This is a genomic window from Pseudomonas sp. IC_126 (genome assembly GCF_004331835.1).
Taxonomy (GTDB): Bacteria; Pseudomonadota; Gammaproteobacteria; order Pseudomonadales; family Pseudomonadaceae; genus Stutzerimonas.
This window is the reverse complement of record NZ_SJSS01000001.1, coordinates 1-230686: the sequence shown is the minus strand read 5'-3', so window position 1 is coordinate 230686 and position 230686 is coordinate 1. Positions and strand designations below refer to the sequence as shown.

207 protein-coding genes and 2 pseudogenes are annotated in these 230686 nt (G+C 60.1%); 88 read left to right on the top strand and 121 right to left on the bottom strand.

The features are described from left to right. The first annotated feature begins 156 nt into the window (after positions 1 to 156). The 10 genes and pseudogenes from E0D86_RS01035 (at position 157) to E0D86_RS21800 (ending at position 11280) form a co-directional block, all read left to right on the top strand. Positions 157 to 2247, top strand: a complete 2091-nt coding sequence (locus E0D86_RS01035; RefSeq protein WP_131648128.1) for a TonB-dependent receptor domain-containing protein — start codon at positions 157 to 159, stop codon at positions 2245 to 2247. Positions 2248 to 2363: 116 nt separating this feature from the next. Further along, entirely contained in the window at positions 2364 to 3662 is a 1299-nt protein-coding gene (locus tag E0D86_RS01030; RefSeq protein ID WP_131648127.1) for a class I SAM-dependent methyltransferase, read from the top strand. 97 nt (positions 3663 to 3759) lie between these two features. Then, on the top strand, positions 3760 to 4047 hold the full coding sequence (locus E0D86_RS01025) for an iron transporter (RefSeq protein WP_131648126.1): 288 nt from the start codon (positions 3760 to 3762) through the stop codon (positions 4045 to 4047). Further along, positions 4044 to 5606, top strand: coding sequence for a PepSY domain-containing protein (locus E0D86_RS01020; protein ID WP_131648125.1), 1563 nt, complete (start codon positions 4044 to 4046; stop codon positions 5604 to 5606). Before E0D86_RS01025 ends, E0D86_RS01020 begins: the two co-directional genes overlap by 4 nt. Further along, positions 5603 to 5941 carry a DUF3325 domain-containing protein gene (locus tag E0D86_RS01015; RefSeq protein ID WP_131648124.1) on the top strand — a complete coding sequence of 113 codons (339 nt, stop codon included), beginning with the start codon at positions 5603 to 5605 and terminating at the stop codon, positions 5939 to 5941. The genes E0D86_RS01020 and E0D86_RS01015 overlap by 4 nt, the downstream gene beginning before the upstream one ends. A 203-nt stretch (positions 5942 to 6144) precedes the next feature. Then, positions 6145 to 6915, top strand: coding sequence for an ion transporter (locus E0D86_RS01010; RefSeq protein ID WP_131648123.1), 771 nt, complete (start codon positions 6145 to 6147; stop codon positions 6913 to 6915). 210 nt (positions 6916 to 7125) lie between these two features. Further along, positions 7126 to 9126 carry a U32 family peptidase gene (locus tag E0D86_RS01005; RefSeq protein WP_131648122.1) on the top strand — a complete coding sequence of 667 codons (2001 nt, stop codon included), beginning with the start codon at positions 7126 to 7128 and terminating at the stop codon, positions 9124 to 9126. A 160-nt stretch (positions 9127 to 9286) separates the two neighbouring features. Then, the gene (locus tag E0D86_RS01000) at positions 9287 to 9691 is read left to right on the top strand and encodes a septal ring lytic transglycosylase RlpA family protein (protein WP_131648121.1); all 405 of its coding nucleotides are present in this window, start codon (positions 9287 to 9289) and stop codon (positions 9689 to 9691) included. Between the two features lie 275 nt (positions 9692 to 9966). Further along, positions 9967 to 10740, top strand: a pseudogene (locus E0D86_RS21805) (PAS domain-containing protein); the annotation flags it as partial. After that, on the top strand, positions 10723 to 11280 hold the full coding sequence (locus tag E0D86_RS21800; RefSeq protein WP_256681133.1) for a methyl-accepting chemotaxis protein: 558 nt from the start codon (positions 10723 to 10725) through the stop codon (positions 11278 to 11280). The pseudogene E0D86_RS21805 and the gene E0D86_RS21800, both read left to right, overlap by 18 nt. A gap of 48 nt (positions 11281 to 11328) precedes the next feature. On the opposite strand, the gene E0D86_RS00990 is transcribed toward E0D86_RS21800, so the two are convergent. Continuing rightward, positions 11329 to 12519, bottom strand: a complete 1191-nt coding sequence (locus tag E0D86_RS00990) for a sugar transporter (protein WP_131648119.1) — start codon at positions 12517 to 12519, stop codon at positions 11329 to 11331. Positions 12520 to 12983: 464 nt separating this feature from the next. Continuing rightward, on the bottom strand, positions 12984 to 13421 hold the full coding sequence (locus E0D86_RS00985; RefSeq protein ID WP_131648118.1) for a hypothetical protein: 438 nt from the start codon (positions 13419 to 13421) through the stop codon (positions 12984 to 12986). 417 nt (positions 13422 to 13838) lie between these two features. Here E0D86_RS00985 and E0D86_RS00980 point away from each other — a divergent pair, with 417 nt between their 5' ends. Further along, a complete protein-coding gene (locus tag E0D86_RS00980) occupies positions 13839 to 14702 on the top strand; it encodes an SDR family oxidoreductase (protein ID WP_131648117.1) in 864 nt (287 codons plus the stop codon). A gap of 43 nt (positions 14703 to 14745) precedes the next feature. Next, positions 14746 to 15342 carry a hypothetical protein gene (locus tag E0D86_RS00975; protein ID WP_131648116.1) on the top strand — a complete coding sequence of 199 codons (597 nt, stop codon included), beginning with the start codon at positions 14746 to 14748 and terminating at the stop codon, positions 15340 to 15342. Positions 15343 to 15366: 24 nt separating this feature from the next. Here the strand turns inward: E0D86_RS00975 and E0D86_RS00970 are convergent, their stop codons facing one another. From E0D86_RS00970 to E0D86_RS00960, 3 genes are all read right to left on the bottom strand, one after another. After that, a complete protein-coding gene (locus tag E0D86_RS00970; protein WP_371924037.1) occupies positions 15367 to 16113 on the bottom strand; it encodes a dienelactone hydrolase family protein in 747 nt (248 codons plus the stop codon). A gap of 109 nt (positions 16114 to 16222) precedes the next feature. Further along, positions 16223 to 16987: a DUF72 domain-containing protein gene (locus tag E0D86_RS00965; RefSeq protein ID WP_131648114.1), complete on the bottom strand. Its 765-nt coding sequence runs from the start codon at positions 16985 to 16987 to the stop codon at positions 16223 to 16225. A gap of 79 nt (positions 16988 to 17066) precedes the next feature. Beyond that, positions 17067 to 18335, bottom strand: coding sequence for an acyltransferase (locus E0D86_RS00960; protein ID WP_131648113.1), 1269 nt, complete (start codon positions 18333 to 18335; stop codon positions 17067 to 17069). A 289-nt stretch (positions 18336 to 18624) separates the two neighbouring features. Here E0D86_RS00960 and E0D86_RS00955 point away from each other — a divergent pair, with 289 nt between their 5' ends. The 9 genes from E0D86_RS00955 (at position 18625) to E0D86_RS00915 (ending at position 30866) form a co-directional block, all read left to right on the top strand. Then, positions 18625 to 19662, top strand: a complete 1038-nt coding sequence (locus E0D86_RS00955; protein WP_231752200.1) for a serine hydrolase — start codon at positions 18625 to 18627, stop codon at positions 19660 to 19662. A gap of 29 nt (positions 19663 to 19691) precedes the next feature. Beyond that, positions 19692 to 20744, top strand: a complete 1053-nt coding sequence (locus tag E0D86_RS00950; RefSeq protein ID WP_131648944.1) for a serine hydrolase — start codon at positions 19692 to 19694, stop codon at positions 20742 to 20744. Between the two features lie 707 nt (positions 20745 to 21451). Further along, positions 21452 to 23938: a helicase-related protein gene (locus E0D86_RS00945; RefSeq protein WP_131648111.1), complete on the top strand. Its 2487-nt coding sequence runs from the start codon at positions 21452 to 21454 to the stop codon at positions 23936 to 23938. Between the two features lie 565 nt (positions 23939 to 24503). Then, entirely contained in the window at positions 24504 to 24929 is a 426-nt protein-coding gene (locus tag E0D86_RS00940; RefSeq protein ID WP_131648110.1) for a DUF1810 domain-containing protein, read from the top strand. Between the two features lie 471 nt (positions 24930 to 25400). Beyond that, positions 25401 to 26279, top strand: coding sequence for an MIP/aquaporin family protein (locus E0D86_RS00935; RefSeq protein WP_131648109.1), 879 nt, complete (start codon positions 25401 to 25403; stop codon positions 26277 to 26279). A gap of 12 nt (positions 26280 to 26291) precedes the next feature. Continuing rightward, positions 26292 to 27803: a glycerol kinase GlpK gene (gene glpK / locus E0D86_RS00930; RefSeq protein ID WP_131648108.1), complete on the top strand. Its 1512-nt coding sequence runs from the start codon at positions 26292 to 26294 to the stop codon at positions 27801 to 27803. Between the two features lie 139 nt (positions 27804 to 27942). After that, complete coding sequence (locus E0D86_RS00925) at positions 27943 to 28701, top strand: DeoR/GlpR family transcriptional regulator (RefSeq protein ID WP_131648107.1); 759 nt, start codon at positions 27943 to 27945, stop codon at positions 28699 to 28701. Between the two features lie 277 nt (positions 28702 to 28978). Next, complete coding sequence (gene glpD / locus E0D86_RS00920) at positions 28979 to 30514, top strand: glycerol-3-phosphate dehydrogenase (RefSeq protein ID WP_131648106.1); 1536 nt, start codon at positions 28979 to 28981, stop codon at positions 30512 to 30514. A 70-nt stretch (positions 30515 to 30584) separates the two neighbouring features. After that, positions 30585 to 30866, top strand: coding sequence for a peptidylprolyl isomerase (locus E0D86_RS00915; protein ID WP_131648105.1), 282 nt, complete (start codon positions 30585 to 30587; stop codon positions 30864 to 30866). Positions 30867 to 31068: 202 nt separating this feature from the next. Here the strand turns inward: E0D86_RS00915 and E0D86_RS21795 are convergent. After that, positions 31069 to 31149: pseudogene (locus E0D86_RS21795) on the bottom strand (hypothetical protein); the annotation flags it as partial. A 59-nt stretch (positions 31150 to 31208) separates the two neighbouring features. Between E0D86_RS21795 and E0D86_RS00905 the strand changes: the two are divergent. After that, positions 31209 to 31580: an STAS/SEC14 domain-containing protein gene (locus E0D86_RS00905; RefSeq protein WP_131648104.1), complete on the top strand. Its 372-nt coding sequence runs from the start codon at positions 31209 to 31211 to the stop codon at positions 31578 to 31580. 12 nt (positions 31581 to 31592) lie between these two features. Here E0D86_RS00905 and E0D86_RS00900 read toward each other — a convergent pair whose 3' ends face one another. Next, positions 31593 to 32495, bottom strand: coding sequence for a CAP domain-containing protein (locus tag E0D86_RS00900; protein WP_131648103.1), 903 nt, complete (start codon positions 32493 to 32495; stop codon positions 31593 to 31595). 194 nt (positions 32496 to 32689) lie between these two features. Here E0D86_RS00900 and E0D86_RS00895 point away from each other — a divergent pair, with 194 nt between their 5' ends. Then, entirely contained in the window at positions 32690 to 33424 is a 735-nt protein-coding gene (locus tag E0D86_RS00895; RefSeq protein ID WP_131648102.1) for a sulfite exporter TauE/SafE family protein, read from the top strand. 391 nt (positions 33425 to 33815) lie between these two features. Further along, positions 33816 to 34304: a DUF3597 domain-containing protein gene (locus tag E0D86_RS00890; RefSeq protein WP_131648101.1), complete on the top strand. Its 489-nt coding sequence runs from the start codon at positions 33816 to 33818 to the stop codon at positions 34302 to 34304. Between the two features lie 63 nt (positions 34305 to 34367). On the opposite strand, the gene E0D86_RS00885 is transcribed toward E0D86_RS00890, so the two are convergent. From E0D86_RS00885 to ppc, 12 genes are all read right to left on the bottom strand, one after another. Further along, complete coding sequence (locus E0D86_RS00885; RefSeq protein WP_131648100.1) at positions 34368 to 35180, bottom strand: inositol monophosphatase; 813 nt, start codon at positions 35178 to 35180, stop codon at positions 34368 to 34370. Between the two features lie 150 nt (positions 35181 to 35330). After that, the gene (locus E0D86_RS00880) at positions 35331 to 36893 is read right to left on the bottom strand and encodes a catalase (RefSeq protein ID WP_131648099.1); all 1563 of its coding nucleotides are present in this window, start codon (positions 36891 to 36893) and stop codon (positions 35331 to 35333) included. A gap of 97 nt (positions 36894 to 36990) precedes the next feature. Further along, positions 36991 to 37239: a DUF2789 domain-containing protein gene (locus E0D86_RS00875; RefSeq protein ID WP_131648098.1), complete on the bottom strand. Its 249-nt coding sequence runs from the start codon at positions 37237 to 37239 to the stop codon at positions 36991 to 36993. A gap of 156 nt (positions 37240 to 37395) precedes the next feature. Next, a complete protein-coding gene (locus tag E0D86_RS00870; RefSeq protein ID WP_131648097.1) occupies positions 37396 to 37656 on the bottom strand; it encodes a hypothetical protein in 261 nt (86 codons plus the stop codon). A 307-nt stretch (positions 37657 to 37963) separates the two neighbouring features. Further along, positions 37964 to 38383 (bottom strand): HPF/RaiA family ribosome-associated protein, encoded by a 420-nt coding sequence (locus E0D86_RS00865; protein WP_131648096.1) that lies wholly within the window; start codon positions 38381 to 38383, stop codon positions 37964 to 37966. A 227-nt stretch (positions 38384 to 38610) separates the two neighbouring features. Next, positions 38611 to 39393, bottom strand: coding sequence for a class I SAM-dependent methyltransferase (locus E0D86_RS00860; protein ID WP_131648095.1), 783 nt, complete (start codon positions 39391 to 39393; stop codon positions 38611 to 38613). Between the two features lie 55 nt (positions 39394 to 39448). Continuing rightward, positions 39449 to 40141: an extensin family protein gene (locus E0D86_RS00855; RefSeq protein WP_131648094.1), complete on the bottom strand. Its 693-nt coding sequence runs from the start codon at positions 40139 to 40141 to the stop codon at positions 39449 to 39451. A 61-nt stretch (positions 40142 to 40202) separates the two neighbouring features. Then, entirely contained in the window at positions 40203 to 41066 is an 864-nt protein-coding gene (locus E0D86_RS00850; protein ID WP_131648093.1) for a DUF72 domain-containing protein, read from the bottom strand. Positions 41067 to 41081: 15 nt separating this feature from the next. After that, the gene (locus E0D86_RS00845) at positions 41082 to 41444 is read right to left on the bottom strand and encodes a hypothetical protein (RefSeq protein ID WP_131648092.1); all 363 of its coding nucleotides are present in this window, start codon (positions 41442 to 41444) and stop codon (positions 41082 to 41084) included. A gap of 59 nt (positions 41445 to 41503) precedes the next feature. After that, complete coding sequence (gene tsaB / locus E0D86_RS00840) at positions 41504 to 42181, bottom strand: tRNA (adenosine(37)-N6)-threonylcarbamoyltransferase complex dimerization subunit type 1 TsaB (RefSeq protein ID WP_131648091.1); 678 nt, start codon at positions 42179 to 42181, stop codon at positions 41504 to 41506. 141 nt (positions 42182 to 42322) lie between these two features. Further along, the gene (gene adk / locus E0D86_RS00835; protein ID WP_131648090.1) at positions 42323 to 42970 is read right to left on the bottom strand and encodes an adenylate kinase; all 648 of its coding nucleotides are present in this window, start codon (positions 42968 to 42970) and stop codon (positions 42323 to 42325) included. A gap of 247 nt (positions 42971 to 43217) precedes the next feature. After that, positions 43218 to 45842, bottom strand: a complete 2625-nt coding sequence (gene ppc / locus E0D86_RS00830; protein ID WP_131648089.1) for a phosphoenolpyruvate carboxylase — start codon at positions 45840 to 45842, stop codon at positions 43218 to 43220. Positions 45843 to 46039: 197 nt separating this feature from the next. On the opposite strand from ppc, the gene E0D86_RS00825 reads away from it, so the two are divergent. The 3 genes from E0D86_RS00825 (at position 46040) to E0D86_RS00815 (ending at position 47877) form a co-directional block, all read left to right on the top strand. Further along, positions 46040 to 46381 carry a pilin assembly protein gene (locus E0D86_RS00825; protein WP_131648088.1) on the top strand — a complete coding sequence of 114 codons (342 nt, stop codon included), beginning with the start codon at positions 46040 to 46042 and terminating at the stop codon, positions 46379 to 46381. A gap of 256 nt (positions 46382 to 46637) precedes the next feature. Next, positions 46638 to 47033 (top strand): DUF4398 domain-containing protein, encoded by a 396-nt coding sequence (locus E0D86_RS00820; RefSeq protein WP_177493016.1) that lies wholly within the window; start codon positions 46638 to 46640, stop codon positions 47031 to 47033. A gap of 40 nt (positions 47034 to 47073) precedes the next feature. Then, on the top strand, positions 47074 to 47877 hold the full coding sequence (locus E0D86_RS00815) for an OmpA family protein (RefSeq protein WP_131648087.1): 804 nt from the start codon (positions 47074 to 47076) through the stop codon (positions 47875 to 47877). Positions 47878 to 48107: 230 nt separating this feature from the next. On the opposite strand, the gene E0D86_RS00810 is transcribed toward E0D86_RS00815, so the two are convergent. The 8 genes from E0D86_RS00810 to E0D86_RS00775 form a co-directional block, all read right to left on the bottom strand. Next, on the bottom strand, positions 48108 to 48446 hold the full coding sequence (locus E0D86_RS00810) for a hypothetical protein (protein WP_131648086.1): 339 nt from the start codon (positions 48444 to 48446) through the stop codon (positions 48108 to 48110). Between the two features lie 112 nt (positions 48447 to 48558). Beyond that, positions 48559 to 49488: a glyoxylate/hydroxypyruvate reductase A gene (locus E0D86_RS00805; RefSeq protein ID WP_131648085.1), complete on the bottom strand. Its 930-nt coding sequence runs from the start codon at positions 49486 to 49488 to the stop codon at positions 48559 to 48561. A 49-nt stretch (positions 49489 to 49537) separates the two neighbouring features. Further along, positions 49538 to 50284 carry a class II aldolase/adducin family protein gene (locus E0D86_RS00800; RefSeq protein ID WP_131648084.1) on the bottom strand — a complete coding sequence of 249 codons (747 nt, stop codon included), beginning with the start codon at positions 50282 to 50284 and terminating at the stop codon, positions 49538 to 49540. 60 nt (positions 50285 to 50344) lie between these two features. Beyond that, complete coding sequence (locus E0D86_RS00795; RefSeq protein WP_131648083.1) at positions 50345 to 52024, bottom strand: long-chain fatty acid--CoA ligase; 1680 nt, start codon at positions 52022 to 52024, stop codon at positions 50345 to 50347. Next, the gene (surE, locus tag E0D86_RS00790) at positions 52024 to 52827 is read right to left on the bottom strand and encodes a 5'/3'-nucleotidase SurE (protein WP_131648082.1); all 804 of its coding nucleotides are present in this window, start codon (positions 52825 to 52827) and stop codon (positions 52024 to 52026) included. Before surE ends, E0D86_RS00795 begins: the two co-directional genes overlap by 1 nt. Beyond that, the gene (locus E0D86_RS00785) at positions 52824 to 53894 is read right to left on the bottom strand and encodes a phosphotransferase (RefSeq protein ID WP_131648081.1); all 1071 of its coding nucleotides are present in this window, start codon (positions 53892 to 53894) and stop codon (positions 52824 to 52826) included. The genes surE and E0D86_RS00785 overlap by 4 nt, the downstream gene beginning before the upstream one ends. A 10-nt stretch (positions 53895 to 53904) precedes the next feature. Beyond that, entirely contained in the window at positions 53905 to 54672 is a 768-nt protein-coding gene (locus E0D86_RS00780) for an SDR family NAD(P)-dependent oxidoreductase (protein ID WP_131648080.1), read from the bottom strand. Positions 54673 to 54707: 35 nt separating this feature from the next. Continuing rightward, entirely contained in the window at positions 54708 to 55919 is a 1212-nt protein-coding gene (locus tag E0D86_RS00775; protein ID WP_131648079.1) for an acyl-CoA dehydrogenase family protein, read from the bottom strand. 405 nt (positions 55920 to 56324) lie between these two features. On the opposite strand from E0D86_RS00775, the gene dctP reads away from it, so the two are divergent. The 3 genes from dctP (at position 56325) to E0D86_RS00760 (ending at position 59290) form a co-directional block, all read left to right on the top strand. Then, a complete protein-coding gene (dctP, locus tag E0D86_RS00770) occupies positions 56325 to 57362 on the top strand; it encodes a TRAP transporter substrate-binding protein DctP (protein ID WP_131648078.1) in 1038 nt (345 codons plus the stop codon). A gap of 81 nt (positions 57363 to 57443) precedes the next feature. Further along, complete coding sequence (locus E0D86_RS00765; RefSeq protein ID WP_131648077.1) at positions 57444 to 57983, top strand: TRAP transporter small permease subunit; 540 nt, start codon at positions 57444 to 57446, stop codon at positions 57981 to 57983. Beyond that, positions 57980 to 59290 (top strand): TRAP transporter large permease subunit, encoded by a 1311-nt coding sequence (locus E0D86_RS00760; RefSeq protein WP_131648076.1) that lies wholly within the window; start codon positions 57980 to 57982, stop codon positions 59288 to 59290. Before E0D86_RS00765 ends, E0D86_RS00760 begins: the two co-directional genes overlap by 4 nt. Before the next feature lie 59 nt (positions 59291 to 59349). On the opposite strand, the gene E0D86_RS00755 is transcribed toward E0D86_RS00760, so the two are convergent. From E0D86_RS00755 to E0D86_RS00715, 9 genes are all read right to left on the bottom strand, one after another. Then, a complete protein-coding gene (locus E0D86_RS00755) occupies positions 59350 to 60645 on the bottom strand; it encodes a flavohemoglobin expression-modulating QEGLA motif protein (protein WP_131648075.1) in 1296 nt (431 codons plus the stop codon). Between the two features lie 10 nt (positions 60646 to 60655). After that, the gene (locus E0D86_RS00750; RefSeq protein ID WP_131648074.1) at positions 60656 to 60850 is read right to left on the bottom strand and encodes a hypothetical protein; all 195 of its coding nucleotides are present in this window, start codon (positions 60848 to 60850) and stop codon (positions 60656 to 60658) included. A gap of 82 nt (positions 60851 to 60932) precedes the next feature. Then, positions 60933 to 62435 carry a lysine--tRNA ligase gene (lysS, locus tag E0D86_RS00745; protein ID WP_131648073.1) on the bottom strand — a complete coding sequence of 501 codons (1503 nt, stop codon included), beginning with the start codon at positions 62433 to 62435 and terminating at the stop codon, positions 60933 to 60935. Between the two features lie 206 nt (positions 62436 to 62641). Beyond that, positions 62642 to 63737 (bottom strand): peptide chain release factor 2 gene (gene prfB / locus E0D86_RS00740; RefSeq protein ID WP_131648072.1). Its coding sequence is split into 2 segments (ribosomal slippage): positions 62642 to 63664 and positions 63666 to 63737, totalling 1095 coding nucleotides; the frame shifts between segments, so codons are not numbered across the junction. Positions 63738 to 63893: 156 nt separating this feature from the next. Beyond that, on the bottom strand, positions 63894 to 64640 hold the full coding sequence (locus E0D86_RS00735; protein ID WP_131648071.1) for a tellurite resistance TerB family protein: 747 nt from the start codon (positions 64638 to 64640) through the stop codon (positions 63894 to 63896). 33 nt (positions 64641 to 64673) lie between these two features. Beyond that, positions 64674 to 65783 carry an NADH:flavin oxidoreductase/NADH oxidase gene (locus E0D86_RS00730; RefSeq protein WP_131648070.1) on the bottom strand — a complete coding sequence of 370 codons (1110 nt, stop codon included), beginning with the start codon at positions 65781 to 65783 and terminating at the stop codon, positions 64674 to 64676. 453 nt (positions 65784 to 66236) lie between these two features. Further along, a complete protein-coding gene (gene recJ / locus E0D86_RS00725; protein WP_131648069.1) occupies positions 66237 to 67952 on the bottom strand; it encodes a single-stranded-DNA-specific exonuclease RecJ in 1716 nt (571 codons plus the stop codon). Between the two features lie 33 nt (positions 67953 to 67985). Continuing rightward, positions 67986 to 68525, bottom strand: coding sequence for a YaeQ family protein (locus E0D86_RS00720; protein WP_131648068.1), 540 nt, complete (start codon positions 68523 to 68525; stop codon positions 67986 to 67988). 314 nt (positions 68526 to 68839) lie between these two features. Beyond that, entirely contained in the window at positions 68840 to 69979 is a 1140-nt protein-coding gene (locus tag E0D86_RS00715; protein WP_131648067.1) for a GGDEF domain-containing protein, read from the bottom strand. A 213-nt stretch (positions 69980 to 70192) separates the two neighbouring features. Here E0D86_RS00715 and E0D86_RS00710 point away from each other — a divergent pair, with 213 nt between their 5' ends. Then, a complete protein-coding gene (locus E0D86_RS00710; RefSeq protein ID WP_131648066.1) occupies positions 70193 to 70411 on the top strand; it encodes a bacterioferritin-associated ferredoxin in 219 nt (72 codons plus the stop codon). A 197-nt stretch (positions 70412 to 70608) separates the two neighbouring features. Beyond that, a complete protein-coding gene (gene bfr / locus E0D86_RS00705; RefSeq protein ID WP_131648065.1) occupies positions 70609 to 71079 on the top strand; it encodes a bacterioferritin in 471 nt (156 codons plus the stop codon). Positions 71080 to 71247: 168 nt separating this feature from the next. On the opposite strand, the gene grxD is transcribed toward bfr, so the two are convergent. Continuing rightward, complete coding sequence (gene grxD, locus E0D86_RS00700; RefSeq protein WP_131648064.1) at positions 71248 to 71574, bottom strand: Grx4 family monothiol glutaredoxin; 327 nt, start codon at positions 71572 to 71574, stop codon at positions 71248 to 71250. Between the two features lie 272 nt (positions 71575 to 71846). Between grxD and argF the strand changes: the two genes are divergently transcribed. Together argF and E0D86_RS00690 are read left to right on the top strand one after the other, a co-directional pair. Next, complete coding sequence (argF, locus tag E0D86_RS00695; protein ID WP_131648063.1) at positions 71847 to 72767, top strand: ornithine carbamoyltransferase; 921 nt, start codon at positions 71847 to 71849, stop codon at positions 72765 to 72767. After that, complete coding sequence (locus tag E0D86_RS00690; protein WP_131648062.1) at positions 72764 to 73873, top strand: ABC transporter ATP-binding protein; 1110 nt, start codon at positions 72764 to 72766, stop codon at positions 73871 to 73873. The genes argF and E0D86_RS00690 overlap by 4 nt, the downstream gene beginning before the upstream one ends. Before the next feature lie 9 nt (positions 73874 to 73882). Here E0D86_RS00690 and tadA read toward each other — a convergent pair whose 3' ends face one another. Then, the gene (gene tadA / locus E0D86_RS00685; RefSeq protein ID WP_131648061.1) at positions 73883 to 74398 is read right to left on the bottom strand and encodes a tRNA adenosine(34) deaminase TadA; all 516 of its coding nucleotides are present in this window, start codon (positions 74396 to 74398) and stop codon (positions 73883 to 73885) included. Between the two features lie 68 nt (positions 74399 to 74466). Then, entirely contained in the window at positions 74467 to 75837 is a 1371-nt protein-coding gene (locus E0D86_RS00680) for a multicopper oxidase family protein (RefSeq protein WP_131648059.1), read from the bottom strand. Between the two features lie 188 nt (positions 75838 to 76025). Here E0D86_RS00680 and E0D86_RS00675 point away from each other — a divergent pair, with 188 nt between their 5' ends. After that, positions 76026 to 76523, top strand: a complete 498-nt coding sequence (locus E0D86_RS00675; RefSeq protein WP_131648057.1) for a plastocyanin/azurin family copper-binding protein — start codon at positions 76026 to 76028, stop codon at positions 76521 to 76523. Positions 76524 to 76604: 81 nt separating this feature from the next. Here E0D86_RS00675 and E0D86_RS00670 read toward each other — a convergent pair whose 3' ends face one another. The 5 genes from E0D86_RS00670 to E0D86_RS00650 form a co-directional block, all read right to left on the bottom strand. Beyond that, positions 76605 to 78791 (bottom strand): xanthine dehydrogenase family protein molybdopterin-binding subunit, encoded by a 2187-nt coding sequence (locus E0D86_RS00670; RefSeq protein WP_131648055.1) that lies wholly within the window; start codon positions 78789 to 78791, stop codon positions 76605 to 76607. A 1-nt stretch (position 78792) separates the two neighbouring features. Continuing rightward, complete coding sequence (locus tag E0D86_RS00665; RefSeq protein ID WP_131648053.1) at positions 78793 to 79272, bottom strand: (2Fe-2S)-binding protein; 480 nt, start codon at positions 79270 to 79272, stop codon at positions 78793 to 78795. 54 nt (positions 79273 to 79326) lie between these two features. Beyond that, positions 79327 to 80346: an XdhC family protein gene (locus tag E0D86_RS00660; protein ID WP_131648051.1), complete on the bottom strand. Its 1020-nt coding sequence runs from the start codon at positions 80344 to 80346 to the stop codon at positions 79327 to 79329. A 12-nt stretch (positions 80347 to 80358) separates the two neighbouring features. Then, entirely contained in the window at positions 80359 to 80928 is a 570-nt protein-coding gene (locus E0D86_RS00655; RefSeq protein ID WP_131648050.1) for an NTP transferase domain-containing protein, read from the bottom strand. Between the two features lie 149 nt (positions 80929 to 81077). After that, entirely contained in the window at positions 81078 to 82292 is a 1215-nt protein-coding gene (locus E0D86_RS00650; protein WP_177493015.1) for an MFS transporter, read from the bottom strand. Between the two features lie 164 nt (positions 82293 to 82456). On the opposite strand from E0D86_RS00650, the gene E0D86_RS00645 reads away from it, so the two are divergent. Then, on the top strand, positions 82457 to 83371 hold the full coding sequence (locus tag E0D86_RS00645) for a LysR family transcriptional regulator (protein WP_131648049.1): 915 nt from the start codon (positions 82457 to 82459) through the stop codon (positions 83369 to 83371). Between the two features lie 124 nt (positions 83372 to 83495). Here E0D86_RS00645 and E0D86_RS00640 read toward each other — a convergent pair whose 3' ends face one another. The 20 genes from E0D86_RS00640 to E0D86_RS00545 form a co-directional block, all read right to left on the bottom strand. Further along, entirely contained in the window at positions 83496 to 84431 is a 936-nt protein-coding gene (locus E0D86_RS00640) for a pyridoxal-phosphate dependent enzyme (RefSeq protein WP_131648048.1), read from the bottom strand. Positions 84432 to 84523: 92 nt separating this feature from the next. Continuing rightward, positions 84524 to 85348, bottom strand: coding sequence for an AraC family transcriptional regulator (locus E0D86_RS00635; RefSeq protein ID WP_131648047.1), 825 nt, complete (start codon positions 85346 to 85348; stop codon positions 84524 to 84526). Positions 85349 to 85382: 34 nt separating this feature from the next. Continuing rightward, complete coding sequence (locus E0D86_RS00630; protein WP_131648046.1) at positions 85383 to 86336, bottom strand: alpha/beta fold hydrolase; 954 nt, start codon at positions 86334 to 86336, stop codon at positions 85383 to 85385. A gap of 47 nt (positions 86337 to 86383) precedes the next feature. Beyond that, positions 86384 to 86812 carry an organic hydroperoxide resistance protein gene (locus E0D86_RS00625; protein ID WP_131648045.1) on the bottom strand — a complete coding sequence of 143 codons (429 nt, stop codon included), beginning with the start codon at positions 86810 to 86812 and terminating at the stop codon, positions 86384 to 86386. Between the two features lie 230 nt (positions 86813 to 87042). Continuing rightward, a complete protein-coding gene (locus E0D86_RS21790; RefSeq protein WP_371924036.1) occupies positions 87043 to 87309 on the bottom strand; it encodes an SDR family oxidoreductase in 267 nt (88 codons plus the stop codon). Positions 87310 to 88033: 724 nt separating this feature from the next. Beyond that, positions 88034 to 89253, bottom strand: a protein-coding gene (locus tag E0D86_RS00615) for an IS3 family transposase (RefSeq protein ID WP_371924022.1) whose coding sequence is annotated in 2 segments (ribosomal slippage) — positions 88034 to 88908 and positions 88908 to 89253 — 1221 coding nt in all. Because the reading frame shifts where the segments join, the coding sequence is not laid out codon by codon here. Between the two features lie 774 nt (positions 89254 to 90027). Further along, positions 90028 to 90768 (bottom strand): alpha/beta fold hydrolase, encoded by a 741-nt coding sequence (locus tag E0D86_RS00610; protein ID WP_131648044.1) that lies wholly within the window; start codon positions 90766 to 90768, stop codon positions 90028 to 90030. Between the two features lie 43 nt (positions 90769 to 90811). Beyond that, on the bottom strand, positions 90812 to 91684 hold the full coding sequence (locus tag E0D86_RS00605; RefSeq protein WP_165914204.1) for a cache domain-containing protein: 873 nt from the start codon (positions 91682 to 91684) through the stop codon (positions 90812 to 90814). Between the two features lie 44 nt (positions 91685 to 91728). Further along, a complete protein-coding gene (locus E0D86_RS00600; protein ID WP_102832537.1) occupies positions 91729 to 92853 on the bottom strand; it encodes an acyl-CoA dehydrogenase family protein in 1125 nt (374 codons plus the stop codon). A 45-nt stretch (positions 92854 to 92898) separates the two neighbouring features. Next, positions 92899 to 93699 (bottom strand): crotonase/enoyl-CoA hydratase family protein, encoded by an 801-nt coding sequence (locus E0D86_RS00595; protein WP_102832451.1) that lies wholly within the window; start codon positions 93697 to 93699, stop codon positions 92899 to 92901. Continuing rightward, positions 93696 to 94769, bottom strand: a complete 1074-nt coding sequence (locus tag E0D86_RS00590) for an acyl-CoA dehydrogenase family protein (protein ID WP_131648043.1) — start codon at positions 94767 to 94769, stop codon at positions 93696 to 93698. The genes E0D86_RS00595 and E0D86_RS00590 overlap by 4 nt, the downstream gene beginning before the upstream one ends. A 2-nt stretch (positions 94770 to 94771) precedes the next feature. Further along, positions 94772 to 95920 (bottom strand): acyl-CoA dehydrogenase family protein, encoded by a 1149-nt coding sequence (locus tag E0D86_RS00585; protein WP_031310961.1) that lies wholly within the window; start codon positions 95918 to 95920, stop codon positions 94772 to 94774. 137 nt (positions 95921 to 96057) lie between these two features. Then, entirely contained in the window at positions 96058 to 97365 is a 1308-nt protein-coding gene (locus E0D86_RS00580) for an amidohydrolase family protein (RefSeq protein ID WP_042928790.1), read from the bottom strand. 232 nt (positions 97366 to 97597) lie between these two features. After that, complete coding sequence (locus E0D86_RS00575; RefSeq protein WP_042928789.1) at positions 97598 to 98872, bottom strand: cytochrome P450; 1275 nt, start codon at positions 98870 to 98872, stop codon at positions 97598 to 97600. Between the two features lie 162 nt (positions 98873 to 99034). Beyond that, positions 99035 to 99538 carry a carboxymuconolactone decarboxylase family protein gene (locus E0D86_RS00570; RefSeq protein WP_042928787.1) on the bottom strand — a complete coding sequence of 168 codons (504 nt, stop codon included), beginning with the start codon at positions 99536 to 99538 and terminating at the stop codon, positions 99035 to 99037. 24 nt (positions 99539 to 99562) lie between these two features. Then, a complete protein-coding gene (locus tag E0D86_RS00565; protein ID WP_131648041.1) occupies positions 99563 to 100738 on the bottom strand; it encodes a thiolase family protein in 1176 nt (391 codons plus the stop codon). Next, the gene (locus E0D86_RS00560) at positions 100735 to 101640 is read right to left on the bottom strand and encodes a 3-hydroxyacyl-CoA dehydrogenase (protein WP_131648039.1); all 906 of its coding nucleotides are present in this window, start codon (positions 101638 to 101640) and stop codon (positions 100735 to 100737) included. Before E0D86_RS00560 ends, E0D86_RS00565 begins: the two co-directional genes overlap by 4 nt. Before the next feature lie 16 nt (positions 101641 to 101656). After that, positions 101657 to 102511, bottom strand: a complete 855-nt coding sequence (locus E0D86_RS00555) for a fumarylacetoacetate hydrolase family protein (protein ID WP_131648037.1) — start codon at positions 102509 to 102511, stop codon at positions 101657 to 101659. Beyond that, positions 102511 to 103587 (bottom strand): amidohydrolase family protein, encoded by a 1077-nt coding sequence (locus E0D86_RS00550; RefSeq protein WP_131648035.1) that lies wholly within the window; start codon positions 103585 to 103587, stop codon positions 102511 to 102513. The genes E0D86_RS00555 and E0D86_RS00550 overlap by 1 nt, the downstream gene beginning before the upstream one ends. Before the next feature lie 342 nt (positions 103588 to 103929). Next, a complete protein-coding gene (locus E0D86_RS00545) occupies positions 103930 to 104658 on the bottom strand; it encodes a TetR/AcrR family transcriptional regulator (protein WP_131648033.1) in 729 nt (242 codons plus the stop codon). Positions 104659 to 104840: 182 nt separating this feature from the next. Between E0D86_RS00545 and E0D86_RS00540 the strand changes: the two genes are divergently transcribed. Beyond that, positions 104841 to 106472 (top strand): ATP-dependent acyl-CoA ligase, encoded by a 1632-nt coding sequence (locus tag E0D86_RS00540; RefSeq protein WP_131648031.1) that lies wholly within the window; start codon positions 104841 to 104843, stop codon positions 106470 to 106472. Between the two features lie 123 nt (positions 106473 to 106595). On the opposite strand, the gene E0D86_RS00535 is transcribed toward E0D86_RS00540, so the two are convergent. Next, positions 106596 to 107396: an SDR family NAD(P)-dependent oxidoreductase gene (locus E0D86_RS00535; RefSeq protein ID WP_131648029.1), complete on the bottom strand. Its 801-nt coding sequence runs from the start codon at positions 107394 to 107396 to the stop codon at positions 106596 to 106598. A 100-nt stretch (positions 107397 to 107496) separates the two neighbouring features. Here E0D86_RS00535 and E0D86_RS00530 point away from each other — a divergent pair, with 100 nt between their 5' ends. Continuing rightward, positions 107497 to 108240, top strand: coding sequence for a DUF2889 domain-containing protein (locus E0D86_RS00530; RefSeq protein WP_131648027.1), 744 nt, complete (start codon positions 107497 to 107499; stop codon positions 108238 to 108240). A 59-nt stretch (positions 108241 to 108299) separates the two neighbouring features. Here E0D86_RS00530 and E0D86_RS00525 read toward each other — a convergent pair whose 3' ends face one another. The 4 genes from E0D86_RS00525 to E0D86_RS00510 form a co-directional block, all read right to left on the bottom strand. After that, a complete protein-coding gene (locus E0D86_RS00525) occupies positions 108300 to 108875 on the bottom strand; it encodes an aromatic-ring-hydroxylating dioxygenase subunit beta (protein ID WP_131648025.1) in 576 nt (191 codons plus the stop codon). A 46-nt stretch (positions 108876 to 108921) separates the two neighbouring features. After that, positions 108922 to 110328, bottom strand: coding sequence for an aromatic ring-hydroxylating dioxygenase subunit alpha (locus tag E0D86_RS00520; RefSeq protein ID WP_131648023.1), 1407 nt, complete (start codon positions 110326 to 110328; stop codon positions 108922 to 108924). 184 nt (positions 110329 to 110512) lie between these two features. Next, positions 110513 to 111511, bottom strand: a complete 999-nt coding sequence (locus E0D86_RS00515; protein WP_021207963.1) for a fumarylacetoacetate hydrolase family protein — start codon at positions 111509 to 111511, stop codon at positions 110513 to 110515. Continuing rightward, on the bottom strand, positions 111508 to 112209 hold the full coding sequence (locus tag E0D86_RS00510; protein ID WP_131648021.1) for an SDR family NAD(P)-dependent oxidoreductase: 702 nt from the start codon (positions 112207 to 112209) through the stop codon (positions 111508 to 111510). Before E0D86_RS00510 ends, E0D86_RS00515 begins: the two co-directional genes overlap by 4 nt. Before the next feature lie 133 nt (positions 112210 to 112342). On the opposite strand from E0D86_RS00510, the gene E0D86_RS00505 reads away from it, so the two are divergent. Together E0D86_RS00505 and E0D86_RS00500 are read left to right on the top strand one after the other, a co-directional pair. After that, positions 112343 to 112741 carry a Zn-ribbon domain-containing OB-fold protein gene (locus tag E0D86_RS00505; protein ID WP_131648019.1) on the top strand — a complete coding sequence of 133 codons (399 nt, stop codon included), beginning with the start codon at positions 112343 to 112345 and terminating at the stop codon, positions 112739 to 112741. Next, a complete protein-coding gene (locus tag E0D86_RS00500; RefSeq protein WP_131648017.1) occupies positions 112742 to 113932 on the top strand; it encodes a thiolase family protein in 1191 nt (396 codons plus the stop codon). Between the two features lie 3 nt (positions 113933 to 113935). Here E0D86_RS00500 and E0D86_RS00495 read toward each other — a convergent pair whose 3' ends face one another. The 6 genes from E0D86_RS00495 to E0D86_RS00470 all read right to left on the bottom strand — a co-directional run bounded on the left by E0D86_RS00495 (position 113936) and on the right by E0D86_RS00470 (position 119396). Further along, a complete protein-coding gene (locus E0D86_RS00495; RefSeq protein ID WP_131648015.1) occupies positions 113936 to 114730 on the bottom strand; it encodes an IclR family transcriptional regulator in 795 nt (264 codons plus the stop codon). Between the two features lie 94 nt (positions 114731 to 114824). Continuing rightward, complete coding sequence (locus E0D86_RS00490) at positions 114825 to 116411, bottom strand: MFS transporter (RefSeq protein ID WP_131648013.1); 1587 nt, start codon at positions 116409 to 116411, stop codon at positions 114825 to 114827. A gap of 41 nt (positions 116412 to 116452) precedes the next feature. Beyond that, positions 116453 to 117349, bottom strand: coding sequence for a fumarylacetoacetate hydrolase family protein (locus E0D86_RS00485; protein WP_131648011.1), 897 nt, complete (start codon positions 117347 to 117349; stop codon positions 116453 to 116455). Between the two features lies 1 nt (position 117350). Beyond that, on the bottom strand, positions 117351 to 118292 hold the full coding sequence (locus tag E0D86_RS00480; RefSeq protein ID WP_131648009.1) for a VOC family protein: 942 nt from the start codon (positions 118290 to 118292) through the stop codon (positions 117351 to 117353). Positions 118293 to 118353: 61 nt separating this feature from the next. Beyond that, the gene (locus E0D86_RS00475; RefSeq protein WP_131648007.1) at positions 118354 to 119115 is read right to left on the bottom strand and encodes an SDR family NAD(P)-dependent oxidoreductase; all 762 of its coding nucleotides are present in this window, start codon (positions 119113 to 119115) and stop codon (positions 118354 to 118356) included. Between the two features lie 62 nt (positions 119116 to 119177). Continuing rightward, positions 119178 to 119396 carry a ferredoxin gene (locus E0D86_RS00470; protein ID WP_131648005.1) on the bottom strand — a complete coding sequence of 73 codons (219 nt, stop codon included), beginning with the start codon at positions 119394 to 119396 and terminating at the stop codon, positions 119178 to 119180. Positions 119397 to 119832: 436 nt separating this feature from the next. On the opposite strand from E0D86_RS00470, the gene E0D86_RS00465 reads away from it, so the two are divergent. The 5 genes from E0D86_RS00465 to E0D86_RS00445 all read left to right on the top strand — a co-directional run bounded on the left by E0D86_RS00465 (position 119833) and on the right by E0D86_RS00445 (position 124899). Continuing rightward, positions 119833 to 121101 carry an MFS transporter gene (locus E0D86_RS00465; RefSeq protein WP_131648940.1) on the top strand — a complete coding sequence of 423 codons (1269 nt, stop codon included), beginning with the start codon at positions 119833 to 119835 and terminating at the stop codon, positions 121099 to 121101. A gap of 24 nt (positions 121102 to 121125) precedes the next feature. Next, positions 121126 to 121446 (top strand): 2Fe-2S iron-sulfur cluster-binding protein, encoded by a 321-nt coding sequence (locus E0D86_RS00460; protein WP_131648003.1) that lies wholly within the window; start codon positions 121126 to 121128, stop codon positions 121444 to 121446. A 33-nt stretch (positions 121447 to 121479) separates the two neighbouring features. Beyond that, positions 121480 to 122715 carry an NAD(P)/FAD-dependent oxidoreductase gene (locus E0D86_RS00455; RefSeq protein WP_131648001.1) on the top strand — a complete coding sequence of 412 codons (1236 nt, stop codon included), beginning with the start codon at positions 121480 to 121482 and terminating at the stop codon, positions 122713 to 122715. Between the two features lie 46 nt (positions 122716 to 122761). Beyond that, positions 122762 to 123598, top strand: coding sequence for an oxidoreductase (locus tag E0D86_RS00450; RefSeq protein WP_131647999.1), 837 nt, complete (start codon positions 122762 to 122764; stop codon positions 123596 to 123598). Positions 123599 to 123702: 104 nt separating this feature from the next. Next, a complete protein-coding gene (locus tag E0D86_RS00445; protein ID WP_131647997.1) occupies positions 123703 to 124899 on the top strand; it encodes an MFS transporter in 1197 nt (398 codons plus the stop codon). Between the two features lie 11 nt (positions 124900 to 124910). Here E0D86_RS00445 and E0D86_RS00440 read toward each other — a convergent pair whose 3' ends face one another. From E0D86_RS00440 to E0D86_RS21305, 6 genes are all read right to left on the bottom strand, one after another. Continuing rightward, positions 124911 to 125672 carry an SDR family NAD(P)-dependent oxidoreductase gene (locus tag E0D86_RS00440; protein ID WP_131647995.1) on the bottom strand — a complete coding sequence of 254 codons (762 nt, stop codon included), beginning with the start codon at positions 125670 to 125672 and terminating at the stop codon, positions 124911 to 124913. 110 nt (positions 125673 to 125782) lie between these two features. Then, complete coding sequence (locus E0D86_RS00435; protein WP_131647993.1) at positions 125783 to 126139, bottom strand: nuclear transport factor 2 family protein; 357 nt, start codon at positions 126137 to 126139, stop codon at positions 125783 to 125785. Between the two features lie 67 nt (positions 126140 to 126206). Continuing rightward, positions 126207 to 127460: an MFS transporter gene (locus tag E0D86_RS00430; RefSeq protein WP_131647991.1), complete on the bottom strand. Its 1254-nt coding sequence runs from the start codon at positions 127458 to 127460 to the stop codon at positions 126207 to 126209. A 46-nt stretch (positions 127461 to 127506) separates the two neighbouring features. Beyond that, the gene (locus E0D86_RS00425; protein WP_131647989.1) at positions 127507 to 128292 is read right to left on the bottom strand and encodes an SDR family NAD(P)-dependent oxidoreductase; all 786 of its coding nucleotides are present in this window, start codon (positions 128290 to 128292) and stop codon (positions 127507 to 127509) included. A gap of 70 nt (positions 128293 to 128362) precedes the next feature. Continuing rightward, positions 128363 to 129391 carry a hypothetical protein gene (locus E0D86_RS00420; RefSeq protein WP_131647987.1) on the bottom strand — a complete coding sequence of 343 codons (1029 nt, stop codon included), beginning with the start codon at positions 129389 to 129391 and terminating at the stop codon, positions 128363 to 128365. Positions 129392 to 129441: 50 nt separating this feature from the next. After that, complete coding sequence (locus E0D86_RS21305) at positions 129442 to 129582, bottom strand: hypothetical protein (RefSeq protein ID WP_165914186.1); 141 nt, start codon at positions 129580 to 129582, stop codon at positions 129442 to 129444. Positions 129583 to 129860: 278 nt separating this feature from the next. Between E0D86_RS21305 and E0D86_RS00415 the strand changes: the two genes are divergently transcribed. Further along, a complete protein-coding gene (locus E0D86_RS00415) occupies positions 129861 to 130523 on the top strand; it encodes a TetR/AcrR family transcriptional regulator (RefSeq protein WP_256681109.1) in 663 nt (220 codons plus the stop codon). 62 nt (positions 130524 to 130585) lie between these two features. On the opposite strand, the gene E0D86_RS00410 is transcribed toward E0D86_RS00415, so the two are convergent. From E0D86_RS00410 to E0D86_RS00375, 8 genes are all read right to left on the bottom strand, one after another. Beyond that, positions 130586 to 132178 carry an NAD(P)/FAD-dependent oxidoreductase gene (locus tag E0D86_RS00410; protein ID WP_131647985.1) on the bottom strand — a complete coding sequence of 531 codons (1593 nt, stop codon included), beginning with the start codon at positions 132176 to 132178 and terminating at the stop codon, positions 130586 to 130588. A gap of 520 nt (positions 132179 to 132698) precedes the next feature. Next, a complete protein-coding gene (locus E0D86_RS00405; RefSeq protein ID WP_131647983.1) occupies positions 132699 to 133517 on the bottom strand; it encodes an SDR family NAD(P)-dependent oxidoreductase in 819 nt (272 codons plus the stop codon). Between the two features lie 35 nt (positions 133518 to 133552). Beyond that, on the bottom strand, positions 133553 to 134371 hold the full coding sequence (locus tag E0D86_RS00400) for an enoyl-CoA hydratase/isomerase family protein (RefSeq protein WP_131647981.1): 819 nt from the start codon (positions 134369 to 134371) through the stop codon (positions 133553 to 133555). Beyond that, the gene (locus tag E0D86_RS00395; RefSeq protein WP_131647979.1) at positions 134368 to 135339 is read right to left on the bottom strand and encodes a lactoylglutathione lyase; all 972 of its coding nucleotides are present in this window, start codon (positions 135337 to 135339) and stop codon (positions 134368 to 134370) included. The genes E0D86_RS00400 and E0D86_RS00395 overlap by 4 nt, the downstream gene beginning before the upstream one ends. Before the next feature lie 79 nt (positions 135340 to 135418). Beyond that, positions 135419 to 137920, bottom strand: a complete 2502-nt coding sequence (locus E0D86_RS00390) for an RND family transporter (protein ID WP_131647977.1) — start codon at positions 137918 to 137920, stop codon at positions 135419 to 135421. A gap of 30 nt (positions 137921 to 137950) precedes the next feature. After that, complete coding sequence (locus E0D86_RS00385; protein WP_131647975.1) at positions 137951 to 139090, bottom strand: YCF48-related protein; 1140 nt, start codon at positions 139088 to 139090, stop codon at positions 137951 to 137953. Positions 139091 to 139226: 136 nt separating this feature from the next. Continuing rightward, positions 139227 to 140585 carry a DUF1329 domain-containing protein gene (locus E0D86_RS00380; protein ID WP_131647973.1) on the bottom strand — a complete coding sequence of 453 codons (1359 nt, stop codon included), beginning with the start codon at positions 140583 to 140585 and terminating at the stop codon, positions 139227 to 139229. A 22-nt stretch (positions 140586 to 140607) separates the two neighbouring features. Continuing rightward, positions 140608 to 142269 (bottom strand): DUF1302 domain-containing protein, encoded by a 1662-nt coding sequence (locus tag E0D86_RS00375; protein ID WP_131647971.1) that lies wholly within the window; start codon positions 142267 to 142269, stop codon positions 140608 to 140610. A gap of 381 nt (positions 142270 to 142650) precedes the next feature. On the opposite strand from E0D86_RS00375, the gene E0D86_RS00370 reads away from it, so the two are divergent. Next, positions 142651 to 143493: an SDR family oxidoreductase gene (locus E0D86_RS00370; protein ID WP_131647969.1), complete on the top strand. Its 843-nt coding sequence runs from the start codon at positions 142651 to 142653 to the stop codon at positions 143491 to 143493. 105 nt (positions 143494 to 143598) lie between these two features. Further along, entirely contained in the window at positions 143599 to 144495 is an 897-nt protein-coding gene (locus E0D86_RS00365; RefSeq protein ID WP_305955859.1) for a DMT family transporter, read from the top strand. Here E0D86_RS00365 and E0D86_RS00360 read toward each other — a convergent pair. Then, the gene (locus E0D86_RS00360) at positions 144492 to 145514 is read right to left on the bottom strand and encodes an amidohydrolase family protein (protein WP_131647967.1); all 1023 of its coding nucleotides are present in this window, start codon (positions 145512 to 145514) and stop codon (positions 144492 to 144494) included. The two genes, E0D86_RS00365 and E0D86_RS00360, sit on opposite strands and share 4 nt — an antisense overlap. A gap of 235 nt (positions 145515 to 145749) precedes the next feature. Here E0D86_RS00360 and E0D86_RS00355 point away from each other — a divergent pair, with 235 nt between their 5' ends. Next, positions 145750 to 146604: a patatin-like phospholipase family protein gene (locus E0D86_RS00355; protein ID WP_131647965.1), complete on the top strand. Its 855-nt coding sequence runs from the start codon at positions 145750 to 145752 to the stop codon at positions 146602 to 146604. Positions 146605 to 146621: 17 nt separating this feature from the next. Here E0D86_RS00355 and E0D86_RS00350 read toward each other — a convergent pair whose 3' ends face one another. Both E0D86_RS00350 and E0D86_RS00345 read right to left on the bottom strand, forming a co-directional pair. Then, complete coding sequence (locus E0D86_RS00350) at positions 146622 to 147533, bottom strand: LysR family transcriptional regulator (protein WP_131647963.1); 912 nt, start codon at positions 147531 to 147533, stop codon at positions 146622 to 146624. Positions 147534 to 147739: 206 nt separating this feature from the next. Beyond that, on the bottom strand, positions 147740 to 148408 hold the full coding sequence (locus tag E0D86_RS00345; protein ID WP_131647961.1) for a TetR/AcrR family transcriptional regulator: 669 nt from the start codon (positions 148406 to 148408) through the stop codon (positions 147740 to 147742). Between the two features lie 407 nt (positions 148409 to 148815). On the opposite strand from E0D86_RS00345, the gene E0D86_RS00340 reads away from it, so the two are divergent. The 3 genes from E0D86_RS00340 to E0D86_RS00330 are packed head-to-tail and all read left to right on the top strand — an operon-like array spanning position 148816 to position 151292. After that, a complete protein-coding gene (locus tag E0D86_RS00340) occupies positions 148816 to 150012 on the top strand; it encodes a phosphotransferase (RefSeq protein WP_131647959.1) in 1197 nt (398 codons plus the stop codon). A gap of 52 nt (positions 150013 to 150064) precedes the next feature. Continuing rightward, entirely contained in the window at positions 150065 to 150475 is a 411-nt protein-coding gene (locus E0D86_RS00335; protein WP_218568000.1) for a nuclear transport factor 2 family protein, read from the top strand. 43 nt (positions 150476 to 150518) lie between these two features. Next, positions 150519 to 151292, top strand: a complete 774-nt coding sequence (locus E0D86_RS00330; protein ID WP_256681108.1) for a tyrosine-protein phosphatase — start codon at positions 150519 to 150521, stop codon at positions 151290 to 151292. Positions 151293 to 151584: 292 nt separating this feature from the next. Here E0D86_RS00330 and E0D86_RS00325 read toward each other — a convergent pair whose 3' ends face one another. Then, on the bottom strand, positions 151585 to 152619 hold the full coding sequence (locus E0D86_RS00325) for a hypothetical protein (protein WP_131647955.1): 1035 nt from the start codon (positions 152617 to 152619) through the stop codon (positions 151585 to 151587). Between the two features lie 371 nt (positions 152620 to 152990). On the opposite strand from E0D86_RS00325, the gene E0D86_RS00320 reads away from it, so the two are divergent. From E0D86_RS00320 to E0D86_RS00305, 4 genes are all read left to right on the top strand, one after another. Further along, the gene (locus E0D86_RS00320; protein WP_131647953.1) at positions 152991 to 154352 is read left to right on the top strand and encodes a DUF1329 domain-containing protein; all 1362 of its coding nucleotides are present in this window, start codon (positions 152991 to 152993) and stop codon (positions 154350 to 154352) included. 126 nt (positions 154353 to 154478) lie between these two features. Continuing rightward, positions 154479 to 155270 (top strand): SDR family NAD(P)-dependent oxidoreductase, encoded by a 792-nt coding sequence (locus E0D86_RS00315; RefSeq protein WP_177493014.1) that lies wholly within the window; start codon positions 154479 to 154481, stop codon positions 155268 to 155270. Between the two features lie 73 nt (positions 155271 to 155343). Then, entirely contained in the window at positions 155344 to 157074 is a 1731-nt protein-coding gene (locus tag E0D86_RS00310; RefSeq protein WP_218567999.1) for an FAD-dependent oxidoreductase, read from the top strand. Positions 157075 to 157149: 75 nt separating this feature from the next. After that, the gene (locus E0D86_RS00305) at positions 157150 to 158478 is read left to right on the top strand and encodes an MFS transporter (RefSeq protein ID WP_102832411.1); all 1329 of its coding nucleotides are present in this window, start codon (positions 157150 to 157152) and stop codon (positions 158476 to 158478) included. Between the two features lie 168 nt (positions 158479 to 158646). On the opposite strand, the gene E0D86_RS00300 is transcribed toward E0D86_RS00305, so the two are convergent. Further along, positions 158647 to 159027: a nuclear transport factor 2 family protein gene (locus E0D86_RS00300; RefSeq protein ID WP_218567998.1), complete on the bottom strand. Its 381-nt coding sequence runs from the start codon at positions 159025 to 159027 to the stop codon at positions 158647 to 158649. Between the two features lie 388 nt (positions 159028 to 159415). Between E0D86_RS00300 and E0D86_RS00295 the strand changes: the two genes are divergently transcribed. Next, positions 159416 to 160348 (top strand): AraC family transcriptional regulator, encoded by a 933-nt coding sequence (locus E0D86_RS00295; RefSeq protein ID WP_131647951.1) that lies wholly within the window; start codon positions 159416 to 159418, stop codon positions 160346 to 160348. On the opposite strand, the gene E0D86_RS00290 is transcribed toward E0D86_RS00295, so the two are convergent. The 13 genes from E0D86_RS00290 to E0D86_RS00230 form a co-directional block, all read right to left on the bottom strand. Next, a complete protein-coding gene (locus E0D86_RS00290) occupies positions 160345 to 161595 on the bottom strand; it encodes an MFS transporter (protein ID WP_131647949.1) in 1251 nt (416 codons plus the stop codon). The genes E0D86_RS00295 and E0D86_RS00290 overlap by 4 nt on opposite strands. 84 nt (positions 161596 to 161679) lie before the next feature. Continuing rightward, positions 161680 to 162504, bottom strand: coding sequence for an SDR family oxidoreductase (locus E0D86_RS00285; protein ID WP_131647947.1), 825 nt, complete (start codon positions 162502 to 162504; stop codon positions 161680 to 161682). A 58-nt stretch (positions 162505 to 162562) separates the two neighbouring features. Beyond that, the gene (locus tag E0D86_RS00280) at positions 162563 to 163942 is read right to left on the bottom strand and encodes a phosphotransferase family protein (protein WP_131647945.1); all 1380 of its coding nucleotides are present in this window, start codon (positions 163940 to 163942) and stop codon (positions 162563 to 162565) included. 23 nt (positions 163943 to 163965) lie between these two features. Beyond that, the gene (locus E0D86_RS00275) at positions 163966 to 164412 is read right to left on the bottom strand and encodes a nuclear transport factor 2 family protein (protein WP_021208018.1); all 447 of its coding nucleotides are present in this window, start codon (positions 164410 to 164412) and stop codon (positions 163966 to 163968) included. 52 nt (positions 164413 to 164464) lie between these two features. Beyond that, on the bottom strand, positions 164465 to 165265 hold the full coding sequence (locus E0D86_RS00270) for an SDR family NAD(P)-dependent oxidoreductase (protein WP_131647943.1): 801 nt from the start codon (positions 165263 to 165265) through the stop codon (positions 164465 to 164467). A gap of 109 nt (positions 165266 to 165374) precedes the next feature. Beyond that, complete coding sequence (locus E0D86_RS00265; protein WP_131647941.1) at positions 165375 to 166724, bottom strand: DUF1329 domain-containing protein; 1350 nt, start codon at positions 166722 to 166724, stop codon at positions 165375 to 165377. A 134-nt stretch (positions 166725 to 166858) separates the two neighbouring features. Next, complete coding sequence (locus tag E0D86_RS00260; protein ID WP_131647939.1) at positions 166859 to 168520, bottom strand: DUF1302 domain-containing protein; 1662 nt, start codon at positions 168518 to 168520, stop codon at positions 166859 to 166861. A gap of 260 nt (positions 168521 to 168780) precedes the next feature. Further along, positions 168781 to 170148: a DUF1329 domain-containing protein gene (locus E0D86_RS00255; RefSeq protein ID WP_131647938.1), complete on the bottom strand. Its 1368-nt coding sequence runs from the start codon at positions 170146 to 170148 to the stop codon at positions 168781 to 168783. 25 nt (positions 170149 to 170173) lie between these two features. Next, complete coding sequence (locus E0D86_RS00250) at positions 170174 to 171829, bottom strand: DUF1302 domain-containing protein (RefSeq protein WP_131647936.1); 1656 nt, start codon at positions 171827 to 171829, stop codon at positions 170174 to 170176. Between the two features lie 117 nt (positions 171830 to 171946). Continuing rightward, positions 171947 to 173437: an aldehyde dehydrogenase family protein gene (locus tag E0D86_RS00245; protein ID WP_131647934.1), complete on the bottom strand. Its 1491-nt coding sequence runs from the start codon at positions 173435 to 173437 to the stop codon at positions 171947 to 171949. After that, positions 173434 to 175068, bottom strand: a complete 1635-nt coding sequence (locus E0D86_RS00240; RefSeq protein WP_131647932.1) for a GMC family oxidoreductase — start codon at positions 175066 to 175068, stop codon at positions 173434 to 173436. The genes E0D86_RS00245 and E0D86_RS00240 overlap by 4 nt, the downstream gene beginning before the upstream one ends. Then, complete coding sequence (locus tag E0D86_RS00235) at positions 175065 to 175352, bottom strand: ferredoxin (protein WP_131647930.1); 288 nt, start codon at positions 175350 to 175352, stop codon at positions 175065 to 175067. The genes E0D86_RS00240 and E0D86_RS00235 overlap by 4 nt, the downstream gene beginning before the upstream one ends. Continuing rightward, the gene (locus tag E0D86_RS00230) at positions 175349 to 176629 is read right to left on the bottom strand and encodes a cytochrome P450 (RefSeq protein WP_131647928.1); all 1281 of its coding nucleotides are present in this window, start codon (positions 176627 to 176629) and stop codon (positions 175349 to 175351) included. Before E0D86_RS00230 ends, E0D86_RS00235 begins: the two co-directional genes overlap by 4 nt. A 236-nt stretch (positions 176630 to 176865) precedes the next feature. On the opposite strand from E0D86_RS00230, the gene E0D86_RS00225 reads away from it, so the two are divergent. Continuing rightward, positions 176866 to 177486, top strand: a complete 621-nt coding sequence (locus tag E0D86_RS00225) for a TetR/AcrR family transcriptional regulator (RefSeq protein ID WP_131647926.1) — start codon at positions 176866 to 176868, stop codon at positions 177484 to 177486. Positions 177487 to 177627: 141 nt separating this feature from the next. Here the strand turns inward: E0D86_RS00225 and E0D86_RS00220 are convergent, their stop codons facing one another. The 3 genes from E0D86_RS00220 to E0D86_RS00210 form a co-directional block, all read right to left on the bottom strand. Beyond that, positions 177628 to 178278, bottom strand: coding sequence for an alpha/beta hydrolase (locus E0D86_RS00220; protein ID WP_131647924.1), 651 nt, complete (start codon positions 178276 to 178278; stop codon positions 177628 to 177630). A 10-nt stretch (positions 178279 to 178288) separates the two neighbouring features. Next, a complete protein-coding gene (locus tag E0D86_RS00215; protein ID WP_131647922.1) occupies positions 178289 to 178660 on the bottom strand; it encodes an alpha/beta hydrolase in 372 nt (123 codons plus the stop codon). A 370-nt stretch (positions 178661 to 179030) separates the two neighbouring features. After that, on the bottom strand, positions 179031 to 179957 hold the full coding sequence (locus tag E0D86_RS00210) for a zinc-binding dehydrogenase (protein ID WP_131647920.1): 927 nt from the start codon (positions 179955 to 179957) through the stop codon (positions 179031 to 179033). Positions 179958 to 180186: 229 nt separating this feature from the next. Here E0D86_RS00210 and E0D86_RS00205 point away from each other — a divergent pair, with 229 nt between their 5' ends. The 14 genes from E0D86_RS00205 (at position 180187) to E0D86_RS00140 (ending at position 197563) form a co-directional block, all read left to right on the top strand. Continuing rightward, the gene (locus E0D86_RS00205; protein ID WP_131647918.1) at positions 180187 to 180732 is read left to right on the top strand and encodes a glutathione peroxidase; all 546 of its coding nucleotides are present in this window, start codon (positions 180187 to 180189) and stop codon (positions 180730 to 180732) included. A gap of 284 nt (positions 180733 to 181016) precedes the next feature. Beyond that, the gene (locus E0D86_RS00200) at positions 181017 to 184580 is read left to right on the top strand and encodes an indolepyruvate ferredoxin oxidoreductase family protein (protein WP_131647916.1); all 3564 of its coding nucleotides are present in this window, start codon (positions 181017 to 181019) and stop codon (positions 184578 to 184580) included. A 130-nt stretch (positions 184581 to 184710) separates the two neighbouring features. Beyond that, a complete protein-coding gene (locus tag E0D86_RS00195; RefSeq protein WP_131647914.1) occupies positions 184711 to 185133 on the top strand; it encodes a MerR family DNA-binding transcriptional regulator in 423 nt (140 codons plus the stop codon). Continuing rightward, on the top strand, positions 185130 to 186311 hold the full coding sequence (locus E0D86_RS00190) for an isovaleryl-CoA dehydrogenase (RefSeq protein WP_131647911.1): 1182 nt from the start codon (positions 185130 to 185132) through the stop codon (positions 186309 to 186311). Before E0D86_RS00195 ends, E0D86_RS00190 begins: the two co-directional genes overlap by 4 nt. Positions 186312 to 186437: 126 nt before the next feature. Then, positions 186438 to 188045: a carboxyl transferase domain-containing protein gene (locus E0D86_RS00185; RefSeq protein ID WP_131647909.1), complete on the top strand. Its 1608-nt coding sequence runs from the start codon at positions 186438 to 186440 to the stop codon at positions 188043 to 188045. Positions 188046 to 188139: 94 nt separating this feature from the next. After that, a complete protein-coding gene (locus E0D86_RS00180) occupies positions 188140 to 188946 on the top strand; it encodes a gamma-carboxygeranoyl-CoA hydratase (protein ID WP_131647907.1) in 807 nt (268 codons plus the stop codon). After that, positions 188943 to 190856: an acetyl/propionyl/methylcrotonyl-CoA carboxylase subunit alpha gene (locus E0D86_RS00175; RefSeq protein ID WP_131647904.1), complete on the top strand. Its 1914-nt coding sequence runs from the start codon at positions 188943 to 188945 to the stop codon at positions 190854 to 190856. The genes E0D86_RS00180 and E0D86_RS00175 overlap by 4 nt, the downstream gene beginning before the upstream one ends. A gap of 233 nt (positions 190857 to 191089) precedes the next feature. Beyond that, positions 191090 to 191992, top strand: a complete 903-nt coding sequence (locus tag E0D86_RS00170) for a hydroxymethylglutaryl-CoA lyase (RefSeq protein WP_131647902.1) — start codon at positions 191090 to 191092, stop codon at positions 191990 to 191992. Positions 191993 to 192278: 286 nt separating this feature from the next. Then, positions 192279 to 193460: an acetyl-CoA C-acetyltransferase gene (locus tag E0D86_RS00165; RefSeq protein WP_131647900.1), complete on the top strand. Its 1182-nt coding sequence runs from the start codon at positions 192279 to 192281 to the stop codon at positions 193458 to 193460. A gap of 134 nt (positions 193461 to 193594) precedes the next feature. Beyond that, the gene (locus E0D86_RS00160; RefSeq protein ID WP_165914185.1) at positions 193595 to 194215 is read left to right on the top strand and encodes a TetR/AcrR family transcriptional regulator; all 621 of its coding nucleotides are present in this window, start codon (positions 193595 to 193597) and stop codon (positions 194213 to 194215) included. A 41-nt stretch (positions 194216 to 194256) separates the two neighbouring features. Then, positions 194257 to 194814 carry a GTP cyclohydrolase I FolE gene (gene folE / locus E0D86_RS00155; protein ID WP_218567997.1) on the top strand — a complete coding sequence of 186 codons (558 nt, stop codon included), beginning with the start codon at positions 194257 to 194259 and terminating at the stop codon, positions 194812 to 194814. Between the two features lies 1 nt (position 194815). Further along, positions 194816 to 195190, top strand: coding sequence for a dihydroneopterin triphosphate 2'-epimerase (gene folX / locus E0D86_RS00150; protein WP_131647893.1), 375 nt, complete (start codon positions 194816 to 194818; stop codon positions 195188 to 195190). 421 nt (positions 195191 to 195611) lie between these two features. After that, on the top strand, positions 195612 to 196979 hold the full coding sequence (locus E0D86_RS00145; RefSeq protein ID WP_131647891.1) for a DUF1329 domain-containing protein: 1368 nt from the start codon (positions 195612 to 195614) through the stop codon (positions 196977 to 196979). Beyond that, the gene (locus E0D86_RS00140) at positions 196979 to 197563 is read left to right on the top strand and encodes a DUF1993 family protein (protein WP_218567996.1); all 585 of its coding nucleotides are present in this window, start codon (positions 196979 to 196981) and stop codon (positions 197561 to 197563) included. Before E0D86_RS00145 ends, E0D86_RS00140 begins: the two co-directional genes overlap by 1 nt. A gap of 117 nt (positions 197564 to 197680) precedes the next feature. Here E0D86_RS00140 and E0D86_RS00135 read toward each other — a convergent pair whose 3' ends face one another. Continuing rightward, the gene (locus E0D86_RS00135) at positions 197681 to 198037 is read right to left on the bottom strand and encodes a hypothetical protein (RefSeq protein WP_131647889.1); all 357 of its coding nucleotides are present in this window, start codon (positions 198035 to 198037) and stop codon (positions 197681 to 197683) included. 81 nt (positions 198038 to 198118) lie between these two features. Further along, complete coding sequence (locus tag E0D86_RS00130; RefSeq protein ID WP_131647887.1) at positions 198119 to 198877, bottom strand: SDR family NAD(P)-dependent oxidoreductase; 759 nt, start codon at positions 198875 to 198877, stop codon at positions 198119 to 198121. Positions 198878 to 199465: 588 nt separating this feature from the next. Between E0D86_RS00130 and E0D86_RS00125 the strand changes: the two genes are divergently transcribed. The 3 genes from E0D86_RS00125 (at position 199466) to E0D86_RS00115 (ending at position 202018) form a co-directional block, all read left to right on the top strand. Continuing rightward, complete coding sequence (locus E0D86_RS00125) at positions 199466 to 200740, top strand: cytochrome P450 (RefSeq protein ID WP_131647884.1); 1275 nt, start codon at positions 199466 to 199468, stop codon at positions 200738 to 200740. Positions 200741 to 200944: 204 nt separating this feature from the next. After that, positions 200945 to 201166, top strand: coding sequence for a ferredoxin (locus E0D86_RS00120; protein WP_021208044.1), 222 nt, complete (start codon positions 200945 to 200947; stop codon positions 201164 to 201166). 171 nt (positions 201167 to 201337) lie between these two features. Further along, positions 201338 to 202018 (top strand): TetR/AcrR family transcriptional regulator, encoded by a 681-nt coding sequence (locus E0D86_RS00115; protein WP_131647881.1) that lies wholly within the window; start codon positions 201338 to 201340, stop codon positions 202016 to 202018. 27 nt (positions 202019 to 202045) lie between these two features. Here the strand turns inward: E0D86_RS00115 and E0D86_RS00110 are convergent, their stop codons facing one another. From E0D86_RS00110 to E0D86_RS00090, 5 genes are all read right to left on the bottom strand, one after another. Continuing rightward, complete coding sequence (locus tag E0D86_RS00110) at positions 202046 to 203098, bottom strand: phosphotransferase family protein (RefSeq protein ID WP_255962107.1); 1053 nt, start codon at positions 203096 to 203098, stop codon at positions 202046 to 202048. Beyond that, entirely contained in the window at positions 203095 to 204396 is a 1302-nt protein-coding gene (locus E0D86_RS00105; protein WP_131647878.1) for an acyl-CoA dehydrogenase family protein, read from the bottom strand. Before E0D86_RS00105 ends, E0D86_RS00110 begins: the two co-directional genes overlap by 4 nt. A 27-nt stretch (positions 204397 to 204423) precedes the next feature. Further along, complete coding sequence (locus tag E0D86_RS00100) at positions 204424 to 205161, bottom strand: SDR family NAD(P)-dependent oxidoreductase (RefSeq protein ID WP_021208048.1); 738 nt, start codon at positions 205159 to 205161, stop codon at positions 204424 to 204426. A gap of 99 nt (positions 205162 to 205260) precedes the next feature. Continuing rightward, positions 205261 to 207501: a CoA transferase gene (locus E0D86_RS00095; protein ID WP_131647876.1), complete on the bottom strand. Its 2241-nt coding sequence runs from the start codon at positions 207499 to 207501 to the stop codon at positions 205261 to 205263. 210 nt (positions 207502 to 207711) lie between these two features. Next, positions 207712 to 208905, bottom strand: a complete 1194-nt coding sequence (locus E0D86_RS00090) for an MFS transporter (protein WP_218567995.1) — start codon at positions 208903 to 208905, stop codon at positions 207712 to 207714. A gap of 184 nt (positions 208906 to 209089) precedes the next feature. Here E0D86_RS00090 and E0D86_RS00085 point away from each other — a divergent pair, with 184 nt between their 5' ends. Continuing rightward, complete coding sequence (locus E0D86_RS00085) at positions 209090 to 209515, top strand: VOC family protein (protein ID WP_131647874.1); 426 nt, start codon at positions 209090 to 209092, stop codon at positions 209513 to 209515. On the opposite strand, the gene E0D86_RS00080 is transcribed toward E0D86_RS00085, so the two are convergent. From E0D86_RS00080 to E0D86_RS00070, 3 genes are all read right to left on the bottom strand, one after another. Then, on the bottom strand, positions 209497 to 210276 hold the full coding sequence (locus E0D86_RS00080) for an SDR family oxidoreductase (RefSeq protein WP_042926808.1): 780 nt from the start codon (positions 210274 to 210276) through the stop codon (positions 209497 to 209499). The two genes, E0D86_RS00085 and E0D86_RS00080, sit on opposite strands and share 19 nt — an antisense overlap. 70 nt (positions 210277 to 210346) lie before the next feature. Beyond that, positions 210347 to 211390, bottom strand: a complete 1044-nt coding sequence (locus tag E0D86_RS00075; protein WP_131647872.1) for an aromatic ring-hydroxylating dioxygenase subunit alpha — start codon at positions 211388 to 211390, stop codon at positions 210347 to 210349. A gap of 29 nt (positions 211391 to 211419) precedes the next feature. Then, positions 211420 to 212361: a Rieske 2Fe-2S domain-containing protein gene (locus tag E0D86_RS00070; protein ID WP_131647870.1), complete on the bottom strand. Its 942-nt coding sequence runs from the start codon at positions 212359 to 212361 to the stop codon at positions 211420 to 211422. Between the two features lie 214 nt (positions 212362 to 212575). Between E0D86_RS00070 and E0D86_RS00065 the strand changes: the two genes are divergently transcribed. The 7 genes from E0D86_RS00065 (at position 212576) to E0D86_RS00035 (ending at position 223158) form a co-directional block, all read left to right on the top strand. Next, a complete protein-coding gene (locus E0D86_RS00065) occupies positions 212576 to 213475 on the top strand; it encodes a LysR family transcriptional regulator (protein WP_131647868.1) in 900 nt (299 codons plus the stop codon). 167 nt (positions 213476 to 213642) lie between these two features. Further along, on the top strand, positions 213643 to 215988 hold the full coding sequence (locus E0D86_RS00060; protein ID WP_131647866.1) for an FdhF/YdeP family oxidoreductase: 2346 nt from the start codon (positions 213643 to 213645) through the stop codon (positions 215986 to 215988). A 623-nt stretch (positions 215989 to 216611) separates the two neighbouring features. After that, positions 216612 to 219221: a bifunctional aconitate hydratase 2/2-methylisocitrate dehydratase gene (gene acnB, locus E0D86_RS00055; protein WP_131647864.1), complete on the top strand. Its 2610-nt coding sequence runs from the start codon at positions 216612 to 216614 to the stop codon at positions 219219 to 219221. Between the two features lie 27 nt (positions 219222 to 219248). Continuing rightward, a complete protein-coding gene (locus E0D86_RS00050) occupies positions 219249 to 219497 on the top strand; it encodes an OadG family protein (protein ID WP_131647862.1) in 249 nt (82 codons plus the stop codon). Positions 219498 to 219516: 19 nt separating this feature from the next. Next, positions 219517 to 221298, top strand: a complete 1782-nt coding sequence (oadA, locus tag E0D86_RS00045) for a sodium-extruding oxaloacetate decarboxylase subunit alpha (RefSeq protein WP_131647860.1) — start codon at positions 219517 to 219519, stop codon at positions 221296 to 221298. A 10-nt stretch (positions 221299 to 221308) separates the two neighbouring features. Next, a complete protein-coding gene (locus E0D86_RS00040; RefSeq protein WP_131647858.1) occupies positions 221309 to 222445 on the top strand; it encodes a sodium ion-translocating decarboxylase subunit beta in 1137 nt (378 codons plus the stop codon). 92 nt (positions 222446 to 222537) lie between these two features. Beyond that, positions 222538 to 223158 (top strand): TetR family transcriptional regulator, encoded by a 621-nt coding sequence (locus E0D86_RS00035; RefSeq protein WP_131647857.1) that lies wholly within the window; start codon positions 222538 to 222540, stop codon positions 223156 to 223158. Between the two features lie 480 nt (positions 223159 to 223638). Here E0D86_RS00035 and E0D86_RS00030 read toward each other — a convergent pair whose 3' ends face one another. Further along, on the bottom strand, positions 223639 to 224499 hold the full coding sequence (locus E0D86_RS00030) for a helix-turn-helix transcriptional regulator (RefSeq protein WP_131647855.1): 861 nt from the start codon (positions 224497 to 224499) through the stop codon (positions 223639 to 223641). A 140-nt stretch (positions 224500 to 224639) separates the two neighbouring features. On the opposite strand from E0D86_RS00030, the gene hemA reads away from it, so the two are divergent. The 5 genes from hemA to E0D86_RS00005 are packed head-to-tail and all read left to right on the top strand — an operon-like array spanning position 224640 to position 230593. After that, on the top strand, positions 224640 to 225872 hold the full coding sequence (hemA, locus tag E0D86_RS00025) for a 5-aminolevulinate synthase (protein WP_131647853.1): 1233 nt from the start codon (positions 224640 to 224642) through the stop codon (positions 225870 to 225872). Beyond that, positions 225872 to 226375 carry a GNAT family N-acetyltransferase gene (locus E0D86_RS00020; RefSeq protein WP_131647851.1) on the top strand — a complete coding sequence of 168 codons (504 nt, stop codon included), beginning with the start codon at positions 225872 to 225874 and terminating at the stop codon, positions 226373 to 226375. Before hemA ends, E0D86_RS00020 begins: the two co-directional genes overlap by 1 nt. Further along, entirely contained in the window at positions 226372 to 227442 is a 1071-nt protein-coding gene (locus E0D86_RS00015; protein ID WP_131647849.1) for a Gfo/Idh/MocA family oxidoreductase, read from the top strand. The genes E0D86_RS00020 and E0D86_RS00015 overlap by 4 nt, the downstream gene beginning before the upstream one ends. Before the next feature lie 22 nt (positions 227443 to 227464). Then, positions 227465 to 229318, top strand: coding sequence for an asparagine synthase (glutamine-hydrolyzing) (gene asnB / locus E0D86_RS00010; protein ID WP_131647847.1), 1854 nt, complete (start codon positions 227465 to 227467; stop codon positions 229316 to 229318). A gap of 57 nt (positions 229319 to 229375) precedes the next feature. Further along, the gene (locus tag E0D86_RS00005) at positions 229376 to 230593 is read left to right on the top strand and encodes an MFS transporter (protein ID WP_131647845.1); all 1218 of its coding nucleotides are present in this window, start codon (positions 229376 to 229378) and stop codon (positions 230591 to 230593) included. Positions 230594 to 230686: the final 93 nt, after the last annotated feature.

Genomic DNA, 230686 nt, shown 5'->3' with positions numbered 1-230686 from the left:
AGCATTCGTGTGCTTGCGCAACTCGACCACATCTGCGCAGGCTGACGCACGCTTAGTTATCCGTTCCCACAGCCCAGCCCTGCCGTTGATCCAGGCACGTTAGGCACGCCCTGCAATTACGGGCCGGGGGATATTCGAACAACCAGAGATAAAGACATGCCCATCGTCAAAAGCCCGTTCATCACAACGCCACGTCCCACGTTCCAGAAAACCCTCATCGCCGCCGCGCTGGCCTCGTTGGCGTGCTCGGCCTCCGCACAAGAGCGATTGGAACTGGATTCGGTTGTAGTTTCCGCCTCGGGCTTCGAGCAGAACATCAAGGATGCTCCGGCTACCATCTCTGTCATTACCGCAGAAGAACTGAAGAAGCGCTCCTACACGGATATCACCGATGCGCTGAAGAACGTTGCCGGTGTGCAGATTTCCGGCGGTGGCGTCGAGCAATCGATCATGGTCCGTGGCATGACTTCGGCCTACACCCTCTTCCTTATCGATGGCCGCCCGGCCCAAGGCAACGATGCCTTTTCCGAGAGGGGATCACAGGCCGGTACGCCGATCAACTTCCTTCCTCCGCTCGAGTCGATTGAGCGAATCGAGGTCATTCGTGGCCCGGCGTCCGCTCTCTATGGCTCCGATGCCATGGGCGGCGTGATCAACATCATCACCAAGAAAGTATCCAACGAGTTGACCGGCAGCATCACCGCCGAATACACCACGCCCGGCAGCGGCAACAAGCTCAACGAAGATACCGTCCAGACCAGCGCCTATCTGAACGTACCGCTGATTGAGGACGTCCTGGGCCTGCAGCTGACCGGGGCGCTCCACGACCAGGAGGAAAGCAACTTCGTCGGCGGGGGCGACAGCGCGGCCACCGATCCCAAGTATGAAAAGCGCAATGCCGGCGCGAAGCTTTCCTGGAATTTGAACGACCAGAACGCGCTGACGATAGGGCACACCTACACCAAGCAGGAGCGTTGGCATAATCCGGGCAGAAGTCTCGCCGAGCAAACCGAGGCAGGCGTCGACATAGAGCCGACATACAGCGAGTCAATCAAGCGTAACTACTTCATCGACCATGAAGGGAACTACGACAACCTTCTGCTGAAGTCGTACATCAACTACGACCACTCGGAAAACCCGACCACCGCAAACGCCGAGACCGGCAAAGGCATCGACTACGAGGTCATCACGGCCAACACGCAGGCGACCTACTTCCTCGGCGCTCATGCCATCACGGGCGGCTTGACCCACAAATACGAAAACCTGGAGCACAACTCCAATGGCTTGCGAGAGCCGGTAGTTGCAGATGCAAATGCCACGGTTGAGATGGATCGTTATCAGAACTCCATCTTCCTCGAGGACAACTGGAATCTGACCGAAGATTTCATCCTGACCCTGAGCGGACGCTACGACGACAACCAGGCATTCGGTGGTCAGTTCAGTCCAAAGGTCTATGGCGTCTACCACCTGAACGAAAGCTTCACCATTAAGGGTGGTGTCACCACTGGCTACAAGGCGCCTGACCTGCGCTCCAGCGCCACCGATTTTGGCTCCACGTCCATGGGCGGCGTGATCATCGGCAACCCCGATCTAACGCCGGAAACCAGCGTAAACCGCGAGATCGGCATCGCCTACGAAGATCAGGACCTAGGCCTGCTCACCACCCTGACGGCCTACGTGATCGACTACGAGGACAAGATCAACCGTACCGGCCGAGTCTGCCTGCAGAACGAGCCCTGTAATTACAACGGCACGGATTATCCTGCTCACCCGTTCGGCTACACCGCCTACGAGAACGTGGACGAGGCGGAACTGCGCGGCATCGAGTGGACCCTGGACTATCGCCTGCTCGACAACCTGAATTACCGCCACAGCTACACCTATACCGAGACCGAGCAGAAATCCGGCGACTTCAAAGGCGAGCCGCTCAACGATATAGCCAAGCACATGTTCAACGCCTCATTGGACTGGCAGGCCACCGACCGGCTCAATGCCTGGACTCAGTACAACTATCGCGGCAAGACCTCCGGCCGTTGGCAGACCGGTACCAGCGGTTCCAGTACCAATGGCATTCGCTATCCGGCCTACAGCTTCGTGGACGTCGGCGTGGCGTTCAGAGCAACGGACGACCTGAGCCTGAAAGCGGGCGTCTACAACATCGGCAACAAGGAAGTTTCCACCGATGGGGATTACGCCTACAACCTGGACGGCCGACGCTTCATCTTCTCGGTGACCCAAGCGTTCTGATCGGATGAAACGATGCTCCCTGGCGGCTCTATCCGTCAGGGAGCGTTCGTGTGTATGGATTGCGCACGAGGCGCAATCGGACCCGCTCCGGTCGGTCGGACAAGAGGCCAAGCAACATGACTAGAAACGATGGCTATGTGATGGATGTGGCCTACCCGCCGCACTTTTATAAGGAAATCCAACCTGTCTGGCTGACCAGTCTGGTTCAATTCCTCGGCTCGGCGGCGCCCGACATTTCCAAGCCTTACTCCTACTGTGAATTGGGCTGCGGTATGGGTATCAACCTACTCATTGCCGCAATAACGAACCCGCAGGGGCAGTTCGTAGGTGTTGATGCCAACGACAAAGCGCTGCACATCGCGCGCTCGGCCGCGGCAGCAATGGACGTCAAAAACATCCGTTTCGTCCAGGCTGATTTCGCCCAGTTTACCCAGAGCAACAACCTGTTCTTCGACTTCATCGTCAGCCATGGCGTCTGGTCATGGATCGCGGAAAGCCAGCAGAAAAGCATCCTGCAATTGGTAGCGAAGTCGCTCAAACCCAAAGGGTTGTTCTATCTGCACTACATGTGCCACCCAGGCGCGACTCAAATGATGCCGGTGCAGAAGCTGCTGAACGACCTGGCTCGACAGTTACCGGGTTCCTCGGAGCAGAACCTTCAAGCTGCGCTGGATTTCGTCTGTGAGCTGGACGTCGCCGGCACTTTCATAGACCAGCCCAACCTGAGCGAAAAGATAAAGTCACTCAAGCAGAAACCTGCTTCTTATCTCGCCCACGATTTCCTGACCGACCATTGGACTCCACAGCACTCGACCGATGTTCATCAATCGGTGGCACAGGCCGGCGTCACCTATCTAGGCAGTGCCAACGCCTTCGACAATCTGGACAGCCTGTCCGTACCGGGTGCCGTACAGCCGCTTCTCGCAAAGCTGGCCTCGCCAGCACTAAGGGAAACGGTCAAGGACCTAGCCAGGAATCAGCATCAGCGCAGCGATCTGTTTCAGCGTGCTCCAGTACGCCTGAACCAGCAGGACGTTCTACAGCAGGTCGATGCGCTTCGGTTTCAGCTTATGCCCCAAGCGCCACGCTCAGGCGCGCTGTCTTTCCAAACGCCAATCGGGGAAATCCAAGGCCCCGGCGACATCTTTTCTCCTCTGCTGGAAAAGCTAGCCGAACGACCCGCCACTTTTGCCGAGCTAAGACAGTTGCCAGCCTTTACCGAAAAGCTCGGCACGCTATCGCAAGCGCTACAGATGCTGATGTGGCAGGGCCATATCCATCCCCAACGTCAGGATGGCCTCAGCTGCACTGAGCAAGTGAACAAGCTGAAGGCCTGGATCGAACGGAGCCAACTGAAGTTGAACGTTGTGGAGGACTGCGGAACAGCCATTCACCAGCCGACCGGCAACTCATGAACAACCATGGCGCGACACACCGGAGCGTTCGTTTCGGTCCGTACACCTCGCCCCACTCCACCTCCACGTCCTGTTCCAACATGAAGAGAACGCACCGATGAAAGCCCCTTCACAACCTTGGCCGGTAGTATCGCGAACCCTCGCGGCCGTGCTGGGCGGCTACGTGTTCACCTACTGTTGCACGGCGGCACTGGCGCGCCTGCTTCCCTTGGCAAAATCCGATGCGGTGGTAGTCGCGACGCTGGCAGCCTTCATTATTTATACGGCGATCATTCTCTGGGCGTTTGGCTGCCGCAGCGCATGGCGTGCCTGGGCGGTGCTAGCGTTGGCGGCGCCCTTGGCGGTCATCGGCTTCTGGCCACAGCTGGTGGAGCGCCTCGGATGAAGCACAAGACCGTCACGCAATCCATGTCCTGGCTGCACACCTGGTGCGGGCTGCTGCTCGGCTGGGTGCTGTTCGCCATTTTCCTGACCGGGACCCTGGCGGTGTTCGACAAGGAAATCAGCTGGTGGATGCAGCCGGAGCTGACTGATCGGGGCCAGTCCCCCGCCGCTGCCGCCAATGTCGCGCAACGCTGGTTAATGGAGCGCCATCCCGATGAGACGAACTGGAACATCAGCCTGCCGACCGAGCGCTCGCCGGACCTCGGCGTGTCGGTCGGGGAGCGGCGGCGCGGTGCCGGTGGCACGCAGTTGGACCCGCTCACGGGCGAGCCGATCGAGGCGCGGGAAACCATAGGCGGCAACTTCTTCTTCCATTTCCACTACACGCTGCATATGCCGCGGCTTCTCGGCATCTGGGTAGTCGGGTTCGCGGCGATGGCCATGCTGGTGGCGCTGATCAGCGGGATCGTCATCCACAAAAAGATCTTCAAGGAATTCTTCACCTTCCGCCCGGCCAAGGGGCAGCGCTCGTGGCTCGACGGCCATAACGCCAGCGCCGTCCTGCTGCTGCCGTTCCACCTGATGATCACCTACACCGGACTGGTGATCTTCTTCCTGATCTACATGCCTGCTGCGGTCGATGCCCTGTACGACGGCGATCGTCAGGCTTACTTCCGCGAGGCGCAGCCAGTCCGTGCTGCCGAAGCGCCGCGCGGTGAAGGTCGCGGCAGCAAACCCGTCCAGGCACCAGCAGCGCCTATGCTGGCGCTGGGCGAGATCGTCAGCCGTGCCGAGGCGCACTACGGTGCAGGCATGATCGGTGGCCTGGCCGTGAGCAACCCTGGCCGAGCCAATGCTCAGGTCACCGCGCGGCCGGTGCTGGGCAATCGCATGGAGCTGACGAAGGGCGAAGGCATGGTCTTCAACGGCGTTACCGGTGAGCTGATCCAGGCGCCGGAGCCGTCGCGTGCCAGTCAGCTGACCCAACGCGTGATGGCGGGTCTGCATTTCGCCCAGTTTGGCGGTTACCCGATGCGCTGGCTGTATTTCATCTGCGGCCTAGTCAGCTGCGCCATGATCGCAACAGGGCTTGTGCTCTATGCGGTCAAGCAGCGCAAACAGGCCAAGGCCAACGTGCAGTTTCTGCGGATGGTGGAGAGCCTCAACGTAGCCGTGGTGGCCGGACTTTCGCTGGCCTGCGTCGCGCTCTTGTGGAGTAATCGCCTGCTGCCAGCTGAGTTGGCCAATCGGCAGGATTGGGAGTTGCGGCTGTTCTTCAGTATCTGGGCCTTGAGCTGGCTGCATGCCTGGGTACGCAAGCCATTGCAGGCATGGCGCGAGCAGCTCTTCGCCGCCGCGGCGTTGGCGATGACCCTGCCGCTGCTGGACCTGATGACAGCCAACATGGCGCTGGACGGCATCCGGTTGTCTGTCCTCGCGGCCGTGTTTGCGATGGGCCTGCTGTCCGGCTGGACCGCCTGGAAAATCCCTACGATCGTCGCCGCGAGAAAAGCTCGCCAACCCCAGCTCGCTCGCCCAGTTCCGGGAGTCTCGTCATGAACGGTTCATCAGCCCTGCTCGCCAGTCTTTTGTTGGCCTACGCCGGCATGCTCGGCTTCTGCCTGGGCAAGGAGCGTCACTGGAAGCAGTTGGTCAATCCTCGCGTTCCCGCTCAACTGCGTCGCCTCTGCTTTCCGGCGGGAGGCCTGCTGCTCGGCCTTGCCGTGTATACCGCAACCCGCGTCTGGCCGGGCGGCATGGCGCTGGTTGGCTGGTTCGGCCTGATCTCCCTCGCCGGCTTCGCCTTGCTCCTGCTGATCCCCTACGCCCCTCGCTTGGCGACTGGGTTGCCGGCGATGGGCACTCTGCTTTGGGCCGTTGGGGCACTGCTGTGATTTCCTGCCCTGCCTCGGCTAAGGCTACCGGCGCTCTCGCAGGCGTGAATACGAGCATTACGTTCGCCTTTAGCCTCGTCCTCAGACCGCGAGTCCCGACGCGCCTGCGTTCATGACCTCTTTCAACGAAGCAGATGCGCTGTGTAACGTGGCGGTCTCTTGCCTTAAGCTGCCGGCCATCTCACGTCTATTCTGTGCCCGTCATGACCCAGCGTGCCGTATCGCCCTTCCAACTGCTCATTCTCGTGCTCTCGATTTACGTGTTGGGCGCATTGATCGCCGACGTCCTGTTCGACCTGCCGCCCGACGTATCTGAGTTGCTCAGTTACATAGACAACATTGTCTGCCTGTTCTTTTTCATCGACTTTGCTAGACGTCTGCAACTCGCGGAGGATAAATGGCGCTTCATGCGCTGGGGCTGGATCGACCTTTTGGCCAGCGTACCGGCGGGCGGACTGCAAGCGTTCAAGATGGTGCGCGCCGTGCAGGTGTTGCGTGCGCTGCGTGCGATCAAGTCGACCCAAATGATCTGGCGCCTGCTGTTTCGCAACCGTGCAGAAAGCATCGTCGTGTCCGCCGCTACGGCCACGTTGCTACTCGTGGCATTCGGTGCCATCACTATGTTGCTGGTCGAGGCGCCTAACCCGCAAAGCGCTATCAATACGCCGGAAGAAGCGCTCTGGTGGGCCTTCGTGACCGTCACGACCGTCGGTTATGGCGACTACTACCCGGTCACGACCCAAGGCCGTATCGTGGCGGTGCTGCTGATGGTGTCCGGGGTTGGCCTGTTTGGCAGCTTCGCCGCGTATATCGGCTCGCTGTTTATCGCCGACAAGCATGATGAAAACATCGAACAGCAGGAAGCGGACCGAGCCGTGCTGCACAACCTGCTTGAGCAGGTAGAAAAATTGACCACCGAAGTCCAGGCTTTACGAGGGCAACTGGAGGAACGGGGACAGCCGCCACGGGAGTAATTGTCTGTGGCACCGGTAGCATCTCTTGGCCTGTCCGCCCAGGCTACCGCCGATCCTGAAGAACGGCACAATTCGCGATACGTACCGAACGTGCGGTAACGTCCGGCGCGATCTCCCGCGTCAACCTCTCGAAAACGCCCAGCGGCCAAACCCAAACCGGCCGTAAGCCCTTACAATGCGCGACTTTCGATTCGCAGCCGGTCCGCGCTCATGTCCCTACCCCAGCATCACCTCGAACTGCTCAGCCCCGCGCGGGATGTGTCCATTGCCAAGGAGGCCATCCTGCATGGCGCCGATGCGGTGTACATCGGCGGGCCGAGTTTCGGCGCGCGGCACAACGCCGAGAACAGCGTGGCGGACATTGCCGGGCTGGTGACCTTCGCTCACCTGTTCCATGCGCGGGTGTTCGTCACCATCAACACAATTCTTCATGACGATGAGCTGGAAGCGGCGCGCGCGCTGATCTGGCAGCTGTACGAAATCGGCGTCGATGCGCTGATCGTGCAGGACATGGGCGTGATGGAAATGGACATCCCGCCGATCGAGCTGCACGCCAGCACCCAGACCGATATCCGCACCCTGGAGCGGGCCAAGTTCCTCGACAAGGCCGGCTTCTCGCAGCTCGTCCTTGCACGAGAATTGAACCTGCAGGAAATCCGCGCAATCGCTGATGAAACCGACGCCGCCATCGAGTTCTTCATCCATGGCGCGCTGTGCGTGGCGTTTTCCGGGCAGTGCAATATTTCTCACGCGCAGAACGGGCGCAGCGCCAACCGCGGCGACTGCTCCCAGGCGTGCCGCCTGCCCTACACCCTGAAAGACGACCAGGGCCGCGTAGTCGCCTTCGACAAGCACCTGCTTTCGATGAAGGACAACAACCAGAGCGCCAACCTGCGCGCGTTGGTCGATGCCGGCGTGCGCTCGTTCAAGATCGAAGGGCGTTACAAGGATGTGAGCTACGTGAAGAACATCACTGCTTACTACCGCCAGCGCCTCGACGAGATTCTCGAAGACCGCACCGACCTGGCCCGCGCCTCCAGCGGCCGCACCGACCACTTCTTCCTGCCGGACCCGGACAAGACCTTTCATCGTGGCAGCACTGACTACTTCGTCACCGACCGCAAGATCGACATCGGCGCTTTCGACTCGCCGACCTTTACCGGCCTGGCCGTGGGCGAAGTGCTCAAGGTCGGCAAGCACGACCTCACCGTCCAGACCCGCGAGCCGCTGTCCAACGGTGACGGCCTGAACGTGCTGGTCAAACGCGAAGTGGTGGGCTTTCGCGCCAGCGTGGTCGAGCCTATTAAGCAGTTCGAAGAGGACGGCCAGGCTTTCTGGCAATACCGTGTCGAACCCAACGAAATGCCCGCCGACCTGCGCCAGCTGCGGCCGAACCATCCGCTCAATCGCAACCTGGACCACAACTGGCAAAACGCGCTACTGAAAACCTCCGCCGAACGCCGCGTTGGTGTGCGTTGGCTGGCCAAACTGCGTGCCGATGAGCTCGAACTCCACGTCACCAGCGAAGAAGGCGCCTATGCCACCGTCTCGCTGGCCGGTCCGTTTGGCGAAGCGAAGAAGCCTGAGCAGGTGCCCGGTCAGATCGCCGACCTGCTGAGCCAGCTGGGCACGACGATCTACCACGCCGAAGAAGTGGACGTAGATGCGCCGCAGGCGTTCTTCATCCCCAACTCGCAACTCAAGGCCCTGCGCCGCGAAGCCATCGAGGCGCTGACCGAGGCCCGTGAAGCGATTCGTCCGCTGGGCAGCCGCAAGGCCGTCAGCGTGCCGCCTCCGGTTTATCCCGATTCTCACCTGTCCTTTCTCGCCAACGTCTACAACGCGAACGCCCGCGCGTTCTATCACCGCTACGGTGTGCAACTGATCGACGCGGCCTACGAGGCCCATGAGGAAACCGGTGAAGTGCCGGTGATGATCACCAAGCACTGCCTGCGTTTCTCTTTCAACCTATGCCCGAAACAGGCCAAGGGCGTCACCGGCGTTCGCACCAAGGTCGCCCCGATGCAGCTGGTGCATGGTGACGAGGTGCTGACTTTGAAATTCGATTGCAAGCCTTGCGAGATGCACGTGATCGGCAAGATCAAAGGCAACATTCTCAACCTGCCGCAGCCGGGCAGCGCCGCCAGCGTGGTCGGGCATATCACGCCGGACGACCTGATGAAGACTATTCGCAGCAAGCCGCGCGCCTGATCAGGCCCTCCGGCAACGACGGCGCATCGAGGTCTGAACTTCCGGCAATATGGTTGTCTGCTGTTCAACCTCCGCGGCAAGCGCAGCGGATGGCGAGATATGCCCCGGCAGCGCGGCAATGCGATTCGCGTGCCCGCTCATATGCAGACAAGGATCGAACATGCTTCACCGCTGGATCATCGCCGTATCACTCGCCGCCGCGCTTGCCGGCTGCTCGACGTCCCCGCTCAGAGGGCCCGCCACGAGCCCATCCCCTCAGTCTGCCGCAGGCGAGCACATTGGTTCGGGAAAGGCCTCGTACTATGGCAACCAGCACCACAACAAGCTGACCGCCAGCGGCGAGCGCTTCGATCAGACGGCTCTCACCGCCGCCCACCGCACGCTGCCCTTCGGCACGAACGTCCGGGTCACCAATACTCGCAACGGCAAGAGCGTGGTCGTGCGCATCAATGACCGCGGCCCCTTCGTGCGTGGGCGAATCATCGACTTGTCGAAAGCGGCCTTCGAGCGCATCGGCAATACGCGGTCCGGCATCATCCGGGTGCGCCTCGAAAGGGTCGACTGAATCGGACGGGGCGCCCCCGAAGCGCCGCATCTGGTCGCATTCCGGGAGTTCTCAGAGCACCGCTCAGCTTCAGACATTTCGGCCAGCGTGCTGTAGCGCTTGGGGTCACGGTCGACATCCGGTGACGGTAATGGCCCGCCTGTGTGTCTGGTCAGCGTTCGTTTCAACCAAGATCGAGAGATCACAGTAAAAATTAAAGCCATCGGTGCCGGTGCGCGTTAAGAATCGCCATGGCGTGCCGATAGAGATGCACGTCAATCCACCATGGTGCTTCCATGTTCAACGGCTATCTAAAAAAACAACTCCAAGAACAAAGGGCGGAGCTGTCGCTGCTGCGTCAGCTCCATGAGCAGATGGAAAGCACGATGGCGTCGATCACCCTCGACCCTGATTTTCGTATTGCCGCTCTGAACCAAAGGTTCGCTCGCACGCTCGGTTACAACGTCGAGCAACTGAAGGGTCGCGCGATGGCAGACATCGTGCCGCCTTACGTGAAAGATTTGCCGTGCTTTCATAACTTCCGCGCCGCGATAGCCAAAATGACCCCCATCAGCGATGACTACCGCTACCTGCGCGCCGACGGCAGCCTTGCGTGGTTGCATGTCGATTGGTATCCCATCGGGAACGAACACGGCACCCTGCTGAACATTCGCGGCATTGCCCGTGAAGTGACCAAGGAGTTGCAGGTGGCGAAGGAGAACGAAGCGTTCATCAACGCGCTTCTTCGCTCCACCGCGGTCATCCAGTTCAATCTGGACGGCACCGTAATTACCGCCAACGATCAGTTCCTGCAGGCGATGGGTTACTCGCTCAAGCAAGTCGTGGGCAAGCATCACAGCCAGTTCTGCACTGCAAGCGAGGCCGGATCGCAGCAGTACAAGGCCTTCTGGCAGACGCTCAACCGCGGCGAGTTCGTTGCCGACCGCTTCAAGCGGGTCGACAGCCAGGGCCGCGACGTCTGGCTCGAGGCGAGCTACAACCCGGTACACGACACTGAGGGCAAGCTGTGCAAAGTGGTCAAGTTCGCCAGCGTGATCACCGACCAGATTGCCCGCGAAGAGGATGTTCGGGGGGCGGCCGGCATCGCCTATGACGTGTCCAGGCAGACCGACACCAGTGCCGAGCGCGGTGCCGTGGTGGTCAAGGACACGGTCGCGACGATGCAGCGCATCGCCGAGCAAGTGGAATCGGCCACGCAGGGCATCGAGGCCCTGGGCCAGCAATCGCTGCTTATCAGCTCGATCGTGCAGACCATCAGCGGCATCGCTGCCCAGACCAACCTGCTGGCGCTCAACGCGGCCATCGAAGCGGCACGCGCCGGGGAACAGGGTCGCGGTTTCGCGGTGGTCGCCGATGAGGTTCGCCAGCTGGCAGGCCGCACCAGCGCAGCCACGGAAGAGATCGTCAGCGTGGTGCAGAAGAACCAGTCATTGGTAGATGAGGCCGTACGAGAAATGGCCAGCAGCCGAGGGCAGGCCGCCCAAGGCCTGTCACTGGCCAATCAGGCCGGCGCGGTGATCGTTGAGATTCAGGACGGTGCCAAGCAGGTGGTGAACGCTGTCGGACGCTTCGCGAAGGAGCTGAATTAGTCCTCAGCTGTGATGGGGCGGATGCCTTCATCCGCCTCGTTCATGCGATCAGAGCGCAGCCTTTTCTACCGGCCTGGCGAAACGATAGGTCGCCAAGCAGCACAGCACGACACCACTCGACGCCAGCAACCCACCGACAATGCCCACATTGCTCAGGCCCAGATGGACGGTAACCAGGCTGCCGAGCAGCGCGCCGCCGCCGATTCCGACGTTATAGATGCCAGAGAACATGGCCATGGCGACGTCGGTCGCATCGGACGCTAGATTCAGCACCTTCGCCTGCAATGCCAGGCCAAAGCACATCCCGGCGATCCCCCAGACCACCACCAGCGCGCCCAGCAGCGAACTGTCGCGTGAAGCCGGCAGTAACAGCAGCAAACACGTCGCCATCGCTGAGATCGCGGCGACCAGAAAGCCCCTCGGATAACGGCCGCTGTAGCGACTGAACAGGAACGAACCAAGAATGCCGGCGCCGCCGAACAGCAACAGCAATACCGTCGTCATGTCACCGCTCAAGTGTGCGATGTTCTGCGCGAAGGGTTCGATATAGGTATAAGCGGTGAACTGCGCGGTGATCACCAGAGCGGTCAGTACATAAGCCGCGACCAGCGCCGGGCGCTTGAACAGCACCGGCAAGCTGCGCAGCGAACCGGAATTCTGGCTCGGCAGCAGCGGCAGCGTCCGCGCCAGGCAGAGCGCCACCAGCGCCGCGATCACGCCAATCGAGAGGAACGTCGTGCGCCAGCCCAGCGCTTCACCCACCACACGGCCAAGCGGAATGCCCAGCACCATCGCCAGTGCGCTGCCGGTGGCCAACAGGCCCAGCGCCTGTGCCTGCTTGCCTTGTGGCGCAACACGCACGGCCAGTGATGCAGTGATCGACCAGAACACCGCGTGCGAAAGCGCGATACCAATACGGCTGATCATCAGCATGCTGAAGCTCGACGCCACGCTGGACACCAGATGGCTGCCGATAAATACCGCGAAGACGACGATCAGCAGCCTGCGGCGTTCGACGTTGCGCGTCAGCAGCATCATCGGCAGCGACATCAGTGCCACCACCCACGCGTAAATGGTCAGCATCAGACCGACCTGGGACGGCGGCATGTCGAACGAACCCCCGATGTCGCTGAGCAACGCGACCGGGACGAACTCGGTGGTGTTGAAAATGAAGGCGGCCAGCGCCAGTGCGATGACACTGAGCCAGCTCCCGGCGTGGGAGTGTTGCGATTCGTTCATGTGGGCGATGTCTTGATGCGACCAATCGGCAACCGCAACGCGCCTTTTTGAAAAGCTATGTCTGTTGGCGCAAAGGCCCGAGCGACGTTCCGCTTCAGCCCACCAACGCGGTCAGCGTGGGCTAAAGCCCACCCTACAAGGCTCGGAGCCTTCCCAAACCAATTGGCAACAGACATAGCCTTTTTGAAAAAGGCACACCACAGCGTGACGAGAGAGAATTCAGGGGTGACGGTCGTGCTCGATCACCACAACGCACCCGGCCCGCGAGCTTCGAAGAAGTGCGGGCGGCAGCGGAAACGATTGAGATACGAAACAGGACAGTCGGAGCGGCGCGGATTCTACGCCCGCGCCGTGCCGATGTCAGGCCGCAAAAACCATCTGCGACGAGCGGCCGCAGCCGCGGCTCGCTAGCGTCGCCAAAGGCTCGCCCGGCCTTGAACGTTCGAGGCCGTTCGATACGCGTATCACTCGGCGAAATACGCCTGCGCGCGCTCCGCTTCCGCGGCGGTGGGCTTGTAGTTGATCCACTCGTCGCTCTCGTTCTTCTTGTAACGCACGACACCCTGCGCCACATCGAACTCGTAGAAGGGATAAACCTCGCGCAGGTTGTAGAACGCAGCCGGGGCGAAGAAGAGGATGTCAGCGGCCAGATAGCCACCGTTGAACTTGAGCGGAATCAGCCCGTACATGGGCTCCATGCCATCCTGCGTGGCGCGGAAGCGGTACTGGCCGAAGCTGGTGGTTTTGTAGGTTTTGCTGACCGGGTTTTTCAGCACCAGCGGTGCATCGTCATTGATCTTGACGCTGAGGCTCGGATCGCTGGAACGCAGCGAGGTGGTGGCGGAACAGGCGGACAGCAGCGCAGCCATCAGCGGCAGCGCCAGGAGTTGCTTGGCTTTCATGTTCAATCCCTTGCAGGTGGTAGGCGTGGACGACCTGGACCGGCCCTACGTTGGGGTCCGGCGGCCATCCTTGGCGGGCGGCACTATAGGACACTGTTTGCTGATGGCCAAGCGCCCTCGGTCTGGGTTTCGTAGGGCGCGCTTCGCGCACCGCCGGCTTCGGTGTATCCGGTGCGCGGAGCGCACCCTACGTGGCCAAGGTGGCACCGAACGGAGCGGCATCATCGCTGATTGGAATGTAGGGTGCGCTTCGCGCACCGCCGGGCTTCGGTGTATCTGGTGCGCGGAGCGCACCCTACTTGTCCTAGACGAAACTTTTTTCAATCACTGGCCATGCGCGTACCACTCGGCATCCAGCCGAAACTTTCCTGCCCGCCATCAGCCGTACCTACAGAACCCATTCACACCGGAGAAGGTATGGCTTACCCGAAGATCCCCGCACAGAAGCAGGACCGCCAGCCCGGATTGGAGAGCGAGATGCAGCCGCCAGCCGAGTTCATCCGTGACAGCTACAAAGGCAGCGGCAAGCTGGCCGGCAAGGTGGCGCTGATCAGTGGAGGCGACAGTGGCATTGGCCGCGCGGCGGCGCTGCACTTCGCGCGCGAGGGCGCTGACGTAGCGATCATGTACCTCGACGAACACGAGGACGCCGCAGCAGCCAAGCACATGGTGGAAGCCGAAGGGCAGCGCTGCATCACCCTGCCCGGTGATATCCGCGACAGCCGCTACTGCAACGATGCGGTAAGACAGACGATCGAAGCCTTTGGCCGACTGGACGTGCTGGTGAACAACGCCGGGCGCCAGGAGGTACAGACGCGGCTCGAGGACATCACCGACGAGCAGTGGGAGAAGACCTTCGCCACCAACATTCACGGCTACTTCTATCTCACCCGTGCCGCCCTGCCCCACCTGAAAGCCGGCGCGTCGATCATCAACACAACTTCGATCAATTCCTTCATCGGCAATCCGATGCTGGTCGACTACACCGCGACGAAAGGCGCCATCGACGGATTCACCCGAGCCCTGTCGCAGCAGTTGATCGAGCGCGACATTCGCGTCAACCAGATCGCTCCCGGCCCGATCTGGACGCCGCTGCAACCGGCCACCATCGGCAAGCACGATCCCGAGATGCTCGAAGGCTTCGGCAGCCAGATGCCCATGGGCCGTTGCGGCCAGCCTTCTGAACTGGGCCCGGCTTACGTTTATCTTGCATGCGAAGACTCGTCCTATGTCAGCGGCCAGACCATTCACATCAATGGCGGCAAAGTGGTGAACGGCTGAGGTTCGCCATATCGAACGCAGCCGCACGAACCGAGGTGAAATCATGACTCAGATTCTCATTGCCGCCTTCGACCGCTACGCCGAAGCCGAGCATGTCAAAGCCGAACTTCTGAGCAAGGGCGTTTCCAGCGACGACATCCAGATATCCGCATCCTTCAACCCCGCCACGGTCGACAGCAGCCGGGTGGAAGTCGTCGGCGATGAACCGGACGAGGACGCCACGGTCGCCGACAAAATTGGCAGCTTCTTCCAGAAAGTCTTCGGCGACGATTCGAGCAAGCACGCCGGTCGCTACCCAGAGGCGGCTCGTCGTGGTTCGACCATTGTCACCGTCACGCTGGACGACGAAGGCCAGATATCGATGGTCGAGCAGCTGATGGAGCGAAACGGTGCGATCGATATCGACGAGCGCAGTGCCGGCTGGGGCGACGATGACACGACGCCCGTCACGGCCAGCACCGAAACCCTGACGACTGGCTACCCGGACGCCACATCCATCAGCGTCGACGAACGCGAGCTGAATGGAATGGCCACACCGGACCGCGGCGCGGACGATGGCTCGATTCCAGGCCGCGCCGAAAACGAAAAGGCCGAGCGTCGTGACAACACGGCCGGGCGGGTGCGGATCATTCCGCGGTAACGCGCCGCCGAAAGTGCATCACGCTCATTGCGCCATGAACACCTCATCGAGCAGGTCGTTCATGGCCTCGAAAGCGCGCTTCGCCACCAACGGGTTGTACTCGTTGCGGCCCGGCACCTTGGCATAGGGGTCGGTAAACGAATGCACGGCGTTGCCATAGCTGACCATTTGCCAGTCGGCATCGGTGGCTTGCATCTCGGCGACGAAGCCATCGACTTGCTCCTTCGGCACAGCCGGATCATCGGCACCGTGCAAAACCAGCACAGGTGCCTTGATCTGCTTGGCGTCATCGGGGTTAGGCGTGTCCAGGTTGCCGTGGAAGGAGACGAAGGCGTCCAGATCGGCACCAGAGCGGGCCAGTTCCAGCACTGCGCCGCCACCAAAGCAGAAACCGATCGCCGCCATCTTGCTGGTATCCAGCGCTACGTCCTGCTGTGATTTGAACGCATCGACCGCAGCCTGGGCGCGCTTGCGCATCAGCGCGCGATCACCGCGTACCGAGGTAGCGGCCGCCTTGGCTTCATCCGGATTCGATGGCCGTACCGCCTTGCCATACAGATCCGCCATGAACACCACGTATTTCTCCCCTGCGGCGCGCGCGGCTTTCTCCGCCGATCGTTCGGTCACCCCGAGCCAGTTCGGCACCATCACCAAACCGGGGCGCGGCGTGGTCACCGCATCGTCGTAAACCAGCAAGCCCTCGAAGGCTTCGCCGTCGATTTCATAGGCATGGGGCTTGACCACCACAGCGGCTTCGGCAACGCCGACCATCCCGGCCAGCGCCAGGGCAATGCACGTCTTTTTCATGGGTTTCTACCTGCGAAGTGAGACGACTTTTCAACAGTAGCGGAAAAAACCCACTGTACAGGCCGGCCCTACTTCAGGACCGTTTCGGTTTGTGTCGTTGGAGCCCGTTGCTGGGGAGGCGCCCCTGCAGCGCCAGCGCATTGGCCGTCGCTGCCCCACTGGCCGTGTTGTCGAAGATGCACCAATTAGCAACGCCGTCCGGCTGATCGGCTAGGCGGTCGGCCAGCGAATCGAGCCAATCGGCAGCGTATGAGGAATGGTAGATGCGCGGCGAGCCGTGCAGCCGGTAATAGCGAAACCCCGCCCAGCCGCCCGGCTCGGCCGCTTCGGCAAAGGCCGTGGGATCGGCAGCGACGCGGGCGATCTGCGCCTGCTGCAGCAGCGACTCGGCATCGAGCCAGCTACGATGGCGAGGCTCGATGGCCACCGGCCCGTCGTGGCGGGCTCTCAATGCAGCGAAAAAAGTACCGGCGCTCGCAGAGTCATAGGCCAGCGAAGGCGGTAATTGCACAAGCAGGCAGCCCAATTTCTCGCCCAGATGGCCGCACTCGTGCAGGAAACGTTCGAGCGGTTCTTCGCAAGCGATCAGCCGCCGCTCGTGGGTGATCTGCTTGGGCAGCTTCACGCAGAAGCGAAACGCTGCCGGTACGCTTTCGGCCCACTTGGCGTAGGTGGCGGGTCGATGGGGGCGATAGAAGGAGCTATTGATTTCCACCGCTGGAAAACGATTGGCGTAGCGCTGCAGGTGCGTGCCCTCGTCCGGGAATGCTGGCCACTGCTCGCGCGGCAGGCTCCAGCCCGCCGTGCCGAGAAATATGGAGGTGTCGAAGTCCTTCACTGTGAGGGTCCCGCCGAATGTTGGCTCTTACAGATGACCATCGCGCATGCCGGCTTGATCCTCCCGGCGCTAATCGACCCTAGCGTGCCGATCGCGTGCCCGACTGGACCGGCAACCGCTTGAGCAACCATTTGCGTGCCGGCACCACGGCATGCTCCTGAGCCCAGACGCAGAGCACCACCGTCAAGATCAAGTAGAGCGGATAGAACAGCAGTGACAGCTGTTGTTCTCCGGCCCGGACGGCGCAATCGGCCCAGGTCTCGAAGCAGCTGGACGAAGCGACGCCCAGCAGTTTTTCCGAACGAGAAAACAGGATGAACGCCGGTACATGCAGCACGAACAGCGGCAGCGATGCCGTTCCTAGACGCTGCGACCAGCGATTCAGGCGGGCGCTGCCTGGCGTGGCGATCAGCGCAAAGAGGTAGACCAGCGCCAATTGCGAGGGCAGCAGCAGCCCGTTGTGCAGCAGGAAGTACCAGAGCTTTTCTCCCTTCAGCAGCCAAATGGCGGCGATGAAGCAGGCCAGCACGAAGCCTGCCAGCGCCAAACGACTGCCCGGCCTCGGCACGCGTCCTTGACTCTGCATTTCGCGGAACACCCCATACAACAAGATGCCGGCGAGAAATTCCGGCAGGCGCAGCAAGGGCATGCGGTGCAGCATGCCGGTATAGGGAACACCATATTCCTGCTGCTGAATCACCCAGAGCGGCGGGATCAGGTAGATCGCCGCGATGACCGCGAGCCAGAGTGCCTTGTGCCGCAACCGCATCAGCCGCGGCGCCAGCAAAGGGAACGTCAGATAAAAGAAGAACAGCGTGGAAATCGACCACAACGGTGGATTGAAGGTCAGGTAGTAAGGATTCCATGCCTGCAGCATGAACAGCTGCAGGACGAAATTGAGCAACAGCTCGCCATTGCCCATGAAGTGCTCAAGGGTCTCTCTGGACGCCTCGCCCAAATCCTCGTTGGTGTCGTAAACCACGAAACGCAGGGTCGCCTTGACGTCGTCCGGCGGGATACCGAGTTTGGCGATGATGAACAACACCACCGCCGTCAATCCCAGTGAAAACAGGTGTAACGGATAGAGATTGGCGAAACGCCGGCTGAGGAAGCTGCGCCCCGGTTCGCGCAGCTGTCCTTGCTGACAATAGACATGGGCCAGCAAGAAGCCCGACAGCACAAAGAAACTGCTGGTCGCGAAGAACCCCACCCCGGTCAGGTCCGACAGCCACCAGGGCCGCTGTTCCTCGGGATACACATGGATCGTATGAAAGAACACCAGGTATATGCCGAGCGAGAATCGCAACCACTCGAGCCCGATGAATTTTTCCCTGCTGACTTGCTCCATGCGTTGCTCCTGCTATGCGGCGACCACTTGCCGTCCGCAAATAGGACGTTCCGTTGCAGGCAGTCGTTCGATATCCGCTGAGCATTCGCGCCGCAGCCGGATTGGATAGGCGACACGGCACGTCGCACAACGCCGTCATCCGAAAGATCAATATTTCGTCACGTATGCGTCGGGCACGGGCCGGAGCGATGCAGGTCCAACCATGACCAATAACCGGCAGAGAGGTCCGCTAACCGTGTTGTTCCGAGCCAAGCCCCAGCTACGAACAGGTATCGCAACGCCCTTGCTGATGGCAATGGTCCTGCTTGCATCGCCACTGCGGGCGGTGGCGCAGGACGGTTTCAGCTGGACGGAAAACTTCCTCGAACACATCGCCAAGGTCGATGCGAGCACCTCGGGCGAGCTGGGCATCTACCTCAAGGATCTGGATACCGGCGTGTCGGCCTCCTACCACGGCGAGGAAGCCTGGTACCTTGCGTCCACGGTCAAGGTCCCGGTGGCCATTGCCGTCATGCGTCGCATCGATCAGGACACCCTGAGCCTGGATAGCACCGTGCGCTTGCTGGAGTCGGACTACGTCGACGGCGCCGGACCGACCAAACGACACGCACCGGGAACCTCGCTCAGCGTCCGTTACCTGATGGACCAGATGCTGATCCACAGCGATAACACCGCAAGCGACATGCTCATCCGCCTGGTCGGCCTCGACGCGGTCAATGCCGTGACCCGCGAACTGGTGCCGGAAGGCCTCGGCCCGATCACCACCCTGGCGGGTGTGCGCAGGTTGATCTACGGGGAACTACACCCCTCTGCCCGCCTGCTCTCCGGCAGGGATTTCCTTTCGCTCAAAGCGCAGCGCAGCGAAGCCGGACGCCTCTCGCTTCTGGCCAGCCTGCTCGGCGTCCAGCAGAGCGCGTTCACCAAAATCCCGCTGCGCGAGGCCTATGAACGTTATTACGCGACGCCCTTCAATTCGGGCACGTTGCAAGCCTATGGCGATCTCTTGTCCGCAGTAGTGGAAGGCAAGGCGCTGAGCCAAGCCAGCACCGAATACCTGCTCAGCGTGATGAATCGCGTGGCCACCGGAGCCCAGCGCATCAAGGCCGGATTGCCACCGACGGTCGGCTATGCGCACAAGACGGGCACTCAGCTCGCCCGTATCTGCGATGCCGGCGTGATCGCGCCGCCACCGTTCCGCATAGCCGACCCCGCCGGACGTATCGTTGTGATCGCCTGCGTGCGCGGTGCTGCATCCACCGCCAAGGCCGAACGCGCGTTGCGCGGCGCGGGCGAAGCGATAACCGCCTCTGGAGTGCTTCGCCTATGAAACCAGCCCCGCTCGCGCGCACCGGAAAATTGCTCGCCCTACCGGCCTTGGTAGGCCTCGGGCTGGCGCTCTGGGCGTATAAGGAACAGGCCTATTCGGAGTCCTGGCGCAACGCGCTGGAGCAGGACATTCGCCAGATCGACGAACAGAGCCCAGGCAATCTCGGCGTTTACATCAAACACCTAGGTGACGGCGAGGCACTCGACTACGAGGCGGACCGCTTCTGGTACCTGGGTTCGGCGGTCAAGGTGCCGATCGCCATCGCGGTCCTGCAGAGCGTCGACGAAGGCGAGCAGAGCCTCGACGAGCAGATGAGCCTGCAAGCCACCGACAAGGTCGACGGCTCCGGCGATCTGGTCTGGCAGGACGACGGCGTCGAATATTCGCTGCGCGCGCTGCTGAACGAAATGCTCATCGAAAGCGACAACACGGCCGCCAACATGCTGATCCGGCTCATTGGCGAGGATGAGCTGAACGAGCGCACACGCAAGAACATGGGCGGCAAGGGCTTTGAACGCATCACCGACTTCACTCAGGTGCGGCGGGACGTCTATGGCGAGCTGCATCCCGGTGCGCATGAACTGGACAACATCGAACTGGTGAAGCTTGCATCGGCGCCCTTCAGCGAGCCGCGCTACGAGGCGGTCGCCAACGCCCTGTCGCTCTCCGAAAGCGAGCTGAAGGCCGACAGCATGGAGCAGGCTTATGAGCGCTATTACGCGCGCAACCTGAATTCCAGCACGCTGGAAGCCTACGGCACGCTGCTGGAGAAACTGGTCGAAGGCGATCTGCTTTCCGAGTCCAGCCGGGATCTGCTGTTCAAGGACATGAAGTTGGATCGGTATGACGCCTACCGCCTCGAAGCCGGCCTGCCCAGCGATGTGCCCTTCATCCAGAAGACCGGCACGCAACTGGAACGCGCCTGCCATGTAGGCGTGATCGAACCCCTGGCGGAAAAGCAGGAGAAAACCGTCATCATCGTGGCCTGCGCCGAGGCCCTGGACGAAGCCAAGGAAGCCGGAGCGGCCTTCGAGCGCGTGGGCGAAGCCATTACCCGAGTGCTGCTAAACAAAACCGAGTGATGGCTGATGGTTCCGCCGCTCCCGCGCGGCTCAACCCAAAAGCTTCCCCCCGAGGCGGGCCTCCCACAAAAAGCAATGCGCACTGCCACAGCCCCACGCCGATCCGCTTTCGTAGGAGGCGCGACCTCGCGGCGAAAGCGTGCCCTCAGCCAGCGCAAAAGCCAAAGCTTCGCCCCGAAGGCGGGCCTCCCACAAAGCAAAGCGCACTTCACAGGCCCATGCCGATCCGCTTTCGTAGAAGGCGCGCCCTCGCGGCGAACCGTATTTTCAGCCAACGCAAAAGCCAAAGCCTCGCCCCGAGGACGGGCCTCCCACAAAGCAAAGCGCACTCCACAGACCCATGCCGATCCGCTTTCATAGGAGGCGCGACCTCGCGGCGAACCGTATTTTCAGCCAACGCAAAAGCCGAAGCCTCGCCCCGAGGGCGGGCCTCCCACAAAGCAAAGCGCACTCCACAGACCCATGCCGATCCGCTTTCGTAGGAGGCGCGCCCTCGCGGCGAAAGCGTGCCCTCAGCCAGCGCAAAAGCCAAAGCTTCGCCCCGAAGTCCCACAAGAAGCAAAAGCACACTGCCGCAATTCCATGCAGATCCGCTTGCGTTGCTGACCGTTGAATTGAGATCCACGCGAATGCAGAGCAATTGATCGGAAGTCCCCATCGGGTTGTCCATAATGGGGGCAGCTGAACTGATCAGAGAGGCGTCGATCATGCGCAAGGCCGAAGTCAAACACCGCAACTCCCTCAAGCTGGAGCGACTGCAGCGCTTCCTGACATGGGCCTCGGAGCGCCATCCCGACTTCATGCCGAAGAAGAACCATCAGGACAATTGGTTCAGCACCTATATCGGCCATCAACCGCCCGAGATCGGGCGCGCGGCGCGGTTGTTCTGGCTCGGACTGGACGAGCCGGCGGTCGATGCCAACGTCGAGAGTGCCGATCCCCAGAGCCTGATCGGCCGATTGCTCAATCGCGATCTGAACGACTACAGCTGCAACGTCGACATCTTCGGCGCCGAGAAAACGCTCGACTGCGGTCCGCTACAGAACCTGCTGGAACCCGAGCTCGCGCTACGCATCCCTGACAGCACCTCCATCGACGAATTCGAAGCCAACGTGGACGACGCCATCGAAGCACGGGTCCGGGACCGTCTGCATGTGCTGGAGCGCCCCTTCGCCAGCATGAGCGACGAGCAGAAGACGCGCGTTCTGGATCGCTTGCCGACAAAACTCTCCCGGCTCGATGACTTCGCCGCCAAGGCCGTCGATATCCTCAACGAGGTGAAGCACGAACTGCGTTATGTCGTGGAACTGCGCCACGGCGACGTCGCGCTGGACCTGCAGCGGCGCATTCCCGGTGGCCAAGGTCAAGTGCTAAGCGAACAGGACGTGGCCGAACTGAAGGCGCAGGATCGTCAGGATCTGCTGGCCAAGTTCGAGATGATGATCGAGGAAGCCGGCGACTTCGACCTGCAGCTGCTGGGCGAGAAGCGCCTGACCGAAGTGTTCATGATGGAGCCGAAGAAACTTCGCCGGACCATCCGCTTCGCCCGCCAGGACCACAAGGAGAAGATGGCCTTCGCCGTGCTGCTGGAGAACAACCCGCGCTTCGTGCACTACCACAAGCTCTACGCGGCGCGGCGGATCACCCGTACGTGGACCGCCCTGCTCGGCCCGACCAACAGCGGCAAGACGCACCAGGCCATCGAGGCGATGACCGGCGTCGAGCACGCCATCTATCTTTCGCCACTACGGCTGATGGCGCTGGAAAACCAGGAACGCATCGAGTCCATGGGCGTGCCTTGCTCGCTGGTCACGGGCGAAGAGGAAATCATCCGCGAAGGCGCCACGCATTACTGCTGCACGGTCGAAGAGTTCGCCCGCTTCCGCCATCAGCCCTGGGATGTGGTGGTCATCGATGAAGTGCAGATGATGGCCGACTCGCAGCGCGGCTGGGCCTGGGTCGATGCACTGGTCAGCGCCTATACGCCAGAGCTGATCATGACTGGTCCGGAGCTGATCCAACCCTCGCTGAAAACGCTCTGCGACCTGTGCGATGACGAATTGGTGGTCAAGCGCACCAAGCGTCTGTCGCCGGTGGAAGTGGCGCGTCGCTCGACCACGCTCAAGCAGCTCGACGAAGGCTCGATGCTGGTCGCCTTCAGCCGCAAGACGGTATTGGAACTCAAGGCCATGCTGGAGATGACCGGCAAGAGCGTCTCGGTGGTTTACGGCGCGCTGTCGCCGGAAGTGCGCCGCGAGCAGGCACGACGGTTTCGTGAAGGCGAGGCGGACATCATGGTCGCCACCGATGCCGTGGGCATGGGGCTGAACCTGCCGGCGCACACGCTGTGTTTCTACACCGATGAAAAATACGACGGTATCCAGAACCGTCAGCTGAAGGTGCAAGAGGTCAAGCAGATCGGCGGGCGCGCCGGGCGTTTCGGCCATCACGACAGCGGCCTCATCACTGCGCTCGATGTGCAGACCCTGCAATCAATCAAGCGTCTATTCCATAGCGCCGACCTGCCGGTGGATTTGTCGCAATTCCAGGTACGACCATCGATCGAACATCTGCAGGCCATCGCCGAGCTGATGGAAGAGCCCAGCCTGCTGCGTGCCTGGTTGACCTTCAATCGCAACATCAACTATGGCGAGGAATTCATCTCGGTGCTGCCGGACGAGCTGGCCGAGTGGATCAAGCTGATCGACGATCCGACCATCGACTTACCGCTGCGCTGGATTTTCGCCTGTACGCCGATCCGCGGCGGCCTTGACAGCCCCGCCAGCATCTTCGCCCAGCAATGGCTGAAGAAGGTTGCGCAGGACAAGGAAGTCCCACTGCCGCGGCTGATCATCGATGCCGATCTGGCGACATTGGAAAGCTCGCTGCATGTCATCGAAACCTACCTGCACCTGGCGCGAACGCTGCCGGCGCACTTCCCGGCGCTGGAACAGGCCGAACAGCACCGCAGCCTGCTAAACGGCGCGATCACCCGCGAGCTGTCCCGCCAACGCAAGCCGCGCAGTTCGGACCGCCGCCGCCTCTCAGGCGAAACCCGAAACTGCAAGCAGTGCGGCAAGGCCATGCCAATGGCCGAGCGACAATTTCGTTTGTGTCAGAACTGCTTTCAGGAACAGCGAGCTAAAGAGCAGCCATACGCCAAACGGCGCACTCCAAAGCAGGTAAAAACGTAGCGATTCACGGCCAGGCGGGCGCCCCATCAGCTCAATGGTTTATGAGTTGTAGGGTGCCCGCTTCTTTGCTTTGGCTGTTAACGATGTCCTCTGCGCCAATCTCGACGCTCCACTGGGACCATGACGTACTCGACGCGTTTCGGCCGGTACTTCATTGCACGGGGCGCATGCCGATGGTGATGAACATGAGGCTTCGGCTGATGCTGATAACGGCGAGAATGCCGATGGCTGTGACGGTCATCGGAATCGTTCGATAGCACCGCGACCAGAACCGCCCCGACTGCCGCACCCGCCAATACGGGAACCACAACGTTGCGATCAGCTGCTGAAGCGGCACTGGCTGTGATCAGGCAGCCGGTAAGCAGACCGATCTTGAGTATGCGACTGAACATGGCTTTCTCCTTTCTACGAGTGGGCTCGTTGCCCACAGCTATCAAACACCGCCGCTCGGTCAGCGGGCGTCAGGCAGGTGTAAACAACGCGTAAACAGCCACGTCAGAAGAAGCGAATCATCGAGTCCGGGGCTGTCTCATATGAACGATGGACGCAGCGTGCGGAGGCACCCATGCACGATACTTACGACATGAAACGATTCGTCGTCGCCCAAGACGGCATCTACGATCGCGCGCTGGCGGAATTGAAAGCCGGCCGTAAACACAGCCATTGGATGTGGTTCGTTTTTCCGCAGATCGCCGGGCTCGGCCATAGCGACATGGCGCGACGCTACGCCATTTCCAGCACAGACGAGGCGCTCGTCTATCTGCAGCATCCGCTGCTGGGAGCACGGCTGGAGGAATGCGCGCAGGCGATGCTGCAGCACACCGATCGTCCGGCGCGGCAGATACTCGGCTCGCCCGATGACCTGAAGCTACGTTCGAGCATGACGCTGTTCAGCGCCGTCGCACCTGAGCGGACCATCTATCGTCAGGTCCTGGACGCTTTCTATGGCGGCGAGGCAGATCCGGCGACGTTGGCCAGACTGCAACGCTGAGCGTTGCCAAGCTCTAGCATGTGATTGTCAGAGGCGATTGCACTGCCGGTATGCCATCAGGGCCTTGCTGCGCGGAGCGCACCCTACAGGGTCTCGTACATCCGTAGGGTGCGCTCTGCGCACGGCCAGTACCCCACAGTTCGCTTGGCTGAACGTCCGTTACGAGAGGCGGCTTTGCCTGTGAGAAAACTCTTCTGGTAGCTCTCCATGCGATGGTGCATCAGCGTTGCGCCGCGCTGAGGCCACTCGGCGTTGACGTTCCGCACTTCTTCGCACTTTGCCGCTGCCTAGCCTGCGCCGGCTGATGGCGACAACGGATCTACCGCTCCGTTCGCTACCTTTTCTATGAAATGTTCAAGTTTTTACTTTGACAGCGCCAGAATTTGACTTTAAGTTTTCGCTTCCGAACATTTTCGAACCCACGCAGTATTCGGATTATAAAAACAACAGTCTCCAGAAGAGGTTCTGCGCATGAGTAACCCGTCCACCCCGACGCTACGGGGGCAATGCATCGCCGAATTCCTCGGCACCGCTCTATTGATCTTCTTTGGCACCGGCTGCGTCGCTGCGCTGAAGCTTGGCGGAGCTGACCTAGGTCTTTGGGAAATAAGCGTAATCTGGGGCATCGGCGTCAGCATGGGGGTGTACCTGGCCGCTGGCGTGTCGGGCGCTCACCTGAACCCTGCCGTGTCCATCGCGCTCTGGCTGTTCGGCACCTTCGAGCGCAACAAGGTGCCCGCGTACATCCTCGCCCAGACGGCAGGCGCATTCTGCGCCGCTGCGTTGGTTTACGGACTTTACAGCAGCCTGTTTTTCGATTTCGAACAAGCCCAGCAGATGACGCGCGGCAGCCTCGCCAGCCTTGAACTCGCTTCGGTGTTCTCCACCTACCCTCACGCGTCCCTGTCCATCGGCCAGGCGTTTCTGGTGGAAGTGGTGATTACCGCTATTCTGCTGGGAATGATCATGGCGCTGACCGACGATGGTAATGGCCTGCCCCGCGGCCCGCTGGCTCCGCTGCTGATCGGCCTGCTGATCGCGGTGATCGGCGGCGCGATGGGCCCGTTAACCGGCTTTGCTATGAACCCGGCACGGGATTTCGGACCGAAGCTGATGACTTTCTTTGCCGGCTGGGGCGAGGTTGCCTTCACTGGCGGGCGGGACATTCCCTACTTTCTGGTCCCGCTGATCGCTCCGGTGCTGGGCGCCTGCATCGGCGCCGCAGGCTACAAGGCACTGATCTGCAAGCATCTCCCGAATCTGGGCTCGGGCGCTTGTGCTGCACCTGAGCCAGATCACGAAGCCAAGCGTTACAGCAAACACGATGCCACTGCCCAAGAAGCTCGTTAAGGAATCGACATCATGAGCAACCCGAACGACAAGCAATTCATCGTCGCCCTCGACCAGGGCACCACCAGTTCCCGTGCCATCGTGCTGGACCGCAACGCTAACGTGGTCACTATCGCTCAGCGCGAGTTCGCGCAGATCTACCCGCAGCCGAGCTGGGTCGAGCATGACCCGATGGAAATCTGGGCCACCCAGAGCGGCGTCTTCGTCGAAGCCTTGGCTCAGGCCGGCATCACCAACGAGCAAGTGGCGGCCATCGGCATCACCAACCAGCGCGAAACCACCATCGTCTGGGACAAGCTCACCGGCAGGCCCATCTATAACGCCATCGTCTGGCAGAGCCGCCAGAGCACGCCGATCTGCGATCAGCTCAAGCGTGACGGCATGCAGGAGCACATCCGCAAAACCACCGGCCTGGTCATCGATCCCTATTTCTCCGGCACCAAGATCAAGTGGATCCTGGATCACGTCGAGGGCAGTCGCGAACGTGCGCGGCGTGGTGAGCTGCTGTTCGGCACCGTCGATTGCTGGCTGATCTGGAAGATGACCCAGGGCAAGGCCCACGTCACCGATTACACCAACGCATCGCGCACCATGCTGTTCGACATCCACAAGCTGGACTGGGACCCGGTCATGCTGGAGGCGCTGGATATCCCGCGCGAAATGCTGCCCGAGGTGCGCTCCTCCTCCGAGATCTATGGTCATGCCTATCTCGGCTCCGGCCAGAGCACCGGCATCCCGATTGCCGGTATCGCGGGCGATCAGCAGGCGGCGCTGTTCGGGCAGATGTGCGTCGAGCCGGGCCAGGCCAAGAACACTTACGGCACCGGCTGCTTTCTGTTGATGAACACCGGAACCAAAGCCGTACAGTCCGAGCACGGCCTGCTTACCACCATTGCCTGCGGCCCGAAGGGCGAGGTCAATTACGCATTGGAAGGCGCCATCTTCAACGGCGGCTCCACTGTGCAGTGGCTGCGCGACGAGCTGAAGGTGATTAATGATTCGCTGGATTCCGAATACTTCGCCACCAAGGTCAAGGACAGCAATGGCGTCTATCTGGTGCCTGCCTTCACCGGCCTCGGCGCGCCCTACTGGGACCCTCGCGCCCGTGGCGCATTGTTCGGGCTGACGCGCGGTGTGAAGGTCGACCACCTCATCCGTGCCGCGCTGGAATCCATCGCCTACCAGACCCGCGATGTCCTCGATGCCATGCAGCAGGACGCCGGTGAACGTCTGCGCTCGCTGCGTGTGGACGGCGGCGCGGTAGCCAACAACTTCCTCATGCAGTTCCAGGCCGACCTGCTCGGGACCCATGTCGAACGCCCGCAAATGAAGGAAACCACCGCCCTCGGCGCTGCCTACCTGGCGGGCCTGGCGACCGGCTTCTGGAGCAGCCTCGATGAGCTACGCAGCAAGGCCACCATCGAGCGGGTCTTCGAACCGGCCTGCGATAACGAGCAGCGCGAGGCACTTTACAAGGGTTGGAAGAAGGCCGTAGACCGCACTCGAGACTGGGCAGAGGACTAAATCAAACCGGCATTGCCACTCGACGGCGCCCGGCCCGGATTCGTTTCCGCGCCGGCGCCGCTATTCACAAACGAACAATTCTTTAATCGGAGACCAGACTGCGGCATGCTTCCGGCATATCGATAAGAAGGAAGCCTCCATGAGTCTGGCCCCACGACAGCAGAGCATTCTCGAACTGGTGCGCGAACGCGGCTACGTCAGCATCGAAGAGCTGGCGCAGCAGTTCGCGGTGACGCCGCAGACCATCCGCCGCGATATCAACCAGCTCGGCGAAGCCGGCCTGCTACGCCGCTACCATGGCGGCGCCGCTCACGATTCGAGCGTGCAGAACACCGCCTACACCCAGCGCGCCCGCCAGATGCGCGACGAGAAGCGCCGTATCGCCGATGCCATGGCCGCGCACATTCCCGATCAAGCTTCGCTGTTCATCAACATCGGCACCACCACCGAAGCCATCGCCCACGCGCTTCTGAATCATCGCGACCTCAAGGTCATCACCAACAACCTGCATGTGGCGAGCATCCTCAGCCCCAAGGAAGACTTCGACGTCCTGATCGCGGGCGGTAACGTGCGCAGCGACGGCGGCGTCGTTGGCCAGGCAACGGCGGATTTCATCAGCCAGTTCAAGGTGGACTTCGCCCTGATCGGCATCAGCGGCATCGACGAGGACGGCACCTTGCTGGACTTCGACTACCAGGAAGTCCGTGTTTCCCAGGCCATCATCAACAATGCCCGCAAGATCTTCCTCGCTGCGGATTCGAGCAAATTCGGCCGCAATGCGATGACCCGCCTCGGTTCGCTGGAGCAAATCGATGTGCTGTTCACCGAGGCCCAGCCGCCGGAAGCCTTTGTCGAACTGCTCGCGCGCCATGACGTGAAGCTGGAAGTCACTGGTTGATCGTCGTTTAGCCAAGGCCGGACGCCTGAGCCTGGTGGGCTGAAGCGGAACGCCGCCCGGCTCACCCACAGCTGGCGCAGGTCGGCGTAGGGTGGGCTTCAGCCCACCAAGAAAAAAGCACAACTCGATCAGTACAACCTCAGCCCCAACAAGCAGCTCACTTCTGTTCGTTTATTTTCTTTTGATATAAAAAGTGAACATTCTATCTGGAGAGAAGAACTCTTCTACGCTACGATGTTCACATTCGAAAATAGATATTCGTTTTTAGGAGAACACCGTGACCGACACCGACCGCCCCGTCTCCGAGCTCTATGACATCGCCGTTATCGGCGGAGGAATCAACGGCGTCGGGATCGCCGCCGATGCGGCTGGGCGCGGGCTGTCGGTTTTCCTGTGCGAACGCGACGATCTTGCCAGCCATACATCATCGGCCAGCAGCAAGCTGATCCACGGCGGCCTGCGTTATCTCGAACATTATGAGTTCCGCCTGGTACGCGAGGCACTGGCCGAACGCGAGGTGCTGCTGCGCAAGGCGCCGCATATCGTCAAGCCGATGCGTTTCGTCCTGCCCCATCGCCCGCATCTGCGGCCCGCCTGGATGATTCGAGCCGGGCTGTTTCTTTATGACAACCTCGGCAAGCGGGAACAACTTCCCGCCTCGCGCGGCCTGCGCTTCGGCGATGAAAGCCCGCTGAAACCGGCGATACGGCGCGGTTTCGAATATTCCGATTGTTGGGTCGACGATGCACGACTGGTAGTGCTCAACGCCATGGCGGCGCGCGAAAAAGGCGCGCACATCCATACCCGCACCCGCTGCCTGAGCGCCAAACGTGCCGGCGGTATCTGGCATGTCGAGCTACAGCGCCAGAACGGTACGCGCTTCTCGCTGCGCGCCAAGGCACTGGTCAACGCGGCGGGCCCTTGGGTCGCGCAGTTCATCGGCGAGAACCTGCAGCAGCGCTCGCCTTACGGCATTCGTCTGATTCAGGGCAGCCACGTCATCGTGCCCAAGCTGTACGAAGGCGAGCAGGCGTACATCATGCAGAACGAGGATCGGCGCATCGTGTTCGCCATCCCGTACATGGGTCGCTACACCATGATCGGCACCACCGATCGCGAGTATCACGGCGATCCGGCCACGGTCAGCATCAGCGAAGAAGAAATCGCCTACCTGCTGGGCGTGGCCAATGCGCACTTCCGCAAGCAATTGGAACCCAAGGACATCCTGCACACCTTTGCCGGCGTTCGCCCACTGTGCGACGACGAGTCCGACAATCCCTCGGTCGTTACCCGCGATTACACCCTGTCGCTGGAAGCCGAGCAGAAGCAGGCGCCGTTGCTTTCGGTGTTCGGCGGCAAGCTGACGACCTACCGCAAACTGGCCGAATCGGCGATGGAGCACCTTGCGCCGTTCTTTCCGCAAATGGGCGAGCGCTGGACAGCGAAGGCCAGCCTTCCCGGTGGCGAAGGCATGGACTCGCCGCAAGCATTGGTCGAAAAGTTGGTCGCCAGGATCGAAGGCATCGACTTAGACCTGGCTCGGCGATGGGCGAATCTTTACGGCAGTCGCGTCTGGAAAATGCTTGGCGAGGCTCGCTCAGTCACTGAGCTGGGCGAACTGCTGGGCCAGGACCTCTACACGCTGGAAGTTGAATATCTGCACCAGCAGGAATGGGCAACCTGCGCGGACGACATTCTCTGGCGCCGCACCAAGCTCGGCCTGTCGTTCACGACTGACGAGCTTGCCCGATTGCGCCACTATCTGGACGCCCGGCCTGCGCCAGCGAAGGCAACGGATATGAATGCGGCCTGATGGCCGCAGCATTTCGAATCACCGCCGATTGCGGTAGGCTCAGCTCCTTCTCAAGACGGAGTAACTCCCCATGGCCCGAGCCACTGCCCGCCACATCCTGGTTCCCACCGAAGACAAGTGCAACGAACTGAAAGCTGCCATCGAAGGCGGCGCCGATTTCGCTCAGGTTGCCAAGGACAATTCCACCTGCCCATCCAGCCGTCAGGGCGGCGACCTGGGCTCGTTCGGCCCAGGCCAGATGGTCAAAGAATTTGACACCGTCGTATTCAGCGCCCCGCTGAATGTCGTGCAGGGTCCGGTGAAGACCCAATTCGGCTATCACCTGCTGGAAGTCACCAGCCGTCAGGATTGATCCTGCGCCCCCGCGCTGCGGCGTGGGGGCTCCCTCCTCCAGCTCTCCACAGCCTTTCTCTGCAACGTCCAATCGATCGTCAGGTCTTGCCCGCGGGCAACGTGCCGACGTTGCCACATGCGTCAAGCTTCGTGGCGGAAGCGTCCGGCCAGGCTATTCAAGCCGCACATGCTCTGCACCGCACTGTCGATCTGGCTCAGCGCCTTATTGCATGGTTTCGATCCGCGACCACCGCGAAACCACGCCCGTGATCACCGGCGCGGACCGTTTCGATGGCGGCATTACAGCCACGGGCTATGCTCAGAAAGAGCTACTTTCATCCACCCTGAGGGGAGCGATGTGATGTTCCACGTAACGCGCATAGGCGACAAACGCATCGACGTCGATTTTTCCGGCAAGCTCGACAGCAATGAAATGCGCTTCGCGCTCGATGAGCTGATGCGCAAATCAGAAGGCATCACCCATGGCCAGATGCTCTATCGCATCGGCGACTTCGACATGCCGACGCTGGGCGCCGTCGGTGTCGAGCTGTCACGGATTCCGCAGCTGTTTCGTTTCATCCGTCGCTTCGACCGCTGCGCCGTGGTCAGTTCTAGAGAGTGGGTGCGCAAGGCCAGCGAGATCGAAGGCGCGCTGATCCCTGGCCTGACGATCAAGGCATTCGATGCGCACCAGAGCACCGAGGCGCATAACTGGCTTGAGGGCCTGCAATAGCCTGCCGATATCTCAACGCGGCGTGCCGAAGACTTGGGTCCAGTAACTGATGGCAGCGCTGTCCGGATTCGTCGCATATGCGGCGCCCATCTCAGTGAAGTCCGCCCGCATGATATTGCGACAGTGTCCGGGGCTGGCCAGCCAGCCGGCCACGGCCTGCTCCACCGAGCCTTGGCCTGCCGCAATGTTTTCACCGACCCGGCTCCACGCGTAGCCGGCGCGGTTGGCTCGATCGCTGACCTGGCTGCCATTCGCCGCCCGATGGCTGAAGAAGTCCTGATTGGCCATATCGCGACTGTGGGCCAGCGCAGCCTCGGCCAGCCGATCATCCCAGCGCAATGCCGGCACCGCCTCGAATGTCTGGCTGCCACAGGTTCGCGCTTGCGCGCGGGCTTCGTTGACTTGTTTCAGAATCTTCTTCCCTGCTTCCCGCCAGTCACCTAGATCCGGCGATAGCAAAGGCTTGGCAAGCAGCACCTGCCAGGTACTCCCCTGCCTGGAGACACCGATTTCCGCGAACTCTTCGCTACGCAGCGCGCTGCAATAGCGTTGCCTGAGCGCATCCATGGCGGCCTGCGTGCTCGCAGGACCGGATATCGAGACCGCTTGTAGTTTCGCCGGACGATAGCCGGACGCCTGCAACGCACGTTGCAGCTGCGCCCCGCTGGTCGCTGGAGCCACCGCCAAGGCATCAGCGGGGGCAAGCGGCCCTACCGCGGAGCCTTTGGCACCGTCGCATGTCTGTTCGGTATCGCGGAAAGCGTTGATCAAGCCAATCAGGGCATCCGGTTCATCAGCGCTTATCTCGCCCGCGAACAGCGCAGTGAGCAGCAGCAATGGCCCTGCCCATAACACCTGGGTCAGCGCTCGATGCTTTCGAGCTGGGATGATTGATGGCGATCTGGAGGCTGTCATGGCAACACTTCGCTCCGGTTTTGGTCTTGCCCCGACAACGCGGAGCCTGACACGGGGTCGTTAGTCTGCTGACCACAGTCAGCCGAGAGCGATCCAGGCGAGCAAGCGAAACAGGTCAGCAAACATGCGATCATCAGCCCGGCAAAACCGAACGCCAAGTAACCGCATTCATCGAATCCGAACCACACCCAGCCATGACCCTGTCCGATTTTCTGCTGTTCGCGCTGCCTGCGATCTTTCTCACCGGGCTGTCCAAGGGTGGCTTTGGAGGCGCTCTGGGCGGGATCGCCGTGCCGCTGCTGGCGCTCGCTATCTCACCGAAACAGGCGGCGGCTGTAATGCTGCCGATTCTCTGTCTGGCTGACGTGGTGGGTCTGAAGGCCTATTTCGGCAAATGGGACGTGCCCAATCTCAAGGTCATGCTGCCCGGCGCGCTGATCGGCATCGCCCTCGGCTCGCTCACCTTCGGCATGCTCGACGAACGGATGATCGGCCTGATGATGGGGTTCATCGCTGTGGGTTTCGTGGCGCTCGGGCTGATCACTAACAACGACAAGCCCCGCCCACTGCAACGCGGGCGCGGCACCCTGCTTTCGTCGGTTGCCGGCTTCACCAGCTTCGTCGCGCATGCGGGCGGACCGCCGATCCTGATGCATCTGCTACCGCAGCAACTGGACAAGCTGCGCTACGTCGCGACCATCAACCTGTTCTTTCTGATGACCAATGCGATCAAGCTGATTCCCTACGCCGCACTCGGCCAGTTCAACCGCGAGAACCTGCTACTGAGCCTGGCGCTCGCGCCCATCGTGCCGTTCGGCGTCTGGGCCGGGCTTTGGCTGCACAAGCGCATCGATCACACCTGGTTCTACCGGATCGCCCGCATCGGCATGGCGCTCGCTGGTTTGCAGCTGATCTGGAAGCATCTCTGAAGCCGGACCGGCATACCGCTGGCGCACCAGTGCTGAACGATCACAGCTCACCCCAGTCGGAAATAATGTACCCACTGCAACAGGAGTCATCCTCATGCTGAAGTTTCTGGGCAGCACAATCGGCATCATTTTTCTGATCGGTCTGTTGGTGGTGATCGGTTTGTTCATGTTGGTGTTCTAACCACAACGGCTACCAACAGGCGCACAAAAAAACAGTTCGCAATTCCGCTGTGTCGAGCTCACCAGCCGTTCTCGATCATGCCGCCGGGCTTTCTGGCGGCATGGTCGTTTTTGCACTGAGCTCGGCGGGCACCGCTTCCGACCTGCGGAACCGAATGACTTGACCGAGACGATGGTCCAAACAGCACCTACACCAACCGAGGATGATGAAATGGGTCTGTTCGACAAGATCAAAGACAAACTGGGCTTGGGCGGCGTCAGCAACGAAGCGCACAAGCCTGCCGCACCAGATTCGGGCGTCAACCAGCATGCCACTGACACGGTTGTCGACTCCAACCGCCCGACGACAGCCAACAACGCAACCACCACACCGCCCGGGGCCAGCGCATCGGCAACGGGTATGGCTGGCACCGCCGGTACGGTCGGCGGACCTAACAACGTTGTGGATGTCCCGGCGAAGCTCGACGGCATGGCGGCGAATTTTCCGGAGCAGCTGAACTGGCGCACCTCCATTGTCGACCTGCTCAAGCTGCTGGGCCTGGACAGCAGCCTGGAGTCGCGCAAGGAACTCGCTACCGAGCTGGGTTGCCCGCCGGACAAGATGGCCGACTCGGCGCAGATGAACATGTGGCTGCATCGCGCCGTGATGCACAAGCTCGCGGAACACGGCGGCACCGTACCGCCCGAACTGCGCACCTGATGAAGAGTTCGTTCCCACGCGCCAGCGTGGGAACGCAACCCGGACGCTCCTGCATCCGAAACCTCAATCGTCCAATGATGGCCCGATCATCTCGGCCAGTTGCGGATAGACGCCGGGGCAGGCGACGAGGTAAGGATTGCCAAGCAGCAGTCCGTCGTTGCGGAAGAAGTCGTTCCCTCGTCCACCCGCTTCCTTGACCATCACCAGCCCGGCCACGCAATCCCAGCTCTTGAGCTCGGTCTCGTAATAACCGAGCAGGCGGCCCGCCGCTACGTAAGCGGTCATCAGCGCACCAGAGCCATTGCGAAAGAACATGCCGCCCGCAGCCAGCAGCTTTTCGAGGAAGGGAATGAAGTGCTCCTTGCCTCGCGGGTGAAAAGTCCCGGTGGCGGTCACGCCTTGGCCCACATGCGTGGCGCTGCTCGCTTTTAGGGGCATGTCGTTGACGAAGGCGCCTCGGCCCAGGCAGCCATGAAACAGCTCGTCGTGATTGGGATCGGCGATGGCGCCCAGGTGCGGTTCGCCGTCGATCAGCAGACCAATTGACACGCACCAGTTGTGCAAACCATTGACGAAGCAGGCGGTGCCATCGATGGGATCGATCACCCACACGCAGCGAGCGCCAAGATCGGCGGACCCGCTCTCCTCGCCGAGAAAACCGTCCTCGGGAAAACGCTCGGTCAACCTGCCGCGAATGAAGTCTTCGATCTGCTTGTCAGCGATGCTCACGACATCCTGCAGGTCATTTCCCTTGTGCTCGACCGTCAGCGCGTCGCGCTTGCGGTAGTACTCCATTCCCAGCTGTGCCGCCTCGAGAGCAAGGGCTTTGGCGCAGGCATAACGCGCGTCGATATCGAGTGGTTGCTCGGAACTCATGGCTGTCCTATGAACGGTTGCGCACAATCGCGCGGGGAGCAGGATTTTAATGAATCACGCTATACGGGCATACCACGCCGCAGCCCTTCTCAGTCACAGCGGCGCCATTCCGTCTGGCGCAATTGCGCCAGACGGAAGCCTGGAGGCGGCTCAGCTTTCGTGTTCGCCGCTGCTGTAGGTCGGCCCCGCCAGGTTTTCGCCCGGCGCGGCACGTCCTTCCAAGGGCGGCAACGCCTTGGCCTTTTCGATGTCCACACCGACGCCCTCCGCCAAGCGCTGGCCGTAATCCGGGTCGCAATGCCAGAAGTGCCAGATCATGCGCAGACAGATTTCCTCAGGGCATTCCTTGAGGTCGGCGGTTATGTTGGCGATCAGGTCATCGCGCTCCCAGCCCTCGAAACTGCGGTAACGCTCGCCGGCCTGGTGATAATCCGCGGCAGCCTTGGTCGTCTGATAGCGCCCCAGATGCCCTTCGACCCATTGGTGATAATCCTGCGTAGCCTTGGGCGCTTCCTTGAGTCCACCGACAGAGCTGGGTTCGTAATTGATGTGGGGATTACCGCCGCCATCGACGAAATGCGCCATCTGCCCGTCGCGCTGGTTGGTGGCGTACGGGCATTTGGGCGCGTTGATCGGCAGCTGCAGATAATTCGCGCCGACGCGGTAGCGCTGGGTATCGGAATAGGACAAGGTCCGACCTTGCAGCATCTTGTCATCCGAAAAATCGATGCCGTCCACCAGGACGCCGGTACCGAAGGCGGCCTGCTCGGTTTCGGCGAAGACGTTCGACGGGTTGCGATCGAGCACCAACCGCCCGACCGGTAGCAGCGGGAACTGGTCCTCGGGCCAGCGCTTTGTGTCGTCCAGCGGGTCGAAGTCGAGCTCATCGTGCGGATCATCGGACATGATCTGTACGCACATTTCCCACTCGGGAAATTCGCCGCGCTCGATGGCGTCGTAGAGGTCGCGGGTGGCGTGGCCGACATCTTTCATCTGGATTTCAGCAGCCTGCTGGGAGGTGAGGTTCTTCACGCCGAGCTTGGGCTCGAAGGAGAACTTGCAGAGCACCGCCTCACCCTTATCGTTGACCATTTTGTAGGTATTCACACTCGAGCCCTGCATGTGCCGGTAGTCGGCAGGGATGCCCCAGGGACTTTTGACCCAGGTCACCATGTGCAGCGCTTCGGGATGGTGCTGAACGAAATCGTAGAAGCGCCAGGCTTCCTGGCGGTTGGACACGGGATCGGGCTTGAAGGCATGGATCATGTCCGGAAACTTGATCGCATCGCGGATGAAGAACACCTTGAGGTTGTTGCCCACCAGGTCCCAGTTGCCGTCCTCGGTGTAGAACTTGATGGCGAAGCCGCGCGGGTCACGGGCGGTTTCCGGTGACTCCTTTCCACCGATCACGGTGGAAAAACGCAGGAAGACCGGAGTACGCGCGCCCGCCTTGGTCAGCACCTTGGCGCGCGTATATTTGCTGGCCGGCTCGTCGCCGATCTTGCCATAGGGCTCGAACCATCCATGCGCCGCGGTACCGCGCGCGTGCACGACGCGCTCGGGGATTCGCTCGCGGTCGAAGTGAGTGATCTTCTCGATGAATTGATAATTTTCCAGCGTCGCCGGGCCGCGCTCGCCGACGCTGCGCAGGCTCTGGTTATCGCTGACGGGATGGCCCTGACGGGTCGTGAGTGTGTTGCGTTCATCAGTCATGACGGCTCCTGGACAAGTCTAGGATGGGCGCTTCTTTAGGTGAACGGGGTGCTGCAACAAAACCGTGAGGCTGTTTACGCCGCCGCCCGCAGGCCCATCAGGGCTGCTTCTGCTCTTCGTGCAGTCGAGCGTTGAGCTCATCGACGATCGGTACCCACTCAGCGTCGTCTATCCATTCTTCCGTCAGGAATGCACGCTGCGCGTCGCTCCAGAATGGCGCTTCGGTCAATTTCATGTGGTTGGGTAGCGGGGCGTGGCTGGCGATGAAATCATCGATGCTGGCCGGGTCTGACGGCAGGCCCAGCTGCTCGAACAAGGTGCGCATGTCTTTGTTGGGAAGTTCCATCAAACGGCTCCTCTGCCTGATCGTTTTGCTGCCTATCGGGGCAGGCGATGCTTTCAGTAGAGGCATTCGAGCAAGCAACAGTTCAACAGATGAAACGTCGGGAACAAGCAGGAAGAAAAAGAACGGGCCTAGCCGAAAGCGAGGCCCGTCACGAATTCAAGCCACCTTATCGAACAACTGTCTGCCTTGGTTCAGGGATTGATCCACAAGCCACTTGCCATGGGCAATGGACGCCCGCTGCGCTTTATCGAGTTCCGCCATGAAGGCGTGCCCGACCGGGAGCGCCATGCGCCGGCTGGTCTGTCCTTGCGGGTTGGTGATTCGGCAACCGCCCGCCCAGGGCGTCGGCGTGCCGGGGTGCTCCATTACCTCGGCGGTAATGATGTGATCGCGGTATTCGCATTGCATCATGGTCATGGTGCCACCTCCTGACTGATGGCCGTGGCAATTCCTAAGCGATGCCGCCACGCGCCAATTGCCCCCCTCTCGTCAAGGTCCGCCACGAGCTTAGCGCGCCGGTCGTCGGCGGTCCTCGTGCGATACCTTCAATGGGTATAGCACAGGCACAGGAGATCGATAGGCCCGGTGGTCGCGCTATTGCCGAATAGGATCAGGTGGACCGAGCGGTAACTGAGGCAAGGAGCAGGCATCGCGGAGCGATGCCTGCTGTTTCGATGGCGGCCATGCGATCGGGCTATGCCAAATTCACATGGCACGGCTGGTTTCAGGAGGTACGCAGTTGCTCGTCGGCAAGAAAGTCCGCCTCCAGCAACGCATCCCTGTCCTGTACTTCGAGGGTTTCGCCTTCGATGGGCGTCGGCGCCGTTGCGCGTTTGCTGCGCAGTTTGCCGAATTGATGCTTGAGGGCGTTGTTGAGCTTGTCGACGGCGCCATCGACGGCCAATTCCAGCGAAGCCGCCTTGTGCGTGACGGAAATCGGCTGCTGGCCTTTCGGCCGGGCCTCCATCTGGCAGCGCTTGTCCTGCGCGCCGGCCTTGGCGCCGTTTTCGTCGTTCAGGTGCACCACGACGCGGGTGACGTCGTCGTCGAATCGATCCAGCTTGTCGGCAACAGCGCCACTGACCCAGCCTACGAGACGAGCGCTTCCTTCGATGTGTTTATCGCTATGTACCTGGATTTGCATATATTGCTCTCCCTTCAACGCGATCTGGTAAACCACCGTTCAGCTGCAACGGTCAGGACTAGCAATGCCACCGTTGGCGATATTAAGCAAGGCCAACGCAACGGCATCGGAAGCTCGACCGATGCGTTTTCGGCACGGCGGCACGCTGCCAGCGACGCGCGCAGGCTCAAGGGAGAGGGTCGTAGCGGAGTGCTGAAGTACGTACAGTCAGCGTGCTCGTTGAGCGATCACTGACCGGCGGACAGCTTCTTCTTCGGGTAGATGTCGTAACGGCTGGACTTGCCTTCCAGGCTGTAGCCCGGCTTGGGGCCATCTATTGCGGGCGCCTTGCGCGGCCGCTTCACCACCACGCGGTGGCTGGCCAGCGCCAACGCCTGTTCCAGCAGCGAGCCGGCGTCCAGGTCGTCACCGACGAAGGGCCGAAACAGGCGCATTTCCTTTTTCACCAGCGCGCTCTTTTCCCGGTGCGGAAACATCGGGTCAAGATAAATGACCTGGGGTGGCTCATCCTTCCACTGCCTCATCAAATCGATGGCGTTGCCATGAAGCAGGCGCATGCGCGTGACGATCGGACGCACCTCGGCGTCTTCCTCCGCGCGCGCCAAACCATCCTCCAGCAGTGCAGCGATCAATGGTTGACGCTCGAACAGCACCATTTCGCAGCCCAGCGTCGCCAACACGAAGGCGTCGCGCCCGAGCCCGGCGGTCGCATCCAGCACGCTGGGCCGAATGCCGGGCTGAATCCCGACCGCCTTGGCAATCATCTGTCCGCTGCCACCACCGAATTGCCGACGATGCGCGGCGCCGCCTTCGACGAAATCCACTCGCACCGGCCCCGGCGCCTGCGAGCCGAGCAGCTGCAATTGCAAACCGTCCTCGCCCAGCTGCAGGGCGAATTCCGCCTCGTCCGCTTGCGTCGGCAAGTCCAACCGCGACGCCCAAGCGTGCGCCTGCTCGACGAACTCGGGGGCAAGGGCTTCGACACGGACCAACGGGGATGAGGCAGTCATACGGAGCTCGGAAGACAGAAACGCCGCATTTTGCCAGAGGCGATGCCGACACGCCTCAGCGGCACATGCCGAAACCGCCCATATCGACATGAAAATGATCGTGATGCGCTGCGTTGTATTCGGGGCTCAGGGTGATCTTGAACGCATCGCAGGCAGCTGCCTTTACTTGGCGAAGGAAGCGCGCCTTGTCGTCGTCGCCGTTCCAGTCGCGCGCGACGGTTATGCGTGTGCCGTCCTGCAATCTGAACCCGGCCAGATCCAGCGCGTTGGCGGACGCGTGCTGGCTGCGCCTGTTGCTACGCGCGATATTGCGGCAGGCAAAGCTGCCGAAGTGGTCGACACGCACCACCGGCTCGCCAAATACCTGCTGCGCCGCTGGCTGCAGTCCATGCCGCTCGAACAGCGCATAGGCCGCGGCCAGCGGGCAGGTCGCGAGAAACGCGCCATTGAAGCGCACCGCCGAGCCGGTGACGCGCACGGCGTTTTCCACCGGACAGCCAGGTTGCGGCGTGCTGTCAGGAACTGCCACGTAATCCAGATCGGAGGTGGTCAGCGCCTGTTCGCAAAGCGCGCGGTCGCTCTGCAGGCGCTGCAGCTTGTAGGGCGTCAACAGGTTCGGCGTCTCGCGAATATCCAGCGGTGCCCAGGGATTCCACTTCGACGGAACGTCGACGTGACCGCGCCACACCGCGTAAACGAACCCGGCGAGCGCGAGCAGAAGCAATAGGAAGAAGCGGCCAAACGTCATGCTGGCTTTGGCAACGCGAGCGATTCAAGGTTGCAGGGCGGCTTCGTCACGCAGCGCCGCCTCAGTCGCCAAGCAGCGACAGCTGCGACTCGCTCTGCATCGCAGGCACTGCCAGCGGCGGCAGACCTGGCAAGCGCCGCGCGAGCTGATCATGGAAGCGCATGGCCAGATCCGGCGCCAGACGGTTATCCGGAGTATGCAGATAGACATGGGGCTGCTTGCCCGCCTCGATCCAACCCGCCACCTTGTCCAGCCAAGGCGTGAGAAAGGGATCGTTCGCCTCCAGCTCCGGATGTCCGACAAAGCGTACCTGCGGGAACTGGCTGAACGCCGCGGGCCGCACCGGCAGCCGTGGCTTCTTGCTTTGCGCATGCAGCAATGCTGGATCGCGTGACCGGCAGCTGAACAGCGCACGGGTGTCCATGCAGATACGCTCCACGCCCCGCCCGTGCAGCAACCGATTCAGCGCGCGTTCCTCCTCGCCCTTGGCGAAGAAGGCGGTGTGGCGCACTTCCACCGCCAGCGGTCGGTCCAGGGTATCGATCACGTGCGCCAGCTCACCGAGGCGAGCCGGGCCAAACGTGGCCGGCAGTTGCAACCAGAACGGAGCGACTCGCTGGCCCAACGGTGCTAGCAGCGCGCGGAACGACAGGACCAGGTCCAGCACATCATGCAGATTCGGCGCCTGGCTGATTTCACGCGGCAGCTTGGCGCAGAAGCGAAAGCTTTCAGGCATCAGCGCCGCCCAGCGCTCGATCTTTTGCTCCGACGGCCAGGCATAAAGCGTCGTGTTGCCTTCCACGGTGTTGAACACCGAGCAATAACGCGCGAGGAATTCGGTCGCAGGCAATCCCGGGGAATAAAGCGATCCACGCCAGGGAGGCTCGTTCCAGGAAGGGCAGCCGAGAAAATAGGGAAGATCCACGCGATGCGCGACGCCTTAGGCGTAGAGATCCAGGCCGAGTACTTCGTGCGCGTCGAGATCGGCACTGAAGCTCGCAGTGGTGCCATAGCTCTGCAACGCCTGGGTGGCACGACTGGTCAACGGACGCTCCATCATGGCTTCGAAGCGCGACGGCATGAAATCGCCGGGGACGGCCGAAATGTAGTCGGTAGGCTCGTTTTGCGGGCGGCGTGCGAGGTGTTCGTAGGTGCTGTCGGCCTGCTCAGCCGGGGAAATGCTGGATCGACGCGCCTGCTCAACCGCCTTTTCGCTCTCGCGATAAGGCACCGGCACGCTTTCCCGCTGGGGAACGTACTCGATGGGATAAGCAGAAGGGGCGAGACCGTTGAGGCGCATCATTCACCTGTACGAAGTGAGTCGACTCTAGCGAGCCGCCTCGGGATTGGCAACGCCGTCCGTCACCGCGCAGCCTTTGGCGTCGCGACGTTGTCACGCAAGTAGATCGGCTGGGCCTGATCGGCCTCCACCGCTTCCCCGCGCTGCCAGCCGAAACTGGCCAGGTGCAGCAAATCTTCTGCATGCGGCAGCAGCGTGGCATCGACCGCCGCGGGTTGTACGGCAAGGCGCTCGGCATAGCGCCAGCCCGTGCCGGCGCCGAACCAGTTACCGGAGCCATCACGCGGCAAACCGACTTGTTCCGGAGGCAGTACGGCTTCAATCCCGGCCAGCTGCATCTCGCCTTCATGGGCGCGATAACAGCCCCAATAAACTTCATCCATGCGCGCATCGATGGCGACCGCCACCTGCTCGGCGCCATGCTCGCGATACGCACGCTGAGCGATCGTAGCGAGTGTCGAAATCGGCAGTACCGGACGCTCCAGCGCGAACGCCAGCCCCTGAACCACGCCAACCGCGATCCGCACGCCGGTAAAGGCGCCGGGGCCACGACCGAACGCCAGCGCATCGACGGCCGACAAGGCAATCCCCGCCTCAGCCAGCAGCGTCTGGATCATGGGCAGCAGCCGTTGCGCATGCAGCCGCGGGATCACCTCGTAATGGCTCAGCACGCGGCCGTCATGCAGCAACGCAACGGAGCAGGCTTCAGTGGCGGTATCCAGGGCCAACAGCGTGGTCATCGGCAGTTCCGGTCAGTCGAAAAAAGGCGGCGATTGTAGCAGCTGCGCCATGCCAGATTCCTTATGGACAACTCGGCTCGGCGTGAATGCGATACGAACGAAAACGGCCCGCAAGCGGGCCGTTCGGTTTGCCTGGCTAGATCAGCTGAGCGCAGCCAGCACCTTGGCAGTGATCTCTTCCACCGAGCCGACACCTTCGACGCGGCTGCACTTGGGCGTGCCTTCAGCGGCTTCGAGGTTCTGGTAGAACGCCACCAGCGGCTTGGTCTGCGAGTGGTAGAGGCTCAGGCGGTGGCGGACGGTTTCTTCCAGATCGTCCTTGCGGTGAACCAGTTCTTCACCGGTGACGTCGTCGACGCCAGCCACCTTCGGCGGGTTGTGCTCAGTGTGGTAGATACGACCCGAAGCCGGATGCACGCGACGACCGGACAGGCGACCGACGATTTCTTCATCATCCACCGCGATTTCCAGCACGTGGTCCAGCTTCACGCCGGCATCACGCAGCGCTTCGGCTTGCGGAATGGTGCGCGGGAAGCCATCGAAGAGGAAGCCGTTGGCACAATCGGACTGCTGCAGACGCTCCTGGATGAGCGCGATGATGATCTCATCGGACACCAGACCACCACTGTCCATCACGTCCTTGACCTGCAGGCCCAGCGGCGAGCCCGCTTTGACCGCTGCACGCAACATGTCACCGGTGGAAATTTGCGGGATGGCGAACTTCTCGGTAATGAAGCGGGCCTGTGTGCCTTTCCCGGCACCGGGTGCTCCCAGCAGAATTACGCGCATGATGGATGAGTCCTCAAGTTTGCAAAGGGATACCGCCAGCGGTCGAACGACCGCAACCCTGCCGCTGGCGAATCAAAGATTCTGGTCTGTCGCCATGCGACAAAAGGTTGAACACGATACACAGCGCACAGAACGCAGACAAGCGGCGCCCATGGCCTGCCCCTGGCGACCTTCGCTCCGGCCGATGGAGACGGAAAACCGTCGCCATCGGCACGAAACGACATAAGACCGACCGTCCCGAATGAAACTATCCGGTGTTACGCAATCCCGCTGCAATGCCTGCGACGCTAACCAACAGAGCTTGCTCCAGCGGGCTTTCCGCCGGGGTCTGTTGCTGTCGCGCACGGGCCAGCAATTCGATCTGCATCAGATGCAGAGGATCGAGATAAGTGTTGCGCAGACTGAAGGCTTCGAGGGTCGCAGGACTGTGCGCAAGCAGCTCGGACTGGCCAGTCACACGCTGTATAGCCGCCACAGCCTGCGACAATCTGTCACGCAAATCGCGACCCAGCGACTGTAACTGCGCCTCGACCAACCGCTCGTCGTAGCGACTGGCGATTTCCGCATCTGTCTTGGCCAAGACCATCTCAAGCATATCGATGCGCGTGCTGAAAAACGGCCAACGCTGGCGCATCAGCCTCAGCCGATCGCCTTCGTCACGCTCCAGCGCGGTCTCTAGCGCGTGCTCCCAGCCCAACCAGGCGGGCAACATCAGGCGCGTCTGGGTCCAGGCGAATATCCACGGAATCGCACGCAAGCTCTCGATTCCGCCTTCTCGACGCTTCGACGGTCGGCTGCCCAGTGGTAGCCGACCCAATTCCTGCTCGGGCGTGGCCTGGCGGAAGTAGTCGACGAATTGCGCATGATCGCGTACCACGCCGCGATAGGCCTCGACGCCTGCAGCAGCCAGCTGATCCATGGTTTCGCGCCAATCCGGCTCGGGCATCGGCGGTGGCAGCAGGGTCGCTTCCAGGACCGCAGCCAGATACAGGCTGAGATTTTGCTCGGCGATATCCGGTAGCCCGAACTTGAAACGGATCATCTCGCCCTGCTCGGTAGTGCGGAAGCGCCCCGCCACCGACCCGGGCGGCTGGGACAGGATCGCCGCATGAGCCGGCCCGCCGCCACGGCCAACCGTGCCTCCACGGCCATGGAACAGCAGCAACTCGACCTGATGCTCGCGGCAGATGTCGACGAGGCGTTCCTGCGCGCGGTACTGCGCCCAGGCCGCCGCTGTGGTTCCGGCGTCCTTGGCCGAATCCGAATAGCCGATCATCACTTCCTGCGGGCCATGCAAGCGCTGGCGATAACCTGGCAGACCCAACAGCTGATCGATGGTAGGGCCGGCATTGTTCAGGTCATCGAGCGTCTCGAACAGCGGTACGACGCGCATCGGCCGTTGCAGGCCGGCCTCTTTCAACAACAACTGAACCGCCAGCACATCCGACGCGCCGCGAGCCATGGAGATGACATAGGAGCCGAGCGACGCACCTGGCGCCTGCGCTACCACGCGACAGGTCGCCAGCACTTCGGCGGTCTCCTCCGAAGGCTGAAAATGTGGAGGCAGCAACGGACGGCGGTTGGTCAACTCGCGCTGGAGGAAATCCAGGCGCTGCTGCTCGTCCCACTGGTCGTAATGACCTACGCCCAGGTAATCGGTAATTTCCGCCAAGGCCGCGACGTGCCGAGCCGAATCCTGACGGATGTCGAGGCGCACCAGAAACAACCCGAACGCGGCAACCCGACGTAGCGTATCGAGCAAAGCGCCGTCAGCGATCACACCCATGCCGCACGCATGCAACGAGTGGTAGCAAAGTTCCAGCGGCTCGCGCAGCTCGCGATTGTCCTGCAGTACCGCAGGCGACGGCTGATCAGCGCAACCTGCCCACTCGCGCGTCGCCTGCAATCGTCCGCGCAGCCGCTTGAGCAGTGCGCGATAGGGCTCGGCCGACTCGCCGCTGTGACGCAGCAGCTCTTCGCTGGCGGTCTGCATCGACAGCGCGGTGATCAACCCCTCGATATCGCGCAGGAACAGATCAGCCGCCACCCAGCGCGCCAGCACCAGCACCTCGCGGGTCACCTTCGCCGTCACGTTGGGATTGCCGTCGCGATCGCCGCCCATCCAGGAGGCGAAACGGATCGGCGCGGCGTCCAACGGCAGGTGCAAGCCGGTGCTGTGGCACAGCGCCTGATCGGTTTGTCGCAGCACATTGGGCAGCGCCTGCCAGAGCGAGTTTTCGATGACGGCGAAGCCCCACTTGGCCTCCTCCACTGGAGTCGGTCGGCTGCGGCGGATTTCCTCGGTATGCCAGGCCTCGGCGATCAATCGCTGCAGACGCAGCTCGATCTGCGCCAGTTCCGCCTGGCCGAGGTCGGTGTGGTCACGCGCCGCCAGTTGTGCGGCGATGGCGTCGTACTTCTGGATCAGGGTGCGCCGCGACACCTCGGTCGGGTGGGCAGTCAGCACCAGCTCGATATCCAGCCGGCCCACTTGTCGCGCCACGAACTCCTGAGCGAAGCCCTCGCCCTTGAGCCGCTCGAGCAACCCACTCAACACACCGGATTCGAACGGCGCCGGCTCGCCGGGGCGGCGTCGGCGGATCTGGTGATACTGCTCGGCGATGTTGGCTAGATTGAGGAACTGGTTGAAGGCGCGGGTCATTGGCAGCAATTCATCGTCAGCCAGCCCGTCAAGGGTTTCCTGCAGCAACCGAGCATCGTCGGTCGACCCACGGCGCGCACCTTTGGCACCTTTGCGGATGCGTTCGATCTTGTCGAAGAAGGCATCGCCGTGCTGCTCGCGAATGGTATTGCCCAGCAGCTCGCCGAGCAGATGAACGTTTTCGCGCAGTCGCGCGTCGATCTTCGCCATGTTCCTGTCTCCCGGGTCGCATCACCGAAAGCGCCTTTCGATATGCGACCGATTGCTGAACGGCTACCTGTTAGAACCCTCCAAACAGAGTGCCCAGCGTATCCGTCGAAGACAAGGCGTAGCGAAAAATGCCAGTTCGACGGCCGCTCGCACTCCACGCAGATATCGCTCGCCACGGCGGGCTAAGGATGGAGTCAATGAAAATCTCAGAACTGGTCCGTGAGTGGGAAAGCAGTGCCACTGGCCGCATGAGCAGCACGCAGTACAGCATTTCCCTGGACGTCGAGAGTGCCGCACGGCTGGCTGCCTTGGCGGAGATGTACCCCAAGCGCAGTACCGAAGAGCTGCTTGGCGAATTGGTCGGCGCCGCGCTCGAAGCCATCGAGACGAGCCTTCCCTATCAACAGGGCGCCAAGGTCATTGCCACCGATGAGCAAGGTGATCCGATCTACGAGGACATTGGCCCGACACCGCGTTTCCTTGCCCTGTCGCGCAAGCATCTCGAGCGCTTGCTCGCCGAACAACCGGAGCATTCCTAACGCTGCTCAGATGGCACCGTTACTCAGCGGCAAACCCGTTCACAAGCCTGCGAAGAGGCGACGCTCAGCTGCGCGTCGCCCCTTGTCGACCACACTGAAAAGCTGCTGAACAGCCCTATCCAGAGGTTTCGTTTGCATATGCGCTGGAACGATTAAGCGCCGCTGGCCTCACAAAAACATGCCCGTCGTGATTGGCGGACCCTTGACTAAGGGCCGCTGCGGGCACTGTTCCCTGATCTTCAACTGGAGACTGGCCATGAAAATGAACACCATCGAAAGCCCTCTATTGCGATCTCAGTTACCCAAGCTGGCAGCCGTTGCATTAGGCGGTCTGCTGCTGGTTGGTTGTGCCGGCAATCCACCGAACGAACAGTTCGCCGTGACCGAATCCGCGGTGCGTAGCGCCGTGAGCGCAGGTGGCACCGAATACGCCGCCGTTGAAATGCGCAACGCGCAGGAAAAATGGAAGCAGGCCGAACTGGCCATGCAGAAGGAAAACTACGACCAAGCGCGCAAACTGGCCCAGCAAGCCGAGTGGGATGCACGCGTCGCCGAGCGCAAGGCCCAGGCCGCCAAGGCGCAGAAGGCTGTGGAGGACGCCAACCGGGGTATCCAGGAGCTGCGCGAAGAAAGCATGCGCGGCACCCAGTGATCACCCTCATTCCCACACCTTCAAGACAGGATGATTCGTTATGAATAAATTACTGACGCTCCCTACCGTGTTGGCCATGACCATCGGCTTGGCCGCCTGCTCCTCGCAACCCAACCAGAACCTCGAACAGGCGCGCGGACAGTATTCGCAGCTACAGGCGGACGCCCGTTCCGCCACCCTGGCAGCGCTGGAAACCGAAGACGCCGGCAAAATGCTGGAGAAGGCCAACCAGGCCTACCTGAACGATGCGGACGAAGAAAAGGTGGATCAGCTCGCCTATCTGACCCAGCGTCGAATCGAGCTAGCCGAGCAGACCATCGCTCTGCGTACCGCCGAGCAGGAAATCGAGAAAGCCTCCGCCAAACGCGCCGAAGCCCGCCTCGAATCGCGCGAGCAGCAGCTCCAGCGCCAGCAGGAAGAAATCCGCAAGTTGCAGCAGGATCTACAAGCCAAGCAGACCGAACGCGGCACCTTGGTAACTTTCGGTGATGTGCTGTTCGACCTCGACAAGGCGGAACTCAAGCAGTCCGGCATGCGCGGTGTGCAGAAGCTCGCCGAATTCCTCAACGACAACCCGGAGCGCAAGGTCGTGGTCGAGGGCTACACCGACAGCACCGGCGCTGCCAGCTACAACCAGCAGCTCTCCGAGCGACGTGCCCAATCCGTTCAACGCGCCCTGACCCATGCGGGCGTCGATCCACAGCGCATCCAGACGGTTGGTTATGGTGAAGAGTATCCGGTGGCAAGCAATGGCTCGACCTCAGGCCGGGCGATGAATCGCCGCGTAGAGGTGACGATTTCCAATGACAACCAGCGCGTCGCGCCACGTTCGTCCATGGAATGATCCCCTTTTGCCTGACTGTACGCCCGCCCTCGTGGCGGGCTTCAGGCTGCTGATACGTCTAAGCTTCGCCCCACTCCGCCATCAAGCGCTAAGCCGTGTGCGGCCAATGCGCCCAGAATGCCTTCCAAGTGTGCCGCTCATACATATATGTAGCCGGGCTCAAGCGACTCGTCACCTGTTTCGAAGCTGGCACTGTTCGCTCAAGACTTTACCGAACGCATCGCCAAGCATCACTGCTGGGCTGCCGGTGCCTCGCTCATCGGCACCTGCTGCCCCATGCAGCGGATCGCACGCTTGCGGTTGTCTACCAGCACACCGGTCAGCCCCTTCTGCTCGGTGTCGAAAAGCACCAGAACGCCGTCGATGCATTCGGCCACCTGAGCCGCCGGCTTCAGCGAGACGCGATAGTCTTCGCCGGGAATGGTCTTGAGCATGGTGTAGTCGGCTAGCAGCAGGGCGTCCTCCGGCTTGGCCATATGCACGTAGCCATAGTAAGACAGCACCGCGACGGTACCGATGACGCTGCCGATCGCGGTGAGGATCAGCGGGATGGGGTTACGTTCGGACATGGACGGGCTCGCCTGATCAAAGAGGCGGCATTGTCGCAAAATTCCCAGCCTTGGGTGAAAGCACCGCGATCGGGCGCAGAGCGCTGTCTTGGCAGGTCCGTCTGCCGCTCGCTCAGTAACCGCGCTGAATATCGATGACACCGCTGATGGCCTGCCCCTGCTCCAGCGCAGCGATTTTGCTGGCGATCTGCGCAATGGTCGCTTCGCGCAGGGTCCGCGCCGAGACATGCGGGGTGATGGTCACCAGCGGCATGTGCCAGAACGGATGTGTCGTCGGTAGCGGTTCTTCACGGAACACGTCGAGCACCGCGCGGGCAACGCGGCCTTCTTCGATGGCGCGGCAGAGATCCTGATCCACAAGATGCTCGCCGCGACCGACGTTGATCACCACGGCATCAGGCCTCAGCTTCGCGAGCAGCGAGTAGTCGATTAAGTCGCGAGTACTGTCGGTCAGCGGCAGCGTATTGATCAGCACACGGGTTTCGCCCAGAAAGCTGTCCAGTTCGGCCTCGCCGGCGAAGCTGCGCACGCCCTCGATGTCGTACTTGGAGCGCGCCCAGCCGCACACGGGATAGTCCAGCCCGGCCAAGGTGCGGGCGACGCGCTGGCCGATTTGGCCGAGCCCGAGCACGCCAACCGGCCATTCGCTGCGCTCGATCGGCCGGCGCAGTTTCCACTGCCCTGCGGCTTGCTGCTCGCGGTAGGCGTCCATGTCACGGCTGATGCCGATGACGTGATACGCAACATATTCAGCCATTTGCACCGACATGCCGGCGTCTTCCAGGCGCACCACGGGAATGTCGCGCGGCAGGTTCGGCACGCGCACCAGCGCATCCACCCCGGCGCCGAGATTGAAGACGGCCTTGAGCTGCGGTTCCTTGTCGAACAACGCCGCCGGCGGATGCCAAACGATGGCGTAGTCGGCACCGTAACCCGGGCTATCCGGATGCCAAACCTGAATCTCAGCGTCTGGAAGATGCTGCTTAATCAGGTTGGTCCAGCGCTCGGGCTTGGGATCTGCGGCAACGAAGAGGATTTTCACGGACGCTCTGCCTCAAAATTATTGGAAAGGGTGCCATCTGCCGCGGATGCTATATCGCGTAGACGTGACCGTTGGCTTCCAGCAAGCGCAACAGCGCCGGCCAGGTCAGCTTGGCGGCTTTGCCCAGTTCGGCCGATTGCTGGCGAGTGGTCTCGATGGCAGCGGTGGATGGCTGATAGGTCGGCCCGCAGGATTGTGCACGCACCTGAATCTCGCAAGCCTTCATCAGGAAATACAGGTAAGTGAAGGCTTCGGCGACGGTGCTCCCCGCCGTAAGCACGCCATGGTTGCGCAGGATCATCATCTGCTTGTCGCCAAGATCGCGGATCAGCCGTTCGCGCTCGCTCAGGTCCAGTGCCACACCCTCGTAGTCGTGGTAGCTGATGTGATCCAGGCAAAGCATCGCTGTCTGGCTCAGCGGCAGTAGGCCATCGCGGTGCGCCGAGACCGCCGTGCCGTCGGCGGCATGCAGATGCATGACCGCGCCGGCATCCTCACGGCCCATATGGATAGCGCTGTGAATGGTGAAGCCAGCCGGATTGACCCGGTGCAGGCTGCCGCTCTGGACGATCTGTCCGTCGCTATCGACCTTCACCAGCGACGAGGCGGTGATTTCCTGAAACAGCAGGCCGTACGGGTTGATCAGGAAATGATGGTCTGGCCCCGGCACGCGCGCAGACAGGTGAGTGAAAACGAGGTCGTCCCAGCCGAAGTGAGCCACCAGCCGATAAGCTGCGGCGAGGTCCTTGCGCACCTGCCATTCCGCGTCCCGATTCGTCGAAGTTGGTTCTTGCATAAGGTCTTCTCCATTGGATTCGAAAGCGCATCGGCATGACTCGCAGCCGGGACTGTGCGGTCAGGCCTCCTGCGCACTCGCGTGCTTGCGATTTTCTTCTTCCTGCAAGGCGCGCCACATCAGCTTGCCGGTGGACGAGCGCGGCAGCGACGCGACGAACTCGACGTAGACCGGTGCCTTGTAGGCCGCCATCTCCGCCTTGCACCAGTCGATGACGTCCTGTTCACTGACCAGCCCGGCCTGACCGTCACGCAGCACAACGCAGGCCTTCACCGTCTCGCCGCGCTTCGGGTCGGGGCGCGAGATGACGCAGCATTCCTGGATCGCCGGATGACGGTACATCAAGCTTTCGACCTCTGACGGCCAGACCTTGAAACCCGACGCGTTGATCATGCGCTTGACGCGATCGACCATGAAAAAATAGCCGTCCTCGTCGTAGTAGCCCATGTCCCCGGTACGGAAGAAACGCTTACCGTCCAGCTCAATGAAGGCACGTTCGGTCTCTTCTGGCCGGTTCCAGTAACCGACGAACACCTGCGGACCGTGACTGACGATCTCACCTACCTCGTTGGGGCCGAGTTCACGTTGCGTAGTCAGGTCAATAACCCGGCTATCCACGTCGAATACCGGAATGCCGAGGCACTGCGCCTTGGGCTTCGCCACCGGGTTGATGTGGGTGGCGGCAATGGTTTCGGACAGACCGTAGCCCTCGATATAGCGCAGACCGGTAAGCCGGTGCAGCTTCTCCTCCACCGCCTTGGGCATCGCCGCCCCGCCGCCGCCGACGCTGACCAGGCTGGACAGGTCGTACTGTTCGAGATCCGGATCGGCGAGAAAGTCGATGGCCATGGTCGCGATATTGACCCAGCCGGTTACCGCGTGGCGCTCGATCAGTTTCGCCGCCACCTTGCGATCCCAGCGGGTCATGATCACCGCGGTGCCGCCGTTGTAGATCGGCCCGCTCATGGCGCCCTGCATACCGGTGACATGGAAATACGGCAACGTTGCGAGAATCACCGATTCGCTGGTGCTGTTGGTCCAGACCACGCGATGAATGATGGTCGCCATGGCCGAGCGATGGGTGTGCATGCAGCCCTTCGGTGCGCCGGTGGTGCCGGAGCTGTAGGGGAACACGCACAGATCGTCCGGGCCGGCGGTGTGCGGGCCCGGCGCATGACCCGCGCTCAGGGCCTCGCTCCAGCTGACGCCACCGGCGAAATCCGGCGTGGTCGGCGCTGCCTGCACCTCTGCCGGCAGCGCCAGATCGGTGGGTTGTCGGACGTACTGCGAATAGGCCGCGACGATCACCTGACGCAGCTGCGCGGTGCCAGCCAGCGGCGCGATGAAGCCGGTCAACTCCTGGCCGCAGATGCAGACGCTCGCGCCGGTATCGTGCAGGTAGTGCTCAAGCTCGGCGCTGTGGTTCATCGGGTTGACCGGCACCACCACGGCGTCCGCACGCAGGATCGCGTAATACGCGATGGTGAACTGCGGCGAGTTCTGCATATACAGCAGCACCCGATCGCCCTTGGCGACGCCCAGGTTATGCAGGTAGCCGGCCAGCGCCTCTACTTCATGCAGCAGTTCGGTGTAGGTAATCAGGGTGTCGTAATAGACGATGGCCGTCTTGTCCGGGAAGCGCCGGGCGGAGATCTCCAGATTGGCGAACAGGCTGGTTTCCGGCACCGTCAGGTGTTTGGGCAGATCCTCGGGCCAGACTGCGTGATGACGAGTGAACATTACAGAACTCCTGAATCCATATTAGAGGCCAGTTCGGCCATGGCCCGTTCTTCGCCCCAGTCGAGCCAGCCCTGGGTGTCGCGCAAGGGTGTGATGGCGATGCGTTTCTCGCGCAGCGCCGTGACGTCCGCCTCAGGCGCAACGATGTGCGAGGAGGAATGCTCGAAGCCAAGCCACCAATACGGCAGACCTCGACCGTCCCGGCCGGCCTGCAGGCGCGGCTTGGTAATTGAGCCGCGCGACTGTTGGGTCATCCGCATATGGCTGACCGCGTCGGCCGAGCAGGCGGGAAAGTTGACGTTCCAACAACAGCCGCCTTCCGCGCGGCGCATCCAGAGTTCGCGGATCGTGGTTTCAGCGTAGGTTTTGACACAGGACCAATCGATATCTGTGCGATCAAGAAAGGCCTGGCTCAGGCCGATGGCCGGCAACCCCAGCAGATCAGCGCTAAGCACCGCACCGATGGTTCCTGAGTAAGGCACCGAGTCGCCAATATTCGCCCCGCTGTTGACGCCAGAGAGCACCAGATCGGGCGGCGAATCCTGCAGCCACTCGGCCATGGCGAACATCACGCAGTCGGACGGTGTGCCAGAAACGGCGAAGCGCCGCTCGCCGTGGCGATACACCCGCAGCGGCGAATGCACAGAGATGCCTTGGCCGGTGCCGCTCTGGTCGTGCTCGGGCGCGACGACCCAGACCTCCTCGGCCAGTTGCGCGGCGATCCGTTCGAGCAAGGCCAGCCCCGGCGCGGCGATGCCGTCGTCGTTGGTCAGCAGGACGCGGCGCAGCAATGGATCGCTCATACCGATTCTCCCCTGTCGCCGCGCTGGGCGATGCGCCAGCCAGCTTCTGCAAGCAAACCGGCGCGCTGGCCGACCTGCAGCGCATCGGCATTGCTGGCATTGCCCTGCAGCGCACGGGCGTAAACGCCTTGCAGAATCGCCGCGAGACGGAACAGCGAAAACGCCACGAAGACATGCCACTGCGCGACATCGGCGCGTCCGCTTTGTTGGCAATAACGTTCCAGTACTTGCTGCTCAGACGGCACACCTTGCGCATGTAGGTCGGTGCCGACCAGTCCACGCAAGCCATCCACACCGGCTGGCAGGTGATAGGGCAAGCAGAAATAAGCGAGATCGGCCAAGGGGTGACCGACGGTGGACAGCTCCCAGTCGAGAATCGCCGCGACCTTTGGTGCTCCAGGTTCGAAGATCAGATTACCGAGGCGGTAGTCGCCGTGGGCGATGGCGGACTCGTCGCGCTGCGGCACCTGCTCCGACAGCCATCGCATCAGCTGCTCCATCGCTGGCATGTCGCCGGTGCGGGAAGCTTGGTACTGGCCGGACCAACGCTTCACTTGGCGGGCAAAATAGCCCTGAGCCTTGCCGAAATCGCCAAGCCCAACCGCCTCGACATCGACCTGATGCAGCTCGGCCAGCGTATCGACAGCTGCGAGGTGGATCGACTGCCGCTCTTCGGTGACCACCCCTTCCAGCGCCGGATGACTGAAGATCCGCCCCGCCACGTGATCCATGACGTAGAAGGCGGTACCGATGATGCTGTCGTCCTCGCACAGCAGATGCACGCGCGGCACCGGCACACGGGTATGCTCGGATAGCACGCGGATTACCTTGTACTCACGTTCGACCATGTGTGCCGAGGGCAACACCTTCCCCGGCGGCTTCTTGCGCAGCACATAACGACGCCCGCCGCTTTCCAATAGATAGGTGGGGTTGGACTGGCCGCCCTGGAACTGGCGGATGCTCAGTTCTTTACCCATCTCCGGCAAATGCAGGCGCAGATACCGAGCCAGCGCGTCCTCATCGAAACGATGGGCCGGCAGGACCTCGATCAGTTCGGGTTCGCTCATTACCGGCCCCTCAGCATGCGGTTTCGCCACCATCCGCGACGATTACCTGACCAGTGATATAGGCACTGGCAGGCGCCGCGAGAAAGACCGCGAGCCCGGCGATATCCACCGGCTCGCCGATACGGCGCAGCGGGGTTTTCTCGGCCGCCCGACGAACCCGCTCCGGATCGTCGAGCAATGCCTTGGCGAAATCGGTACGCACCAGCCCCGGCGCGATGGCGTTGACGCGGATGCCCTTCGGACCCCACTCGGCAGCCAGATTGCGCGCCAGCGCCGCTTCGGCCGCCTTGGACACGCCATAGGTGCCGATCACGGTATTGCCTCGCAACCCGGCGATGCTGGAGAGCATGATCACCGCGCCCTCGCCACGTTCGGCCATTTGCGGCAGCACCATATTGGATAACCAGAAGGTGCCCTTGACGTTGGTGTCCATGATCTTGTCCCAGGCATCATCAGTCAGCTCACTGGTCGGACCGTAGACCGGATTGGTGGCCGCGTTGCAGACCAGCACGTCAATGCGCCCCCAGGTTTGCAAGGTGGTGTCGACCAACCGCTGCAAATCTTCCTTACGGCCAACGTGGCAAGGCACCGCAATGGCCTCATGACCAGCGGCTTTGAGCTCGGCGGCCACCGCCTCGCAGGCATCGGCCTTGCGGCTGGAAATGACGACTTTCGCGCCGCAACGGGCCATCTCTTCGGCAATGGAGCGACCGATGCCACGGGTGGAACCGGTGATCAACGCCACCTTTCCGGACAGATCGAATAACGGATTATTCATGTGACTGCGTCCTTCTTATTGGTTTTGTCGGAAGCTCAGCGCTTGCTGGAATAGTTCTGCAGTTCAAGCTTGGCGATGGTGTCCAGATGCACCTCGTCCGGGCCATCAGCCAGCCGCAGCGTGCGCTGGTGGGCCCAGGCCGCCGCCAGAAAGCTGTCCTGGCAGACGCCCTTGGCACCATGTACCTGGATCGCGCGATCCAGCACCCGCAGCGCCATGCTCGGTGCGGCCGCCTTGATCATGGCGATTTCCTGCCGCGCCACCTTGTTGCCCACGGTGTCCATCATGCGCGCGGCCTTCAAAGTCAGCAGGCGGGTCTGCTCGATCTCGATGCGCGAGCGGGCGATGTCCTTGCGGATAGAGTCGAAGTCGGCCAGCCGCTTGCCGAATGCCACGCGGGAATGAACGCGCTCGCACATGGCCTGCAAGGCTCGCTCGGCTACACCGATGGTGCGCATGCAATGGTGGATGCGGCCTGGACCGAGACGGCCCTGGGCGATCTCGAAGCCACCGCCTTCACCTAGAAGCATGTTGCTGGCCGGGACGCGAACGTTGTTGTAATGGATCTCTGCATGACCATGAGGGGCGTGGTCGTAGCCAAACACGTGGAGCGCCCGGGTGATTTCCACGCCAGGCGTGTCCAGCGGCACGAGAATCATCGACTGCTGGCGATGGCGCTCGGCTGAGGGATCGGTCTTGCCCATGACGATGGCGATCTTGCAGGTGGTTGCCATCGCGCCGGACGACCACCACTTGTGCCCGTTGATCACGTACTCGTCGCCTTCGCGGCGAATCTCGCAGGCGATGTTGGTGGCATCGGACGATGCCACGTCAGGTTCGGTCATGGAGAAGCAGGAACGTATCTCGCCATTGAGCAGCGGCTTCAGCCACTGTTCCTGCTGCTCCGGCGTGCCATAGCGCGTCAGCACCTCCATATTCCCGGTGTCAGGGGCCGAGCAGTTGAATATCTCGGCGGCGCCGTGCGAGCGACCCATAATTTCGCACAGGTGGGCGTACTCGAAATTGGTCAGCCCGGCACCGAATTCGCTCTCCGGCAGGAACAGGTTCCACAGCCCCTCTGCGCGAGCCTTGGCTTTGAGTTCTTCAAGAATCGGCGGTGGCGCCCAACGATTTTCGGCGGAAGCCGTCTGCTCGTGGAAAAGATGCTCGTTTGGATAGACATACTCGTCCATGAAAGCCGTGAGCTGTTCATGGAGCTGTAGCGCTTTACCGGTCAGTTCATACATCGCCGTTTCCTTCTTGTTGTTGTGCCTGCGATCGACAAAGCCTCCCGCACTGAATCGCATAGCGAATCCTGTCGACTGATTTTCAACAGCCTGTCTCTTTTTGAAGCTGGCATGCCAGAAACAACGCGTCAATTCGAAATCTAGTTCCATTGAGCAAAATTATGATGAGTCACAACCACAGGCGTCTAAAGTCAATATCGAAGTGCCATGAGACTTGATAGCCGACAGGGTCGGTGATCATCAGAAACAAAAAGTGCACGGATAGCGTTCTGCCAGCGGTTGAAAATGCCGTGCGCTATGCTAGTTTTCCGATTACTTTTGTAAAAACAAGTTTTGCTCTGCGGAACATAAAGACATAAGCGCAATACAAATGGCCGTCAGCCAATTACAACAAGAGGACGCGTTATGACATCCATGCCCCTGCTCAGAAAACTCCTTCCGGCCAGCTTGGTGGCGTTAGCCGCCGCCATCGCTCTCCCGCAAATGGCTGCGGCGCAAGACGTGACGAAGTGGCGCGTTCAATCACATTGGCCGAGCGCCAGTAGCTCTTTCGAAGACAGCCTAGTGCGTCTGAAAAATGAAATTGAAAGACGCACCGAAGGCCGTCTGCAGTTGCAGCTGTTCGAGTCCGGCGCTCTGTTCAAGCCGCAGGAGACCTTCAACGCGGTCAGCCGCGGCATCCTGCAGATGGGCACCATTTCGCCGGGCTACGCGCAAGACAAAATCAGCCTCGCCGGCATCGCCTCGGGCCTGCCCTTCGCCTTCCAGAATGTCTGGGAAACCGCCTACTTCCATAAGCACATGGGCTTCGAGGACATGCTTCGTGAAGAAGCGGCTCAGCATGGCGTTTACTGGTCGACCGACAAGGTCTACCCGACAGAGATGGTGGTAAAGAAGCCGATCAACAGCTGGGAGGATTTCACCAAACTGAAGATTCGCTCCTCCGGCGCGTTGCAGAAATTCCTCGACGATGCCGGCGCTTCGACAACTTACCTGCCAGGCGGCGAGCTGTATCCGGCCCTTGATACCGGCGTGGTCGACGGTGCCCACTGGGGCGCGGTGCAAGGTGCGGCGAGCATGAGCTTCTACGAGGTGGCGAAACATCACGTCAGGCCCGCCCTCAACATCGCTGGCACCGATGTGATCATCGTCAGCCAGAAGGCGCTGGACAAGCTGTCCGCGCGCGATCAGGAAGTGGTTAAGCAGGTCCTAGACGAGCAGTTCTGGTACCGCACCAACGAGTATTTGTATCAAGAGCAGATCGCACTGAGAAAAGCGATCAGCGAACAGGGTGTTCAGGTCAACACGCTGCCTGACGATGTGCAGAAGCGCCTGAGAGAGGTGGCACAGAAGTCTTGGGAAGAAGAAGGCAAGCGCAGCGACAAGGCCGCAGAAGCCCTGCAAATGCTCAAGTCTTTCCTTGGTGATCTCGGTTATCTGTAAACCCCTCGTCTGATTATTCGCCCGACGCGGCCTTCCACGCCGGGCGAATGATTTGCTTAATCCTTGCTCGTGGGGCTCGTCATGCGCCTGATCCATGCCTACATCAACGGCATCACCTGGCTCAACGAATTCATCGGCCGCCGGGTGGCCTACCTGATTTTCCTCATCTTCGCGCTACTGCTGCTCGAAGTGTTCATGCGCTATCTATTCACGAGTCCGACTTCCTGGACCAACGAATTGGGGCAGATGCTCTTCGGTGCTTATGTGGTGTTATCGGGCGGCTACGTGATGGTGCACCGTGACCACGTAAACGTGGACCTGTTGTATTCATCGTTCGGCCCACGCACTCGCGCTTGGATCGACATTTTCACCTCCAGCATGTTCTTCCTGTTCATGGCCGCGCTGTTGTATTTCGGCAGCTCCATGGCATGGGAGTCGATCCAGAGCATGGAGACCTCCTACTCGGCGTGGAACCCGCCGATCTGGCCGATCAAGGCCATGATTCCCCTCGGTACGTTGCTGCTGTTGTTGCAGGGCATCGCCAAGCTGTTGCAAGACATCCTCATCGCCCTGGGCCGCGAACCGGCCAGCGACACCAAGCACGCGGAGGATGCCCAATGAGCATCGAAGTCACGACGCTGCTGTTCTTTCTCACCCTGATATTTTTCCTCGTGCTCGGTCTGCCGCTGGCCTTCGTGCTGGGTGGCGTCTCGGTGCTGTTTCTGTACTTCACCTGGGGCGCAGACGCCTTCTATATGGTCGCCTCGCAGATGTGGGGCACGATGGAAAGCTTCACCCTGGTGGCCATCCCGTTGTTCGTCTTCATGGCCATGCTGCTGGAACGAACAGGCGTGGCGCGCGACCTCTACCGCATGATGCACCTGTGGTGCGGTGGCATGCGCGGCGGGCTGGCGATCGGCACGCTGGGCATCTGCGCGGTGTTCGGTGCCATGGTTGGCATCAGCGGCGCCGCGGTGGTGGCGATGGGCACCATTGCACTGCCGGCAATGCTCGAGCGCGGCTACGACAAGCGCATGGTGTTGGGTTGCATCAACACCGGCGGCGGCTGGGGCATCTTGATTCCGCCGAGCATCATGATGATCCTCTACGCCATGATCAGCGGCCAATCGGTCGGCAAGATGTTCGCTGCCGGCGTGCTGCCGGGGCTGCTGCTAGTCGCTCTGACGGTAACCTACGTGCTGGTACGTTCATTCCTGCAACCCCACCTCGCACCCGCCTTGCCAAAGGAAGAACGCGGCAGCTGGCCGGAAAAATTCCGTGCCGTACGCGCCGTGCTGCTGCCGATCGGGATCGTGGTAATGGTGCTCGGATCGATCATCGGCGGCGTGACCACACCGACCGAGGCGGCGGCGATGGGCGTGCTCGGTGCGCTGATCTCCGCGGCGCTGTATCGCAAGCTCGACTGGCCAGTGCTTCAGGAAGCGGCTATCCGCACCTTCAAGCTGACAGGTATGATCGCGTGGATTCTGTTCGCGGCCCACGCCTTCAGCTCGGCCTATCAGGGCATGGGCGCGCAGTCGTTGATCGAAGGCTTGATGATGGATCTTCCGGGCGGGCGCTGGGCGATCGTCATCTTCATGATGGCCATCGTCTTCGTCATGGGCATGCTGCTCGATCCGGTGGGTATCATGCTGATCACCCTGCCGGTGTTCCTACCGATCATCGCGTCGCTAGGCTTCGATCCGATCTGGTTCGGCGTGCTGTTCGTGATCAATATGGAAATCGGCTACATGACGCCGCCGTTCGGGTTCAACCTGTTCTACCTCAAAGGCATCGTCCCGCCCGGTATCACCATGAAGGACATCTACTGGTCGGTGATTCCTTTCGTGATCGTCAACATCATCGGCATGGGCCTGATCATGGCTTTTCCCCAGATCGCGACTTATCTGCCGAACACGCTGTTCTGATACAGGGCCGATGAACAAAAAAGCCGGAGCAGATGCTCCGGCTTTTTCATGCGCGTCGCTCAGATGATGTTGGCGTAATCCGCTTCGATCCGGTCCAGGCTCAGGTGGTTGAGGAAGTTGGAAAAGCACATCCAGGCCGACAGCGCGTTCAAATCCTGGAACTGCTGAGGCAGGTACTTGGGCGGTACCACCATGCCCTCGTCCACCAACTGGCGCAGGGTGCGCATGTCTTCCAGGGTGGTCTTGCCGCAGAACAACAGCGGAATCTGCTCCAACCGACCTTTGCGCACCGCAAGCTGAATGTAGTTGTAGATCATGATGAAACCCTTCAGATAGGACAGGTCCTTGGTAAAGGGCAAACCATTCGGGAGCGAGCCGCGGAAAACCCGGCTGGCGTTGCTGTAGCACTCGTCCTCGGCGTAGCCCTGGTCGCGGAAGAAGGCGAACACGTCGAGGAAGTCCGCGCCCTCCTCGGCCATGTGGATGGCGCGGGTGCGGTTGGTCAGCTTACGCAGACGCGTCGGGTAGGAGGCGAAGGCGATGACTTCCATCAGAATCGCCAGGCCTTCCTGCGTCACGGTAGAAGACGGCGGGCCCTTCGCAAGGAAGGTGCAGATCGGCTGGTTCTGCCCGTTGAGCGTGGTGCCCACATGCACAAGGCCTTCGTGCACCTCCAGCGCACGCACGTCGCGCTCGTTGAACATCGCATCGCTGCGGATCTTGATGTAGTCGGCGCCGGCTGCGGCATCGGCGAGGATGCCGTCGGACTCGAACACGCGGATCACGCCCTCGCCTTCGCCGAATACCAGGTCCAACCGCCGCTGTAGCATCTCCACCGCCTGCGGGGCGTCCAGCGTCTTGGCTTCGTCCTTGAGATCACCCCGGTCGGCGATGTTATTCAGGTAATCGGAAAGCATCAGGCCGAGGTCGGATAAGGTCGGGTCGCCGGCATGGAAGGCATCCGAAGCGGCGCCGTAGAGTTCCTGGGAGATCAGACCGAAGTCGGCAGTACCGCGCGCTTCGAGCATGCGGATCACCATGCGGTATTCCTTGCACATGCGGCGCATGATCTGCCCGACTGGGTTGAACTGACCCAGCTGACGGGTGATGTCACGCTCGATGTTCTGGAACTCTTCCTTCTTGGCGCTGGAATCAAAGGCCAGTGGTCGGCCTTCGTAATAGGCGCGATCGACCTTGGGCAGCTCGCGCCCCCCTGCGGCGAAAAAGCCCTGACGGACATTCTCGTCCCACTTCACCGCATCGAGCACCCGCACAGGGGTTTGTGCCTCGACGATGCGGTCGGACAACGCACGAACCGTGCTCTGGTACTCATCGAGATTGTTACGGGTATTCATCCGTACCTCGTCAGTGATCCGTAGCCTTCAAACTATACATCAGCGGACCCTCGCGATCCGTGTCCGGTTCGCGAACAGCCTCGCCAGCGATATAAAGCTGTCGGCAGGCGGTGACCGATCTGAAGCCATCGAGCCGGTGGCGATAGATGCAGACGCCATGCGGCAACTGCAGTGATGCGGAGGGTTGGCGTTCGGTGCGGTGCATTTCCGGTTCCGGGGCGACCGCCAGATACATACAGCGGAACAGCACCCGCTCGGCGAAACTCACCGAGCGGGAACAGCCGAGGTCAGACCTCGGGACGCATGTGCGGGAACAGGATCACGTCGCGGATCGACGGCGAGTTGGTCAGCAGCATCACCAGGCGGTCAATGCCGATGCCCTCGCCGGCGGTCGGCGGCATGCCGTATTCCAGCGCGCGGACGAAGTCAGCGTCGAAATGCATGGCTTCGTCGTCGCCGGCGTCCTTATCACGCACCTGCGCATGGAAGCGCTCGGCCTGGTCCTCGGCGTCATTCAGCTCGGAATAGGCGTTGGCGATTTCGCGGCCTCCGATGAACAGCTCGAAGCGGTCGGTGACGCTCGGATCGTCGTCGCTGCGCCGGGCCAGTGGCGACACTTCGAACGGATAGCGAGTGATGAAGTGTGGCTGCTCCAGCTTGTGCTCGACCAGTTCCTCGAAAATCATCACCTGCAGCTTGCCCAGCCCCTCGAAGCCCAACACCTTGGCGCCGGCCTTCTTGGCGATGGCGCGCGCGGTATCGATGTCCTGCAGGTCGGCGGCGCTGATGTCCGGGTTGTATTTCAGGATCGAATCGAACACCGAAAGCCGCACAAACGGCTCGCCGAAGTGGAACACCTTGTCGCCGTAAGGGACGTCGGTGGTGCCCAGAACCAGCTGCGCCAGTTCGCGGAACAGCTCTTCGGTGAGATCCATGTTGTCTTCGTAGTCGGCGTAGGCCTGGTAGAACTCAAGCATGGTGAACTCGGGATTGTGCCGGGTCGAAACGCCTTCGTTACGGAAGTTACGGTTGATCTCAAAGACGCGCTCGAAGCCGCCCACCACTAAACGCTTGAGGTAGAGCTCCGGCGCGATGCGCAGGAACATCGGCAGGTCCAGCGCGTTGTGATGAGTCTCGAACGGCTTGGCCGCAGCGCCGCCAGGAATGGTCTGCAGCATCGGCGTCTCGACTTCCAGGAAGCCGCGCTCGTTGAGGAACTTGCGGATGTGGCCGATCACTTGCGAACGCACGCGGAAGGTGTGGCGGGTTTCTTCGTTGACGATCAGGTCGACGTAGCGCTGGCGGTAGCGCTGCTCGGTGTCGGTCAAGCCGTGGTGTTTGTCCGGTAGCGGACGCAGCGACTTGGTCAGCAACCGCACGTCGGTCATTTCGACATAGAGGTCACCCTTGCCCGAACGCGCCAGGGTGCCCTCGGCGGCGATGATGTCGCCCAGGTCCCAGTGTTTGATAGCTTCCAGGGTCTCGGGTGGCAGTGTCTTGCGGTTGACGTAGACCTGGATGCGCCCGCTCATGTCCTGCAGCACCATGAAGGCGCCGCGGTTGAGCATGATGCGACCGGCGACTTTTACCGGGATCGCCGCTTCTGCCAGCTCTTCCTTGGTCTTATCCGCGTACTTCAGCTGCAAGTCGTTGCAATAGCTGTCGCGACGGAAGTCGTTGGGGAAGACATTGCCCTTGGCGCGCTCGGCGGCCAGTTTTTCCTTGCGCTGAAGGATCAGGCTGTTTTCTTCCTCTTGGATGGCGTGCTGGTTCAGCGGTTGTTCGCTCATAGTTTCAAATGCCTGGCGCGTAATGGTGAATCGAAATGGGTGATCTCGTAGGTGGGGCTGGAGGACGTAGGGTGGGCCGGGCGGCGTTCCGCTTCAGCCCACCAGTATTGCCCGTTCCGGTGGGCTGAAGCCCACCCTACGCTCCGGAATCGCTTCGGCCAGACGCTCCCGCGTCGGGAAGGTCCGTGGCCATCGAATGTTCTGCCTTACAGCCCTTGTTTCAGACTGGCTTCGAGGTACTCGTCAATATCCCCGTCCAGCACCTTGTCGCAGTCGCTGCGTTCTATTCCGGTACGCAGGTCCTTGATCCGCGAAGCATCGAGCACGTAAGAACGAATCTGGTGGCCCCAGCCGATGTCCGACTTGGTGTCTTCCAGCGCCTGGGAGGCGGCGTTGCGCTTCTGCATCTCCTGCTCGTACAGCTTGGCCCGCAGCATTTTCATGGCGGTGTCCTTGTTGGCGTGCTGGGAACGTTCGTTCTGGCAGCTGACCACGGTGTTGGTCGGCACGTGGGTGATGCGCACTGCCGAGTCGGTGGTGTTGACGTGCTGACCGCCGGCACCGGATGAACGGTAGGTGTCGATGCGCAGGTCCGCCGGGTTGATCTCGATCTCGATGTTGTCATCGATTTCCGGCGAAACGAACACAGCCGTGAACGAGGTGTGACGGCGATTACCGGAGTCGAACGGGCTCTTGCGCACCAGGCGGTGCACGCCGATCTCGGTGCGTAGCCAACCGAAGGCATATTCGCCCTTGATGTGCAGCGTGGCGCCCTTGATGCCGGCGACTTCGCCCTCGGACAGCTCCATGATGGTCGCGTCGAAGCCGTGCTTGTCGACCCAGCGCAGGTACATGCGCAGCAGCATGTTGGCCCAGTCCTGAGCCTCGGTACCGCCGGAGCCGGCCTGGATATCGAGGTAGGCGTTGTTGGGGTCCATGTCGCCGCTGAACATGCGGCGGAATTCCAGCCCTTCGAGGATGCCGCGCAGACGGTCCAGCTCGGCGGCGACGTCGTCTACCGCACCTTGGTCGTCTTCTTCGACGGCCATGTCGAGCAGGTCACGGGAGTCGGCCAGACTGCTTGTGAGGTCGTCGATGGTTTCGACGATCAGTGCCAGGGTGGCGCGCTCACGGCCCAGATTCTGGGCGTACTCAGGGTTGTTCCAGACGTTAGGGTCTTCGAGTTCGCGGTTTACTTCGACGAGACGATCATGCTTTTGGTCGTAGTCAAAGATACCCCCGAATTGACTGGGTGCGGTCGGACAGGTCCTTGATGCTGTTGAGGATCGGGTTGATTTCCATAGATAGGCAGCTCTCAAGCGGACGTTTTGAAAAGCCGACGATTATAGCGCAGCAGACTGCGGCTGACAGCCCGTGCGGGATCGCTGGCGCGATGAATGTCAAGCTCGGTTGAAAAGCCAAAAATGGTGGGGCCATAATCAGGCCCCCTGACCGACATTAGGCCGAGACGCCGCGCACCTGGCTTTCCAGTTCGGCTTTCAATCCTGCGTCGAGCTTGAGCTGACGGGCCAGTTCGTCCAGGTAGGCGCGTTCCATGAAGTGCTCTTCGTCGACCATCAGCACACTGGCCAGATACATTTCCGAGGCCATTTCCGGCGTGGTGGCGGCAGCGGCGATCTCGACTGGATCCAGCGGCTTGTTCAGCTCCGCTTCGAGCCAGTGCTGCAGCTCCGGGTCGCCGGTCAGCTGTGCGAACTCTGCCTCGATCATCTTGCGCTCCTGATCGTCGACATGACCGTCAGCCTTGGCCGCCGCGACCAGCGCTCGGAGGATGCCTCGACTGTGCTCTTCCACCTGTTCGGGCGGCAGCCGATCGACCGTCTTCGGTTCGGCCTGCATAGTGCTCGTTCGCGCCGCGCCGGCCTGCTGCGCCTGCCAGTTGCCATAGGCCTTGTAGGCCAGCATGCCGAGTGCGGCCAAGCCGCCATAGGTGACTGCCTTACCACCCATGCGGCGCCCACTCTTGCTTCCCAGCAACATCCCGAGCGCTCCGGCCGCCATCGCGCCACGCCCGCCACCGCCGCCACCTAGAATCCCACCGAGGGAACCACCCGCTCCCGAGAGAATGCCGCCGAGCGAACCGCCGCCTGGGGGATTCGATTGCCGCGAAACCGACCCCTGCTGTTTCTGCAGTAGATCCTGACCGGACTTAAGCAACTGATCGAGCAAACCGCTGGTTTTCATGAGTGTCTCCTGCAAAAAAGAAATGAACCGGATTCAATCGAGCGAATCGGGAACCTGCCGAATCGGCGTATTTCGATGGGCGGCGCGCACGTATTGCGCAGGCCATGGCACTGAGTTATCACGCAGATCTTCGGCGGCATGCAGCGGCCAATACGGATCGCGTAACAGCTCGCGGGCCAGCAGGATCAAATCGGCCTGCCCAGTGCGCAGAATGTGTTCGGCCTGGACCGCCTCGGTGATCATCCCGACGGTACCGGTGGCGATACCCGCCTCGCGCCGGACCTGTTCGGCGAACTGCGTCTGGTAACCGGGCCCAACTGGAATCTCGGCATTGACGGCGGTGCCGCCAGAAGACACGTCGATCAGATCCACGCCTATGGCTTTGAGGCGACGGGCCAGTTCGACGGTTTCTTCGGCGTTCCAGCCGTCCTGCACCCAGTCGGTCGCCGACAGCCGGACGAACAATGGCAACTCTTCCGGCCACACGCCCCTCACCGCCTGAGTCACTTCCAGTAGCAGTCTAATGCGGTTGTCGAACGAGCCGCCGTAGCCATCCTGGCGCTGGTTGGACAAAGGCGACAGGAACTGATGCAGCAGATAGCCATGGGCAGCATGCACTTCGGCGACCTTGAAGCCCGCCGCCAGCGCGCGTTCGGCGGCGCGCACGAAGGCCTGAATGACATCTTTGATCCCCGCCTCGTCCAGCGCAGTAGGCACAGCATGCTCCGGATCGAAGGCAATGGTGGACGGGCCGACCGGCGTCCAGCCGCCAGCAGCGATCGGAACGCTGCCGTGCCGCCCCAGCCAAGGCTGCCAGGTGCTCGCCTTGCGCCCGGCATGGGCCAACTGAATCCCGGCAACCGAGCCTTGAGCATGGAGGAAGCGCGTGATTCGGCGCAGCGGCTCGACATGGTCGTCAGACCAGATGCCGAGATCTTCCGGCGAAATACGCCCGTCGGCGGTAACGGCGGTCGCCTCGATGATGACCAGGCCCGCACCGCCTACCGCCCGGCTGCCCAGATGCACCAGATGCCAGTCGTTGGCCATACCGGCCTTGGCCGAGTACTGGCACATGGGCGAAACAGCAATGCGGTTGGGCAACGTCAACTGGCGCAGAGTGAGTGGTTGGAAAAGCTGTGTCATGGAAACCTCGACTGCGTTGGATGCGGGTTGGACATCCCTCAGTACAGACTGTTTCGACGATCTTGCCTGGTCACGGCTGCGCTTGGTGAATGAATCGGTGACGGCGTGTTGCGGGGTTAATGGTGGACTGGATGTGGCTGCGGGCTAGAAGCGCATGCGTGTTTGGCGTGGGCTCTGCGTAGTGGGTTGCCACGCTCCATCGCCCCAGCCCTCTCCCCGGTGGGGCGAGAGTTAGATCGGTGTTGTTTCGAGCGGCTGCGTGCCTAGCCTGATTATGCTGGAGCGATCGTTTCGCGTGAGGGCAATTTATGCGGCTGCCTTACTGCCCTCGTTCGGTCCAACGCTATAGGCCATGCGAACTCGGACCAGTCCCCTGAGGGAGAGGGCTAGGGTGAGGGGAAAAGGTCGTCACGACACCCAGGCGGCGGATGCCCACGCATCAAAACGCAATACTCAACGCGCCGCGATATGAGCGACCAACAACTGCACGCTTTCGCGCCCGCGAAATTCGTTGACGTCCAGCTTGTAAGCCAGATCCGCCCAGTGCACGTTGGGGTTGGGCCAGATGTCCCGGTCGATATTAAAGGCGATGCCATCTAGGGTCAGAGAGCCGCATTCGCTCTTGAGCACCAACTTCAGGTGCTTTTCGCCGACCAGGCGCTGTTGCACCAACTGAAACACCCCATGGAATACCGGCTCGGGGAAATGCTGCCCCCAGGGCCCCGCATTACGTAGCGCCTTGGCCAGCTCCAGATGAAATTCTTCGATGCTGAGCTGACCATCGGTCAGCAATCGACCGGTGAGGTCGTCCTCGCACAACTGGCGCCGAACCTCGGCATCGAACGCCGCCGCAAAGGTGTCGAAGTTGGCTTGCGGCAACGACAGACCGGCCGCCATCGCATGGCCGCCGAACTTGCTGATCAGACCAGGATGGCGCGCTGCGACTGCATCCAGCGCATCGCGAATATGGAAGCCCGGCACCGAGCGTGCCGATCCTTTCAGAATCCCCTCCCCGGCATCGGCAAAGGCGATCGTCGGGCGGTGATAGCGCTCCTTCAGACGCGAAGCGAGGATGCCGATGACGCCCTGGTGCCAATCCGGCTCGAACAAGCAAAGGCCGAACGGCATGTCCTCGAGCGGCAGATCCTTGAGCTGCGCCAGCGCCTCGCGCTGCATGCCCTGCTCGATGCCCTTGCGATCCTGGTTGAGCTGGTCGAGCTGTACGGCCATGTCGCGCGCCAGTGCTTCGTCTTCACAGAGCAGGCATTCGATGCCCAGCGCCATGTCGTCCAGGCGCCCCGCCGCGTTCAGCCGTGGGCCGAGGATGAAACCAAGATCGGTTGAAGTGATGCGCTTGTGGTCACGTCCGGCGACTTCGAGGATCGCACGCAAGCCGGGGCGCGCCCGCCCCGCGCGAATCCGTGCCAAACCTTGATGCACCAGGATGCGGTTGTTCGCATCCAAAGGGACCACGTCGGCGACGCTGCCCAGCGCCACCAGATCCAGCAGCTCGGCCAGGTTCGGCTCGGCCCAACCATTGCGGTTGAACCAGCCCTTTTCACGCAGCGCCGCGCGTAGAGCCAACAGCACGTAGAAGATCACCCCGACGCCAGCGATGCACTTGCTGGGGAACGCGCATTCCGGCTGGTTGGGATTGACGATGGCATCAGCCGTCGGTAGCTCGTGCCCCGGCAGGTGATGGTCGGTCACCAGCACCTTGAGCCCTGCGGCCTTGGCCGCAGCCACGCCGTCCACGCTGGAGATGCCGTTGTCCACCGTCACCAGCAGGTCGGGCTGACGTTCGAGCGCCACGGCAACGATTTCAGGCGTCAGGCCGTAGCCATATTCGAAGCGATTGGGGACGAGATAATCCACATGGGCGGCGCCAAGCTGACGCAAACCCAGCACACCGACGGTACTGGCGGTGGCGCCGTCCGCATCGAAATCGCCGACGAACAGAATACGCTGACGCTGCTCAAGCGCCTCGGCCAATAGCGACACGGCCGCATCGATGCCCTTCAGTTGGCCATAGGGAATCAGCCGCGCCAGACCCTTATCCAGTTCGGCCACCGACTGAACGCCGCGCGCCGCGTACAGGCGCGTCAGTAGCGGAGGCAGGTCGCCCAGGTCAGGCAGAGTCGCAGGCAATGAACGGTGTTCTATACGCATTTTTCGGTCAACAAATCGAAGGGACAGGAGAACTCAACGCTCGCCGAGCAGCCATTGCAGGGAAACTTCGAACTGGCCGCGCTCGTCGGTGATGAACAGCGTGCCGTCACTGATCATCACGCCCCACTGAATACTGCGCGGCAGATCCTTGACCAGCTCGGCGAGGCTGTCCGACTCGATGGCGGCGATGGACAGGTTCTTCAATCCCTTCACCGCATCGACCACCTTGCCTTGCCAGACCCGCAGGTTGCCGTAGGCCACCAGACTGACACGCTCGGCACGCCGGGAGCACCAGGTCAGGCGTTCGGCATCCGGCTGGCCGACTTCAATCCAGTGCAACACGCGGCCATCCAGGCTCTTTTCCCATAGCGCCGGCTCGTCCACATCGGAAAGCCCTCGGCCGAAGGCCAGCTGCTCGCCGTACCACAGCGCATAGGCGATCAGCCGGATACCCAGGCGCTCCTCGGTTTCGGACGGATGGCGCGCCACGGTGAAGCGCAGGTTTTCGTAAACGCCGCGATCGAGATCGGTCAGGTTGAGTTCGACCTTATAGGGAGTCGCTTGCAGGGCCATGGGAGCGTCACCTGGAAAAAGGGGCGCAGTCTAGCAAACCGCGGCGGCAGGCTGCTGGCTTAACAGGCCGTTGAAAACGTAGGCGAGGCAGGCAAGACAAGGCGCAACGACCAACGGGAGTAACAGCCGCAGGCTGGCCCGAAGGGTGAGCGTAGCGAATCAGACAGACGAGAGACACGGAGTCTAGTGGTCTAGGTGAGCAATACCCACTTCGTTCGCCCTCCGGGCCGCGCTAAAGCGCGTTAGCCGCAAGCGGCTCGCCGAGCCTGTTTTTAACGCAGTACTGCCAACGCAGGTAGTTTTTCAGCGGCCTGTTAAATGGCCACCCGGACACAATTACGCCCCGCCGCCTTGGCCTCATAAAGGGCCCGATCTGCTTCGCCCATTAGGCGGTCCAGGCTGTAGCCGGCACGCGCCGTATCACTCACGCCAATGCTGACACTAAGGATGCCAGACTGACTGAATGGCAGGTTGGCGAACTCGCTGCGGATGCGCTCGGCCACGTCGCGGGCGACCCGGGCATCGGCATCCGCCAGCAGGCAGGCGAATTCTTCACCGCCTATTCGTCCGAAGACATCCTGCCGGCGCATGCGCGACTTCATCACCTGACAAAAGCTGATCAGCGCATGGTCGCCGGCCTTGTGGCCAAAGGTGTCATTGAGGCGCTTGAACTGATCCAGGTCGCAGAGCAGCAACGTCACCTGCTGTCCAGAGTCGCGACAACGCAGCAACAGCCGCTCGCCATGCTCGACGAAGGCCCGCCGATTGCCGATTCCGGTCAACGGATCGCTGAGCGACGCCTGGCGGTACTCCAACTCGGCTCGCTCGCGCACCATAGCCAGAGTCACGAAGGCGATGCCCACTGCGTAGAGCATGGTTTCGAAGATCACCAGAGCGAAGAAGTTGAGCTGCCCGGACGCCTCGAAGGGACGGCCATGATCGAATGGGATGCGCAAGGTATAGACCGCGATATGCATCGCCATCAGCACCAGGGCCGGGTGCAGGGAAACCTGGATCACCTGCCGGCTACGCCACAGTTCCGCCATGGCCAGGCCTATATAAATGATGGTGAACAGCGACAGCGTAGCGATCCGCAACCGCAGCGCATCCGCATCGAAGAAGGCCGGAAACAGACAGAGACCCGCCCAGATCAGTGGAGCAGCAACGATCCCTTGCCAGTGCGGCTCGCGACCGGCGAACACGCGCATTGCCGTCCAGTTGAAGGCCAGCGCCAACACCAGCAGCGAGTTACCCAAGACGATAGGCATCCAGTCGATGCCCATGTTGCGCAGCGCGCCCAGCGCCGTGGAGACGACACCGAGAAAAAGCGTCAGGCAGAGATAACCGAGCGTCGGCTCGCGACGGCCGCTACGCCAGGCCAGGAACATCAAAAGCGCCACCAGCAGCATCACATAGATGTCGGCGACGATGAGGGTTGGGACGCTTAACTGCATGCTGGCACCGGCCTAGCGCCTACCCGGTCGATCGACCCGGATTCTAAAGCGCGAAGAACTTCGCAATTTTAGCGACTCGCCATGCCAATGTCCTGCAATCGGGGAGGCGAAAGCTGACCGTTTGGGTGAAAAACCGCTCGGCCGAGATGCTTTGACAATCATTCTCATTCTGTTTAGCATCGCCGACATCAAACAGGCTCAACGGGTATTTTTATGTACGTCTGTCTTTGCCAAGGTGTAACCGACGGTCAGATCCGTGACGCCATCTATGAAGGTTGCTGCAGCTATCGTGAAGTGCGTGAAGCTACGGGCGTAGCGACTCAATGCGGGAAATGCGCCTGCGTCGCCAAGCAGGTCGTCCGCGAGACCTTGAGCGATATCCAGAGCGCCAACGCCCCCCTCGCCTATCCGGTCGGCTTCGCACCCGCCTGATACAAAATAGTTTTCCCGAGCCGGGCACATGCCCGGCTTTTTTCTGCCTGCAAATCAAGACGTTGCCATCGAGTCGCGGAACAGACTTATTCTTATTCCGGTTTACCCTTTAACATTCAATGACTTAGGTTTGACAGGACCTATCTTCGTGGCCAGACTGCGCGCAATACGCACATGATTCGACGCAGGACACCGACATGAAAGGCGACAAGCTAGTCATCCAGCACCTGAACAAAATTCTCGGCAACGAACTGGTCGCTATCAACCAGTACTTTTTGCATGCCCGCATGTACGAAGACTGGGGTCTGGGCAAGCTCGGCAAGCACGAGTACGAAGAATCCATCGACGAGATGAAGCATGCGGACAAGCTGATCAAGCGCATCCTCTTTCTAGAAGGCCTGCCCAACCTGCAGGACCTGGGCAAGCTGCTGATCGGCGAAAATACCCGTGAAATGCTCGATTGCGACCTCAAGCTGGAACAGGGCGGCGTGCAAGATCTCAAGGTCGCCATCGCTTACTGCGAAAGTGTCGGAGACTACGGTAGCCGCGAATTGCTTGAAGACATCCTTGAGTCAGAGGAAGAGCACATCGACTGGCTGGAAACCCAGCTGAGCCTGATCGACAAGGTCGGTATGGAAAATTACCTGCAGTCTCAAATGGACGAGTAACCATCCTTCTGCTGTAAAAACGGGAGCCATCGGCTCCCGTTTTCGTTTTTGGTGCAAGCCACGATGAGCGCGTCCGGTGGCGGATACCGAAGCTTCCAGCGCCGCGAAATACAGAGTTGCAGCCACAAAAAAACCCGCCGTTTGGCGGGTTTTGACAACGCGTCGCGATCAGGCGCCGGCTTTTTCCACAGCCTGCTTGATCAGCGGCTGCAGCTCACCTTTCTCGAACATTTCCAGAATGATGTCGCTACCACCGACCAGCTCGCCATCGACCCACAGCTGCGGGAAGGTCGGCCAGTTGGCGTACTTCGGCAAGTTGGCGCGAATTTCTGGATTCTGCAGGATGTCGACGTAAGCGAACTTCTCGCCGCAGCCCATAACGGCCTGTGTCGCGCGGGCGGAAAAGCCGCACTGCGGCGCGTTGGGCGAGCCTTTCATGTACAGCAGCACCGGGTTCTTTTCGATCTGCTCTTTGATGGTTTCGATGATATCCATGGGGCACCTCGGCTAGTCACGGTTGGCGCGCATTGTACAGAACAGCGCCATAAAAGCCGAGTCGCGGGCTCGGCTTTTCTCCCCAATCGCTTGCGACCGCTCGCTTGTAGCCCGTATTTCTGGCGCGCCCAGGCCGATTTGCGCCCGCGAAGGCTTTCTGGATAAGATCGCGCCTTTCCCGTTTCGTCGCTTCCCGTGCGACCCCTGTCGTAGGCCTTCTCTTTTCCGTAGAAAACTCTCCGGCCTCGACTGCGGCAATAAAGGTAGTTGATATGAGCGCAAGACACTTTCTCTCACTGATGGACTGCACGCCCCAGGAGCTACTCGGCCTGGTCCGTCGCGGCATCGAGCTGAAGGATCTGCGCCAGCGCGGCATTCTGTTCGAGCCGCTGAAAAACCGCGTCTTGGGGATGATCTTCGAGAAGGCCTCGACACGGACCCGATTGTCCTTCGAGGCCGGCATGATTCAACTCGGCGGCCAGGCGATCTTTCTTTCACCGCGCGATACGCAGCTGGGTCGCGGCGAACCGGTCAGCGATTCGGCCATCGTCATGTCCAGCATGCTCGATGCTGTGATGATTCGCACCTTCGCCCATGCCACGCTCACCGAATTCGCCGCTCACTCAACGGTACCGGTCATCAACGGGCTGTCCGACGATCTGCATCCCTGCCAGTTACTGGCCGATATGCAGACCTTCCACGAACAGCGCGGCAGCATCGCCGGCAAGACGGTAGCCTGGATCGGCGACGGCAATAATATGTGCAACTCTTATATGGAAGCGGCCATCCAGTTCGATTTCCAACTGCGTATCGCCTGCCCGGAAGGCTACGAGCCTGAAGCCGAGCTGCTGACACGGGCCGGTGATCGCGTCCAGCTGGTCCGCGATCCACGTGAGGCCGCCGCAGGCGCTCATCTGATCAGTACCGATGTCTGGGCTTCGATGGGACAGGAAGACGAAGTGGCCGCCCGTATCGCCACCTTCCGCCCCTATCAGGTCAACCGTGCCTTGCTCGACGTCGCCGCCGACGACGTACTGTTCATGCACTGCCTGCCCGCCCATCGTGGCGAAGAAATCAGCCACGACCTGCTCGACGACCCTCGCTCGGTAGCTTGGAGCCAGGCCGAGAATCGCTTGCACGCCCAGAAGGCGCTGCTTGAATTTCTTGTCGAGCCGGCCTATCACCACGCATGAGTTCTCAACCGCTTCTGCACCTTCGCAATTTGGACTGCGGCTATGGCGGCCAGAGCGTCGTGCAGAACCTCAACCTGCACCTCAATCGCGGTGACATCGGCTGCCTGCTAGGGCCATCCGGCTGCGGCAAAACCACCACGCTACGGGCTATCGCCGGTTTCGAACATGTCAACGAAGGCGAGATCCAACTGGGCGACGCCGTCATTTCGCGACAAGGCTTCACGCTCGCGCCGGAAAAACGCCGGATCGGCATGGTGTTCCAGGATTACGCTCTGTTCCCGCACCTGACCGTTGCCGAGAACATCGCGTTCGGCATCCGCAAGCATCCACACCACACACGTATCGTTCGCGAAATGCTCGATCTGGTGCATCTAGCACCGCTCGGCAAGCGCTACCCGCACGAACTGTCCGGTGGCCAGCAGCAGCGCGTCGCCTTGGCCCGCGCACTCGCACCCGAGCCGGAGCTGTTACTACTCGACGAACCCTTTTCCAACCTCGACGGCGACCTTCGGCGCCGCCTGAGTCATGAGGTACGGGAAATCCTCAAGGCACGGGGCACCAGCGCCATACTCGTCACGCATGACCAGGAAGAAGCGTTCGCCGTCAGCGATCAGGTCGGGGTATTCAAGGATGGGCGCTTGGAACAGTGGGACACACCGTACAACCTTTATCACGAGCCGCTGACGCCCTTCGTTGCGAGCTTCATCGGCCAGGGCTACTTTATTCGCGGCCAGCTGGTCGACCCGGAAACGGTCCAGACCGAACTCGGCGTCATACGCGGCAATCGCGCCTACACCATGCCTGCCGGCAGCTCGGTGGATGTCCTGCTGCGCCCGGATGACATCGTTTATTCACCGCAGAGTACGCTCAAGGCACTTATCGTCGGCAAGACCTTTCTCGGCGCCTCCACCCTGTACCGTCTGCAATTACCCACCGGCAACCAGCTCGAAGGCATCTTTCCCAGCCACGCCGACTACCCGACCGGCCAGGAAGTCGGTATCGGCATCGCTGCCGATCATCTGGTGGTGTTTCCCGCGCAGGGCAGCGTCGCGGCTCATGAAAAGCTGCCGGAAGCGGGCGTGCGTCGATATAGCAGCGGCATTTGACCGTGCCGTTTAGCCGTCCAGCGACGTCACGGCGTCACCGCCACGCGCCTTGAGCCGGCGCATCCGGAAGAACTCGCTCAGCGCTTCACTGCATTGCTCTGCCATCACGCCACCCTCGACCAGCACCCGATGGTTGAGAAAATCCTGAGAAAAGAACTGGCCGCGGCTGATCGCGACGCCAGCCTTGGGCTCCGTAGCGCCGTACACTACGCGCTGAATGCGCGAGTGCACGATCAGTCCGGCGCACATGCTGCAGGGCTCCAGCGTCACGTACAGCGTACTGCCTGGCAGACGATAGTTCTGTACCTGTAACGCCGCGTCGCGGATCGCCACCATCTCGGCATGAGCACTGGGATCGTGCCGGGATATCGGACAGTTGAAACCCCGCCCGATGACCTGCCCGTCTTGCACCAGCACCGCGCCTACCGGCACCTCGCCCAGAGCAGCGCCCTGTGCTGCCAGCGCAAGCGCCTCGCGCATGAAATGCTCGTCGCGTGAGCGGTCAATGATTTGTGTTTTTTTCATGATTCGGATTAAGAGCTGAGAGCTGGCTAAAGTCTACAGCCTGCTAGGCTTCACACGCCAAGCTACGTCTATACCACCTCGATTGCCGCCATCAGCCCCGTCTCCATATGGTCAATCACATGGCAGTGGAACATCCAGACGCCCGGATTATCGGCCACCAGCGCGACGCGGGCGGTTTCGTTCTTGCCCAACAGGTAGGTGTCGGTGAACCAGGGTTCGATCTTCTTACGATTGGATGAGATGACCTTGAAGGTCATGCCGTGCAGATGGATCGGGTGCTGATATTGGCTGAGATTGCGTAATTCGAGGATGTAATGGCCGTTGCGTTTCAGGCTCGCAATGGGCCGATCCGCACATGTCTTGTCATTGATATCCCAGGCCTGGCCGTTGACCTGCCAGAAGGTGAACGCATCGCCCTGTCCTGCATCGCTGGATAGCGTACCGGCCCACTCGAAATTGAAGCGCAGAGTTTCGGCCTGCTGCAGGTCCGGCTCGGCAATCGGGTTGGGCGGAAGCGGAGCGGGCCACTCTCCTTCGATCTCGCCAGTGTTGATCGATGCGAGAGTCGCCAGCCGCAGAGGCCCGTTGCGCAGCGAAAGCTGCTCTCCTGCAGGCGGCACCTTCAACGCCAGGTCGACGCGCATGCCCGGCCCCAGCCAATAATCCTTGCCGAACGGACGCGGCTTGATCGGATTGCCATCGAGCGCATAGATACGTGCCTCGCCACCGGAGAGATTCAGTCGATAGGTCAGGGTGTTATCGAGGTTGAGAATGCGCAAGCGCACCACCTGCCCGGCGGGTAGTTCAAGCGTCGGCGCATGCTCGCCATTGACGCTCGAGAGTACGCCCGGTGTGCCGCCGCGGGCGGCTTCGCGCGGTACGCTGAAATCAGTGAAGGCGCCCTGCTTGTCCACATGCCAGCTCTTCAGGCTCAAGGTGCGCTCATGGCGAAAACCACTCGGTTCGCGCTCCTCGACGATCAGCGGCCCAACCAGCCCGCGTCCCAGCTGCTCGGCGCTGGTGGTGTGCGGGTGGTACCAAAAGCTGCCTGCATCATGCACCTGAAACAGATAATCGAACGACTCGCCCGGCAGAACGGGCAACTGCGACACATAGGGAACCCCATCCATGTTCAAAGGCAGACGGATGCCGTGCCAATGGATGGTAGTCGGCTCCGGCAACTGATTGATGAAGCGCACTCGCAGCCAATCACCCTGTCGCGCGCGCAACTCAAAGCCCGGCGCCTGCCCGCCATAAGCCCAGGCGGGCGTGGTATGGCCAGGTACCAGTTCGACATCCAGCGGCGCGGCGATCAGTTCGTAATCGTGCGTGGTGACCTCGGCAGGTCGCCCCAGCCAATAGCGGGCACCACCGGCACCGAGGCCGACGACGCCGAGACCGGCCAAGCCGGCAAGGATTTGTCTGCGGGTGAAGGACATGAGTTGCCACGTCTGCAAAAAAGATGAGAGATTTTCTCACTTGCTAGCCGAATCCGCGAGCCGAGTTTCCATACGGCCGTCGCTTGCGGCGCGACATGATGTCCCGTCCAGCGCTTGGGGATTCATTGCGAGCCCCGGGGCGCTATGCTGTCGCGCTTGATCGACCAACATTCCTACGAGGCGTTTTCATGCGTTACCGATCTTTGAGTGGACTGCTGTTTTCTCTCCTGCTCGGCAGCCTGCCTGCCCTATCCCAGGCCGACGGCAACCATGCTCACGGCCACGATCACTCGACACCTGACCGGCCCGAACACACATCGACCGGGCATGCCGGCGATCCGGCACGCATCAGCCGTACGGTAGATGTCAGCATGGATGACCGGATGCGTTTCGAGCCCGCGCACCTGGCGGTCGAGGCCGGCGAGACTGTGCGCTTTCGGGTAAAAAACAATGGTCAGCTGCCGCATGAGATGGTCATCGGCACGCTCGCCGAACTGCAGGCGCATGCCGAACAGATGCGCACCATGCCGGACATGCCCCACGACGAACCCAACGCCGTCGCGCTAGAAGCCGGTCAGCAGGGCGACCTGCTGTGGCATTTCGGCCAGCCCGCTACGCTGGACTTCGCCTGCCTGATTGCCGGCCACCTCGAAGCGGGGATGAAAGGGAGCATTAGCGTTCAGTAATACCCTGGTCGTCCGTCACCCTTGCCGTACCGGCTCCTCGAGGCTCAATCTGCGGCGATCTCAATGCGGAGGAACAGCCTTTTATGCCAATCCGATACCGCTTGAGGAGAGAGGCAGCTTGCGGACGCGCTGGCCTGTAGCGTCGTGAACGGCATTGAGCAACGCAGGGGTGATGAGCACCGTGGAAATCTCGCCGATACCGGTTGGCGCTTCGGTACTGGGCAGGATATGCGTCTCCATCACCGGGGTTTCGTTCATGCGCAGCACGCGGTAATCATGGAAGTTGGATTGCTCGATGCGCCCGCCCTTGATCGTGATGTTGCCGAACAGCGCTGCAGACAGGCCGAACAGGGTTCCACCCTGCACCTGTGCTTCCACGGTCGCTGGCGATACCACTCGACCGCAGTCGACCACCGTGACCACGCGCTCGGTGCGCACCTTGCCGTCGGAATCGAGACTGACTTCCACGACCTGCGCGGCATAAGTCTGGAACGCGAAGGTCAGCGCTATGCCGCGTCCACGCCCATCCGGCAGAGGGCTGTCCCAGCCGGCCTTTTCAGCCACCGCCTCCAGCACCCGCAACGCACGGGGATGAGCCTGGAGCAACGGCTTGCGGTAGGCAATCGCATCCTCACCCGCCGCCTGCGCCAGCTCGTCGATAAAGCACTCCACCGGAATGGCGTTCTGCATATGCCCCACGCCGCGCCACCAACTGGTCAGCAGCCCCTCGGGTGGCTCTTGGCGTACGAACTGAACCAGCAGGTTGCGAAATTCATAAGGGCCTGCCGCATCACGGATGGCGTCGACATCAATGCCATCGGTAAAGGCACCAGGCGCGAAGCGGGCCATGATCGATGAGCCGGTAACGCGGTGATGCCAGGCCAGCGGACGCCCCTGCTCGTCGAGCGTGGCGCTCAGGCGATTGTAGTGGTAGGGCCGATAGGCGCTGTGCTGCATATCTTCCTCGCGGCTCCAGATCACCTTGATCGGGCCGTCGACTTCACGGGCGATACGCACCGCCTGGATCACGTAGTCGACCTCAAGCCGCCGCCCGAAACCACCACCCAGATACTGGTTATGTACTTGCACCTTCTCCACGGGCAGGCCCGCCACTTGCGCAGCCGCCGCCTGCGCGCGCGTCGGCACCTGGGTGCCCAGCCAGATTTCGCAGCTTTCAGGGCCTAAATGCACGGTGCAGTTCATCGGCTCCATCGTGGCATGAGCCAGCAATGGCTGCTGGTAGACCGCCTCGAAGGTGCGGTGCCCCTTGGCCTCGGCGGCAGCACGTACCTGCGCCACATCGCCCTCCTGGCGAGCCGTCACCCCCTCCTGCCGCGATGCCGCCGCCAGCTCGTCCAGCATGGTCTGGGTCGAATAACCACCGGCTGGCCCCTCTTCCCACTGCACCTGGGCCGCGGCCAAGCCTTTTTGGGCAGCGGCCATGTGATCGGCCACGATGGCCACCACATCATCGAGCCGTACTACTTGGCGCACGCCGCGCACGGCCAGCGCCCTGTCCTGTTCCAGGCTTTTCACCCGTCCGCCGAAGAATGGGCTGGCAGCCACCGCGACCACGCGCAGGCCCGGCAGTTTGACGTCTATCCCGAATTGCGCACTGCCATCGACCTTTGCCGGGCCGTCCAGCCGCTTCAGGTCGCTGCCGATCAGGCGGAACTGTTTTGGGTCTTTAAGGGCTATCTGCTCGGGCACCGGCAACTTGGCTGCTTCTGCGGCCAGCGCGCCGTAACGCAATTGCCTACCGGTGGGTTCATGCACGACGCTGCCGTCTCGGGCAATGCAGGCCTCCACCGGCACGCCCCAGGCGTTTGCCGCAGCGGCCACCAGCATCATGCGGGCGGCGGAGCCGGCCTCACGCATCGGCAACCAGGCCGTGCGTACCGAATCGGAGCCGCCGGTGATCTGCTGCCCGCCTGGAGCGGGGGCGTAGAGCAGATCGTCAGCCGCCGCATGCTCTAGGTGCACATTGGCTGGGTCGACTTCCAGTTCTTCGGCAATCAGCATGGACAGTGATGTGTAGGTGCCCTGGCCCATCTCGACACGGGGCATTACTAGGGTCACGCTGTTATCGGTGTCGATGCGCACAAAGGCGTTGAAGGTGGCGTTGGCCGGGCTGATTGTCTCCAGAGCCTTGGCAACCGCCAACGGCACTTCGACGCTCAGCAGCAACGCGCCGCCCACCCCCGCCGCCTTGAGAAAAGTACGCCGCGACAGGCCCGCCGGACCGGAAAGAGAAGTGTCCGTGCGCATCTCACGCCTCCTTTGCATTGGCTTGAACGAGGTGTGACGCCTGCTTGACCGCCGTATGGATCCGCTCGTAGGTTCCACAGCGACAGATATTGCCGGCCATGCCGTTGCGAATCTGCTCATCAGTTGGCGAAGGGGTCTGCGCCAGTAACGCCGCTGCCGACATGATCTGCCCAGGCTGGCAATAGCCACACTGCACCACGTCCACGTCCAGCCAGGCTTGCTGGAGCGCCTGCCCCTCCTCCGATGCGGTCACGCCCTCGATCGTCGTGATGGTTTTGCCAACAGCGTCTTCGACCGGCGTGACGCAGGAGCGAATGGCCGCGCCGTCCACATGCACGGTACAAGCCCCGCACAGCGCCGCGCCGCAGCCATATTTGGTCCCTGTCAGGCCCAGCACGTCACGCAGCACCCACAACAAGGGCGTATCGCTGTCGACGTCGGCACTATGCTGCTTTCCGTTGATCGTGAGAGTGAAGCTCATGGTTTGTCCCTACAAAATGAAAGTCGAATCAAGGCCGGCTGCCGCCATGCACCTTTATGTCTCTAACTGGGCATCAATCCGCAATTTTGCATTGGCCACGGAGAGGGTCCGTGGCAGCTCGACGCCATTCTTCACCGCCAGTACCTCGGCCATCACGCTCACCGCGATCTCGGCGGGCGTCTTGCTGCCGATGTAGATGCCGACGGGTGCATGCAGATGCGCCAGGGATTGCTCGGTCTCGCCGAAGTGCTCGATGAAGCGCTGCCTGCGGCTGTCGGTATTGCGCCGCGAGCCAATGGCCCCGACATAGAAGGCCGGGCTGTGCAGCGCCGCCAGCAGGGCCAGGTCGTCGAGTTTGGGGTCGTGACTCAGTGCCACGATGCAGGTACGCGTATCCGGCTGCAGCGCCCGCACCGCATCGTCGGGCATTTGCCTGTCGAGCTGTACTCCTGGCACGGACCAACTGCCCAGGTATTCCTCACGCGGATCGCAAACCGTCACCGCGAAATCATTGAACAACGCCATCGTGGCCAGGTATTCGGCCAGCGCGCCGGCACCGATCAGCAGCATGCGGTATTGCGGCCCCAGGGTGCAGATCAGGCTAGTGCCATCGAAATGCAGCGCCTCGGGCGCCGTCACCGGTGTCAACGTCACCGCGCCGGTCGCACAATCGACCTTGCGTTGGACGAGGGTTCCAGCCTCCAGCTGCCGTACCAGCGCATCGAGCCTGGCCAGATCGGGATCACTTTCCAGCAACAATTCCAGCGTACCGCCACAGGGCAATCCGAAGCGATGCGCCTCGTCCGCCGTGACGCCGTAGCGCTCCAGCCTGGGTGTGCTCCATGGAATTTCGCCCTCACCGAAAGCGCGCGTATAGCGGTGAATCAGATCGTCCTCGATACAGCCGCCGGAAACCGAGCCTACGCAGCGACCATCCTCTCGCATCGCCATCATCGAGCCCACCGGGCGCGGCGACGAGCCCCAGGTTCGGACCACCGTCACAAGCATCAGCCGCTGCCCGGCGGCGCACCAGTCGCGTGCGGTGCGCAGCACTTGGACATCAATACTTTCCATACAGATTTCCCATCAATGATTGCCTGTGGCGAGCAGTTTTTCGGCCCACGCCAGATCGTCCAGTGTGTCGATATCGGTGACGATGCCCGGATCATCCAGGTGCAGTATCTGCGCCGTTCCGGCCTGCCGATGCGCACGTACCACGGCAGCGGCGCCCCTATCGCCACAGAGCGTGCTCAACGCAGCAAAGCATTCTTGGTCGAACCCGACCGGATGCCCCTGTTGCTGCTGATACAGCGGCAATACCACAGCATGCGTCGCCAGTTCCCGAGCCACCTGCAGCAGGCTGTTCACATCAAGCAACGGCAGGTCGCCAGGCAGGATAAGCCAGCCAGCGGCATCGGCTGTCGCCCGAACCCCGCGCGCGATGGAGTCGCCCATTCCCGCAACCTCTGAGGCTTCGCCCTCTTCAGGTCGCACCAGATGCCAGGGCAGACCCGACAATGCAACGGTACACAGCACCCGCTGCAACACCGGCACGCCCCCCAGCGGCGCATCGAGCTTGTGCGTCGTCCCGCCGGATTGCACAAAACGCTCGCCTCGCCCGGCGGCCAATACGATCACGGTGGGTAGCTGTTGCATAAGCACATTCCCTACTCCGCCGAACGCAGACTCATCGTTATGCACGCAATGCTCCCAGCTGACGCACTCTCATGGCCAAGCCTCACGTGCAAAACTGAACCCAGGCCTGCATCTTTGTTTATGAGTGATCGCCGCATCCTACTCACCGCTCACGAACGCGAAATCAGCAACGTCAGGAACGCTGCGATCAACAGCAGCACGGCGCTCGCCACGAAGGTGCTCTGGTAGCCGCTCATGTCGAACAGCAGGCCGCCCACGGTCGAACCCAGCGCGATGGACAGTTGAATCACCGCAACCATGAGGCCACCGCCGGCTTCGGCGTCCTTGGGAAAGGTCATGGGGACCCAAGCCCACCAACCCACCGGAGCTGCCGTGGCGATCAGCCCCCAGAACCCCAACAGCGCCACGGCGGCAGCTGTCCAGTTGCCAAAGACGGCCAAGGCTATAGCAATGGCGGCCATCAACAGCGGTATGCCGATTAACGTCTGGTAGAACCCGCGCCTGAGCACCGCACTGATGAGAGTGGTACCGATAAAGCCCGCGATGCCCATCACCAGCAGAATCAACGACAGCGTACCCACGTCCACTTGCGTCACTGTTTCCAGAAACGGTCTCACATAGGTGAACAGGGTGAACTGCCCCATAAAGAAGCAGCCGACCGCCAACATGCCGATGACCACGACCCGCCTGCGCAGCAGAGCAAGCGCGCTGAAAGCATGGGTCGAACCGGCTGGGCGCGCCTCGACCGGCATGGAGGGCAGGCTGAACCACTGCCAGACCAGGGCAATCAGCGCCACCGGCACCAGGCAGAAAAAAGCGCCACGCCAGCCGATGATCGACCCCAGGTAGGCACCCAGCGGCGCGGCTAGGACCATCGCCAGCGCGTTACCGCTGTTGAATATGGCCAGTGCACGAGGTACCTCACTGGCTGGCACCAACCGCATGGCGGTGGCTGCCGACATCGACCAGAACCCGCCGACGACGATGCCGATCAACGCACGGCCCACCATATAGGTGAAATAGTTCGGTGCCAGCCCGATGATCGCACCGGATAGCCCCATCACCCCAGTCAGCACCAGCAGCAACGCCTTGCGGTTCATGCTGCCGGCCAGCACGGAAATGAACAGGCTGGTCACCACGGCGAAGGCACCGGAAATCGCGATGCCCTGCCCGGCCATGCCCTCGGTGATACGTAGCTCGCTGGCGATGGGTGTCAGCAGGCTGACGGGCATGAACTCCGAGGCGATCAGCGCGAACACGCACAAGGTCATGGCGAATACGCCACCCCAAGAAGCCGGATGGTTTTCTGAGTCGCCCTGATGCTGCGTGTTGCCAGCAGGAGCGTCGGATGTATTGGAAGGCATGAAGTTCTCTTGCTGTCCTGCTGCGCATGGGAACGCGTCAGGTGCAGAAGGTTTGGAGGGATTCAGGTGTCAAATTCTTACCTAAATGAGTCACCCTTACTATCTAATGGATTCTTAATGAGCATATAAGCGCCACTAATCAATGCCCCGCGAGTACTGCCGCCATGATGAAACGAAACCTCAATGATCTGCTGTCATTCGTGACCGTGGCCCGTGAAGGCAGTTTCACCCGTGCCGCCGCGGTGCTCGGCGTCACCCAGTCAGCGCTGAGCCAGGCCATCAGCGGTCTTGAAACCCGACTGGAGATACGGCTGCTCACCCGCACCACACGCAGCGTCTCACCGACGGTGGCGGGCGAGCGCCTGCTGCAGGCCATCGGTCATCGTTTCGATGAGATCGAGGCGGAATTGGATGACCTGACGGAACTGCGCGACAAGCCCGCCGGCACGGTGCGCATCACCTGTGGCGATCACGTCCTGCGCACCACGCTGCTACCCAAGCTCACGCCACTGCTGCTCGACTATCCGGATATCAAGGTGGAGTTCGATGTGAGCTATGGCTTCCGTGACATCGCGGCGGATCGTTTCGATGCCGGCGTGCGCCTGGGTGAGGCCATCGACAAGGACATGATCGCCGTCCCCATCGGACCCAAGCTGCGTATGGCTGCCGTGGCTTCACCGGCTTATTTCGCCACTCATCCCAGGCCCAAGAGCCCGCGTGATCTGGTGAATCACAATTGCATCAACATGCGCAGGCAGTCTTCGGGCGGCCTGTATGTTTGGGAATTCGAGCGGCGCGGCCAACAACTGAATGTGCGCGTGGACGGCCAACTGGTTTTCAACACTTCACCCATTATGGTGGATGCCGCCTTGGCGGGGCTGGGCATCGCCTTTCTGCCCGAGGAGGAGTTCATCCCACACCTCGAAGAGGGCCGGCTCATACGGGTACTGGAAGACTGGTGCGAACCGTTCGACGGCTACTACCTCTACTACCCAAGCCGTAGGCAACCATCGCCGGCTTTTTCCCTGGTTGTCGATGCGTTGCGCATCACCAGAGCTGCGGAATCGAAGCGTCGCTGAGGTTCGCTGGCAGGCGATAGGCCGCGTACCCGAAGCTCACTTCGCCCAGCGCAGCGCGAGCAGACACTCACTCAGCCCGTGAATGGACCAGCTGCAAAACGAAGAACTCCGGCCTGCGGTGGGCTCAGCCAGCGCTGGCCTCGCGATTCACTTGCAACTTATCTCGCAACTGCTCTGCGCTTGTACCGATACCTCCACACACAATCACCACGACGCGGCGCGCCTGCGGAAAGCAGTCCTTCACCCTGGACAAGCTGGCGATCGACACGCCACAGGCCGGCTCCGTCAGCAGGCGATGTGCGTCCAGCAGGTCTGCGCTGCCCTGAAACGCTTCGCTATCCGATAAAACCAGGCTCTTGATGGATAGTTCACTGGCCAGCTCAACGGAGCGCTTACACACCATTCTCGCGCCCAGGGAAGTTGCACGACTGTGAATGGCTGGAATCTCAACCGGGTAGCCATGCTTCAGCGCAGCCGCATACGAGGCTGCACCCTCGGTCTCGACTGCCAGGATGCCGACGTCACCCCAGCCCGCTCGTAGCAACCCTTCGCCGACTCCGGCCAGCAGTCCACCGCCCCCGACAGAGCAAATGATCACGTCGGGTTTGGCGCACTGCTTCGTGAGCTCATCGATCATCGAGGCATGCCCTTCCCACAAAAGTGGATGATCGAACGGATGGATGAACACCGCGCCCGTATCAAGGAGTGACTGGGCATGGGCGTTGGCCTCCTGCCAGGAGCTGCCGTGAACGATAACCCTGGCGCCCTCGCTTTGGATCAGCTCCTTGGCTTTCAGCGTGGTGGTTTCGGGGACCACCACCGTGACCCCTACCCCAAGCTGTCGCCCCGCATAGGCGACTGCGTAACCTGCATTACCGCCGGAAGAGGAAATAAAGTGCGTAGCGCCGCTGCGCAGCAGGGTTTCGCAGGCGTGCCCGACACCCCGTAGTTTGAAGGAGCCACTTGGCTGCACACTTTCAATCTTGAGCATTACCTCCAGCCCTGCCATTCGGGAGAGCGCGGTTGAGTAGATGGTTGGCGTCACTACATGCATTGGCATTGAAGTCTTCCTTTGTTATTACGGCCCGCTGACGAAGCAGGCCAGATAAAGGCACGCGAGGCACGTCCGATGCTGGTACCTCCAGGCCTTGGTCACTGCGGATGACTGGCTTTCCACTGCCGAGGGGATTGCCCCGATTGCGCCTTGAACGCGCGGGAGAGCGCGGCTTCGCTGCCATAGCCAACTTCGATCGCGATCACCTTCAAGGAACGTCCGCGCCGCAAGGCCTTCTGGGCCAATCGCACGCGCCAACCTTGCAGATACTGCCCAGGTGTAGTGCCGACCGTCTCGCGGAACGCCGTGGCGAACACGCTGCGCGACATGCCGGCGACATTCGCCAGCTCGTCCAGCGTCCACTCCTGTGCCGGCGCTTCGTGCATCGCCACCAGCGCGTTGCGCAAGCGCGGATGCGACAACCCGGACAGCAGCCCTCCGTGCACTTCGCCGCTTTCCATCAGCTGGCGCAACACCTGAATCATCACCACCTCGAACAGACGCTCGATCAACGCGACGCGCCCGCAGCGCTGCTGGAAGGCCTCTTCGAACAGTAACCCCAGCACCGGTTCGGCGCCGTCAATGGCTGCCAGCGGCAGGCAGACGACATCCGGCAGTGCTGATGCGATGGGATTGCCTGCGCCGCTATCGAATGACAGGTTGGCGCAAACCATGTCCGCACCGCGCTCGGGGTCGGTGACGAAGCGATGCGTCAGCGGCCGCGGGAACAGCAACAGGCTCGGTCGTTCGACCTGCAGCTGCTCCCTGCCGTACCACACTTCCACCGCACCGCTGCGCACCAGGTGCAACTGTCCATGTACGCCATCGCTTTGCAGCGTGTTGATGCCGCACAGTGCACCCGCATTGAACACCTGCGCGCTCACCGGAAAATGCGTCATCAGTGCTGCAAGTCGATCAACCATATTCATCCACCGTCGGCGCAGTAAGGCCGTTCATTCAATCTTTGAGAAAGTTCAGCAGATCCTGGTTGAAGCGATCCTTGTGGGTATCGGTCAGACCATGGGGAGCGCCAGGATAGACGATCAGCTTCGCTCCTTCGATCTGCGCGGCGGACGCCTTTCCGGAGATATCGAGCGGCACGATCTGGTCGTCGTCACCATGGATCACCAACGTCGGTACGTCGAATTTCTTCAGATCCTCGCGGAAGTCCGTGGCCGAGAACGCGGCGATGGAGTCGTAGGTATTCTTGTGGCCAGCCTGCATGCCCTGTGCCCACCAGCTGTCGATCAGCCCTTGCGAAACCTTGGCGTCCGGTCGATTGAAGCCGTAGAACGGGCCGGATGCGATGTCGAGGTAGAGCTGCGAGCGGTTTTCCAGCGAGCCCTTGCGGATGCCGTCGAAGACTTCCAGCGGCAGGCCACCCGGGTTGTCGGCAGTTTGCAGCATCAGCGGCGGTACGGCACTGATCAGCGCGGCCTTCTTGATCTTGCCGGTACCGTGGCGGCCGATGTAGCGCGCCACTTCGCCGCCGCCCGTGGAAAAGCCGACTGCGGTGATGTCGTTGAGGTCGAGGGCGTTGATCACAGCCGCCAGGTCGTCGGCGTAGTGATCCATGTCATTGCCGTCCCAGGGCTGACTGGAGCGGCCATGACCGCGGCGGTCGTGAGCAACCACTCGGTAGCCCTGGTCGGCGAGGAAGATCATCTGCGATTCCCAGCTGTCCGAGCTCAGCGGCCAGCCGTGGCTGAAGGTGACGACCGGGCCGTCTTTCGGGCCCCAGTCCTTGTAGTACAGGCGCACGCCGTCGGCGGTGACGATGTAGTTGCCGTCCACGGTGGCGCTGGCGGCGATCTGCGCCGGTGTTTCTGGCTGCGCGGCATTGGCGGTGACACCGGCCTGCAAGGTGATTGCGAGCATGCTGGCAGCAAAGGTGCGGGTGGTGGTGTTCATGACGATATCTCCAGTGTTCGATCGAAAGGATGGAAGTGGTTGTGCAATCAGTCGGCGATGAGCAGCGTCACGTCGATGTTTCCGCGCGTCGCGTTGGAGTACGGGCAGACGATGTGGGCCTGGTCGACTAGCGCTTGCAGCACCTCGCGGTCGATGCCGGGTGCGGAGATGGTCAGTTCGGCTTCGATGCCGAAACCAGTGGGGATCTGGCCGATGCCGACTTTGCCGGTAACGTTGGTGCTCGCGGGCAGTGCGACTTTCTGCTTGCCGGCGACGAACTTGAGCGCGCCGAGGAAGCAGGCCGAATACCCGGCGGCGAACAGTTGCTCGGGGTTGGTTCCGGCGCCGCCTGCGCCGCCCAGCTCGCGCGGCGTAGACAGTTGCACGTCGAGCACGCTGTCGGAGGAAGTGGCGCGGCCTTCGCGGCCACCTGTGGCAGTAGCAGTGGCGGTGTAGAGGATTTTATCGATGGCCATGGTGGTAGTTCCTGTTCAGTTGGGTGGCCGGCTGGTGTTGTCCGGTGAGATGTATTCTGCACGCCACCAGAAACTATTGATGATGAAAAATCCATAAAACTTGATCAGGAGTATTTTTACCCGATTGGCTTTTCGTTTTATTCCGCTGTTCAGATCGCCACACCACCGGGGACATTGATCGTCTCACCGGTGATGTAGCCCCCAGATGGGCCGGCGAGGAAGCAGACGGTCTAGGCGACCTCTTCCAGCGTGGCAATGCGCCGGATCGGGTGCATGTCCAGGATGGCGTCCCGGATTGTCGGGGCACCGACGACTTGCGCAGCCATATCCGTGGGCATGATGCTCGGCTGAACGACGTTCACCGAGATATTGCGAGGATCGAAATCCCGTGCAGCCCCGTTTGCGTATCCAACGAGCGCTGCCTTGGTCCCGGCATAGTCGGCGGTCCCCCGAAAAGGCCACATTGGTCCCGAGCCGAGAGCCGATGAAGATAAGATGATTCGACCACCATCAGTCAGTTCGGGCGCCGCCGCACGGGAGATGGCGACCGGCCCTCATGACATTGACCTGCCATTGCCGGTTGTAGTTTTCAACATCAAAGGCTGGGTTCAGCCGCGAGACGTTGGAGGCAGTTGCCAAGCAAGCGTTCTCCACGTGGCCGGCGCGCGACTCCACATTCCCGGGTAGCCGCTGGCAAGTCCGGATAACGCTCACAGAGCGATCAGCACCGAGCCCAAGCATAAAAAAGCCCGCTTACGCGGGCTTAGTGTTATTTCACGCTACTAGGCAGCTAGTATTTGCCAAGTGCCGATCATTCCCACTCAATCATCAATAGATCGCCTAAACCCGCATGGTTAAAGAGACTAAATTTGGATCGATATAGGTTTACCGTCGCATTTACCGTCACTCCGCTAGGGTCTCATATGCACGGGGGAATGGAGCTATTCGAAGGGTGACGGCTCTAGCGACACATAATCAATCGCCGGGAATTTTAGCCATCTTTAGCATCCTTGACCAATTCTCTCGGACGCTACAAAGCAGTAGACATTTACGGACGACCGATATTTGAACGGCCTTGTATTGAATTTCAATTGACGCATAGGATCCGCTTGCAAGTGCTAAATCAAGTGTCCGCTTAACTAATTGGACACCACCCTCCTTGGTAAGGATTGGAAGGTTTGTTCTGAACTTGCCCCTACCAAACCGGACACCAACTCCCCGCTAAATTGATGCTGCGGCCAAGCGCCTGAATTCCGTCGGCGAGCGGTATTTCAAGGCGCTGTGCGGATGCTGCTCGTTGTAATGCTCAAAGGCGATCGTCAGGTTGCGCAAGGCTGTCTCTCGATCCGGCTTGGGCATGTGCGCCACGTAGTCGCGCTTGATTGTCTTAACGAAGCTCTCTGCCATGCCGTTGCTCTGCGGGCTGCGTACCGGCGTGGTCACTGGCTGTAGGCCAATCTGTCGAGCAAACAGGCGCGTCTGTTCAGCGATGTAGGCCGAACCGTTATCGCTTAGCCATTGCACCGGTGTGGTCGGCAGTAGGTCGCCAAAACGCTTCTCCACGCTTTCCAGCATCAAGTCGCGTATGTCATCGCCGCTGTAGCCGGTCGGGCTGGCCACCCAGCCGATGGCTTCGCGATCACAGCAGTCCAAGGCAAATGTCACGCTCAGTTTCGCACCGTCGTCGCAGCGGAATTCGAAGCCATCCGAGCACCAGCGCGTGTCGCTGGTGTTAACGGCGATACGGCCTTCATGCCGGCGCGGTACGCCGGGCTGTTTGATGCGCCGTTCAAGCAGCAGGTTGTGATCACGCATGACTCGGTAAACCCGTTTTACGTTGATCGCGGGCAGCGACTGCTTTTCACGTGCGCGGCGCAGCAATCCCCAAACACGACGGTAACCGTAGCTGGGCAGTTCGCTGACTTGTTGCTGGATTTCAGCGACGAGCTCCGTATCGTTCATCGGCCTGCGTCGCCGTACTTTGGGCGATACCGATTGTTTGAGTCGAACCGTTAATTGCGAGCGCGCCACACCGAGACATTCACTGACCAGTTTCACTGACCGTCCCCCGGCAACAAGGGTGAGTGCGCAATCCATTTTCGCGAGCGGGCGATCTCCACGGCCTCTTTGAGGACTTCGGCTTCCATCGTCTTCTTGCCCAGCATCCGCTGTAGCTCACGAATCTGCCTGAGCGCATCGCTCAATTCGGACGCAGGCACCACGGCTTCACCGGCGCTGACCGCCGACAAACTTCCGTCCTGGTAAAGCTTGCGCCAGTGAAATAGTTGATTGGCATTGACGCCGTTGCGCCGGGCCACCACCGAAACGCTGGTTCCTGGCTCAAGGCTCTCGCGAACCATCGCCAGCTTTTGCTCTGGGCTCCAGCGGCGCCGCCGCTCCTGACCCAATAGCTCACCCCTTTTGTCGTTGCTGTTAGTCATAAACATAACCGTTTGCCTATCCCTTATCGTAAGGGGGAAACGGTGTCATATCGGAGTGAGGCTGCTCGTGGTTATAGATGCCACGGCCCGTCGCGCTGTCTGAGGCGCCTCATGCATGGCTCATCGTAAGCTAGCGTGAAAGGGGAAGGGCGCAACAGCTAGAAAGGCAAGATTGTGCGCGCTTAGCATCGCTACGCCATACCACTCCACTGCCGGCGCCAGGAACATATTTGCTTGCCGTGTTCAAGCAAATCGGCTGTAGCGCTCCCCATGCCGCAGACCAATTGGGCAACGGAAATCTGCTCCGGTCTGTCTGAATAAATGGCCATCCTAAGCCGAACCCGATCGGCTATTACACCGATGGGCTTAGGAGAGAGATGGATGCGCCATAGCGCAGGGAATACTGAATACTAGAAAAATAGGCCTGAAAGGGATACAGGTGGTAGCGCATAAGAGCATGGGTGCCCATTCGAACATCCGCCATCCGCCGTCGCCTCAACGGTAGGATGCGCATGGTGGTCTACCTGAGATGAAGTGACAAAAAAGCAGAAAGTGCTAAACATCGCAAGACGCAACATTTTCATGGCTCATGCCCCTTTTATTCTGTGCGAGGGTGAATGTCCAAGTCTCAAGATAGGCTTTAGCTGGCCCTAGCGCCACTACCGCTCGGAGCTTTTTTAGGCATTATTAGAATAAGCGTATAACTAATCCTCGCCGCTTGAGCTGATCGCGGCTAAGCGGGCCAGCAATAACGGTGCTGCGCCATAATCAAGATCATCGGCCCATCATCCATTCAGCCAGCGTAGCGCCCAGCAATTCAGGGTGAGTTACAAACGGTTCATGTGGCGTATCGATTTCGATGAGGTCCTCACAGCCTAATCTTTCAGCGAATCTGCGCTGCCATTCGGGCGGCAAAATGCCATCCCTGGAGGTCAGGATGTAAACCGAAGGTACGTTATTTGCGTAGCCGTTTCGGGCCGCTGGCTGGATGGCTACTGCAGGAGGCGTGACGTCAGCGGCTGCCTCACCCAGCAACCAGGTAAGCTGCGCTTCGCTCATATCAGCACCAAACATTGCTTTCTGCATGTCAGCTGGCGGGGTAGTAAGAGGATTCAGCGGCCAACCAACCTCTTCCGAATTCTGGCCATGCAAGGATGAACCGAGCAGTTGTATGATCGATTGACCTTCGGCCGGTATCGCAGTTGCGAGGTAGACAAGCCCCGAGTAGAGCGACTGATCTTCGAGGACCATCATTGGCAGCAAAACACCTGCAATCGAGTGGCCAAGCAGCACCGCGTCGCGAACGTTCGCAGCTCTCAACTCATCGTTGAGTTCTTTGACAATGTCGCCCAGGGTCAGCGTCGTTACATCCCGCCCACGCTTCGTGCCGCAACCAGGCATATCAAGGCAGATGACCCGCTCGAACAAGGCCTCGCGCTGCTTGACCGCATCGACCAAAAACTTCCAGCACCAAGACCCGTGTTGCCCGCCATGAAGCAATACTAGGTCGGTCATCGATACACCCTCCTTTAGCACCCTGTCCTACGCCGGTCGGCCATTAATCCAGTTTCATTGATTTCTCATACGAACCGACCGCGACGGCATAACCATCGACCTTTCTTAAAAGGGTCTTCTTATACTCGGTTTGGCCGGTTACAGGGTTGCGCCATATATATGAGACTTCCCCGGTATCGCCCTGCGCCATAGCCCGCAGCATCTGCTTCCCTATCGGCTGGCCGTCGGCAGAGCGTAACGCCTGGAAATCGGTGCCTACCAAGCGGCGTATGAAGCCATGAGCAATAAACTTCTGAGTGTTCAAATCAACCACGAATGCGTACAGGTCATCCTGACTCAGCGCCTTGTCGTGCCTGTTGATTCGGTCGAAAGTCGTCTTCGGATCGGCTTTTACTTCGCTGGCGACTTTCTCGAGCAACTTTTCTGCCGCTTCACTGCTGGAACGAGGCATGTAGTAGCCGACTGAGATGATGCGGTCGCCAACTCGCTGATAGAACACCTGCTTGCGTTCGACCTTGCCATGCTGCCAGTTCCACCAGCGGTAATCCGCGCTGCGAACCGTACCGTCTTCAGGCGCTTTTAATGCGGCTTCGAACGCAGCCTTCAGATCCTCGTCCAGAACATTGGTAACCTGCTTGCCAATCAGCGTCGCTGAAGGGCCACCACTGGCGAGCATCACCCCCGAAGTATCGACAACATAGATGTAGAGCTCACCATCGATGTAGTCGCCTTGTCGGCTGAACTTGGCCAACGCTTTGTCGCCTTCCGCCTGGTAAGCCGTCACGGCTTTGCCCAACAGCGCACTGGCGCGTTCGGCCTCAGCGCTATAGTCGTCCGCCTGACTGACGGGCAGGGCAACGCTCAGCAACGAAACCGCACTCAGGCACAAAGCAAGAAAGACTCGATAGAAGCCCATGGGTGTCATTCTCCTAGCTCCCGCTGGCTGGCATTTTGGAAATGTCACAAAGCGCGGCCAATAATTTCTTTCATGATTTCCGAGGTGCCGCCATATATACGCGCCACTCGGGCATCGACCCAGGCACGGCTAATCTTATATTCGCTCATGAACCCATAGCCGCCATGAAGCTGAAGGAACTCGTCGAGCAATTTGCCCTGCATTTCGGAGCCCAGCAATTTCGCCATTGCTGCGACGTCGGGTGTAAGCTCGCCACGCATGACCTTTTCCAGGCAATCATCAACGAATACACGCAGCATGGTCGCCTGCGCCTTGGCCTCCGCCAGCTTGAAGCGAGTGTTTTGGAACTCCAGCACCGGCTTGCCGAATACTTTGCGCTCGCGCGTGTAATCAATGGTTTCCTGCAACAAGGTTTCAATTGACTGCGCTGCGCGGATCGCAATAATCAGCCGCTCCCAGGCAAGCTGATGGGTGAGGTACTTAAAACCCATGCCTTCTTCGCCCAAGCGATTAGCGGCCGGGACTCGCACCTCATCGAAAAACAGCTCAGCGGTATCCTGGCCTTTAAGGCCGATCTTTTCCAGCCGCCGCCCTTTTGAAAAGCCCTCGCGCTCTTCTTCGATACAGATCAGCGTCAGCTCTTTAGCGGCTGGATCGAGCTTGGTTGCCGTGACTATCAGCCCAGCATTGCTACCGTTGGTAATGAAGGTTTTTTGTCCGGAAACGATGTAGTCATCGCCATCATGCCGGGCCGAGGTGCGCATCGAACGCAGATCGCTGCCGATGCCCGGCTCGCTCATGGCGATGACCCCAATCAGCTCACCGCTGACCATCCGGGGAAGCCACTTCTGTTTCTGCTCTTCACTGCCATAAGCAACGATATAAGGCGCGACTATTTCCGAATGAGTGGTGAACCCGACGGCGGTCGCATTGGCCCGCGCAAGCTCCTCGATCATGACGGCGGAGTGGCCGAAGTCGCCACCGGAGCCACCGTACTCTTCAGGAACGGTCGAACAGAGCAGCCCCAATTCGCCGGCCTTGAGCCAGACCTCCTTGGGCACAATGCCGTTCTTTTCCCACTCATGCAGGTTCGGCACGATTTCGCGATCGACGAAACGCCGGGCCATTTCGCGGAACATATTGTGATCTTCGCGGAAAACGCCACGCATCATTACTACTCCTAAATTCTTCGTTGCTTCTGCAAACGGCGCTGATCAGCGATCCAGGTAGTCAGGGTTACGCTTCTCGACGAAGGCAGCCACCGCTTCCTGATGATCTTCGGTGTGATGCGCCAAAGACTGGTACGCCGCGGACAGCTCCAGCAATGAGTCGAGTCGCATATGTTGGCCTTCGCGCAACAGGCGCTTGCACAGCCGTAGCGCATGCCCAGGATTGGCGGCGATTTGCTGAGCCAACGCCTGCGCTTCCGCCTGCAGCGTTTCATGTGTGCAGACTTGCTCCACCAAACCCCACTCCAATGCTTTCGCAGCATTGATGGTGTCGCCGGTGAACGCCATCAGGCTGGCCTTGGGGATTCCGATGATTCGCGGCAGCAACCAGGCGCCGCCATCTCCCGGCACGATGCCCAAGCGCACGAAACTTTCAGCAAAGAGTGCCGAGCTCGCAGCCAGACGGATGTCGCACATACAAGCCAAATCGAGGCCCGCACCGATCGCCGGGCCGTTGACCGCAGCGATTATGGGAATGTCCAGCTCATACAACGCGAGCGGGATCCTTTGAATACCGTCACGATAGGTGTTGCGCAGCTCATACGGCGAACCGGCGAAGATACCCGCGCGGTCGCGCATGTCCTTCACGTTGCCACCGGCGCAGAATGCACTGCCATTACCGGTCAACACCATTACCCGCGCGGTGCGGTCGCTGCGCAACTGGGCACAGAGATCGACGAACTCCTGGATCTGCTCGGGGGATGTCAATGCATTGCGGGTTTCGGGATGGTTCATGCGAACGGTGACGATGCCGCCATCACGCTCGATTTGCAGGAATGTACTCATAGCGGTTTCTCCGCAGGGGTTGATAGCGACTGGCTGGCATGGCCAGTGATCAGCGGCCAATAGCCTCCACCACCTGATGAGCAGACCAACTGGCCGATGCGCTGGCTCCAGACGCTGGCCGAGCCGAACTCGCTGCGCCACGCCCACAGCCGGCGGGAAAACAGATGCAGCGAATATTCCTGGGTAAAGCCGATGGCACCGTGCACCGAATGGGCAATGCCTGCGCCAGCGCTGGCCGCCTCGGCACAGCTGACCTTCGCAGCTGCAATGGTCACCCCCGCAAGTGCGGCATCCGACTCAGCAAAGGCTGCCTCGGCAGCGACGTTCGCGGCTGCCGTCTGTTCGGCGAACACCGCAAGCTGCTGTTGAACGGCCTGGAATGCGCCGATTGGCCGCCCGAACTGTGAGCGCTCAGTGGCGTAGCCCGATGTCATGTCCAGCAGCGTATGCAAGGCACCTGCGATCTGCGCCGAGCGCAGCATGGCGCCACCCAAAAACAGCACATCGGCGGACAGCTCGTCAGGCAACGGAGCGCAAGCCAGTACCTGGGCTTTGTTGAAATGCAGGGAATCGCGAGGCTCGCCCGCGACGTTCAGGATCAGTGTCTGACCGGCCGCGCTGGCTACCGACAGCAACACGACGCTGGGCGTCTCGCTACCCACGTCGGCTATAGCGACCAGCGACTCGACATGACGGCCCCACGGCACGTCTCGCACGGTGCCGTGTACCACCCCGCCATTCAGGCTCAGCTGCGCATTGGCTGAAAAACTTATGGCCGCGGTCCTCGGCTCAAGCCCGGCCTTACCCAGCAACCAGTTAGCCAATAGCGCTTCGCCCAGCGGCACAGGCGCGGCGTACCGTCCAGCAGCGCGCGCCAAGACATACACATCACCCCATCCCGCTTGTGCTCCGCCAAGGGATTCTGAAACAGCAGCCAGCGCAAATCCGGACTCTTCCACCGCAGCCCAAAGCTGCGCAGGCCACTCACCACCTTCGCAGCCTTGTACGTATTCCGGTGTCGCCAGATCGGCGAGCAGGCGCTCGATCGTCGATTCGAATAGTTCTCGCATGATTATCGCAACCCCAATCCGCGCGCGATGATCCCGCGCAGAATTTCGCGGGTGCCTCCGCGCAGTGAGAAAGACGGTGCCATTTGAGTCAGGTAGGCAAGAACCTGCGCATGCTCGCTACCGCCGTTCTGGCGAGGCTCAGCCTCGAGCAGCAATTGGGCGATCTCGGGTATTTCCTGTTCGAACTGGTTACCCAGATCTTTCACGCATGACGCAGCCCAGGCTGGATGTTCGCCGGCAGCCAATTGTGCGGTCACTGCCAGCGACATGTTGCGCAACGTCAGCAGCTTCGCGGTCAGTCGCCCAATTTCGCGGCTTTGCAAAGCGTCCGGCGCGGTGCCCATCCCGGCGATCAACGTCTTGAGCAGCTCTATACAGCTGAGAAAACGCTCCGGCCCGCTGCGCTCGAAAGCCAATTCGGCCGTTACCTGATCCCAGCCCTTGCCCTCGGTTCCAATCAGCGCGTCTGCATCGAGTTGCACATTGTCGAAGAACACCTCATTGAAATGCTCGCCGCCAGCAAGATCGCGGATCGGCCGAATGGTGATGCCCGGCAACTTAAGATCGACGATGAACTGCGACATGCCTTCGTGACGCGCCGCTTGTTTTTCACCGGTGCGCACCAAGGCGATCATGTAGTGCGAGTGCTGCGCGTTGGTCGTCCAGACCTTCTGCCCATTGAGCAGCCAGCCGGCGTCATTACGCACAGCTGAGGTCTTGATCGAGGCAAGATCGGAGCCGGAGTTCGGTTCGCTCATGCCGATGCAGAAATAACTCTCACCACGGCAAATCGGCGGCAAATAGCGCTCTCTCTGCGCCTCGGTGCCGAATCGGTTGATCAGCGGTCCGCTCTGCCGGTCAGCAATCCAATGCGCCGAAACCGGCGCGCCGGCTGCGAGCAGCTCTTCGATGATCACGTAACGCGCAAACGGACCTGCCGCGGCGCCGCCGTACTGCTCGGGCAACGCCATGCCAACCCAGCCCTGGGCGCCTAGCTTGCGACTGAAGGCAGCATCGAAACCCATCCAGGACTGCGCTCTGGCTGTCGCCGGATAGTCGGCAAGATTGCTTTTTAGAAACTCCCGCACCTCCGCCCGAAGGGACTCGGCCTCGGCGGGAATTCTGCTGTAACTGAACTGAGTGATAGACATGTGCACGCTCATCAACTGGGCGCAAGGCTCTAGAACTAGCCCCAGGGCAGGCGCACTCGCGAGGCGTTAGTACCTATCGCAAATGAACCTGCCCCAACGGGGAATTGCCGCGCCTTGCCGCTACTTTTTACGGCCTGTTAGAGAGCAGTTCCGGCATCAGCCTTCTCGAACATCGCGTTGATGTCCCCCGACGTGACCGGCTTGCCGTCATTGCGACCGTGGTCGGCGCCGCCGAGCCCCAATGCGGGCTCGATCTTGACGTGCGTCGCTTTCTTGCGAAGCTCGCCTACGGTGCAGTTCTCGCGTCCATGAATGGAGAATGGATCGAAGGAGAACTCACGCATGGCATTGAGATGGGTGACCTTGTCGATGGTTTCCTTGGACAGGTGCTGCAGCCCTTCCCATGCGGACTCCGGCGAGTTCGGCCAGGTGCAATCCGAGTGCGGGTAGTCGCTTTCCCAGGTAACCATGTCTTCGTTCATGAATTTCAGGTTCTGCAGACCGAAGTTATCCTCGATGAAGCAGGTGATGAAATGCTTGTGGAAGATGTCGCTGGGCATCTGCCCGCCGAAGTTCGAGTTGGTCCACGCGTTGTGGTGACGGTGGGTGAAATCGGCGCGCTCGAGCAGATAAGGAATCCAGCCGATGCTGCCTTCAGACAGCGCCATGCGCAGGTTGGGGAATTTCTTCCACATCGGTGCCCAGATCCAATCGGCCGCGGAGTTGGCGATGGAAATAGGCATGGACGTGATCCAGGCATCGATTGGCGAAAGGTCGGAGGCATGGTTGGCCTTTACACCAGTACCGATGTGGCAGCAGATCACGACGTTATTGTCCGAGCAGGCCTGCCAGAGCGGATCCCAGTAATCGCTGTGGATCGACGGGTAGCCGTGGATCGCCGGATTGTCCGACAGTGACAGCGCATGCACACCCTGTTTCGCCAGGCGCGTAACCTCGGCGGCAGCGGCCTGCATGTCCCACCATGGCACCAGCATCAGCGGAATGAAGCGGCCCGGCGCAGCGTTGCACCAGTCGTGCAGATGCCAGTCGTTGTAGGCCTGGATCGCGGCCAGGGACACGGCGCGATCCGGATGATTCTGGAAACGCTGACCGGCAAAACCTGGGAACGTCGGGAAGCACAGCGAGCCGAGCACGCCGTTGGCGTTCATGTCGTCGACACGATCAGCCACGCTCCAGGTACCGCGACGCATCTGGTCATAACCCAACGGCTCCATGCCGTACTCTTCCTTCGGTCGGCCAACTACCGAGTTCAGGCCCATGTAGCCGGTGGCCTGCTCTTCGAAAACCCATACATCGCGGTCGCCGCGTTTGACGACATGAGGCTCGCGCCCTTTGAAGCGCTCAGGCATGTGGCGAGCAAAGGCGTTTGGTGGCTCGATGGCATGGTCATCAACGCTGACGAGAATGAGATCTTCAACCTTCATTGTTCTTCCCCTTCGCAAATGGGTTTGTTGTTGTGTCCAAAGCATAGAACACGTTGCGATCAAATTAAACACATATTTCGATTGTGTTCAAATCCAATCTTGAGAGCGAACACATTCATTTACCGGTACCAAGCACCGCAAAATTCAACGAGGGAAAAACAACAAGGGCAGGCGCCCTTCCCTGCGGGGCAGGAAAGGGCTGGACGTGGCGTGAGGGCAGTAAGCCGATGCCTCAATCCCAGAGGACGTGGAGATAGTGCGGTCCGCGCAACTGGGCGCCGATAATCTCTGGTGCAGGCTTGGAAGGATCCAGGCGGATATTCGGCATAAGGTCGAGAATCGCGTTTAGCGCGCAGTTGAGTTCCGTCTTCGCGACGAATTGCCCGATGCACATATGCGGCCCGAAACCAAAGCCGAACGAGGGTTTCGGTCGTCTGTCGATGTCGAATACGTCACCGTGCTCGAAGGCATCCTCATCACGGTTCGCCGAGGTGACGATGCACTGCACCATAGCGCCCTTGGGAATCTGCACACCGCGGATTTCCATATCCTTTGCAGCCTGGCGCACCTTAAAGGTGGCGACAGGCTCCAGACGTACGGCTTCGTCGATGGCCTTGGAGACCAGGCTGCGATCGTTGCGCACCCGCTCCAATACCTCAGGGTTCTCGAGCAACAATGTCATTAACGTACCGAATGTGCGCGTAGTGGTTTCGCTGGCGGCCGGCAGCAACGAACGCACAAAGGTCGCGATTTCATGATCATCAAGCGAACGGCCTTCATACTCGGCTCGGATCAACCGACTGATCAGGTCATCCCCTTCGGCACCGGTTGCGCGGCGCTCGGCTACGACAACCTTTACGACGTCATAGAGCGCTTTGGCAGCTTCCATCGCGGCACCACGCGCGGCGGCGGCTTTTTCAGGATCAACTTGCGGGCCGGCAAGGATCGCCAGCGCCCAGGCAGCATATTGTTCGATCTCGTCCGGACGATCCTCAGGAAAGCCGATCAGGGAATAGATAACCCGAATCGGAAAATACAGGGCAAAGTCCATCAGATCGCCGCCTTTGCTCGGCACCAGCGGCTTGATGTATTCCTCGCGAATAACCCGATCGATCTTGGTTTCTTTCCAGCGGTTGACAGTTTCAGGCATGAACACCGGCTGCAGCAGGTTGCGAATGTTCTTGTGCGCGTCTCCATCCATCGCAGTGAGGATCAGCCCGTCAAAAAAAGCGCCCAGGCCTTCAGCGATAAAACCACTGGTGAAGTTGCTGGCATCGCGCATTACTGCCATGACATCGTTGTATTTGAACAAGGTGAACGTAGGACGGTTGGCGTCCAGGCCGGCGATGCTCGGCACCCCCAGACGCGCCATGAAGTTCTCTTCAAGAACCGGCGAATTCATGCGCATCTCGCGGTATACCGCATGAAGGTCCACATCGCTTCCACGATAGTTGCTGGCGACGTCCGCGAACGCCTTGCCCAGATTGTCCCGCGCCTGTGTAGACATTGTTCTTCTCCTTGTTATTGTTCAGGCATACGCCATTGCGTCTAAAAACTGCCTGCATGGGCGAGATACTAGGCCCAACTGCGCACTTATTGAACGGCTTTTTACATTTCGATCAAATTTATCGGACGGTCTGCTCCACATCCATGCAGGGCGTCGACCCGCTCAATACGCCTGCTGCACATAGGTCATCCGACCGCCCGCCAGCATCAGCGCGCAGTACATGTTCAGCTCGACCACTTGAGCCTCGGAGAAGAACTCGGCGAGACGCGCATAGTGTTCGTCGCTGATGGCCATGTAATCGCTGGCGAACAATTCAGCGAAGATCAAAGCAGCTCGTTCAGACGGTTCGAAACGATCGCTATTTGAAGAAAGGCAGGCGATGTCATCTTCCGTCACGTGGTCGGATTTACGAGCGAGTTGGCACGCTTGGCAGGTGGTGATGCTGGCGATTTTCAGGCGCACCAATTCACGCAGGCGCTCATCGAGCAGGCTGTCCTGATGCAGGCTTTCCAGCAAACCAAGCCAGGCTAATGCTGCACCGGGCCGATGCGCCCAGACCTGAACAGGTCTGGGCGAGCTCAGCATCCGACTTTGCTGGCCGCGCGCAACGGCGCTACGTAACTCTTTCGGCATTTCATCCAGCGGAACGAAAGACACGCGCGCCATAACCGCTACCTCACTGTCGGAAGATCAGTCGAGCCGCTCGATAATCGTTGCAGTACCCAGGCCGCCAGCGCAACAGATCGCCTGCAGGCCATAGCGGGCGCCCCGCCGCTCAAGTTCATTGAGCAGCGTAGTCATCAGCCGCGCGCCACTGGCACCCAGCGGGTGACCCAACGCAATGGCTCCGCCGTTGACGTTGAGCTTGTCATGCGGCACACCGGTTTCCTGCATCCAGGCAAGCGGTACCGACGCGAAGGCTTCGTTGACCTCGAAAAGGTCGATGTCGCCGATGGACAAACCAGCCTTGCCCAGCACCTTCTTGGTCGCCTCGATAGGGCCGGTCAACATCAGCGTTGGGTCTGCACCTACGGTCGCGAAGGCGCGGATGCGCGCGCGAGCCTTGAGGCCCAGCTGCTTGGCGGTGTCCGCGGACATCAACAGCAGCGCAGCGGCGCCATCGGATATCTGCGAGGAATTACCTGCAGTGACCCGCCCGTTCTCAGGGCGGAAACTGGTTTTCAGCGTCGAGAGCTTTTCCCTCGAGGTATCGCGACGGATGGTTTCGTCCGCCGCCAGATCAGCTGCTGGTTCGGTCAGCGCGTGCTCACGCAACGACTCGACCGGTACCGGAACGATCTGGCTATCGAAATAACCCGCATCAGCTGCCTTCGCGGCACGCTGATGACTTTCGAAAGCGTAGTCGTCCAACGCTTCGCGACTGAGTGACCATTTGTCAGCCATCCGCTCGGAGGCCTCGCCCTGGCTCGTCAGCTCGTAACGCTCTGCCGCCATCCAACCAAAGGCTTCGCCGTGGATTTCACGATTGCTACCCATGGGCACGCGGCTCATGTTTTCCGCGCCGCCTGCAACGATGACATCAGCCATACCAGACGCGATAGCGCCTGCCGCAGCATGCACCGCAGCTTCGCCCGAGCCACACTTGCGGTCGAGTGTCAGCCCCGGAATCGTCACCGGCCAGCCAGCGCCAAGAAGCGCGGTGCGGGCGATGTTTGCTGATTGCTCACCGATCTGCGTAACACAGCCGAAAATCACATCGTCGACCTGCGATGGCGATAGGTCGACACGCTCGAGCAGCTTGCCGATGACCAGCGAACCCAGATGGTCGGCTCGCACGCCCGCAAGACTTCCACGAAAACGACCGACCGGCGTCCGCACCGCATCAACAATTACGATGTCTTTCATAGCGCACTCGCCTTTAGGCCGGAGCCCGGCACTCGGTTGCCGTCCTCGTAACGATAGACGCCATGCCCCGTCTTGCGACCCAGACGTCCGGCGGCAACCATCTTGATGATCAGCGGACAGGGTCGAAATTTCTCTCCCAGTGTCTGGTGCAAGTACCGCAGCACCGACAAGCGAGTATCCCAACCTGTCAGATCGCCGAGCTCCAGCGGCCCCATCGGATGGTTGAAACCCATGCGCAGCGCAGTGTCGATATCTTCGGCCGTCGCCGTGCCTTCCTGCAGCATGTACATGGCTTCGTTACCAAGTAGAGCGGACATGCGGCTGGTAGTAAGGCCGGGCGACTCGTTGACGGTGATCGAAGTCTTGCCGATCGCATCGCACAGCGCCTTGGTACGCACGACGACCTCGTCAGTGGTGGCTAGGCCGCGCACCAGTTCGACCAACTTCATCTTGTGCACTGGATTGAAGAAATGCATGCCAACGACCCGGTCGGCAAAGCCGGGCACCGATGCGGCAATTTCGGTGACGCTCAGCGCTGAAGTATTGGTCGCAATGATCGCGTTCGGTGCCAGCAGAGGCGCAGCCTGACCTAGAACGGCTTTCTTCACGGCCAGTTGTTCGGAAACGGTTTCCACCAGCCAGTTGGCGCCAAGCGCCGCCTCGCTCAAATCACCACAGGTAATCAAATTCGCCAGCGAAGATTGGGCGACCTCATCGGTAATCTTTCCCAGCTTGACGCCGGTGCTGAGGATGTTTTCGATGTTGCCTTTGGCACGAGTGAGCGACTCGGCGTGAGTATCCACCAACAAGGTGGCGAATCCCGAACTGGCGAATGCATGCGCAATGCCGGTACCCATCAAGCCGGCACCAACCACTACAATTTTGTCTTCTTTATTAGTCATTTAATTCGCTCTCGATTTAGACGCTGGGCTTTTCGCCAACTACGTTACGTAGCGTACCTATGCCTTCCACGGTCGCCTCGACCACATCGCCAGGGTTTAAATACACGCCAGTTCCCATCCCGACTCCGGCCGGCGACCCCGTGAACAACACGTCACCGCAAGCAAAACTGGAGCGCTGTTGGACGAAACTGATCAACTCACCAACATTCCAGGTCATTTCGCTGGTATAGCTGTCCTGGCGGGTTTCGCCGTTTACTTTCAAAGTCAACCTGAGAGCTGGAGACCCCGCCGGGAATTCATCCTTGGTGACGATCCACGGACCAAGTCCGGTGGTCTTGTCCTGGCTTTTGGCAGCGAATAGATCCATTCCGATGCCCGGCGGACCGCTGAGCTGCAGGTCGCGGGCGCTTACATCATTGCCAACGGTATATCCGAGGACGCAACCCAAGGGGTCAGCCAGGTCGATCTCGCTGCTGCCAATGACCACCACCAGCTCGACCTCGTGATCGAGCTTTTCTGTCAGCGGCGGAAAGCGAATCGGATCGTGGGCTCCGATGAGTGCGCCGTAGGCCTTGAGAAAGGCCACAGGCTGCGCCGGTGCGCTGAGGCCAAAATCCTCGGCGAGGTGCTTGGTGTAATTCGCCCCAGCGACAACCACTCGATTTACGGGCTCGATTGGCGGTAACAGGCGAACCTGGGAAAGCGGCACTGGCCGCCCCAGGAAACGCAACGCACTGATCCCCTTGCCTTGGGCTATGGCGGGAGCCCACTCGGAAAACAGGCCGACGATGGGTGTGACTTCATCCTGCTGGATGTCGACTACCGCCCAGAAGGGTTCGCCATCTTTATGGGAACAACGCGCCAGTTTCATCAGACACCAACCTTGCCGACTTTAGCGGGATCGAGGCGCAGCAGTTCGCAGGCGTTCTTCCAGCGAATTTTCTGCAGGTCTTCGTCCGACAGGCGAAGCCCCTCGGTCAGATCGTGACGGACTGCGTCGCTGCCGCCGAAGTTCGATCCATAAAGAACCCGATCCGCGCCGATGACATCGACCATGGCCTGACGCATGGGAAGCTCGTGCAGCTCCACGTCGAAATAGAAGTTGGGCAGGTAATCTAGGAATGGCTTTTTGTTGTGGAAAACGTCTAGGTTCGGGTTGGTCTGGGCAAGCCGACCCAGCTGATAAGGAACGAAGCCGCCACCGTGGGTGATGTAAATCTTCAGTTTCGGGAAGCGATCGAGCACTCCGCCGTTAATGAGGTACCACAGGCATTTGGTTTCGTCGTAATTCATGCCGAGGATCGCGGTCGTTTCATACCTATCGGTATTGGCGTCCTTGCCCCAGGTCACGGACTGGTTGTATCCGTGAACGAAAATCGGCAGGTCCACTTCGCACAACGCTTCCCAGACCGGATCAAGCTCTGGCGAGTCATATTCCAGCCCGCCGAAGTTAGAGCCACCGGCGCTCAGGCCTTTCGCTCCCAGTTCGTTGCAGGCACGGCGGATTTCCTTGGCCGCTTCAAGGGGTACGTTCAGCGGAGCGTGCGCCCAGAACATCAGCCGGTTGGGCGCTGCCGAGCAATACTCAGCCATCACGTCGTTGACCTTGCGAGCGAACGGGACAGCGAACTCGGCTTCGGTCCAATACATGTAGCAATGGCTTGGAACGGACAGAACCTGAGCATCCTGCCCCGCCGCATCCATAGCCGCGAGGCGGTTGCTCGGGTCGCGCCATTTGGCCATGTACTCTTCGACGTTCAAGGTCTCGCCGCGGGCATGGGCCTCGCGCAGGGCTTTCTTACGTTCTGGTGCGCCTAGAGAAAGAATCCACTCACCAACACGCAACTTGATATCGCCATCGGGCTGCGACTCAAAAGCCGGCCCCCAATGGGGATGCTGGTCGTAGTAATCAGGGTGTGGCGCGTGGGCGTGAAGATCAATAAGCATGTCCGGTTACCTCAGAAATTGGCACTTTTTAAAATTATGTGTAGCGCAGTGCAGCTGCGCCGTATAACCGGGGTCTACTGCCCCTGAACGGCAGCGTGCAAGCCCCATGGACAGATCATAAAATTAATCTGGTCATAAATCAAAAAACTGTTCAATTTATTTTTATAGCTACGCCGGAAGCAGTGTTCTAGAGCGCCTCCCTGCGGAAGCCATCACCACACAGGAACGTAAAAGCGCTCGAATCGCGGTTCCGTTCGCATTTCGGCTGAAAAAATGGCGCGCAAAAAAAAGCAGAACCCTCGGGAGGAGAGCTCTGCTTTAGGTGTAGCGGGTAGTGACGGACTAGCGGCGCGAGCGCGAGGTCGATCCGATTGTCAGGGCCGCGATCAGCTTCTTCACACGAACGGGAAGCATGCGACGGTTCGCCGACTCGGACACCAGCGTCTCGCTCATCACATAGCGGATGATCAGTTCGCTGATCAATTCGCGATCAAGCCTGACGCCAAGTCGCTCGTCCCACTCGTCGAAAACGATGTCGAGCACATCTTGGAAACGAACAATGGAGTCATGGAAAATTCGGCGGAAGAACCCCAGCGCATATTCAGGCGCGACCGTCAGCAGGCGCTGCGCGCGACTTTGCTCGAGGTAATTGTCCAAATAGACGATAAGCGCGTTGAGCCGCGCATCCGGATCGGCGATATCTCCCAACGCCTGGGTCAGCGATGTATGGAAACTGTCGCGCTTGTGTCTGGAGAAGGTATCGAGCAGGTCGTCTTGCGACGAGAAGTATCGATAGAACGTCCCACGGGAAACACCGGCGACCTGGCACACATCAAGGATCGAAATGCGATCAGCACCTGATCGCAGCACTACTTCTTCGGTGGCCACGAGGATATTGGAAATGGTCTCTTCCGACCGGCGGTTGGGTTTTACCTTGGCGCCAGAAGATGAAACGCCAATGCCCTGACGAACGGTTTTCTTGACAGTACTCACAGGTTTCACACGGGGTGCGGCCTTTTTTTTCGGCGGAGGTGACACTGCTTCAGCAAGCTGATTTGCGCGCTTTGGCATGGGTGCAGGGGCTCATAACAAGAAAGATACGCAACACTAGCATAGGAAATAGGCAACATAATCTAGATTTGTTCAACTTTTGCCTAAAGACATTCTATGAATTTGTATTTAGAATCGAATTCTCCCTTCAAAATAACATCAGGCGACCCAGCGACTGGCGGCGCCCCACAAGGAGAAGAGCCATGAGCGGCACGGGAAATACAGACACCTGGGCAGTAGGCGAAAGAGACACTGTCATCGCAGCACTTGAGCGCGCTGTAGCGCGGCATCCAGACAAGGTACTGCTTGATTTTAGCGGTGATTTATACACATACGGTGAAACTGATTTACTTTCTACCAAAATGGCTCATTCGCTCGCTTCGCTAGGTGTGAAGGCAGGCGAAACGGTATTGACGATGCTGGACAACAACATCGACGCCGTCGTGACATGGCTCGCGATCAACAAGCTTCGTGCCGTCAGCGTACCGATCAATACTGCCTTGAAGGGTGAGTTTTTGCGCCACCAGATAGCCGACACCAATACCAAGGTGGTGATCTGCGAGGCGGCCTATCTCGATCGTATAGTGCCGCTTGCGTCGAAATTGCCTGAGGTGCAGAGCATTCTTTACCGTGGCCAGCTGGAATCGCTCCCTGAATGCGCCATTTCGGTCGCTTCGCTGGATGAGTTCCGCGGCCATGACGAAACGCCTTTCGAGACCAAGCCTCAGCCATCCGATCTCTCCTGCCTCATCTACACCTCAGGAACCACGGGACCATCGAAAGGCTGCATGATCAGCTACAACTTCATGTGCAACCTGGCGCGCCTGCAATTGCGGGCCGGACCTGCGAACGAGAACGACGTAACCATCACGCCGCTGCCGCTGTTTCATATGAATGCCCTTTGCGTGTCGATTATTGCCAGCATCTTGGTGGGCGCGCGAGCAGCGATACTGCCGCGCTTCTCCGTTTCCAACTTTTGGCAGGAGGTCGAACGCTCCGGCGCCACCATTGCGTCGATTCTCGGTGGCATGGGCGGGCTGCTGGCAAAGGCGCCTGAAAACGACGCGATGAAGCGGTGTTATGGCCAGATCCATACGGCTCGCGGCAATCCATATACCGAGGAGACCAAGAAAATATGGCGTGAGCGCTTCGGCACCAAGCTGGTAGGCGGTAATGGCTACGGTCTCACCGAGGCCTGCGTGATTACATCGCTTGCAGGTGGCGAATATGCGGCGCCTGGCTCGTCAGGCAAGCGTATCCCGGACTTCGATGTACGTATTGTCGATGATGAAGACCGTGAGGTACCGGCGAACACATCCGGTGAGATTGTGGTGCGCCCGCTGCGTCCGGACATCATGTTCCAAGGCTATTGGCAGCGTCCGGAGGACACCCTGAAGCTGATGCGCAACATGTGGTTCCACACGGGCGACATCGGCAAGTTCGATGACGACGGCTTCTTCTATTTCGTCGACCGGAAAAAGGACTACCTGCGCAGGCGTGGCGAGAACATTTCCAGCTTCGAGATGGAGGCCGCCTTCGCCGTGCACCCAGGCATTTCCGAAGTTGCGGTACACGCCGTTCCGTCGGACAAGGGCGAAGACGACGTAAAGGTCACCGCGGTATTGCACGATGACGCGACGCTTCAGCCAGAAGAGCTGTTCAAGTGGGCTACCGACTCGGTGCCTTACTACGCGCTGCCACGGTACATCGAATTCCGCAAGACGCTGCCGAAAAACCCGCAGGGGCGAGTGTTGAAATACCTCCTTCGGGACGAAGGTAAAACAGCCTCGACATGGGACTTGGAAGATACGGATATCAAGGTAGATAAGCGCTAAGCCCGCTGCGAGGGGCTGGGCACAGGCACAGCCCCTTCCCTACCTCGCGAAGCAACCATGCATTGCGGGCTAAGGAATCGGAATTGGCATGTGGGCGCAGCGAGGGCTGCGCCCACAATTGTTTCAGTACTCCCGAACGGGAACGTCTTTAGGGCGTGAGTTATAGCCCGGTAAATGCAGGCCGCCATCCACGTGAATGGTCTCGCCAGTAATGAAACGCGCCATCTCCGAGGCCAGAAAGACAACCACCGGGCCGATGTCCTCCTCCGGATCGCCACAGCGCCCCAATGGCCGCATTGAGGCCGACATTTCCGCGAACCCGGGGTTTTCCGCCGCCAGTTTGTGGAAAGTCGCGCCCATGGCTGTGGGCGCTACGGCATTAACGCAAATGTTGAACCGCCCCCATTCCGACGCAGCGCTGCGGGTCAGGCCGACAATGGCTGATTTAGCGGTGTTGTAATCGCCATGCAGCCACGCACCGATCTCGGTGTCGATGGAGTAGAAGTTAACTATCTTTCCGCCGCCACGTGCCTTCATATGAGGCAGCGCAGCCTTCATCGCCCACCAGGCTGCCCATACTGTGGAGTTGAGCGTTTTGGTCAGCATCTCATCGGTCTTATCTTCAAGCAGGACGTTGGGTGTAGGCGCAAACGCATTGTTCACCAGGACATCGAGCCCACCGAATTCATCCACGGCAGCCTGAATGGCCGCCTCGATGTCTTCCTTGCTGGAAACATCGGTCTTCACAAACAGCGCCCTGGCGCCCAACGCTTTCAGCTCTTGCGCAACGGCTCTACCGCTTTGTTCGTCCAGCTCTGCAACTACCACCGCAGCGCCCGCCTTGGCGAAGCTCAACGCTACCCCTCGACCTATACCGCCACCCGCGCCAGTGATAAGCGCCACACGCTCTCGTAGCAATTTCATAGCCTCTCCTTTTTTGTTTTAGATAGACAGTTTTTATTATAGTGTTCAAATATACTCCTATCCGCGTCATCGGGCATTATTCAGCAAAAAGGATAACTAGATGAGTACGTTTCGCCGCCGAGTGGACATAGTGACCAGCGAAGAACACGGCGAAGGTGAAGTTCGCGCAGCTCTCGAAGATGACTTTCACCACTTTCGCGTATGGGCGAAATACCAAGCTGGCGCACTGATTGCTGTCGGTGGCGAGGCGATACGGTACCCCTACACCGCTTGCCTGCAGGCAAGCGAGCCCCTTGAGCGCCTGGTCGGCATGCGGATCAACCGGGTCGCTCATTCGGTAACGCGCCAGACGGACGCAAAGCACCAGTGCACGCATCTCCTCGATCTCGCGGGACTGGCGATTGCTGCAGCAGCCCGTCAGAGTCGCAGGCGTCGTTACGATATCGAAATTCCTGGCCGGGTCGACAATCGAACAACCGCGAGGTTAACGCGAGATCGAGACTGGAGCCTGGACTGGTCCGTAAATGGTTCGCTTATCGAGGCGCCCAAATCTTATGCCGGAGTCAATCTACGCGAGGGGATGGCGCGCTGGGCGTTGCAAACTTTATCGGAAGAGGAAGCGGAGGCTGCGTTGATACTGCGCCGCTGCACGCTCATTTCGCTGGGAAGAGAACGTGACCTGGATAGGCAGACACATGCAGTCCCGAGCGGCCTCTGCTATAGCCAGCAACCCGAACGGGCGGAACAGGCCATACGGGTGAAGGGATCGACGTGGGATTTCGGATCGTCGCAAGAAAAACTGTGCGCGAGTGATCAGGATTGGCTGAACAGCCGTGGGTCATAGGGAAGGACGAGCTTTTGCAATGAGACGGCCCGCATCCCGAAAGAGATGCGGGCTCATCATCAGAGGAATACAGCGAGGTTTGGAGTGCCCAGAACGGCCTGGTCGATAATGACTTCGCGACGCGCCAACTTGAAGCCATCTTCGTGCATACGCAGCACGTCGCGACGCTCGCCACTGATGATGTCGACGTGATGGTCCTTGAACCGGCTGCGCGTCAGCAGCAGATAACTAGTCACTACATACTCATCAGGGGTGGCGGTTTCCTCGACGAACACATTCGTCACCAACCGCCGCGTACGCGATGGCGGGTCTTCCGCCCAAGCGCTCTTGCCGGAGAGACGCAGCACACGCCCCATGATCGACCGATAGTCATCGTGGTAATGCTGCACGCTACGCACAATGCTCACCGACAGCTCGGACTGGGTGCGGGTATGCCGCAGCGGCACGGTATAGATCAGATCGGTATCAAGCCGTGCTGCCCATTCCTGCAAACGAATTTGATCCAGTAGCGTTGCTTCCTCATAGAGGAAGGTCACGGCCTGGTTGTAAATATTTTCTCCGACCGGCACACGCTTGATACCGACCGGAGAGCCCGGCTGGATCTGGTCCTCGCCGCGTTGTTGAACTTCTGCCATGGAAATCTCCGTTATCTTTTTTGTCGTGACCCAGGCCAGCGAGGGCCTACTTTTCGTCCGAAGCGGTCATCAGTTCGTGCCAGTACTGCCACCAGTGCCACTGGGTATCGTCTTTGGTGAAGCCCTCATTGACGATACCTGGGCCTGGCCACCCTTCCGGCGCGCCGGTTTCGAAACAGGCTTGATATTTGAGCGTACTCTTGCGACCCATCGCGCCCTTGGCGGCGTGCGTCATGTGTGGCCAAGTATCGGAGTCGTCCTGCTCGACCATGCCGGATGTCCCAAACAGCTGGATGGTCTGCTTGAGCATCTTTTCACGAAGCTCTGGTGGCGCATCCTTCTCGGCGAATATCCAGTTGACGAACTCAAGCTTGTCCGGACCTTGAGGCACATAGGCGTGCAGCGTCATGGAGCCGACCACGCTGCCATCCGGCTGCGGGATATAAACGAAGCCAAACAGAATGTTCGGGAACATGCCTCCTACCTGCGGCGGCATACTGGTCAGCACCTTGAGCTGATCTTCACTGAGGTTACGCGCCAACTGCTCGACCATGTCACGCGTCATACCTGCAGGAGGCAGCGCGTTCAGTTTTTCCTCGACCGACAAGGTCGCCGGGTCCAGACCTGTCAGGCGCTTGATCTTGCGCGCCAGATCGATACAACGCAGTGCATGGCCGTGGGGAGAGCTGATCTCGACGCCGATCATTTCCGGACTAAGGTCGGCACCCTCGCCCTCGCCTTCACCTTTCTTCGCGTAGTTGCCTACTTCACCCAGCCAGCGGTGCAAGGTCAGGGTATGGAAGCCATCGGCAGCCGACTGTTCGCCAGCGGTTTTCCAGTTGGCGTTCACGATGAACCGCTGCGGCGGGCCCAATACCTCCATGCCCTTGTCGCTGCGGCAGAAGAGCATGTCGTAATACCATTTGGCATCGCCCAGGAACTCATCGAAAGAAGGACCGTCGACGTTCCAGGTTGCGAAGATCAGACCGCCATAAAGCGTCACCCGAGCCTTCTTCAGACCCAATTCTTCCTTGGCCATCATCTTGCCGTGCATGCATTCGCGCTCGACTGGCGAGCCGATGAAGTCACCGTTGGGCCGGAACGCCCAACCGTGGTAGATGCACTTATGAATCTGTGTATTACCGCAATCGGCGGTACTGATGCGCATGCCTCGATGCGGGCAAACATTAAGCGAAACGAAAACCTCACCCTCTTTACCGCGGGCGGCAATCACCGAATCCGAGCCCATGTCGCGCACGATGAAATCGCCGGAGTTAGGGATTTCAGATTCGTGGCCGAGCAGGACCCAGATCTTGCCGAAGATCTTTTCCATCTCCAGCTCATAGATTTCCCGGTCGCTCAGGACGCGCATCTGTACTTCACGTGTCGCTGGGTAGATAAGATCCGAGACCTTGGTTCCGTCGGACAATACGGGGCTCGTTGTTGTTAGCATGATTGCCTCCTGTTTATAGGGCATAGCCGCCGAGGGCGATTGAGACAAGCTGAATATAAGACACTTTTCACTAATATGTATACTAGATGCCCATGTTCTTTATGTGACATCTTGCTGCTGAAATAAACCGGCATGGCTAGCTTGAGGTTCTGAGCCAGGCCAACTGGCCAAACAGGCCACTGCCTCAGGCGTCGTTCGTGGCGGTGCCGACACGGGTTCGCAGCACGCCGATGCCCTGCACTTCCAGCTCCACCAAGTCTCCTGGCTTGAGATAACGCAACTGCTCCAACCCGCAACCATTGCCCACGGTGCCAGAACCGAGAAATTCGCCGGGATACAGGGTTTCCGAACGTGAAACATGAGCGATGACATCTTCGAACTGCCAGCGCATGTCTCGCGTGTTACCGCGCCCCCATTCTTCGCCATTCACCCGCGCCACCATGTCCAGATCATAGGGATCGCCTAGTTCATCAGAGGTGACCAGGCAGGGCCCCATGATATTGGCCGTGTCGAAATCCTTGCTCTTGGCAGGGCCGAGCATTCCGGACATTTCTTTCGCCTGGGCGTCGCGCGCGCTCATGTCGTTGAAAATGGTGTAGCCGACAATATGCGAGCGGGCTGCGTCACGGCTTATGTCCTTGCCCCGCTTACCGATGTAGCAGCCGAATTCCAGTTCGAAATCCAGTGCCTTGCTAAAGCTCGGCCACTGAAACTCATCGTCGATACCGACTACCGCAAAGCGGTTGCATTTGTAATAGATCGGCTGTCGATTGAAGGTCTCGATTACCCGGTCATCGGCACCCGTGTTCATCGCTTTCAGTGTCGCTTCCGGGTCCGGCGTACGTAGGGCACGCGCTCGTCTGGCGGCGGCGAAACTCTGTTTCAAGTGCAGCTCGAAGCATGAACAGTCACGCATCTGCGGCGGTGGCTGGATCGGCGCGCGCAGCTTGACGGTGGCGCGTTCGATGACAGCTGCGGAGGGCGCCTTGGCTACCAGCGTCCGAGCTTGTTCGAGGGCCTGTTCGCCGCCTTCGATCAACGTCAGAACGCTGGCGAATTCGGGGCTCTCACGACCTTGCATACTGCGATAGGCAGTCTGCAGGTCGACAATCAGCCCATCATTTTCGATCAATGCCCCGGCGCGCTCGAAGCCAGCGCTATCGGTATAGGTTACGAGCCTCATACGCGACCACTCACAGGCAGGCAGGCGCCGGTTACAGCGGCCGCTTCGTCCGACAGAAGAAACGCGATTACCGATGCCAGTGCTGTTGGCGATACCCAGCGGCCCGGATCGGCGTCCGGCATGTCGGCGCGATTAGTCGGCGTATCGATGATACTCGGCAGTACGGCATTGACAGTGACGCCCCGGTCCTTGACCTCCTCTGCCAGCGCTTCGGTAAGGCGAACCACGCCAGCCTTTGACGCCGCATAGGCGCCCATGCCCATGCCAGCCTTGAGTGCGGCCAACGCGCCGACATTGACGATCCGCCCCGCGCCGGTTGCAGTGAGATGGGGCAGCGCCGCCTGGGAGGCCACTACCGCAGTGCGCACGTTCATTTGATACATGCGATCCCAGGTGTCGAGGCTTCCGGATTCAAGCGTTTCCCAGGCGAAACCGCCGGCTACGTTGACCAATCCATCGATGCGCCCGAAATGCTCGACTACCCTGTTCAATGCCTCCGCTGCCGCGTCGACGGACGTCAGGTCAACGCCGCCGATGGCATGCAGTTGTGCAGCTTCAGGGAATGAGCCGGACAGCTCGGCGCGGTCAAGTAGCGCTACTCGGGCACCTCGGGCCAGAAGCAGATCGCCAAGGGTTCTACCAAGCACGCCGAAGCCGCCTGTGACGACAATGGTCTTGTCCTGCAAAGACTGGGACATACTGAAAGCCTCTTGTTTTTTTTCTACGACGCACCGCTCGGAGCAGTGCCAACTCGAAACGAAATATGACACTTTTCGATTTTATGTACAAATGATAACGTAACTGAAAGATGCGCACCTGGATGGAATGTCGATGCCTAGAAAACTACCCGCGCTGAACGCCGATACCCTCGCCTTCTGGCAGGGCGGCAAGCGAGGCGAACTGCTGATTCACCATTGCGAAGCATGTTCTCAGTTCTTTCATCCTCCCGGTCCCATATGTCCTCGCTGTGCCAGCTTCGAGGTCGGCCCACGCTCAGTCTCCGGTAAAGGCACAGTGGTGAGCTACACGCTTAACTACCAGCCATGGACCGCCGAACTCGACGTGCCGTACGTCGTAGCGATCATTGAGTTGGTCGAGCAGTCGGGTCTGCGCTTCGTCAGTAACGTTATCGGCATGGATCCGCAACAGGTGCATATCGACATGCCGGTCCGAGTCAGCTTCCTGAACGTCGAGGATGTCTGGCTGCCCATGTTCGAAAGGGATCAATGAATGTTCGATCGTCGATACGATAAACAAGTAGCCATCACCGGCATCGGACAGTCCGAAATCGGTCGCCCATCTTCGCTGTCAGCAATGCGCCTGACGCTTGACGCCTGCCTGGAAGCCATTACCGACGCAGGCCTGGAGCGTAGCGACATAGACGGCGTCGCGTGCTGGCCGGGGGACAACAACAACGGCGACCCCTTTTCTCCCGTTGGCCCCAGCGCGCTCAAAAGCACACTGGGCCTGAACGTAAACTGGTTCGGTGCAGGCTATGAAGGCCCCGGCCCGCTTGCCGGCGTGATCAACGCAGCCATGGCCATCGAAGCAGGCCTGTGCAAACACGTGCTGGTATTTCGCACCATCACCGAAGCATCGGCCCGCATGTCGAACAAGCAGGCTGGCGCGCTCACCAACAAGACTCAGGGCCGCGACAGCAGCTTCGCGTGGCAATGGTTCACGCCGTTCAACGTAATGTCCGGCATCAACCTAATGGCGCTCTATGCGCAGCGCCATTTTCATGAGTACGGCACACGACCCGAACAGCTGGCTCAGATAGCCCTGACCTGTCGCCGAAATGCGATGCGTAATCCAAAGGCACTTTATCGAACGCCGATGACCATGGACGACTACATGGCATCGCGGATGATCTCGACTCCACTGCGTATGTTCGATTGCGACGTACATTGCGATGCATCCACCGCAATCGTACTGTCGCGGCGAGATACCGCGCGCGACACACGCAATACGCCGATTCGTATCGAATCCATTGGCGCGGCATTGAATCAGCCGTGGTCGTGGGATCAGATCTCACTCACCCAGATGGCGGCTTTCGACGTAGGTCGGATGATGTGGGACCGCACCGACTATCGCCCCCAAGATGTGGACTCCGCGCAGCTATACGACGGCTTTTCCATCCTCACCATGATCTGGCTGGAGGCCCTGGGGCTCTGCCCGACCGGCGGAAGCGGCGCGTTCGTCGAGGGTGGTCAGCGTATCGCGCTGGACGGCGAGCTACCTATCAATACTAATGGTGGCCAGCTTTCCGGTGGCCGCACCCACGGCCTGGGCTATGTGCATGAAGCCTGCCTGCAGCTATGGGGGCGAGCCGAGGGGCGGCAGACTACGGAGAACCGAGTCTGTGCAGTGGCGGCCGGAGGCGGCCCATTGGGCGGCAGCCTTTTGCTGGTTCGGGAGTAATTGTTAGAAGAGGACGCTGGCCAGTTCGCTGCAGAATTCGACGAGGGCATCGCCCAATTCGGCGATGCCCTCCTCATCACGCTGACCGCGGAACATCACTGCCGAAACCGTAAAGTCGATGCTGCCGCCGGGCGAAAAGACAGGCGCGGCAACAGCAAGAATGCCCACGGAAAAATGGCCATCGTCTGTTGCCCAGCCCCGCTTCTGAGCCTCGCGCACTTCTTCCCGGTACATATCGAAAGGCAACGGCCGAGCCCAGCGGATACTGTCGTAGGTCGCACGTATATCGTCACTGTCGAGATCAATCTGCGTCGCGAACAACCTACCGCTAGCACCCATCAGCATCGGCAGACGCTGCCCTTCGGCCATATCGATTCGTACGTCCGTGGGGCTCGCGGCGGAACTGACGATCACAATGCGGTCCGCACCCAGGCGTCGCCATAACGTGACAGTGATGCTCTGCCTCGCAGCCAGACTCTGTAGTAGCGGCTTCGCCAGCTGCACCCGCTGCCCCTGGGTGACCAACTGCTCAACGAGACGTGCCAGCCCTATCCCCGCCGAATAGCGCTTTGACATGAGATTGAAATCCACCACGTCTTCAGCAACCAGTGTGCGCAGGATGTTGAAGCATGTGCTTGGATTGATTGAAAGCTGGCGCGCGATATCAACGGAGCGCTCAGGCGTACCGACTTGACTCAGATGTCGCAAGATACGAATCGCATTGGCCACCGGCTTGACAAGGACGGCACCGTTGGCCTTTTGATGCTCACCGAGGTCTAGAACTTCGTTGTTATTCATGCAAATCCCTAACTCATGCTTCGCTTTAGATCTGCATTCTATACTGAGAATTAAACACCGCAAATAATTCAGTATACGGATTGCTAAGCGGTAATTACTGATCGCTTGCCGAAGGGGCTTGGTAGATGTAACGGCGCGTTGCCTGCGTGTCACATCGGAATCGCTGCAAGCGATTTTCTCTCGACTCGTCAGCTCTGGTAACTCTAGCTCGCTGGCGCAAATATTCGAGCCAGGATTCGACGATGAAACGTTCGACGTAGAGATTCGCTTCACCCAGATCACGATAAAGCCGCCAGTTCTGCGCCCCGTTTCGTCGCCTTGATTGGCCGACTGTATAGGCCGTGCGGATGAAAATGTCGCGCTCAGCATCATTGACTCGGTAGCTGATCTCCACAGAGACCGGGCCATCGGAATGAGAAACGTCGCGGGCCAACATTAGCTTGTCGGTCTGCTGCGCTTCGGCGAAATCAGCTTCGTTACCCAACTCGATCGTGCCGTTACGGGTGATGAGAAGCCCCAGCAAAATGGTCGCGGCAGATATGATGAGCGCGTTATTGAGCCCTACATACTCCGCCAACGCGCCCCACAGTGCGCCGCCCAGCGCCATGGCGCCCATCAGCATCAGCAGATACACCGAGGCGACCCGGGCGCGCACCCAGTTCGCTGCGTATGTTTGCACGACCGTAGAGATGGTCGCATTTACCGCCATCCAGCCCATGCCAGCGAACATCAGCATCGCGCAGACGACGTACCGGTTATGCGTCAGCGCAGCAGCTAGCGTTGCCGCTGCAAAAGCGGTCGCGCCTGTCGCAATGAGTGTGCGCAACGTAAACCGGCGATACAGCTTCGTGAGATTGAGAGCGGCCACCACCGCCCCTCCGCCCATGAACGCCATGAGCAAGCCATAGCCGCCAGCGTCCATGCCGAGCTCGTCCTTGGCTACCAGAGGCATCAGTGCCCATAACGCGCTGGCGCAACTGGTGAAAACGAACACCTGCTTCAACGCATTGAACAGGACAGACGAGTGCCGGATATAACGCAAACCGCTGCGCATACCGCCGCTGAAGGTTTCAGGTGGCAGATCATGAATCTGGCGGCTTGATTTCAAGGTGAGAATGAACAAAATCACGGCTGTCATGCACAGCGCAATGACCAAAAAGACCGAAGCAGCATTCCAGTAAGCGATCAAGACACCCGCAATCGCGGGCCCCAATGCCCGAGCCGCATTGGTCGCGATGCCATTCAGCGATACCGCGGCCGGAACCTCACTTCGCGGCAGCACATCGACGATGGTCACCATCCAGGCGGACATTCCCAAAGCGCTACCAGTGCCTAGAACAAAGGTGAGCAGGAGCAAAGTCCAGGCCCCAAGCGAGTCCGTATAAGCAAGCAGGCATAAGACTGCAGCAGCGCCGAGCATGGCCGTCTGCGTGACGATCAGCCAGCGCCGACGATCCACCAGATCGGCAATAACTCCACCTGGCAGGCCGAACAAAAAGACCGGAAGCGTCATCGCCGTTTGTACCAGCGAGACCATCAGCGGTGACGACGACAGCGTCGTCATGATCCAGGCCGCACCGACCGTTTGCATCCAGATAGCCAGGTTTACAACAGCAGCAGCAAACCAGAGGCCTCGGAATACTCGGTGACGGAACGGAACCCAGGGTGATCCCTCTTTCATGCTGCTCCTTTACACACAAGGTTGCGAACGATTGGCGCCACTTAGCCTTTAACGTCATCACCCGCAGGCAGCCCAAGCCGGCCTACCTTGCGTGCAGAATGTAGCTCGCGCCGATCACCGACGCGGTTGCACAATCGACCAACACCCTCGATCCGAGCATCGATCACATCGCCGGGCTTGAGAAAGTTGCCCGTTTCGAGCGCCACGCCATGCGTCGAGCCGGTAAAAACCATATCCCCTGGGCGAAGCGTTATCCGTGCATCGAGGTAATTGAGCAGCTCGTCCACCGGGAAAATCATGTTTATGGTGTTGTCCTGCTGACGCTGTTGACCATTGACGCTCAGTTGCAGATTCAGTGCCGGCTGACCGGGGCCACCAAGCTCATCGAGCGTGACTATCCAAGGGCCAATCGGCGTGGTGCGATCCATGGCTTTTTGCGTAAGCAGGTCGAGACGCCCGATCTGTCGGCCCGCATCCCGTGCGCTGATATCGTTGCCAACCGTATAGCCAATCAAGCACGCGCTCGCCTGCGGCTCGTCCAGTAGAGGACGGGCGACCACGGCGACCAGCTCGACTTCATAGTCGAGCTCACCCGTCACGGCTGGAAACTGAATGTCTTCACCCGCGCCAACCAGAGCTGATTCCGGAATCAAATACGCCAGGGTATGTGCCGGTGCTTTGCTACCTAGCCGCTCGAGATGGCTCAGATAGTTGAGGCCAACGCCGAAAATCCGCCCACCAGGCTGAAGTGGCGGTAGCAGGCGGCACGCTGCTAGAGGAATCCAATCAGCGTCGAGGCCCAGCGCCGCTTCCCCTTGCTCGCCAAGCGACGGTGCCCATTCGCTAAAAGGCGCCCGAATGGCCCGCAGGCGAACGCTATTGGCATCCAGCAAGGCCCAAAAGGCCTCGCCGGCAACTTCCACGCGCGCGATGCGCATCTCAGCGCTTGCTGGCCAAATATTCCGGATCGAGTATCTCTTCAGGCGTTTTCACGCTCGGCCCGAGGATGGGGCCAACCATTTCATGCCCCCACACGCTCAATACTTCTGGATTGAGTTCGAACGGATCGCCCTGCCACGGCTCGATCTCGGCAATGGTCTCGATGGCGAAGCCCGAAGGCGTGAAATGGTAGAAGGACACGTGCGGGTCCTGGGTATGCTGGCCGAGCGTCATCATCATTGGCAGCTCACGTTTACGCACGATGTCGTAGGTCTCGCCAACGTCGCGGATGCTGCTGACAACGATGCCGACATGCTGTACACCCATACGCCCCGGCCCGAAACCATATGCGATGTCATGGCTGGTGTGATGGTTCAGCTTGGAACGGAAAAAGCCGGTGCGACCCTTGCCAGCGCCTGCGCCATACCAGCTGAAGCCCATCACGTTGATCAGGAAATTCTCGAGTTCGGGGCCGTATTCCGGCGTGATCACCACGACGTGCCCAGCACCGCGCTCGTTGGCAACGAAGCCACCATGGCAGCGCCCCGGCATGAAGGAGCGTGGCGTCCATTTTTGTGCGTAGAAAAGTTCATGCTGATAGCCGACCGGATCGCGAAAACGGATCAGCTCGCGCACGCCGCGCTTTTCGCACAGCTCCGCATCACCGCGGGTGAACTCGACGCCTGCAGCGGTGAATTTCTTCAACGCATCCTCAAAAGCCATCCGTCCTATCGCTTCCCAGCCTATATAGGCGAGACGGTCGACCTTACCGGGGTGGAAGGCAAAACGATGGCGGCGATCGTCGATCTTGAAATAAAGCGAATCGGGGTCGCTCTCGGGGCTGCGGCCGATTCCGAAGCCCATGACGTTTGGGCCATAGTCACGCCACTCATCGAGTTTGGTGGTTTCGAAGCCCATGTAACCGATGCCGATGATATCCACGAGAATTCACCTCTTTGTTGTTCTAGGTTCACGGACGCCACCGGCGCCCGCACGAGCGCTGCTAGATTGCGAGCAACCCGCCGTCTATGACGAAATCCGACCCGGTAATGAACGAGGCCTCGCTGGAAGCCACAAACAGCGCCATGGCGACCACCTCTTCAGGCTCACCGGGACGGTCCATCAGCACGCCATCTAGCAACGCTGCACGCGCTTCCGGATTCTCCAGAAATGCTCGGGTACCGGGCGTCGCAACGAATCCGGGGCTGAGGCTGACAGCACGTATGCCAACCGGCGCACCTTCCACCGCGAGCTGGCGGGTAAAGGACACCACCGCACCCTTGGCAGCCGAATGCGCCGAGATGCCGGCGACCTTGGAGCCGCCCCACGCTGCAGTGGATGAAATATTGATAATCACGCCACGCTGCTCGGCAAGATGATGCCAAGCGTATTTGGTGGTGTAGAACAGCAGATCCAACTCATTACGGATGGTGTAGTGCCAGTCCTCGATTGACATCTCGCTAACCGCACCAAAACGCGCGGCCGAAGCGTTGTTATAAAGGATGTCGATGCGACCATGCTCGGCCACGGCGGCGTCGATCCAGGCCTTGGCCTGTTCGTGATCGCCAAGATCCAGCGGAGCCATGCCATATAAGCGCAAACCCTGCTCCTGCATCAGCGCAGCGGTTTCCTCGTGCGCCGGCCCATTGAAGTCACAACCCACCACAATGGCGCCTTCCTGAGCGAAACGCAGCGCAGCTGCCCTGCCCTGCCCACCGCCAGTACCGGTGATCAGCGCAACCTTGTTCTGTAAGCGACCTGCCATTCTGTCCTCCCGATACTCCGATCCGCCTAGCCTTATTGCCAGCGCTTAGGCCGATTCGTCGTTCATTTGATTTCTTCGAGCCAAATTGCTTCGGCGGGGCAAGCGGCTGCGCCCTCGCGAGCTTCTTCTTCGAGCTCTGGGGGAACGAGGTCGCTATCAAGATACACAAGGCCATCGGCATCAAGCTTGTAGATGCTCGGGCAGACGGACGCGCACAGACCATATCCACAGCAGCGGCTACGGTCGGCGACCACTTTGAATTGCGCTTTTTCTGAACTCATTTTTGTCTCCTTATCAGGTTCAGCTACAGCCGATAATGAACACTTATCAATTTTTTGTACATTATTTTTTTAGACTCAATACCATGCGCACTTGAGCTCCGCACCGAGCCTGGCGAACAGCACTCTAGGCGACTAAATAGACCAGCCCCCAGCACGGCAAGCCAGCGAGTCGGCCAGAATTATCTGCCGGTAGAATGCAAGTCGGTAAGGTAAAAGGAGCTGCCTACGGATACCAGAGCCAGGCGCCTCCCTGTCAAGCGGCCACTGGTAGCATCGCGTCCACTGGGCGGTGCTGATATATGTTCGGCTCGTGATAGCTAGACAAGACCGGCAGAAACGACTTATTCTCGTATCAGTATTTAATTTCACCATCAGAATTAAATCAATTTCGCGATGCGTTTCGCTTGGCTCAACAAAATCTATAAGGAAGCCAACCATGACCCCTTCGAAGAGCGAAGCGGCGATCGATACCCTCGAGTTTCGCCAGAGCTGGAAAATTCTGATTCTCGCCGTGGCGGGCGTCGCCATCAGTATCAACGCGGCACTTCTCTATGGCTTCGGCACCCTCGTCGTACCGCTGGGCGAGGCCTTTGGCTGGAGCAAGAGTGAGCTTCAAGCAAGCATCACCTTCCTGTTCGGTGGCGCTGTCATTTCGCTGCAGCTGGTCGGCTGGTTCAACCTTCGCTACGGCATGAAGCGGGTCACCGTCGTTTCCCTGCTGCTGCTCTCCCTCGGTTACCTGGCAACGACGTTACTGAGCGGGTCTATCTGGTCGCTGTATTTCGCTTTCGCCGTGCTACCCATTCTTGGTATGGGTGCGCTGGCAGTCACCTGGACCCAACTGCTCAGCCTCTGGTACGACCGCAACCGTGGTCTTGCATTGGCGATCGGGTTGTCCGGCACAGGCATCACGGCTGCAACTATTCCTCCCTTAATGGCTTGGGGGATTGGCCAATGGGACTGGCGCGCCGCGTTCGTGATTCTGGCTTTGCTCAATCTGCTGGTACTGCTTCCGCTCATCCTGCTGTGGTTTAAGGTTCCAGGCGTTGCCGGGGCCCAGTCGGACAGTAGAGAGGCCGATCTACAGAAACTGCCCGGTATGTCCTTCCGCGAAGGCATGACCTCGCGAAAGTTCTGGACCTGCAACCTGGCGCTCGGCCTGGTGATTTCCTCGATAGTGGGCATGGTCACCAGCACAGTCCCGATGCTGCAATCCAGAGGACTGTCGGCAGGCGATGCCAACCTTATCTTCAGCGGCTTTGGCTTTTCTCTCATTTTCGGTCGCATGCTGATCGGCTACTTGCTCGACCGTGTGTGGCCGCCCGGAATATCGGCCATCAGCCTGGCGCTTCCAGCCATCGGATGTGCGATCTATCTCAGCGGGACAGGAGAGTTTTCTTCACTGCTGTTGGCGGCGGTTCTGGTGGGATTTGGCGCCGGGGCGGAGTTCGATATAGCCGCATTTCTGATCGCGCGCTTTTTCGGTCTGCGCGAATACGGCCGGCTGTTCGGCGTGCATCAGGGCTTGAACACCGTGGCCTCGGCGCTCGCCCCGTTGCTGTTCGCCTACATGCTGAGCACCACCGGAAATTACAACGCCATGCTGCTCTATTCAGCGGCCTGTTGCGTCGTTGGCCCGCTGTTGCTGCTTACATTGGGGCGAACACCGCGCTTTGCCGCGTCTCCCATGCTGGCCCATCCCTGACCCAAAATAAAAACGGAGCAGACCATGCCTACCTTGACCTTTATCGAACACAACGGCACGCAACATCAGGTTAGCGGTGACATCGGCCAGTCGGTGATGCAAGCCGCAACCTTTGCCTCGGTTCCCGGAATCCCGGCGGACTGCGGCGGCGCCTGCGCATGCGCGACCTGCCACGCCTATGTCGAAGAAGCGTGGATGGACAGACTGCCTGCCGCCGAAGGCATGGAGTCGGACATGCTGGACTATGCGTTCGAGCGCCGCGACAACAGCCGGTTGACCTGTCAGCTGGTGATCAGCGAAGCCATGGACGGGTTGGTCATACACCTGCCCGAGTCACAATTCTAAGCGCCGACCGCTGGCGTAATTCTAGGAGGTCCTATGTCACTCGCCTCGGTAGTGATCATCGGTGCCGGCCATGCCGGATTTCAGGTAGCTGCTTCGCTGCGTCAGGAAGGCTATGACGGGAAAATCACCCTGATCGGCGATGAGCCTGGCCTGCCCTATCAACGGCCGCCTCTGTCCAAGGCCTACCTGCTCGGCAAGATCAGTGAAACGAGCCTGCTGTTCCGTCCTGCCGAATTCTTCGAGACCCAGCGTATTGAGCTACTACATGATCAGGCCACGGCCATAGACCGCTTGAACCGCAGGGTATTGCTCGCTTCCGGCGCCGTCGCCACGTATGACCATCTGGTGCTTGCCACCGGCGCGCACAATCGACCGCTGACCGTTCCGGGCGCCGAGCTGCAGGGTGTTTTCGGCATCAAGGCCAAGGCCGATGCCGATGTGCTGGCACCCCTGGTAAAGGAAGCGCGGAATGTCGTTGTAGTGGGCGCCGGCTTTATCGGCCTCGAATTCGCAGCAGTCGCAGCAGCGCTTGGCGCTACCGTGCATGTGCTGGAACTGGGTGACCGCCCCATGGCCCGCGCGCTGTCGCGGGAAATGTCGGAGGTATTCAGGGATGCGCATGAACATTGGGGCGTCCATTTCGACTTTCGCCAGGGTCTCGCGCGCGTCATTGGCGACAACGGGCGGGTATGCGCCGTGGAAACCTCCGATGGCCGTACGCTGCCGGCCGACCTCGTGGTTTTCGGCATCGGCGTGATCCCCAACGTGCAACTGGCGACCGAAGCAGGTCTGCAGATCGAAAACGGCATCAAGGTCGACGTCAGCCTGCTTACCGTGGATCCGCAGATTTCCGCCCTTGGCGATGCCGCTTGCTTCCCTTGCCTGTACAACGACGAGCAGCCGACCCGTCTTGAATCGGTGCAGAACGCCGTCGATCAGGGCCGCTGCATTGCGGCGCGGCTGATGGGCAAGCCTGCGCCCTACTCCGCCTTGCCGTGGTTCTGGACAGATCAGGGCAACCTCAAGTTGCAGATCGCCGGGCTCTCGACCGGTTACGACAGTACTGTAGTTCTAGGCTCGGTCGAGTCGCGTGAAGTATCGGTGCTGTGTTTCCGCAATCAGCATCTGGTCGCGGTGGAATCCTGTAATCGCATGGGCGATCACATGGCGGCACGCAAGGTTCTTGCCCGCCCGCCCAAGCTCACCCCACAGACAGCAGCTGCCGGGGGCTTCGATCTGAAAGCCTGGGAAGCAGCCAATCGCGACTGAACCGGGAAGGCGCTCAGGCACTGACCACCACTTCAAGGAACATGAAATGAGCAGAACCTGGTTCATTACCGGGGCTTCTCGCGGCCTCGGCGCGGCGATTGCTCAGGCAGCGCTCGCCGCTGGCGATAACGTAGTGGTCAGCGCCCGCCGGCTAGAACAGCTGGATAAGTTCGTCGCGCAAGCCCCCGGACAAACGCTTGCCGTGGAGCTCGACGTTACCCGGGAAGACCAAGCGATAGCGGCAGTCGAGGCTGCCATTACACGTTTCGGACGCATCGATGTGCTGGTCAACAACGCAGGCTATGGGCAACTCGCGCCATTCGAAGAAAATACGCCCAGCGATGCCGAGCGACAGTTCGCAACCAATGTGTTTGGCGTGTTCAACCTATGCCGAGCTGTCTTGCCGATCATGCGCAAGCAGCGCAGCGGCCATATTTTCAATGTCTCGTCGGTAGCCGGCGTGGTAGCCATGGGCGGCGCCGCGTTGTACTGCGCCTCCAAATTTGCCGTGGAAGGATTTTCCGAGTCGCTGGCTCAGGAAGTCAGCCAATTCGGCATCAAGGTCACGTTGGTTGAGCCAGGCGTGTTCCGTACGGATTTTCTCGACCCAAGCTCTGCCGCTTTCGGCGCCAATGAGCTTGAGGACTACGCAACGTTTACCGCGAAGATCAAGGCAGGCTCAGCCGCCAATAACCATCGCCAGACAGGCGACCCCGCCAAGCTGGGTGAAGCGCTTGTGCAGCTGGCAAGCGCGGAAAAACCGCCGCTGCGCTACGTCGCGGGGTCCGACGCCTACCAAGCGATCACCAGCAAGCTCGACAAGGTAAAAGAAGAAATCGAGCAATGGCGTGACTTGTCCGCTTCATCCGACGGCACTTCCTAGCCGAAACGGAGCACGCATGATCCAGCGAACCGGCAGGTTCACTGGGCACCTCTCCTTCCTCTCGGGGTAAAGGCCAGCGTCGTACACCTCAGGAGCTAGCCGCTTTGGATACCGGAACCACAACCCCCCCGCGGCTCACGTTGTCGATCATCTTCATTGTCTGCTTCAACTTTATGTCTTATGTGGCCAATGGATTGCCGCTGGCCGTGTTGCCCGGCTTCGTTCTCAATGACCTTGGATTTGGCACTGTCTGGGCAGGCATCGTCATCGGCACGCAGTACGTGTCGACCCTGCTGTCACGACCTTTGGCCGGAGTGCTGGCCGATCGTTTCGGCGCGAAATGGGCTGTCATCGTCGGGCTGGCTGGCCTTGCGCTTTGCGGCGTACTGACCACGCTGGCGATTGTCATGTACGCCTCGCCCTGGCTCAGCGTCTCGATCCTGATTGGCGCACGCATAATTCAGGGCATCGCTTCAGCCATGATTTCCACGCCCTGCTGTACTTGGGCTATCGGCTTGCATGGCAAGGTGCATACCGCACGGGTGATGTCCTGGAACGGCATTGCCGCTTATGGCGGTATCGCCGTCGGTGCGCCATTGGGCGTGCTGATCAGCGATCAGTTCAGTCTGGCCAGCATCGGCCTGTGCATCGTCTTGCTCGGTCTGTTGTCGTTTGTTCTTGCGATGGTCAGGCGTTCAGCGCCACTGGTGCGCGGCGAACGGCTGCCCTTTTTCGACGTATTCTGGTCGGTGGTGCCCAACGGTTTGGCATTGGCGTGCAGTTCGGCCGGCTTTGGCAGTCTGACCGCCTTCATAGCTTTGTATTTCGACAGCCTCGGCTGGGCCAATGCCGCCTGGTGTCTGACCGGCTTCGGCGCCGCTTTCATCGTCGCCAGGCTTGTCACGCCCAACGTAGTGGTGCGTTTCGGTGGCTATCCAGTGGTGACAGTGTGCCTGTTGGTACAGGGCCTCGGACTGTTGCTCGTCTGGCTGGCCCCCTCACCCGAGATAGCGATTTTCGGAGCCTCGCTGACTGGCATGGGCGTGTCCTGGGTTTACCCCGGACTTGCCGTAGAAACCCTGGCGCGTACGCCAGACGCCAATCGCAACTCCGCATTAAGCGCGCTTTCGCTGTTCTTCGATCTGGCGGTCGGGTTGGCAGGCCCCTTGATGGGTCTGGCAGCAGCCAGTCTGGGCCTTGGCCACGTTTTCCTTATTTCGTCGCTACTTTCCGGCATCGGTTTCATGCTGGTGGTGTCCCTTCGCAGGCGGCACCAGAGCCAGCCACTACTGGCGCGCTGAGCCACCCGATCTCACTGAATCAGAAAGCCACCGTCGACAGCGAGCGTGTGTCCATTGACATAGCCCGCACTCGACGAGCATAACCAGACGATGGTGCCAGCCACTTCATCCAGGCGACCCCAGCGCTTCATCGGATTGGTCTGCGCCACGGCATCGTATTTACCGTCTCCTGGAAACAACCGGTCGGACATCTCGGTACCGAACACACCCGGTGCAACCGCATTGACGCGCAGACCCTTGGCGCCATATTCGATGGCCGCACAGCGAGTAATACCGAGAATGCCGTGCTTGCTGGCGTGATAGGCAGCGCCCAACGAGCCGCCATTGACTCCACCAACCGAGGAAATATTGACGATGGTCGCGCCCTCCTGCTTGAGCAGAAACGGGATCGCATATTTCATGCAAAGCCAGGTGCCTTTCAGATTGACCGCAATGACGCTGTCCCACTCCTGCTCGGAATAGTCGGCGATAGTCACGAAAGGTGACCCTTCTATGCCGGCGTTATTGATCAGAAAATCCAGGCGCCCCCACTGCTCCACAGCGCGTGTAACCAGCGCTTCTACATCGGCTGTCTGGCTGACGTCAGCCTGGACGAAAATCGCCTCGCCGTCGTCTTCCCTGATGGAGGCTACGGCTTTCTCCCCTACGTCGAGGCGCCTGCCGGAAACCACGACCCTGGCACCTTCTTTCGCCAGGGCTACTGCAGCGGCAAACCCTATCCCTGTTGCGCCGCCCGTGACCAACGCAACTTTTCCGCGAAGATTGAAGTCCATCCGAGTCTCCTTGTCAGAAGGCGCCGCAGGAGGCAGCGCTTCAGTATCGGGCCGGAGCAAGGCACGGGGCCCAAGACAGAGCAACGTCGCCCAGAGCGCCCCCGACCTATTCAGTTTTTGATGAAATAACGCACCCACAGCCTGCCGCCGTCGAAGCGGTAGAGCTCAATGGTTTCGATACCACCATTGCCGTCACGCATCGCGTTGTAGTGGTAGCACGCGGCCTCTTCACCGTTGATGATGGTTTCCCTGACTTCGATGCGGCAGCGAGGCTGTTGCTGCGCCCACATGCCTTCGAGGATTTCCCAGGAATCTGTCGGCAGCGGTCGTCCGACGAATTCAATGCTCAGACCGCTACGAGTCACACTGCGGTAATGTTCGAAAAAACCTTCCTTGTCGCCATTGTTCCAGCACTCCACCTGGCCATGCAGGAAGTGTTCGATAGCTTGTTTTGCCTCGTCACTCATTTGATTTCCTCGTCTCGATGAAGGGCAGTTTTACCCGCCGATAATGGTTCAAGCTCGGGCAGTCGCTTCAGGCGGTTTGCTGCTGGCGGGCGCGGTATGCCGGCTCCATCCTCAGCCAGAGCAAAATCGACGGGCCAACGATCGCGAAAACCAGGCAGCTCGTCAGCACAGCGGAGTAACCGCCATAGAGCTCGAACAGGTAACCAAAAAGCATTGGCACCATGCCGGAGACAATGGTGATCAGCCCCAAGTGCAGGCCGAATATGCGGGCGTAGTCCTTGAGCCCGAAATAGCGTGCCATCAGGAACGCCGCCAGGTCGAACTCGGCTCCGGCGCTCGCCCCGATGGTCACCGTGGCCAGCACCAACAACGGTACGTTCTGGCCATTGGAAAACAGAAAGATGGCGCAGCCAACCGCCGGCAAGGCCAAGCTGATCGCGGCCACGAGCGATGGCGAATAGCGGTCCAGCAGATACCCTACCAGCAGCCGCCCAACGATGATTGCGATGCCAAAGGTGCTGAATACCTGAGCAGCCATCTGCGCGCTCAAGCCTGTGCTTTGCAGCATTGGCACCATATTGGTGACCATACCGACCGTAAGCGATACCGACAGAATCAATGCGACGTTGAAGCCCCAATAGGTGCCGGAACGCAGGGCTTGCTTGTATGACATACCGGACAGTTCAGTGCTTTTCTTCTCTGCAGTCTGATTTCGGGCCGTAGTCTCCGAGGGCAAGCGCAACCACAGCAGCGACAGCGGCAAGGTCGCTAACAGCGGCATAGCACCCAGCGCGAAAAAGCCCGCCTGCCAGCCGTACTCCGCAATGAGCCGCGCCAGCAAGGGTGGCAGGACCATTGCCATCAGCCCTGTCCCACAAAGAATGACGGCCAACGCCAGCCCCCGGTTCCGCTCAAACCACAGATTGACCAGCTGAGTCCAGGTGATCGCGATAGTCCCCGCACACACGATCGGCATCAGGAAAAAAGCCAGGTACAACCAGCCGATCGAACCCTCGATTTGGGTAATCGCGAAATAGCCGATGATTTGCAGCACGATGGAAATGATGGCGACCCGTCGAAGCCCGAAGCGCCGGTACAGCGGGCCAACCAATTGTGTGGAAATGGCGACTCCGGCAAACAGGAATGTGATCGATGCCTGCAGATCGCCCCGGCTCCAGCCAAAGGCCTGTTCCAGCGGGATGACCATAGTGCCGAAGCCATAGAGCAGCGCAGCGGTGATGCTGGTGCAGATGCCTACCAGACCGAGCAGCACGATGCGCCAGCCCTGCTTGAATTCACTTGTTTCGCTTGTCGATGTCATGACGAGACTCCTGGCGCACTTAGCGGGCGATGAATGGATGACTTGGTTAGTGCCCCTTGAGTATTTCATCGATCGGCAGTGAGACCATGGTTGCGCCGCCGTCGACTAGCAGCGAAGTGCCGGTGATGTAGGAGGCTTCATTAGAGGTCAAAAAGAGCACGGCGTTGGCGATGTCCAGGGACTGCCCGAGGCGCGCCACCGGAAAGTGTTCGGCCAGTTTGTGGGGCAACTCTTCGCCCAGCGCTTCGGTCATCCGGTCGGTGCCGATCAGGCCGGGCTCGACTACGTTGACCAGGATGTTCAACGGCCCGAACTCCACCGCTAGACCGCGCGCAAAGGCGTTCATGAACGCCTTGCTTGAGCCATAACCGATCAGCATCGGTGTGTATTTGCGATTGGCTTCGCCGGAGGAAATGAAAATGAGGCGGCCTTTATCCTTCGCCTTGGAAAGATGCGGCGCGGCATCCTTCGCCAGCCAGAACAGGGACTGAACATTGCTGCGCACGAGACGGTCGATGCTGTCGTCAGTCATCTCGGCGATGAGCCCATGAGGGGCGTCAGCCGCGCAATGCACCACGATATCCAGCGAGCCGAATGCTTCTACGCCGCCCTCAACCATCGATTTGATCGCCAACCGATCCGAAATGTCGCCACCCACCAGGCAGGCACTGCCGCCCAGCGCGTTGATCTGCTCGACGGTTTCTTCGCCATATCTCGCAGTCCGAGCCGACACCACGACCTTGGCGCCCTGCTTGGCGTATTCCAGGGCAATGGCGCGCCCCATGCCGCGGCCGGCGCCGGTGATCAGCACCACTTTATCGCGAAATTTCATCGTCGTTCCTCATTATTGTTGTTCTCGCGCAATCCGCGACGCTTCAGCGCCGCGGATACCCTGTTCGCTATCAGAGATCCGCGCCAGGGACGTTACGCGCCGAGCCGTTGCGTCGATCCGACTCGCCCCACCCAAGCCAGTGCGATGGCTCGCGGGCATCGCCAACCCGACGCCAGCGCCCTTCCTGCTGCGCGGTAACCGGAAAACCGCCAACGAAGTCGATCATTTCGCCCTTCTCGTCCGGCAGGAATTCCCATTCCTCTTTGCCCTCGATGACGATCTTCGCGGACTTGAGGAAATAGCTGCCGTCCTTGTGCTCGGTCTGGCCTTCGATATCGGTGGTAACGCGCACCTCACCTTTCTCGTTGTTGAAAATCGCGTAGCCGAGGTGGTCGTGACCGACCATGAACGAGCCAGCATCCCAGCTGCCGTCCTTGTATACGGTGACAAAGGACCACCAGATGACGTGCTTGTTGTTGTTCACTACCAGGTCTTTCTTGTAGTGAATGGCGCCGCCTTCAGCCATGTAGAACTGATCTAGCGCAATGGCGCCTTTCACCGGCCGGCCCTCGACCACGCCAGCCACATCCCACAGCTGCGAAACGTAGAAAGTGCCCCACTCCACGCCCGGCAGATACCACTGCAACCCAGTAAGCAAACGGCCTTCGAGCTGAAACAGCCCGTCTTCCTTCCAGGTCAGTCGTTCACTGTTGGCGGTGATTTCCCAGTGATTGCCTTGCTCTGCGGGCTGGTTCGTCCAACGCACGGTGTCGCCTTCCAGGGTTTGGACCGGCATGGGCGTCAGAGCCTGCAGCGCCATCTTGTCGAAATCCATGCGCAGGTTCTTACCGTCCACATGGTTGTTCAGGTAGAAGAACTTGGTTGGGTTCGGCGTACCGTTTGGCGTCATCAGCGAGCGGACAAAGGAATAGATATTGCCCTCTTCGTCACGGACAGAGCCGAATGGCGAGCTTTTGCTCAGTTGCAGCCCGAAAAAACCGCGAGTACCGGCCATCGCGGCACCGGTCACCTTGTGCGGCCCCACCAACTGCTGAAAGCCGAAGTCGCCGCGTTCTGGAATGGTCTTGAAGGTTCTCATGAGTTCCTCTTTTTATTGTTGTGGCTGAAGTACACGCATAGCCGAGGTGGTCAGTCCCAGATCACCGGAATCGAAGAAACGCCACGCAGCTGCGCACCGCTGATCACAAGCAGAGGTTTGCCTGGGGCGATGCGCAAATCGCCAAGCTGATCGCGAGCATGCAAACCGTACTGATGTGCTTTTGCTGTCACCAATGTGCCTGGATTTTCGAAGGCTCCGGTCAACACTGGTCGGATGGGGTTCGAATAGCATGACGCGTCTCTTGTTTTTATTGTTCACCGCACCAAAACTGTCCGATTCGGAAGCCAGGCGGCTAGTCGCTCACCCAAGTCAGCATCAAGCCGAGCCATGGGATGAACACTAAAATCGATGGTAGGCGCCTTCGCCGCGATACGTCCTTCGATTCGTTTGACCCATAGTCAAACGAACGCCCATCCTCTGGCAGCGTCACGATAAGGAGAACAAGAACGTGAAGAGTTCGGAGCCGGCCGAGTCAGGCAAGCGCAATACGATGAACAAACTGCTCGCTGCGGCGCGTAACGAGTTCGGCAGCAAAGGACTTGGCGGCGCAAGAGTGGAGAACATTGCGCAGGAGGCCGGTGTCACCAAGCAACTGGTCTATCACTACTACGGCTCCAAGGAGAACCTGTTCGTCGCGGTGCTCGATGAGTCGTCTGAAAGCATCATGTCCGAGTTGGTAGCCCTCGAAATTGAGCAGTTGACGCCGCCCTCTGCGCTGCGAGCGATGCTCAACCGATTTTTCGACCAGTACTGCCACGACCCGCTCCTCGGCGCGCTGGCACTGGAGGGCATCCGTTACCACCATGCCCACGAGACACCGCGCAACCGATTCCTTGAAATGGCTCCGGGGCTGATTGCCAAACTCGATGACATCCTCCAGCGCGGCGCCGCCACGGGAGATTTCAAGAAGGAAATCAATCCACGGCTGCTTCTTGCCACAGCGGCGCTGGTCACCACCGGCTGGTTCACCAATCGCTATTCGATGTCGACCCTGACCGGCCTGGATACCGCCTCACCCGACGGTATGGCGATCTGGAGACAGCATTCGGCGGATTTCATCTTGGCGAGTATCTCGGTTGCGCCTGGCTGTGAAGATCAGGCGCCCCGATAGAGCGATCCAGCGAAACCGGCATACGCGTTTAGACGCGCGGCCTGATCGACGAGATAGCTTCGCTATTTACCGGCCTTGGCCAGGTACTTGGCGACGCGTTTGGCAGCCAGGCGCCCGGCCATGCCGTTCACACCCCCGCCCGGGTGGATGCCGGCGCTGCCAAGGTACAGTCCCGCTACCGGCAAGGTATTACCGCCCAGCCCATGGGCTGGGCGCATGGTGCTGGAGCGCATGGTGGTGGTATCGATATGTACGACGCAGCCATTCACGGTATTCAAACGCGCGGTGAAGTCAGGTGCGGCCTCGATTCGCCGGCCGATGATCTGACCCTTGAGCCCCTCGACATACTCTGAAGCCTGATCGATAACCTGATCGGCCACACGCTCTCTGATCGCGTCCCAACCTTCCACGGGATTGACCGGCATCACTGGCGGATAAATGTATAAAACGTCCTGACCGGCGGGTGCCTGGGACGGATCCGCCGCGCTGGGAGCTGCCATGGTGATGTAGGGAAGCGTCGGCACTTCACCCCGCATGCACGCGGCGAAGTTTTCCAGCACAGCCTCCTCGGTTCCTATCAATAGGCAGGTCTTGCGCAGGTCGACATCGTCACCCCTGACAGCCTCAAACCGAGGCACAGATATTTGCCCGCTCAAGGCAACGTCCACTTTCAGCGGGCCGGAGCCTTTGGCGTTGGCCGGAGCCATTGCGATACGCGTCAACAGGTAGGACGGAATCTCACCCGTGCTGACCATTTCCAGCGCCACTTTAGGATGACAGCCGGCAATCACCGCACGCGCTGTGAATTCGCGGCCGTCGGCCAGGCGTACGCCCTTGACCAGCCCACCAACAGAGACGATCTCAGCGACCGATGCGCTGACCAATACTTGGCCACCGAGCTCTTCAAGCCGGGCCTGCATGGCGTTGCTCAGTTGCTGCATGCCACCCAAAACGCGGCCGACGCCAAAGCGATGGAGGAAGCCAAGCAACGCGTAATAGATGCCGCCGCCGTCGGCGCTAATGTCACCAGCTAGGCCGGTCAGCGCGCACATCGCGGATATGGTCACGGGATGCTCAAAGCGTTCACGGGCGGCTTGGTGGGCCGAGCCGGTCATCAGCGCCATCAGTTCTGGTTTGAGTTTGCGGTTCTTCAACGCCGAAGCTATGACTTGGAATTTGGCCTTCAGATTCAGTTCGGCTGGGTCCGCGCGCATCATCGGCAACGCAATGTCCAGGAACATGTCGATGACATCCATCAGCTTGAGAAAAGCCGCTGCGTCAGCCTCGCTGTAACGCCTGATTTCCGCAGCGGTTTTGTTACGGTCTCGCCAGAAGATCAGCGACGTGCCATCCGGATGCAGGTAGACATAGCCCGGTGCCAGCTCTATCGACTTGAAACCGTGCCGCTCGAGATCAAGTTCCTTCGGAACATGGGCGTGAACCCGCATCGACATCATGTCCAGCGCACAGGGATGGACGAGATGCTGGGGCGCCTCGGGGATCAGGTATCCCGAGGAAGCCATGCCGCCGACTTTGTCCAGGGCTTCAAGCACCAATACCTTCTTGCCTTCCAGCCCCAGATAGCAGCCCGCTGACAAGCCGTTCGTGCCGCCGCCGACAATGATTACGTCGAAATCTGTATTTTTATTATTCATTCTTTGTTGGTCCTATCGGACTTCAACAACATTTGCCCAACGCAAAAGCCGCTGCAATCCGCTTGCAAGAGTTCGGTTCAGAGCCGCAACACTAGGTAACGCGAGCGCAATTAACCGATCCGGCAAAAGCCAGAGAAATCGCTTTGCAGGAGACGGTTAAGGGTTTTGTCTGTTGCCCCTGTCTTGGCGCTGAGCAGCACCCTAGCAATAAACGCCACCGGGCAGCCCGGCATCCGTTTTACCGACGGTAAAACACTTGCATAGTCCGGGCGGAGCAGTAATGCGGGGCGCGTTTTCAGTAGAGCGTAAGGGCGAACCGAGCGTCCTATAAAAAGCCGAAGGCGCGCCTGCCCCCGTTTCGCGAGCAAGCTCGCTCCTACCAAAGCGGCAGTGTGCGTACCTGCCGCAACGTGCCGCGCATACCGGTAGGAGCGAAGCTTGCATGCGAACCAGGTATGAGGTTGGCAACTAAAGGTGGGCGTCCGGCTCCGCTTTCGCGGGCCGGGCCGACCGGCATTACTTACATGCCTGTGCGACCCATTTTTTCAAATAGGGCACGCATGGCCACGAGAGACGGGGTGTGGCTACTGAATCCACCATCTGCGACGAGCGTGGTACCGGTCACGAACGAAGACTCGTCCGAAGCCAGGAACGCAACCACATCGGCAATCTGCCTTGGCGTACCCAGTTCGGCTGTGCAGTGGTTGTCGCGCATTATCTCCAATAATGGCGCTGGCATTTCATGCTGTGGTGCGAGGCCGATCTGCACTGCATTGCCACGAATCCCTTTCTTCCCGTACTGGGACGCGACCAGGCGCGGAAGCATCATCAGCGCCGCTTTGGAGGTCGCATAGCCAGTCAGCGACATGTCGCCCTGCATCCCCAATCCAGAGGTGGCAAAAATGATCGAGCCTTTGCCCTGCTCCAGCATCACCGGAATGACATATTTGGTGCAGAGCACGGCGCCACGCAGATTAACCGCTATGGCGCGGTCGAACGCTTCCATATCCAGGTTGGCTAGATCACGGTCCCGCTGGCGTTGGTCGGCGTTCAGCACGGCCGCATTGTTGTGCAGCACGTCGATCCGACCAAATGTCTCCGTTACCTGGGCGATCATCGCCATGACGTCTTCCTCGGACGACACATCGGTACGAAAGCCATGAGCTGGCCTGCCTTGCGCTGATATCGACTCTGCCACCCGGTTGGCAGAGTCGCCGTCGACATCTACTACCGCGACAGACGCACCATGCTCCGCCAGCACCCGAGCACATTCGGCGCCCAGCCCGTTGCCACCACCGGTGACGATCGCAACCCGCCCTGCCAGCTTGCCCATGCTCATCTGTTATTCCTTATTTTATTGGAAGCAATGCCAATCTACTCGCCTATGAAGCGCGGCTCACGCCGTTCACTGAAGGCTTGCGCTGCTTCGCGCACGTCCTTCGTCGGCGCTAACAGCGCAAACAGGTCGAGTTCGAGATTGAGTCCGCTCTTGAGATCCAGCTCCAGCGCAGCCCGGGCTGCCTGCTTGACGAACGCCGAAGCAGCGGGTGGCTTGCTGGCGATGCGCTCGGCAAAAACCCTGACCTCCTCGACCAGAGTCGCGTTGTCGGCGGCCAGGCGACTGACCAAGCCGATCTGCAATGCCTGGTCCGCATTCATGCGGTCGCCCGTCAGCAACATATCGAGGGCGCGCCCCGGCGCCACGACCCGCGAAAGCCGTTGAGTACCCCCACCGCCGGGAATCAGCCCAAGGCCGGTTTCCGGCAATGCGAAAATCGCATTGGGAGCGGCGAATCGAATATCGCAAGCCAATGCAAACTCCAGTCCGCCACCCATGCAGTAACCCTGGATAGCAGCGATGACCGGCTTGGCGATCCCATCGAGCGATTCGATCCAGCGCGAACGCTCCATCCGCTGGCGCACCTGCAGGGAGGTTTCTTCACCACGACGCTCCTTGATGTCGGCGCCAGCGCAAAATCCACGCTCGCCTTCACCGCGGATGACAATGACCCGCACCTGTGGGTCGTTGTCGAGCAATTGAAGCGCCTGAGGAACCCCCTGACGGGTGCTGTCATTGATCGCATTGATTTGGCCTGGCCGAGTCAATACCACCCAGCCGACCGAAGCGCCGCGCTCGATCCTGACTGACTCGTTGATAACCAGCGGTGCCTGCTGATTTTCTTCGGCGCTCATACGGAGCACTCCTCGAACTCGAACACTTGGCCATCCAACTCTTGCGGATCGATCTTGATCAGCGACTTGCCACCTACAGCTTCGGACGACTCGATCCACTCGAAGGCCGTACCGCGAGCGCGCAAATCTTCAGCTTTGGCAACCAGGTCATTGACACCGATGCGGATGTAATACGGGCCCGGCCCCCAGTTGTTTACATAATGCCCGGCGTCGGTATTCCAGTAAGTTGCCTCGAGCACGTCCAGCGTGGCGCTATTGGCGACCGTAAAGCCCATGCGCGCACGGCGGTAGCCTTCACTTGCAATATTCTCCACCGGGCAGGACGGCTCCCAGTCAAGGTTGGTGGAAAGCTTGCGCAGCGTTTCATCGAGATCGCGCACCAGAAAGCCTCGCGCGGTAACACGTACCATGTCGCCCGGCTTCTGCTCACGCGGCTGCGCCGGCGGCGTTGCATAGGTTTCCGGAGGCATCTGCAACGGCTCGGTGGGCATGATTTCAATGCACAGGCCGCCGTCGACGGATGGCTCGTAATAGGGCTTCTCCGGCGTAGCGCCCAACCACAGACGGTCGAACGGCATTTCCGGCGTGCGCTGGGCCATACGAAACGGCAGGCGGCGGCGCATCAACTTGCTGACCAGAGCATCGAACTTGTCGCCATGCAGCGCGAGCACAATCGAGTGAGTGATCATGGGCCGATGGTGGCCCTGGTAGTCCTTCAGGCTTTCCAAAAAATCATGAAACAGCGGGTCGCCTGGATTTGGACGATCCAGATGCCACTGCGGCTCGATACGGGTAGGTGAAACTGCCAGTGACTTGTGTACGCGCAAAAAATGCGCAATGTACGGATGGTTATCGAACGCCTGGCGCCAGCGCTCATGCTTGAAGATGCCGAGCTTATCCACCAGCTTTTCCGTCATCCCGTCCGGATCCGGAACCATCATGTCGGCACTCATCAACAACTCGAACATAACCCTCTCCCTTCAATAGCGCGCCATAGCTCTGGGCTTGGCTTTACAGTCAGTGGAAGCGCCAACCGGGCGCGTCCGATCAATGAGCGGCAGCCGCGTCAGTTAGTTTTTTTTTCTGGATAGCCTGTTCAACCGGCGTATCAAGCATGGCTGGCGATTCCGGTGAGGCCGAAGTGGTTTTTGGGTTCAGCAGGAAATGCGACAGAGCCGGGATCAGCACTAGGGCGCCGAGCATGTTCCACAAGAACATGAAGGTCAGCAAAATGCCCATGTCAGCCTGAAATTTGATGGGTGACCAGGCCCATGTAATCACTCCAGCCGCCATGGTCAAGCCGATCAGAGCGACCACTCGGCCGGTAAAGTCCAGAGAGCGGCGGTAGGCCACTGCCAGCGACCCGCCCCGCTCCTGTACGGCGAGCTGCACACTGAGCAAATAGAGTGCGTAATCCACGCCTACTCCCACGCCAACCGCAATAACCGGCAGGGTTGCCACTTTCAGGCCGATACCGAGCCAGACCATCAAGGCCTTGCAGATGATGGTGGTCATGATCAAAGGAATGAGCGCGACGATGGTGGCGCGAATGCTGCGGAACGTCAGCAGACAGAGCAAAGCAGTAGCGCCATATACCGCCAGGTACATGGTGATGATGCCTTTCTCCACCTCGATGTTGGTCGCCGCTTCGATACCCGCGTTGCCTGCGGCCAAGAGAAACTCGACCGGACGTTCTGAGTCAGCCGTGGTGTTGTATTCGGCGGCAAAGGCCTCGACCACCCCCATCACGCGACGCAACGTGTCCGCCTTGTGATCGGTGAGATAGGCGATCAGCGGTGTAACCGAGCACTGCTGGTTGGTGATGCCTGGCGAAGAAATCATCGCGGCATCGACCGACGCGTTGGTGATGGCCTGGTCGCGGCTGATAGTCAGCCACTTGCCGCTGCCTTCAGCCATGCCTGAGGTCACGAAACGAGTCGACTCGGCAAGCGAACTAGTGGTCTGCACGCCAGGAGTCTGACGCAGTTGCCATGCAAGCCGGTCCATGGTCTGCAGCGTCTGGTACAACCGACAGCTGTCCGGATCGGTTTTCATGATCACGACGAACTGGTCGCTGGACAGACCATAGTGGCTGGTGATGTAAGCGTTGTCCTGGTTGTAGCGCGAGTCGGCGCGTAGCTCTGGCGCACCTGGATCCAGATCACCGATCTTGAGGTCGAGCATGACGATGCTGCAGATGACAGTGACGACAACCGATAGCGAAATCACCGCAATCGCCCAGCGCCGCTCGGTGAAACGGTCCAGGCCGTGCCAGATATGACCAAGCCAGTTGCGGTTTTCGGCTCCGGCACGCTCTTTCTCGAGAGCGATCAACGCCGCTTTTTTGCTCACGCCGATATAGGACAGCGCGACGGGTATCAGCAGTAGTTTGGTAAATATCAGTACCGCAACACCGATGCTGGTGGTTATCGCCAGATCGCGGATTACCGGAATGTCGATGATCACCAGTACCGCGAAACCGACAATGTTGCACAGTAGTGCGGTAAGTCCGGTGAGAAAGAGACGGCGGAAGGTATAGCGCGCCGCCACATACTTATGCGTACCGCGGCCAATGTCTTGAAGAATACCGTTCATCTTCTGCGTGCCATGGGAGACACCAATGGCGAAGATCAGAAACGGTACCAGGATCGAATACGGATCGAGATCATATCCAAGCAGCTGCATTAGACCGAGAAGCCATACGACCCCGGCCACCGCTACGCCGATCAACAAAATCGTGCTGCGCAGACAACGCATGTAAAAGTAGACGAAGATCCCGGCGATCAGGACGGAGATGGCAAAGAAAACCATCACGCTGTACAGCCCGTCGATCAAATCGCCGACCAACTTACTGAAACCGACGATATGAATGCTGATCTTGTCGCTTTCGAAGGAGCGGATCTTCTCTTCCAACTGGTCGGAGAATTCACCGTAATTGAGCGGCTCTCCGGTCTGAGGATGCGAGTCGAGCAACGGGGCGACAATCATGCTCGACTGTCCATCATTGGCGACCAGATTCCCGATGATTCCGGCACGAGAAATGTTGCGCCGTAGTTTCGTTATCGACGTCTCGCTGCCGTCATAGTCGGAAGGCATTACCGCACCGCCACTGATTCCATCCTCGGTGACTTCCTTCCAACGGACAATCGGCATCCACAGCGATTTCATCCAGGAGCGGTCGACTCCAGGGATGAGATACAGCGTATCGTTTACTTCCTGCAGAACCTTCAGGTATTCCGGGTCATAGATATCGCCCTGCTTGTTTTCCACAACGATACGAATGCTGTTGCCCAAACCAGGGAGCTGATCCTTATATGCGAAGTAGTTCTTGATATAGGGACTGCTGCTCGGAATCATTCTTTCGAAGCTGGCATTTACGTCTATGCGAGCAGCGAAGTAACCAAGTACAACGGTGGCCAGCAGGCAGACCACGAGCACAAGTACGCGGTTATTGAAAATAACACGCTCGAAAAACCCGCCGGACGACTTGTCGAAATCGCGAACATCCGGAACTACGGGCATTCCACTATTGTACTTTTGATCTACCATTTTCTTGTTCTCACTAAGCATGCCGCGTTATTAGTTCGCCTTGGCTATCTCGACGAGTTTTGCACCCGAGAAAAAAGTCACGACCATTTCGCCATCTCGTCCGGTACCACTGGCCGCGAACACTTCGCCCACGCGTGAGGTCTGCAGGGGTGTGACGCTCAAACTTTCTTTGTCGAGCGCGATCATCGCGCCGCTCTGGCTAACCATGATCAGTTGCTGCCCTGAATCCACCGCGCTGATCAGACTTGCGTTAAGGCCGGTGTCTATCTGCTGCCATTGCCCCCCATCGTCCCTGCTCGCATATAGGTTGCCACGCAGGCCGTAGGCCAGAAGCAGGTCGGGAAGCGCGCGCACACCGAAGTAAGTACCGTTATAGGGCGTTTCGATCGTTGTGAACTGTTGAGTCTGGAGATTCAGGCGCATGAGCAAGCCCTGCTCTCCAGCGATGTAGAAAACGCCGTCGCGTTCGTCCAGGCCATACAGGTGCATACGGCGGGTATTGTCGGTTTGCTCGATCCAAGGATCCCAGGTCGCACCATCATCGGTACTTCTCAGGATCATCCCGAACGCACCAATGACGTAGCCAACCTTGTCCTCATTGAACATGACGTCGAGAAACGGTGACGCCAGCACATCGGGCGTCGCCGACGTGTTCATGGCAAACTCCACTTCTTGGAGCATGTCTGCAGCGCCCTCGATGCCACGTTCCGCACGCTCACCGTAGAACGCGTTGAGACGCGCAAGCACCGTGCGACCGTCGAGTTGAACGGACCAGGTCAGACCACCATCGGTGGTATTCAGCAGCACAGAATCGTGACCGACGGCCCATCCGTTCATAGGGTCACGAAAGCGCACCTGGACCAAGTCCGTGGAAACAGGGCTCTGCACTTGCTGCCAGGTCGTCCCGCCATCGGTGGAGCGCTTGATCATGCCGTGCAACCCGACGCCAACAAGCACATCACCCGCTCGATCCATACCGAGGAGCGGCACCGAAGCGCTGATCGGCTTCGACGGTTCTCGCAAGGGATCGATACCCTCCGCCGCAACAGACGCCTCCACACCAAATGGCACCAGCAGAACAAACAACATCACGCCTAGCCATTTCCCGGATAACCGGGTAATGGTCGCCGGAGAAGCATTTGGCGTGGCAAGCGGGACCGGGAATATCATTATTTTTTATCCTCAACCAGCGTAATCAGAATGCGTACGATGCCTGCCGACATAACTCAACATCGCTTGCAGACCTAGGAACGAAACCCGATCGGCAGACCTGCATATGCAAGCGCACATGCAGACCCGCAACTAATCAGCGCTGGGTTTCCCTCATTACAATCGCTTCCGGATTTAACGAACGCTCGGAACGCGGCTCGGTCAGAACTCGATAACCACCATCCAAGCCATCGTTGATTACGCCGTACATGCCTTTATTGAAGTCATATATAGAGTGTTTGACGATATAGGGGATGTCATGGTCGTAGAACTGAACACCACCAAGCATCATTGCGCGATAGAGCTGACCGCTTTGATCCCATGCGTCGTACAGGCCCGCACCATAAGTATCTTCGTCGAGATAGTAGGTGCGCTTACTGTAAACGTGGCGCATACCGGGCTTCAAAGTCGCCTCGACTTCCCATACCCGGTGTAACTCCCAACGCTCACAGGCAGGGTTAGGATGCGAGTCTTTAAGTTGATCGTCGCAGTCGAAGTAGAACTTGTAGGTGTTGTAGGGGATGTACATCTCCTTTTTGCCTACAAGTTTGAAATCGAAACGGTCCTGGACGCCGGAGAACATAAACAATTCATCGAATAGCTCGAGACCGCCCATGCTCGCGACCGGGGTGTCGTAGGCAAACTCTGGGGCTAGCTTCACACGGCGTTGTCCCGGCGTATAACTCCAGGCCCGACGGGGTTTGACGGTTGGGTCAAGGTAGTCGTTGAGGCCGGTCAGCTCACCGGCCTTTCGGGCAGGAGCCTTGGTCAGCGAGTAAACCCGATACGCCATTTCTGGATCACGGCCTTCGACATCGGTCTGGTAATAAGGACGCTCGACAAACGTTGATTGTGTGGCGGTTTTGGTTACGCCGCCGTTACTGTCCACAACCCAGGTGTTTGAGGAAGACGTCGTGGTTCCGAATTTGCCGTCGTTGTAGCGAAGCAATTGATTCCACATCACCTCATTGCCGGTCTGGGGGATCGGAAATGGAATACCGCCCCGGCAGTCGGTCTCTACGGCCAAACCGTCCTTCTTGGTTTCGCATTCGGTCGCATTACGCACCGTGGCCTGCAGCACCTCTTCCGGGTATGCAGCTGTGCGATGTGTCGGGTAAATATCCATGTAATAGTCAGGGTTGCGCTTGAGCACCTCTTTCTGACCATCACTTAGCTTGTCGGCGTGTTCAGCCATGTTTTCAGCAGTAATACGAAACAGGGGCTTTTCGTTAGCGAAGGGATCGACCCATACACCACTGTCGGGCTCGAAGCCCGGCGGCGCAGTACGCAGACCGCCTTCATAGGCGGGGATGGTGCCTGCTTCGTTACCTGCTGCGATGGCGCCAACGCGAGTGAGTGTATCGCCCAATTTTGCAGCTTCCTCGGCAGAGACCGCAGCCATCGATAGTGAAGAAATACCGCTGAGCATCAGACCAAGAGCGACTTGGAGCTTCATTGAATTCCCCTTTTTATATGTTTTAGAAGGAAGTTTTATAAGTGAACGCAAGCCAACCGCGGTCGGTTGTACCCACCGCACCGTTGCCGCCAACCCCACCGTTAAGCAGATTTTTTTCCTGAGCGGAAGTATCTGCGTAACGCAGGCTGAATTCATGGCGCTGGATGTAGGTCATTTTTGCGCCTACAGACCATGCCAGAGCACCTTCGCTTCCGCCACCCGCGCTTGCGGCATTACCGCTGATGCCATAGTTGACGGTCAGCGGAACCTCAAGATCCCAAGAAGGGAAGATCGAAAGGTATTGAGGGGTATAGTTCACAGCGACAGCGTAGTAGTCATCAGTCGAGCAGCCGTCTTCTTTACCTCCCGGAAGAGCTGAACTTCTGGCGTCACGGCACCCAGCGTAGCCATCACCCTTGTAGAGCTCTTCGTGCTTGGTCACCTTGTCCAGATGGCTGTAGGCAAATTCGCCAACCAGGGTCGCGTTGTTCGCGATGAAGTTACGTGGAACGCCATATACCGCGTTGGCTACGAAGTGAATGGTGTTACCACGAGGGCCTTCTTCGTCAACAGGACTTACGCCTGTAGCGTTCAATGCACCGTTTTTGCGATAGGAGAGATCCATGCCCACCGCTACGGAGTTAAAGACACGGGAAAAGCTCAGTCCCGCCAGCTTCACATCTCGAGGATGGACGAGCCGGTAATAGCCATCGGGAGCAGCGACCAGCTCGGGGGCGAGCCAAGGCTGATAGTCATCGAACTCGCGATAATAGGCGCCGACCGTGGACTCGATCTGTTCCAGGTTGAGCTTACCCATCACGCCCCAGTTAGCAGTGTCGCGCCCGCGCTTGGTGCTTCGCTTTTCAAGATTGAAGCCCGGAGCAAGCGGGAAGCGATCTGGCCCTTCGAAGAAAGGATCTGCTGGTCCGAAATAGGTACCGCCATAGGGCATGCGAGTGTTGTCCCACTCGAAGAATTGCTGCACCGCTACCGAAAGGGTATCGGTCAGCTGGGCCTTGATCGAAACCTGTCCCACCGGCAAGAACACTTCTTTCGTCTCGATGCCAGGACTAGTAACGGCCTTCACACCGTCGCTAGGTGCCTGCGAATAAGACACGGCATGCGCACCGAACAATAGGCCCTCACCCCAGTAGTTGGTATGCCGACCCACCTTAAGGTTAACTGGCACCGGTCCAATGTTGAAATTCGTCCAGATAAAGGCGTCGAGGATCTCGCCGGAAGGGCCATGAACATAGCGATCGACTTCCGAGCTGTATTTGTTGCCGTTATAACTTGTCGAGTAGCCAGGAACGTTGCTTTCGACAGTGCCGTCTTTGTAAGCGTCGTCGTACCAGGCTGCCGCGCTTACGCGAGCGCCCCAGAGATACTTATATGCAAAATCGACCTCTGTGAGCAGATCGACACGATTTGTCACGATATCGCCTCTGTCGAACTTCCCATCCGACTCATCTGTCGTCGGGGTGTTCATGATCCGGTCATCCTGGCTTTCCATCCTAACGCCCAGGTTGTATCGGACAGTGTTGTCAAAACGCAGACGGTAATCAGGATTACCTAAATCAATCTCGATCGCGGTAGCGCTTCCTGCGCCACCGAGCACAGCGACCGCCAGGGCGATGCGGGTTAGCTGCGAGGGCTGAGTTCTGAAGCGGCGGCATTCTTTCATCGTTGTGATCCTTTTATTTTTATTTTCAGTGGGTTACACCGAAACGTGTTCAACCTGAGAAGCCTTCCTACGCCTGGCGAAACCGTTGCGATCGCTGTGCGTATAAACAGCATGGGCTGACCAACCCCCGATGCTTAGGGCAACCCTAGCGGATATTTACAAGATATTCCACATTGAGATTCAGATTCTTCATATAGAATTTCATCACCACAAACCATGCTGTCAGCCAAACCCATGAACTCGAATATAGACATTTATCATAAATTCGTTCACTTTTCTTCGTGACAGGATTTTTTCCATCGGCCGACGCGGCAAGCCCAGCGCCGTTTCAGCCGTCCACAGGCGGCCAACGTAGCGGCCAACGCAGAGGCAGGTATTCAAATGAACATCGATTTGAGCAACAAACGCGTCATCGTCACGGGTGCTTCCAGGGGCATCGGCTTGGCCATCGCACGTGCCTTTGCCGCCGAAGGCGCTCGCGTTGCAATCTGTGCAAGATCCTTGGAAGCCGTAGAAACAGCTGGTCGCGAGCTTGCTGGCAGGGCCGCTAGCGTGATTGCGCGCGCCGTCGATGTAACCGACACAGAGGGAGTGAGGCGCTTCGTTGATGAAGTAGCCGAAAGCTGGGGCGGCGTGGATGTACTGGTGAACAATGCCGGCCAGGGTCGCAGCGGCAATATCGATACCCTTACCCCGGAGGCGATTCTCGAACATGCCAATGTTCTGCAGATGGGACATTTCCGTTTCGTTCAGGCCGTGGTGCCGCATATGCGCAAGCAGAACTGGGGGCGCATCGTCGAGATCAACGCGCTGGCCGGGACTATTCCCACACCCGACGGCATCCCATCGGTGATCAACCGCGCATCCTGCGTCGCGCTGTCCAAGTCGCTGGGAATGTCGCTGGCTAAGGAAAACATCCTGGTGAACAGCCTGAACATGGGCTGGATCGATACCGGCCAGTGGGACCGTCACTACAAGGAAATGGGCCCCGGCGTGAGCCGCGAGGAATTCGACGAAATGGTCCTGAAAGTGGTACCAGTTGGCCGCTACGGTAAACCCGAGGACGTGTCCGGTATGGTGCTGTTCCTGTCCAGTGAATATGCGAGCTTCATCAGTGCCGCATCGATCGATATCGCCGGCGGCATGGGTGGACAGATTGCATACTTCCCTACCCTCAAGCGCGATTTCGCCGCCGCCATCAAGGAACGAAACGCCGCCAAGTGATAGTGCGGTCCGTCGCCGATTTCACGACGGCTAATCTCGTTATTTGGTACCGCGGCACGAGCATTTGCTGGCGTCGCTGGGCGCTGACATTCTCAGGACTTCTCCATGCCAGGTTTGATGAACCTGTTGTTGCCGATTCTTGCCACACTGATATGGGCTGCCAGCACCGTGGTGAATCGAATGGCCGTAGGTCTGATAGATCCTGCAGCCATTTCGTTCTACCGCTGGCTCGTTGCAGCCGTTGTGATAACACCCTTCGTGTTGACGAAGGCCTGGAACGTTCGGCGAACTATTCGGACACATCTTGCAAAATTGTTCGCTCTAGGTTGCCTTGGCATGTCGCTGTACCAGTCACTGGCCTATTTCGCTGCTTACAGCGTCACCGCTACGTCCATGGGTCTGATTCTGGCAACCATGCCCATGCTGACGGTCCTGCTGGCCATTGCGCTGTTACGCGCCAGGCCCACGGCGGGGACGCTTGCCGGCGCGCTCATATCCTTTCTCGGATTGGCCTGGTTGATCAGCACCGGCGACCTGGCTGCGCTCTTTCGCCAAGGCATGGGCAAAGGCGAGTTCATGATGCTGATGGCGTCGCTGTCTTATGCGCTTTATTGCGTTCTGGTCAAGCGATGGCAGATTCCATTGCCCACGTGGGTGTCGCTGTATGTGCAAATACTTTGCGGTACGTTGGTTCTGGTGCCGCCTTTTCTACTGGCGCCTTCGGCTGAGTTGACCAACGACAATCTGCCATTGGTGCTCTTCGCCGGCCTGTTCGCCTCTGCCATGGCGCCCGGGTTATGGATGCGCGGGCTCGTCTCGCTGGGTGCGGAAAAAACTGCCGCGCTGATGAATCTGGTGCCGCTGTTTACGGCCATGCTGGCAATCACGCTGCTCGGCGAGACGCTGCACCTCTACCACGCGGTGGGAGGCGGGCTGATCCTGCTCGGCATTGCCCTGGGGCAGATGAGCCGGCGACGCGTCGCTGACTCACCGCTGTCTTAGACGACCGGCACGGAGACGTCCAGCTTGAGCAGCTCGATGGCATTGCCGCTGCGGATGCGTTCACGTTCATCCTCGGACAAACCCAGGCCATGGGTCAGGTCACCATGATCATAGGCGCCGCCGAAATTGGTCCCGTATAACAGGCGATCCGCGCCGACCACTTCCACTACTCCGCGCCGCAGACCTGGGGCGTGCACATCCAGATCGAAATAGAAGTTGGGCATGTATTCCATCAATGGCCGCTTGTTTCGGCTGTCCGGCGCCATGGCGCGGTTGAGCTCGCTCAGCCGGCCGAGCTGAAACACTGCCATGCCGCCGGCGTGGGTGATGTAGGTTTTCAGATTGGGAAATGCGTCCAACGCGCCGCCGCAGATCAGATACCAGAAGAACAATGTCTCATCGACGCAATCGCCAATGATCGAGGTGGTTTCGAACTTGTCATCGGTATGCTTTTCGCCCCAGTAGATCGACTGGTTGAAGCCATGCACCATGATCGGCACGTCGAGCTGAGAGAGTTTCTCCCAAACCGGGAATAGCTGCTCGTCATACGCCTGCAGTCCATTGAAATTGGCCCCGCCTACGCAGACGCCGCGTGCGCCCAGCTGACGCACGGCGCGATCGATTTCCTTCGCTGCCGCCTCCGGGTCCGCCAGGTTGGCGTGGCACCAGAAATCGAAATGCTCCGGGTCCTTGCGACAGAACACAGACAATTCGTCATTACAGACACGCGCATATTCGTTTGCGAAATCGCCCGCCCAGTACATAAAGCAATGGGACGGGGTGGACATGACGAGTTTGTCGACGCCTCGCTCGGCCATCAGCTTGCGTCGGCTTTCGTGGGTCATTCGGGCAAGGAGGTTGGCCTGAGCTTCCTCATCCGAAGACGCTTTGGCGGGCTGCTTGGTACCGAGCGCAAAGTGCCCCACCGTAAGCCCCTGGACCTTCATGAATGGTCCCCAGAATTCGTGGCGGTTGAACATTCCTTCGGTCAACAAATGAGCGTGGACATCGATCAGCATGGCATTCCAATCCTTTTCTTGTTTGATGGTCCCCTTAGGGATTTCTCGGTTCTGATTACGCCTGCACTAGAACATGCGCATCAGCAGAATATAGACATATACTCAATATATGTTCACAAGAATAGATGCCAGAGGCAGAACATCCGCACTGTCACCCGAACATCACCCGCGTGATGGCATGTTCTGATGACGCTCTGGTAATGCCCACCTACCTGTATGCCAAGGACAAACAGCTATGTTTACCGACCATTCCCTGGTTTTAGGTGGCGGCGGAATCACCGGTATCGCCTGGATGACCGGCCTGCTGCTTGGCTTGGACGAAATGGGCGTCGACCTCCGTGAGTGCGGCAAGATGCTTGGGACATCAGCCGGCGCCACCGTCGCGGCGCAGATCCGCGAAGATAGCGATCTCTGGGAACTGTACGAACGTCAGGTCAACGCATCGAAACAGGTTCAGGAACTCGCGCCTCAAATACGACTGCTGCGATTACTGCCTTTGGCAATTTCCGTATTGCCAAAGCTGAATGCTCCCACCGAGCGCACCAAGCGAATCGGTCAGCTGGCGCTACGAGCCGAGGCCGGGAATGCACAAGCCAGGCAGTCAGTCATTGCGGCCCGGCTGCATCCTCGACAGGACTGGCCAGCCAAGCCTATGGCCGTTGTCACTGTCGATGTGCTGACTGGCGAAACCAGAATTTTCGACCGGCACTCCGGCGTGGCATTGGCCGATGCGGTTGCTGCAAGCTGCGCCGTGCCCGGTATCTGGCCGCCCGTTAACATCGGCGGACGCCAATATATGGACGGCGGAATCCGAAGCTCGAGCAATGCCGATCTGGCCGAGCGTTCATCAGGGGTGATCATTGTGTCGCCCCTTGGCGCGAACCGTGGAATTCCTGGCCGCACGCTGGCCAAGCAAATGGCGAAACTCGAGCAGTCCGGGACGCGCGTTCAGGTTATCGGCCCTGACAGGGCAGCGGCAGCGGCGATGGGCAGAAATCCGCTGAATCCGGCGCGGCGCGCCATCGCTGCGCAGGCCGGCAGAGCGCAAGGCCATCTGATCGCGACCGCATTTGAGCAATATTGGCGTTGAGCCGACATGCGGATCACTCAGGATGCGCACGCCATGATTAGGAACTGGCGAAACGCTTCAGCGGTTTGCGGCAACTCCGTCTCGCGGCGCCAGATCAAGCCCAGTTCCATGGGCGGGATAGCGTCCACCAACGGCCGCGCCTCGATTTTCTTGCCTTCCAGCGACCAGGCCCGATAAAGCATGTCGGAGAGAATCGTAACGCCGAATCCATGGGCGACCAGCCCTCGCAATCCTTCCATCGAAGACGTCCGGAACGCCACATTCGGCTCCAGACTGCGAGAACTCCAGTAGCGATACGTGGAGCTCTCCCCTTCATCCACAGTGGGCAGAATGTAAGGATGACGCGCCACGTCTTCGAGTGTAATAACCGAGGCTTGCATCAGCGGGTGTTCGCTGGCGAGCCACAATTGGCGTCGCGAGCGAATCAGCACCTGATGCTCGAAACGCTGCAGGTTCTCGGTATTGGAGACGATGGAAAGCCCCATATCCAACCGTCCCGCAGCAATTGCGTTTTCGATGACAGGCCGATCCATATCGACCAGATCGATTTCCACCTGCGGATAGCTCCGCTTGAACCGCGCCAGCAGCGACGGCAGAAAATAGCCGAGCACCGTGTAAGAAGCCCCGACGCGAATCACCCCTTGGATCGAATGGCTCAGAAAAAGCGGCTCGCTGAGCGCGTCCTGCAGCGTGTCGAGAATATGGCCCGCATGCTGGGCGAACTTATGCCCCTCTGCGGTCAGGGTGACGCCGTAAGGCAGCCGGTCGAACAACCGAACGCCCAATGTCTGTTCAAGTTGCAGAACGGCGGCGGTAATGGCCGATTGCGATACATGCACCTTCACCGCTGCCTGGGAAAGCTGCCCTGCCTCAGCCGCGGCCATGAAGTAGCGCAGCTGGCGCATCGATATGTCTTTGCCCTTCGCCATCCCGTTACCCTTCACCAACTCAGTGCGACCACTTCAGGCTAGTCGCGCACCATACAGCGAACGCAAGATTCGGTCACGGTGTCGAGCAGGCGTTATAAGCGCAGCCCACGTTACGCTCTATGACGTAACGGTGAGATGACCATGAGCGCTCCAATGAATCGAGCGCCCCTAACGAGACCTGCGCGAGACCCGGCAGAACGCGATGATCAATCGGCGCGAGGGCTGCGCGGTTCTTTTCCATGCGTCGCGACGATGCTGGCCAGAATGAAATCGGCACAGTGTTTGCGCCAGGTTTCCATACCTTCCTCGGAAGCAGTATCGAGGCCGACCAGCGCTGAGGTGGAGTAAGCGTTGGTAAACCAGCCGGTAGCGATGAGAGCCGCGGTGGCAAGCAGTAGCCGAGGCTGGGTGTCCGGCTTGAAACTACGGCATTCAATGCCTCGCTGAACGATCCCGCCAACCTTATCGACCAGGGCCGGTGCCAGTTCCAGGAAGCGGTTGCGCGGCGTTTGATTGTAATCGTGATAGCGAACGCCCTCCTGCGCCAACCTGGCAAGCAAGGGGTCGTTGCGATATTGATCGAAGATGTGGTTGAGCAAGGCTCGAAGCGCTTGCGTCGGGGTCAGCTGCTCGACATCGAAATCGACCCACCCGGTCATGAGTCTGTCAGAGGTTTCGTCAAGCACCGCGACAAACAGGCCTTCCTTCGATCCGTAATAGTGGAAGATCAGCTGTTTGGTAACGCCAGCATTGCGGGCAATTTCGCCAATACGCCCGCCGGCCAGTCCCTTGTTGCAAAACTCCTGATGCGCGGCGGCAAGCATTCGGCTCATTGTCTGACGTTTATCGGACTTCGAGCGGGTCTGTGTTTGCATCTTCAACGCTCCTTTGCCACGACATCAGGCGGTTTATATATATGCAACACGTTGCCATGTTGGCTATGCGCGAGCCGTCTTTTTGTTTTACCAATAGTCAACCGCCAGTGTTTCCGGTTTGGTAAAACTTGATATAGCCCCGGCGCCTTCGAGCAGGTCCGATTGACCAACGCCCTCAAGTATCCACCACGGCTATTTTCCGATGAGCATTTCGAGACTCCAAAACAAACACGCATTTGACCGCCGGTCAAACAACTCAAGCGTATCGAGAGCGTGTTTGCCTTGTTGACGCAGCGCGCCTGGTCAACACTCGGGTTTACGCCGAATACGTGAGTAAGTGCGTTTCCGCTGTCGTACGGTTTCTACAGGAAGCCGCTTATATTTCGCCTTCAGAGATAAAAACAACAATGACCAGTATCGAAGAGTTGCGCACGGCGCGCCCTTATCCTGCACGTCAGGGCAGGCTCCCGCGTCACCTGCAAGACGTTACGCCCCATTGGTTGACGAGCCTGCTTCAGAACCGCTACCCCGGGATCGCGGTGAATGATTTCGAGCAGGTAGAGGTGCGTAACGGGCACACCACCAAGCTACGGCTCGCGCTAGACCTCAACGAGGTTGGCCTGGCCGCTGGCATTCCGCGCAACGTTTGCCTTAAATCCAACTGGTCGGAAGGGTTCGAAAGCGGCGAGATCTGCGAGTTGGAGGCGCGCTTCTACCACTTCATGCGCGAGCGTCTGCACACGCCGGTGCCGGACAGCTATTTTTCCGACTGGGATGGCGATGGTGGCGGTCGGGGCGTCGTCGTGATGGAAGACCTCGGAATGGCGCCAGGCCAGTTCGGTCACAGTACCCATCACCTCGGCGTCGATGGCGTGGCCCAGGGGCTGGAGTCGCTGGCGATGTTGCATGCGGCACTGTGGGGAAGTTCTGAACTCAAGGCACAGAGCTGGCTGCCCACGTCCATGGATCACCCGGTCGACTACGATCAGTTTTTACGCATGTACGACTACATTCGGCTGAACCTGCGCAAGCCTGAGTACAAGGCCATCCTGCCGAAGTGGATGTATGAAACACCGGAGCTGTTTGGGCATGCCTTTGACGAGTTGCGCGCTTATGAACTTGAGCAGGAGACACCTATCTGCCTGGTCCATGGCGATTCTCACCAGGGCAACAGCTTTCTGCGCGACAGCGGCGAGAGGGTCTGGCTTGATTGGCAGCTTGTGCGCAAGGGGCGGCCATGGCGCGATATTGCCTATTTCATGCTTGGGGCGCTGACAATCGAGGAGCGGCGGGCTTCGGCCTGGGATCTGGTCAAGGTCTACCGCGAGAAGCTGATCAGCCTGGGCGCCGAAGGTGTACTTGGACAGGACGCCGCCTGGGAACAATTTCGCCGCTGGCCCATGTATGGCATGCAGGCATGGCTGGCCAATGTCGATGAGTGGGGCCAGGACGGGCGCATCATGGTGGAGCGATTCTTCGCCGCGGCGGAGGATTTCGAAACCGTGAAAACGCTGACCGCCGGCAAAGCGCCACGCCGCCACGTGAAGCTGGGCGAGGGCGCGCGCCAGGTTCTCCCGCAGTTTCGGCATTTGCTGGAAGATTGATGGTTTGGATCATTGTGTACGAACAAAAAACAATAAACGGAGTGCAATCGAAATGACGACGCAACTGAATGCTGAAAGCGTCCAACGTTTTATGAAGGGTCAGGTCTCGGCATGGAACGCCCACGATCGCGAGGCCTTTCTTGACTGCTATCGCGAAATAGCGCCTGAGTCGCTGATCATCGAATATGCCGGGCGCACTGACACGCGTGATGGCTGGTTTATCCTCGAAGAGATGTTCGACAAGCACAATGCGGACATCTCTCTGGAAGTGGTGGAGACCATCTACAACGGCAACGACGTTGCAGCTCATCATCGCAATTGCCTGAATGGTACCGGGCTGGCCATTGAAAGCATCGAAACCTACCGTTTCTCACCAGGCAAACTTCAGGTGTGCTATTTCCTTAAACCGCCGGTGACCGACAATCTGGACCTCACGCAATTTCGGGGATTCGCCTCCGCTTGATCACATTAGGCGAACGTTCGAGCATTCAGATATGAGAGCCCCGATGAATCTGCAGTTAGCAGGCACCGATAATTTTCGTAGTCTCAAAGGCTTGCCGGCCCATGACGGCCGGCGCATCGCCGGGCATACGTTGCTACGGTCCGACCAGCTGCACATGCTTGCCGCCGAGGGCTGGGAAACCCTCAGGACCCTTGGCGTAAAGACCGTATGTGACCTGCGCAGCGAGGGTGAGCGCCAGCGGACGCCCAACAATCTGCCTGTTGAACTTGAGCAGCTGGCACTTGAGGTCACCGGCGACATGCGCGCCGACAAAAGCGTGTCGAGCCTGTTGACTGAAAGCCCGGATCTTGCCGGCGCCGAGGCCATGATGTTCGAGGTATACCGGCGTCTGCCGGGCATGCTGGCGCCGCATCTGCCGAAACTGTTCGGGTTGTTCGAGACGGGTAAGGTGCCCGTGCTGGTTCATTGCGCAGCGGGCAAGGACCGCACCGGTTTTGCCGTCGCGGTTATTCTTCACGCGCTCGGCGTAGCGCGGGAAGTCATTGTCGCTGACTATCAGCTGTCGGCCCGCCGAATGGTCGACGCCAGCGACGTCCGGCGAGAGCTGATGAGTACGCTGGTCAGCAACATGATCGGCAAGCCCTGTCCTGACGAAGCGGTCGACGCGATCATGGATGCCCGCCCCGAGTACCTGCAAACGGCCTACGACTGCGTGGACAAGCACTATGGATCGATGGACGCCTATATCGAGACGTGTGTCGGCCTGGATGCGTCGGGCCTGAATAGTCTCAGGGACCGTTATCTCACCGCTGACTGATGCCCGGCTGGCCGTTCGTAGCAGATCCTTCCCTCTTAAGCACATTCCCCCCGATGGCGTTCGGGGCGATTGCTTGCGAATTCGCCCCTGGAGCGTTTCGCCACATGGCGTCGGTGTGGTGTGTAAGCAGGGCACTGCTGCAAAAAAAAAGCTGCTCGCCCCCGAGGGGTTGAGCAGCGAAACACCAGTCGCTCCTGGTTCATTGGGCTCGCTCGCCACTTCAGGCAAATCGAGCCGCTGACTCGTACCGCTTAATCAGCCATCGCAGCAGGCCGCTTCGCCCGCTGCTCGATTAGTTGATATCGCTGCCGGGGACATTGCGTGCCGCGCCATTGCGCCGGTCCGACTCACCCCAGGCCACCCAGTGATCCGGCTCGCGAGTATCACCCACTCGCCGCCAGCGGCCTTCCTGCTGTGCTGTGACGGGAAAGCCGCCAACGAAGTCGATCATTTCGCCGCGCGGATCGGGCAGGAATTCCCATTCTTCACGGCCGTCCAGCGTGATTTTGGCAGCCTCCAGAAAGTAGCTCCCGTCCTTGTGCTTGGTTACGCATTCGATGTCGGTGGTGGTACGCACTTCGCCCTTTTCATTCTGGAAAATCGCGTAGCCGAGGTGGTCATGGCCAACCATGAACGAGCCGACATCGTAGGTGCCGTCCTTGTAGACCGTGGCAAAGGACCACCACAGCACGTGCATCTTGTTGTTCACCACCAGGTCTTTCTTGAAGTGAATCGCGCCGCCCTCGGCCATGTACACCTGGTCGAGCAGGATGGCGCCCTTGACCGGACGCCCTTCGCAGACGCCGCTGACATCCCAGATCTGGGAAACGTAAAAGGTGCCCCACTCGACGCCCGGCAAGTACCACTGCATACCGTTGCCGAGCAGGCGGCCTTCGAGCTGGAACAGGTTGTTCTCTTTCCAGGTGAAGGTTTCGCTGTTGGCGGTCAATTCCCATGGATGGCCGACGTCATCCGGCTGGTTGGTCCAGCGGACGGTATCGCCTTGCAGCGACAACGCCGGAGCCGGCGTCACGCCGCGTTCCGCCATGCGTGCCTGGTCCATGCGGATGTTCTTGCCGTCGATGCGGGTGGACAGATAGAAGAATTTGGTCGGGTTCGGCGTGCCGGTTGGCGCCATGACCGAACGGGTGAACGAATAGATATGTCCTTCTTCGTCACGAACCGAGCCGAACGGCATGCTCTTGCTCAACTGCAAGCCGAAAAAGCCACGGCCACCATGCATCGACTCGCCGGTCACCTTGTAGGGCGCGACCAGGGTTTGATAGGCGAAATCGCCTCGCTCGGGGATCTTGGAAAAAGTCTTCATCTTTTATCTCTTGTTATTGAGTCGTTGAACGGAGGGTTACGCAGAGGCCTGGACCCGTTCGAATTTAGATACAGACGCCTGAAGAACCAGCTTGCAATAAGGGAAAAATGGAAACATGGGCATGGCTTTAACGTTTGTTCTTATTAAATTCAACGTAACGCCGGTTTCAAATCATCAGGCGCTTCGTGGTTTCGGCTGACGGGCTTCAGGTTAGGACCAACTGCCGTTTTTAACATCACTAAATATCCGCTTTCGTTTTACCGTGGGTGAAACGGTATGAACGGCATGTAAACGCGTATTGGCTAAGTTAGAGGGGCGATGCATCACGTCGTCTTACGGCTCCATATAAATCCAATAAGCGGAGACTGCTCATGATTTCCCGATTCGCGTTAAGCATTGTCTTGACCGGCATTTCCACATTTGCCTGCGCTGCGGTTTCGCCAGAAGAGGCGCAGAAACTGGGTAATACGCTCACCCTGTTCGGGGCAATAAAAGCCGGAAACGCCGAAGGCACTATTCCGCCCTACCAAGGCGGTTTGCGGACCGCTCCAGCGGACTTCGAACCCGGCAAAGCCTGGACCGATCCTTTCCGGGATGAAAAACCGCTGTACCGGATCACCGCACAAAACGTAGATCAGTACGCCGACAAATTGAGCGCGGGGCAGCAAGCCCTGCTAAAAAAATATCCGGACACCTGGTACATGGATGTGTACCCGAGCCATCGCACCGCTGCCTATCCGGATAACGTGCTGAAGGCAACGGTTCGCAACGCCACCGAATGTGCAACCTTCAACGACGGTTTATCGCTTGAAACCGAATGCCGGGGCGGCCTGCCGTTTCCCATCGCCAAGACTGGCCACGAGATGATGTGGAACCAGTTGTTGCGCTACAAAAACGGACCGACTGGCGTCCTGGACGAGCACACCAGCTGGGTGGTCGACTCCAATGGCAACATCACCAAGACGGCGCAACAGCGCGCCTATGAGGAATTTCCGTTCTATCAGACGCATCTGGAGGACCGTGATCCGGAGGTATACGGCCGTGCCTGGTCGATCAACACCGAGCCGGCTCGCCGGGCGGGCGAGATGACCGGTATTTCCGATTTTCTGGACCCGACCGAGAAACCGCGTCGCGCCTGGAGCTATTCGCCAGGTCAGCGCCGCGTCAAGTTGGCGCCGGAGTTCGCCTATGACACGCCGGTAGCGAGCCAGGGCGGCATTTCCCTGTTCGACGAGCTGCAAATGTTTGCCGGCAAGCAGGATCGCTTCGATTTCAAGCTGATAGGACGCCAGGAGATGTACATCCCCTACAACGCCTACAAGTGGTACTTCGGAATCGAAGCGCCCGAGCAGTTCATGAAGAATCACGTTAACCCGGCGGTTGAGCGCTGGGAGTTGCACCGCGTCTATGTAGTGGAGGCGACGCTCAAGCCTGGCCAGCGCCACGTGTACAGCAAGCGGCGCTATTACATGGACGAGGACACCTTCGGCGCGGGCCTGTACGACGCCTGGGACCAGGAAGGCAATCTGTACCGGACCGTGTACATGGCCGGGGTGCAGATCTATGACAAAGACATTCCCTACGCGACCAAGCTGGCGATCTTCGATTTCAACAAAAACATGTATGGCGTGCTCAACGACTTCCTGACCGGACGCCTGGAGTTTGCGGAGGAGGCACCGTCCAACAGCACGCAGAACCCGGAAGCCATCGTGTCCAAGTACACGCAGCGCTGATCGCGTTGGTATCGCCGGGCTTGTCTGGCGCGTAGCCATGGCCTCGCCGATACGTGGCGCGGCTATTGCGATCCGCGAGGCGCTTCATGCCACACCCGAAAACAACAATGACAGGAGATAAAACGGATGCAACGTCTGGCAGGCAAAGTGGCAATCGTAACCGGCGGCGGCGGTGGTATCGGCTCGGCGACCGCGTTGCGCCTGGCGCGTGAAGGCGCGAAAGTCGTGTGCGCCGATATCAATCTGGAAACGGCGCAACGCGCCGCCGATGCGCTGGAGGGCAACGGCTTGGCGCTGCGGTTCGATGCCGCCGATGCCGACAGCATCGAGGCGATGGTGACCCAGACGGTCGAGCACTTCGGTCGGCTGGACATTCTGCACAACAACACCGCGATCACCGACCCGCAGACTCACGGCCAGGACCTCAGTCTGCTGGAAATACCCATGGAGGTATGGCGCAAAACCCTGGACGTGAACCTGACCGGCTACATGCTGACCTGCCGGTTCGCCATTCCCCACATGATCGAAGCGGGGGGCGGGTCGATCATCAACACCGCCTCCGGCTCCGGCACCAAGGGCGACCTCGTGCGAATCGCTTACGGCACCAGCAAGGCTGCGATCATCAATATGACGCGCCACATCGCGACGCAATACGGTCGCCAAGGCGTGCGCTGCAACGCCATCGCACCGGGGGTGATCGTCACGCCTGCGATGGAGGCGACGGCTCCGCAAATTCTTGCCTTTGCGAGCAAATACGTTCTGACCAAGCGCCTCGGCACGCCTGAAGACATAGCGGCGCTGACTGCCTTTCTCGCGTCCGACGAGTCCGGCTACATCACTGGCGAATGCATCGAGATCAACGGCGGCAAGAACAGCTGCCAGCCACATTTCGCCGAGCTGTATGAACAGACCCGGTAGACATCGGACTGAACCGACATACGGGGCAGCACCCTCATCTCGATCAGTTTCAGAAACAACGGAACCTACAAGAATGAATGACAATCCGGTGGTTGAAAAAGACGTAGTCGTCGTCGGCTCTGGCGGCAGCGGCATGACGGCCGCGATCGTCGCCGCAACCCAGGGCCTCGACGTACTGCTGGTAGAAAAGACCGGGCTGTTCGGCGGCACCACCGCGCTTTCTGGCGGCGGCATCTGGGTGCCGTGCAATACCCAGGCGGCCGAGGCCGGTTTGAAAGATGATCCAGAGCAAGCCTTCGCTTACGTTCAGGAAGTGGTGGGGCCGACACTGCGTACCGATCTGCTGCGGGCTTTTCTTGATGCCGCGCCGCGCATGGTCGATTACCTGCACGCGCGTACCTCGGTACGTTTCGCCGTGCAGCGCGGTTTTGCCGACTGGCATCCGCAGGCCAAGGGCTTTTCCGCCGATGGCCGTTTGCTTTGCCCGGTGGAATATGACGGTCGTGAGCTGGGCGAATACTTCGACCAATTACGGCCCCCGCTGACTGAATTCAACGCGCCGGGCGGCATGATGTTCGGCATTGGCGACATGCCGCACATCGCCAAGGTCACCAAGTCGTTCACCTCGTTCAAACACATCGCCAAGTTGGCGGTGCGCTTTGGCGTGGATCGGCTGAGCTATTCGCGCGGTACGCGGCTGACCATGGGCAATGCCATGGCCGCCCGGCTGCTGCGCTCGGCGATCGATGCCGGGGCGGAGCTGTGGAAAGACACACCCATGCGCAGCCTGATCCACGAGCATGGGGCGATCAAAGGCGTGGTTGTCGAGCGCGACGGCAAGCTGATGGAAATTCGCACACGCCGTGGCGTCGTGCTGGCCACCGGCGGTTTTTCCGCCAATCCGGACATGCGCAAACAGTACATTCCGTTTGCCGAACACCATGTGTCGCTGGTGCCGGAGGGCAATACCGGCGACGGTTTGCAGCAAGCCCGCGACGCTGGCGGCCGCTTCGATGGCGAAAACCTGAGCAATGCCGGCTGGGTGGTGGTCTCGCTGCTGAGGAAGCCCGACGGCGGAATACGCAAATTTCCGCACCTTTATATGGATCGCGGCAAGCCAGGCTGCATTGCGGTCAACCGGGACGGTAGGCGTTTCGGTAACGAGGCGGCGACCAACCTGGTGGAGCCCATGCACCGCACCGGCTCTGTGCCGGCGCACCTTGTATGCGACCACCCGTTCATCAAGAAATACGGCCTGGGCCTGGTGCGCCCGGGCGGCTTTGGGCTGAAAGGGCTGATCGCCGCCGGCTATATCCTCACCGAGCCGACCCTCGATGCGCTTGCCGCGCGTATCGGTGTCAATCCCGGCAACCTCGCCGACACCGTCGCGCGCTTCAACCAGCAAGCCGCCCGGGGTGTGGATGATGACTTCGGGCGTGGACGGGACAAGGCCGATATGCCTCTGGGCGATCCCAACCACACCCCCAATCCCTGCCTCGGGCCGATTCAGCAAGGGCCGTTCTATGCCGTGCAGATATTTCCCGGCGATTCCACCACCACGGTCGGCCTGCGCATAGACGGCAAGGCGCGCGTGCTGGACGGGAACGACCAGCCGATTCCCGGTCTGCACGCGGTGGGTCTGGACATGAACTCGCTATGGCGGGGCCGCGCGCCGGGCAACGGCGCGAACAATACGCTCAGCCTGACCTTTGGCTATCTCGCCGGGCTGGCCCTGGCTCAGGACGATGTCCCGCAACCGGCTATCGAGCCTGCCGCGCAGATAGGCGCTGAGCAGCTGAATTGACGCTGTGACATGACCCGCCGGGCGCTTGAAAGCCCGGCTGAGGGTATCGCCATAACAACAACAAGAGGAAGCCACATGGCCGTTTCCGCCGCTAAGCCCCACACCTCTCTGGCTATCGACTGGACAGAGTTCCGCCAGGGATGGCGGGTGCTGCTTCTGGCGCTGCTGGGTATCGCCACTTCGGTCGCCGTCGCGCCCATCTATGCGTTCGGCACGCTGGTGCTGCCGTTACAGGAGGCCTTTGGTTGGTCGCGAGGCGAAATCCAGACGGCGGCGGCCTTTCAGTACGGCAGTTCCATCATCGCCTTTCAGGTTGCCGGCTGGCTGAACAAACGCTACGGGCCGCGTCGCGTGACCCTTTGCTCGCTGATCGCGCTGCCGCTCGCCTACTTCGCCATGGCCCTCAACACCGGCCACTTGTGGCAATTGAATCTGGGCTTTGGTCTGCTGGCGTTTGCCGGGGTGGGCACGCTACACGTGACCTGGACGCAGCTGACCTGCCTCTGGTTCGACAAGAACCGCGGCCTGGCGCTGGCGATCATCCTGTGTGGCACGGGCCTGGCCGCCCTGGTGCTGCCCTCGTTGCTGAGCTGGGCAATCATCCGCTGGGATTGGCGCGCCTGGTTCTGGGGCTTGGCGCTGTTGCCATTGCTGGTGACCTTGCCGCTTTCGTTGCGCTGGTTGAGCACCCGAGGGGCCGTGGAACAGGCGACACAACGATCATCTCTCCCTGCGCAGCCGGACGTCGGACTGACGGGCTTCTCGCTTCGCCAGGCGTTGCACTCGCGGCGCTTCTGGGTCATCAACTGCGCGTTGTTCCTCGCGATCATGGGCATGATGGGCATGATCATCAACGCTGTGCCGATGATGCAGGACAGCGGCCTTTCAGCAACCGAGGCGGCCAAGGTGTTCGGTGCGTTCGGCGTGTCGCTGATTTTCGGACGGCTGTTCATCGGCTATCTGATCGACCGGGTGTGGGCGCCTGGGGTGGCCTTTTTCGTCTTGCTGCTTCCCGGCGTCGGCTGCCTTTTGTTCAGCACGGTTGGCGCACATGTTCCCCTGTTGGTGCTCGCCTGTGTCTTCGCCGGGCTGGGCGCCGGCGCCGAAATGGATATTGCGTCGTATCTGATCGCGCGCTATTTCGGGCTGCGCGACTACAGCCGGGTTTTCGCCTTTCAGATGAGCTTTGGTGCGATCGGCAGCACCATGGCTCCGGCGTTCTTCGGCGCGCTGTTCGAGGCAACCGGCTCCTACCACGCGATGCTGATGTTCTGCATGGTCAGTTTTGGTATCGGTGCGCTGCTGCTTTTGACGTTGGGGCGTTACCCCACCCTTCCCACGGCTCCTGGGGAAGTGGCGACAGCCACCGTTACGGATGGGGCGATAACCGAGCCGGCAACTTGAAGCGATGACTGGGGACGGGCGCGCTATCGGTACTGGCGTTCGCGCAGTGGGCAAGGGGCTGTTGCCTGCTCGCCGCAACACCGCATGCCACCAAACGCCGCCAGACGGGGCGGTCTGCCTGGCCAGGCAGACCGCCTTCGTTCGATTTACAGTTTTGAAAATGGCCGGCTATGCAAGGCGCGCCTCGGTGGAGGCCTTGGTATCCATGTATTCGCGGCCTTCGACGATCAGGCCGTCGCGGATCACCAGCAGGTTGTGGTAACTGTTGCGATAGACGCGGTCGGAAAACACCATCTCGCCCTGCGCTTCATAGGCGACGCGATCGCCTTCAGCGGTCAATCCGGTGATTACCACCGAGCGCTTATCGGCACTTAGCAGGCCGCTGCGTACCGCGGTATTGAACGCTTCGCGGCTCATGTCGCCTCGGGTCAACGTCCACCATTTGACATCCGGATGCTGCAACGCCTCGAAGGTATCCATGTCGCCGTCGATAACGGCCTGTACATATCGACGCACCAGCGCCTTGTTGTCCTCGATCGTGTTACTCACGGTTCTCTCCGTTGTCTGTTGTCCGCAAAATCGGGTCGGGCAGGCTTTTCAGCCGTTGCGGTATGGAAAACTAGGCCGAGCCTGCACCCTTGTCCATCGGTCAGCTTTGACTGCGGGACAAACGAGAATCCGATATTGAGCTGGGTAAAACATCCGCCGTCTGAGAAGCTGACCAGCAGGTGCCGCCACGACTAGCGCGGCTGGCGCAGCGAGTGGCTAGCGCCCTTGACCATGAAAATTTCAAATCCGGCTCCGAACGCTATCAATCGCCAAGCTTGATCTGAAAGTACACTCGGAGACGGTCCTCATTTCGTAAACCTGCATCTGGCATGTCTGTCAGCGACAGGAAAGCTCAGCATCAACAATAAGAACGGCTGAAGGAAGCGACATGAATGTCATCGAATATCGGGAATACGAGTCCCCCCATGCGGGCAATTTTTTCACCGAAGCTGGCCTGTCCAACAAGGGTTTCGAGGTCCGCGTCGAGCATGCACATTGGTCCAGCTCGGGAGCCGCGCTGATTCACCTGACTGATCACTGTCTGATCAGGCTGCTGCTGGCCGAAGCCCTCGAAAACGCGCCGTTGTCAAATCGTGGCACCCTGTCGGGCAACCGGGGAAGCTGCCAGCCGCTCGGCCAGACGATCTTCATCCCGCCGGGAAGCGACTTTCACTTCAAGCATCGGGCTTGTCAGCAAAAAGCGGTGATCTGCCTGTTCGACCCCGCTGCCATCGCGCCGCTCGCGGCTTACCGCTGGGACTGGGAATACTGCATCACGGACGCCATGTTGAACCTCAAAAGCAGCTATCTGCAGGCCTCGCTGCGCAGGCTTGGCGAAGAGGTTGCATCACCCGGGTTTGCCAGCGAGCTTCATATCGAATGCCTGATGACCGGAATCGCGCTGGAACTGCGCAAGGAATTTCTGGGTAAACAGCGCGATGACGACGAACCCGGCAAGCTGAGTCGCCGGCAGCTGCAGCACTTGAGGGAAGCCCTGGACGCCGATGCAAACGATATTTCGCTGCGCAAGCTGGCCGATCTGTGTGCCTTACCGGAAAGGAAACTGTCGGTTTATTTCAAGAACACCACCGGCAAGACCCTGCGCCAGTACTCGGCCGAAGCACGGGTCAACCGGGCGATGAGGCTGCTCGGCGACCCTTCCCTGTTGATCAAGCAGATTGCCTACATGACCGGGTTCCAGAGCGCCGCCGCCTTTTCCGCGGCATTTCGAAAAGCGGTCGGCTGGACGCCCGAGGAGTTCCGTCGACAGCGCTCACCAGACCAACGCGAGGCCTGGCCTGATGAGCAGGAAGTCAGCTAGACCGGTGCAGGCGCAGCCTCGCGCTCGAACACCGGATAGCCGCCTAATCCAAGCAGCAACAATGGCCCCACGGTAAAGCAGATGCAGCAGAAGGCCAGCAGGCCGGTATAGCTGCCACTCGCGCCATACAGGGCGCCGAACAGCAACGGCGCGGCAGCGGCCCCGGCAGTGATCAGGCCCAGATGCACGCCGAACAGGCGGCCGTAGTCACGCATACCGAAATAGCGGGCGATCAGAAACGCGGCGATGTCGAATTCCGCACCTGCGCCAAGGCCGACCAGCAGGGTGGCTAGAACGAACAACCAGATGCTGGCATCGGCATAGAGAAACACCAGACAGGCCAAGGCGGGCATCAGCAAGGCCACAGCCGCAACGCCAGGTGCCCACAATCGATCAATCAGGTAACCCACCACCAGGCGACCAAGGATCAGCGATATCCCGAAGGTGCTGAAGATCTGGCTGGCCTGCTCCGCCGCGATGCCCTTGTCCCGCAAAAGCGGGATGATATTGGTCACCATGCCAACCACGCAGGACACCACCAGCGTCATCGAAAGATTGCAGATCCAGAAGCGCCACGAACGCAGCGCATCACACAGCAGCATTCCCGGATGGCTTCGCTCGGCGCCGCTCTGCATCGAGTGTGACGCGTAGCCCTTAGCCACCGGCAACAACCAGCGCAGCGCCAGCGGCAACGCCAGTAGCACCGGCAACGCACCCAGCGCAATGAAACCCGCCCGCCAGTCCCAGCGCGAGATCGCCCAGGTCGTGATGAGCGGCAGCATGATCGCCGCCAGCCCGGAGCCGCTCAGGATGATCGCCAGGGCAAAGCCTCGGTTCTCCTCGAACCAGAGATTGACCAGATGCGACCAGGTCACCTGCAGGGTCCCCAAACCGGCCAGCGGAACCAGGAAAAACCCCAGATAGAGCATCCAGATCGATCCCGAGGCACGCGACAAGGCGAACATACTGAGTGCCAGCGTCACCAGGGAGATCAGCGTGACCAACCGCAAGCCGTAACGCAGGTTCAGCCAGCCGGCCAATTGCGCGGCAATGATGGTCCCCAGCGAAAGCGCGGTGATCGAAGCCTGGAGGTCGGCGCGCGGCCAGCCCATCGCCTCTTCGAGCGGAATCACCATCGAGCTGAAGCTGTACAGCAGCAGCGAACTCGAGCTGGTGGCTACCCCGACGATTGCAAGGATGAGAATCCGCCAGCCTCGTTTGAACTCCGTATTGTCGAAAGTTTTCATGTTTAGGACTCTGCCTGGTGTATGGAAAAACCCACTGCGTTTGCTGCCGCGCTCGGACTCGACCGGCCGCCCTCGCTCACGGTTTCAATCACCGATAAAGAGTGCAGACTCTGCGCTGATCCGCTGTACGTGTTCGCGCCGCGCCTGCCCCGAATGCGACCCGGTGGGGGACTCGGCCAGATCGTCGGGATGGATAATCGTCGGCCCGTTGGGCAACTCGCGTAGCGCGATCGCAGCGATGTCCTCGGCCTTGGCCAGTTGCATGGTCAGGGCGCCGGCGATTCCTTGCCTGACCATCGCGTCGCGCATGGTTGGCGTATCGACCGTGCCGATCAGCAGGTTCAACACATCGACGCCCTGCCCCTTCCATTCGGCCCAGAGCCCTTCGCCCAGCGTCATGGCGAAAGACTTGGTGGCCGCGTACATAGCCAGCTTGCGCACGCCACCCAGCGCAGCCTGGGAGCCAACCAGCAAGACCCCACCGGCGCCACGCGTAACCATTCGGCCACCGAACGCATGGCAGCAGCGCATGATCGTCCGGGTATTGAGGTGCAGCAATTTGCACCAGTCTTCAACCGGCGTGTCGAGAAAGCGGGTGATGTATGGATCGCCGCCGGCGTTATAGATCAGCAGCCCTACTTCCCGGTCCGCCACCGCTGCCACCAGCCGGTCGGCGGCATCGTCCAGCGTCAGGTCAAGTGTGACGACCAGCACCTCGACGCCATAGCGGTCGACAAGCTGGTTCTTCAGGTCGGTCAGGGCATCTTCGCGCCGGGCAACAAGCACGCAGTTCAGACCCTTTGCAGCCACCTGGTCGGCAAGCGCGGCACCAACACCGTGGGAAGCACCTGCGATGACGGCCCAAGGGCCATATTTTTTCGTGAAGGCGAGAGTGTTTTGCTCGGACATGGAACAACTTCCTTTCTAACTGAACGGGTGGCTTGGCTACGGCTGTGAATGGCCGGTTTCAGCGGGGCTCGATCGGTGGCAGATCGATATGGCTCGCCGAGCCACCAATCGCGGTGCCGCCGAACACCAGCACGCGCCGCTCGATCTGTTTCATGAACAGTTTCAACAAGGGCTCGTCATATTCCGGGCCGGCGCTGCGCACGAAGTCCTCCAATGCCGCGTCGATCTCGCTGTAATGGTCGAATGTGCGGCCGAGCAGCGCTTCGGCGTCCGCCTGTTCCAATTCCTGTAATCGCAACGTCATGGCGTCTCCCTTGACGAGATACTCGACCAGCTTGCTCACCGACTTGAGCTTGGATTGCTGAAACTCATCACTCACCTTCACCTGCGCGACGGCATCCTCGAGCATCATCAGCAATGCCGTGTTCGGCCCTTGCGTGGCGATGTCCAGTGCCGGGGTTTCCAGGAGAACACCCATCGCCTCGGCCAGCGCATGCACCACTACACGACGCAAGGCGATGTCGAACTCGGTGTAGGTATCGTGCGGGTCCCCCGGTTGCGGCGTCGCCACCGTGCAGGAAAACTGCATGGCACTCACGGTGGAAAACAGGGCGGTGTGGAAGCGCACCACGTCCGGCTCCGACCGCTCGCCCGTGACGTCCTGGTAGTAGCGATAAAGATCACTGAAGGTGTCGCCCAGCGGTTCATAGTTGTCGCGCATTCGCGCCGAGGCGAGGTCGGCCAGCGGGTCACCGATCATCGCGAACTCGAAATCATAGAGCGCGTTCAACTGTCCGTTCTCGAACAGGTACTGGCCCGAGTCGTATTGCACGAACCGCGCCTCGGTGCGGTGCATGGGTACGTTGCGGCGCAGCCAGCCGAGAGCGAATTCCACCAGCGGTTGCGGTCGGGTCTTGTTGCGTTCGTAGAGCGGGTAATACGCTTCCAACCCCGCCAGCGAGATGGCCTCGGCGCCCTGGGGCCGGTCGATGCCCTGCGCCACGAAGGGCTCGACGGGCAACTGGTGCATGGCGGCCATGGCCCGCACATACTGGCGAGCCAGATCGCGCCGTTCTTCGTCGCTGCGGGCAGCTGAAAGATCGCGCGTCCCGCGCACCAGCTCCATGACGATGGCCGGCGGGTCTTCGCAGAACCCGTGAATCCGCGGCACGGGAATGCCCTGCTGGCCAAGCAACATGAGTATCTCGGCTTCGCGGCGCAGGTCAGGAAAGGGGCTGACGTCGCCGCCGCGTTCGCCTCGCAGGTGCAGGCACAGCGCCTGGCCATCGATGTCAACTTCGAGATTCCACGCCGGACGCCAGCGAACCAGCCGCTGCATGTTCGTGATCCGCCCACCCGTGAGCTGCTCGACGAATGCCTTCAACTTGCTTTCGCTGGTTGCAGCGGCGCTTTCTTGTTCTTTTACTGCCGTATCCATTCCACACTCCTCAATAATGGGGCTCAGCGCTCAGCCGCTTGAAGGCTCGGCCCGCCGACGTCGGCGACCGATACACCGAGCTTCTTGGCCAGATCCGCGGTATCGAGATATTCGCGCCAGGCCTTGATCAGGCCCTGCTCGTCGAGTTCGTAGACGGCCACCATCGAATGCGGCATCGGTTTGCCGCTGGACACGGCATAGTCGTCGCGCTCGGTCATGACCACGTCATCCGAAGACACGATCTGGCGGATCGTGCATTTGTTGTGGGTGACGTAGCTCATCTGCCGTTCGATCTCGCGCCTGAGCGCCTCGCGCCCCCGAATGACGGGCCCGCCCGGCACCCACAGTTGCCAGACGGCGTCCTCGGCCATCATCGAAATGATCCTGTCGAGCTGCGGGCGCGATTCGGCCGTGCCGTCGCCCCAGGCGTCGAGGAATTCGCGGATAAACGTTTCTTGTCGTATGCCCATGTTTGCTTCCCAGGAAAGGTGATGACGTCTCCCGCCGGAGGACGGGTGATGCTCAGAGATAGGCGCGTACCACCGGCACCATCGGCGTGGTACAGCTCATGCCGCCATCGACTCGCATGAGCGCGCCGTTGACGTAGCTCGATTCGTCCGAGGCGAGGTAAACGGCCATCGCGCCGATGTCTTCGGGCAGGCCGAGGCGCGGCACGTTCTGGATATCCACAAAGCCCTGCACCATCTTGTCGTTGGCCCAGCCATCGAGGGCGGCGGTGCGAATCACGCCCGGCAGGATTGCGTTGCAGCGCACGCCGCGCTTACCGAAGGTTGCCGCCAGCGTTTGCACGTACCAGTTCACTGCGGCCTTCGAAGCGCCATAGCTGAACTGGGCAACTTCACCGGCAATCGAGCTGGTGGACGAGGTGAAGATGATCGAGCCCTGCCCCTGCTCGAGCATGTGCGGCAGCGCGTGTTTGCAGGCGAGCACGCCGCCCAAGACGTTGACGCGCATGTTGTCGTGGAACAGATCCTCGTTGAAATTGAGGAAGTCCACGTCTCTTGCGGTGTCGGGGTTCTTGTTCACGGCGTTGTTGAACAGCACGTCGAGACGGCCGAAGGTTGTCATCGCCGCCTCGACCATCTGGGCCAGATCCTCCTCGCGGCCCACATCGGCCTTCATCCCTATCGCCTTGCCCCCCGCCTGGTAGATGTCTTCGGCGACGCGCTCGGCCGCGTCGGCGTAGAGGTCGGTCACCACGACCTGAGCGCCCTGCTTCGCAAACATCTGAGCGCATGCGCGGCCGATGCCGCTGCCCGCGCCGGTGATCAGCGCCACTTTGTTTTCCAGTCGATTGCTCATCAACAACGCCCCTCTTCTTTATTCATCTAGGCCACCCGTAACTCCAGCGGCGGCAGCGATCGCCTGCCCCGCTTTCAGCGACGGCCACGGCGCTCGCCCCGCGCGGTGCTCAGCGCGTCTGGCCGCCGGCTATGGTTTGTGGTTTGGCTTCGCGCTCGGCGATCGGTTTGTCGCGATAGCGCGTCGGGCCGTTGCCGAACATGCCGTACTGGCTGCGGGTGAAGTCGTACAGCGAGTAGGCGTCCTGCTGAGGATTGTTGGGAATGCCGTAGGCCTGGATGTTGTATTGGGAGCCGGCCCGGAACATTTCGCCGCTGTCGTCCCAGGCGTCGTAAACCGCTGCGCCAAAGGTGTCCTCGTCGATGTAGTAGCGGCGTTTGCTCTGCGCGTGGCGAACGCCCTCCTTGCGGGTTGCCTCGACCACCCAGACGCGGTGCAGCTCCCAGCGCTCGCAGTCAGGATTGATGTGGTTGGGCATTAGTTTGGTATCCATGTCGCAGCCCCACTTCAACTTGTAATTGCTGTAGGGAATGAACATTTCCTTCTTGCCGACCAGCTTCCAGTCGAAGCGATCCATCTTTCCCGAGAACAGGAAAATCTCGTCATAGAACGCCACGCCGCCAAAGGCCGAGTTGGGCGTGTCGTAATTGAATTCGGGCGCCTGACGGACTCGGCGCTGGCCGGTGGTGTAGCTCCAGGCGTAGCGCGAACTTTTCACCGGATCGAGGTAATCCCAGTACCCCGATGCCTGCCCGGCGGTACGGGCTGGTGCAACGACGCGCGACCATATGCGCTGCGCCATCGCCGGGTCACGACCGTCCACGCCAATCTGGTAATACGGTTTTTCACCGGTGGATTGATTGGTGTTAGTCAGCGTGGCGTGGCCCTGGTTGACGACATAGGCGCTGTGGTTCCAATCCCAACCGTTGACCCCCTGATAGTTGAGGATGTAGTTCCACATCACCTGCTCACCGCTTTCGGGCAGCGGAAAAGGCAAGCCACCCCGACAGTCTTCGGTGATCGAAAGGCCATCGTTGATGGTTTTGCATTCCGGGCTCTTCGCATTGCGCTCGGTGGCCGCCAGAAATGCCTCCGGGAATGCCGCGGTGCGGTGCGTCGGGTAGACGTCCATGTAATAGGTGTCGGGATACTGCTTGAGCAACTTCATCTGCCCCGATGAAAGCTGCTCGGCATATTCATCGGCGTTGGCTGCCGTTACCCGAAGCCGGGGCGTCTCGCCCTCGAACGGATTCGGCCATTGACCATCGCCGGGCTTCAGGCCTGCCGGTACTTTCAGACCACCGTCATAGGGCGGGATTGTGCCCGCTTCGTTGCCTGCGGCTATCGCACCGAATCGGGTCAGCTCATTGCCAAGATCAGCGGGCGTATAAGGCGCTGCGAATGCTGACGCTGCGCTCATGACGGCCAGCAACCCGGTCACAGATCGGTTGAAGAACATGTATACCTCCAGTCATCGTTGTTTTTTTCATCGCCTGGAAAGCGCGCCTGCCCGTCGAGCAAAGTCTCGGCAATACCGGAAAAGCGCGCAGATTCGCGGCGGGCCTGCATGCAGGCCGACGCGTGGTGATCTACTCAGAATGCCGTGCTGAATGTGAGCGATAGCCAGTTGCGGTCAGACAGGCCGATGTCGCCGCTGCCGCCGACGACGGTCTTGCCGACGCCGGAGATATCGTCGTAGTTGCGCTGGCTGCCATAGCCGATGTAAGCCAGGGTGAAGTCGTAGCGCTCGTCGAACAGCGCCTTCACGCCGACCTTGTAGGTGTAGCGGCCTTCGTTGCCGCCACCTGTCGCGGCGTTGCCGGAGATGCCGTAATCCACGCTCATGGGCATGGAGAGGTTCCATCCGGGGAACACACCCAGCCACTGCGGCGTGAAGCTGAGCGCCGCGCCGACATAGTTGCGCGTGGCGCAACCCCATTCCTTGTCCTGCCCCGTTGCGCAGCCGCCGTAGCCTTCGCCGCGGAACAGACTCTCGTTATGGGTGACCTTGTCCAGATGGCTGTAAGCCATTTCGGCGATCAACGTGCCGGTGTCGAAATAGTCCGTGCGCGGCAACAACCACAACCCGTTAACCACCATATGCAGGGTGTCGCCACGCGCGCCCTGGTTGTCCGCCAAGCTGATGCCACTGGATATCAAGGGCGCATCCTTGCGGTAGGAAAGATCGATACCTACCGAAGCGCCGCCCAACACCGGCCCCATCGACCAGCCCAGACCGTAAAGCTTGGTGTTTTCAGCGTACACATATCGGGCGAAATCCGGCCCGACCTGTAGGCCCCAAGGCGTGTAGTCATCGAATTCACGGTAGTAGGCGCTGACCTCGGAATGCATGAAGTCCAGCCCGTAACTGGCCATTACGCCCCAGTTGCCGCTGTCGTCGGGTTCCAGCGGATCGACGATGGGACGCGCGAAACCCGGTGCAACCGGCAATTGATTCGGGCCTTCGAGGGCGACATCGGCTGAGGCCAGATAGGTCCCGCCTTCCGGCGCCCGGGTACTGTCCCACTCGAAGAAATATTGGCCGGCGACGGATAGTCGGTCGGTGACCTGTGCCTGGGCCGAAACCTGAGCCAGCGGCAGGAAGATTTCCCGTGTTTCGGTGCCCGGATTGGCGAGCGCCTTGCGGCCATCCAGCGGTGCCTGGGAATACGACAACGCATGTCCCGCGATCAGGAGTCCGTTGCCCCAGTACACCGTATGCCGACCGGCCCGCACGCTGACGGGGGCGTCACCTACGTAGAAGCGGGTAAACGCGAAGGCATCCAGCAGTTCGCCGCTGGGGCCATGGTGATAACGCTTGGTATGGCTCGAATATTCCCCACCGCGATAGCTCGGAACGCTCGCACCGGGAAACGCGCCTGGGTAGTACACCGCGCCCGACCCGGTTTCGACATCGGTATCGGAATACGCCTGGTCATACCAGGCTGCGCCGCTGATGCGAAAACCGTGGTAGCGCTTGTAGGCCAACTCGAATTCGCTCATCAGGTCGACGCGATTGGTCACCACATCGCCGCGGTCGAACTTGGAGTCGGATTCGTCATAAGTGGCGTTGTTGGCCAATGCGTCATCACGACTTTCGGCACGAATACCCAGGTTGTAGCGCAAGGTGTTGTCCCAACGCATCGAGAGGTCGGGGTTGCCGAGATCGTATTGGGCCGCCTGCGCCTGACTGACCCAGACGAGAACCGCCGCCAGGCTCAGCGCCGAATTGGCAATTAACGTGGTCTTGAACATCACATTCTCCGTCGCGCCCATTGTTTTTATTGTCAGCTGACCTGCGCGCCCCTCTAGCCAGGGGCAGCTGCTTCAGTAGACGGGACGACTCACGGCGACACAACGAAACCGGCTATCGCTCAAATGCAAAGCGATATCGCTGAAACGCATCACGCCTACCTGCAAGCGCTACGGACGATCAGCGTGGGCAAAGCCGTTTGCTGGGCAAAAAAAACGGCCCACTAAGGGCCGTAAACGATGACGCTCCACGCTCTCATCAATCAGCGCTGGGTCTCCATGGAAACGATCGCTTCGGGGTTCATGTCACGCTCGGACTTGGGTTTGTCATGGAACCTGTAGCCGCCCTTCAGCGCATCGTTGACCAGCGCGTACATGTTCTTGTTGAAGTCGTAGCTGACGTTTTTCACGTTATAGGGAATGGTCTTGTCGTAGATCTGTACGCCGCTGAGGAATAACGAGCGATACAGTGCATCGGCCTGATCCCAGGCGTCGTAAAGACCGATGCCGAAGGTGTCTTCATCTAGATAATAGGTGCGCTTGCTGTAGACGTGACGCTGGCCTGGCTTGAGTGTGGCTTCGACCTCCCAGACACGATGCAACTCCCATCGTTCGCAGGCCGGGTTGGCGTGGTTTTTCATGAACTGCTCTTGTTGTTCGCAACCGAAATAGAACTTGTAGGCATTGTACGGAATGTACATTTCTTTCCTGCCCACCAGTTTGTAGTCGAAGCGGTCCTGACTGCCGGAGAACATCTGCAGCTCGTCGAACAGGTTCACGCCACCCTGGTTCGGCACCGGCGTGTCATAGGCGAACTCCGGCGCCAGCTTGATGCGACGCATGCCGGGCGTATAGCTCCAGGCCCGTCTCGGTTTGGTCTGCGGATCGAGGTAATCGGCAAGAATGATCAGCTGTCCGGCACTGCGCGCGGGATAGGTGTCCATCGCCCATACGCGGGCATACATCGTGGGGTCGCGGTCGGCCTGATCGACCTGGTAGTACGGCATTTCCTCGAAAGTCACGGACTCGGCGGTTTTGGTGACACTGCCGTTGCTATCCACCACCCAGCTGTTGGACGAGGACGTCGTCGAATAGCCAGGGCCGATCTTATAGCGCAATTGCTGGTTCCACATGGCTTCATTGCCGGTCTTCGGAATAGGAAACGGCAGGCCGCCACGGCAGACCGGATCGACAGCCAAACCATCGTTTTGTGTGGTGCAACCGGTAGCGTTGCGCACCGTCGCATCGAGGATTTCCTGCGGATAGGCGGTGGTGCGGTGACTCGGATAGACATCCATGTACCAGGTATCCGGGTATTTTTTCATCAGGGTCTTCTGCCCTTCGCTGAGCTTGTCGGCGTACTGCTCGACGTTGCTCGCATCAATGCGGAACAGGGGCTTTTCGCCCTTGAAGGGATCGACCCAGAAGCCGCTGTCGGGTTTGTGCCCGGCCGGGATAGTGCGCAGCCCACCCTCGTACGGTGGAATGCTGCCATCGGCATTGCCGGCCTGGATCGCGCCGAAGGACGTCAGGCTCTTGCCCAGCTCCTGGGCCTCTTCGGCGGTAACCGCAGCCATACTGTTGAAGGCGGCGCTCATCAGGGCGCAGGCAAAGGCGATTTGCTTTTTCATCGAGTGCTCTCCGTTCTTGGATTTGTTAGATGGAGGTTTTGAACGTCAAGGCCAGCCAGCCACGGTCAGTACCGCCAACCGGGCCGTTGCCGCCGGCACTACCGTCAGCCAGCGTCTTGGATTGCGCCCCGCTATCGGCATAGCGCAAACCGAACTCGTAACGCTGCGCATACGTCAGTTGCGCCCCGACCGACCACGTCAGTGCGCCCTCGTTGCCGCCACCGGCCGTGGCCGCATTGCCATGAATGCCGTAGTTGACGGTCACTGGCACACGCAGATCCCAAGACGGGAACACCGACAGGTACTCAGGCGTGTAGTTGACGGCCACGGCGTAGTAGTTGCGCGTCGAACAATTGTCCGACTTGTCGCCGGAGCCCGGCGTGCCGATGCGCGGATCAATGCAGTTAGCGTTGCCTTCGCCGAGGTACAGCTCTTCATGGCTGGTCACGTCGCGCAGGTGGCTATAGGCGAACTCACCCACCAGAGAGGCGCTTCTGGCAATGAAGTTTGGCGACATCAGCGTCACGGCATTAGCGATGAAGTGGATCGAATCGCCGCGCGGGCCTTCGTGATCGGTCGCATCCACGGCAACGGCGTTCAGGGCGCCGTCTTTGCGGTAGGACAACTCGCCAGCGAACGAAACCGTATTGAGCACCCTCGAGAAGCTAACGCCGATCAGCTTTACATCGCGCGCATAAGCCAGGCGATAGCTTGGACTCGTCGTACTGATTTCGGGCGCGAACCAAGGTTGGTAGTCGTCGAACTCGCGGTAGTAGACGCCGACCGTGGAATCTATAGCTTGGGCGTCGTATTTGGCCATTACGCCCCAGTTGGCGGTATCACGACCATACCGGGATTTCTCGCGCCGTAATGCAAACCCCTCGAAAACCGGCAGGCGATCCGGCCCTTCGAAAAACGGGTCGGCCGCGCCAAAGTACGTACCGCCATAAGGGATGCGGGTGTAATCCCATTCGTAGAAATACTGGCCCGCAACGGAGAGCTTGTCGGTGACCTGAGCCTTGGCCGATACCTGCCCAATGGGACGAAAGACTTCCTTGATTTCGATACCGGGACTGGTGACTGCCTTGACCCCGTCTGTCGGGGCCTGCGAATAGGAAATGGCATGCGCGCCGAACAGCAGACCCTCGCCCCAGAAGTTGGTATGCCGCCCCACCTTGACGTTGACCAGCGACTCGCCGAGCCTGAAGTTGCCCCATACGAAGGCATCCAGGATTTCCCCCGAAGGGCCGTGAACGAAGCGGTCCACTTCCGAGCTATAACGATTGTCGTCGTAGCTGCTGTCCGGGTTCTGGACATAACTTTTAACGTCGTCGTCGCGGTAGGCATGGTCGTACCATGCCGATGCACTTACTCGCGCGCCCATAACCCTGCGGTAGGAAAAATCGATCTCGCTCAACAGATCGAGGCGATTGGTCACGATATCGCCCTTGTCAAATTTGCCGTCGGATTCGTCGTAGCTCGGGTTGCGCATGACCCGGCTGTCTTGCCCTTCTGTACGCATGCCGAGGGTGTAGCGGACCGTGTTGTCCCAGCGCAGGCGGAAATCGGGGTTGGGCAGCTCTATGGCTGCACCCAGTGCGTTTCCCGCAACGCCCAGCATCAACAGCGTCGTCATTGCTTGGGTAGCGCTCAGCGCTCCCCGTTTGGCCACTTCTCTCATTCAAACCACCTTTTTGTTTTTGTTTTTTTCAGCCGTTTTTCATGTGAATTCGACGAAATGCAGGCGTCGAGAACCCATTGGCGCCGCCATTGACGGCGCCATTTGGTATCGAAGGCGTTAGCGCCCTATGGGATAAATGATGGATTTTTCCTGGGTAAACTCTTTCAGCCAATCCGGGCCGAATTCGCGGCCGATGCCCGAGCGCTTGAAGCCGCCGATTGGCGCATAGGGCATCTTGCCGCCGCCACCGTTGATATAAACGCTGCCCGCGCGGATGCGCCGAGCCATCTGGTAGGCAACTGCGGCGTCGGCCGTGGCGACCGCGCCATTGAGGCCATAGCGCGAATCGTTGGCGATGGCGATGGCTTCTTCATCGGTATCGAAACCGATGACCACGCCCACCGGTCCGAAGATTTCCTCCTGGGCGATGGTCATGTCGTTGCGCACGTCATCGAACAGGGTGATGTCACTGAAAAAGCCTTTGTCCAAGCCCTGCGGGCGACCGCCGCCGCATACCAACGTGGCGCCCGAATCGCGGCCACTGGCAACAAAATGCTCGACCTTGGCCCGCTGCGATTCACGGATCAGTGGACCCATTGCCACGCTCGGGTCGGCCGGGTTGCCAATCTTCATCTGGCTTGCCACAGCCTTGGCCACTTGCACGAACTGCTCCCGGATGGAGTTGTGCACCAGGAAGCGCGTAAGCAAAGCGCAGCCTTGCCCGGCATTGACCGTCAGACCGGCAATGGCGCCCAGGGCCGTGCCTTGGATGTCGGCGTCGGGCCGCACGATCAAAGCAGATTTACCGCCCAGTTCCAGATGCACGCGCTTCAGCGTCAGCGCGGCTTGGGACATGATGCTCACGCCCACGGCTTCGGAACCGGTGAACGACACCATGTCCACGCGCGAATCGCTGCTCAGCAGGCTGCCGACCTCGACCCCGCCGGTGACAATATTGAGCACGCCCTTGGGCAAACCGATTTGCTCGGCGATTTCACCGAACAGCAGTGCCGAGTAAGGCGTGAACGGTGACGGCTTGAGCACCAGCGGGTTGCCCGCCAGCAGCGCCGGGAAGATCTTCGCCAGATTGAGCAAAAACGGGAAGTTATAGCCGGTGATGCCTGAAACCACGCCGATCGGTTCGCGCTTGATGCTGCCGCTGCCGAGGATCATCGGCCCGCCCGGGTTGAACGGATTGGGCGTTGCTTCCACAGGAATCTGCTGCGTCGCGTCGTGCAGCGACTGGTCGATGGCTTTGAGCACATGAGCCAGCGGCATATCGACCTGCATCGCATAGGTAACACCTTGCGCGCAGCCGACCTCTGCGATGATCAGCGCGGCGATTTCCTCCCGGCGCGCCACCAGTGCACTGTGCATACGGCGCATATAACCGGCACGCTCGGCCATGCTCAGCCACGGCCAGGGGCCGCTATCGAACGCACGACGTGCGGCGTCAATAGCGGCGTCGGCACTGGCGGTATCGCCCACCGGCGCTTGGCCGATCACTTCCTCGGTGGCGGGGTTGAGCACGGCTTCGGTCGGACCGTTTGCCGAAGCCCAGGCGCCATCGATATAGAGTTTGTTCAGCTGCGTAAATGGAATGCTCATGCCGCTACAGCTCCTTTGGTTATGCCAGTGACAACGGTGCCAGTGATGATTTCGGCGGCGCGCATGGCAATGACCATCGCCGGCGCATTGGTGTTGCCCGAGACAAGGCTCGGCATGATCGAGGTATCGACGACACGGACGCCCTCGACCCCACGCACCCTCAGCTCGGGATCGAGCACCGAATCGCTGTCCGCGCCCATCCGACAGGTGCCGGAAACATGAAAAGCGGTCTGCCCGAACCGGCGGAACGCGGCGAGGATTTCCTCATCGTTTTGCACCTGCGGCCCCGGCGTCAGCTCCTGAACGATGAACGGCTTGAGCGCCGGCTCGGCCGCCAGACGGCGAATCCAGCGCAGTAGCGAGATGGCGGCGACCCGATCGGCCTCGGCGGTTAGGTAGTTGGCTACGATCTTCGGCGGCACGGCTGGATCGGCCGACTGAATGGTGATTTCGCCCTGGCTCTGGGGATGCATGAAATAGCCGCCAATGGTCAGGCCGGGATGCTTGTCGATCATCACCGTCTTGCCGTCGCCATCCATGGAATACAGGCTGACGCCGATCTGCGCATCCGGGCGATCCAGACCCGGCCGGGTCTTCACGAAACCGCCCGCTTCGTGCGCGGCGTGGGTCATTGGGCCTTTCTTGCTGAAGAAATATTGCGCCACCGAACGCAGCAGGCCGAAGCCTGCGAAACAATGATTCAGGCTGCCGCTGGTAACCCGATACTGCACCGCCATATAGACGTGCTCACGCAGGTTGCGACCTACGTCCGGTGAGTCTTGCACGAGCGCAATGCCATGCTGCTTCAACAATTCTGCCGGCCCGATGCCGGACAACTGCAACAGCTTTGGCGACTCGATGGCGCCCGCGCACAACACCACTTCCCGGCGCACGCCAAACGACTGTTCGCCGCCCTTCCCTGCTATATGCACGGCGACCGCGCGACGCTCCTGGAACTCAATGCGCTGGACGTGCGTGCCAGTCATCACGGTCAGGTTCGGACGATCCCGCACCGGATCGAGAAATGCCTTGGCCGCGCTGAAGCGTTGCCCGTTCCAGGTGGTCTGCGGCTGATAACCGAAGCCACCGTTGCTGACTGAATCCACATGATTGGTGTCGGCAACCCGCGCAGTGCCTATCGAGCCGGCGGCGTTGATGATGGCTTCGCATAGCGGATCGCCCGATGGATGTACGGTGACCTTGAGCGGGCCGCCAGCGCCACGCCACTGGGATGCGCCAAGCTGATGGTCCTCCAGCGCGACGAACTGTCGGCCAATGTCCGCCCAACCCCAGCCGTAGCAACCCTGCGCTTCCCAGCCATCGTAATCGGCCGGCGCGCCGCGCACGTAGACCATGCCGTTGACCGAACTGGAGCCGCCGATGGCTTTACCCTTGAGCCACAATTCGGTGGCCATGCCTTCACCGCGCGAGGCCTGGTAATCCCATACATGCGGGTTGCCGGCCATCAGCAATTTGCCGATCCCGCGCGGCATGGCGATCAATGGACTGGTATGGTCGGGGCCGCTTTCGATGAGCAGTACCGAGACGCTGGGGTCGGCGGACAACCGGTTGGCCATCACACAGCCGGCAGAGCCGGCACCGACAATGATGTAATCGTAGGATTGGCTCATTGTTGTTCTTCTGTCGTTTGAATGGGTTGAATGTCGAGATTTTCTCGGGCGGCTCTATCCCGCGGGCCTTTCGCGCAGGTGCTTGCCGACGCGTCTTCGAGTATCTGAATCGCCCGCTCCGGACAGGCCCGCGCGCCGCGTAGAGCAAGCCCCTCCTGGCCCGCTTCGACCGTGAAATCGGCGCTGGCGATGTAACCGTTCTCATCCAGTTCGTAGAGGCCGGGCGCTACGTGGTTGCAACGGGCATGGCCGGCGCAGGCTTTGCTGTCGACGACGACCTTCATGCGCTCGCCTCAGCGGCCTGGTTCGTGTTGATGCTTGCATTCGAGCCAGGCAGGTCCCACTCCAGGTGCAGGTCATCCATGCCGAATACGCCGAAGGCGTTGAACAGCGGCTCGGTGCCAGCGGCGATGCGAAACGGCGGAATCAGCTTCAGCCACAACTCCAAGGCAATGCGTAACTCGCGGCGCGCCAGGTGGGAGCCGACACAACGGTGAACGCCATATGAGAACGCCATGTGCGGTGCATTACCTGCACCGCGCTGGAAATCCACCGTGCCTGCATCGTCGAATACCTCCGGGTCAAGGTTGGCCAACTCGGTACTGATAAGCACGATGTCGCCCGCCTTCATTGTCGCCTCGCCAATCTGCACATCGCGGGTCACGGTGCGGCGCATGTTGACGATGGAATAGGAACGCAGCAGCTCCTCCACCGCATCCGGGATGAGTTCGGGGTTGGCGCGCAGCTGCGCCTGCTGCTCGGGGTTGCGCGCCAAGTGGCGGAAGAACAATCCGATGCTGGAGGTGACGGTATCCAGCCCGCCGATGAAAATCAGAAAGGTGATACCGAGCATCTCGTCATCGGTCAGCGGCCGCCCGTCGATCTGGCTGGCCAGCAGATAGCTGGTGAAATCGTCGCCCGGGTCTTTGCGTCGCTCGGCGATATAGGCCCGAATCCAGCCGGTGATCGCCCGTGCATTTTCGGTGACAACCTGCATGTCGAAGCTCTTGATCAGCGTCTGCGTCCAGTGCTGGAACAGGGGGCGCTCTTCCAGCGGCCATCCCATCAGTTTGAGGAAGATCAGGGTCGGAAATGGTTTGGCGAAATCTTCGTTGAAATCGCAGCGGCCTTTGTCAGTGACCGCTTCGATCAGTTGGGTCGCGAGCCCGCGGATATCCTGTTCCAGCGCGTCGACTTTCTTAGGCGTGAACAGAGGGTTGAGCAATGCGCGGTATTTGGCGTGATCGGGTGGATCGACCTCCAGCGGCGCAAGACGCCAGCTCTCGCCGAGCAACATGGGATACGGGGTCAAGCCGACACTGCTGAACGTTTCCGGATCCTGCAGGATGCGTCGTAGATCTTCGGAACGGCGCGGTATCCAGGCGCCGGGAAGAAACCCCAAACGGGGCACCCAGAAAATGGGCGGCATGCTCTGGTGCAACTCGGCAGCCCAGGCGTAAGCGTTCTCTCCCTGGGCGGTTAGCTCGGCCCACAGATCGAAGTCCCGAATCAAATGTTCAGGGATATGATCGGGCACGGGTGCGGCTTGATCGACATTCATTATTATTCTCCGTCGGCGCTTGCGAACGGAGGGAAAGGTAGGTCCCGGCTGGAGAATCCACAACGGACACTATTTGTGATCTGTTCGATTTCGCCGCTGAAACATGGCTGTCGCGAGCGGACAGCCGGACAAGCCTTGTCCGGTATGGAGCGCGTGTGCCAGTCTCATTGCTCACCGTCAGCTACGCTCATACATAACTGGCGCCACGATTAACAAAGGTTTTGCAGAGGTACAGGATGAACCAGCAAATCTCTGCCCTGCCAGAACGACCGGACAAAGCCGACATGGCCAGCAAGCGCCACGCGTCGCGCGCGCAGCGCACCCGTGACCTGCTTCTGGACGGCATGTATCGGTTGGCATTGGAAAAGGATTTCCGGGAAATCTCGGTGCAGGAATTGCTCAGCCATACCGGGGTGGCACGCTCTACGTTCTATGCGCACTTTCGCGACAAGGAAGACTTGCTGGTGGCCGGTTATGAGTGCATCGGCCTGCCGCCAACTCGCGTTTGCAACGTCGCTGGGGAGGAACGGGTCGTGCTCGACGTTTCAGCATGGCTGTTCAATGCCACCGAGCGACATGCAGCCCTGACCACCTCGTTCTTCAACAGCCCGTCACAAGCGATCATTCTTGCTCATCTGGAGAATCTACTGCTGATTCAGGTACGCGAGCACTACCGCAAACATGGCATCTACGAGTGCGCCGGATTGCGCGGCGAGGTGGCGGTGCGCTGCTTCGTGGGTGCGCTGATCGGGTCATGGCTGTGGTGGGTGCGTCATGACTACCCGAGCCCGGCCAACGAAATGACAGAAGCATTCGATAGTCTGATGAACAACGGCACCTGGCCTGCCGCCAACTGACCCGCATGCAGGCCTCCGCTGGGCCAAGGCATCGCAGCTCGCAATAGATGCGATGCCCGGTGGCAGTGTCTCGTTTCTCTAGCAGGCTATTGAAAAACTACCTGCGTTAGCAATACGGCGTTAAAAACAGCCTCAGAATGCTCATTTAGAACACCTAAACTCCGCTTCTTCGGCTGTTTTTGCCTTGTCTTGCCTGCCTCGCCTACGTTTTTCAGCGGCCTGCGAGGCCAATAATCTGCGCACCGCCGCCATGCGGTCACGGGCGAACTGCAGCGAAACAGCAGCATCCCTGACCCAGTCGAAGCCGTGCACGGCTCCGGGGTAGACGTGCAGTTCGGTCGGCACTCCCGAGCTGATCAGCAACTGGGCATAAGCCATACTTTTCGGGGCGAACAAATCCAGTGCGCCGACTCCAATAAAAGTAGGTGGCAGGCCGGCTAGCTCAGTGGCATGTGCCGGAGACAGGTAAGGCGATAGCGGACGGCTGCCCGGTGGATGCCCTAATCGTGCCTGCCAAGCGAATCGGTTAGCTGCCCGCGACCAGCCAAATTCGCCGCTGTACTCGCCCGGATCAACGGTAGACCCGGTACGGTCATCCAGCATGGGGTATGTCAACACCTGGCAAGCAATAGGCACCTCGCCGCGATCGCGCGCGAGCAATACCAAGCCTGCTGCGATCCCACCGCCAGCGCGGTCGCCCAGCACCGCAATACGTTGAGGATTGATACCGATGGCCGCCGAGTCACGGTAAAGCCAGCGCAGCACTGTGTAGCAATCCTCGACAGCGGCCATACCGCTCGCTTCAAGGAGCGAGCCGGTAATTCACTGCCACTACGACACAGCCCAGGGTCTCGGCCAGTTGGCGGTTTTGCCAGTCGTTCTGCTCCGGCACTCCCATGACAAAGCCACCTCCGTGAATTTCCACGATGGCGGGCATGGCCGCCGCAACCGAGGCTGGCCTGTAGATGATGACTCGCACCGATGGTGCAGAGCCTTCGCCAGGGATATGCCGCTCCTCGACCGAAACAGTCGCGCAGGACAGGGCCTGAGCCGGAACAGCAAGCATTTCCAGCAGAAACTCACGTGCCGCCGGCAGATTCTCCAGCGACAACTCAGACTCCGATGCCTGCGCCATGATGGCCAGTTCGGGATCAACAACGCTTGCTCTCTTCATGTGATATCCCCCGCAAAATTGGCTAAACCGCCCGCGCACCGGGATTCCGGCCAACAAAACGCAGCAGCAGTGGCCGCGCACCGGTGCGGGGAAAATGTAGGAGCAGAGCCGGCAATCCACAACAAACAGAAAGCCGGATATGTTTGACTGGCCACCCCCGGGCAGCACCAGCAACCCGCTAGCTGAGCGCGTGGCGTGCAGCGTCAGCGACGCTCAGGCGGACGCAACGAATCCGCGACAAGGATCTGCGGCGCTATCCGGCAAGTTGAAATGTTGCAAAAATGGAATGGAGGACTATCCGTGCCACCCATGCCCCTCTTGCAGGGCCATGGGCGGCGGGATGAACGCTCGGACCAGGCGGGCGCCCGCCTCAGTAGCGAATTCGCGCAGTGATTTTCGCATGCGGACCGGACACTTGCGCTGCCCATGCCTCGGCAGCCTGATCCAGCGTGTAGTCGACATAGTCGATCTGGAGTTCCTGCTCTCTGGCGATCTTCAGCAGGCGCAGCCAAATCTGCTCACGATCCGCCGGCGGACGCTGACCGGTACCGATGCACGACAGCGAGCGAAACAGCAGATCGGCAATATCCAGATTCAACTGGCGCCCTGCCCCGGTGCCCACCGTCACGATGCGTGCGCCCCACTTGGTGGCTTTCAGTGCATTGAGCATCGGCTGGCCGCATACCAGATCGAGGACCACATCGAAGCCGCCATCGGATGCGTCTTTCAGCGCAGCGACATCGTCGGCGCCACCCAGGGTAACCACCTCATCGGCAATACCACGGGACTTCAGCCGAGCCAGCGCTTGCTCCGACCGCGCCGCGCCTACCACTCTGCCGGCCCCCATGCCCCGCGCAAGTTGCAGCGCGATCTGCCCAAGCGTACCGGTGGCGCCAAGCACGAGCACCTTCTCGCCTTTCTGAATCCCGGCTTTTTCCAGGGGCACCAAGGCGCCGGTACCGGCAATTCCCATGGTGATGGCGGTCTTGTCGTCGACATCGTCCGGTACGCTCCACACCTCGGCGGCTGGCACCAGCGTACGCTCGGCCCAGGCGCCGAACGGCAGCACGGAGCGTTCACCAAAATAAACCCGGCGACCGTCCTCGGCGCGACCGACGCCTTCGCCGCGAATCACACAGGGGTATTCGACACCGAGACGATAGGCACCAAGCACGTCCCAGCCACCCAGGCCGGCAGTCTCCACATCGATCAGCACCGAGCCCTCCTGCGGTTCCGGCTCACGGAACTCACCCACTACCGGTAGGGCATTGCGCTCGGAAATAATGGCTGCACGCATGTAAATCTCCTTTTATCTGTCTTGTTTGGAAGTCTCAATTCAAGCACTAATTGAACATTTTTTTATAATTTGTCCAGTAATAATTACTGATCCAAGATTGCGTTATTAAACCCGAAGAGAGAGGTTGACGCCTAAGGATGAACATTTTTTATCGATTTGTATGGTTAATCGGATTTTTCACGGTTTTTTCGTCTACGCTCAATTTTTTTCGACAATCTAAGGAAACACCATGGCGTCTATTTACGATATTCCTGTGCAATCCAATGAAGGTCAGCCTCTTACACTGGACCGCTACAAGGGCAAGGTATTGCTGGTAGTCAACGTGGCGTCCAAATGCGGGTTGACACCGCAATACGAAGGCCTGGAAAAGCTCTACGAGGACAAGCGAGAGCAGGGATTGGAGGTACTCGCATTCCCCGCCAACAATTTCAAGGAGCAGGAGCCGGGCAGCGATCAGGAAATCAAGGAATTTTGTACCCTGACCTACAATGTGCAGTTCCCTCTGTTCGCCAAGATCTCGGTGGCTGGCGATGACCGTCACCCGCTCTACCGCGAGCTGACCGTCGCCCAACCGGACGCTACCGGTGAAGGTCCCATGCGAGAGCGCCTGGCCGGCTATGGCATCCAGACCAACGCCGCCCCGGAAGTGCTCTGGAACTTTGAGAAGTTCGTAATAGGTCGCAACGGTCAGGTAGTGGCTCGTTTCGCTCCCGACGTCAGCCCGGAAGATCCTCGTCTTCAGCAGGTGATCGCCGCGGAACTGGCGAAGTCGTAACAAACCGGGTTTTCGCCGCAACGGCGGTCACCCTTGGATCTGTTGGGGTTTCGTCGTAAGCGCGAAACCCTGGCAGGCCTACCACCCGTTCCATGACCGATAATGGTCACCCGCCCCCCTTTTGCACCCTCATGCACTCAACCTTCACCTAGCCAGGTATCTGCTTAACAAATACCAGATAGCCGTTTTTATCATTTTACGATATTTACACGTAAACAGATAATCTGTTCAAATAATCCATGCCGCCATGTGCCGCATAGACAAGAACAATCTGGAGGTTGGCCATGAGCAAAACCCCATCGCTGGACGACAAGTACGTCCAGCAGACCGGCAAAGTCCTGATGACGGGTATCCAGGCGCTGGTGCGTCTGCCGTTGATGCAGCGCCAGCGCGACCTTGAGAACGGGCTTAATACAGCAGGCTTCGTCTCTGGCTATCGCGGCTCGCCCCTTGGCGGGTTCGATCAGGCGCTATGGAAGGCTCGCGACCATCTGAAGGAACACCACGTTCACTTCCAGCCAGGCGTCAATGAGGACCTGGCGGCAACTTCGCTGTGGGGTACCCAGCAGGTCAACATTTTCGAAGGCGCCAAGTACGACGGCGTTTTCGGCATCTGGTACGGCAAGGGTCCGGGCGTGGATCGCTGTGGCGATGTGTTCCGCCACGCCAATGCCGCAGGCACCTCGCGTTTCGGCGGTGTGCTGGCAATCGCCGGTGACGACCACGGCGCCAAGTCGTCGTCCCTGCCACACCAGACCGAACACATCTTCAAGGCCGTGATGATGCCAGTGCTGGCGCCGTCCGGCGTGCAGGAATACCTGGACTACGGCATGCATGGCTGGGCCATGTCGCGCTTCTCCGGCTGTTGGGTTGCGCTCAAGGCAGTCGCCGACACCGTTGAAAGCGCCGCCATCGTCGACGTCGATCCACAGCGCGTGCAGCCGATCATCCCCGACGTGCCAATGCCGGAAGGTGGCATGAACATCCGCTGGCCGGACCCGCCACTGGATCAGGAAAAGCGCCTGTTCGAGCACAAGGTTTACGCCGCTCTGGCCTATGCCCGTGCCAACCGCCTCGACCGCATCGTGATCGATTCGCCCAAGGCGCGCCTGGGCATCATCACCTCTGGCAAGTCGTATCTGGACGTGTGTCAGGCGCTGAAGATTCTCGGCATCGACGATGCACTCGCTCAGCAAATTGGGCTGCGTGTCTACAAGGTAGGGATGATCTGGCCGCTCGAGGCCGAAGGCGTGCGGCAGTTCGCCGAGGGCCTGGAAGAAATCGTGGTGGTGGAGGAAAAGCGCCACATGATCGAGTACCAGCTCAAGGAAGAACTCTACAACTGGCGCGAGGATGTGCGCCCCGCCATCGTCGGCAAGTTCGACGACAAGGGCGAATGGGCGCGGCCACATACTGACTGGCTGCTGCCGGCAATCGGAGAGCTGACGCCCGCACAAATCGCCCGTGCGCTGGCGCGGCGGATTCTGCGGGTCTACCAGGGCGGTGAGTTGCAGGTACGCCTGGCCGTCCTGGAAGCACAACTGTGCAGCAAGGGCCATCTGGTCAACCTGATGGATCGCGTGCCGCATTACTGCTCCGGTTGCCCGCACAACACGTCCACCAAGGTTCCAGAAGGCAGCCGAGCGCTGGCGGGAATCGGTTGTCACTACATGGCTGCCTGGATCTACCCGCAAACCCAGACATTCAGCCAGATGGGTGGCGAAGGCGTCGCCTGGGTTGGCCAGGCGCCCTTCACCGAAACCAGGCATGTGTTCGCCAATCTCGGCGACGGCACCTATTTCCACTCCGGCCTGCTGGCGATCCGCGCGGCTGTGGCTGCCAAGGTTTCGATCACCTACAAAATCCTCTACAACGACGCGGTGGCGATGACCGGCGGCCAGCCTGTCGACGGTACGCTCAGCGTGTCGCAGATCTCTCGCCAGTTGGCCGCCGAAGGCGTTACTAATATCGTGGTGGTCAGCGAAGACACGGACAAATATGAACACGTAAAGGACCTCGCCCCCGGCGTTCCGGTGTATCGCCGGGACCGCATGGACGACGTGCAGAACGAGCTGCGTGAATTCAATGGCGTATCAGCGATCATCTACGACCAGACCTGTGCCGCCGAAAAACGGCGCCGGCGCAAGCGCGGCAAATTCCCGGACCCGGCGCGCCGTGTGGTGATCAACGAGGCCGTCTGTGAAGGCTGCGGCGACTGCAGCAGTAAATCCAACTGCATGTCCGTGGTTGCAGTAGAAACTGAATTCGGCCGCAAGCGGGAAATCGACCAGTCGTCCTGCAACAAGGACTTCACCTGCCTGTCTGGCTTCTGCCCGAGCTTCGTCACAGTCGAAGGCGGCAAGCTGCGCAAGCCCAAGGCATTGGTGGAAAAGCCCGAGGACCACTGGGACCTGCCACAGCCCGCACCGCTGACGCTGGATGAGCCCTATAGCATCCTGATCACTGGCGTTGGCGGCACTGGCGTGGTCACTATCGGCGCCCTGCTCGGCATGGCCGCCTTCATCGAAGGCAAGGGCGCGCTGAACCTCGACATGGCCGGCATGGCGCAGAAAGGTGGCGCGGTGTGGTCGCATATCCGCATTGCCGCTCAGCAGGATCAGCTTTTCGCCCCGCGCATCGCCGAGGGCGAAGCCAGCCTGCTACTTGGCTGCGATCTGGTGGTCAGTGCCAACACCGAAACGCTGTCGAAGATGCGCCAGGGTGTGACCCATGCGGTGGTCAACAGTGAAGAAAGCATCACTAGCGCCTTCGTCCGTACTTTTGCCATGCAGGCGGAGAGCGGCGACCTTGAAGCGCACCCGGACCCGCACTTCCAGACCGGCGACATGGCAGCACAGATTCGCGAAGCGGTAGGCGACGGCCAGGCGACCTTCATAGACGCCAGCAAGCTCGCCACCGCACTGATGGGAGATTCGATCGCCACCAACACTTTCATGCTGGGTTACGCCTATCAGAAGGGCTGGCTGCCGGTGGGCGAAGCGGCCCTGATGCAGGCAATCGAACTGAACGGCACGGCCGTGGAATTCAACCGCAACGCTTTTGTCTGGGGCCGTCGCGCAGCGGTCGATCTGCTTCGCGTGCAGTACAAGTTGGAGTCCGGCAAGGTCCAGACCCGCGATCGGCAACTCTCGCAGACGCTGGAGGAGACCATCGAACGGCGTAGCAGCTACCTCACCGACTACCAGAACACCGCACTCGCAAAGCGTTATCTGGATCGCGTGGAGCAATTCAGCGCCAAGGAAACGGCCCTTGTCGGCCAGCCTGGCGCGCTCACGGCAGCCGTGGCCCATTACTACTTCAAGGTCCTGGCGATCAAGGATGAGTACGAAGTGGCGCGGCTGTTCACCAATGGCGACTTCCTGAAAAAGATCGAGGCGACGTTCGAGGGCGATTACAGCCTGCGCTTTCACCTCGCACCGCCGGTGCTTAACAAGGCCGAGCCCGGCACCGAGCCGGCCAAGAAGAGCTACGGTCCCTGGATGCTCAAGGGTTTCAAACTGATGGCCAAGCTGAAGTTCGTGCGCAATACCTGGCTCGATCCATTCGGCTACACCCAGGAACGCAAGGTCGAACGTCACTGGCTGCAAAGCTACGAAGCGCTGCTCGACGAGCTCCTGGCCAAGGTGGCTACGGACAACCTCGATCTGGCGGTGCAACTGGCAGAGCTGCCAGATGCGGTGCGCGGTTACGGCCCGGTCAAGGAGCGTTATCTCTCGCACGCCGAGAGCAGGAAGGCGCTGCTACTGGAGCAACTGCGCACCGGCTCGAGTTTTTATGACGCGAGCCAGACCGGTACATCGAAACGCATCGACGCCGTCCAGCTTTGATGTGGTGCCGGCCTTCAAGCGAAGGCCGGGTGACTCAACAATTAGTGACAACCGGACGGCCCAGGCGAATGCCATTTTTCGCCGACACCAGACGGACGTTAACGTGAAGGAGAGGTGGTCACGAGTGAACATGCCCAACATCTACAGCATTTCCGAACTGGCTCGCGAGATGACGGTGACCACTCGTGCCATTCGCTTCTATGAGGAGCAGGGCTTGCTGCTGCCCGAGCGACGCGGTCAGAAGCGCCTCTACTCGCAGCGCGACAGGGTGACGCTCGAGCTGATCATGCGCGGCAAGCGCATTGGGTTGTCGCTGGCCGAATGCAAGGAATTGATCAGCATGTACGACCCAGCCGGCGGCAACAGCATGCAGCTGAGCCGGCTACTGGAAACAATTGCCGACAGGCGCCAGCAGCTCAAGCAGCAGGTGCTGGACATCCAGAAAATGCAGGCAGAACTGGACATTGCGGCACAACGCTGCCGGTTGGCACTGGAGCAGGCCAGCGGTGTCGCCCATGAAACTAATAATGACAACAGGAGAGTTGGACCATGAATGGCTTGCCCGGATTGAATTTCTTCCTCAGTGAGGAAATCGACATGCTGCGCGATTCCGTTGCCGGATTCGCTGCCAAGGAAATCGCCCCGCGTGCCGAGGAAGCGGACCGCACCGACCAGTTCCCGATGGACCTCTGGCGCAAGTTCGGCGACATGGGCCTGCTTGGCCTGACCGTGGCGGAAGAATACGGCGGCTCCGGCATGGGCTACCTGGCGCACATGATCGCCATGGAAGAAATCTCCCGCGCCGCTGGCGGCATCGGCTTGTCGTACGGCGCCCACTCCAACCTTTGCGTCAACCAGATCAACCGCAATGGCAGCGAGGCGCAAAAGCGTAAATTTCTGCCCAAGCTGATTTCAGGCGAGCACATCGGCGCGCTGGCCATGAGCGAGCCCAACGCCGGTTCGGACGTGGTTTCGATGAAGCTGCGCGCCGATAAAAAAGGCGACCGCTACGTGCTCAACGGCACCAAGATGTGGATCACCAACGGCCCCGATTGCGATGTGCTGGTGGTCTACGCCAAAACCGATCTGGCTGCCGGCCCCAAAGGCATGACCGCTTTCATCCTAGAAAAAGGCGCTCCGGGATTCTCGGTCGCGCAGAAGCTCGACAAGCTCGGCATGCGCGGCTCGCACACTGGCGAACTGGTGTTTCAGGATGTCGAGGTGCCGGAAGAGAACGTGCTTGGCGGCGTCGGCGAAGGCGTCAAGGTGCTGATGAGCGGCCTCGACTACGAGCGCGCAGTACTCAGCGGAGGCCCGCTGGGCCTGATGCAGGCAGCGATGGACGTGGTCATTCCTTACATCCACGACCGCAAGCAGTTCGGCCAAAGCATTGGCGAATTCCAGCTAATCCAGGGCAAGGTCGCCGACATGTACACCACCCAACAGGCATGCCGCGCGTACCTGTACGCGGTCGGCAAGCACCTCGATGCGCAGGGCAGCGGTCATGTTCGCCAGGTTCGTAAGGACTGTGCCGGCGTCATCCTTTATGCGGCTGAAAAGGCGACCTGGCTTGCCGGTGAAGCGATCCAGATCTTGGGCGGCAACGGCTACATCAACGAATTCCCAGTCGGACGCCTGTGGCGTGACGCCAAGCTCTACGAAATCGGCGCCGGCACCAGCGAAATCCGCCGGATGTTGATCGGGCGCGAGCTGTTCAACGAAACCAAATAAACAGCGGCTGCAAGCAAGTAGGGTGGGCCAGGCGGCGTTTCCGCTTCAGCCCACCTCCCCGTGCTGCGGTGGGCTGAAGCCCACCCTACGAACTTGAAGCTTGCGGCTCCTACGGAGTAGGTTCCCATGGCCATCCTGCATACCCAGATCAATACCCGTTCGCCTGAGTTCGCCGCGAACCGCAAGGCGATGCTCGCGCAGGTCAATGACCTGCGCGCCCTCCTCGGTCGCGTCCATGAAGGCGGTGGCGAGAAGGCGCAGCTGCGCCACACCTCGCGCGGCAAATTGCTGCCCCGCGAACGCATCAACCGCTTGCTCGACCCCGGCTCGCCATTTCTCGAAGTCGGCCAGCTGGCCGCCCACGAGGTTTATGGCGAAGAGGTGCCAGCCGCCGGATTGGTGGCTGGCATCGGCCGGGTCGAAGGCGTCGAGTGCATGATCATTGCCAACGACGCCACGGTAAAAGGCGGCAGCTACTATCCGCTAACCGTGAAAAAGCACCTGCGCGCGCAGACCATCGCCCAGCAGAATCGCTTGCCGTGCATTTACCTGGTGGATTCCGGCGGCGCCAACCTGCCGCGCCAGGACGAGGTTTTTCCAGATCGCGAGCACTTCGGCCGCATCTTCTTCAACCAAGCCAACATGAGCGCCATGGGCATTCCGCAGATTGCGGTGGTGATGGGTTCCTGTACCGCCGGTGGTGCCTACGTACCGGCGATGGCGGACGAAGCCATCATGGTGCGCAACCAGGCGACCATTTTTCTCGCCGGCCCGCCGCTGGTTAAAGCCGCTACCGGTGAAGTGGTGACGGCCGAAGATCTGGGCGGCGCCGACGTGCATTGCAAGACCTCCGGCGTCGCCGATCACTACGCCGAAAACGACGAGCACGCCCTAGCCCTGGCCCGTCGTTCGATCGCCAATCTCAACTGGCGCAAGCTTGGTGAAGTAAACAGTCGCGCGCCGATTGCGCCGCTTTTCGATGCCGAGGAGCTGTACGGCGTCATCCCTGCCGATGCCAAGCAGCCATTCGACGTACGCGAGGTGATCGCCCGCCTCGTCGACGGTTCGGTATTCGATGAATTCAAGACATTGTACGGCAGCACGCTGGTCTGCGGCTTCGCACACATCCAGGGCTACCCCATCGCGATTCTGGCCAACAACGGCATCCTGTTCGCTGAGTCGGCGCAGAAAGGTGCTCATTTCATCGAGTTGGCCTGCCAGCGCGGCATCCCGTTGCTATTCCTGCAGAACATTACTGGCTTCATGGTCGGCCAGAAGTACGAGGCCGGCGGCATTGCCAAACATGGCGCCAAGCTGGTGACCGCGGTGGCCTGCGCTGAAGTGCCCAAGTTTACGGTGATTATCGGTGGCAGCTTTGGTGCGGGTAACTACGGCATGTGCGGCCGCGCCTATGACCCGCGTTTCTTGTGGATGTGGCCCAACGCGCGGATTGGCGTGATGGGCGCGCAACAGGCCGCTGGTGTACTGGCGCAGGTCAAACGCGAACAGGCCGAACGCAGCGGGCAAGCATTTTCTGCCGAAGAGGAAGCCCAGCTCAAACAACCGATTCTTGAGCAGTACGAGCATCAGGGCCATCCGTATTATTCCAGCGCGCGGCTGTGGGATGACGGCGTGATTGACCCTGCGCAGACCCGCGATGTGTTGGGCTTGGCGCTATCGGCCTCCCTCAATGCGCCGATTGAGCCGACCCGCTTTGGCGTGTTCCGGATGTAATGAAAAACCGATAACGGTGCTGAAGGCTAGAGGCTTGTCGCCCGCCTTCAGCCTCAAGCCAAGGGCCGCAGGCCTTCGTCTGCAGGAAGTCAATATGAGCACGTCCCCCTTTCAAACCATTGAACTCGAGCGCTCCGCCAGAGGCTTCGCCACCCTCTGGCTGAACCGCCCGGAAAAGAACAACGCCTTCAACGCCGAGATGATCAGCGAACTGATCCAGGCGCTCAATGAAGTGCAGAGCGATAAATCGCTGCGCTTCCTGCTGGTGCGCGGCCGCGGCAAGCATTTCTCGGCGGGTGCTGATCTGGCGTGGATGCAGGGTTCCGCTCGCCTCGATTACAACGCCAACGTGCGCGACGCCCATGAGCTTGGCGAGCTGATGCACAAGCTCTACCACCTGAAAATACCTACGCTGGCCGTTGTTCAGGGTGCGGCTTTTGGCGGCGCGGTTGGTCTTATTGCCTGCTGCGATATAGCCATCGGGACGACTGATGCCCAGCTGTCGCTGTCCGAGGTACGCATTGGCTTGGCACCAGCCGTGATCAGCCCGTTCGTCGTCCAGGCGATTGGCGAACGCGCCACCCGTCGTTACGCCCTCACCGCCGAACGTTTTAGTGGTGAATGCGCCCGCGAGCTGGGGCTGTTCGCCGAAAGCTGCTTGAGCGACCAGCTCGATGAAAAAGTAGATGGGTGGCTCGGCAACCTTCTGCTTAATGGCCCACAGGCCATGCGAGCCACCAAGAGCTTGCTGCATCAGGTCGGCAGTGGCGCGCTCAAACCCTCATTGCGCACCTATACCGAAGGTGTCATCGCTAGCGTGCGAACCAGCCCGGAAGGCCAAGAAGGCCTGCGCGCTTTTCTCGAAAAACGCCAGCCGGCCTGGCAGGAACAGCATTCATGAGCAAACAACATATCACCACCCTTCTGATCGCCAACCGCGGTGAGATCGCCTGCCGCGTGATGCGCACCGCCAAGGTCATGGGCCTGACCACCGTTGCCGTGCACAGCGCCATCGACCGTGACGCACGGCATGCGCGCGAGGCCGACATCCGCATCGACCTTGGCGGCGCCAAGCCGGCGGAAAGCTATCTGCGGATCGAGAAGCTGATCGCCGCCGCCAAGGCCAGCGGTGCCCAGGCGATTCACCCCGGCTATGGCTTCCTCTCCGAAAACGCCGATTTCGCCCGCGCCATCGAAGACGCCGGGCTGATCTTCCTCGGCCCGCCCGCCTCGGCCATCGACGCTATGGGCAGCAAATCCGCCGCCAAGGCGCTGATGGAAAAAGCCGGTGTGCCGCTGGTGCCTGGCTATCACGGCGAAGCGCAGGATGTGGAAACCTTCCGCACCGCCGCGGAAAAGATCGGCTATCCGGTACTGCTCAAGGCCACAGCAGGCGGCGGCGGCAAAGGGATGAAGGTCGTCGAGCGCGAAGCTGATCTCGCCGAAGCGCTGCAATCCGCCCAGCGTGAAGCGCAGTCGTCGTTCGGCGATTCGCGCATGCTGGTCGAGAAGTACGTGCTCAAACCGCGTCACGTGGAAATCCAGGTATTCGCCGATCAGCACGGCAATTGCCTGTATCTCAACGAGCGGGACTGTTCGATCCAGCGCCGTCATCAGAAGGTGGTCGAGGAAGCACCAGCGCCGGGCCTGTCCGCCGAGCTGCGCCGCGCCATGGGCGAAGCGGCCGTCAAGGCCGCGCAAGCTATTGGCTATGTCGGTGCCGGCACGGTGGAGTTTCTGCTCGATGCCCGAGGCGAATTCTTCTTCATGGAAATGAACACACGATTGCAGGTCGAGCATCCTGTCACCGAAGCTATCACCGGCCTCGATCTGGTCGCCTGGCAGATTCGCGTGGCGCGTGGCGAACCGCTGCCGATCAGCCAGGATCAGGTACCGCTCAATGGCCACGCCATCGAGGTGAGGCTGTATGCCGAAGACCCCGATAACGACTTCCTGCCCGCCACCGGCACGCTTGACCTATACCGTGAATCCAATGCCGGCCCAGGTCGTCGTGTCGATAGCGGTGTCGCCGAAGGCGATACGGTCTCGCCTTTCTACGACCCGATGCTCGGCAAGCTGATCGCCTGGGGCGAGAACCGCGAGGAAGCACGCCTGCGGTTGCTGGCCATGCTGGATGAGACAAGCGTGGGCGGCGTGCGTACCAACCTCGCCTTCCTGCGTCGCGTCATTGGTCATCCCGCATTCGCGGCGGCAGAGCTGGACACCGGTTTCATTCCGCGCCATGAAGCCGAGCTGATGCGCACGCCCGGCGAGCTGAGTGACGCGTTCTGGCAACTGGCCGGCGAGCTGTTCGTGCAGACCGAGCCGGCTAAAGTCCGAAACGACGACAGCCATTCACCATGGGCTAGCCGCGATGGCCTCCGCTTCGGATTACCAGCGCAAACGAGTGTGCATCTGATGTGCAACGGCGAGAGTCGTCAGTTACACGTGAGCAGTCGCACCGAAGCCGAGATCACTCATCTTCCGAAAGCCATCCGCCAGGGCCGCACGCTCTATCTGGAATGCAATGGCGAGCTGCACGCCGTAACCGCGTTCGACCCCATCGCTGAAGTCGAGGCCAGCCACCAGCACCACGGCGGCCTGACCGCGCCCATGAACGGCAGCATCGTTCGGGTGCTGGTCGAGGCCGGGCAAAGCGTCGAGGCCGGCGCCACGCTCATCGTGCTCGAAGCGATGAAGATGGAGCACAGCATCCGTGCGCAACAGGCAGGCGTGGTCAAAGGTCTGTTTTATGCCGAAGGCGATATGGTCAGCGAAGGTGCGGTATTGCTGGAGCTGGAAGACGCCTGACGCAGGATGGAAAACGGCGTGATGCGGAAACTTCTGCATGGCATTGGTGAGCTGAAGCGGAGCGCCGCCCGGCCTACCCTGCTGAGATTCTGCACCCCGCTTATATGGGTGGCTCACGCCACAGACTAGCCTTGTAGGGTGGGCTTCAGCCCACCAGGCACGATGAAAAGGTCTCACGATCTGACCCCTAACCCAGGTGACGCTGCAAACATCGCGACACCCATGGAGGACACATGACTCTGCCCAAACACGTCCGTCTGGTGGAAGTCGGCCCCCGCGACGGCCTGCAGAACGAAAAGCAGCCGATCAGCGTCGCCGACAAAGTGCGGCTGGTGGACGACCTCAGCGCCGCCGGCCTGCAGTACATCGAGGTCGGCAGTTTCGTGTCGCCCAAGTGGGTGCCACAGATGGCCGGCTCGGCCGAGGTTTTCGCGCAGATCAGGCAGAAGCCGGGCGTGACCTATGCGGCCCTGACGCCGAACCTGAAAGGCCTCGAAGCGGCCATCGAAGCCGGTGTCAACGAAGTCGCGGTGTTCGGCGCCGCGTCCGAGGCGTTCTCGCAAAAGAATATCAATTGCTCCATTGGCGAGAGCCTGGCGCGCTTCGCCCCGCTGATGGAAGCGGCGCGCGAAAACGGCATTCAGGTGCGTGGCTATGTGTCCTGCGTGCTGGGTTGTCCCTACGAAGGCGAGATCGATCCACAGCGCGTCGCCCACGTCGCGCGCGAATTATTCGCCATGGGCTGCTACGAGGTCTCGCTGGGCGACACCATTGGCACCGGCACGCCGGGTAAAACCCGCCAACTGATCGAGGCCGTCAGCCGCGAGGTGCCACGCGACAAGCTCGCCGGCCACTTCCACGACACCTATGGTCAGGCGCTGGCTAATATCTATGCCAGCCTGCTGGAAGGCCTCTGCGTATTCGACAGCTCGGTCGCCGGGCTCGGCGGCTGCCCTTACGCCAAGGGTGCCAGCGGCAACGTTGCCAGCGAGGATGTGCTCTACATGCTTAACGGCCTGGGCATCGAGACGGGTATCGATCTGGATGCGCTGGTCGCAGCTGGGCAACGCATCAGCGATCTGTTAGGCCGCCCCAACGGATCGAGGGTCGCGCGGGCGCGGCTGAGTGCCTTGTGACAACGAATCGATGGGCTGACCTGCGGCCGACTTACAACACAAACATGAACTCGTTTGGCTCAATGCAAGAACAAGCTGTCGCAAAACAGGCGTCGAGGTTAGCGCTCCAGCGCGTCAGTGAAGCGGTTGAAATACAGATACAGCAGGCCACTCGTTGCCACATGCAGCGCCAATTACCCAAGCGTCCGCCGTTACGCTCTGCTCCCCTACCTTTTGACGGCGGGTGCTTTTTTATTCTCCCTGCAGGGTCGCTTCACCGCGGCATCAGGGTTCAAGGAGATAAAACATGCAAGACGTTGTAATCGTTGCCGCAACTCGCACTGCAATCGGCGCTTTCCAAGGCGCGCTAGCCAACGTGAGCGCGACGGAACTGGGCAGCACGGTCATCCGCGCGTTGTTGGAGAAAACCGGCATCGACCCAGCCACGGTCGACGAAGTGATCATGGGCCAGGTGCTTACCGCTGGATGCGGGCAGAATCCCGCGCGGCAATCAGCGATCAATGCTGGCCTTCCCTATAGCGTGCCAGCCATGACAGTGAACAAGCTCTGTGGCTCCGGCCTGAAAACCGTGCATTTGGCCGCCCAGGCAATACGCTGCGGCGATGCCGAAATCGTCATTGCCGGCGGCATGGAAAACATGAGCCTCGCGCCTTATGTATTACCCAAGGCGCGCACTGGCCTACGCATGGGCCATGCCCAACTGGCCGACTCGCTGCTGCAGGACGGATTGCTTGACGCCTTTCATGACTATCACATGGGTATCACCGCAGAGAACCTCGTGTCCTGCTACAAACTGACCCGGGAGGAACAGGACGCCTTCGCCGCGCAATCCCAACAGCGCGCGGCGGCCGCTATCGAGGGTGGTCGCTTCAAGGCGGAAATCACACCCGTATCCATCCCGCAGCGCAAAGGCGATGCCCTGCTGTTCGATACCGACGAGCAGCCCCGGACAGACACCACGACCCAGTCACTGGCCAAACTCAAGCCAGCCTTCGATAAGAACGGCAGCGTCACAGCCGGCAACGCCTCGACGCTTAACGATGGTGCGGCAGCGGTGCTGCTGATGAGCGCGTCCAAGGCCAAAGCGCTTGGCCTACCGATTCTGGCCACCATCAAGGTTTATGCCAGCTCTGGCGTAGATCCGGCGATCATGGGGATTGGACCGGTCAGTGCGACTCGCAAGTGCCTGGACAAGTCCGGCTGGACACTCGAAGAAATCGAGCTCATCGAAGCAAACGAAGCCTTTGCCGCACAAGCGTTGTCAGTCGGCAAAGAGCTGGGCTGGAACAGCGACAAGGTCAACGTCAATGGCGGCGCCATCGCCCTGGGTCATCCTATCGGCGCATCCGGTTGCCGTGTGCTGGTTACCCTGCTCCACGAAATGATAAGCCGTGATGCAAAAAAGGGCTTGGCCACACTTTGCATCGGTGGTGGACAGGGTGTTGCACTGACACTGCAGCGAGACTGACTGTGAACCGCTCCATACGTACAGCTTGCCGGCCAGGCAGACCGTTACCGCTGATTGATCTCGCCAAGGGCGAAGCGGATCGGCCAGCGCGGATCGGCACTCCAACGGCCCACGAGCAACTTCGGATCGTCGCGTTGCAGTTGTTCGTCGAGCATGGTTTCCAATCAGTCAGCCTGCGCCAGTTGGCTAACGCTCTCGGCATGCAGGCCGGCTCGCTGTACAACCATATCGAAAGTAAGCAGACGTTGCTTTTCGAGCTGATCGAGGAGCACGAAACGGATTTGTTGGATCTGTTGGAAGCCAAACATCCCAGCGACGCGGATGGACTGACCCGGCTGCGCACCTATGTTGAACTACGCATTCGTTACAGCCTGAGACACCCACACCGAGTAATGCTGGCTCGTCTTGAGTCGCGTTGCCTGGACGCCGAACAACGTGCTTCGATCGAAACAATTAGACAGGCCCATCTCCAACATCTGGAGAACATTCTGCGGCTGCTACCTGCCCCACTGGATGCCGCGGCAGGCCACCAAACTGCCGTCGCTCGCAGCCTGGTTTCGATACTCGAAGATGCACCGAGTTGGTGTTCACCTAACGACGCCCATGCGTTCGAGGATTTAATAACGATGGTGACACAGATGGTGTTGGCGGCCTGTCGTGTTCCAGCTCGCAGTCACCGCGCCTGGCTCGATCGGCCTGAGCCATACCCCACCGGTCGCCGCCCTCGATCACCAGTTGCTTCACCTCAATGCTAATAGCCTCCACGACCATCGAGGCGAATGTTAAGGAAGCGGTTATGAACGAAGACATGATGCAACACTATCTCGGAATCATCGAAGGAGTCGGTGAGAATCCAAATCGAGAAGGTCTGCTGGATACGCCCAAGCGCGCGGCCAAGGCCATGCAATATCTCTGTCATGGCTATGGCCAGACCCTGGAGCAAATCGTCAACGGCGCACTGTTCGAGTCGGACAACGACGAGATGGTGATCGTCCGCGACATCGAACTCTATTCACTGTGTGAACACCATATGCTGCCATTCATCGGCAAAGCGCATGTCGCCTACATTCCCACAGGCAGGGTGCTCGGCCTGTCGAAAGTGGCGCGGATCGTCGACATGTACGCCCGCCGCCTGCAGATCCAGGAAAACCTGACCAAGCAGATTGCGGACGCGGTCATGCAGGTCACCAGCGCCGCGGGCGTGGGCGTGGTCATCGAAGCCCAACATATGTGCATGATGATGCGTGGTGTGGAGAAGCAGAATTCGGTGATGACCTCATCGGTGATGCTCGGCGGTTTCCGCGACTCCTACAACACACGTCAAGAATTCCTGCAGCTCATTCGAGGCCGCTGACATGCCGAGACTGGAACCGGGAATGGCACGGATTCGCATCAAGAATCTGCGCCTGCGTACCTACATCGGCATCAAGGAAGACGAAATCCTCAACAAGCAGGACGTGTTGATCAACTTGACGATCCTTTATGCAGCAAACGATGCGGTACGCGATAACGACATCGAACAGGCTCTCAACTACCGCACCATTACCAAAGCGATAATCCGGCACGTTGAGGAGAACCGCTTCGCGCTGCTCGAGCGCCTGACACAGGAAGTGTTGGATCTGGTGATGGAGCCGAATGCGGTGCGCTACGCAGAGGTGGAAATCGACAAACCACATGCCCTGCGCTTTGCCGAATCGGTGTCGATCACGCTCGCGAGCCAGCGCGATTGAAGTTCGATAAACCGCCTCACAAAACACCCGGGCTGATTAATCAGTGCATACGCGGGCAAAAAAAAGCTGCTCACCCAAGGTAGAGCAGCGAAGTACCAGTCGCTCCTGGTTTCGGGGATTCGCCCGCATGGCGAGTCGAATCAGTATCAATACCTGTCTCGTCGTCCGTGAAATCAAGGCGTCGCCTGGCGCCACAACGTGCAACAACTCAAAATTATTGCGGTGTCACGGGCAGCTGTACCTCAGCCTACAACCCCACCATTTATTAGCCAGCGACTCGGCGCTGTTTCGTTTGACCCGAGATAAAACGGTACGCAAGCCGCAAAAGTCGTTAGCAGCTAGGGTAGGTCCTGATGCACGGCATCGCTCCTGCTCGAAGAAGCTCCATTAATAAATCCAAAAACGGAGACTGACCCCCACGATGAAACTCCAACTCGCTCTTTGCGCCGCCCTCAGCGGCATCACGACGTTTTCTATTGCCGCAGTCAGCCCCGAAGAAGCCAAGCAACTGGGCAACGAACTCACCCTCTTTGGCGCGACCAAGGCCGGTAATGCCGAAGGCACGATCCCAGCGTATGAAGGCGGGCTGACCACCGCGCCTGCTGACTTCAAGCCCGACAGTGGCTTCTGGGCCGACCCGTTCAGGGACGAGAAGCCGCTGTACCGTATTGATGCGTCCAACGCGGACCAGTACGCCGACAAGCTCAGCGATGGCCAGAAGCACCTGCTCAAGAAGAATCCGGAAACCTGGTACATGGACGTGTATCCGACCCATCGCACTGCGGCGTATCCGGAAAATGTGATGGAAGCGACTGTGCGTAACGCCACTGCATGCAAGACCTATAACGATGGGCTTTCCATCGAGCCGGCATGCCGCGGCGGCCTGCCGTTTCCGATTCCGAAAACCGGCAACGAAGTGATGTGGAACCAGTTGCTGCGCTACAAGAACGGGCCGACCGCTACCACTACGACCTCCTCCAACAGCTGGGTTATTGACAGCAACGGCACCATCACCAAGGCCGCCGAACAGGCCACTTTCGAGGAATTCCCCTACTACCAGACAGACCGCGATGATCGTGACCCGGAAATGTATGCTCGTGTGTTTTCTCTAAACAAACAGCCTGCGCGCCGAGCCGGCGAAGTAACAGGTATCAGCGATTATCTGGACCCGACCAAGAAGCCACGCCGCGCCTGGAGCTACACGCCAGGCCAGCGCCGCGTCAAGCTCGCGCCTGAGTTCGCCTATGACACGCCTGTGGCGAGCCAGGGTGGCGTGACGTTGTTCGACGAGTTGCAGATGTTCGCTGGCATGCAGGACCGCTTCGATTTCAAGCTGGTGGGCAAGAGGGAAATGTTCATTCCTTACAACGCGTACAAGTTCAACTTCGAAGCCGACCAGATGGACCAGTTCAGCGATCATCACGCCAATCCGAAGTACGAACGCTGGGAGCTACATCGCGTCTACGTAGTGGAAGCCACACTCAAGCCCGGCATGCGCCACGTGTACAGCAAGCGCCACTACTACCTGGACGAAGACACCTTTGGAGCAGGCCTGTATGACGCCTGGGACCAGGACGGAAACCTCTACCGCTCGATGTTCCTGAGTGGCGTTCAGCTGTATGACAAGCAGATTCCATACGCTGTGAAGAACGTCATCTACGACTTCAACAAGGGCATGTACGGCGTGATCAACGACGGGCTGAAGGGTGGCTTCAAGATTCCAAAGGAAGCGTTACCCGAGCGGCAGATGAATGCCGAGGCCATTGTCAGCCGTATCACCCAACGCTGATGTCCGCGCGGTCGCCGGGCGACTCTACAGCCACGCCGACCGTTTCTATTGAACGCCTTAACAGGAGAACAACAATGGCGCTCACTATGCACCAGTCATCTGTTTTTTATTTCACCCGCCTGTTGAACAACCTTTCAGACATCCTCGCCAAGGCGCAGGCCCATGTGGACGAAACGGGCGCCGATCCGAAAGACCTGCTTGAAGCCCGTTTGACCGATGACATGTTCAACCTCAGCCAGCAGATTCAGATGGCATGCTTGCATCCACTGCTGTTTGTCGCAGGCATCACGGGCAAGCCTGCCGAACTCCAAAAGGATGAAGATCGCAGCTTCGCCGAGCTGCGCTCGCGGATTAGCAAAACCGTCTCCCTTCTGGAAAGCGTTCGCCCCGAGGATCTCAACGGCAGCGAAGACCGCGAAATAGTGCTGGCCACACCGCGAGCCGACCTTCCATTCACCGGCCAGGGCAGCCTGCAGATATTTTCGTTGCCGAACTTTTTCTTCCACGTCGTCACCGCCTACGACATTCTGCGGCACCGCGGCGTGTCGCTAGGCAAGATGGACTTCCTCGGCGGCCTGAAGTAGCACGATAGTGCTACACGCGGGGATGTGCTTATAAAGTGCGCGGCCGCACGGGGTGCCAGAAGAACGAAGTCGCCGGGCATATGCCCGGCGATTCTTTATCACTGCATCACTGCAAATTTATTGAGGCTCGCAGACCAACTTGGCTTGCAACGGTGCGCCGGTGTATTTACCCGGCACGGCGAGGCTGGTCTGTTCGCCCGGCTCTATGGTGGTGGGTGGCGGCGCGTCGCTTTGGGCTTCAGCCGGTCCCGGCTGCAGTTCGCACATAACGCTGACATCGGCATTGTTAGTGATCTGCAGCATCTGCGTTGTGCTGGCAGTGGCCGTGCCAGCACTCCCTCCTCCGCTGGAACCAACCACCTCGGTCTCGATGTCGAGACCGTTCAGCTGCTTGTCCAGATCGAGCCCATCAGCCATTGCCGTTACAGGCAGACAGATAGCCAGACCGCAAAAGATCAACATGTTCTTATTCATTGTCGTTACCTCCGGTAAGGCGGGGCGGATGCCCCTGAATGTCAAAGCCGCTCCGTGGCAACTAGTGCTCCGGTCGCTGACTTAACTCAGCATTAACATTCCGCCGTCGATCATTAGAGTCTGGCCTGTTACGAAGCGCGAACCTTCGCCGGCAAGAAAAACCAGAACGGGTGCCAAGTCTTGCGCGGCATCGCCAAGCCGACCTCCCAGCGGGATCAGACTGGCCATGAATGCATCGTGCTGCTCGAGCTGTGCGTCACTCATGCTGGCGCGAGTGGCGTCATACATCGGCGTCCATATCGCCGGAGCGATGGCGTTAACGGTAATGCCGTGCGGACCCCACTCGCGTGCGACGGTGCGCGTCCATGCCAGGACCGCGCCCTTGCTGGCAGCGTAGTGTGCCTTGCCTGGCTGCCCGCCCACGCCAGCGGCTGAGGCGAAGTTGATGATCCTCCCGCCACCTTGGTGCATATGCTCGTAGGCTGCGCGATTGGTCAGAAAGGTGCCGCGAGCATTCACCGCGAACACTTTTTCCCACTCATCCAGGGTGATTTCATCTGCAGTGGCGTTGGGCGCAATTCCGGCAGCATTGACCAATACGTCCAGCCCGCCCAACTGTGCGGCAGCCCAAGCAAAGGCCCTTTTTACCGATTCCGTATCCGAGACATCGCAGATATGCGAACGAGCCCAGCCATTGCCCTCGATTGCCTCCTGCGGGGCGCTTTCGCTTAAGTCGAGACTCGCCACATGGGCGCCTTCGTTTACAAAAGCCGCGACTACCGCGGCGCCAATTCCTCGTGCGCCACCCGTAACGATGACGCGCTTGTTATTCAATTGCATGCCTGTGCTCCAAACTATATGGGCCTTCGTATAAAGGCGGCTTCCTGGCGATCACGTCATGTTTCGCGCAACGGCAACGGGCATGAGTGAATGAAGTTCATCCAGAAGCTTAGTAAGCAACATCGGACGCTGCGGCCGTATCGCCATTACATACGGTTTTTCGTTTAACCCGAAGTCAAACGGAATGTAGGGAACCTTTCATGTATTGAGTTTTTGCGCACCAGCGCTGCTTGCTCGAAATACTTGGAGAAAACCCAAGCCTCCGTACCCAACGGGGCCTTGGATCGACAAGTCGCAACGCCGCGCTAACGGCGGACCAAGGAGAATTCGCACCCTTGTCCTGAGGCGTTTGGGCACCACGACTTTACGCCGTGTAAACGGCTTCCCGCCCGAGAAATCGCTGTCGCTGTTAGGGTGAGCGCTCTGCTGAACAGACGCCCAAAGCGGACACGCGAATGACTCGGTTATCGCCGCTCGGGAAACGAATGCCACCCGGCTCCAACTTGCCTGGATGCCGGCCACATGCCCAAGTCGCCTGTTCGAGGTATGAGAACAACTACAACAAAACCAAATCGGGAATCGAAGCCAATGAGCCAGTTTGAACAACTCGACATCGTCGCGGCCTATCACGCCGTAAGCGACACATACCTCGGCACCGATGTAGACATTCACGCGCTGTGCCGCCAGTACCGCCATAACGAACCGGTGATGAAGGGCGATTTCGTCGATACCTATTTGAAGGTGCCGACAAACGCTGGCGCCAAAGCGGCCAAGGCGACGGTGACAGTGTTCAAGCACAAGGAGATCATGGCCATCATGCGCGACGCCGAAACCTACACCAATGGTTTCATCGCCGAAGGGCTAGGCGCGTTCTTCGACGGCCTGATCATCCTTGCCATGGACGGCGAGCAGCACCGCCGGACCCGGGCGCTGCTGCAACCGGTGTTCATGCCTGAGACGGTCAACAAGTGGCGTCCGGAAATCGACCGGGTTATCCGCGAAGACTATTTGCAACCGATGGTGGCGGATAAGCGAGCCAATCTAATGGACTTCGCACTGGATTTCCCGATTCGCGTCATGTATGCCCTGATGGGCTTTCCAACCAGCGACACGGAAAAATACAAGACGTACGCTACTTGGGCGTTAGCCATGGTGGCGGGCAACCAGATCGATCCGGAAAAAGCCAAGATCTACGGACCACTGGCTGGTCAGGCGGCCAAGCACCTTTATGATGGAATCAAGGAGGTCGTCGTTGCACGGCGAGCCCAAGGCACCCAAGAGACAGACCTGATCAGTCGCCTGATCAACGCCGAAGCCGAAGGCCGCTCACTGGACGACCATGAGATCACAACATTCGTCCGCTCGCTGACCCCGGCAGCTGGGGAAACCACCACTCGCACGTTCAGCTGCATCATGACCAACCTGATGCAACGTCCCGAACTAGTGGAGCGGATACGCAACGACCGCAGCCTCATCGGCAAACTCATCGACGAGGGGATCCGCCACGAGCCTATCTCGACCTTCAAGGTTCGCCAGACCTCGAAGGAAGTGGAAATTGGCGGGATCATCGTGCCGAAAGGCGGCATGGTTCAGTGCATGACCATATCCGGCAACCGCGACGAGGACGTCTTCGAGAACCCGGACGAGTTTGACATCGACCGCAAAGTAAAGCCGTCATTCGGCTTCGGCTTCGGCCCGCATATGTGTATCGGGCAGTTCGTCGCCAAGGTGGAGCTGAACTGCGCGATCAACGCGATGCTCGATCTGTTTCCAAACATGCGCCTGGACCCATCCAAGCCAGCACCCCGAATTTCCGGTGGACAGCTGCGTGGTACCCGCGACATCCATGTGCTGTGGGATTGAGCGCGTGACGGGCCACGTAAACGAGGCGGCCGCAAGGCCGCCCCTCCACCGTTGTCTAACGCCCGCCGGAAATCGCTGCACTACGGGAGGACATCATGCCTGAACCGAGCAAATGGGCAGCGTTACGGAAACGAGCAAGCCTCTGGGGCGTCCTCATTTTCGCCAATCTTCCGCTCTGTCATTAAACCTGGCCGGAGAAACACCATGAGCCTGCACACAACCCAATACCAAGTAATCGCCGACCGCAGCCGTTGCTGCGGTTACGGACTCTGCGCTGCGGTCTGTCCGGAAATCTACAAACTAGACGATGACGGTATTGTCTATCTAACCATCGACCGCGTGCCGCCGGAGTTGGAAGAAGGCGCTCGCGAGGGCGCCGCTGCCTGCCCCGCCGAAGCGATTTGGCTGGAGGCGATCACAGACTGAAACGCACGGGATGCGATTCTGCGCAGCCAAAGTAAATTTCGATATCGAGCCTACATTCCACTTTGAGGGCAGGCAGACCTCAATCATAACGGTATGCACCATTCACTGGCCTGGCTGCCTTCGCCGAGATGGCTTAGGCTCAGATGCTTACCAATAAGATGTCGAGACACCATGCATCCGCCACGCGAGACCGAAGCCTTTTCCCGAAAACGCGCCACTCTGGAGCGTCTACTTGTGGAGGCGCGCAGAATCTTTGCGGAAAAGGGCCTCGCTGGTGCGAGGCTAGAGGAAATTGCCACCGCGGCAGGCGTCACGCGCCAGTTAATCTATCAATACTTCAGCAATAAGGAGACTCTGTTCACCAGCGTGCTGGACGAAAGCACGGCGCAGATCATAAAAGACTTGCTATCGATGGACCTTGATCAGTTGCCGCCACGCCAGGCGCTGACAGCTCTACTGGAATACCTTTTCGATCAATACGGCGCGGATCCTGAGTTGCGATCACTCGCACAGGAGAGCTTTCGCCTCCATGAGCATGGAACGTACAACCAGAATCGCTTCGGTGCCATAGCCGCACCGCTGATAGAGCTGATCGGACGAATCCTCAAACGCGGCGTTGAAAGCGAAGATTTTCTGCCTGATGTAGACGCGCGCATGTTCTGCGGGGCCTCCATGTTACTGACCACCCTCTGGTTCACCAGTCGCCACATCACTTCCACCGCAACGGGATTCGATACCAACACACCCGCAGGCTTGAAAGCGTGGCGCAGCTACGCGATCGATTTCGTGCTTAGCGCCGTGTTGGCAACGAATCGACCCTCGCTGAGTCGACCCAAGGTTCACGCTGGCTAGCTCCGCGAAGCCGGCTTGCTCGGACAGCTAGCCAATACGCTCTAACGCCTTCTCGAACAGCCGCAGCGCCGAGGCGTGGTGCTTTCTACCGTGTTCCATAGATGTCTTGCCCGCGCAGGCGCGGGCGTAACTGACTTCGAGAAAAATGCCAAGCTTGAAAGCCGCCAGTACCAGATACCAGGTAAAGGCTTCGAAGCTTCGGGAGCTGCCCACCACGTAGCGCGCCACCAATTCATCCGCTGCGGGAAAGCCGTCCCAGGGATGCACCTCGATCGTGCCGGCGCCATGGCCGCCGGCGTCCGGCCATGTCACCACCAGCCAGGCCAGATCAAGCAGAGGATCGCCAATGGTGGCCAGCTCCCAATCGACGATCGCGCTGAGCGCCGGCCCCTCGCGGCTGAACATCATATTGGACAGGTGATAGTCGCCATGCAGAATGCCGGGGCTGAACCGTTGCGGGCAGTTGTCATTCAGCCAGCGCGCCAGCCGGTCGAGCCCAGGAAGGCTGCCTGCGCCCGGCCAACCGGCACAGCCGGCGACGCTTTCGAGCTGATGCAGCCAGCGCGCGACTTGTCGTTGATGGAAACCGCCGGGGCGCCCGAAGTCGTCGAGGCCGATGGCTCGATAGTCCAGCTCATGAAGGCAGAGCAGCGCATCGACCATGGCCAGCCCCATGCGCCGACGCATGTCGCGGTCGGCGGCATGGGGCAGCGGCAAGCCGGCCGCGGAATTGGGATTGAAGCCATCCACCGGCTCCATCAGGTAGAACTTCGCGCCCAGAACGGCCTCGTCATCGCAGGCGGCGACCAAGCCCGCATGCGGCACCCGGCTGCCCGCCAGCGCTTTTAGCATGCGAGCTTCGCGGGAGATGGTCTTGCCGCCTACTTCCCGTAGCGCCGCCGATGGTCGACGCAGCACGAATTCACGCTCGCCTCGCCGAAAGCGCAGCAACAGGTTTTGAGTGCCACCCGTCAGTCGCACGGCATTTTCCAGCGGCCCGGATGCGAGTTCCCGCTCTTCCATCCAGGCACGCAAACGGTCGAGATCGACCAGCTCATGCCAGTCAGCCCCGCCGCTCAACGCTGCTCTCCGCTTTGTTCCAGCGTCGCCAGCGCGTCAGCATATTTTTCACGCGCCAGCGCCGTCGCAGTCGGGCGATGGTAGCTGGGAAACAGGCTGTCGCTTGGCTGATAGTCGCGGAGCAGCTGTTTGGCCACCGTCACCTTGTGCACCTCGGTCGGCCCGTCCGCCAGCCCCATCTGGAAGGAGCGCAGGATGTACCCGGCGAACGGCATCTCTTCGGATACGCCGATCGAGCCATGCACATGCAGCGCACGGGCGGCAATGTCATGCAGCACCTTGGGCATCGCCGCCTTTACCGCGGCGATGTCTTTGCGCACGCGCAGATAGTCCTGGTACTTGTCGATACGCCAGGCGGTGCGCATCACCAGCAGCCGGAACTGCTCCAGTTCGATCCAGGAGTCGGCAATCTTTTCCTGCACCATTTGTTTTTCGGCCAACAGGCCACCTTGCGTGGTGCGCGACAGGGCGCGCTCGCACAACGCATCGAGCGCTCTCTGCGCCTGGCCGATCACACGCATGGCGTGGTGCACGCGACCACCGCCGAGTCGCACTTGAGCGACGACGAAGGCTTCGCCGGGCTTGCCGAGCAGGTCGGCGGACGATGCCCGCACCTTATCGAAACGCAGGTAGGCGTGCGTCGCCTCCGGATCATCCGCTATGCCGACGTTGCGCACGATGGTCACGCCCTGCGCATTCGCCGGCACGATGAACATGGTGGTGCCCTTGTGCACCGATACGCTCTTGTCGGTCACCGCCATGACGATGAAGAACGCCGCATAGCGTGCATTGGAGCCGAACCACTTCTCGCCGCTGATCAGCCAGTCATCGCCGTCGCGTACGGCCTCGGTGGTGAACACGCTGGGGTCGGCGCCGCCCTGGGGCTCGGTCATGGCGAAGCAGGAGACGATCTCATTATCGAGCAAGGGCTTGAGGTATTTGCGCTTCTGCTCCTCACTGCCGTAGTGGGCGAGAATTTCGCCATTGCCCGAATCGGGCGCGTGACAGCCAAACACGATAGGCGCGAACAGTGCGCGGCCGAGAATTTCGTTGATCAGGGCCAGGCGTACCTGGCCGTATCCCGGCCCGCCCAGCTCCGGACCAAGATGACAGGCCCAGAGTTTGCGCGCCTTGACCTGCGCCTGTAGTGGACGCACCAGTTGCTTGAACAGAGGGTCGTGGATGTTCCAGGGGCTGCCCAGTACATGTTCCAGCGGCTCGACCTCTTCGCGAACGAAGCGGTCGATCCAGTCCAGTTCCGTTTGAAAGTCCGAATCGGTTTCGAAATCCCAGGCCATGTCGTGCTCCTAAAATATGAGTGGCGCTCAAGCGAGCAGCATGCCGCCGTCGACCAACAGGGTCTGACCCAGCATGTAGCCAGCCAGCGGCGAAGCCAGGAACAGCGCAACGTTGGCCATGTCCTGCGGGGTGCCGAGGCGGCCCAGCGGGATACCACGAAGCGCACCTTCGAGACGTTTGGGGTGTTCCGTGGTGATGCGCGTGAGCTTGGTTTCCACCAGGCCCGGCGCGATGCCGTTGACACGGATTCCCTCACGCGCCCAAGCCTCGCCGAGCGTGCGCGTCAAACCGAAAGCGCCGGTCTTGGAGGCGTTGTAGGCCGGATTGCCGCGGGTCGAATGGAAGGCGGCGGCCGAGCTGACGATGAGCATTGCGCCTCGTGATTCCTTCAACAGTTCGAAGAACTTCTGCGCGCAAACCATCAGGCTGGTGAGGTTGATATCGACTACTTTCTTGAAGCCGTCGGTGAGAAATTCCTGACGGTCGTACAGCACCGTACCTTGCGCCTGAACCAGCACGTCGAGTCGAGTGAACGGCACGATCGCCGCCTCGATCAGGTTGGCATTGGAGACATCGACCTGCGCGTAGTGCAGCCCTTCAAGATGCGAATCCGCCGAGTCGGCGTAATCCTGCGCGCTCGGACGAGTGCCCCAGACGTGCACCTCGGCGCCGCGTTGACGGAAGTTCTGCGCGATACCGTTACCGATGCCGCTGGAGCCACCGACGACCAGCACCGTTTTGCCGCTGAAATCCAATTCGTTCATGCGTTATTCCGGTGTGTTCAACCCAACCCGCGATCGAACGATCGGGTCGGGTTCATCGTTGACTTCAGCCGGAGTGGGCCGCCTTTGTGCATCAATTGCTTACAGCCGAACCACACCGGCCGCGGCCAGACGTTCCAGTTCGCTGTTTTCCAAGCCAAGCCCGCCGAGTACATCGCGGCTGTGCTGGCCGAGGGCGGGCGGCGGACGATCCAGCGACAACGGCAGATCACCGAAATCCCAGAACGCGCCAATCTGTTGCAGCTCGCCGTACACCGCATGTTGATAGTGGGTATGCAAGCCAGCCGCGGCGTGGTCGGGGTTGTCGAGGAAGGGGTCGAGCTGCGCCTCGAGAACGGCTTCGGCGGGCACGCCTTGTGCGCTCAAGGATGACAGCGCATCGGACTGTGTCCGCCCGACGAAATACGTTTCAGGGTCCGCTCCGGCCAGCGCACGGAAATGCTGCGCTTCTTCGGGCTCCAGCGCCGCCACGGCGATCCAACCGTCATTGCAGCAATACAGCCGGTGCGTGTCGCAAAGGCCGGTCTGGCTGGCGTCCAGATGCGCGATGGGCGTGACCCTGCCGTCCTCACGGCCCACCGCTTCGCTCATGGTGAGCAAGGTCGCGCCAAGCAACGACGCGTTCACCATCTGCCCTTCACCGGTCCGCGCGCGCTGGTAAAGCCCCAACAGCAGAACGTACAACGAAGAAAGTCCCGCAAAGAAATCACCAACGCCAAAACGCAGCCACATCGGCGGTTGGCCGGCACCGCCCTGCTCCACTTCCCAACCGCAGGAGGCTTGCATCAACTGGTCGAAGCCGGGCCAATCGGCACGTGGTCCGGTGGGTCCGTAAGCGCTGACGTGGCAATAAATGAGTTGCGGATTGATCCGCTTGAGACTGTCGTAATCGACCTTCAGCTTGCGCGCCGCCGGCAGGCGCATGTTGTGATGGACCACATCGGCCCAGCGCACCAGCGCCTCGACCGCCGGTTGACTCAGCTCATCGCCGAGTTTTAGCGCGACGCCCAGCTTGCCGCGCTGAGTTCCACTGAAAATGCGCTCCAGTCGGCGCATGGCATCGCCGGTCGGGGCCTCGACCTTGATCACCTCCGCGCCCAGATCGGCCAGCATCATGCAGGCGAACGGCCCAGCCAGATAGGCGCCCAAGTCGAGCACCTTGAGACCATGCAAAGGAGGCAACGGCTCGCCCTGACGCCCAGTGCCCGGAACCAGACGCAGCGTTGGCGAGTCCTTAAAGTCGCTGTCATTGTCCGCGCCGGGCTGAGGTGCGGAACGGCCGATGCGTGCCGGTGGGGTGATCATCCAGGCTGGTCCCGGTTGCAGCGTCTTGCCGAGCGTGGCGTCTTCCACTTCGACCACATACCCGTTCAGTCGCGCCTGCTCGTCGAAATAGATGTCGCCGAAGGGCGCGGCAATCTGCGCCGAAACATCGTGCTGCCAGAAATGCTCGACCCACTCATGAGCGGGCCGCGTGGCGATGATGGCCCGGTTGGCTCCGAAATTCGGCGCCACGTGGCTCGGCGGCCATTGCGCATTGAGCCGGGCGACTTCCGCCTCGCCCAGTTCTGCCATGGCATTGGCCATCAATGGGGCTTTATCCGGCGAGTAATGCACATGAATCCAGCGGCCGTCGGCGCACTGGTGCAGCGGGATCGGAATGTGCTTGTCCAGCCCCTTGGCGAATACCGGCGTCGGTGTTTGCGCGCGGCTCCAGTGCATGGTCATCGGGACCAGCGCGGCCTGAGCCAGACTGGTGTGCGCGGCGCCGCCACGGCCATCACGATCACGCGCGATCAACCGCGCCATCACGCCCACCACACACAGCCAGCTTGCCAGCCAATTGGCAAAGGGCATGCGCACGAAGACCGGCCCAGGGCGGTGGCCCGGCTGTTCGTCGAGCAGGCCCAGGCGTGCCATCACCAGCGTTTCACGTGGCACTGCCCCAGCCAGTGGATGCTTCTTCGGCCAGCCGGTAATGGCCGAAACGATCAACGCAGGAAATCGCTGCGCCAGCTGTGCATCGTCGAGCCCCAGCGTCGCGGCCTGCTTGGGAGTGAATTCGTGAATAAGCACGTCGGCCGCGGCCAGCAGCCGTTCGAGCCGCTGCTGCCCATCCGGCACGTTGATATCCAGCGTGACACTGCGCTTGCCCCGATTGAGCACGGCGAACAGCGCTTCCTCGCGCCGAGCCGGGTTGTCGGGCGGTTCGACCAGAAACACCTCGGCACCCGCTTCGTACAGCTGCAAGCCCGCCGCAGCACTCGCGATACCCGACCCCAGACTGACCACACGCAGGCCGTGCAGCGTTGACTCGTTCATAAGCACCTCTGGGTGTCTTGTTATTGTTCCAATGTTTCACTGTTCTGCTGTTCTACGCCGGAGCGAAACCGAGCCCGGCCTCGTTCGGCGAATTAAGAAGCTAGTGCATGAACCAGGATGATTCCAGTGTCAGACTGATAGTTTTTATACAGAATCCTATAAATTGTTTATTCGCACCGACTTCGTACGATTTTTTGCAGCCTACTGTGGCTAACCCCCGGCAGCGCCTAGCCGACGCGCCTGCCAGCTCCCAGCCAGCAGCACGCCACTCATCAACCAGAACAGCGATGCGGCACCGAGCGCCGCGCCCAGCACGCCGAACAGCAGCGGCATGCAGGCTCCGGAACAATTGATAAATACCGAGCGCACCGCCAGCCCTTCGCCGTGACGCGCACTGGGGGTCACATGGTGCAGTTGTGTCATCAACGCAGGCTGAATAGTGCCCAGCGCAACACCCAGCGTGGCGGTTCCCAGGGCCATCGCCCAGGCGGGGCCGAGCCAGGGGTAGATGGCGTACACCGCTGCGGTGAGCAGCAGGGCACTCAAGATGATCGAGCGCTGCGACAGACGATTGGCCAGTAGCGGTATCAACAGCAGCCGCACCAGTGTCGAGGTGACGGCGTAGGCGGCGAGGATCGCGCCGATCACCGAGGCGCTCATGCCCCGGGCATTGCCCAGAATCGGCAAGGCGAAGGAATGCACATCCCAGCTGGCCGACACCAGCCAGTTGATGAATAACAATCGGCGAAACGACGGCTCGCGCAGCAGATCCCATGCAGGGCGTCGCTGCTCGCGCGATACCGGGGCGGCCATCTGTTCGCGCGGCACCCACTGCGATAGCAGCAGCGTACCGAGGGGCAGTATCGCCAGGGCCGCAAACGCAATGCGAAAACCGTAATGATCGATCAGCAGTCCCGTTCCCAGAGGCCCGATCAGGCTGGCCAGGGCCGGCGCGATAGCGATCCAACCCAATACCTTCATGCGCTCGCCTGCGTTACGCGCCAGGCGCGCCGCCGTGCGCTGAAGCGCGATCAACCCGAAACTGGAGCCGCCGCCACAGAGTGCGGCAGCCAGACAAAGCCACAGGTAATGACTCGTCGAACTGGCGATCACCGCGCCGGCAAAGGACAGGCTCGCGGCGATGCGTGTCGGGCGGTGATAGCCGTGTCGGTCCGCCATACGACCCGCGGTCAGGGCGAGAAATACCGGCGCGGTCGCAAACATCGCCATCACCACGCCGACCGCCCAGACATCCATATCGCGTTGCAGCAGCTGCAGTGGCGCGGCCATGCGCATCCCGGTCAGGCATGAGTGCATGCCGATCTGGCACAGCACCAGGACCCACAGCTTGAAGTAGGGAAAGGGCTCAGCGAGCGCTCCGTCAGATGACGCCGACAGGGTCACGAGCGGTGCCGTAAGCGGAAGGGATTGATGCAGGGCGTGAAGCAGAATCGGATGCGTACATTCAAGTCATTCTTATTGTTGGAATCTTGAATATAGACAGATATCAGCTATATGTACAATTACCTAGCGTCGCGATGCCAGCATCTGTTCATATGCGATGCGACCACATCCAAGGGAGAGCTTCGTGATCGAACGAATGGACCACTTCACGATCGTGACGGATCAGCTGCAGGCAACGCGCGAGTTCTACATTGACCTGCTCGGGTTGACCGAAGGCCCGCGCCCGCCTTTTCCGGTGGCTGGCTTGTGGCTCTATGCCAACGGCCACCCGCTGCTGCACGTGGTGCAGGTGCAGCGAATGCCAGAGCCCCGCTGCGGCGTGCTCGACCACATGGCGTTTTGGGCCGAAGGGCTGCGGCAGACATGGCAACTGCTCGAAGATCGCGGCATCGAATTTCGTGTCATCAGAGCGCCGGGGGCGGTCCGTACCTGGCAGCTGTTTTTCCTGGACCCCAATGGCGTGGAAGTGGAGCTGGACTTCGCGGCTGAGGAAACGCCTCCCGAAGACTGGAAAGCCCGCTTGCCGCCGCGTCAGATCAAGCCATCGTAGCTCCCGCCATCCACTTGAAGGTTTTGCCCCGAGATGTAGCTCGCCTGAGCCGAGCAAAGAAATGCACAAGCCGCGGCGAATTCTTCCGGCTTGCCGAACCGCCGCGCCGCTACGGGCCTGAGCATCTCGGTGCGCGCATCTTCCAGGCTCAGCTTTCTGTGCTTGGCCAGCTGCGCGGTCATGTAGCGCAAGCGGTCGGTTTCGATGCGTTCAGGTAGCAGGTTGTTGATGGTCACGTTGTCGCGCACCACTTCGCTGGACAACGCTTTGGAAAACGCCGTCAGCCCTGCCCGAGAGGCGGTGGAAAGTCCCAAGGGCAGGCGCGGCGACTTCACCATGGCCGAGGTGATGTTGATGATCCGTCCGAAGCGCCGCTCGCGCATGCCACCGACCACGCCCTGGATCAGCAAGATTGCCGACAACATGTTTGCCTCGATAGCCCGCAGCCAGGCCGCATGGTCCCAGTCTTCGATCCTGCCCGGCGCGGGGCCGCCGTTGTTGGTGATCAGGATGTCGGGCGCGGGACATGCGGCGATCAGGGCGGCTCGGCCTTCTTCGGTATTCAGATCGCCGCGCACGACAAGCGGCCTGTGACCTGTGGCGGTCTCGACTTCCGCCGCCGTGCGCTCCAACTGCTCGGCATCGCGCCCGTTGATCAATACGCGGCAACCTTCCTGCGCCAACGCCAGCGCGCAGGCCTTGCCGAGGCCACGAGACGAAGCGCAGATAATTGCGCTGCGCCCTGCGATTCCCAAATCCATAACGCTGCTTCCTGTCGTTGCCAACGGTGTCGGCGTATTGCGTGTTCGACGTCCTCGCGCCGGCGAGGTATCAGCCGTCCATACCCAGCAATTGGGTGATGTCCCGACCCGGTTCGGCATCGGAGCCATAGGAAAAATCGCCCTTGCGCTGACGTTCGGCCAGCTGCTCCATCTGAAAGCGATAACGAGTGCCGGGCGCATCGAAGCGCGAATGCAGGTCGATGCGTTCACCCGGCTCGAAATAACGCTGGTTCTGCGGACGCACCACGGAGTTGTCCTGCGGCTGGATGATGTAATTGATGCGCGGCATCAAATAGCGGAACGGTGCAGGTGCCGCCGTGGTGTTGAACGTCACGTCGCAGCGCGAGCGGTGTTTGCCCACCGGCAGGAATGGCTGCAGATTGGGCACGTCGTAACCCGGACGAAAGCGCGGATAGGAGATACACACGTTGCTGCGCAGATGAATATGCAGCACGGCGCGGAAGTCCTGGTACTTCGCTCGCACACCGCCGACCCAACGCATCACTGGCGCGACGGACTTCTGCGCGACCGTGCGGGTACGTGTCACGGTTTCCGACGTCCACTCCACTTCCACCACGTCCGATTCCGATATCCCGTCGCCGATGGTATTGGCATGTAGAAAGTCGGCGTGGGTCAGGTCGATGAGGTTTTCCACCGACAAGGCAGAACTGGCATCGAAACGAACCGTGCGCTGGGTGTAACCAGGAAGACTGCCATCAACCGGCAGAAACGGGATGTGCGGCAGCAGCAAGGAATCGGCCGCATCAGGATTGCCATACCAGGCCCAGATATAACCGTAACGCTCGACAACCGGGTAGTAGCCCATACCGCCGGTAAACTCGGTGAATGATGCACACTCGGCATGCAGGCGCTCGGGATGAAACTCGGCCGCAAATGGCCGACCGTCCTTTCGCCAGAGGTAATAGCTCTGGGAATGGATGATCCGGCGGATGGGCCGCTCGGTGACATCGCGGCTGTGGGATACCGGGAACCAGGTATCGCGCAGGTCATAGTTGGTCGGTGTCCAGTCTTTGCGAATCCGGCGCGCAGCGGCTTGCGGCTGTGCATCGGAAAGAGGCGTGGCGGCGTGCATGGAATTCTCCGGGTTCAGCTGAATGAAGATCAGACGGCGAGGCGTTGTTCAACGACTATCTGCTGACGCAACTCATGTAAGTCACGCGAGGGTGCGACCAATAACGCGGCGATGGCCGAGCCATCGATCGTGGCATTCACGCTGAACGGCGCTCTGCCTGCAGTCCGTGAGGCGCGCCAGCGCAACGGCGCGCCCGCCATGCTGGTCGTGTGCTGGAAGCCGCGCCAACAGAGGCTGGTGGTGCCTCGTCGGTTGGCGCTCGCACCGATGAAAAGCGTGCTGAGCGGCGTTTCATCCTGGCTCAGCAGGTCCACCCGGATGGTGCCGCCACGCAGCGGAACCGCCGTGCGAACGATCAGCGGGTAGTCAGCCACGAACTGCGACGGCAAGATCTGACTCGACCAGACCGCGCCCCTGTCGAGCACGAGACGGTCGTTCACCAGTTGCGGATCGCCCAGGAAGAAATCCGTTATTTGCACTGAGTCGAAGCCCAACAGGCAGTTGGGCCCATCCAGCATCACGGCGAGGTACTCATCGTGCGTCATGCTGACGACGGCGCTTCCCGTGTACTCACGCCCCGTAGGGGAGTAATCGGCGCTTGGCAGGGTGGCGTCCGGCTCGCCGTCGCCCACCCATACATGCACGAAACCGTTACTTTCTTTTGCCACAAAGGCGCGCGCCGCATGGCGTTGCGGGACGCGTTCGCTGGCGCTCAGGTTCGGGATAGCGGTACAGGCGCCGCTGGCTCCATCGAACGTCCAGCCGTGATAGCCACACTGCAACCCGGAACCCACGACGCAGCCTAGCGATAACGGCACCCGCCGGTGCGGACAGCGATCTTCCAGGGCGAAGACCTGCCCTTCAGCGTTGCGGAACAGAACCAGTTCTTCCCCGCCGCAGGTCACGGCGAGAGGCTTTACATTATTCACGGATTCGCAAAGGGCCGAAGCCCACCATGAGCTGGTCGCCATCGAATGTTTGCCTCGTATTGTTATTGTAGATGCAGCCAGGCGACGTCCCCGATCCGGGCGCCTCGCCTCAGACCAAAGTAGACCTTGGTGTAAAACGAAACAACATTAAATAGGCATATTTTAATATTTTGTTCATATTTTCTTCGCCGGTACGCGTAGGCGTTTTGATCGCAAATCCTCGCGGATACGGCCACCACTTGTCTGAGACGCACCATTGGATATCAAGCAGCTGAGATTTCTCGTAGCGCTGGACGAAACCCGGCACTTTGGCCAGGCCGCAGCACGCTGCCATGTCACTCAACCTACGCTTTCGATGCGCTTGCGCGGGTTGGAAGATGAGCTGGGCCTGCATCTGGTGACGCGCAGTCAGCGTTTCGAGGGCTTTACCCCGGAGGGTGAACGCATTCTGGCCTGGGCCCGTAGCCTGCTTGCGGCGCAGGACGGTCTCTACGCCGAGGCAGCATCCTGTCGCGGCCAGCTGGTGGGTAGTCTGCGTTTGGGAGTGGTACCGCTGGCGGGTTTCAATCCGATGCAATTGGTGACTCTATTTGCCGAGCGGCATCCAAGCCTGCACTTCCAGCTGTTTGCCTTGAGCAGCGATCAGATTCTGGAGAGGCTGAACCGGAACCAGCTCGACCTGGGTATTTCCTATCTCGAGCGTCTCGACCAGGCGCATTTCGCCAGCCTGCCGCTGGGTGAAACGCGGATGGGGTTGCTGCACGACCGGCGTCACTTTCGCTTTCCAGGTGCCTCTGTCACGTGGGAGGCGCTGGCGACGCTGCCGCTCGGCATGTTGTCGAGCGGCATGCATTTCCGGCAATCAATCGATCATGCGTTGCGCAGTCGCGGCCTGAATCCCGCCCCTAAACTGGAAACCGACGCGGTGCATCATCTGCTGCAAGGGGTCAGCGCAGGCCTGTGCTGCGCGGTGATGCCACTGGACAGTGGGCTCGGTGAATCGGCGGATCATCTGACCCTGACGCCTATTGACGATGCCAGCACGCTCGCCCCGCTTGGCCTGATTCTTCGCCTCGATGCCCCACGTTCGGTACTCGGCGAAGCCTGTTTCGCCGAAGCCGAGGCCATGCTCTGCGCTGTCCACATGCCGGATTGAGCCAAACCGGTGATCAAGCGTGTCGATCACGCAATCGAACATAGCGATTGGACGCTGTTGCCATAGAACTCATAGGCTCCACAGGTCGTGGTGCACATCGCGCACGGCTCGGCCTTACCTGGGTACAGGCAGGTCGATGTGAACCTACGCGCAGATGAGTATTGAGCATGAGCCGCCCGCCCCGTTCCCAGCCTGCCTCTCGTTACCAGCCCTATCACGGTCCCGCTGGTGGCTGGGGCGCGCTGCGCAGCGTGGCGCAATCATGGCTGGGCAGCGGCAACGCGCTGAAGAACATTCGCACCTTGTTGAAAACCAACCAGAACGGCGGCTTCGATTGCCCCGGTTGTGCCTGGGGAGATTCGCCCCATGACGATACGGTGAAGTTTTGCGAGAACGGCGCCAAGGCAGTGAACTGGGAGGCGACCAAAAGACGTGTCGATGCCGAATTCTTCGCCCGTTACAGCGTCAGCCAATTGCGCGAGCAAAGCGACTACTGGCTCGAGTACCAGGGTCGTCTGACCCAGCCCATGCGCTACGACGCCGACACTGATCATTATCTGCCGATCGGCTGGGATGCGGCCTTCGCCCTGATCGGCGAGCAGCTGAAGAGGCTGGAAACGCCTCATCAGGCGGAGTTCTATACCTCCGGACGGGCCAGTAACGAAGCCGCGTTTCTTTATCAGCTGTTCGGCCGCGCGTTCGGCACCAACAATTTTCCCGACTGCTCGAACATGTGCCATGAGGCCAGCGGCGTCGCGCTCGGCGGCAGCATCGGTGTCGGCAAAGGCACGGTTACCTTCGATGATTTCGCTCATGCCGACGCCATCTTCGTGCTCGGCCAGAACCCCGGCACCAACCATCCGCGCATGCTCGAACCGCTTCGCGAGGCAGTGCAGCGCGGTGCTCAGGTCGTTTGTTTCAATCCACTGAAGGAGCGAGGACTGGAGCGTTTCCAACATCCCCAAAAGCCACTGGAGATGCTCGGCAACCAGGATGCACCGACCAATACCGCCTATTTTCGTCCCAACCTCGGCGGCGACCTGGCAGCGTTGCGCGGAATGGCGAAGTTTCTTCTTCAATGGGAGCGCGACGCCCAGCAGCAAGGCACCGACGCGGTGTTCGACCATGCCTTCATTGACGAACACACGCAGGGGCTCGATGACTATCTGAACGTCATCGACGCTACACCCTGGTCGCTGATCGAGGGGCAATCGGGGCTGTCGCGCGCCGTTATCGAACAGGCTGCGCGGATGTACCGCCACGCAGAGCGGGCAATCGTCTGCTGGGCCATGGGCATCACCCAGCATCGCCATTCAGTAGCAACCATTCAGGAGATCGCCAACCTCTTGCTGCTGCGCGGCAACCTTGGCAAACCGGGCGCTGGCGCCTGTCCGGTGCGCGGTCACAGCAATGTCCAGGGCGATCGCACCATGGGCATCAATGAGCGGCCGCCAGCGGCGTTGCTGGATGCCATCGAGCAGCGCTTTTCGTTCAGCGTGCCACGCGCACATGGCCACAACACGATCGAAGCGATCAACGCCATGCTTGCCGGCCAGGCGAAGGTGTTCATCGGATTGGGCGGCAATTTCGCTCAGGCGACGCCCGACTCGCCCCGCACCCACGAAGCGCTGCGCAATTGCGAGCTGACGGTACAGATCAGCACCAAACTCAACCGCAGTCATCTGACCAATGGCAAACAGGCGCTTATTCTGCCCTGCCTCGGCCGCACCGACATCGATCTGCAGGCCAGCGGTCCGCAGGCCGTGACGGTCGAAGACTCGTTCAGCATGGTTCACGCCTCCTGGGGCCAGTTGCAGCCGCTATCGCCACAGATGCGCTCGGAGCCGGCGATCGTCGCTGGCATCGCCGCAGCCACACTCGGTAAGCATCCGATGGATTGGCACTGGTTAGTGGAAGATTACGCACGCATTCGGGAACTGATCGAAGCAACCATCCCCGGCTTCGCCGACTTCAATGCCAAACTCAAGCAGCCCGGCGGTTTCTACCTGGGCAACGCAGCCGCACGCCGAACCTGGAATACTGCGAGCGGTCGTGCTCAGTTCAAGCACCACCCGCTGCCCCTGGACTTGGTGCCGGCAGAGGCCAGCCGCGACGGCCAAACGCCGGACCTTATCTTGCAGACGCTGCGTTCGCACGATCAGTACAACACCACGCTGTATGGGCTGAATGATCGCTATCGCGGAGTCAAAGGCATGCGCGAGGTTGTGTTCGTCAACCCAAGCGATCTTCAACGGCTCGGGTTCGAGAACGGAGAAGTCGTTGATCTGATCTCGCTCTGGGACGACGGCATCGAGCGGAAGGTGCGCGGATTTACCCTTCTCGCCTACGACACCCCCTTGGGCCAGGCCGCCGCCTATTACCCGGAGACCAATCCACTGGTGCCGCTAGGAAGCTTCGGTGAAGGAAGCCATACACCTACATCCAAGTTCGTCGCCATCAAGGTGATAAAAAACGGAAAACAGACGGAGCGGGATTTGCTAGCGCATGCATGACGAAGCGATGCACGTGTCCGTGTAGCTAGCCCAACCTGAGATGGGCGACCCAGCAACCTTCGGCGTTGGTGGGAGCGTCTGGGCGCGTCGCAAACGCTTCGGATCGCTGCAGCGTGTCATTGGCCAAACCCAGCGTTCATTGGTCGCTCACAAATGGGGCAAATCGCTTATCGCAGGCTGACAGTAGCGGGTCTGACGGTCATCCACGTCACTGCGGCAAGCAATCCGGCCGCTGAAAAAAGTCCATGAGCTAAGAGTCAGGCACCCCGCCTTGTCCGCGCCATTTCCGATAACAACGGGAGTGTCATCGAATTCATGAGCAGCCGGTCCGCAAATATAAACAACCGCTTCGGCACCACGATGGCTGGGTCGCACGTCAGCCCTCGATTCACGCCGGGTTTGTTTTGACCAATTTGAGTTTGACAACGAACCGTATGCAACTTACTTTCTGTACGTTTATCCATATTTTGTTCATATTTTTGGAATTCGCCTCGACATCTTAAGCGCCGCAGGCTGCAAGATAGGCCCTGTTCGATTCTTAACGCTCGGTTTGCTTTGCCCCCTCGGCTTTACAAATTAACCCGACTATCCGGCCTGCTTTCAGGGCTGCATGAGAAAACATTGTGCTCGAAGCTTATCGAATTCTACTCGGACAACGCGCCAGCCAAGGACTTCCTGGCTTGCCGCTGAACGCCGAACAGACCGCAGGCCTGATCGAACTATTGAAGAACCCGCCAGCCGGCGAAGAAGCCTTCCTGGTCGACCTGATCACCAACCGCGTCCCTGCCGGTGTCGACGAAGCTGCCTACGTCAAGGCAGGCTTTCTCTCCGCCATCGCCAAAGGCGAAGCCACCTCTCCACTGATCAACAAGCAACGCGCCGTTGAACTGCTGGGCACCATGCAGGGCGGCTACAACATCGCCACCCTGGTCGAGCTGCTGGATGATGCCGAGCTGTCCGCGGTGACCGCCGAGCAACTCAAGCACACCCTGCTGATGTTCGACGCCTTCCACGACGTCGCCGAAAAAGCCAAGGCCGGCAATGCCAACGCCAAGGCCGTACTGCAGTCCTGGGCTGATGGCGAGTGGTTCCAGAACCGCCCGGCGCTGGCTGAAAAGATCAGCCTGTCCGTGTTCAAGGTCACCGGCGAAACCAACACCGATGATCTGTCACCAGCTCCAGACGCCTGGTCGCGCCCCGACATCCCACTGCATGCCTTAGCCATGCTGAAAATGGCCCGCGACGGCATCAACCCGGACGTTCCCGGCTCGGTAGGCCCGATCAAGCAGATGGAAGCACTGAAGGCCAAGGGCTTCCCGGTCGCCTACGTCGGCGACGTGGTCGGCACCGGCTCTTCGCGCAAGTCCGCCACCAACTCGGTGCTGTGGTTCTTCGGCGACGACATCCCGAACGTGCCGAACAAGCGCGCGGGTGGCTTCTGCTTCGGCACCAAGATCGCCCCGATCTTCTACAACACCATGGAAGACGCCGGCGCCCTGCCTATCGAGTTCGATTGCTCCAACCTGGCCATGGGCGACGTCATCGACGTGTATCCATACAAGGGCGAAGTGCGCCGCCACGGTAGCGACGAGCTGGTCACCACCTTTGAGCTGAAGACCGACGTACTGCTGGACGAAGTCCGCGCTGGCGGTCGTATTCCGCTGATCATCGGTCGTGGCCTTACCGACAAGGCGCGCGCCGAACTGGGCCTTGGTCCGGCCAACCTGTTCAAGATGCCGATCGCCCCGGCTGACAGCGGTAAGGGTTTCACCCTGGCGCAGAAGATGGTCGGTCGCGCTTGCGGCCTGCCGGAAGGCACGGGCGTGCGCCCAGGCACCTACTGCGAGCCGAAGATGACTACCGTCGGCTCCCAGGACACCACTGGCCCGATGACCCGCGACGAGCTGAAAGACCTGGCGTGCCTGGGCTTCTCTGCAGATCTGGTGATGCAGTCCTTCTGCCATACTGCGGCCTATCCGAAGCCAATCGACGTCAACACCCACCACACCCTGCCTGACTTCATCAAGAACCGTGGCGGTGTCTCTCTGCGCCCGGGCGACGGCATCATCCACAGCTGGCTGAACCGCATGCTGCTACCGGACACCGTCGGCACCGGTGGCGACTCGCACACCCGCTTCCCGATGGGCATCTCCTTCCCGGCCGGTTCCGGTCTGGTAGCCTTCGCTGCCGCCACTGGCGTCATGCCGCTGGACATGCCGGAATCCGTACTGGTGCGCTTCAAGGGCGAAATGCAACCGGGCATCACCCTGCGTGACCTGGTCCATGCCATCCCCTACTACGCCATTCAAGAAGGCATGCTGACCGTCGAGAAGAAGGGTAAGAAGAACATCTTCTCCGGCCGCATCCTGGAAATCGAAGGTCTGAACAACCTGACCGTTGAACAAGCCTTCGAACTGTCCGACGCCTCTGCCGAACGTTCCGCTGCCGGCTGTACCATCAAGCTCCCCGAAGACGCAATCGCCGAGTACCTGCGCTCCAACATCACCCTGCTGCGCTGGATGATCAGCGAAGGCTACGGCGATGCCCGCACCCTGGAGCGTCGTGCCCAGGCGATGGAAGCGTGGCTGGCCAAGCCGAGCCTGCTGGAAGCCGACAAGGACGCCGAATACGCCGCCGTGATCGAGATCGATCTGGCCGACGTGAAAGAGCCAGTCCTCTGCGCCCCGAACGACCCGGACGACGCCCGCCTGCTCTCCAGCGTTGCTGGCGAGAAGATCGACGAAGTGTTCATCGGTTCGTGCATGACCAACATCGGTCACTTCCGCGCTGCCGGTAAGCTGCTGGACGAGGTCAAGGGTGGCATTCCGACCCGTCTGTGGCTGGCTCCGCCGACCAAGATGGACGCTCACCAATTGACCGAAGAAGGCTACTACGGCATCTACGGCAAGGCCGGTGCGCGCATGGAAATGCCAGGCTGCTCGCTGTGCATGGGCAACCAGGCACGTGTCCAGACCGGTTCGACCGTGGTCTCTACCTCGACCCGTAACTTCCCGAACCGCCTGGGTGATGCCACCAACGTGTACCTGGCCTCTGCCGAGCTGGCTGCAGTCGCCTCGATTACCGGCAAGCTGCCGACCGTCGAGGAGTACATGCAGTACGCGAAACAGATCGACACCATGTCTGCCGATGTCTACCGCTACCTGAGCTTCGACCAGATCGCTGAGTTCCGTGAGTCCGCGGCCAAGGCGAAGATTGACGTGGTCGCTGTTTAATTCGAACCTAACAAGGCGGTTTCCGTTATGACTTCTAACCAGCTCCTCTGGGAAGGCGTCGAACTTATGCTGTTCGGCTTAGGTTCTGTCTTCGTATTTCTTGTCCTACTTATCTATTGCATCCGGCTCATGTCGTTCTGCGTGGGTCGCTTCGAGCCAACGCCGACTCCGGTCATGCATGCAGCGCCGAGCCCTTCTGCCTTTATTGAATTGGATGGCGACGAGTTGAGCGCCATCCAGTCCGCTATTCATCAGCACCGCGCGCGCCGCGGTTGATCAGAAAGGGAGTTCGCTCATGAGTTCTGTCAAACAGCCGCTCGGCATTACCGACGTGGTGCTACGTGATGCCCACCAATCCATTCTGGCCACCCGCGTCCGTCTTGAAGACATGCTGCCGATTGCCGGCAAGCTCGATCAGGTGGGGTTCTGGTCGGTTGAATCCTGGGGTGGGGCGACCTTCGACGCGTGCATTCGCTATCTAGGCGAAGACCCGTGGGAGCGCATCCGTGAGCTAAAGAGAGCGATGCCTAACACCCGTCAGCAGATGCTGCTACGCGGTCAGAACCTGCTGGGCTATCGACACTACGCCGACGATGTGGTGGAAAAATTCGTCGAGCGGGCAGCGGTCAACGGTGTCGACGTGTTCCGCGTGTTCGATGCGATGAACGATCCGCGCAACCTGGAAACTGCACTGCGGGCCGTCAAGCAACAGGGCAAGCATGCCCAGGGCACCATCTCCTACACCACCAGCCCCGTGCATACCCTAGAAATGTGGGTCGATCTGGCCAAACAGATCGAAGACATGGGCGCCGACTCGGTGGCGATCAAGGATATGGCGGGCATTCTCACGCCTTATACGGCCTACGAACTGGTTTCGCGCTTGAAGGCCAGCCTGTCCATCCCGATCCATATGCAGTGCCATGCCACGGCGGGCCTGTCCACGGCTGCGATTCTCAAGGCCGTCGAGGCCGGCATCGATAACGTCGATACCGCCATCTCTTCACTCTCGATGACCTACGGACATTCGCCGACCGAGTCGGTGGTAGCGATTTTCCAGGGTACCGAGCGCGACACCGGGCTCAATCTGGGGCTGCTGGAAGAAATCGCTGCGTATTTCCGTGAAGTGCGCAAAAAATACGCTAAGTTCGAAGGAACCCTCAAGGGCGTTGACTCACGGATCCTCGTGGCTCAGGTGCCAGGTGGCATGCTGACTAATATGGAAGGCCAACTGAAAGAACAGGGTGCGCTCGACAAGTTCGATGAGGTGCTGGCCGAGATTCCTCGCGTCCGCGAAGACCTTGGCTTCATTCCGCTGGTGACACCCACCTCACAGATTGTTGGCACTCAGGCAGTCATTAACGTGCTCACTGGGGAGCGCTTCAAATCCATCACTAAAGAAACCGCTGGCATTCTCAAAGGCGAGTACGGCTCTGCCCCGGCTCCCTTCAATACCGAACTGCAGCAACGCGTGCTCGACGGCGCGCAAGTCATCACCTGCCGCCCCGCCGACCTGCTGCAGCCGGAAATGGACAAGCTGACTGCGGAGCTGAAAGGCCTGGCTCAGGAGAAAGGCATCAAGCTGGCCAAGGACGAGATCGACGACGTCCTTACCTATGCGCTGTTCCCCCAGATCGGTCTCAAGTTTCTCGAGAACCGCGGCAACGCCGCCGCCTTCGAGCCGATACCGACCGGGCATGAGTCGGCGCCACGCGAAGCAGGTATTCCCGAGGTGTACACCGTCGAGGTCAACGGCAAGTCGTTCGTGGTGCAGGTCAACGAAGGCGGCGACATCGAGGGGCTCAAGCCGATCGGTGATGCTTCTGGCGCAACAGCTGCAACTGCTTCTGCACCGGCCGCTGGCACCGGTGAGCCTCAGTTGGCACCGCTGGCAGGCAACATCTTCAAGGTGCTCGTACAACCCGGTCAGGTGGTTCAGGAAGGCGATCTCGTCATCATCCTCGAAGCCATGAAGATGGAAACCGAAATCCGTGCATTCAAGGCTGGCACCGTCTCAGGTGTGAACGTCAAGGTCGGCGACGCGGTGTCGGTGGGCGATAGCCTGCTGACCATCGCTTAAGGAGTGCTGCATGGATAAGTTGCTCAAGCTGTGGCACAGCACCGGTCTGTATCACCTGGAGCCCGGCCAGTTGCTGATGATCGTGGTGTGCCTTGCCCTGATCTATCTGGCGATTCGCAAGGGGTTCGAGCCGTTGTTGCTGATCCCGATCGGCTTCGGGGGCCTGCTCGCCAACATTCCGGTCGCCAACATGGCCGAGGGTGCCGGTATCCTGCACCTGCTCTACGAAGTGGGTTTGCCGACCAGCGTGTTCCCCCTGCTGATCTTCATGGGCGTGGGGGCGATGACGGACTTCGGTCCTATGCTGGCCAACCCTAAGACCCTGCTGCTCGGTGCGGCAGCGCAGTTCGGTATCTTCGCCACCTTGCTCGGTGCGTTGGGGCTGGCAGCGATGGGGATTCCGGGTATGGAGTTCAGCATGCGCGAGGCGGCTTCGATCGCCATCATCGGCGGTGCGGACGGCCCGACCTCGATCTTCGTTACCGCCAAGCTCGCACCGCACCTGCTGGGTCCGATTGCCGTGGCGGCCTACTCGTACATGGCGCTGGTTCCGTTGATTCAGCCGCCGATCATGCGAGCACTGACCACCAAGGAAGAGCGCGCCATCGTGATGACGCAGCTGCGCCATGTCGGTCAGGCGGAAAAGATCATCTTCCCGCTGATGCTTGCCCTGATGATTGGCATGTTATTGCCGGATGCCGCTCCGCTGGTGGGCATGTTCGCCTTCGGTAACCTGCTGCGTGAATGTGGGGTGGTCGATCGACTGGCTGATACCTCGCGTAATGCGCTGATCAACATCGTCACCATCGGCTTGGGTTTGACCGTCGGCTCCAAGCTGTCTGCCGAAGCCTTCCTGCAGATGAAGACCCTGGGAATTCTGGTACTCGGCATGGTTGCGTTTTGTGGCGGAACGGCCGCCGGTGTGCTGATGGCTAAAGTGATGAACATGTTCAGCACGAACAAGATCAACCCACTGATTGGTTCGGCAGGCGTATCGGCCGTACCCATGGCTGCGAGGGTGTCGAACAAGGTGGGGCTCGAGGCGAATCCACAGAACTTCTTGCTCATGCATGCAATGGGACCGAACGTGGCGGGGGTCATCGGCTCCGCTGTTGCTGCGGGCATTTTGCTGAGTTTCGTAGGGTGACTAACCGCTAGGCTAAGGTAATCACGTGTCGTCAGGAACACAACTACACCTGCCTAGTAATACGACCAGCAGACAAAGTTTTGAGAGAAAGAATGCGACGAACAAAAGAAGATGCCAAAAAAACTCGGACGGTACTTCTCGCATCTGCGGAGCGACTCTTTCTAGCTAACGGAGTGACACGAACGAGTCTGAGTCAGATTGCCCATGATGCAGGCGTAACGCGTGGTGCAGTTTATTGGCATTTCGAAAACAAAGCCGACCTATTAAACCAACTGCTCGACCAGGTTCGAATATCGCCTGAAAAAATAATGGGAGTGACCACTGATAATTCTTCACAACATTCGTTGCGCTTATTACGGGACTTATGTGTAGAAGGCCTAAATGCTCTGGCGACAGACCAGCAAAAAAGCCGCGTCATGAAAATTCTTCTGCATCGCTGCGAGTTCACCGACGAGCTTATCGCAGCGGAAGCTCGCCACAATTTCTTGATAATTCAGCTTATTGATCAATGTGAGCAGATATTTGCCAGCAACATTGAGATACTGCAGCCAGGTGTCACACCTCGAATGGCTGCAATCTCGATCCATGCTCTTATTATTGGCTTGTTCACTGATTGGACAAGAAACCCGCAATTATTCGACCCAATAGGGGACAGCGGTCCGTTGATCGACCCGCTTTTTCGAGGCCTCGTCAGAAACTGGGAAAATATCTAACGATTTGGCATCCTTGCCCTCCAGATCCAATGTATTTGTGACAACGTCGCTGCAAAACATAGTGACCGAATCGCAGAGTTATGCGCTGGCCAAGTCAGAAAGATTAGCCCTAAGGAAAAAAATACTGTTTTCCGGCAGCATTGTTGAACTTGATCATTTATCTTTTACAAAGGCTTTATAGGAGCCATGCCGCTTGAATAAATCAGGTCGATGGTCGCAACAACCATCAGCAGCTGGCCCAACCTACCCATGTAGCTCCAGCCATTTCATAGCCTCTCAGGCCAGTTGGGATCATCGGCTTCGTGCGCCTTTACAAGCCCCTCGGTTAAGTACGTAATGCTGCAAAGCGGTCCAACAGCCTGATGAGAGAAACACCGTATCGTTGAAGCTTTGTGAATTCGGCGTACACCGGAGTCTTAGTAACCATGTGCTCTGTGCGACCTGCCTACCTCACTTACCCAAGTATTTGGTAAAGGCCTGCTACACGATCGCGTTTCCGCTCGAGGTCGTCAGCCAGCGCTCAAAATGCCGGCTTTGCACCTGCCCGTCTTTCGCCGCGTAGTAGACAAGCCGCAAGTCCCGATCGACATCGATCGTAAGTGAGGTGTGATCGAACACCACCTGGCCGATCCCGTCGATCTGAAAATTCCGGATGCCCTGGCAGGGTCCATGAATATCCTGTTGCCGCCACCAAGTCCTGAAATCGGTGTCGATCTTCTCCAAATCTTTAACCAATGCTCCAATGTCGGGGTCCTTGGCTGCCCTGACGAAATCACGGCGAAAACTCGACAGGATTTGCAAGGCCTGATCCTCCCATGGGTCGAGCAATGCGCGCATCGAAGATGCGGTGAACAACAGCCAAAGGAAGTTGCGCCGCTCTGTCGGAACGCTCGAGAAAGCGAAGACCTTATCTGCTGCCGCGTTCCAAGCCAGCACATCCCAGCGAAGATTGAGGACGTACGCCGGACGCATTGGGAGGTCGGCCATCAACCGATGAACGAGCGGTGGCACGACACACCAGGTTTTGCCCGGCTCTGGCGGGAGCCTCTGATGCGCCAGCAGGAAAAGATGCCGTCTTTCGGTGGCGTCCAGCTTCAACGTGCGCGACAGATTTTCGAGGAAAGTCGCAGATACGCTGATCTCTCGCCCCTGCTCCAGCCAGGTGTACCAGGACAGTCCTACCCCGGCGAGGGCTGCGACTTCCTCCCGTCGAAGCCCCGGAGTGCGCCGTCTTGCACCAGAAGGCAAGCCTACGTCCTGGGGAGAAATACGTTCACGGCGGCTTCGCAGAAAGTTGGCCAGCTCCGCCCGGTTTCGCTCAAGGCTGCGCGGCGCGCTCATCCAGTTACTCTCCAGTAATAGTATAAGAGGTCAAATTGTAACCCCATCGAAGCGGGGTTAAGAATAACTCCTCGTCGCCAATGCCCCGTTCCAGACAGCTGGCCGGCATCGAGCAGCTTGATCGTTCAGGAGATATTCGGATGTACCAATCATTGCTTCGTGAGCAACTGGAGTTACTGAAGTCCTCCAACCAGTACCGCACCTTTACCACTCTCAGCCGCATCTGCGGCCAGTATCCGTTCGCCAAGCTGAACGGCGAGCAGCAGGATCCAGTCGTTGTATGGTGCAGCAACGACTACCTAGGGATGTCGCAGCATCCAACCGTACGCGAGCAAATGCACCTGGCATTGGAGACGTACGGCGCTGGCTCAGGCGGTTCGCGCAACATCGGTGGCTCCTACGAGCTTTATGAGCGACTCGAGGCGAGCCTTGCCGACTGGCACGGTAAAGAAGCGGCACTGGTTTTCCCGACCGGCTTTGGCTCGAACGACGCCACCCTCCAATGCCTGCTGAGGCAAATCCCCGATTGTGTCGTGATCAGCGATGCGCTGAATCACGCATCGATCGTCAACGGCATCCGAGCAACACCGAATGAACGGCAGGTGTTTCGCCATAATGACGTGGAACACTTGGCCCAGATACTGTCCCGCTATCCAATTGGGCAACCGAAGCTGGTTGTGTTCGAGTCGGTCTACTCGATGGACGGCGACATCGCACCGATTGCCGACATCGTGGAAGTTGCCAAGCGCTTCAACGCGCTGACCTATCTCGATGAAGTTCATGCGGTCGGCATGTACGGCGCTCGAGGGGCCGGCATCGCTGCCGAGCTCGACCTGGTCGATAAGATCGACATCATCCAAGGCACCATGGCCAAGGCCATCGGCGTAATCGGTGGTTACATCGCATCGACCCGCGTCATCGTGGACGCAGTACGTTCCTTTGCGACAGGCTTCATCTTTACCACGTCCCTTCCTCCTGCCGTCACGGCTGGCTGCCTGGCAAGCGTCGAGCATCTCAAGTCAAGCGATGACGAGCGCCAGAAGCTACAGATCAACACCGCCTTATTGCGCGAGCGTTTGAAACAACACGACATTCCCGTCATGCCCTGCTCGCAGACGCACGTATTGCCGGTATTGGTCGGTGACGCCGAGCGCTGCAAAGTTGCCGCCCTGCGGCTTCTACATACACACGGGGTCTATCTCCAACCAATCAACTACCCATCTGTGCCGGTCGGTACGGAGCGCTTTCGGGTTAACGCAACGCCCAACCACAGCCAAGCCCAGATCGAGAATCTAGCCGTTTCCCTGCGCGAAACCTTCGACCATTTTGCGATCCCTTTGGCATCCAAAACCTTCACTTCGGAGGTGGCCTGATGAACAACTTATCGTTCACCGTGCGAAACGCGACGCACGAGGACATCGAGTGGCTGATAGAACTGAGGTCCTTCTTGCTGGACGGTACGTCGGCCATCTACGCCAGCCGCAGCCAGAAGGACTCTGAAAGATGGCGTACGGCGTATAAGCACTGGCTAGCCGCACATTTAGGGGTGCATGACAGTGTGCAGGTGCTCGTAGCTGAGCACCGTGAAACTCGGCAGGTCGCCGGCTGTGCTACTGGAATCATCGATCTCAGGGCGCCCACCTCTGTAAACGCTAACGGTCGGTCGGGATGGATCCAGTCGGTTGTGGTTGATCCTCAATGGAGGGCGCACGGCATCGCAACTCAGCTCATGAATCATCTGCTTCGCTGGTTTGGCAACCGGGACGTTGCAACGGTAGCGCTCCAGACTACAGCATGCGCATCCGGGCTGTACGAACGTCTTGGCTTCTGCCCGACAGGCGAGAGCCTCCTGCTTCGCCAGGGGGCGTCAGCATGAACGTGTTGATTATTGGCCTGGGCTACGCCGGACAGCGATTTCGCCAAGCATTCGAACATGTTGCAAACCGAGCCGGTCTCTCAATCTCTATCGCTTATGTCGGGCGACGTCAGAAGGCTACGCCACTGCGTTACTTCGCCTGCATCGACGGTGCGCTCCAGCATTTCCGGCCCGATATCGTGGTGGTCAGTGCCAACGATATAAACCACGCCGATGTATTGCGCCAGCTGGCTGGTTACCAGGGGTTTCTCATCTGCGAGAAACCCCTGGTAACGCCAACTGACCGGCTGAACGGCGTGCAAGACGCGCTCAGCGATGTCGCCGGATTCGCGTTGAATCTGATCGAGCGCTATTCGCAGGCGACGCAGACCTTGCGTGCATGGGTTGCCCGCCATGAGTGGGAACTGGCACGAGCCAGTTTCTATTGGGGCAAGGATCGCATCAATGACTACCGGCCCACTTGCGGAATTACCAGTGAAGCGATTCATGCGTTGGATCTGCTGCGCTGGGTATGCCCGACCGCGGGTCCGCTGCGGCTGACTGGCGTTCTGGGTATCCGATCAGACTTTTCGGTATCTGGCCTTGCGGTTCTCGACACCGTGCAGCTGACCGCTGTCCTTGGTTCCGCGCCAGTCACCGGCTACAGCAGCTTCGTCAACGTCGTTCGCCAACGCACCGTCGACTTCAGCTTTGTCGATCGGGAAGACCAGCTTATCCATGCGCGACTGACCTTCGATACGCCGCGCTGGGATCATGACCAACTGCGGATCTGGATGCGGGATATCGACGGCACGGAGCTCGTGCTGCACGAGCTCCGACTCTCTCCCAGCCAGTCGGGACTCGAGACCCTGCACAAGCTTTCTGAGTTCTGCCAACAGGTCCTTGACTGGGTCGTGCGGCGCCAGCCGCCTCCCCTTCCATTCGCCAGCCTGGACGACGCCGTCGAACTACAGGAATTGCTCAATCAACTGGAGCATCGCGCGCTCACCCCTGCCGCGGCCCGTTACAACCGTGGCGCACAGCGCGCCTTGCTCGTCGAGGGCAGCGATCTGGAAAGCCTCGGCTAATGGATATCAGCAGGAGAACCACATGTGTGGAATAGTTGGATGGCTGTCCTACAGCCAGGACATGCAGGCGCAACGCAATACACTGAAGCGCATGACCGAGACGATGGCAAATCGGGGGCCCGACGCCGAGGGGATCTGGATAACGGGTCCAATCGGCTTTGGCCACCGAAGGTTGTCGATAATCGACCTCGAAGGCGGTCGGCAGCCCATGCTGGCTCGACGCGACGACGGGTTAGAAGCGGCGGCGATCACCTACAGCGGTGAGGCCTACAACTTTCGTGAACTGCGCGCCGAGCTGAAAGGACGCGGCCATCGTTTCGAAAGCCTCAGCGACACTGAAGTGGTCCTGCGCGCCTACCTAGAATGGGGAGAGGGATTCGCCGATCGGCTCAACGGGATGTATGCCTTCGCGGTTTGGGACCTCACAACGCAGGAACTGCTGCTGGTTCGTGACCGGATGGGCGTGAAGCCGCTTTATTACTACGAGACGGTCGACGGGGTGGTGTTTGGGTCCGAACCCAAGGCCCTATTAGCCAACCCGCTCGTGCCCCGTACCGTAAGGGCCGACGGGCTGCGTGAGATCCTGGAGATGGTCAAAACTCCAGGCCATGCAGTGTATGACGGCATGCGTGAAGTCTTGCCTGGCGAGATCGTCCGCATCAATCGTCAGGGCCTCATTCGACACCGTTATTGGCGACTCGAGGCTCGTGAGCATGGTCATACGCTTGACCAGACCGTCCGGCATACGCGAGATCTCCTGGAAGATATCGTGCAGCGGCAAGTCGTTTCGGATGTGCCCCTGTGCAGCCTGCTTTCCGGTGGTCTCGATTCGTCGATCATTACCGCCTTGGCGTCCAGAAAACTGCTTGCTGGAGGCAAGGAAAACATTCATTCGTTCTCGGTCGATTTTCTCGATCACGGCAGCAGTTTTGCCAGCGATGCAGTGAGGGGCACGCCTGATGCGCCCTTCGTTCGCGACTTGGTTGAGCGTATCCACTGCAGTCATCACGAAATCGTCCTGGACAGCAGAGAGCTGGCCGATCCGGCGCTTCGCTATCGAGTCATCGAGGCGCTCGATCTACCGCCTGCCTTCTGGGGCGACATGTGGCCATCGCTCTATCGGCTGTTCCAGGAAGTGCGCCAGCACTCCACCGTTGCACTGTCCGGAGAAAGCGCGGACGAGGTCTTTGGGGGCTACCGCTGGTTCCACGACCCCGCGGCGATCCAGGCCCAGACCTTTCCCTGGCTGGTGTCTGTGACTGGCAAATACTTCGACGGCAAGACCCTCTTCGACCCGGCGCTGCTGCATCAGCTAGACCTGCCCGGGTTCGTACAGGACAGCTACAGCCAGGCGCTCAGCGAAGCCCCAGTACTGCCGTCGGAGGCGCAAACGGATCGGCGCATGCGCCAGATGAGCTACGTCAACCTGACCCGCTTCGTCCAGACACTGCTTGATCGCAAGGACCGGATGAGCATGGCCGTCGGTCTTGAGGTCAGGGTGCCCTTCTGTGACCACAGGCTTGTCGAGTACGCATTCAATATTCCTTGGGAAATGAAGACCTTCGACGGGCGCGAAAAGAGCATCTTGCGTGCGGCGACTCGTGACCTGTTGCCCGAATCGATCAGCGATCGGGTCAAGAGCCCCTACCCCTCGACGCAGGATCCTGCCTACGAGCAGGCGCTTCGCACCTCGCTCGCCCAGATCATGGCCGACAAGGACGCACCTGTGCGAGCCCTTCTCGATGCATCGCAGGTCAAGCGCACCCTGGAGAGACCCGTTGGAGACACCTCGCCCATGTACGACCGCATGGGCATGGAGCTGGCGGTTGGCCTGAACACCTGGCTGACCGAACAGGATGTCAGCCTCGATCTTTAACTCAGCGCGACGCGGTCCGGCGGTCGCGTCCAGCCTTCTTCCTGGAGCGGCGATACTATGAATACCCCGTATCCCAACAAGCAACTTCCCATCTACCTGATCGCACTCGGTGCATTCGCGCTGGGCATGGCCTCCTATGTCACAGCAGGCCTGATTCCCCTAATCGAGGCCTCCTTTTCCGTTTCGGTCGCTGTGGCTGCGCAGCTGGTGACCGCCTTTACCCTCGCCTATGGCCTTGGCTCGCCGGTTTTCGTTGCGCTGACCCCGCCCGATCATCAACGCACCGGTTTGCTGTTCGCCCTTGGATTGTTCGTTCTGGCAAACGCGGCCAGCGCCCTCACAGCAGACTTTACCGAACTGGTGATCTGGCGGGCCGTAGCCGGAATAGGCGCTGGCGTCTACCTCGCCATGGGCATCGGCGCCTCAGCGGCGCTCTCATCGCCCGAGCGGCGCGGAAAGTCGATCGCCATCATCATGGGAGGCATGGCGAGCGGCGTCGTGCTGGGTGTTCCAGTGAGCTTGATGATCGCAGACAGCTTCGGCTGGCAAGCTGCACTTTGGCTCGTCACCTCGCTGGGGCTGCTGGCTTTAGCAGGCCTGACATTGCTGTTGCCGAGGCTGCCAGCCGCGCCAACCAGCTCCCTGCGGCAGAAGCTCAGGATCCTTGCCAATGGGCACGTGATGACCATTCTTCTGATTTCCCTATTAGCAGCCGTTGCCAGTCTGGGCATGTACACCTTTATCGCCCCACTGCTCGCCGACCCGGAACTCGGTGCAGTCCGCTCGGTAACGCCTTATCTCTGGATCTGGGGCATCGGTGGCGTGCTCGGCAGTTTTCTTGTAGGCCCGGTCGTCGATCGAGTCAGGGGGCCCGTGCTGGTCTTCGCCATTATGGTCATCCTCTCGGCCTCCTTGTTCCTTTTACCGGTTGCCGCCACGCTCGGCACATGGCTGGTGACACTGCCGATCATGGCATGGGGCGCCGTAGGCTGGGCCCTGCAGGTACCGCAGAACAACGAACTGATACAGGCCAGGCAGGCACACGGCGATGGCAACCTTGCCATCGCTCTCAACGAATCGGCGCTGTACCTGGGCAGCGCTATAGGTGCGGCCGCGGGTGGCTTCGTCCTGCTGCTACAGATGCCTACCTGGACGCTGGCCGCCTGTGCCGGCTTGGTCGCGCTACTCGGCGCACTGCTTCAGGTTCTCATCCTTTGTCGTCAGCGAGCCTGGCCGCGTAATGTAGTGGTCAACCCATCCCGGACAGTGGGTTAAGTTTTTCTTCGGCCACCGCAGGCGGTAGCCCATCGTTGAATTGATGCGGCCTGATCCAGTTGTAGCGGTGCATCAGGTAATGACTGATGTCCC

Excerpts from the sequence above, each read along its gene's own strand:
- E0D86_RS00255 (WP_131647938.1), bottom strand. The coding sequence starts at position 170,148 with ATGAAAAAGCAAATCGCCTTTGCCTGCGCCCTGATGAGCGCCGCCTTC.
- E0D86_RS00985 (WP_131648118.1), bottom strand. The coding sequence starts at position 13,421 with ATGAAAGCCAAGCAACTCCTGGCGCTGCCGCTGATGGCTGCGCTGCTG.
- E0D86_RS00660 (WP_131648051.1), bottom strand. The coding sequence starts at position 80,346 with ATGGAAAGTATTGATGTCCAAGTGCTGCGCACCGCACGCGACTGGTGC.
- E0D86_RS00080 (WP_042926808.1), bottom strand. The coding sequence starts at position 210,276 with ATGGATTTGGGAATCGCAGGGCGCAGCGCAATTATCTGCGCTTCGTCT.
- E0D86_RS00455 (WP_131648001.1), top strand. The coding sequence starts at position 121,480 with ATGTCACTCGCCTCGGTAGTGATCATCGGTGCCGGCCATGCCGGATTT.
- E0D86_RS00420 (WP_131647987.1), bottom strand. The coding sequence starts at position 129,391 with ATGAGAACCTTCAAGACCATTCCAGAACGCGGCGACTTCGGCTTTCAG.
- surE (WP_131648082.1), bottom strand. The coding sequence starts at position 52,827 with ATGAGCGATCCATTGCTGCGCCGCGTCCTGCTGACCAACGACGACGGC.
- E0D86_RS00395 (WP_131647979.1), bottom strand. The coding sequence starts at position 135,339 with ATGTTCGAGTTGTTGATGAGTGCCGACATGATGGTTCCGGATCCGGAC.
- E0D86_RS00945 (WP_131648111.1), top strand. The coding sequence starts at position 21,452 with ATGCGCAAGGCCGAAGTCAAACACCGCAACTCCCTCAAGCTGGAGCGA.
- E0D86_RS00625 (WP_131648045.1), bottom strand. The coding sequence starts at position 86,812 with ATGGCCATCGATAAAATCCTCTACACCGCCACTGCTACTGCCACAGGT.
- E0D86_RS00495 (WP_131648015.1), bottom strand. The coding sequence starts at position 114,730 with ATGAATAACAACGAAGTTCTAGACCTCGGTGAGCATCAAAAGGCCAAC.
- hemA (WP_131647853.1), top strand. The coding sequence starts at position 224,640 with ATGTACCAATCATTGCTTCGTGAGCAACTGGAGTTACTGAAGTCCTCC.
- E0D86_RS00400 (WP_131647981.1), bottom strand. The coding sequence starts at position 134,371 with ATGAGCGCCGAAGAAAATCAGCAGGCACCGCTGGTTATCAACGAGTCA.
- E0D86_RS00730 (WP_131648070.1), bottom strand. The coding sequence starts at position 65,783 with ATGACACAGCTTTTCCAACCACTCACTCTGCGCCAGTTGACGTTGCCC.
- E0D86_RS00630 (WP_131648046.1), bottom strand. The coding sequence starts at position 86,336 with ATGAACACCACCACCCGCACCTTTGCTGCCAGCATGCTCGCAATCACC.
- E0D86_RS00270 (WP_131647943.1), bottom strand. The coding sequence starts at position 165,265 with ATGAGCAATCGACTGGAAAACAAAGTGGCGCTGATCACCGGCGCGGGC.
- E0D86_RS00275 (WP_021208018.1), bottom strand. The coding sequence starts at position 164,412 with ATGGGCATACGACAAGAAACGTTTATCCGCGAATTCCTCGACGCCTGG.
- E0D86_RS00940 (WP_131648110.1), top strand. The coding sequence starts at position 24,504 with ATGCACGATACTTACGACATGAAACGATTCGTCGTCGCCCAAGACGGC.
- E0D86_RS00015 (WP_131647849.1), top strand. The coding sequence starts at position 226,372 with ATGAACGTGTTGATTATTGGCCTGGGCTACGCCGGACAGCGATTTCGC.
- grxD (WP_131648064.1), bottom strand. The coding sequence starts at position 71,574 with ATGGATATCATCGAAACCATCAAAGAGCAGATCGAAAAGAACCCGGTG.
- bfr (WP_131648065.1), top strand. The coding sequence starts at position 70,609 with ATGAAAGGCGACAAGCTAGTCATCCAGCACCTGAACAAAATTCTCGGC.
- E0D86_RS00115 (WP_131647881.1), top strand. The coding sequence starts at position 201,338 with ATGCATCCGCCACGCGAGACCGAAGCCTTTTCCCGAAAACGCGCCACT.
- E0D86_RS00285 (WP_131647947.1), bottom strand. The coding sequence starts at position 162,504 with ATGTCCGAGCAAAACACTCTCGCCTTCACGAAAAAATATGGCCCTTGG.
- E0D86_RS00175 (WP_131647904.1), top strand. The coding sequence starts at position 188,943 with ATGAGCAAACAACATATCACCACCCTTCTGATCGCCAACCGCGGTGAG.
- E0D86_RS00100 (WP_021208048.1), bottom strand. The coding sequence starts at position 205,161 with ATGAACGAATTGGATTTCAGCGGCAAAACGGTGCTGGTCGTCGGTGGC.
- E0D86_RS00105 (WP_131647878.1), bottom strand. The coding sequence starts at position 204,396 with ATGGCCTGGGATTTCGAAACCGATTCGGACTTTCAAACGGAACTGGAC.
- tadA (WP_131648061.1), bottom strand. The coding sequence starts at position 74,398 with ATGAAAAAAACACAAATCATTGACCGCTCACGCGACGAGCATTTCATG.
- E0D86_RS00325 (WP_131647955.1), bottom strand. The coding sequence starts at position 152,619 with ATGAAGACTTTTTCCAAGATCCCCGAGCGAGGCGATTTCGCCTATCAA.
- E0D86_RS00650 (WP_177493015.1), bottom strand. The coding sequence starts at position 82,292 with ATGCCTTCCAATACATCCGACGCTCCTGCTGGCAACACGCAGCATCAG.
- E0D86_RS00360 (WP_131647967.1), bottom strand. The coding sequence starts at position 145,514 with ATGCTGATCGATGTCCACGCTCATTTGTTGACCGAAGGAATGTTCAAC.
- E0D86_RS00520 (WP_131648023.1), bottom strand. The coding sequence starts at position 110,328 with ATGCTAACAACAACGAGCCCCGTATTGTCCGACGGAACCAAGGTCTCG.
- E0D86_RS00225 (WP_131647926.1), top strand. The coding sequence starts at position 176,866 with ATGAACCAGCAAATCTCTGCCCTGCCAGAACGACCGGACAAAGCCGAC.
- E0D86_RS00600 (WP_102832537.1), bottom strand. The coding sequence starts at position 92,853 with ATGCGTGGCGTTTTCCGCGAAGATCACAATATGTTCCGCGAAATGGCC.
- E0D86_RS00185 (WP_131647909.1), top strand. The coding sequence starts at position 186,438 with ATGGCCATCCTGCATACCCAGATCAATACCCGTTCGCCTGAGTTCGCC.
- E0D86_RS01025 (WP_131648126.1), top strand. The coding sequence starts at position 3,760 with ATGAAAGCCCCTTCACAACCTTGGCCGGTAGTATCGCGAACCCTCGCG.
- E0D86_RS00435 (WP_131647993.1), bottom strand. The coding sequence starts at position 126,139 with ATGAGTGACGAGGCAAAACAAGCTATCGAACACTTCCTGCATGGCCAG.
- E0D86_RS00580 (WP_042928790.1), bottom strand. The coding sequence starts at position 97,365 with ATGAAGGTTGAAGATCTCATTCTCGTCAGCGTTGATGACCATGCCATC.
- E0D86_RS00765 (WP_131648077.1), top strand. The coding sequence starts at position 57,444 with ATGCGCCTGATCCATGCCTACATCAACGGCATCACCTGGCTCAACGAA.
- E0D86_RS00330 (WP_256681108.1), top strand. The coding sequence starts at position 150,519 with ATGAATCTGCAGTTAGCAGGCACCGATAATTTTCGTAGTCTCAAAGGC.
- E0D86_RS00190 (WP_131647911.1), top strand. The coding sequence starts at position 185,130 with ATGAATGGCTTGCCCGGATTGAATTTCTTCCTCAGTGAGGAAATCGAC.
- E0D86_RS00710 (WP_131648066.1), top strand. The coding sequence starts at position 70,193 with ATGTACGTCTGTCTTTGCCAAGGTGTAACCGACGGTCAGATCCGTGAC.
- E0D86_RS00525 (WP_131648025.1), bottom strand. The coding sequence starts at position 108,875 with ATGGCAGAAGTTCAACAACGCGGCGAGGACCAGATCCAGCCGGGCTCT.
- E0D86_RS00465 (WP_131648940.1), top strand. The coding sequence starts at position 119,833 with ATGACCCCTTCGAAGAGCGAAGCGGCGATCGATACCCTCGAGTTTCGC.
- E0D86_RS00610 (WP_131648044.1), bottom strand. The coding sequence starts at position 90,768 with ATGACCGACCTAGTATTGCTTCATGGCGGGCAACACGGGTCTTGGTGC.
- E0D86_RS00585 (WP_031310961.1), bottom strand. The coding sequence starts at position 95,920 with ATGTCTATCACTCAGTTCAGTTACAGCAGAATTCCCGCCGAGGCCGAG.
- E0D86_RS00680 (WP_131648059.1), bottom strand. The coding sequence starts at position 75,837 with ATGTCCTTCACCCGCAGACAAATCCTTGCCGGCTTGGCCGGTCTCGGC.
- E0D86_RS00670 (WP_131648055.1), bottom strand. The coding sequence starts at position 78,791 with ATGCGCACGGACACTTCTCTTTCCGGTCCGGCGGGCCTGTCGCGGCGT.
- E0D86_RS00210 (WP_131647920.1), bottom strand. The coding sequence starts at position 179,957 with ATGCGTGCAGCCATTATTTCCGAGCGCAATGCCCTACCGGTAGTGGGT.
- E0D86_RS00215 (WP_131647922.1), bottom strand. The coding sequence starts at position 178,660 with ATGAAGAGAGCAAGCGTTGTTGATCCCGAACTGGCCATCATGGCGCAG.
- E0D86_RS00050 (WP_131647862.1), top strand. The coding sequence starts at position 219,249 with ATGACTTCTAACCAGCTCCTCTGGGAAGGCGTCGAACTTATGCTGTTC.
- E0D86_RS00855 (WP_131648094.1), bottom strand. The coding sequence starts at position 40,141 with ATGACGTTTGGCCGCTTCTTCCTATTGCTTCTGCTCGCGCTCGCCGGG.
- E0D86_RS00605 (WP_165914204.1), bottom strand. The coding sequence starts at position 91,684 with ATGGGCTTCTATCGAGTCTTTCTTGCTTTGTGCCTGAGTGCGGTTTCG.
- E0D86_RS00135 (WP_131647889.1), bottom strand. The coding sequence starts at position 198,037 with ATGAATAAGAACATGTTGATCTTTTGCGGTCTGGCTATCTGTCTGCCT.
- E0D86_RS00760 (WP_131648076.1), top strand. The coding sequence starts at position 57,980 with ATGAGCATCGAAGTCACGACGCTGCTGTTCTTTCTCACCCTGATATTT.
- E0D86_RS00825 (WP_131648088.1), top strand. The coding sequence starts at position 46,040 with ATGAAAATCTCAGAACTGGTCCGTGAGTGGGAAAGCAGTGCCACTGGC.
- E0D86_RS00305 (WP_102832411.1), top strand. The coding sequence starts at position 157,150 with ATGGCCGTTTCCGCCGCTAAGCCCCACACCTCTCTGGCTATCGACTGG.
- E0D86_RS00295 (WP_131647951.1), top strand. The coding sequence starts at position 159,416 with ATGAATGTCATCGAATATCGGGAATACGAGTCCCCCCATGCGGGCAAT.
- E0D86_RS00125 (WP_131647884.1), top strand. The coding sequence starts at position 199,466 with ATGAGCCAGTTTGAACAACTCGACATCGTCGCGGCCTATCACGCCGTA.
- E0D86_RS00655 (WP_131648050.1), bottom strand. The coding sequence starts at position 80,928 with ATGCAACAGCTACCCACCGTGATCGTATTGGCCGCCGGGCGAGGCGAG.
- E0D86_RS00265 (WP_131647941.1), bottom strand. The coding sequence starts at position 166,724 with ATGTTCTTCAACCGATCTGTGACCGGGTTGCTGGCCGTCATGAGCGCA.
- E0D86_RS00240 (WP_131647932.1), bottom strand. The coding sequence starts at position 175,068 with ATGAGCCAATCCTACGATTACATCATTGTCGGTGCCGGCTCTGCCGGC.
- E0D86_RS00515 (WP_021207963.1), bottom strand. The coding sequence starts at position 111,511 with ATGAGGCTCGTAACCTATACCGATAGCGCTGGCTTCGAGCGCGCCGGG.
- E0D86_RS00030 (WP_131647855.1), bottom strand. The coding sequence starts at position 224,499 with ATGAGCGCGCCGCGCAGCCTTGAGCGAAACCGGGCGGAGCTGGCCAAC.
- E0D86_RS00205 (WP_131647918.1), top strand. The coding sequence starts at position 180,187 with ATGGCGTCTATTTACGATATTCCTGTGCAATCCAATGAAGGTCAGCCT.
- E0D86_RS01030 (WP_131648127.1), top strand. The coding sequence starts at position 2,364 with ATGACTAGAAACGATGGCTATGTGATGGATGTGGCCTACCCGCCGCAC.
- E0D86_RS00350 (WP_131647963.1), bottom strand. The coding sequence starts at position 147,533 with ATGGCGAAGGGCAAAGACATATCGATGCGCCAGCTGCGCTACTTCATG.
- E0D86_RS00430 (WP_131647991.1), bottom strand. The coding sequence starts at position 127,460 with ATGACATCGACAAGCGAAACAAGTGAATTCAAGCAGGGCTGGCGCATC.
- E0D86_RS01005 (WP_131648122.1), top strand. The coding sequence starts at position 7,126 with ATGTCCCTACCCCAGCATCACCTCGAACTGCTCAGCCCCGCGCGGGAT.
- E0D86_RS00200 (WP_131647916.1), top strand. The coding sequence starts at position 181,017 with ATGAGCAAAACCCCATCGCTGGACGACAAGTACGTCCAGCAGACCGGC.
- E0D86_RS00785 (WP_131648081.1), bottom strand. The coding sequence starts at position 53,894 with ATGAGCGAACCCGAACTGATCGAGGTCCTGCCGGCCCATCGTTTCGAT.
- E0D86_RS00500 (WP_131648017.1), top strand. The coding sequence starts at position 112,742 with ATGTTCGATCGTCGATACGATAAACAAGTAGCCATCACCGGCATCGGA.
- E0D86_RS00230 (WP_131647928.1), bottom strand. The coding sequence starts at position 176,629 with ATGAATGTCGATCAAGCCGCACCCGTGCCCGATCATATCCCTGAACAT.
- E0D86_RS00735 (WP_131648071.1), bottom strand. The coding sequence starts at position 64,640 with ATGAAAACCAGCGGTTTGCTCGATCAGTTGCTTAAGTCCGGTCAGGAT.
- E0D86_RS00440 (WP_131647995.1), bottom strand. The coding sequence starts at position 125,672 with ATGGACTTCAATCTTCGCGGAAAAGTTGCGTTGGTCACGGGCGGCGCA.
- E0D86_RS00915 (WP_131648105.1), top strand. The coding sequence starts at position 30,585 with ATGGCCCGAGCCACTGCCCGCCACATCCTGGTTCCCACCGAAGACAAG.
- E0D86_RS00060 (WP_131647866.1), top strand. The coding sequence starts at position 213,643 with ATGAGCCGCCCGCCCCGTTCCCAGCCTGCCTCTCGTTACCAGCCCTAT.
- E0D86_RS00040 (WP_131647858.1), top strand. The coding sequence starts at position 221,309 with ATGGATAAGTTGCTCAAGCTGTGGCACAGCACCGGTCTGTATCACCTG.
- E0D86_RS00385 (WP_131647975.1), bottom strand. The coding sequence starts at position 139,090 with ATGATATTCCCGGTCCCGCTTGCCACGCCAAATGCTTCTCCGGCGACC.
- E0D86_RS00315 (WP_177493014.1), top strand. The coding sequence starts at position 154,479 with ATGCAACGTCTGGCAGGCAAAGTGGCAATCGTAACCGGCGGCGGCGGT.
- E0D86_RS00820 (WP_177493016.1), top strand. The coding sequence starts at position 46,638 with ATGAAAATGAACACCATCGAAAGCCCTCTATTGCGATCTCAGTTACCC.
- E0D86_RS00935 (WP_131648109.1), top strand. The coding sequence starts at position 25,401 with ATGAGTAACCCGTCCACCCCGACGCTACGGGGGCAATGCATCGCCGAA.
- E0D86_RS00425 (WP_131647989.1), bottom strand. The coding sequence starts at position 128,292 with ATGAAATTTCGCGATAAAGTGGTGCTGATCACCGGCGCCGGCCGCGGC.
- E0D86_RS00815 (WP_131648087.1), top strand. The coding sequence starts at position 47,074 with ATGAATAAATTACTGACGCTCCCTACCGTGTTGGCCATGACCATCGGC.
- E0D86_RS00490 (WP_131648013.1), bottom strand. The coding sequence starts at position 116,411 with ATGAAAGAGGGATCACCCTGGGTTCCGTTCCGTCACCGAGTATTCCGA.
- E0D86_RS00900 (WP_131648103.1), bottom strand. The coding sequence starts at position 32,495 with ATGACAGCCTCCAGATCGCCATCAATCATCCCAGCTCGAAAGCATCGA.
- E0D86_RS00810 (WP_131648086.1), bottom strand. The coding sequence starts at position 48,446 with ATGTCCGAACGTAACCCCATCCCGCTGATCCTCACCGCGATCGGCAGC.
- E0D86_RS00365 (WP_305955859.1), top strand. The coding sequence starts at position 143,599 with ATGCCAGGTTTGATGAACCTGTTGTTGCCGATTCTTGCCACACTGATA.
- E0D86_RS00675 (WP_131648057.1), top strand. The coding sequence starts at position 76,026 with ATGCGTTACCGATCTTTGAGTGGACTGCTGTTTTCTCTCCTGCTCGGC.
- E0D86_RS00170 (WP_131647902.1), top strand. The coding sequence starts at position 191,090 with ATGACTCTGCCCAAACACGTCCGTCTGGTGGAAGTCGGCCCCCGCGAC.
- E0D86_RS00540 (WP_131648031.1), top strand. The coding sequence starts at position 104,841 with ATGAGCGGCACGGGAAATACAGACACCTGGGCAGTAGGCGAAAGAGAC.
- E0D86_RS00005 (WP_131647845.1), top strand. The coding sequence starts at position 229,376 with ATGAATACCCCGTATCCCAACAAGCAACTTCCCATCTACCTGATCGCA.
- E0D86_RS00795 (WP_131648083.1), bottom strand. The coding sequence starts at position 52,024 with ATGTTCACTCGTCATCACGCAGTCTGGCCCGAGGATCTGCCCAAACAC.
- E0D86_RS00035 (WP_131647857.1), top strand. The coding sequence starts at position 222,538 with ATGCGACGAACAAAAGAAGATGCCAAAAAAACTCGGACGGTACTTCTC.
- E0D86_RS00720 (WP_131648068.1), bottom strand. The coding sequence starts at position 68,525 with ATGGCCCTGCAAGCGACTCCCTATAAGGTCGAACTCAACCTGACCGAT.
- E0D86_RS00290 (WP_131647949.1), bottom strand. The coding sequence starts at position 161,595 with ATGAAAACTTTCGACAATACGGAGTTCAAACGAGGCTGGCGGATTCTC.
- E0D86_RS00130 (WP_131647887.1), bottom strand. The coding sequence starts at position 198,877 with ATGCAATTGAATAACAAGCGCGTCATCGTTACGGGTGGCGCACGAGGA.
- E0D86_RS00575 (WP_042928789.1), bottom strand. The coding sequence starts at position 98,872 with ATGTCTACACAGGCGCGGGACAATCTGGGCAAGGCGTTCGCGGACGTC.
- E0D86_RS00375 (WP_131647971.1), bottom strand. The coding sequence starts at position 142,269 with ATGAAAGAATGCCGCCGCTTCAGAACTCAGCCCTCGCAGCTAACCCGC.
- recJ (WP_131648069.1), bottom strand. The coding sequence starts at position 67,952 with ATGCGTATAGAACACCGTTCATTGCCTGCGACTCTGCCTGACCTGGGC.
- E0D86_RS00070 (WP_131647870.1), bottom strand. The coding sequence starts at position 212,361 with ATGGCGACCAGCTCATGGTGGGCTTCGGCCCTTTGCGAATCCGTGAAT.
- E0D86_RS00260 (WP_131647939.1), bottom strand. The coding sequence starts at position 168,520 with ATGTTCAAGACCACGTTAATTGCCAATTCGGCGCTGAGCCTGGCGGCG.
- E0D86_RS00895 (WP_131648102.1), top strand. The coding sequence starts at position 32,690 with ATGACCCTGTCCGATTTTCTGCTGTTCGCGCTGCCTGCGATCTTTCTC.
- E0D86_RS00120 (WP_021208044.1), top strand. The coding sequence starts at position 200,945 with ATGAGCCTGCACACAACCCAATACCAAGTAATCGCCGACCGCAGCCGT.
- E0D86_RS00865 (WP_131648096.1), bottom strand. The coding sequence starts at position 38,383 with ATGCAAATCCAGGTACATAGCGATAAACACATCGAAGGAAGCGCTCGT.
- E0D86_RS00410 (WP_131647985.1), bottom strand. The coding sequence starts at position 132,178 with ATGAATAATAAAAATACAGATTTCGACGTAATCATTGTCGGCGGCGGC.
- E0D86_RS00845 (WP_131648092.1), bottom strand. The coding sequence starts at position 41,444 with ATGATGCGCCTCAACGGTCTCGCCCCTTCTGCTTATCCCATCGAGTAC.
- E0D86_RS00960 (WP_131648113.1), bottom strand. The coding sequence starts at position 18,335 with ATGGAGCAAGTCAGCAGGGAAAAATTCATCGGGCTCGAGTGGTTGCGA.
- E0D86_RS01010 (WP_131648123.1), top strand. The coding sequence starts at position 6,145 with ATGACCCAGCGTGCCGTATCGCCCTTCCAACTGCTCATTCTCGTGCTC.
- E0D86_RS00310 (WP_218567999.1), top strand. The coding sequence starts at position 155,344 with ATGAATGACAATCCGGTGGTTGAAAAAGACGTAGTCGTCGTCGGCTCT.
- E0D86_RS00905 (WP_131648104.1), top strand. The coding sequence starts at position 31,209 with ATGTTCCACGTAACGCGCATAGGCGACAAACGCATCGACGTCGATTTT.
- E0D86_RS00560 (WP_131648039.1), bottom strand. The coding sequence starts at position 101,640 with ATGACTAATAAAGAAGACAAAATTGTAGTGGTTGGTGCCGGCTTGATG.
- E0D86_RS00245 (WP_131647934.1), bottom strand. The coding sequence starts at position 173,437 with ATGAGCATTCCATTTACGCAGCTGAACAAACTCTATATCGATGGCGCC.
- E0D86_RS00145 (WP_131647891.1), top strand. The coding sequence starts at position 195,612 with ATGAAACTCCAACTCGCTCTTTGCGCCGCCCTCAGCGGCATCACGACG.
- E0D86_RS00405 (WP_131647983.1), bottom strand. The coding sequence starts at position 133,517 with ATGAGCATGGGCAAGCTGGCAGGGCGGGTTGCGATCGTCACCGGTGGT.
- E0D86_RS00690 (WP_131648062.1), top strand. The coding sequence starts at position 72,764 with ATGAGTTCTCAACCGCTTCTGCACCTTCGCAATTTGGACTGCGGCTAT.
- tsaB (WP_131648091.1), bottom strand. The coding sequence starts at position 42,181 with ATGACCACGCTGTTGGCCCTGGATACCGCCACTGAAGCCTGCTCCGTT.
- E0D86_RS00970 (WP_371924037.1), bottom strand. The coding sequence starts at position 16,113 with ATGGTCGGCGTTGCCGAAGCCGCTGTGGTGGTCAAGCCCCATGCCTAT.
- E0D86_RS00095 (WP_131647876.1), bottom strand. The coding sequence starts at position 207,501 with ATGAACGAGTCAACGCTGCACGGCCTGCGTGTGGTCAGTCTGGGGTCG.
- E0D86_RS00590 (WP_131648043.1), bottom strand. The coding sequence starts at position 94,769 with ATGCGAGAACTATTCGAATCGACGATCGAGCGCCTGCTCGCCGATCTG.
- E0D86_RS00530 (WP_131648027.1), top strand. The coding sequence starts at position 107,497 with ATGAGTACGTTTCGCCGCCGAGTGGACATAGTGACCAGCGAAGAACAC.
- E0D86_RS00570 (WP_042928787.1), bottom strand. The coding sequence starts at position 99,538 with ATGGCGCGCGTGTCTTTCGTTCCGCTGGATGAAATGCCGAAAGAGTTA.
- adk (WP_131648090.1), bottom strand. The coding sequence starts at position 42,970 with ATGCGCGTAATTCTGCTGGGAGCACCCGGTGCCGGGAAAGGCACACAG.
- E0D86_RS00355 (WP_131647965.1), top strand. The coding sequence starts at position 145,750 with ATGTTTACCGACCATTCCCTGGTTTTAGGTGGCGGCGGAATCACCGGT.
- E0D86_RS00550 (WP_131648035.1), bottom strand. The coding sequence starts at position 103,587 with ATGCTTATTGATCTTCACGCCCACGCGCCACACCCTGATTACTACGAC.
- E0D86_RS00390 (WP_131647977.1), bottom strand. The coding sequence starts at position 137,920 with ATGGTAGATCAAAAGTACAATAGTGGAATGCCCGTAGTTCCGGATGTT.
- E0D86_RS00510 (WP_131648021.1), bottom strand. The coding sequence starts at position 112,209 with ATGTCCCAGTCTTTGCAGGACAAGACCATTGTCGTCACAGGCGGCTTC.
- E0D86_RS00860 (WP_131648095.1), bottom strand. The coding sequence starts at position 39,393 with ATGACTGCCTCATCCCCGTTGGTCCGTGTCGAAGCCCTTGCCCCCGAG.
- E0D86_RS00775 (WP_131648079.1), bottom strand. The coding sequence starts at position 55,919 with ATGTATGAACTGACCGGTAAAGCGCTACAGCTCCATGAACAGCTCACG.
- glpK (WP_131648108.1), top strand. The coding sequence starts at position 26,292 with ATGAGCAACCCGAACGACAAGCAATTCATCGTCGCCCTCGACCAGGGC.
- E0D86_RS00780 (WP_131648080.1), bottom strand. The coding sequence starts at position 54,672 with ATGAATAATCCGTTATTCGATCTGTCCGGAAAGGTGGCGTTGATCACC.
- E0D86_RS00280 (WP_131647945.1), bottom strand. The coding sequence starts at position 163,942 with ATGGATACGGCAGTAAAAGAACAAGAAAGCGCCGCTGCAACCAGCGAA.
- E0D86_RS01000 (WP_131648121.1), top strand. The coding sequence starts at position 9,287 with ATGCTTCACCGCTGGATCATCGCCGTATCACTCGCCGCCGCGCTTGCC.
- E0D86_RS00955 (WP_231752200.1), top strand. The coding sequence starts at position 18,625 with ATGGCAATGGTCCTGCTTGCATCGCCACTGCGGGCGGTGGCGCAGGAC.
- asnB (WP_131647847.1), top strand. The coding sequence starts at position 227,465 with ATGTGTGGAATAGTTGGATGGCTGTCCTACAGCCAGGACATGCAGGCG.
- E0D86_RS00555 (WP_131648037.1), bottom strand. The coding sequence starts at position 102,511 with ATGAAACTGGCGCGTTGTTCCCATAAAGATGGCGAACCCTTCTGGGCG.
- E0D86_RS00880 (WP_131648099.1), bottom strand. The coding sequence starts at position 36,893 with ATGACTGATGAACGCAACACACTCACGACCCGTCAGGGCCATCCCGTC.
- E0D86_RS00220 (WP_131647924.1), bottom strand. The coding sequence starts at position 178,278 with ATGGCCGCTGTCGAGGATTGCTACACAGTGCTGCGCTGGCTTTACCGT.
- E0D86_RS01015 (WP_131648124.1), top strand. The coding sequence starts at position 5,603 with ATGAACGGTTCATCAGCCCTGCTCGCCAGTCTTTTGTTGGCCTACGCC.
- E0D86_RS00475 (WP_131648007.1), bottom strand. The coding sequence starts at position 119,115 with ATGGCAGGTCGCTTACAGAACAAGGTTGCGCTGATCACCGGTACTGGC.
- E0D86_RS00535 (WP_131648029.1), bottom strand. The coding sequence starts at position 107,396 with ATGAAATTGCTACGAGAGCGTGTGGCGCTTATCACTGGCGCGGGTGGC.
- E0D86_RS00250 (WP_131647936.1), bottom strand. The coding sequence starts at position 171,829 with ATGAGAGAAGTGGCCAAACGGGGAGCGCTGAGCGCTACCCAAGCAATG.
- E0D86_RS00450 (WP_131647999.1), top strand. The coding sequence starts at position 122,762 with ATGAGCAGAACCTGGTTCATTACCGGGGCTTCTCGCGGCCTCGGCGCG.
- E0D86_RS00335 (WP_218568000.1), top strand. The coding sequence starts at position 150,065 with ATGACGACGCAACTGAATGCTGAAAGCGTCCAACGTTTTATGAAGGGT.
- E0D86_RS00975 (WP_131648116.1), top strand. The coding sequence starts at position 14,746 with ATGACTCAGATTCTCATTGCCGCCTTCGACCGCTACGCCGAAGCCGAG.
- E0D86_RS00635 (WP_131648047.1), bottom strand. The coding sequence starts at position 85,348 with ATGGTTGATCGACTTGCAGCACTGATGACGCATTTTCCGGTGAGCGCG.
- E0D86_RS00755 (WP_131648075.1), bottom strand. The coding sequence starts at position 60,645 with ATGAATACCCGTAACAATCTCGATGAGTACCAGAGCACGGTTCGTGCG.
- lysS (WP_131648073.1), bottom strand. The coding sequence starts at position 62,435 with ATGAGCGAACAACCGCTGAACCAGCACGCCATCCAAGAGGAAGAAAAC.
- E0D86_RS00320 (WP_131647953.1), top strand. The coding sequence starts at position 152,991 with ATGATTTCCCGATTCGCGTTAAGCATTGTCTTGACCGGCATTTCCACA.
- E0D86_RS00140 (WP_218567996.1), top strand. The coding sequence starts at position 196,979 with ATGTCCGCGCGGTCGCCGGGCGACTCTACAGCCACGCCGACCGTTTCT.
- E0D86_RS00470 (WP_131648005.1), bottom strand. The coding sequence starts at position 119,396 with ATGAGTTCAGAAAAAGCGCAATTCAAAGTGGTCGCCGACCGTAGCCGC.
- E0D86_RS00980 (WP_131648117.1), top strand. The coding sequence starts at position 13,839 with ATGGCTTACCCGAAGATCCCCGCACAGAAGCAGGACCGCCAGCCCGGA.
- E0D86_RS00665 (WP_131648053.1), bottom strand. The coding sequence starts at position 79,272 with ATGAGCTTCACTCTCACGATCAACGGAAAGCAGCATAGTGCCGACGTC.
- E0D86_RS00195 (WP_131647914.1), top strand. The coding sequence starts at position 184,711 with ATGCCCAACATCTACAGCATTTCCGAACTGGCTCGCGAGATGACGGTG.
- E0D86_RS00165 (WP_131647900.1), top strand. The coding sequence starts at position 192,279 with ATGCAAGACGTTGTAATCGTTGCCGCAACTCGCACTGCAATCGGCGCT.
- E0D86_RS00565 (WP_131648041.1), bottom strand. The coding sequence starts at position 100,738 with ATGAAAGACATCGTAATTGTTGATGCGGTGCGGACGCCGGTCGGTCGT.
- E0D86_RS00340 (WP_131647959.1), top strand. The coding sequence starts at position 148,816 with ATGACCAGTATCGAAGAGTTGCGCACGGCGCGCCCTTATCCTGCACGT.
- E0D86_RS00370 (WP_131647969.1), top strand. The coding sequence starts at position 142,651 with ATGAACATCGATTTGAGCAACAAACGCGTCATCGTCACGGGTGCTTCC.
- E0D86_RS00645 (WP_131648049.1), top strand. The coding sequence starts at position 82,457 with ATGATGAAACGAAACCTCAATGATCTGCTGTCATTCGTGACCGTGGCC.
- E0D86_RS00595 (WP_102832451.1), bottom strand. The coding sequence starts at position 93,699 with ATGAGTACATTCCTGCAAATCGAGCGTGATGGCGGCATCGTCACCGTT.
- E0D86_RS00885 (WP_131648100.1), bottom strand. The coding sequence starts at position 35,180 with ATGAGTTCCGAGCAACCACTCGATATCGACGCGCGTTATGCCTGCGCC.
- E0D86_RS00750 (WP_131648074.1), bottom strand. The coding sequence starts at position 60,850 with ATGCACCGCACCGAACGCCAACCCTCCGCATCACTGCAGTTGCCGCAT.
- E0D86_RS00485 (WP_131648011.1), bottom strand. The coding sequence starts at position 117,349 with ATGCGCATCGCGCGCGTGGAAGTTGCCGGCGAGGCCTTTTGGGCCTTG.
- E0D86_RS00925 (WP_131648107.1), top strand. The coding sequence starts at position 27,943 with ATGAGTCTGGCCCCACGACAGCAGAGCATTCTCGAACTGGTGCGCGAA.
- E0D86_RS00715 (WP_131648067.1), bottom strand. The coding sequence starts at position 69,979 with ATGCAGTTAAGCGTCCCAACCCTCATCGTCGCCGACATCTATGTGATG.
- E0D86_RS00075 (WP_131647872.1), bottom strand. The coding sequence starts at position 211,390 with ATGCACGCCGCCACGCCTCTTTCCGATGCACAGCCGCAAGCCGCTGCG.
- argF (WP_131648063.1), top strand. The coding sequence starts at position 71,847 with ATGAGCGCAAGACACTTTCTCTCACTGATGGACTGCACGCCCCAGGAG.
- oadA (WP_131647860.1), top strand. The coding sequence starts at position 219,517 with ATGAGTTCTGTCAAACAGCCGCTCGGCATTACCGACGTGGTGCTACGT.
- folE (WP_218567997.1), top strand. The coding sequence starts at position 194,257 with ATGAACGAAGACATGATGCAACACTATCTCGGAATCATCGAAGGAGTC.
- E0D86_RS00990 (WP_131648119.1), bottom strand. The coding sequence starts at position 12,519 with ATGAACGAATCGCAACACTCCCACGCCGGGAGCTGGCTCAGTGTCATC.
- E0D86_RS00235 (WP_131647930.1), bottom strand. The coding sequence starts at position 175,352 with ATGAAGGTCGTCGTCGACAGCAAAGCCTGCGCCGGCCATGCCCGTTGC.
- ppc (WP_131648089.1), bottom strand. The coding sequence starts at position 45,842 with ATGGCGAAGATCGACGCGCGACTGCGCGAAAACGTTCATCTGCTCGGC.
- E0D86_RS00875 (WP_131648098.1), bottom strand. The coding sequence starts at position 37,239 with ATGGAACTTCCCAACAAAGACATGCGCACCTTGTTCGAGCAGCTGGGC.
- E0D86_RS01035 (WP_131648128.1), top strand. The coding sequence starts at position 157 with ATGCCCATCGTCAAAAGCCCGTTCATCACAACGCCACGTCCCACGTTC.
- E0D86_RS00020 (WP_131647851.1), top strand. The coding sequence starts at position 225,872 with ATGAACAACTTATCGTTCACCGTGCGAAACGCGACGCACGAGGACATC.
- E0D86_RS00180 (WP_131647907.1), top strand. The coding sequence starts at position 188,140 with ATGAGCACGTCCCCCTTTCAAACCATTGAACTCGAGCGCTCCGCCAGA.
- dctP (WP_131648078.1), top strand. The coding sequence starts at position 56,325 with ATGACATCCATGCCCCTGCTCAGAAAACTCCTTCCGGCCAGCTTGGTG.
- folX (WP_131647893.1), top strand. The coding sequence starts at position 194,816 with ATGCCGAGACTGGAACCGGGAATGGCACGGATTCGCATCAAGAATCTG.
- E0D86_RS00640 (WP_131648048.1), bottom strand. The coding sequence starts at position 84,431 with ATGCCAATGCATGTAGTGACGCCAACCATCTACTCAACCGCGCTCTCC.
- E0D86_RS00870 (WP_131648097.1), bottom strand. The coding sequence starts at position 37,656 with ATGACCATGATGCAATGCGAATACCGCGATCACATCATTACCGCCGAG.
- E0D86_RS00345 (WP_131647961.1), bottom strand. The coding sequence starts at position 148,408 with ATGCAAACACAGACCCGCTCGAAGTCCGATAAACGTCAGACAATGAGC.
- E0D86_RS01020 (WP_131648125.1), top strand. The coding sequence starts at position 4,044 with ATGAAGCACAAGACCGTCACGCAATCCATGTCCTGGCTGCACACCTGG.
- E0D86_RS00890 (WP_131648101.1), top strand. The coding sequence starts at position 33,816 with ATGGGTCTGTTCGACAAGATCAAAGACAAACTGGGCTTGGGCGGCGTC.
- E0D86_RS00460 (WP_131648003.1), top strand. The coding sequence starts at position 121,126 with ATGCCTACCTTGACCTTTATCGAACACAACGGCACGCAACATCAGGTT.
- E0D86_RS00800 (WP_131648084.1), bottom strand. The coding sequence starts at position 50,284 with ATGCAAGAACCAACTTCGACGAATCGGGACGCGGAATGGCAGGTGCGC.
- E0D86_RS00505 (WP_131648019.1), top strand. The coding sequence starts at position 112,343 with ATGCCTAGAAAACTACCCGCGCTGAACGCCGATACCCTCGCCTTCTGG.
- E0D86_RS00545 (WP_131648033.1), bottom strand. The coding sequence starts at position 104,658 with ATGCCAAAGCGCGCAAATCAGCTTGCTGAAGCAGTGTCACCTCCGCCG.
- E0D86_RS00380 (WP_131647973.1), bottom strand. The coding sequence starts at position 140,585 with ATGAAGCTCCAAGTCGCTCTTGGTCTGATGCTCAGCGGTATTTCTTCA.